Here is a 224183-nt window from a genome sequence, read left to right as displayed (position 1 = left end):
CTGCGTGGAGCGCTCCATGGCGGCCACCGCATCCTGCGTGTCGGTCTGAATGGCCTTCACCAGCGCCGAGATCTGGCGCGTGGCATCGGCCGAGCGTTCGGCCAGCCGCTGCACTTCTTCCGCCACCACCGAGAAGCCTCGACCGGCTTCACCCGCCGAGGCGGCCTGGATGGCGGCGTTGAGGGCCAGCACGTTCGTCTGTTCGGTAATGTCGGAAATCAGTTCGGTGATTTCACCGATCTCCTGCGACGACTCACCGAGGCGCTTGATGCGCTTGGAGGTTTCCTGGATCTGATCGCGGATGGCGTTCATACCGCCGATGGCGTCCTGCACGGCCTGCAGACCCGATTCGGCCGCTTGCAGCGACGCACGCGCCACCGTGGCGGATTCCTGTGCCTGACCGGACACCTGGTTGATGCGCTGCGCCATGTCCAGCACCGACTGGCCGGTCTCGCGAATCTCGCGCAGCTGCTCGGTGGAGGCGGCCAGCAGTTCGGTGGAGGTGCTTTCCACCGCCGACGTGGTCTGCGCCACGCGCGTGGCCGTGGCCTGCACGTTGCCCACCAGTGATCGCAGTTCTTCCACCGTGTAGTTCACCGAGTCGGCGATGGCGCCGGTGATGTCTTCGGTCACCGTGGCTTCCTGCGTCAGGTCGCCTTCGGCCACCGTCTGCAGTTCGTTCATCAGCCGCAGAATGGCCGCCTGGTTGGCGTCGTTGACGCGCTTGGCGTCCTGCTCCTGCGACTCGGCGGCCAGGCGCATCGATTCGGCACTCATCTGGCGCTTGCGGCTGTCCTGCAGCTGCACCACGGCGAAGCCGATGGCGCACAACACCGCGAAAGCGGCCGACAGCGCCAGCGCAATCAATTCACCGCCACCCAGGCCAGAGCGCAGGGACAGGTCGCCCTGCAACTTTTGAAGACCCAGGCGCAGCGGTTCGCTGTCGGAAATGATGCTGGCTTGTGCTTCGCGCGCAGACACCATGCCCTGCAGATTGCCGAGAATGGCGCCGGCTTCCACGCGGGTTTCTTCGTAAAGCTTGAGCAGGGCTTCGAGGCGTTCTCGAATCTGCGGATCGGCGGCGGCGCGCAGGCGCAGTTCGTCGCTGCCTTTGAGCAGGCCGTTGGTGATTTCCCTGAAGGTGTTCAAGTCCTTGCCCAGCAGAAACACGGCCTCGGGACTCACGCCGCCTTCCATGGTCAGGAACTCGTTGGCGGACTTGCCGATGCGCTGCGTCAGCATCACGAGCTGGCCGGACGCAGAGATCTCTGCGGCGGGTGCGTTCTGCTGCAGCTTGAGCGAGGACACGGTTTCGGCGATCTCCAGCAGGTCGGAGGACTGGCGGTTGATCGTGCGCAACGCAGTGCCCACCTGCGTCAGGATGTTCTGCTGTGCCAGCACGGCCGACGCATTCCGTTCGGCCTGCTCGACCTTGGGCAGCAATTCATCCAGTTCGCTGGTGTACTCGGGGCTCAACGCGTCGAGGCCCAGCTCTGTATCGCCCTGCTTGAGGCCACGCACCGTGCGCGCCATCACATCCGAGCTGTCGCGCACCTCGGGGAACGCCGACGCGCTGCCGATCATGGCCTGGGACACGCTCTTGGCCAGACGCTGCGACTGCATCAGGGCCTGGCCACTGGCAGCCACCTGCTTACCGACCTTGTCGGTCTGGCTCAGCGCAAACAGCGTCACCGAGCCCAGCACCACGAGTGCAAAGGTAAACAGAACGGCCAGCGATCGCTGGTGTTGTTCGGCGGTGCGCTGACCCAGCAGCGGCAGCGAGATCAGGCCTGCCTGATTTGCAGCGTCGTCCTCGTCATCCACCATCGGCGTGCCGCCGAACGCGTCACCCGAAGGGTCCGGCGCCAGACGCGCCGCAGCCAGTTCGGCCACTTCCTGATCGGTGCGCTGATAAAGATCGGGTTCGTCACCGGCTTTCTTCTTGAAGAGTCCCTGGAATCGATCAAGCATGGCCATGTAAAAACCTTCCAACAGATAACGAAAACGAAAAATACCCAGGCGCGCCGGGGGCCGGCCCTCAGGCCGCGATCGCCAGAAACTCGGGTTCGGTCACCAGCACCTGCAGATCGATCTCCTGCCAGGACTGTCCCTGGAGATCCACCAGCGAGCGCGTGAAAAAGCCGGGCGCATTCGCGGGAGCGTCGCCAACAGCACTGAACATGGAGGGGTTGCGCAGGCCGAGCAGGCGATCGATCCAGATCACCGCGTTGACGCCGAGCGCGGCGTGCAGGCTCACCAGGCGGGACTCGGAGGTGACGCGTTCGGCCTGGCCCGGGCCCGCAGCTGGCGCGTCGGTCGCCGTGGCCACGAGGCGTGCGAGGTCGACCACCCCATGCAGGCCGCCGCGAAGGCTGGCCACACCGGCATACCAGGGCTTGGTGTAGGGCACCCGCTGGACCGGAGACCAGGGAAAGATCTCACCGGACTGCACGAGCGGGAGCAGATAGCGCTTCCCTTCGGCTTCGACCGCCAGCCAGGTGGCTGTGACGGCTTCGGTCTTGGCGACCGTCAAACGCTGGGCCAATCGTTCCTGGAGTTCCTTGAGGGACTGACGTTTGGCCATGCTGTTCGTGAATCAGGTCTGTGCGGCAATCAGCCGAGCGCCCGGATCTTGGACAGCAATTCTTCCGCATTGACCGGCTTGGTGACGTAGTCGCGTGCGCCTTGGCGCATGCCCCAGACACGGTCGGTCTCCAGATTTTTGCTAGTGCACATGACGATGGGAATGCTCGAAAACTGGGGGTCCCGCGTGATGGCACGCGTGAGCTGAAATCCATTCTGACCGGGCATCACGACGTCCATCAGGATCAAGTCGGGCTTTTCCTCGCCTAGCCGACGGAAGGCCTCGTCCGCATTCTCAGCGGTGCGCACGGTGTAGCCGTTTTTACCCAGCAGGTCCGACAGCACCATGAGTTCGGTCTTGGAGTCATCGACCACGAGAATCTTGTGGATGGGCATCAAAGTGCTCCGGTGAGGTTGGTACCGAACTGCTGCACGGCTTGCAGCAACTGGTCTTTGGTGAAGGGTTTGGTGAGGTATTCCTGCGAACCGACCATGCGCCCGCGCGCCTTGTCGAAAACACCGTCCTTGGACGAGAGCATCACGACAGGGATGTTGGCGAAGCGCAGGTTGCGTTTGATGATGGCGCAGGTCTGGTAGCCATCGAGTCGGGGCATGAGGATGTCGCAGAACACCAGGTCAGGCTGGTAGTCGTTGATCTTGGCCAGGGCATCGAAGCCATCGTCGGCCAGCAGGACTTCATGCCCACCCTGCTTGAGGAAAATCTCGGCGCTGCGGCGAATGGTGTTGCTGTCGTCAACGACCAGGACTTTCAGGGCAGGTGTAGTGCTCACGGTTCACTGGCTCCAGAGGTTGGGACAGGTGGGATACGAGCGGGCCGCATGCGTCGACCGGGCTCGTCACAAGACCATCAAGCGCGCCGATCCATGCTCAGATCTGCACCATTTCGAAATCTTCCTTGCGGGCACCGCATTCAGGACAGGTCCAGTTCATCGGCACCTCGGACCAGGGGGTGCCGGGTGCCACGCCGTGGTCCGGCGCACCGGCTTCCTCGTCGTAAATCCACCCACAAATCAGGCACATCCAAGTCTTCGTTTCGGTCATGGTTATAGGGGGCATTGTTCTAGAATGCAAGCATTGTATCGAGCCATGTGTACCGCTCCACAAGCCGTTTCGGCCGGCTGTCGATCACGCCTGGAACCCAATGTGACGCATTGCCCGGATGAGCGCCACGCACCCTGATCTTTCCCAAATTCCATGCCCGATACACCCAACACTCCGGCCTCTTCCACGGTCGAGGCACCCGGAGAATCCTCCCTTCCCTGCGTGATGGTCTTCAACGCCAGCGACCCCAGCGGTGCGGGCGGACTCAGTGCCGACATCACCGCCATGTCCAGCGCATCGGCCCACGTGTTGCCCGTGGTCACAGGCGCCTACGTGCGCGACACCAGCGACATCCACGACCACATTGCCTTCGATGAAGAGGCCGTGGCCGACCAGGCACGCTGCGCGCTGGAAGACATGCCTGTGCAGGCCTTCAAGGTCGGTTTTGTCGGCAGTCCCGAAAACCTGAGCGCGATTGCCGAGATCACCACCGACTACGCCGAGGTGCCGGTGATCACCTACATGCCCGACCTCTCATGGTGGGACGAGGTGGCCATCGAGACCTACCTGGATGCCTGCGCCGAGTTGCTGCTGCCGCAGACCACGGTGTTGGTGGGCAACCACAGCACGCTGTGCCGCTGGCTGCTGCCCGAATGGGAAGGTGACCGCGCGCCGAGCCCACGCGAAGTGGCGAGAGCCGCCGCCGTGCACGGTGTGCCCTACACGCTGGTGACCGGGTTCAACGCGGCCGATCAATACCTGGAGAGCCACCTGGCCACGCCCGAGACCGTGCTGGCCACGGCACGCTACGAGCGCTTCGAAGCCACATTCACCGGTGCTGGCGACACGCTTTCGGCTGCCCTGTGTGCCCTCATCGCGGGCGGTACCGACCTGCAGGCTGCGTGCGCGGAGGCCCTGACCTACCTCGACCAGTGCCTGGACGCGGGCTTCCAGCCCGGCATGGGCCACGCGGTGCCCGACCGCATGTTCTGGGCGCACGACGACGACGGCACTGAAGACGAACCGGCAACGGAAAGCACGCTCGACGCCGACGACTTCCCGCTCGACACCACCCGGCATTGATCCACGCATGACCACCAACGACCGCAACCAGCAACTCTTCGACCGCGCCAAGGCCCTGATCCCCGGCGGCGTCAACTCACCCGTGCGGGCGTTCCGCGCGGTGGGCGGAACGCCGCGTTTCGTGCAGCGCGCGCAGGGCGCCTACTTCTGGGACGCCAATGGCCAGCGCTACATCGACTACATCGGATCGTGGGGACCCATGATCCTGGGCCACGGGCACCCTGCCGTGGTGGAGGCGGTTCAGAAAGCGGCGCTCGAGGGTTTCTCTTTCGGTGCACCGACCGAGCGTGAGGTGGAGCTGGCCGAGGCCATCATCGAGCTGGTGCCCAGCATCGACATGGTGCGGCTGGTGAGCTCGGGCACCGAGGCCGGCATGAGCACGATCCGTCTGGCGCGCGGAGCGACCGGTCGCAAGAAGATCATCAAGTTCGAGGGCTGCTACCACGGTCATGCCGATGCGCTGCTGGTGAAGGCCGGATCGGGTCTGGCCACCTTCGGCAACCCCACCAGCGCCGGCGTGCCCCCCGAGGTCGTGCAGCACACACTGGTTCTTGAATACAACAACGTGGCGCAGGTCGAAGCCGCATTCGCCGAGCATGGCACCGACGTGGCCTGTCTGATCATCGAGCCCATCGCGGGCAACATGAACTTCGTGCGCGCCTCGGTGCCGTTCATGAAGCGTTGCCGCGAGCTGTGCACACAACACGGCGCGCTGCTGGCTTTCGATGAAGTGATGACCGGTTTCCGCGTCGCCCTCGGAGGGGCGCAGAGCGTCTACGCGAAGCTCATACCCGGCTTCGAGCCCGACATGACGGTGATGGGCAAGGTGATCGGCGGCGGCATGCCGCTCGCGGCCTTCGGTGCGAAGCGCGCAGTGATGGAACAGCTTGCACCGCTGGGCGGTGTCTACCAGGCGGGCACGCTGTCGGGCAACCCGGTGGCCACGGCCTGCGGGCTGGCCACGCTGAAAGAGATCCGCAAGCCCGGTTTCTTCGAAGCGCTGTCGGCCACCACGCGATCCCTGGTCGATGGCCTCAAGGAGGCTGCGGCAGCCCAGGGCGTGGCACTGAGTGGCGACAGCGAGGGTGGCATGTTCGGGTTCTTCCTGTTCGACGAACTGCCGCAGAACTACGCCAAGGTGATGACCACGGACGGCGCGCGCTTCAATACCCTCTTCCACGGCCTGCTGAACCGCGGCGTGTACATCGCCCCCGCGCTGTACGAAGCCGGCTTCGTGAGCGCCGCTCATACCGAGCAGGACATCGCCGACACGGTGAGCGCGGCGCGCGACATCTTCAAGAAGCTGTAACGCGCCGGCGCAGTGGCGCCTTCAGTGTCTGAAGTGGCGAACGCCGCTGTAGACCATCACCACGCCGCGTTCGTCCGCCGCGTCGATCACTTCCTGATCGCGCATGCTGCCTCCGGGCTGGATGACGCAGGTGGCGCCCGCGTCCACCACCACATCGAGCCCGTCGCGGAACGGGAAGAACGCATCGCTCGCCACCGCCGTGCCCTGCAGCGACAGCTTGGCGTGGCCCGCCTTGATGCTGGCGATGCGCGCCGAGTCCAGGCGGCTCATCTGGCCGGCGCCCACACCCATGGTCATGCCGTCCTTGCAGAACACGATGGCGTTGGACTTCACGTACTTGGCCACCTTCCACGCGAACAGCAGGTCCTCGATCTGCTGTTCGCTGGGCTGCAGCTTGGTCACGACCTTGAGGTCGCTGCGCTGAAGCTCGTGGTTGTCGGCCGACTGGATCAGGAGACCCGAGCCGATGCGCTTGACGTCGTGCGCGTTGCGGCCCTGCAGCCAGTCGGTGGCGCCGCCCGGGGGCAGGTCGATCTGCAGCACGCGCACATTGGCCTTGGCCTTGAACACCTCCAGCGCCTCGGGCGTGTAGCCCGGTGCCATGAGCACCTCGACGAACTGCTTGCTGATCGCCTGCGCGCCCGCACCATCGAGCAAGCGGTTGAGCGCAATGATGCCGCCGAAGGCACTGGTGGGATCGGTCTGGAAAGCCTTGGCGTAGGCCTCGGCCGCGTCCTTGCCCACGGCCACGCCGCAGGGGTTGGCGTGCTTGACGATCACGCAGGCAGGGGCTGCGAAGCTCTTCACGCACTCCCACGCGGCGTCGGCATCGGCGATGTTGTTGTAGCTGAGTTCCTTGCCCTGCAGCTGCTTCGCGCTCACCAGCGAACCGGGCGCGGGATACAGGTCGCGGTAGAAGGCGGCGCTCTGGTGCGGGTTCTCGCCGTAGCGCAGGTCCTGCAGCTTGACGAAGCGGCCATTGGACTGGCCTGGGAACTGGCTGCGCCGGGGCACAGCGGCGGTTTCGTCGAAATCGATGCTGGAGAGATAGTCGCTGATGGCGGCGTCGTAGTTGCTGATGCGGTTGAACGCCGCCACCGACAGCGCAAAGCGCGTCTTCAGGCTGAGCTGGCCGCTGGCCTTGAGTTCATCGATCACGGCCGGGTATTGCGCGGCATCGGTGAGCACGGCCACGTCTTTCCAGTTCTTGGCCGCACTGCGCACCATGGCCGGGCCGCCGATGTCGATGTTCTCGATCGCGTCGTCCAGCGTGCAGCTGGCCTTGGCGACGGTCGCCTCGAAGGGGTAGAGGTTGACGATCAACAGGTCGATCGTGTCGATGCCTTGGGTCTTGAGTGCGGCCATGTGCTCGGGCAGGTCGCGGCGCGCCAGCAGGCCGCCATGCACCTTGGGATGCAGGGTCTTCACGCGGCCATCGAGCATCTCGGGGAAACTGGTCACCTCGGCCACTTCGGTCACGGGCAGGCCTTTTTCAGCGAGCAGCTTGGCGGTGCCACCGGTGGAGATGAGCGACACGCCCAGCCCGTGCAGGGCCTGGGCGAGTTCGACGATGCCGGTCTTGTCGGAGACGGAAATGAGTGCGCGCATGAATCGATGGGAAGGGGAGTTTGAAATCGGATCGCTCAGTCGAGGAGCTTGTGTTCGAGCAACTTCTTGCGCAGCGTGTTGCGGTTCAGGCCCAGCCACTGCGCAGCGCGCGACTGGTTGTTCTGCGCCTGCTCCATCACCACCTCGAGCAGGGGTTTTTCCACTGCCTTGACCAGCATCTCGTGCAGGTTGTCGGGGTCGGTGCCGTTGAGATCGCGGAAGAAGTCTTCCATGCTGGCACGCACACAGTCGTGCAGTTTGCTCTGTTTCATGCGGCCAGTTTCCAGTTGTCTCTCGGGATGGTTATTGTGTCGGCGGACCACTCGTCCAGGCTGTGGCTCACGCAGCGCAACTGTGCCTCGACCGTGGTCGTGGCGTTGACGCGCGAGCGAAACAGGGCAGCCGCGCCCGGGGGCAAGGGCAGCGACTGCGCGTACCAGCCGAGGTGCTTGCGCGCGCTGCGCACGCCGGTGTACTCGCCGTACAGGTCGTAGTGATCGTGCAGGTGATCGAGCAACCAGCTCCGCACGTCTGCCAGCGAGGGAGGCGGCAGGTGCTGACCCGTGGCGAGGAAGTGGGCGATCTCGCGAAAGATCCAGGGCCGGCCCTGCGCGGCGCGGCCGATCATGATGGCGTCGGCGCCCGTGCGCTGCAGCACCTCGAGCGCGCGCTCGGGCGAGTCGACGTCGCCATTGGCCACCACCGGAATCCGCACACGGCTCTTGATGTGGGCCACGGTGTCGTGCTCGGCTTGGCCCTTGTAGCCTTGCTCGCGCGTGCGGCCATGCACGGTGAGCATCTGCACACCCGCGGCTTCGGCGGCGAGCGCCAGCGTGGGGGCGTTGCGAACGCTCGCGCACCAGCCGGTGCGCATCTTGAGCGTGACCGGCACGCCGTGCGGCGCGCTGGCCGCGACCACCGCCTCCACGATCTCCATGGCCAGCACCTCGTCCTGCATCAGCGCCGACCCGGCCCATTTGTTGCAAACCTTCTTGGCGGGGCAGCCCATGTTGATGTCGATGATCTGCGCGCCGCGGTCGATGTTGTAGCGCGCGGCGTCGGCCATCATCTGCGCGTCGGTGCCGGCGATCTGCACCGAGATCGGCGCAGCCTCGCCTTCGTGGTTGGCGCGGCGCGAGGTCTTGAGGCTGTCCTGCAGATCCGGACGTGAGGTCACCATCTCGCTGACCGCATAGCCCGCACCCAGGCGCTTGCACAGTTTGCGGAATGGCCGGTCCGTCACGCCCGCCATCGGTGCGACAAACAGGGCATTGGGCAGGGTGAAGGCCCCGATTTGCATGGCGGTGGGAGAATCAGCGTCGAGCGGTTGAACGGCCGCGAGCCCTGCCCAGGCAGGGTGCGAGAGGAAGGCGATTGTATCTGCCTGTTTTTTCAGCAGACGATATCGCACCGAACTTTTTTCCATCCACCTGCCCGACCCGATCGCGCCGGTCTTTTGCCGCGCCACTGCCGTCTCTCATGCCCGCCTGGATGAATCACCTGATGGAACTGCTGTCGCTGCCCGAGTTCGGGCTCAGCACGGTGTTCGTGGTGGCCTTCGTCTCGGCCACGCTGCTGCCCCTGGGCTCCGAGCCGGCTGTGTTCGGCCTGATCAAGCTCAACCCCGACATGTTCTGGCCGGCCATCGTGGTCGCCACCATCGGCAACACGCTGGGCGGGGCCGTGAGCTGGCTGATGGGTTTCTACACGCACAAGGCGGTGGACCGGGCGCGCGGCAGCTCGACCGAGTTGCGCGCGCTGCACTGGCTGGAGCGCTTCGGCCCCAAGGCCTGCCTCATGAGCTGGTTGCCCGTGGTAGGCGATCCGCTGTGCGCCGTGGCTGGCTGGATGAAGTTTCCCTTCTGGCCCTGCCTGCTCTACATGGCCATCGGCAAGTTCGCCCGCTACCTCACCATGACGGCGGCGCTGTTGTGGTTCTTCCCCGGAAGCTTTCACCCATGAGCGTTGCCACCCCCGCCCTGCCCCGCGCCCTGTGGGCGCTGATGGTGGGCAACTTCGTGATCGGCACCGGCGTCATGCTGGTGCCCGGCACGCTCAGCGACATCAGCACCTCGCTCGGCGTGTCGATTCCCCAGGCGGGCCAGCTCATCACGGCGGCGGCGATCCTCATGGGCCTGGGTGCGCCGGCCTTCGCCAGCCTGGTGGCGGGCTGGGACCGGCGGCGCCTGCTGGCCCTGTCGCTGATCTGGTACGGCCTGCTGACCGCCGCCTGCGCGCTGGCACCGAACTACGCCACCCTGCTGCCGCTGCGCGTGCTGGCCGTCATCGCACCGGCCATCTTCACGCCACAGGCCGCGGCCAGCGTGGGCCTGCTGGTGTCGCCCGAGCAGCGGGGTCGCGCCATCACGTTCGTGTTTCTCGGGTGGTCGGTGGCGTCCGTCATGGGCATGCCGCTGGCGGCCTGGATCGGCGGTGAGTTCGGTTGGCGCTGGGCATTCGGTCTGGTGGCCTTGATGTCCTTTGCCAGCGGCTGGTGGGTCTGGCGCGAAATGCCCAACGGCATCAGGCCGGCCGCTCTGTCGCGCCAGGCCTGGCAGGCAACGCTGGGTTCGGCACCGCTGATGGTGGTGGTGGGTGTGACGCTGCTGGGCGGCTTTGGCCAGTTCGTGCTGTTCTCTTACCTGGCGCCCTACTTCTCTCAGACGCTGGGCCTCGGTGGCGGCGGTTTGTCGCTGCTGTTCCTGTGGTTCGGCGCGTTCGGCCTGCTGGGGAACATGCTCCTGTCCCGCTGGATCGACCGCCTCGGCGCATCCCTGTCGGTGCTGATCGCGCTGGGTGCCATGGCGCTGAGCCTGCTGCTGTGGCCGCTGGGTCAGAGCGGGCTGTGGCAGCAGGCCCTGGTGATCGTGCCCTGGGCATTGGGCTGTTTCTCGATGAACTCCGCGCAACAGGCTCGGCTGGTCCACATGTCGCCAGCGCTTGCCCCCGCCACGGTGGCGCTCAACAGCTCGGGCATCTACGCCGGGCAGGCGCTGGGCGCTGCCCTGGGCGGCGTGATGATCGCGCAAGGCCACATGCTGCGGCTCAACGAGGTCGGCCTGTGGTTGCTCCTGCTGTCCATGGCCCTGAGTGTGTGGGCCGAGCGCCTTCAGAAACGTTCTTGCGCCGCCAGGTAGCGCCACTGGCCGGAAGGCAGGCCGTCCAGGCCGATGCGGCCCAGGCGCAGGCGACGCACGCCCGCCAGCTTCAGGCCAGCGCGCTCGGCCAGGAATGCCACCTGGCCCGGCAGCGTGCCCTTGATGGCCAGGCGAAGTCGCCGCTCGCTTTGCCAGCTGGCACGCGCCACCGGCAGGCTGGTGCCCTCGAAAAACAGCAGCTTGCCCAACGACTGCAACACCGCCTCGCGTCGCGCGGCGTCGTCGAGCTCGGGGTCGTTTTGCACCTCCACCAGCCACTCGTGTTCGAGCGGCGATGAGCCGTCGGTGATCTTGCGCTGCACGCTCGGGTTCTGCGTGAACACCATCAACCCGCCGGCCGCGGGTTCCAGCGGCGAGACCGGGATCAGTCGGTGACCATGGGCCTTGAGCGGGCGCACGCCGGAGCGGTCGCCCTTGAAGCGTGTGGCCGGGGCGAGCCAGCGGGCCGCGAGTTCATCCGACAGAAACGCATCTTCAGGGAGTGCCTGTCCGGCTGGCTTGTGCCAGATCAACGTGACCGGTACCAGAGGTTCCAGGCGCGCCTTGGCGTCGAGTGCCACAACCTGGGCGTCCTGCACGCGCGCCATGGGCTCTTCCACCACCGTGCCATCCACCCGCACCCAGCCGCCCGCAATATAGAGCTCGGCGTCGCGGCGCGAGCACGGCACTTGCGCCGCCAGGCGTTTGGCCAGGCGCTGGGGCTCGGCCATCAGCTGCTGAACAGGAAGTTCATCACGTCGCCATCCTTGACGACGTAGTCCTTGCCTTCGGCGCGCATCTTGCCCGCGTCCTTGGCGCCCTGCTCGCCTTTCAGGGCGATGTAGTCGTCGAAGGCAATCGTCTGGGCGCGGATGTAGCCCTTCTCGAAATCGGTGTGGATCACGCCGGCGGCCTGGGGGCCGGTGTCGCCGACGTGGATGGTCCAGGCGCGCACTTCCTTCACGCCGGCGGTGAAGTAGGTCTGCAGACCGAGCAACTGGTATGCCGCACGGATCAACCGGTTCAGACCAGGTTCATCCTGCCCCAGTTCCTTGAGGAATTCGAGCCGGTCGGCATCGTCCATCTCGGCGAGTTCGGCCTCGATCTTGGCGCAGATGGCCACCACCGGTGCGTTCTGCTTCTTCGCAAATTCGCGCAGGCGGTCCAGGAAGGGGTTGTTCTCGAAGCCGTCTTCGGACACGTTGGCCACGAACATGGCTGGCTTGGCCGTGATCAGGAAGAACTGCTTGAGCTGGGCACGCTCTTCCTTGCTGAAGTCGATGGTGCGCACCGGCTGCGTGTCGTTGAGCGCGACCTGGCATTTCTCCAGGATGGCGAGCTGCTTGATCGACTCCTTGTCGCCCGAGCGCGCGGTCTTGCTCACACGGTGGATGGCCTTCTCCACCGCCGCCAGATCGGCGAGGCAAAGCTCGGTCTGGATGACTTCGATGTCGGCGATCGGATCGACCTTGTTGGCCACATGGATCACGTTGGGGTCTTCGAAGCAGCGCACCACGTTGACGATGGCGTCGGTTTCGCGGATGTGGGCCAGGAACTTGTTGCCCAGGCCTTCACCGGTGCTCGCGCCCGCCACCAGGCCGGCGATGTCCACGAATTCCACGATGGCCGGCACGACGCGTTCGGGTTTGACGATGTCGGCGAGTTGCTGCAGGCGCGGGTCGGGCACCTCCACCACGCCGGTGTTGGGCTCGATGGTGCAGAAGGGGTAGTTCTCGGCCGCGATGCCGGCCTTGGTCAAGGCGTTGAAGAGGGTGGACTTGCCGACGTTGGGCAGGCCCACGATGCCGCATTGGAGGCTCATGGAGGGGCTTTCGGGTTCAGCGGGGAAACCCGCGATTTTACGGGCGAGCGGCTTTTCTCAGTCAAAGCGCCATTCGGCGGTGACGGCCTGACCGACCCGCAGAAATTGCCCATCTCCCTCGATCACGATGGCGTTCATGCCAAAGGTCACCGCGCCTTTCAGTCGCGCGTCCTGGCGGTAGCCCTGCAGGGCGTCACTCACGGCGGGGCTGGAGCTTGCGGTATCGGGGTCGACGTTGGGGATGGGGCAGCGTGCACAAGGCTTGACGGTTTCGATCACCGCCGCGCCATCGTCGCCGGTCGCGATGCGCATGGGGCCGACACGGTCTTCGTCGTGCGCGTCCAAGCCACGCAACACGATGTTGGGGCGGAAACGGCGCATGTCCACCGGCGTTTCGCCGGCCGCCACCAGGCGCTCGTTGAGGCCAGCCAGCGAGGCCGTGCTGGTCACCAGCAACGCAAAACCGTCAGCAAACTGGGTTCCGGCCTCGCGGCCACCCAGCCAGCGCGCGTTGCTGGCGCGGCGCACCTCGGGGTCGAAGCGCGCCAGGCGCAATTCCTTCAGCTCCTCCGGCGCGTCGGCGCCGAGGAAATCGCTGAACCACTGGGCCGCGAGGTCGCCCATGTCGCAGGCCATCACCTCGTCGTCCCACACACGCACCTTCAACGGCCCCTCGGCGGCGTTCAACTCCAGGTGCAGTGCCAGCATGCCCGGGGCGCGCAGCACGAGCTGGCCCATCTTGAAAGTGGGCTGGATCAGCGCCATGCGCGGCAGTTCGCGTTGGCTCACGAACTCTCCCTGGGCGTCCACCACCATCCAGGCGCGATCGAAAAGCAGGCCGGTGTCGGTCAGTTCGGCCTCGTCCACCTTCACGCCGGCACACGATTTCACCGGGTAGATCCAGAGCTGGTCGATGGTGGCCCGCACGTCGGCGGTGGATGGGGTTAAGGCTTGGGTCATGGTGGACGGGGTGCTGAAGGCGACAGACGGGCGCAGGACATGCGCTGGCGAGAAGGCCCGGATTGTGCCCTGCTCCTAGAATCGCTGCATGAACCCGAATGCCCCCCGCCCCGGCTCGACCCGGCGTTTCGACGTCGCCATCCGCGGGGCCGGCGTGGTGGGCCAGACCTTGGCGCTGCTGCTGGCGCGCGACCGTTTGCGCGTGGCGCTGGTCGGCCACACCCGCGCCGAATCGCACCAGCCCGATGTGCGCGCCTATGCCCTCAACGCCGCTTCGCGCGACCTGCTGCGCTCGGTGCGCGCCTGGCCCGAAGCCGGCCCACAGGACGATCGCACGCCGCCCATCACCCCCGTGACCGCCATGCAGGTGTGGGGCGACGACGGCGGCGAACTGGCCTTCTCCGCCGACGACCAAGGGGCCGAGGCCCTCACCTGGATCGTGGACGTGCCGGCACTCGAGCAGCGGCTGAACGACGCGGTGGGTTTCCAGGGTGGCATTGAACACATGGCCGAAGCACCGGTCGCGGCCCTCACCGTGGTCTGCGAGGGCAAGCGCAGCCAGACGCGCGATGAACTCGGGCTTGACTTCGACGTGCGCCCCTATCCCCACAAAGCGCTGGCCGCCCGCCTGCATTGCGAACAGCCACACGGCGGCATCGCGCGTCAGTGGTTTGCCCACGGCGAGGTGATGGCCCTGCTGCCGCTGGGCGGCGAAACCGGGAACTCCGTGGCGCTGGTGTGGTCAGTTCCTGCACAGCAGGCCGATACCTGGCTGCAAGCCGACCCCGACACTTTCACCCAGGCCGTACAGGCGCGCAGCGCACAGGCCCTGGGCCACATGCACATGGAAAGCCCCGCTCAGGCCTGGCCCCTCGAACTCTCCCGCGCCCAGCGCTGGATCGCCCGCACCGCGAAAGGTGGTGTGGCGCTGGCCGGCGATGCAGCACATGCCATGCACCCCCTTGCAGGCCAGGGACTCAACGTGGGTCTGGCCGACGTGGCCGAACTCGCGCGCGTGCTGCAGCAGCGAGAGTACTGGCGCGAACTGGGCGACCTCAGGTTGCTGCGCCGCTACGAACGTGCGCGCGCCGCCGAGGTGGGCGCGATGGGCTGGGTCACCGATGGCCTGTTCGGCCTGTTCTCACACGACGACACGCGCGTGCAGGCCTTGCGCAACTGGGGGCTCTCCGGCTTCGACCGCAGCGGCCCGCTCAAGCGCTGGATCGCGCGCCAGGCCATGGGTCCATCCAGTGCCTGAGCGCCTGCGCTGCTTTTCACACTCTCCCCGACCAAGCCCACACGGCCCCTCGATGAAACTCCTCAAACACCTTTTGATCGCAGCGCTCGCCGCCCTGTCCCTGGGCGCCCTGGCGCAGGAGGCAGCGATTCGCAAGAACCTTCCCGAACGCGTACCCAACCTGCCCGCCATCCAGGAAGTCACCAAGACCCCGTTTCCCGGCGTCTGGGAGGTGCGCCTGGCCGGCAACCGCCTGATCTATTCCGACGACAACGGCAACTACATCTTCCAGGGTGCACTCATCGACACGCGAAAGCGCGTCAACCTCACCGAGGCGCGCATCGAGCAGCTCACGGCCATCGCCTTCAAAGACCTGCCGCTGAAGGACTCTTTCAAGCTGGTCAAGGGCAAGGGCACGCGCCAGCTGGCGGTGTTCGAAGACCCGAACTGCAGTTACTGCAAGCGCCTGCACCGCGAACTCGCGAAGATGGACGACCTCACCATCCACGTGTTTCTGATCCCGGTGCTGGGTGACGACTCGGTCGACAAGACCGAACGCATCTGGTGCGCGAAAGACAGGGCGAAGACGTACCTGGGCTGGATGTTGAACAACCAGCCTCCCGAGTCAGCCACTTGCGACACCGCCGCGATCGAGCGCAACAGCAAACTCGCCAGCGAGCACGGGATCAACGGCACGCCCACCCTGTTCTTCACCAACGACAAGCGCGTGCCCGGCTTCATCCCGAGCGATCGCCTCGAAGCCATGCTCAAGGAAGCCAAGTGACGACATCGCGAGGTCGCTCCCCGTCCCCTCGCGCCGCCGTGCGCTACACCGTCTCCGTCCTCAGCGCCCACGCACACCTCTTCGCCATCACGCTGCGCGTGCAGAGCGCGGCGAAGAACCAGCGCGTGAGCCTGCCGGTGTGGATTCCAGGCAGCTACCTGGTGCGCGAGTTCTCGCAACACCTGCAGAACCTGGGTGCCTGGCAGGATGGCCAGCCGGCGGAGCTGAAGCAGCTCGACAAGCACCGCTGGCAGGTCCGCTGCGAAGCCGGCAAGCCCCTGGAACTGCGCTACGAGGTCTACGCCTTCGACGCCTCGGTGCGCACCGCCTTCCTGGACGCCACACGCGGCTTCTTCAACGCCACCAGCCTGTGCCTGCAGGTGCTGGGCCAGGAAGACCAGCCGCACGCGCTGGAGATCGAGCCCGGCCCGGCCACCGAAGGCTGGCAGGTCGCCACTGGCCTGTCGCCCCACCGCGTGGACGCCGACGGTTTTGGTCACTACCGCGCGCGGGACTACGACGAGCTCGCCGACTGCCCGGTGGAGATGGGCCGCTTCTGGAGCGGTCGGTTCACCGCCGCTGGCGTGGAGCACCGCTTCGTGGTCAGCGGCGCGGGTGCCTGGATGGACGGCGCGCGCCTGCTGGAAGACACGCGGCGCGTGTGCGAAGCGCAGATCGCCCTTTGGCATGGACAAGGCGGCGAAAAACCACCCTTTGATCGCTACGTGTTCATGCTGTACGCCAGCGGCGACGGCTACGGCGGCCTGGAGCACCGCAACTCCACCGCCCTGATCTGCCAGCGCAGCGACCTGCCGCGCCAGCGCGCACCGGGTGAGAAGCCTGCACCGCTGAAGGCCACCGACGGCTACACCACGCTGTTGGGTCTCATCAGCCACGAGTACTTCCACACCTGGAATGTCAAGCGCCTGCGCCCGGCCGAATTCGCGCGCTACGACTACAACGCCGAGAACCACACCGAACTGCTCTGGTTCTTCGAAGGCTTCACCAGCTACTACGACGACCTGATGCTGCGCCGCGCCGGCCTGATCGACGAAGCCTGCTACCTGCAGCTCGTGGCCAAGACGCTCAACCAGGTGCGCCAGACGCCGGGCCGGCTGGTGCAGACCGTGGCGCAGGCCAGCTTCGACGCCTGGGTGAAGTACTACCGCGTGGGCGAGAACACGCCCAACGCCACGGTGAGCTACTACACCAAGGGCGCGCTGGTGGCCCTGTGCCTGGACCTGACCTTGCGCGCCGAAGGCCACAGCTCGCTCGACGCCGTGATGCGCGAACTGTGGCAACGCTGCAAGGGTGGACCGATGCGCGAGGCCGACCTGCTGCGCGCGCTCAAGCGCCTGGGAAAACGCGGCTTCGAGGGCGAGATCGCCGCCTGGGTGCACAGCACGGCCGAGCTGCCCTTGCCCTCGCTGCTGCAGGAGGCCGGTGCCAAGGTGACGCACGAGAAGGCGCCCCTGGCCCAGCAACTGGGGCTGCGCGTGGCCGAAGTGAATGGCAGTGTGCTGCTCAAGAACGTGCTGCGAGGCGGGGCGGCCGAGGCAGCCGGCATGGCACCGGGTGACGAATGGCTCGGTATCGAGCTGCCCGCGCCCAGACGCGGCGGCGCGGCCGAAGCCTGGCGCATCCACAAGCTCGACGAAGTGGCCGAGCTGCGGGGTTTGCAACCCAGTCTCACGGCCCTTGTCTCGCGGGACCGGCGCCTGTTGCGTTGCACGCTGCATTGGCCCACGGAATCACAGACGGTGCGCCTGGCGGTGGGCGATGCGGTACGCCTGGCGCTCTGGCTTCAGGAATGAAGCGGATCAGTAACGGGGAAGTCTTGCGACCAGTTCCTGATCGAACCGCTGCAGCGTCGCAGCGCCCTTGAGATTGGACAGACCGTCGCGGATGCGCGGCAACACGGTCAACAGATCAACCGGCGTCTTGCAGGATTCGACGCGCATCGCCAGGGGTTCTCCCATGGGGCCCAGTTGGTCGTTGATGAAGCGGACCATCATTCGGCGTGCTTCGCTGAAGGGCAGCGGCGGCAGCGCGCTGGGTTCGGCCTCAGGCGCCTGAACGGGCGCCATGGCCGCCACAGCAGGTTCGGCGGCGATCACCGCGGACTGGACCGATTCCACCCATCCGGCGGCCAGCAGTTGCTCCAGCAAGGGCGCAGCGCTGCCTTCACCACCCGAGAGCTTGTCCAGTTCGACCACAGGCCGCTTGCCATCCACCATGATGAGCAGCGAGCGCAGCCGGGGTCCCAGGCTGGGCGGTCGACTGGTCAGGGCTTCACGGCCCTGGTCGGTCTTGACGAACAGTGTGTTTTTGTCCATGCGCATCCCAAACTTTGCGGAAATGTAAGCGCAGCCGGGGGACGTGCCAAGCGGGTTGGCCCTCAACGGTCGGTTTCTGCGTCTCCTGTGGCGATCAAGCCGAGGAACAGGGGACTTTTCGCACAACCTCGCGCAAGGTGCGTGGCGCCTAGCGTTGTCGCAGATCCACAACCCTTTTGGCCTTGCCCTGGCTGCGTTCCACGCCCCCTTCGGCCTTGAGCTCGATCGCCACGCTGCTGCCCACATAGACCTTGATCTCGTGCTGCAGCAGTTGCGCCGCCGAACGTGCCTCGGTGCTGTCGGGCGCGAGCCCTGGGCGCGTCTCCACCACCACGGTCAGGTTGTCCATGGGACCCTCGCGCGTGAGCACGCACTGGTAATGCGCACTGAGCTCGGACCGCTTGAGGATGAGTTCCTCGATCTGCGTGGGGAACACGTTGACACCGCGCACGATCATCATGTCGTCACTGCGGCCGGTGATCTTCTCCATGCGACGCATGGTGCGCGCGGTACCTGGCAGCAGACGTGTGAGGTCGCGGGTGCGGTAGCGGATGATGGGCAGCGCTTCCTTGGTCAGGCTGGTGAACACCAGTTCGCCCATCTCGCCATCGGGCACCGGCTCGCCGGTCTCGGGGTGGATGATCTCGGGGTAGAAGTGGTCCTCCCAGATGGTGGGACCGTCCTTGGTCTCCACGCACTCGTTGGCCACGCCGGGACCCATCACTTCGGACAAGCCGTAGATGTCCACCGCGTCAATGCCCATGCGCGCTTCGATCGCCATGCGCATGTCGTTGGTCCACGGCTCGGCACCGAAGATGCCCAGACGCAGGCTGCTCTCACGCGGGTCCATGCCGATGCGCTCGAATTCGTCGGCAATGGCCAGCATGTAGCTGGGCGTGACCATGATGATGTCGGGCCGGAAATCCTGGATCAGCTGCACCTGGCGTTCGGTCTGACCGCCGCCGAAGGGCACCACCGTGAGGCCGAGCTTCTCGGCGCCGTAGTGCGCGCCCAGTCCACCCGTGAACAGGCCATAGCCATAGCTCACGTGCACCAGGTCGCCCGGACGGGCGCCGCTGGCGCGGATGCTGCGCGCCATCACGCCGGCCCAGGTGTCGATGTCTTTCAGCGTGTAGCCCACCACGGTGGGTTTGCCGGTGGTGCCGCTGCTGGCGTGGATGCGCGCGCAGCGTTCGCGCGGCACCGCAAACATGCCGAAGGGGTAGCTGTCGCGCAGGTCCTTCTTGGTGGTGAACGGAAACTTCGCCAGGTCGGCCAGGCTGCGGCAGTCATCGGGGTGCACGCCGGCCTCGTCGAACTTGGCTCGGTACACGGGCGAGTTCTGGTATGCATGGCGCAGCGTGCCCTGCAGGCGCTTGAGCTGCAGCGCGCGCAGCTCGTCCAAGCTGGCTTTCTCGATCGGTTCGAGGGGAAATGTGTTCATGCTTCCTCCGGAAAGACGGTGCCCTGGATGACCGCGCTCTTGCCGCGGAACATCGCCACCACCTCGCCGCGCTGGTTGGTGACCTTCATGTCGTAGATGCCATGGCGCCCGCTCAGCGTCTGCTCGACGCCTTCGCAGGTCAGCACATCACCGGCGTGCGTGGGCCGCAGGAATTCGATGCTGCAACCGGCTGCCACAGCGTTCTTGTTGTGGCTGTTGCAGGCAAAGGCGAAGGTGGAGTCCGCCAGCGTGAAGATGAAGCCTCCGTGGCAGATCTGGTGGCCATTGAGGTGCAGCGGTTTCACCGCCATGCGCAACACGGCCCGGCCCGGCTCGCAGGCCAGCAGTTCCATGCCCATGGTGTCCTTGCTCGCGGTGTCGACCGCGAACATCGTCTCGCCCACCCTCCTGGCTTTGTCTTGGGGACTCATCATTCCCCCTTGAACTTCGCCGGCCGCTTTTCACGAAAGGCCATCACGCCCTCGATGTAATCGTGCGTGCGGCCCAGCGCCGATTGCATGTCGCGTTCCGCGTCCAGTTGCTGGTTCAGCGTGCGGGTGCCGGCATCCCGAAGCAAGGCGCGCGTGGCCACCAGCGCCTTGGTGGGCATGACCGCGAGCCGCTCGGCCAGCGCCATCGCAGCACCCACGCAGTCGTCCGACACGTCCCACACCAGGCCCCACTCCTTCGCCTGGGCGGCCGGCAGCTTGTCGCCCGTCATGGCCAGCGCCATGGCGCGCGCCAGGCCCAGGCGCTCGACCAGGAACCAGCTGCCGCCCGCGTCGGGAATCAGGCCGATCTTGCTGAACGCCTGGATGAAGCTCGCGCCGGTGGCGGCGATGGCGATGTCGCAGGTCATGGCCAGCGAGGCACCCGCGCCCGCCGCCACACCATTGACGGCCGCGATGGTGGGCATGCGCAGCGCTTGCAGCCGTCGCGCCGTGGGGTTGAACGCCTGGTCGATCACCGGCCCGGGGTCGGCTCGCTTCACCAGATCCGGCCCGGGCTCGAAGTCGAATTCGGCCAGGTCGGCGCCGGCGCAGAAGCCGCGCCCGGCGCCGGTGACGACCAGCGCACGCACCGCCGGGTTGGCCTCGGCGCGGTCCAGCGCGGCCCAGAGGTCGCGGTGCATCTGGCGGGTGAAGCTGTTGAGTGCCTCGGGTCGGTTGAGCGTGAGCAGGGCAACGGCCCCGCGCTCTTCATACACCACGGTGGTGGTGGCGGTGGTGGCGGTCATGGTCTTGTCGTCTCCTCGAATGGGGGGTCTGGCCGCAATTTACCATTAACCAACCACTCGGTCGGCTAATGTTTTCCCGGGGGCCGGGCGCGTCTCTATCTATATAGTCACGGGCTTTCAACCCGACGCCGTTGCCCCAGGAGACACCATGACCACCACCTCACCCGAACTCATCACCGTGCGCACCGAAGGGCGTGTGGGCATCGTCACGTTGAACCGGCCCAAGCAGCTCAACGCACTCAACAACCAGTTGATGGACGAACTGGGCGCCGCGCTCAAGGCCTTCGACGCCGACGAGGACATCGGCTGCATGATCATCACCGGCAGCGAAAAGGCCTTTGCGGCGGGCGCGGACATCGGCGCCATGGCCAGCTACACCTTTGCCGACGTCTACAACGGCGACTACATCACCCGCAACTGGGAAACCATCCGCTCGATCCGCAAGCCGGTGATCGCTGCCGTCAGCGGCTTTGCCCTGGGCGGCGGTTGCGAACTGGCCATGATGTGCGACTTCATCATCGCCGCCGACAACGCGAAGTTCGGCCAGCCCGAGATCAAGCTGGGCATCATCCCCGGCGCGGGCGGCACGCAGCGCCTGCCGCGCGCGGTGGGCAAGTCCAAGGCCATGGACATGGTGCTCACCAGCCGCATGATGGACGCCAACGAAGCCGAGCGCGCCGGACTGGTGAGCCGCGTGGTGCCGCTCGACAAGCTGATGGACGAGGCTCTGGGCGCCGCCCTGATCATCTGCGGCTTCTCGCTGCCCAGCGTGATGGCGGCCAAGGAATCGGTCAACCGCGCATTCGAAAGCAGCCTGTCCGACGGCGTGATGTTCGAGCGCCGACTGTTCCACGCGATGTTCGCCACCGAGGACCAGAAAGAAGGCATGGACGCCTTTGTGAACAAGCGCCCCGCGACCTTCCAGCACCGCTGAGAGGCCCGGAAAAGCTGGCTATAATGCGCGCTTCGCTGGCGATATAGCTCAGTTGGTTAGAGCGCAGCATTCATAATGCTGATGTCGGTGGTTCAAGTCCACCTATCGCCACCAGCACACACCAGAAGCGGGTTCCGGCAACGGACCCGCTTCTTTCATTTGGGGCATGCAGCATGGCCTTGAAATCGACCATTTTCAAAGCGAGCCTGCAGATCGCCGACATCGACCACGGCTACTACGCCGACCACGCGCTCACCCTAGCCCGCCACCCCAGCGAAACCGATGAACGCATGATGGTCCGCCTGGTGGCACTCGCGATCCACGCGCACGAGCTGCAGGACACCTGCCGGGGCGACGGCACGCTGGCCTTTGGTGCCGGTCTGTCCGACCCGGACGACCCCGACGTTTCCCTGACCGACTTCACGGGCCGCAAGCGCCTGTGGATCGAGGTCGGTCAGCCGGAAGACAAGCCGCTGGCCAAGGCATGCAGCAAGGCCGATGCGGTGGTGGTCTACGCTTTCGGCAGCGCCGCCGATGTGTGGTGGCGCGGCATCGAGAGCAAGCTCTCGCGCCTGGACCGCCTGCAGGCCTGGCGCCTGCCCACCGAGGTGGCGCCCGCCCTGGCGCAACTCGCCGAACGCAGCATGCAGTTGCAGGCCACGGTGCAGGAAGGCGCGCTCACGCTCTCGAGCGAGCGCGGCAGTGTGCACATCGAGCCGGTTCGCTGGAAATAAGCCTTCTCGCCCGGCCGTGCGCTGCCCTGTCTGCGAAGGCCCGCACGGCCAGCACTTCCAGACCATCGATGGGCGCACCTACGCCCGCTGCGGGCGATGCGAAGCCACCTTCCTGCTGCCGCAGCACTGGCCGACGCCCGAAGCCGAGCGGGCCGAATACGAACTGCACCGCAACACCGATGACGACACGGGCTACCGGGCCTTTCTCTCGCGACTGGCCGTACCGCTTTTGCAGCAGGTTGCGCCCGGCAGCAGGGGCCTGGATTTCGGCTGTGGCCCCGGGCCGGTGCTGGCCAAAATGCTGCGTGAGGCCGGACACAGCGTGAGCCTGTACGACCCGTTCTTCCACGCGGACCCGGCGGTGTTGAATGACCGCTACGACTTCATCACCTGCACCGAGGTGATCGAACACTTCCACCATCCCGCGGCCGAGTTCCGGCGTCTGGATGCGATGCTGCACCCTGGCGGCTGGCTGGCACTGATGACGCGCTTCCAGACCGACGACGCGCGCTTCGCGCAGTGGCACTATCGGCGCGACCCGACCCACGTGGTGTTCTACCGCGAACGCACGCTGCAATGGCTCGCGCAGCACCACGGCTGGCGTTGTGAAGTACCCTGTGCCGACGTGGCCCTGATGCGCAAGCCGACTTTGACCGGAGACACCCCATGACCCAGCAAGCCCCATCGCTCGACACCTCCCTTGCCGCCGCCGTGGCGCAAAGCGCCGCCGACTATGCGCGGCGCAACCCCGCCAGCCAGGCCCAGTACGAACGCGCCCTGCAGGTCATGCCCGGTGGCAACACGCGCAGCGTGCTGTTCTACGAACCGTTTCCGCTGGCGATCCGCCGCGGCGAGGATTGCCGCCTGTGGGATGCGGACGGCCACGAGTACACCGACTTCCTGGCCGAGTTCACCGCCGGCCTCTACGGGCATTCGAACCCGGTGATCCGTGTCGCGGTGCAGGCCGCGCTGGAAAACGGCATCAACCTCACTGGCCACAACCTGCTGGAGAGCGAACTCGCGCGCCTGGTCTGCGACCGCTTTCCCTCCATTGCGCGGTTGCGCTTCACCAACTCCGGCACCGAAGCCAACCTGATGGCCATCGCGGTGGCCAAGGCCTTCACCCGGCGCGGCAAGGTCCTGGTGTTCCAGGGTGCGTACCACGGCGGCGTGCTCACGTTCGCCAAAGGCCATTCGCCGGTCAACGTGCCGCACGACTTCCTGATCGGCCGCTACAACGACATTGCAGACGCTCAGGCGCTGATCCAGGCGAATGCGGGTGAACTCGCGGCGGTCCTGGTCGAGCCCATGCAGGGCGCGGGCGGCTGCATTCCTGCCACACCCGAATTCCTGGCGGCGTTGCGTGAAGCTACGCAGGACACGGGCGCGCTGCTGATCTTCGACGAGGTCATGACCTCGCGGCTCGGCCCGCAGGGCCGGCAGGGCCAGCTCGGCATCACGCCCGACCTGACCACGCTCGGCAAATACATCGGCGGCGGCATGTCCTTTGGTGCTTTCGGTGGCCGTGCGGACGTGATGGCGCTGTTCGACCCGCGCCACCCGGACGCCCTCGCACACGCCGGCACCTTCAACAACAACGTGCTCACCATGTCGGCCGGCATCGCGGGCCTGAGCCAGCTTTACACCGCCGAGGCCGCACTGGCCCTCAACGCGCTGGGCGACGGCATGCGGGAGCGGCTGAACGCGGTCTGCCGCGAGCAAGGCGTGGCGCTGCAGTTCACCGGCCTGGGCTCGCTGATGAACCTGCAGGCGACCGCCCGCCCGATCGACCACATCGGCGACACGACGGACACCGATCCGCGCATCAAGGACCTGTTCTTCTTCCACATGCTTGAGGCGGGCCTCTACGTGGCACGGCGTGGCTTTACCGTGCTCTCGCTGCCCATCACCCCTTCGCACGTCGACAAGTACGTCAGCGCTTTCGAGTCCTTCGTGCAACGCCATCGCACCCTGCTCGCACCGGCCTGACCATCCGGTCGTCGCCGGGCCGCCGCCCGGCGCCCGGCGTGCACGTGACGTTGCAGGCACATGAGACAATCGCCACCCCTCCCCACAGCCTCTGGACACATACCATGAACCGCTGCGACACCCCCACCCCGTCCCGACAGTGCAGGCGCGCCTCGGCCCTCGCGGCCGCCTTCTGCCTGGGCCTGTTCACCGCCGCCACGGCACACGCGCAAGCCGTGCAACGCGAATTCCCTGCAAAGGCCTTGCGCGGCTCGATGGTGGTGGTGCAGCCGCCCCTGGTGGCCATGGACGACAAGCCCACGCGCTTTGCGCCCGGTGCGCGCATCCTGGACACCAGCAACCGGCTGGTGCAGCCTTCCTCGCTGGTCAACCAGGAACTCACGGTGAACTACACGGTCGACCTGCGTGGCCAGGTTCACCAGGTGTGGTTGTTGTCGGAGGCCGAGGCGAAGGTCAAGCGCGCCGGCAGCGGCGTACAACGCAACTACGTCTTCGAGTCGCAGCAGACGCTCCCCGCCGGCACGGCGGCACCCGTCAAGACCAACTGAGCGACCCCACGCGGTCCTCGTCGCCGGCCACGCACGGCAGGCCGCAGCCATTTCCGAACGGATTTCCCATGAGCAAAAAAGTCTTCATCAAAACCTTCGGCTGCCAGATGAACGAGTACGACTCGGACAAGATGGCCGACGTGCTGGGCGCGGCGCAGGGCTATGAGCCCACGCAGGACGTGGAGGAAGCCGACCTCATCCTCTTCAACACCTGTTCGGTGCGCGAGAAGGCCCAGGAGAAGGTGTTTTCCGATCTCGGCCGCGTCAGGCACCTGAAGGAGAAAGGCGTTCTGATCGGCGTGGGCGGTTGCGTGGCCAGCCAGGAAGGCGCCGAGATCATCAAGCGCGCGCCCTACGTGGACGTGGTGTTCGGTCCGCAGACGCTGCACCGCCTGCCTGAGTTGCTGAACCAGCGCGCGCGCCAGGCCTTGCCGCAGGTGGACATCAGCTTTCCCGAGATCGAGAAGTTCGACCACCTGCCGCCTGCCAAGGTCGAAGGCGGTTCGGCTTTCGTTTCCATCATGGAAGGCTGCTCCAAGTACTGCAGCTACTGCGTGGTGCCCTACACGCGCGGCGAGGAAGTGAGTCGCCCGTTCGACGATGTGCTCGTGGAAGTGGCAGGCCTGGCCGACCAGGGCGTGAAGGAAGTGACGCTGCTGGGCCAGAACGTGAACGCCTACCGCGGTGCCATGGGCGACACCAGCGACATCGCCGACTTTGCGCTGCTGCTCGAATACGTGGCCGAGATCCCCGGCATCGAGCGCATCCGCTACACCACCAGCCACCCCAACGAGTTCACACCGCGCCTGATCGACGCCTACGCCAGGATCCCGAAGCTCGTGAACCACCTGCACCTGCCGGTGCAGCACGGCAGCGACCGCATCCTCATGGCCATGAAGCGCGGCTACACCGCCATGGAGTTCAAGAGCACCGTGCGCAAGCTGCGCGCGATCCGGCCCGAGCTGTCCATGAGCAGCGACTTCATCGTCGGTTTTCCCGGTGAGACCGACGAGGACTTCGACAGGATGATGAAGCTCATCCTAGACGTCGGCTTCGACGCCAGCTTCAGCTTCATCTTCAGCCCGCGCCCCGGCACCCCGGCGGCCAACCTGCCCGACGACACGCCGCACCAGGTGAAGCTGCGCCGGCTGCAGCACCTGCAGGCCGTGATCGAGGACAACGTGAAGCGCATCAGCGCCAGCCGCGAGGGCACGGTGCAGCGCATCCTGGTGGAAGGGCGTTCGCGCAAGAGCGAGGCCGAACTCATGGGCCGCACCGAGTGCAACCGCATCGTCAACTTCGACGGCGGCGCACAGGCCGCGCGCCTGATCGGCCAGATGATCGACGTGCGCATCACCGAAACGCGACCCCACTCTCTTCGAGGTGAAGTCCTCGTGCGCGAAACCACGTGAAGCCGATGCGCTTTTCCTTCCAGCAGTTGCTGCTGGTGGCTTTTCTGCTCATCGGTGTGCTGCTGGGCGCGGCGGCGTTGCGTGCGCTGTTCTCGCTGGAGACGCTCATGGCGCAGAGCCGTGAGAGCGCGGCACAGGCCATCGCGCTGTCCACCGCAGCGCAGTCGCTCTCCGAGCGCAGCCTGACCATGGAGCGCGCGGCGCGCCAGTCGCTGGTGCTGCGCGACAACCAGTTGCGCCAGCGATTCGAGGAAGCGGCGGGCAACGCGCGCGACATCCTGCGCCGGCTGGAAGACAACGAACTGCCACCGGAATATGCCTACAACTGGCGCGAGCGGCTGGACGTGATCGTCGGGCTGCTCGATGGCCCTGCGGAGACGGCGCTGGACCGCGAGCGCGAGGTGGCGCGCGTGTTCCGTGAGATCGACGGCCACAGCGCGTCGATCGCACAGAAGGTGCAGTCCATCATCGGCATGCGCAACGACGCGCTGCAGGCCCGCTTCGAAACCAGCCGCCAGGAACTCACGCAACAGGTGGTGGGCTCGATCGGTGTGGCGGCGGTGATGGCACTGGCCTTCGGCATCTGGCTGGCGCGGCCGTTCCAGCGGCTGGAGAAGGCCATCCAGGGCCTGGGCGAGAACCGGCTGGACGTGCCGATCGACATTCCCGGCCCGTCCGACGTGCGCCGCGTCAGCCAGCAGCTGGACTGGCTGCGCCTTCGCCTGACCGAGCTCGACGCCGACAAGGCGCGGTTCCTGCGCCATGTGTCCCACGAACTCAAGACGCCGCTGGCTTCGATGCACGAGGGCGTTGCCGTGCTGGGCGATGGCGTGGCCGGCGCGCTCAACCCCAACCAGGCCGAGGTGGTGACCATCCTGCGGCACAACACGCAGTTGCTGCAGCACCAGATCGAAGCGCTGCTGCGCTTCAATGCCGCCGCCTTCGAAGCGCGCCAGCTCAAGCGCGAACGCACCGACCTGCTGGCGCTGGTCGAGGACCAGATCGACACCCAGCGCCTGCAATGGCAGGCCCAGGGCCTGCGCGTGCACGCCGAGGGAACGCCGGTCGTGCTGCCGATCGACCGCGAGAAGATCGCCTCGGCCGTGGGCAACCTGCTCTCCAACGCGATCCGCTTTTCACCCCAGGGCGGCGAGATCCGGCTCACGCTGGTGGAGCTGCCTGGCCGCGCCTGCCTGGACATCCTCGACCAGGGCCCCGGCGTGGCCGAGCCGGATCGCGACCGCATTTTCGAGCCGTTCTACCGCGGCGAACGTCAACCCCAGGGCGCTGCGCGCGGCACGGGCATCGGCCTGTCCATCGTGCACGAGTACATTGTGGCCCACGGGGGTCGCATCGAACTGCTGCCCCGGCGCCAGGGCGCCCACTTCCGAATTGAACTCCCATGCTGAGCGTTTTCCATTTGAATCCACCTCGCGCTTCGCGCATCGGTCTGTTCACTGTGCTGGCCTGCACGCTGGCCGCCTGTGGTACCGCACCCGCTGCGCCACCCGTGGAAACCAATCCAGTGGCCCCATCGATCTCGGCGCCTTCTCCAACGCCACCGCCGCCACTGACCGTGACGCCGGTGCAACCCCCACCGGTGCAGCCGCCGGTGGCGCTCGACTCGGAAACACGACCGGTCCCCGACGTCATCACCGCGCTGCTCACCTACGCTGAACGCCTGCGTGTGCTCAATCCCACCGACCTGGCCGCCGAGATCGTGGTGCTGGGCGATCCGGGCAATGTGCCGCTGCGCCAGATGCAACTGGCCCTGGCCCTCATGCACACGCACCAACCCGTTGACACCGCGCGCGCGCTCGGCCTCGTGCAGCGCGTGGTGGGCCACCCAGGGCCGGAGAGTCTTCAGCTCAAGCCCCTGGCCCGCCTGATGGCCGAACGCCTGTCGGAAATGCGCCGGCTGGAGGAAACCACGGAACGCCAGACACAGCAACTGCGTGAGAGCCAGCGTCGCATCGAACAGCTCAACGAACGCCTTGAAGCCATGCGTGCGATCGAGCGCAGCCTGAACTCGCGCCCGAGCGCCGCCCCGGTGCCACCGGCATCTGCGCCAGCCCCGGCCCGGCCTGCCACGCCCTGAGCGGATACAGCCCGATGAACGCCGCCGTCGCCACCGCCAACCCACCGGGCACGCCCCGCGCGCGTCTGCTGGTGGTGGACGACGACGCCGACATGCTGCGCCTGCTGGCGATGCGCCTGGGCTCGGCCGGGTACCACGTCACCTCGGTGGGCTCGGCAGAGGCCGCGCTGGCACAGCTCGACATTGAACGCCCCCAGCTCGTGCTCTCCGATGTGCGCCTGCCAGGACGCGATGGACTGGCGCTCTTCGACGACATCCGCTCGCGCCACCCTTCGCTGCCGGTGATCCTGCTCACCGCGCACGGCACCATTCCCGATGCGGTGGAGGCCACGGCGCGCGGCGTTTTCACCTACCTCACCAAGCCGTACGACGCCAAGGAACTGCTGGAGAAGATCGCCCAGGCGCTGGCTCTGGGCGCGCCAGCCCACCAGAACACCCACATCGACGAAGCCTGGCGCAGCGAGATCGTGAGCCGCTCCAACCGCATGGCCGATGTGCTGGCCGAAGCGCGACTGGTGGCGCAGAGCGACGCCAGCGTGCTGCTGCGCGGCGACTCCGGCACGGGCAAGGAAATGCTGGCGCGCGCCATCCACAAGGCCAGCGCGCGGGCGAACAAGCCTTTCGTGGCGGTGAACTGCGGCGCCATCCCCGAGGCGCTGCTCGAATCCGAACTCTTCGGCCACATGAAGGGCGCCTTCACCGACGCGGTGGCCAACCACAAGGGCCTGTTCCAGACGGCAGATGGCGGCACCCTGCTGCTCGACGAGATCGGTGACATGCCACCCGCGCTGCAGGTCAAGCTGTTGCGCGTGCTGCAGGAACGCGCCGTGCGCCCCCTGGGTTCGAGCCAGTCGTTGCCGGTGGACGTGCGCATCATCTCGGCCACCCATCGCGACCTGGAAGATGCGATGGCCACGGCGCAGTTCCGTGAGGACCTGTACTACCGGCTCAACGTGGTGACGCTGACGCTGCCGACGCTGGCCGAGCGGCGCGAAGACATTGCCCTGCTGGCCAACCACTTCCTGGCAAAACTTGCCGCCAAGTACGGCAAGCGCAGCTCCGGTTTTGCGCCCGAGGCGCTCAAGGCCCTGACCATGGCCGCCTGGCCGGGCAATGTGCGCCAGCTCTACAACGTGGTGGAGCAGGTGTGCGCGCTGTCCACCACGCCGCTGGTCTCGCTGGCGCTGGTGCAGCGCGCGCTGCGCACGCCGTCGGTGGAGGTGCTCAGCTTTGCCGATGCCAAGCAGCGCTTCGAACGCGAGTACCTGGTCGACCTGCTGAAGATGACCGACGGCAACGTGGCCGACGCGGCGCGGCTGGCGCAACGCAACCGCACGGAGTTCTACCGTTTGCTGCAGAAGCACGCCCTCACGCCCGGCCTGTTCAAAAGCGATGGTTCCGGGGTTCCTCCAGGCCTGGGCAATGACCCTGTCGCCGATGAGTGACAAGCACAAGTCGTTGTTCTTGAAAGAATTTTTCTGAGTACCGGGGGTTGCTGTCGCTGAACGGCGACAAAAACGCGTACTTTCAGCCCCCGGGAATACCCTGATCCTTGAAGAAATCGGGCCGCTCTCTGCAAGTGCTTGATTCAAAAGCACTTTTCCGCGCTGGCACAGCCTTTGCCCTATACAGGGCATGACCCTGTCTTTTTCCCCTTCCATCACGCGCCGGCGGTTCCACCGCTGGACCGTGCTGGCTGCCCTGCAAGCCTTGCTTCTCGGGGCGTCGGCACAGGCGCAGACCTTTGACTTCGACAGCGTGAGCCGGCTGGCGCAAACCCGCGCCGCCGAACCCTACCGCGCAAACAGCGACAAGTTGCCCCCCGAGCTCGCCAACATCACCTACGACCAGTTGCGCGACATCCGGTTCAAGCCGGCCCAGTCCGTCTGGCGCGCCGAGCAGTTGCCTTTCGAAGCCCAGTTCTTCCACCTCGGCCTGTACCAGACCGAGCCGGTGCGCATCCACGAAATCACGCCGCAGGGCACGGTGCGCCACCTGCCCTACCGGGGTGCTGACTTCGACTACGGGAAGAACACCTTCGATCCCGCACCCTGGGGCGATCTCGGCCATGCGGGTTTTCGCCTGCACTACCCGCTCAACGGCACCGCGTACAAGGACGAGCTGATCGTCTTCCAGGGCGCGAGCTACTTCCGCGCGCTCGGCGCGGGCCAGCAGTACGGTCTGTCTGCGCGCGGCCTGGCCATCGACACCGTGGGCGGCAGCGGCGAGGAATTTCCCCGCTTCTCCGAGTTCTGGATCCAGCGGCCTGCTGCTGGTGCCACTGAAGTGACGGTGCTGGCGCTGCTGGAATCGCCGCGCGCCACCGGCGCGTACCGATTCGTGGTGCGCCCGGGTCAGCAGACCACCACCACCGTGCATGCCCGCATCTACCTGCGCGCGGGCGCCGGGCCGGTGAACACGCTCGGCATTGCACCGCTCACCAGCATGTTTCTTTCGGGCGAGAACCAGCCCCCGGTGGGCGACTTCCGCCCCGAGGTGCACGATTCCGACGGCCTGATGATGGTCAGCGGCGAAGGCGAGTGGATGTGGCGCCCGCTGCAGCGCCCGAACGCCATCGCCGTCAGCTCGTTTGCCATGCAGAACCCGCGCGGCTTCGGGCTGATGCAGCGCGACCGCAGCTTCGCCAGCTACGAAGACGTGGAAGCCCGTTACGAGCGCCGGCCGAGCGCATGGATCAAGCCCCTGGGCGACTGGGGTGCTGGCCGCGTGGAACTGGTGCAGTTGCCCACGCCCGACGAGACGCACGACAACATCGTGGCCTACTGGGTGCCCAGCGCCCTGCCTGCCCCCGGGCAGCCGCTCGAAGTGGCCTATGAAATGGCCTGGCAGGGCGACAACCAGCAACGCCCGCCCTCGAGCTGGGTCACGCAGACGCGGCGCGGCTATGGCTTCACGCGCCTCACGCCTGCCGAGCAGCTCAAGCAACCGCAGTTCGTGCTGGATTTCACTGGCCCCGCGCTGGAAGCCCTGCCCGCCGGTGCACCGGTGCGCGCCGTGGTCACCGCCAACGCCAACGGGCGCGTGATCGAAGCCCTCGCCTATCCCAATCCCGCCACGCGCACCTGGCGCGTGAGCTTGCGCGTCGAGCGCATCGATGCGACGCAGCCGGTCGAGCTGCGCGCCTACCTCCAACACATCAACGACACCGTGAGCGAAACATGGACACATCTGCTGCTACCCGAGTGAGCGTTAACCCTCACCTGCGCGAAGAGCGCCATCCGAATTCGGTGACCGCGCCGCCGATCAACCGCGGCTCGATGCCGCCTCGCCCCTGGCGTGGTTTCTGGAACAGCCTCGGCACGGCAGTGGTAAGCGCCGCCAACCGGGCATTGCCCCCGTACCAACAGGGCGAGGCAAGCGGTGAAGTGGCCGAGCCGCCCATGGCCTGGCAGCGCGCGGCCAACCGCCGCCGCGCCGTGTTTGCGCTGCTCACGGTGCTGAGCACCGCGTTCGCCACCAGCCTGTTTGCCGATGCCCAGCCCGTGCACCCCAACCCCTGGCTGCAGTACGGCCAGCTCGCGCTGTTCGCCCTGCTCTCGGCCTGGGTGGTCACCGGTTTTGTCACCGCGCTCATGGGCTTCTGGGTCTCGCTGCGTGGCGATGCCCACACGCTCTCGGCCGCCGCGGTGCGCGACCATGCCATGAACCCGGACGCGCGCACGGCGATCATCATGCCGATCTGCAACGAGGACGTGCCGACCGTGTTCGCCGGCCTGCGCGCCACCTGCGAATCGCTCGCCGCCACCGGCCACGCCCGCCAGTTCGACGTGTTCGTGCTTTCCGACAGCTACGACCCGGCCATCGCCGCGGCCGAGAAGTCGGCCTGGGAAGACCTGCGCGCCGCACTCGCCGCGCAGCCCGACCTGCCCCCGATCGAGGTGTACTACCGCCTGCGCACGCGCCGCACGCACCGCAAGGCCGGCAACGTGGCCGACTTCTGCCGTCGCTGGGGCAAGGACTACCGCTACATGGTGGTGCTCGATGCCGACAGCGTCATGAGCGGCAGCTGCATCGTCTCCATGGTCAAGCTGATGGAAGCCAACCCGCAAGCGGGCATCGTGCAGACCGCCACGCAGGCGATTGGCCACGCCACGCTGCACGCACGCGCACAGCAGTTCGGCTCGCGCGTCACGGGTCGCCTGTTCACGCTGGGCATGCAGTTCTGGCAGCTCGGCGAGTCGCACTACTGGGGCCACAACGCCATCATCCGCGTCGAGCCCTTCATGAAGCACTGCGCGCTGGCGCCCATCAAGGGCACGGGCGGCATGTCGGGCGGCATCATGTCGCACGACTTCGTCGAGGCCGCGCTGATGCGCCGCGCCGGCTACCACGTGTGGCTGGTCTCGGACCTGACCGGCAGCTACGAGCAGCAACCGCCGGATCTGCTGAGCGAACTGCAGCGCGACCGCCGCTGGTGCCAGGGCAACCTGCAGAACTCGCGCCTGATGGCCGAACCCGGCATCCACCGCGTGCACCGCACGATGTTCGCCATCGGCGCCATGTCCTACCTGTCGGCACCGCTGTGGCTGGCCTTCCTGAGCTTCGGCACCGCGCTGTGGGTGTCAGACGCGGGCATGGCCACCTTCTGGCAGGCACTGCCGGACGAGCTGCGCGCCCTGTGGGCCTGGACGCTGTCGATGCTGTTCCTGCCGCGCGTGCTGGGTCTGGTGGCCGTGTTCCTCCGCCGCGAGCAGAAGTCCTTCGGTGGCACGGCAGCGCTGCTGGGCAGCTCGGTGGTGGAAACCGTTCTGGCGCTGCTGCAGGCCCCCATCCGCATGCTGGCGCACTCGCTGTTCGTGCTGATCGCCATCACCGGCATCAAGCTGGACTGGAAGTCGCCTCCGCGGGAAGCCAATGGCGTGAGCTGGCGCGACGCGCTGACCAGCCTGGCACCGATGACGCTGGTGATCGGCCTGATGGGCCTGGGCGTGGCGGCCATCAACCCGATGGCCCTGATCTGGCTCGCCCCGGTCGCGCTGCCGCTGCTGCTGGCCGTGCCACTGACCGTGGCCACCAGCCATGTGGACCTGGGTGCATGGATGCGCTCGCGGGGTGTGCTGCTGATTCCTGAGGAGTCGTGGTCGCCTGCGGTCTTGCGTCGCGCCTGGCGCCATGCCAGCCGCTTGGCGATGACTTGACCCCCGTGACACGAAGGGCCGGCAAAGCCGGCCCTTCGTGTTTCTGGGTCGGCGTTACCTGGCGCGATGCCGGTTCCACCACATCCCGCCCAGCTGGTTGACCACCAGCCCCATGAGCACCAACCCCGTGCCCAACCACTGCTGCAGCAAAGGCAACTCACCGAAGAACACCCAGGCCGCCCACAGCCCCACCACCGGCACCAGCAGCGAGAACGGCGTGACCCGCCCGGCCGGGTGGCGCTTGAGCAGGCGAGTCCAAAGGCTGTAGGCCAGCAGCGTGGCGAACCAGGCGAGGAACAGCACGACCAGCAACGAACGCAGGCTCAGGCCCACCACCTGTTGCCACACGAGCTGCGGTCCATCCATCCAGAAAGCCAGCAGCAGAAACGGCACGATGGGGAACACGCTGCTCCAGACGATGAAAGGCAATGGGTCGTAGTCGGCCACGCGGTTGGCCAGGCGCGCCACCAGGTTGGACACCGCCCACATGAAGGCCGCCGACAACGTAAGCACGAAGCCCGCCAGCGTCATCTGCCCCGGCCCGTCGCCGTGCGCCGTGGCGATCAGCAACAAGCCCGCGAGCGCCACACCGAGCCCCAGCCACTGCGCCCCCCGTGCCCGCTCGCCCAGCACCGGCACCGCCAGCAGCAGCGTGAAGAACGCCTGCGTCTGCATCACCACCGAGGCCATGCCGGCGGTCATGCCCAGCTTCAGGCCCAGGAACAGGAAACCGAACTGCCCCAGCCCCTGCGCCAGGCCATAGGCCACCATGTAGCGCCACGGCAGGTTCGGAAACTTCACGAACAGCAGAAAAGGCAAGGCCGCCAGCGCAAAGCGCAGTGCGCCCAGCAGCATCGGGCCGACATCCTGCAGGCCCACTTTCATCACCACGAAGTTCAAGCCCCAGATCACCACCACGCCGAGCGCGCAGAGCAGATCACCCCGGGACAGCGGCAACACCGTCACGCGTGTGCTCTCACCGGGCGGCCTTGCGCCTCGCGCGCGGCCACGAAAGCCTCGAAAGCCTCCGTGCTGGTCTTGCGCGGCACGTAGCCGAAGCGCTCTTTCAGCGCCGTGTTGAGCAACACCGGGCGGTAGCGCAGGAAATCGAGCTGTTCCGGGCCGTAGCGCGTGAAGCCCAGCGCGGAACCCACCCGCAGCGCGGTGCGCAGCAGGCCGGCAGGCAGCACGCGCGGCCGCTTGTTCAGCCGGTGCGCGATCTCGAACAGAGTGAGCGCGCCATCGCCCGCGAGGTTGTAGCAGCCGGGCACACCCTCGCCGCTCAAGGCGTGCACGATGGCGCCGGTCACGTCTTCGTCCCAGATGAACACGAAGGGGCTGTCGCTGCCGGCAATGGCGAGGATGCGCGGCTTCTCGAACAGCGCGGTGATCTGGTTGTCGACGCGCTCGCCCAGGATGGTGCCGATGCGCAGCACGGTCTGGCGCAGGCCGGGATGCGCCGCGCGCGTCTCGGCCAGCATCTCTTCCACGAGCCGCTTGTGGTGCGCGTAGGCAAACACCTCGTTGCCGCGCAAGGGGTGATCTTCGATCAGCCAGGCCGGGTTGTCGGCGTGGTAGCCGTAGGCGGCACCGCTGCTGGAGACCACGAGGTGCGCCACGCTATGCCCCAGGCAAGCAGCGATCACGTTGCGCGTGCCACCCACGTCCACCGAGTGTTCGAATGCTCTGTTCGAATCCTTGCCCGGGGTGACGATGGAAGCCAGGTGCACCACGGTGTCGATGGCCTGGCGTGCCACCGTATCGGCCAGGGCTGCGTCGCGCACGTCCTGCGCCACGTACAGCACGCCGGGCAAGCGGCGCTCGGCAGGCACTTCGCGCACATCCACCGCCACCACCTGTTCAACGCCCGAGCGCTGCGCGAGCGTGGCGACCAGACCGCGCCCAAGAAAGCCGTCGGCGCCTGTGACCAGCACGCGCCGGGCGGCAGGTACCTTGGTCATGGCCGCGAAGCGGTTGGTACACCACCCTTCAGCGGCCGCTTCGCCCACCAATCCGCCAGAACCAGGCCGGCGATGATGTCCCAGAAGCCCCACACGCCGGCCACCACGGCCATGCCGCCCAGCCCTCCGAAGAAGCTGAAGATGATGACCAGGCCCAGCCCCGCGTTGCGGATGCCGACCTCGATCGACAACGCACGGCGGTCGTAGTCCGGCAGGCCGGCGGCACGCGCAATGGCATAGCCGGTGCCGAAGGCCAGCGTGTCGTGGATCACCACCGCCAGCAGCACCAGGCCCACGTAATCGAGGAAGTAGCGCCAGTTGCCGGCGATCGCTCCAATGATGAAGGCAATGAGCGCGAGAAAGCTGATGATGCGCACCGGCTTCTTGAAGCGCGCGGTCCAGTTCGGGAAGCGGTGCGCACACGCGATACCGAGCACGAAGGGAATGCCGATGATCAACAGGATGTGGCCGAACATCTCCAGCGGGTCGAGTGCGATGGTCTTGAGCAGCGGCGCGGCGGTGGGGTGGATGCCGCCCCAGAAGGCGAAGTTCAGCGGCATGGCGACGATGGCGATCGCGTTGGACACCGCCGTCATCGAGACGCTGAGCGCCACGTTGCCGTTGGCGCGGTGCGTGAGGATGTTGCTCACATTGCCGGGCGGGCAGCAGGCCACGAGGATCATGCCCAGTGCAATGCTGGAGCCGGGTTGCAACACCAGCGTGAGCACATAGGTGATGGCGGGCAACGCAATGAACTGCGCGACGATGCCCACCGTGAACGCCAGCGGCATGCGCATGACGCGGCGGAAATCTTCGAGGCGCGTGTCCAGCGCAATGCCGAACATGAGGAAGGCCAGCACCGCGTTGAGCACGGCCAGCGAGGCCGGGTTGAAGTTCAGTCGAATTTCGTCCACGGGCAGCATCGTTTGTCTCCTGTTGTGGTTGTTCTGATCAGGCCAGCGCCTCGGACGCCTTGCGCACCGCGGCGCGGTAGACGTCCTTGTTCACGTAGTAGGCCATGCGCTCGAGCTGCAAATACTTGTAGCCGCCGGAGAGATCCGGCGGTGGACCGGCCTTGGCAGCCTTGAGCGCGGCGGCACTGGTTTGTTTCTTGTCGAGCCCCTTGAAGTAGCGCGCCACCAGTTCAGCCTGTTCGTAGCGGCCCTGCCATCCCAGGCCACTGGCCTCGACCATGCCGAGCACGGCCAGGCGATCGAAGCGCGGCGCGAAGATGTTGAGGTAGAGAGCAGGCGCCATGCCTTTCCAGTTGAGTAGCGCGTGATCAAGGAAGGGGTAGTGCAGCTTGTAGCCGGTGGCCGCGAGGACGAGGTCGTAGTCGCCCCGGCTGCCGTCCTTGAAGTGAACGGTGTGGCCGTCCAGCCGCGCGATGTCGGCGCGCACGCCCACGTCGCCATGGCCGATGTGGTACAGGATGAGCGAGTTCACCACCGGGTGCGACTCATACATCTTGTAGGCCGGCTTGGGAAAACCGAAGCGCACCGGATCGCCCGTGAACCACTTGAGCACCGTGCTGTCGATCTTCTGCTTGAGCCAGGGCGGCAGCCTGATCTTGCCGCCCACCGAGTCGGCCGGTTTGCCGAACACGTACTTGGGCACGAAGTAGTAGCCACGGCGCACCGAGATGTCCACGCTGCGCGCCTGGTGCACCGCGTCCACCGCGATGTCGCAACCCGAGTTGCCCGCGCCGACGATGAGCACGCGCTTGAAGCGGAACAGGTCGGCGTGCTTGTAGGCCGAGGTGTGCAGCAACTCGCCGGCGAAGCGGCCCTCGAAGCTCGGCATGTTGGGCTCAGCCAACGTGCCGTTGGCGATCACCACGCCCTTGTAATCGGCCACCGCGTGCTCGCCATTGGCATCTTCGGTCGTGATGCGCCACAGCGTGTCGCTCGCATCGCTCACCGGCTCCACCTTCAGCACACGCGTACCGAAGCGGTAGTGCTCGCGCAGCTTGAAGTGATCGGCGAAGGCTTTGAAGTAGTCGAGCAGTTCGCGGTGGCTCGGGTAGTCGGCCACGTGTTCGCCCATGGGGAACTCGCTGAACTCCGTCATGCGCTTGCTGGAGATCAGGTGCGCCGACTGGTACACCGTGGAGCGCGGGTTGTGGATGTTCCACAGGCCACCCACGTCGGTGTGGGCCTCGAAGCCCTGGAAGGGAATGCCGTGCTTCTGCAGGCAGCGCGCGCCGGCCAGGCCAGAGGGGCCGGCGCCGATCAACGCGATCTGTTCGGTGGTGTTCGTCATGGTTTCCTGATGCCGGGAATCTCGGTAGCGCCCGCTTCGCCCACGCGCGGCTTGCGCGGCTGGCCCAGCAGGATGCGGTCGTGCAGTGGTGCAGGCAACAGCCCCAGCAGGCGCGAGAGCCAGCCAATGCGCCGTGGCAGCACGATGTGTTCGGTGCCCGCCGCCACAGCCGCCAGCAAACGGCGCGCGGCTTCGTCGGGTTCGAGCAGGCCAGGCATGGCGAAGCGGTTGCCGGCGGTGAGTGCGGTGCGCAGGTAGCCGGGGCTGATGGTGTGCACCGAGAGCGCAGTGGGCCGCAGCTCGGCGCGCAGGCTTTGCAGGTAGGCGATGAGGCCGGCCTTGCTGGCGCAATACGCGCCGTTGCCCGGCATGCCGCGCCAGCCCGCCACGCTGGCCACGCCCACGAGCGCGCCGCGCTGGCCGCTGGCGCGCATGGGCTCCAGGAACGGCTGGAAGGTGGTGGCCGCGCCCAGCAGGTTGATCTCCAGCATGCGGCGCATCACCGCCAGGTCGCTGGCCTGCGCAGTGTCGAAACCACCGGCCACGCCCGCGTTGGCAATCACCAGGTCGGGCGCGCCGAAGCGGCCGATCCAGTCGGTGGCCACGGCCTGCATGGCGGTGGCATCGGACACATCGGGCTGGTAGATCGCACAGCGGTCGGGCGCCAGCGCGGCCAGCGCATCGAGCGCCGGCCTCTGCAACCCCACCAGCGCCACGCGCGCGCCACCGGCGATGAGCTCGCGCGCCAGCGCCTGGCCCAGGCCACCACAGGCGCCAGTCACCACCGCGTTCTGAAAACTCGCCACGCTCAAACCCGTTGCCTCCTCAAGTTGCTGCCCGCAATGTAGTGGGGACTAGAATTCGTCTCGAAATAATTTACTGATTCGTCTCATTTTTCGAGATATGAGCACCGAACCCGATCTCAGCCCCGGCCTGCGGCTCATGGAACTGCTGGAGCTTCTCACGCGCCACGCCCAACCGCTGGCCCTGCCTGAAGTGATTGCCTTGACCGGCTGGCCAAAGCCCACGGTGCACCGCATGCTGGCACAACTGGAGCAAGGCGGCTGGCTGGTGCGCGAACCCGATGGCCGCCGCTACGCCATGGCTTCGCGCCTGCTGCGGCTGGCCGAAGGCGCATTGGGCAACAGCACGCAGCAGGGTGTGCGCCACGCCGTGTTGCGTCAACTGGTGAATGAGGTCGGTGAAAGTTGCAACCTCACCGCGATGTCGGGCGCCGAGGTGGTGTACCTGGACCGCGTGGAGTCGGCGTTTCCCCTGCGCCTGGAATTGCGCCCGGGCACGCGCGTGCCAGCGCACTGTTCGGCCAGCGGCAAACTCTTCCTGGCCTGGATGGCCGCTCGCCAGCGTCGCGCGCTGCTCGATGGACTGGCACTGACCCGTTACACCGCGCACACGCTGACCGAGCGCAAGGCACTGGAGGCCGAGCTCGAGACGATTCGCCGCGACGGCCACGCGGTCGACGCGGAAGAATTCGTGGAAGGACTGGTGTGCGTGGCCGTGCCAGTGTTCGCACCAGGCCAGCGCACGGTGCGCTGTGCGCTGGCCTTGCAGGCGCCAGCCGCTCGCATGACGCTGGTACAGGCGCGCTTGCAACTGCCTCGCCTGCAGGCTGCCGCGCAGGCGCTGGCGCGCACGCTCGGCTGAGCAGATTCAATACAGCGTGTCGCGCTGGCGCGCGGGCAGCGCGCGGTCGTAGGCCGCACCGTCGATGCCCGCGTTGGTGACAGCCGTGAGAATCTCGCCCGCCGTGGGCACCCGGGCCGGTTCGCCGGCTTCCCACAGCTTCGCGCGTTTCATGGCGCGCGCGCACTGGAAGAACACCGTCTCCACCGTGATCACCAGCACGCACCGGGGCGGCTTGCCCTCCATCGCCAGGCGTTGCAACAGGTCCGGCGCCACCGAGATGCGTGCGCGCCCGTTCACGCGCAGCGTTTCGCCCACGCCGGGCACCAGAAAGAGCAAGGCCACGCGCGGGTCGGCCAGGATGTTCTTCAGGCTGTCCACCCGGTTGTTGCCGGCGCGTTCGGGCAGGAGCAGCGTGTGCTCGTCCTGCACCGTCACCAGCCCGGCCGGGTCGCCGCGTGGCGAGGCGTCCAGCCCATCAGGGCCTGAGGTGGCGAGCACCGCGAAAGGCGAGGCCTCGATCCAACGCTGGTAGACCGGGTGCAGATAAGGCACCTCCTTGCGCAACGAGGCCTCGCTCAAGGGGCCGAACAGCGCCAGAAGCGAAGCGAGGTCGTCGATGGTGTGGGGGTCGGGCGTGGTCGCCATGGTGGTGTGGCTTTCAGCCCATGCCGGGCAGCTTGGGCATGCCTTTCATGCCGCCCATGCGTTTCATCATCTTCATCATGCCGCCACCCTTCATCTTCTTCATCATGTCCTGCATCTGCTCGAACTCCTTGAGCAGGCGGTTGACTTCCTGCACCTGCACGCCCGCACCGGCGGCAATGCGGCGCTTGCGCGTGGCCTTGATGATCTCGGGCTTCTTGCGCTCCTTCAGCGTCATGCTGCAGATGATGCCCTCCTTGCGCTTGATGTCCTTCTCGGCGCGGCCCATGTCGACCTGGCTGGCCTTGGCCGCCATGGCGCTGGGCAGCTTGTCCATGAAGCTGGAGAGGCCCCCCATCTGCTTCATCTGGCGGATCTGGTCGAGGAAGTCGTTGAGGTCGAAGCCCTCCCCGCTTTTCACCTTGGCTGCCAGCTTCTGAGCGGCGGCAACGTCCACACCGGCTGTGACCTGTTCCACCAGCGCCAGGATGTCGCCCATGCCCAGGACGCGCTGCGCATGGCGCTCGGCATCGAACACCTCCAGGCCATCGAGCTTCTCGGACACACCCGCAAACTTGATCGGCGCGCCGGTGATCTGCCGGACCGAGAGCGCCGCACCACCGCGCGAGTCGCCATCGAGCTTGGTGAGGACGATGCCGGTCAGCGGCAGCGCGTCCTTGAAAGCCTTGGCGGTGTTGATCGCATCCTGGCCCTGCATCGCGTCCACCACGAACAGCGTCTCCACCGGCTTGAGCACCGCGTGCAGTTCCTGGATCTCTCGCATCAGGGCTTCGTCGATCGCCAGCCGGCCGGCGGTGTCGACCAGCAGCACATCGAAATAGTGCTTGCGCGCGTAGTCGATGGCCGCGCGCGCGATGTCCACCGGCTTCTGGTCGGGCGTGCTGGGGAACCACTCGGCGCCGGCCTGCGCCGTCACGGTCTTGAGCTGTTCGATGGCGGCGGGGCGGTAGACGTCGCCCGAGACGGTGAGCACCTTCTTCTTGCGCTTCTCGATCAGATGCTTGGCCAGCTTGGCCGTGGTGGTGGTCTTGCCCGCGCCCTGCAGACCGGCCATGAGGATCACCGCCGGCGGTTGCGCCGCGAGGTTGATGTCGGCCACGCCGTCGCCCATGGTGGCGGCGAGCTCGCGGTTGACGATGCCCACCAGCGCCTGCCCAGGCGTGAGCGAGCCCACCACCTCCTGGCCCAGCGCCTTCTCCTTCACGCGGGCAATGAAGTCGCGCACCACTGGCAGGGCCACATCGGCCTCCAGCAAAGCCATGCGAACCTCGCGCAGCATGTCGGTGACATTGGCCTCGGTGATGCGGGCCTGGCCGCGCATTTCCTTGACGATGCGTGATAGACGGTCTGATAGGGCTGATGCCATGCTGCGCTCGGGTTGGGGAGAGACGTCGCCGCCGCGCCCGCTCGGTGCGGGCCGGCCGGCGGCCGGATTGGCCGGCGGGTCGGCGCGGCCAGGGCGCACAAGGCCCGTTAAACTGTGCGGATGATTTTAGAGCCTGATCAAAGTACCCCTGGATGAGCCTCTTGTCCGCGCTTGCGTCCAGCCTGCCGGTCACCGTGCTGTCCGGTTTCGCGGCGTTGGCCTATGCCGGGTTGGCAGTGGCACAGGCCCGCATGTCCGCCGCCCAGAGCCGGGTCTTGCTAAGCCTGGCCTGGCTGCTGCACCTGGTGGTGCTGGTGCTCGGCCTGTTCGAGCAACCCGCGCGCTTCGGCTTCGCGCCCGCCCTCTCGATCACCGCCTGGCTGGTGCTCACCGTCTACCTGGTCGAAAGCCGCCTGTTCCCGCAGATGCGCGCGCGCTGGGTGCTGGCCGTTCTGGGCACCCTGGTCGTCTTGCTCGCCCTGGTGTTTCCCGGCTCACCGTACCCGACGCTGCGCTCGAACTGGCTGCCCCTGCACTGGGCCCTGGGCATCGCTTCGTATGGCCTGATCGCCGCGGCGGTGGTGCACGCGTGGCTGATGCAGCGTGCCGAACGCGCCATGCGCCTGGGCACCGCCACAGAATCCTCCATGCCCCTGCTCACGCTGGAGCGCCTGACCTTCCGCCTCGTGGCAGCTGGCTTCGCGCTGCTCAGCGCCACGCTGCTGGCAGGCTGGTACTTCTCCGAAAGCATGAACCACCGCTGGGTCTGGGACCACAAGTCCACCTTCTCGGTGCTCTCCTGGCTCACCATGGGTGTGCTGCTGTGGGGTCGCTGGCAGCTCGGCTGGCGCGGTCGCGTGGCCGTGCGCACCCTGTACGTGGCAGCGGGTTTCCTGCTGCTGGGCTACGTTGGCTCGCGGTTCGTGCTTGAAGTGCTGCTGCAACGCAGCTAAGGCCCGTCGACATGAAATACCTGCTCGTTCTGGCCGTTGTGCTGATCGCCTTCTATATATGGCGCAACAACCGCCTCACCGATCGGAGCGATGCCGCCCCCCCCAAGGCATCTCCCCGGAAACCGAACACGCCGGCCATCATGGTGGCCTGCCTCGAATGCGGCACCCATCTGCCGGACACCGAGGCGGTGCGCGGTCGCGATGGCGTGTACTGCAGCCTCGAGCACCAGCGCCAACACGAAGCCAACGCGCACTGACATGGCCAGGGAAAGCTCGCAGTTCGCCCCTTCGTGGTATTCCGCCTTCGAGGGGAGTACCACGCAGAGCCGGGAACAGCGCATGCGCGCCTTCGTGCGGCTGTGGCGGGCGTTCATGCGGGCGCGCGTTTTCATCGCCAGCGTGCTGCTGGCGCTGCAGGTCTTCGTCGTGGTCACCAAGACCGGCGGCCCGGACTGGCTGGTGCTGTTGTGCGCGCTGCACCTGTGCGCCACCCTGGTGGCGCTGTTTTTCTGGAAACCGGTCGAGCAAGGCCGCCCCATGCACGTGCAATGGCTGTTGACCATTGGCGTCGATGTGGTGGTCTTCGCGCTGCTGCAGTTCTTCCAGATCGGCGGCATCAACTACACCCCGTTGTTCGCCCTCCCGGTACTGCTGGCCTCCATCCTGGGGCCGCTCATGCTGGCACTGGCCACGGCCGCAAGCGTCACGCTCTATTTGCTGGGCGAGGCCTGGCTGAGCGCGCCCTTGCTGAGCGATGTGTCCACCGCGCGCTTCCTGCAGACCGGCCTGACCGGGACGGGGTTCTTTCTGGTGGCGGTGCTGGCCAACCAGCTCGCGCTGCGTCTGGCACGCGAAGAGGCGCTGGCCGCCAGCAGCCAGGCGGCTGCACGCGCACAGGCCCAGGTCAACGAACTGGTGATCGAAAGTCTGAGCGTGGGCGTGCTGGTGGTGGATCCGCACGGCGTGGTGCGCAACGCCAACCCGGCGGCACAGGCCATGCTGCTGGGCGAGGTCTCGGCCCAACCCGCCAAGCTGTTGCTATCGGCCCGATCGAGCTGGCACCACCTGGCCGCGCTGGTGCACGAAACCTTCGCCTCGGGTCAGTCGCTGGAGGCCGAAACCACCATCGACAACGAGGAACGGCCGAGCCAGCGCCTGCACGCGCGCACCAAGCTCACGGCGCAAGGTGGTCGGCGCTCAGGTCTTTGCGTGCTGTTCCTGGAAGACCTGCGCGAGGTCGAGGCCCGCGTGCGCACCGAGAAGCTCGCCTCCATGGGGCGCATGTCGGCTGCCGTGGCGCATGAAATCCGCAATCCGCTCTCGGCCATCTCGCAGGCCAACGCCTTGCTGGACGAGGAAGTACGCGAGCCGGGGCAGAAGCGCCTGACCAGCATGATCGAGCAGAACGCGCAACGCCTCTCGCGCATCGTCGATGACATCCTCAATGTGGCGCGGGCCCAGCCCAGTCAGGGCGTGGGCGCCGCGACCTCGCTGCCGCTGGATCAGATGGTGCGCCAGATCACCCACGAATGGGCGCGGCAGAACCAGGCCCAGCGCACCCTGGGCGTGCACGCCCACGCACCCGCCGCGCACGTGGGCTTCGACCCCGAGCACCTGCGTCGCCTGCTTGTGAACCTGCTGGACAACGCCATCCGCCATGCCAGCGGCAAGCCTTCGTCGATCCGCGTGATCACCCAGCCCAGTGGCAGCGACCACATCCGCATGTCGATCTGGAGCGATGGCCAGCCACTGGAAGCCAGCGTGATGCGCCATCTGTTCGAGCCCTTCTTTTCGTCCGAAAGCCGATCCAGCGGGCTGGGGCTCTACATCTGCCGCGAGCTGTGCGAACGCTACGGCGCGCAAATCGCCTACCAGCGCACCCGGCTGGACCAGCGCGAAGGCAACGAATTCTACATCCTCATGCCGGCTTCGTCGGCAGTCCCGGGCAGCCATCAGCCGGTGCAGCAGAGTCTGTCCTACCCGGTGGTCGATTCCCTGGCCTCGCGTTCCGAGGTCCAGGGCAGCACGCTCTCGGGTGACCCTCCCCTGGCGACCCGATGACCGCCGCTACCCCCGCCTCGGTGCTGGTCGTCGACGACGAACCCGACCTGCGCACGCTCTACGAACTCACTCTGCTGCGCGAAGGCCATGCGGTGGTGGCCGCGCCCGACCTGACGCAGGCGCGCGAGTGGCTGGCGCAGCGGCGTTTCGACGTGCTCATCACCGACATGCGCCTGCCCGATGGCCTGGGCCTGGAACTGCTGCGCGAAATGGGCGAGCAACAGCGCGGCGAGAAATGCATCGTCATCACCGCGTACGGGTCTGCCGAGAACGCGGTCGAAGCCCTCAAGTCTGGCGCCTTCGACTACCTCACCAAGCCGGTCGACCTCAAGCAGTTGCGGGGTGCGGTCACGGCGGCCGTGCAAAGCCGGCGACCCCTGGCGGGCTCGAACGGATCGACCACGGCGACAACGGCCGCCAGCGGCGAAGCCAGCCGCAAGCTGGTGTCTGCGCCCAGCGGCGTGCAGTCGCTCAACCGCATCGTGGGCCACTCGCCCAGCATCGTGCAGATCAAGGGGCGCATCGAGAAGGTGGCTACCAGCATGGCACCTGTGCTCATCCTGGGTGAGTCGGGCACCGGCAAGGAGCTGGTCGCCCGCGCGGTGCACGATTGCAGTCACCGCAGCACCGGACCTTTCGTGGCCGTCAACTGCGGCGCCATTCCGGAAAACCTCATCGAAGCCGAATTCTTCGGCGCGCGCAAGGGCGCCTACACCGGCGCCACGCAGGACCGCGAGGGTTACTTCCAGGCCGCGCGTGGAGGCACGCTGTTTCTCGACGAGATCGGCGACCTGCCGCTGGCCATGCAGGCCAAGCTGCTGCGCGTGATCCAGGAACGGCGCGTGCGATCGCTCGGCGGCGTGCAGGAAGAGTCGGTGGACGTGCGGCTGGTCAGCGCCACCCACCGCGATCTCACTGCCCTGGTGCAGATGGGCCAGTTCCGACAGGATCTGTTTTACCGCCTCAACGTGATCGAGCTGCGCACACCCGCGCTGCGCGAGCGCCGGGAAGACCTGGCCAGCCTGGTGGGTGCATTGCTCACCCGCCTGTGCGCCGAGTCCGCGCAGAGTGTGCCCGCGCTGTCACCGCGCGCGCTGGCCTGGCTGCAGGCCAGGGAACTGCCCGGCAACGTGCGCGAACTGGAAAACCTGCTGCAACGCGCGCTCGCGCTCAGCAGCGGCGAGACCCTGGAGCCCGAGGATTTCGGCGATGCCGACGACCCTTCCGAGGTGCCGACGCAGCCCGACCAGTTGCCCGAGCACGGTGCACCGGGGGCACAGGCATCCCGTCCACCCGAGCACATTCCCGCCGATCTTCAGGCCTACCTGGACGAGCAGGAACGCCAGGTGCTGCTCAAGGCCTTGCGCGAATGCGACTTCAACCGCACCGCTGCCGCCGCTCGCCTCGGCCTGAACCTGCGGCAGATCCGCTACCGCATCCAGCGGCTGGGCATCGCCATGCCAACCGCCGACGACGATGCCACCTGAGGAGGTACCAACCTCCTGGCGTGGTGGATGGCTGCTGAGCGCTCGCCACTGCGCATCGCCCAACCATGGTGCGCGACCCGTCGGCGCGCACATCGATCTCATCGTCGTCCACTCGATCAGCCTGCCACCTGGCGAGTACGGTGGTCCCGAGGTGGAACAGCTGTTCACCAACACGCTGGACTGGAAGGCACATCCTTACTTCGAGCAGATTCGGGGCATGGAGGTGTCGGCCCATTTCGTCATCCGGCGCGATGGCGAGCTGGTGCAGTTCGTCGACGTGGAAGCTCGTGCATGGCATGCCGGGGCGTCGCACTGGCAGGGGCGCGACAACCGCAACGACGATTCGATTGGCATCGAACTCGAAGGCCTCGAAGGCGATACCTTCGAGCCGGCCCAATACCAGACGCTGGCCAGGCTGTGCACCGAACTGGCGCTTCGCTACCCGGTGAAATACATCGCGGGGCACGAACACATCGCACCGCAGCGCAAGCAGGATCCTGGACCCGGTTTTGACTGGATGCGACTGCGCCGCGAACTCGGTTGGGTGGCCGGGTGTTTTCCCGAGTCTGTTGCTGGCGACAAACGGACATGGCCTTCACGCTGAGCTGCCCAGTCGACAACCGCGGGCCAGACAGCCACGCAACGGCGCGGCATACCGCCACAAATCGCCCCGGACAGCGCGCCGACATTGCCTTTGCCATGGCACAGCGAGTCCACGCCAGCGCTACCACGCGAACACAAGGCCCTGGTCAAGATCATCCCCAAAACTTGCAGACGTCATACCCTTAGTTGGTTTTTTTCAAACACTACCTGTAGTGGCTTGAATGGGGGCCGTACACCAGATATAGTGTGCAGTGTGAGTTTTGGAACATCCCCCGTCCCGCATCGGCACCACCTGAACGCTGGCCTTCAGGTGGCCTTCGTCGAGCCTCAGCGCGCCCTGCACTGACGACGGCACCGCAACCACGCATCCATCCCCTGACGCCGCGCATCCGGTGCAGTCACCACACAACAAATGAAAGAGGAACCATGCTGACCGCTTCTCCCATCCACACTCCCGCGCAGGCCCAGATGCAGCCCACCGCCGGTACGCCTGGCACGGCTTCGCCGGCAGCGAGCAGCTCGGTCTTCGCCCACTACCAGATCATCCGCCGCAATGGCGCCGTGGTGCCGTTCGAACCCAGCAAGATCGCCGTCGCCATGATGAAGGCCTTCCTGGCCGTGCACGGCACGCAGGGAGCGGCCTCGGCCAGCGTGCGGGAAACGGTGGATGAACTCACCCAGAATGTGGCCCGTGCGCTGATGCGCTCGCGCCCAGGCGGCGGTACCTTCCATATAGAAGACGTGCAGGACCAGGTCGAACTCGGCCTCATGCGCAGCGGTCACCATGAAGTGGCCCGCGCTTACGTGCTCTACCGCGAGCGCCGCACCCAGGAACGCGCCCACCAGGCCGAAGCCGCCCAGCCGGCCGAGCCCACGCTGCACGTGATCGATGGCGGCGAGCGCGTGCCACTGAACCTGCAGCGCCTCCAGGGCCTGATCGAAGACGCCTGCAAGGGCCTGGGCAAGGACGTCAAGGCCGACCCGATCGTCGCCGAGACCAAGCGCAATCTGTACGACGGTGTGCCGATCGAGGAGGTCTACAAGGCGTCCATCCTGGCCGCGCGCACGCTGATCGAAAAAGATCCCGACTACACCTACGCCACCGCTCGCCTGCTGCTGCACACCATCGTCAAGGAAGTGATGGGCGAGGAAGTGCCTTCCACCGAGATGGGTGCACGCTACGCCGAGTACTTCCCGGCGTTCATCAAGAAGGGCGTGGCCAACGACCTGCTGGACGAGAAGCTTCTGCAGTTCGACCTGGACCGCCTGGGTGCGGCACTCAAGCCCGAGCGCGACCTGCAGTTCGACTACCTCGGTCTGCAGACGCTGTACGACCGCTATTTCCTGCACGTGCGCAAGACGCGCATCGAGCTCCCCCAGTCGTTCTTCATGCGCGTGGCCATGGGCCTGTCGCTGGGCGAGATCGACCGCGAAGCCCGCGCCATCGAGTTCTACGAGGTGCTGTCCTCGTTCGACTTCATGTCGTCCACGCCCACCCTGTTCAACGCCGGCACCCTGCGCTCGCAGCTCTCCAGCTGCTACCTCACCACCGTGCCCGACGACCTCGACGGCATCTACGAGTCGATCAAGGAAAACGCACTGCTCTCCAAGTTTGCCGGCGGCCTGGGCAACGACTGGACGCGCGTGCGCGCCCTCGGCTCCCACATCAAGGGCACCAATGGCGAATCGCAAGGCGTCGTGCCTTTCCTGAAAGTGGTGAACGACACGGCCGTTGCCGTGAACCAGGGCGGCAAGCGCAAGGGCGCCGTCTGCACCTACCTGGAAACCTGGCACCTGGACATCGAGGAGTTCCTGGAGCTGCGCAAGAACACTGGCGACGACCGCCGCCGCACCCACGACATGAACACGGCGAACTGGATTCCCGACCTGTTCATGAAGCGCGTGATGGAAAAAGGCGAGTGGAGCCTGTTCTCGCCCAACAGCGTGCCCGACCTGCACGACCTGTTCGGCGCCGACTTCGAGAAGGCCTACCTGGCCTACGAAGAAAAGGCCGCACGTGGCGAGATCAAGCCCTACCGCAAGGTGCCTGCCAGCGACCTGTGGCGCAAGATGCTCTCGATGCTGTTCGAGACCGGCCACCCCTGGATCACCTTCAAGGACGCCTGCAACGTGCGCAGCCCGCAGCAGCACGCCGGTGTGGTGCACAGCTCCAACCTGTGCACCGAGATCACGCTCAACACCAGCGACACCGAAACCGCCGTCTGCAACCTGGGTTCGATCAACCTGCTGCAGCACGTCAAGGGTGGCCAGATCGATCATGAGAAGCTGCAGAAGACCATCAAGACGGCGATGCGCATGCTCGACAACGTGATCGACATCAACTACTACGCGGTGAAGAAAGCGCGCGACTCCAACATGCGCCACCGCCCCGTGGGTCTGGGCGTGATGGGCTTCCAGGATGCGCTGTACGAACTGCGCATTCCCTACGCCTCGAACGAAGCGGTGGAGTTCGCCGACCGCTCCATGGAAGCCGTCTGCTACTACGCCTACTGGGCGTCCACCGAACTCGCCCGTGAGCGCGGCCGCTACGCCAGCTACCGCGGCTCGCTGTGGGACAAGGGCATCCTGCCCTCCGACACGCTGGACCTGCTGGCCCGTGAACGCGGCGGGTATGTGGACGTGGACCGCTCCAGCACGCTGGACTGGGATGCGCTGCGCAAGAAGATCGCTGCCGACGGCATGCGCAATTCCAATTGCGTCGCCATCGCGCCCACCGCCACCATCTCCAACATCATCGGCGTGGACGCGTCCATCGAGCCTTGCTTCGGCAACCTCTCGGTGAAGTCCAACCTGTCGGGCGAGTTCACGGTCATCAACAGCTACCTGGTGAAGGATCTCAAGCGCCTGGGCCTGTGGGACGACGTGATGGTCATGGACCTCAAGCACTTCGACGGCTCGCTGCGTCCCATCGACCGCGTGCCACAGGAAGTGAAGGCGCTGTACGCCACGGCATTCGAGGTCGAACCGCTGTGGCTGGTAGAAGCCGCAGCACGCCGCCAGAAGTGGATCGACCAGGCGCAGAGCCTCAACATCTACATGGCCGGCGCATCGGGCAAGAAGCTCGACGACACCTACAAGCTCGCGTGGCTGCGCGGTCTCAAGACCACCTACTACCTGCGCACCACCTCTGCCACTCAGATCGAAAAATCGACCGGTCGTACCGGTCAGCTCAACGCGGTGTCGCTCAGTCCTGTTGCCGCACCAGCGGCTGCGCCGAGTGCGCCGACGATCGATGCCGCGCCTGCAACCGACATCAAGTTCTGCGCGATCGACGATCCAGGATGCGAGGCTTGCCAGTGATGCGTGTGTGCGTTGACGCACATGGATGCGATGCCATGCGACTCGCATTCGATGCAACACCGCAACACAAATTGCGCTCAACGCACATGATCACTTTGCATTTCAAGCAGACACTTTGATAATCCGAGCATTGGACAAATCTATGTTGACCTGGGACGACCACATCACGCCCTCATCGAAGCCAGCGACCAGCCCACTGCCTCACAGCATGTCGGGCCTGCAAGACTCACTGTCCAGTGAGCGCGCTCCCATCTTCTCCGCTTCGGCCCCCATCGCTTCTGCACCCAAGGCCGCCACGGCCGCGCCCGCGCGCCGCATCAACGTGGCCGACAAGCGCATCATCAACGGCCAGACCGACGTCAACCAACTGGTGCCCTTCAAATACAAGTGGGCCTGGGAAAAATACCTCGCCACCTGCGCCAACCACTGGATGCCGCAGGAAGTGAACATGAGCCGCGACATCGCGCTCTGGAAAGATCCCAACGGCCTGACCGAAGACGAGCGTCGCATCGTCAAGCGCAACCTCGGCTTCTTCGTGACGGCCGATTCGCTGGCCGCCAACAACATCGTGCTGGGCACCTACCGCCACATCACGGCACCTGAATGCCGCCAGTTCCTGTTGCGCCAGGCCTTCGAGGAAGCGATCCACACGCACGCCTACCAGTACATCGTGGAGTCGCTCGGCCTGGACGAGTCCGAGATCTTCAACGCGTACAACGAAGTCCAGTCGATCCGCGACAAGGACCAGTTCCTGATCCCCTTCATCGAGGCGATCATGGACCCGAACTTCCACACCGGCACGCCCGAGACCGACCAGCGCCTTCTGAAGAGCCTGATCGTGTTCGCCTGCCTGATGGAGGGACTGTTCTTCTACGTCGGCTTCACGCAGATCCTGGCGCTGGGTCGCCAGAACAAGATGACCGGAGCCGCCGAGCAGTACCAGTACATCCTGCGCGACGAGTCCATGCACTGCAACTTCGGCATCGATCTGATCAATGCGATCAAGATGGAGAACCCGATGCTGTGGACCAGCGAGTTCAAGGCCGAGATCAAGGAACTGTTCCTCAAGGCCGTCGAACTCGAGTACCGCTACGCCGAAGACACCATGCCGCGCGGCGTGCTCGGCCTCAACGCCTCGATGTTCAAGGGCTATCTGCGCTACATCGCCAACCGGCGCGCCACGCAGATCGGCCTGGAGCCGATGTTCCCGAATGAAGAAAACCCGTTCCCCTGGATGAGCGAGATGATCGACCTCAAGAAGGAACGCAATTTCTTTGAAACCCGCGTGATCGAATACCAGTCCGGCGGGGCTCTTTCCTGGGATTGATGCCACACGACAGCCGGGGCTGCATTGCCCGTAAAACCTGACATTGAAATGTGTACCGTTCATTCAAGACCCTGTACCCGACGCGATGGCGCCGGTGGCGGGGTCTTGTCACAGGATTCAACACCTTGGGGCCAGCCGCGGATGCATCCACGCGGCTCCAGGGCGCTGAATCACTTCACCGGCAACAAGACCGGATGAAGTGCTCTTTGCAACTTGATCAAGGAGAAAACAATGGCAACTGCAAAAAAAGCCCCGGCCAAGAAGGCCGCACCGGCTAAGAAGGCTCCGGCCAAGAAACCCGCTGCGAAGAAAGCAGCTCCGGCCAAAAAGGCTCCGGCCAAGAAAGCCGCTGTGAAGAAGGCCCCGGCGAAGAAGGCCGCACCGGCCAAGAAGAAGGCAGCTCCTGCGAAGAAGGCTCCGGCCAAGAAGGTCGCAGCGAAGAAGGCTCCGGCGAAGAAGGCCGCAGCCAAGAAAGCGCCTGCCAAGAAGGTCGCCGCGAAAAAGGCGCCTGCGAAGAAGGCTGCTGCCAAGAAAGCGCCGGCGAAGAAAGCCGCTGCGAAAAAGGCCCCTGCCAAGAAGGCTCCTGCGAAAAAGGCCGCTGCGAAGAAGGCCCCTGCGAAAAAGGCAGCCCCAGCAAAAAAAGCTGAGCCGGCCAAGAAGCCGGCAGCCCCTGCTGCAGCACCTGCGGCGCAGACGAAACTCAACCCTCAGGCTGCCTGGCCGTTCCCCACGTCCAGCAAGCCTTGAGTCTCTCGTTGAGATGACCCTGCAGCCCGGCGCGAAAGCGCCGGGCTTTTTCGTTTCTGGAAGGCCTAGATCGTGTAGTTCTGGCCACCCCGGCTGGCGATCTTGGTCGCGCCCATGCGGTTGCCGAGCTCGGCACAACGCTGCAGGGGCCAGCCCTGCTCCAGGCCATGCAGCAGCGCCGCGCGGAACGCGTCGCCACAACCGGTAGGGTCCACCACCTCCGAAGCGACCACACCAGGCACGTGCACCTTGCTCGCGCCGTCCCACACATCGCAGCCCTGTGCACCCAGCGTGACGATGAGCCCTTTCACCTGCGCAGCGATGGCATCGAGCGTGAGGCCGGTGCGATCGCACAGCATCTGCGCCTCGTAGTCGTTGAGCGTAACCCAGGTGGCCAGCTCGATGAACTGGCGCAGCTCCTCCCCGTTGAACATGGGCAGTCCCTGCCCCGGATCAAACACGAAGGGAACGCCGGCCGCATGCAACTGGCGCGCATGGGTCAGCATGGCGTCGCGGCCATCCGGAGAGATGATCGCCACCGCGAGGTCGGAGCGCTGCGGCACCGGGTTGTCGTGCGCCATCGACATCGCACCCGGATGGAACGCGGTGATCTGGTTGTTGTCGCGGTCGGTCATGATCATGGCCTGCGCGGTGTAGCTCTCAGTGGTGGTCGAGACGTGTCGCGTGTCCACACCCAGCGCCTGCAATCGCTCCAGGTATTCCTGCCCATCGTTGCCCAGCATGGCCAGCGGCACAGCCTGCGAACCCAACTGGCGCAAGCCGTAGGCAATGTTGCCGGCGCAGCCCCCATACTCGCGACGCAGGCCGGGGACGAGGAAGGACACATTGAGGATGTGCAACTGGCTGGGCAGGATCTGCTCGGCAAAGCGTCCTTCGAACGTCATGATGGTGTCAAAGGCCAATGAACCGCAAACAAGAATGGGCATGGGAAGATTTCCGTGATCAGGGATAAAAAACCAGGGCTCGATAGCCTGCCATGGGCGTGGCATCCCCCAGTGACAGCGCAAGCCGGAGGCTCACGCTGACCGAGCCCTGGGCGGGCAACAGGGAAGGCGCATCGGGCCACTCCTCGGGAAGGAAGACGCGGCGCGCAATGACTTGATCACGCGTGTCGGTCAGGCTGAGTTCGAGTGCGGGCAGGGCCAGCGGCATCGAGGTGGTGTTCTTGAGCACCAGATCGAACGAATAGAAGTCGCCCAGCCGGCGGACCAGCGCGGTGCTGTCGATGACAATGGCGTCGATGCGACGCACCGGCGCGAGTTGGCAACCCAGTGCATGGCAGGCGCGTTGCAGCAAGGGCTGGAGATCGGGCCGCGCCGCCGCCAGCCGGTCGCGTTCGTGCAGGGCCAGTTGCCCCAGCAGCAAGGCACCGAGCAGCAAGGCCAGCACGGCCAGCACGGCGCGCATGCCCCGTGACGACCAGAACGCGCGGCGGCGCGCCTGGCGGACAAAACCGGGCACGGCTTGCGGATCTTCGAGTTCGCTCTCCTTCAGATCCGGCGCGCCAGAGTTCGTGCTGGGAACACCGCGCGCGGCTTCGGCAGCGGCACTGACCTCTGCTGCAATCCCGCCTGAGGAGTCCTCGAATTCCGGATCACCAGCCCGCCCCACGCCGGCAGCGAACCGCTGCAGATCGGTGTGGAAATCCGACGGTTCGGAATCCTCGTACCCGGAAGCAGGCGACTCCACCACGGGGGCCGCAGGCGGCGGGGGCAACGCTTCGGGCACGTCATGAACCCTGCGCGAACCTTCGAGTTCGCCCCACTCGCCCGACATCTCCGAATCCTCCATGATGGCGGTTTCGGGCTCGCTATCGGGGTCGTACTCGGGTTCAGGCTCGGACGCGATCCGCGTCTGATCATCGGGTTCGGTGGAGGTCCCCGGCGCCGTCCAGGGTTGCAGGTAGAGCGTGGCGTCGAAGACATCGGCGCAATGACCACAGCGCACCCAGCCCTCGGAAATCTTCAGCTGGTCGGCAACGACCCTGAACATCGTTCCGCACGCGGGGCAACGGGTGGTGAAACTCATGCGCCGATTATTGCAGGCGGGCGCCGCCCGACACCTCAGGCCTTGCGTGCGGTCATGAGGATCCAGCCGTCCTCTTCGTCGCTCACGTCCAGTGCGACCCACGGCGCGTAGGCGCTGCGAAGTTCATCCAGCTGGCGCGTGAGAATGCCAGCGAGCACCAGGTGTCCGCCCTGTCGAACATGGGCACAAAGCAGCGGTGCCAACACCCGCAACGGTGTGGCCAGGATGTTGGCCAGCACCAGGTCGTGTTCGCCCGTGGCCGCGTTCGGCAAGCCGGCGTCGAGCCGCACCTGGTTGGCCTCGGCGTTGAGACGGGTCGACTCGACCGCCGAAGGGTCGATGTCCACCGCAATGATCTGACGCGCACCGAACTTCGCTGCGCCGATGGCGAGAATGCCCGAACCGCAGCCGTAGTCGAGCACGCGTTGATCCGTGGGCGGATGTTTCGCGATCCAGCGCAGGCACATGCGCGTGGTGGGATGGGTACCGGTACCGAAGGCCAAGCCGGGGTCGAGCCGGATCACCTTCTGCGCGGCCGCAGGCGGCTCGTGCCAGGTGGGCACGATCCAGAACTCGGGCGTGATCGCCACCGGTTCGAACTGCGATTGCGTCAGCCGCACCCAGTCCTGCTCGAGCACAGCGCGCACGCCTTGCACCACGCAGCCTTCAAAGAAATCCTGCAGCTTGAGCAAGGCAGCCGCTTCCTTGGCCGCAGCTTCGGTAGGAAAGAGGGCCACCACACGCGAGCGCTGCCAGCCACCCTTGGGCGGCGGCATGCCGGGTTCGCCGAACAAGGCCGATTCCGCGTCCGTCATGGCATCGGCGTCTTCCACCGAGACGCTCAGCGCATCCAGCGCGACGAAGGCATCGCCCACGTCGTCCACGGCCGCCTCGGGCACGAGGAGCACCAGTTCGAAAAGCGTCCCTGCCGGTGGCAGGGTCAGCATGGAGGCTTCAGCGCTCACGTTGGGACAGCCACTCTTCCAGGTAGTGAATGTTGGTGCCACCGGCGACGAAGCTGGCGTCCACCATCAGTTCGCGGTGCAGCGGGATGTTGGTCTTGATGCCCTCGATCGCGGTTTCGGCCAGTGCCGTGCGCATGCGCGCCAGCGCCTGTTCGCGCGTGTCGCCATGCACGATGATCTTGCCGATCATGGAGTCGTAGTTGGGCGGCACGAAGTAGTTGGCGTAGGCGTGCGAGTCCACGCGCACGCCAGGACCGCCCGGCGGATGCCAGGTTGTGATGCGGCCGGGCGAAGGCGTGAACTTGTAGGCGTCCTCGGCGTTGATGCGGCACTCGATCGCATGCCCGCGCAACTGGATCTGCCGCTGCGTGAACGGCAGCTTCTCGCCAGCGGCCACGGCGATCTGTGTGCGCACGATGTCGATGCCCGTGATCCATTCGGTCACCGGGTGCTCCACCTGCACGCGCGTGTTCATCTCGATGAAGTAGAACTCGCCGTTCTCGAACAGGAACTCGAAGGTGCCAGCACCCCGATAGCCGATCTTCTTGCACGCCGCCGCGCAGCGCTCACCGATCTTCTCGATCAGGCGGCGCGGAATGCCGGGTGCGGGCGCTTCCTCAATGACCTTCTGATGGCGGCGCTGCATGGAGCAATCGCGCTCGCCGAGGTACACCGCGTTGCGGTGCTGGTCGGCCAGGATCTGGATCTCGATGTGGCGCGGGTTCTGGAGAAATTTCTCCATGTAGACCTCGGGATTGCCGAAGGCTGCGCCCGCTTCCGCCTTGGTGGTCTGCACCGCGTGCAGCAGCGCCGCCTCGGTGTGCACCACGCGCATGCCGCGCCCACCGCCGCCGCCCGCGGCCTTGATGATCACGGGATAGCCCACCGCCTTGGCGGTGCGCTTGATCACCACCGGGTCATCGGGCAGCGCGCCCTCGGAACCCGGCACGCAGGGCACCCCGGCGCGGATCATGGCCTGCTTGGCCGAGACCTTGTCGCCCATGGTGCGGATCGAGTCCGGCGTGGGGCCGATGAAAGTGAAGCCACTCTTCTCGACGCGCTCGGCGAAGTCGGCGTTCTCCGAGAGGAAGCCGTAGCCGGGGTGAATGGCCTCGGCGTCGGTCACTTCGGCGGCAGAGATGATGGCCGGCATGCTCAGATAGCTCTGGGCACTTGCCGCCGGACCGATGCAGACCGCTTCGTCGGCCAGGCGCACGTACTTGGCGTCACGGTCCGCCTCGGAATACACCATCACCGCCTTGATGCCCATTTCCCGGCAGGCGCGCTGGACACGCAGCGCGATCTCTCCCCGGTTGGCGATCAGGATTTTCTTGAACATGGGATCGGGGCTTCTTTATTCGATCACGTAGAGGGGTTGACCGTATTCCACCGCCTGGCCGTTTTCCACCAGGATCTGGGTGACGGTGCCGGACTTGTCGGCTTCGATCTCGTTGAGGATCTTCATGGCCTCGACGATGCAGATGGTTTCGCCTTCCTTGATGGTGTCGCCCACTTCGACGAAGGGCTTGGCACCCGGGCTCGATGCCCGGTAGAAGGTGCCCACCATGGGCGACTTCACGGTGTGTCCCGCAGGCGCAGCTGGCGCCGACGCGGTCACCGGTGCAGGTGCCGTCTCCACCACCGGCACCACCTGGGGAGCCACGGGCGCGGGTGCCATGCTGTAGGTGATGGGGGCAGCCGTGGCAACAGGCGCACTCTTGACGATGCGAACCTTGCCTTCGGCTTCGGTGATCTCGAGTTCCGACACGTTCGACTCGGAGACGAGGTCGATCAGCGTCTTCAGTTTTCTTAAATCCATGATTTCTCCAACGAATTTCGGTCAAATTGATCTAAAAGCATTCAACTTCCTCGAAGTAAAAGCCCATCAATCCGCCGGGGTGCCGCAGTGTACACGAGAGCAAGGCATTTGCTGCCTCGGTCCGAGGTGGTCTCGAAATCTGATCGAGCCACCTCCGCCATGCCGCTTTTTTGCAAGAAGTCGGAATTTACCCCGATTTGCACGCCAGTTGCTGCGGGTTGACCAAAGGTCGCTCGGTTACCCCAGTTCAGCCCACTGGTTCAAGTCGGCGTCGGAGACCTTGCCGAGTTTGCGGTGCAACACCTCACCCGAAGCGCCGAAGACCACGGTGAAGGGCAAGGCCCCTGCGGGATTGCCCAGCGTGCGGCTGAGCTCGGTTCCATCGAAGCCAGCCATGCCCACCGGAAAATTCAGCGGCAGCTTCTTCAGGAACCCACGCACCGCGCTGGGCTGGTCCACCGCCAGGCCCAGCACCTGCCAGCCGCGCGCTGCCTGCGCCTGGTGAAAGGCGTTGAGCATCGGCAGCTCTTCCACACAGGGCGGGCACCACGTGGCCCAGAAGTTCACCAGCAACGGCCGACCACGGAAATCAGCCACGCGCACTTTCTCGCCATGCGGGCCTTCGAACTCGCCCTGCCAGAAGGCCGCTTCCGACGCGTCCAGCACGGGCTGAAGCCGCAGTCGGCGTTCGGACCACCAGGCACCCGTGCCGGCCGCGGCCAGGGCCACGCCCGCCATCCAGAGCGTGCGACGCTGCAGCTTCATGCGGCCGCCTCATCGCGCGCTTCCCCTTGATCGACCATGAGACGGCGCAGCGCCATCGCATCGCCACGCGGCTTGCGGCCCTGCGCATCGGATTTCAAGGCGCCTCGCATGTCGTCGTGTTCATGCACCATCAGGTGCACCAGCACCCATTGGCCCAAGGCTTCGCTGCGGTCGCGCAGGCTCAAGGCCTGCACTGGTTCGCCACGCCACCCAGGCACTTCGCCAGGGTGGTATTCCACCCGGTGATCCAGCAACGCCCATTCGGGCGCCTTGGAATCGTCGCAGAAGAGCTGGATGTACACATCGCTGTGGCGTGTGGCGGTGCCATGCCACACGGCACCTCCCAGGTGCGGTCGGAAGGCCTGCAGCCGATCCATCCACACCAGGGCCACTTCGCGCAGCGCGCGCAGTTCTCCGGGCTGGGTGTCGGCGCAGAACACCGCGATGTCCTCGCGCACCGCGGCGTCCAGGGTCGCGTTGTCCGGCAGCGCGGTGCGCGCAGGCAGGCCCAGCTGTTTGACCGCGCGGCGCTTGGCGGCAGCGTACTCCAGGCCTTCGTCGACCACGAAGCGAGCGGCCACGGCGGCGATCTCGGCGGTGATGTCATCTCGGCGCAGATCCATGGGAAGCGATTGTGCCCGCTTGAACCGTCGAGTGCCCAGCAAGCCGGGATACCCGCAGGGACCACGCGCCAGCCCCCTAGAATCGCCAGATGCACATTCACATTCTGGGCATTTGCGGCACCTTCATGGGCGGCCTGGCAGCCCTGGCCCGCGAAGCAGGACACCGCGTCACCGGCTGCGACGCCGGCGTGTATCCCCCCATGAGCGACCAGTTGCGAGCACTGGGCATCGATCTCATCGAAGGCTTCGGGGCCGATCAACTCGCTCTCAAGCCCGACCTGTTCGTGGTGGGCAACGTCGTCAGCCGAGCCCGGCAGGCCGACGGCACGCCCAAGTTCCCCTTGATGGAAGCCATCATGGACAGCGGCGCGGCCTACACCAGCGGGCCGCAGTGGCTGGCAGAGCATGTGCTGCAAGGGCGCCATGTGCTGGCGGTGGCCGGCACGCATGGCAAGACCACCACCACCGCCATGCTGACGTGGATCCTGGAATCTGCCGGCCTGCAGCCTGGTTTCCTGATCGGCGGCGTGCCCATGAATTTCGGCGTGTCAGCGCGACTCGGCGCAGGCAATACCTTCACGATTGAAGCCGATGAGTACGACACTGCTTTCTTCGACAAGCGCAGCAAGTTCGTGCACTACCGGCCGCGCACCGCGATCCTGAACAACCTCGAATTCGATCACGCCGACATCTTTGACGATCTGCCCGCGATCGAGCGCCAGTTCCACCATCTTGTTCGCACCGTGCCGTCCACCGGCCGCGTGGTGGTGAATGGCTTCGAAGACAGTCTGGAGCGTGTGCTGCACAAGGGCCTGTGGAGCGAGCTGCGCAGCTTCGGCGCGGCGGTGAGCGACTTCACCGCGCATGGCGAGCCGCACGCCTTCGATGTGCTGCACAGGGGTCAATCGGTGGGTCGGGTGGAGTGGGCACTCACGGGCACTCACAACCAGCTCAACGCGCTGGCGGCCATCGCGGCGGCCGAGCATGTGGGCGTGTCACCAGCCGATGCGGCGCGCTCGTTGGCCTCATTCGAAAACGTGCGCCGCCGCATGGAAGTGCGCGGCACCGTGGCGCGGCCCGGCGGCGAGATCACCGTCTACGACGATTTCGCCCACCATCCCACCGCCATCCGCACCACGCTCGACGGCCTGCACCGCCGGTTGGGCACCTCGCCGGGTCGCATCCTCGCCGTGTTCGAACCGCGCAGCAACACCATGAAGCTGGGCACCATGAAATCGCAACTGCCCTGGAGCCTGGAGGCGGCCGATCTGGCGTTCTGCCATTCCGGCGGGCTGGACTGGGACGCCACCGAGGCCCTGGCGCCCATGGGCTCGCGCGCGCTGGTGGCCCACAACATCGACGAACTGGTGGACCTGGTGAGCGCTGCGGCGCGCGCCGGCGACCACATTGTGTGCATGAGCAATGGCGGCTTCGGCGGCGTGCACCAGCGCCTGCTCGACGCCCTAAAAGCTCAGTAGCTCAGCGCCTGCCCAGGCACGTCCACGGACACCACGGGTTTGGCCAGCGCCGCACTGGCCGCGCGCGCAAAGGCCATGGCCCATGGCCTTTGGGCCGCATCCCGAAAGCGCGCCTCGCCCGCGGCCTGCGCCACACACAGGATCTTGTCGGCCGTGAGCACCTTGCCGGTGGGCCGGATCGGGTCGCAGCCCAGTTCGGTGAACTGCTCATCGAGCCAGTGACGCGCGAGGTCGTGTGGCATGGGCTGCACTTCTTCGAGGTCGAAGTGGTAGGTGGACGGCTCACCCCAGCTCACGATGACTTGGCTGCGCATGGCGTTTCTCCTGTTGTGTGCATTGTGAACCGCCCATCTTCGCCATCACACCCGTGAAACCCCGATGGCTCAGCCCTTCGCGCGCCGGGCAGCCAGCACCGCATTCGACAGGACTTCCAGCGCCTGGAGCGAGTCGGCCCAGCCCAGGCAGGCGTCGGTGATGCTCTGGCCGTACTTGAGTTCAGCCACCTTGTCCTTGCCCGGCGTGAATTTCTGTGCGCCGGCCTCGATGTGGCTTTCGATCATCACGCCGAACACGCTGCGCGAACCCCCGGTGATCTGGTCCGCGATGTCGCGCGTCACATCGAGCTGCTTCTCATGCTGCTTGCTGCTGTTGGCGTGGCTGCAATCCACCATCAGGCGCGGAGGCAGCTTCGCCGCTTCCAGCTCTTTCACCGACGTTGCCACACTGGCCGCATCGTAGTTGGGCACCTTGCCGCCGCGCAGGATGACATGGCAGTCCTTGTTGCCGTTGGTCTGCACGATGGCGACCTGTCCGTTCTTGTGCACCGAGAGAAAGTGGTGGCCGCGTGAGGCGGCCTGGATGGCGTCAGTGGCGATCTTGATGTTGCCGTCGGTGCCGTTCTTGAAGCCGATCGGCGCCGACAGGCCCGAGGCCAGCTCGCGGTGCACCTGACTCTCGGTGGTGCGTGCGCCGATGGCGCCCCATGCGATCAGGTCGCCGATGTACTGCGGCGAGATCACATCCAGGAACTCGCTGCCCGCCGGTACGCCCAGGCGGTTGATGTCGATGAGCAACTGGCGGGCGATGCGCAGGCCTTCGTCGATGCGGAAGCTCTCGTCCAGGTAGGGATCGTTGATGAGACCCTTCCAGCCCACTGTGGTGCGCGGCTTCTCGAAATACACGCGCATCACGATCTCCAGCGAATCCGCGTATTTTTCTCGCACGGTCTTGAGGCGGCGCGCGTAATCCAGCGCGGCCGCCGGGTCGTGAATGGAGCACGGACCGATCACCACCAGCAGGCGATCGTCCTGGTCATGAAGGATGCGGTGGATGCGCCGACGGGTCTGGCTGATCAGGGTCTCCACCGGCGTGCCGCCAATGGGGAAGAAGCGGATGAGGTGTTCGGGCGGGGGCAGCACGGTGATGTCCTTGATGCGTTCGTCGTCGGTCTGGCTGGTCTTGTCGACAGGACGGGCATGCCAGGCGTCGCTGCTGGCGGGTGCATTTTTCGCGGTCATCACGGGGCTCCTCGGGGATGGATTGGATGGGAACAGAGACGAAAAAAAACCGCCGGGCTTTGGGCTCCGGCGGTTGTTTCGAGATTCGGTGATGCGCTTACAGCCTCGCCTCTCGTCCGCCGGGGACAGAGAACCAGAAGTAAAAGGCAAAAAAGGCGAAGCGCGAAGACATGGGAACGGAATGTAGCACAGGCTATTGAAAGCGCCGGTCAGGCGGTACCACCCACTGTCAAGCCATCAATGCGCAAGGTGGGCTGACCCACACCCACCGGCACGCTCTGGCCTTCCTTGCCGCAGGTGCCCACGCCGCTGTCGAGCTTCATGTCGTTGCCGATCATGGAGACACGGGTGAGCGCATCAGGCCCGTTGCCCACCAGCGTGGCGCCCTTGACCGGATACTGGATCTGGCCGTTTTCCACCCAGTACGCCTGGCTGGCGGAGAAGACGAACTTGCCAGAGGTGATGTCGACCTGGCCGCCGCCAAAGTTGGTGGCGTACAAGCCCTTCTTGATGCTGGCCACGATTTCCTCAGGTGCCTTGTCGCCGCCGAGCATGTAGGTGTTGGTCATGCGCGGCATGGGCACATGGGCGTAGCTCTCGCGCCGTCCGTTGCCGGTGGGTTTCGCGCCCATCAGGCGTGCATTCATGGCGTCCTGGATATAGCCGCGCAGGATGCCGTCCTCGATGAGGACGTTGCGCTGCGAGACATGGCCTTCGTCGTCGACGTTGAGCGATCCACGCCGGTCGGCAATCGTGCCATCGTCAAGCACGGTGACGCCCTTGGACGCCACGCGCTGGCCGATGCGGCCGGCGAAGGCGCTGGAGCCCTTGCGGTTGAAGTCGCCTTCCAGGCCATGGCCCACGGCTTCGTGCAGCAAAATGCCGGGCCAGCCCGAGCCCAGCACCACCACCATTTCACCGGCAGGCGCGGGGCGCGCATCCAGGTTGGTCAGCGCGTAGGACACGGCTTCGTCCACATAAGACTGCACCATGGCGTCATCGAAATAAGCCAGGCCGTAGCGGCCACCGCCGCCGGAAGAGCCCGATTCGCGCCGACCCGACTGTTCGGCGATCACGGTGACGGAAAGACGAATCAACGGGCGCACATCGGCCGCCAGCGTGCCGTCGGCACGCGCCACCAGCACCACGTCGTATTCACTGGCCAGCCCGGCCATGACCTGCTTCACGCGCGGGTCCTTGGCCTTGGCCAGGCGCTCCACCTTCTCCAGCAGGGCCACCTTGGCGGTGCTGTCCAGCGTGGCGATGGGATCGATGCCTGGGTAGAGCGAGCGGGACTTCGCCACCTTGCTCGATGGCACGCGCGCCTTGCGGCCCTGCCCCTGGGCTGAAATGGAGCGCACGGTGTGGGCGGCATCCAGCAGCGAATCCCAAGACAGGTCGTCGGAGTAGGCAAACGCCGTTTTCTCGCCGCTGACCGCACGCACGCCCACACCCTGATCAATGCTGAAGCTGCCGGTCTTGACGATGCCCTCTTCCAGGCTCCAGCCTTCGCTGCGCGTGGTCTGGAAATACAGGTCGGCGTCGTCCACGCCGTGCGACATGATTTCGCCCAGCGCGCGCTGCAGATGCGAAGGACTCAGGCCGAAGGGTTCGAGCAGGAGACTTTGGGCGGTGGCCAGGCGGGCCAGGGTGGGTTCGCGAGCAATCATCGGGCCATTGTAAGAACCCTGGCCACGCGCGCGGCCATCAGGGTCTTGGCGACCCCTGGCGCAGCAACTCGAACAACGCCCCATCGTCCAGCGCGGCCATGCCGGCTTCATGGGCCTGTTCAAACACGCGGGCTGCGCGTGCGCCCAGCGGGCCCTCGAATCCTGCCGCGGCCGCGGCGGCCACCGCCAGCCGCGTGTCTTTTTCCAGCAGGGTCACGTGAGCGCGCGGCTCGAAATCACCCGTCACGGCGCGGCGCATGCGGTCGCTGCCAATCCAGCTCTGACCGCTGGAGCGCTCGATCACGTCCAGCGTGGTGGACAGATCCAGCCCCATGCGCTCGGCCATGGCCAAGGCCTCGGCGGCGCCCACCAGATTGATGCCGGCGAGCAGGTTGTTGACCAGCTTGGTGCGGGCGCCATCGCCCACGCGCTCGCTGATGCGCATCACCTGATCCGACAGGGCCGACAACAGATTGGCGTGGCGGGCCAGCACGCCGGCTGGAGCGGCCACCATCAGGCTCATGCGTCCGTCGCGGGCGCGCACCGGCCCACCCGAGAGCGGCGCATCGATGCAGTCCACGCCCTGGCTGGCGAGCTGGGCTGCGATGGCTTCCACGTCTTCAGGCGCGATGGTGGGGCACAGGAGCACGGTCTGGCCGGGCTGCAGGGCTTGCGCCGCACCGCCCGGTCCCCAGAGAACATGGCGAACCTGCACGGCGTCGACCACCACGATGATCAGGGCACTTTCAGCCGCGAGCGAACGGGCGACCTGCTCGGGTGAACCCACCAGGGCGGCGCCCGCGGCGACGGCTTGCCGCTGGCGTGCCGGGTCGATGTCGCACACGGTCACGGCCCAGCCTGCCTCGCACAGGCGTTCCGCCATGGCGCCACCCATGTTCCCCACGCCAATCACGCCCACCAGTGTGCGGCTCATGACTGCATGAACCTTCGGGACTTGGCGATCGACATCAGGATGCCCAGCCCCACCCCCATGGTCACCATGGCCGTGCCGCCGTAGCTCACGAAGGGCAAGGGCACGCCCACCACGGGCAGGATGCCGCTGACCATGCCCATGTTCACGAAGGCGTAAACGAAAATGTTGAGCGTGATGGCACCGGCCAGCAGGCGCGAGAACAGCGTGGGCGCTTCCACCGCAATGATCAGGCCGCGCGCGATGAGGAACAGGAAACCGGCCATCAACGCCAGCACGCCCATCAGACCAAACTCTTCGGAGAAGGCGGCATAGATGAAATCGGTGGTGCGTTCGGGAATGAATTCCAGGTGCGTCTGCGTGCCCTGCATGAAGCCCTTGCCCCAGATACCACCGGAGCCAATGGCGATCATGCCCTGGATGATGTGAAAGCCTTTGCCCAACGGGTCCTTGGAGGGATCGAGCAGCGTGCACACGCGCTGGCGCTGGTATTCGTGCAGCACCTTCCAGTCCACATCAGGCATGCAGAGTTGTGGCTCGAACGCGATCAGCAGCACGATGCCGATGCTCCCCAGCACCACGGGCGGCAAGATGAGCTTCCAGCTCAGGCCGGCGAAGAAGATGACGAACAGACCCGAGGACAGAACCAGCAGCGACGTACCCAGGTCGGGCTGCTTGAGGATCAGCGCCAGCGGAAACATCAGCAGGATGCCCGCGACCACGAAATCCAGCGGCTTGAGCTGGCCTTCCCGGCGATGGAACCACCAGGCCAGCATCAGCGGCATGGCAATCTTGAGCAGCTCACTGGGCTGGATGACGACGCCCACGTCGAGCCAGCGCTGGGCGCCCTTGCGCGCAATGCCGAACAGCTCCACACCCAGCAGGAGCATGACCCCGACCACGTAGATGGGCACGGCCAGCGTCATGAGCCGGTGCGGTGGGATCTGCGAGACGATGAACAGCACCCCCGCGGCCAGCAGCATGTTTCGCCCGTGAGTGGCGAAGCGCGTGCCATGGTCGAAACCCACGGAATACATGGTGAGCAGGCCCGCGCCGGCCATGATCAGGATCGCCAGCAACAGAGGCAGGTCGAAGCCCTGGAAGATCGGGGCAATGCGCTGAAGGGGGGTGGGTTTGTCAAAGACGACGGCCATGGACGCCGATTATCCTTCGCTCCATGGATCCCGCTGCCCCCACCACCCACCTGCTGTACCTGCACGGCTTCCGTTCGTCTCCCAGATCGATGAAGGCGCAGAAGATGGCACAGCGCGTGCGCGCCGATCACCCGGGCGTTCGGTGGTGGTGCCCGCAGTTGCCGCCCTCGCCCGCAGAAGCCATGGCTCAGGTGATGCAGGGCATCGCCGACTGGCCACGCGATGGCATGGCGGTGGTGGGCTCTTCGCTGGGCGGCTTCTACGCCCGCTGGGTGGCGCTCCAGACCGGCTGCCGGTCGGTGCTGCTCAACCCGGCAGCGTTCCCGGCCCGCGACCTGTCGAAGTACATCGGCGAGCAGACCGCCTGGCACGATCCCGAAGAGCGATTTTTCTTCCAGCCGGGCTACGTGGACGAACTGCAGGCGCAGCAGGCAGACATTGAGCGGCTGGCACCTGGCCAGCCTGCCACGCCCGATCAACAGTTTGCGGTCGTGGCCCAAGGCGACGAGGTGCTGGACTGGCGTGAGATGCAGGCCTTCTGCGCCGGCGGCGCCATCCGCTTGCTGCCTGGCAGCGACCACGCCATCAGCGACTTCGACGACCACATCGACGCTGTCCTTCAGTTTCTCTTCTCTCGCGGCTGATCGCAGCGGACTGGCCATCACCCCGCATGGGACAATCGCGCCCATGCACATTCTGTTTGATGAAGCCGGCAAATTGATGACCGGCCGCCTGCTGTCCGAAGCCGAAAACTCCCTGCAAGTCGAACTCGATTCGGGCAAGCGCGTCAAGGTCAAGGCCGCCAACGCCCTGCTTCGATTCGACAAGCCCACGCCGGCCCAGCTGATGCCCGCCGCCACCGCCCTGGCCGAATCCATGGAACTGGAGTTGGCCTACGAGTTCGCGCCGGAAGAGGAATTCGGGTTCGCCGATCTGGCGCACGAGTACTTCAGCGCCAGCGCGGGCACGTCCGAGCAGGTGGCTGCCCTGATCTGCCTGCAGGGCGCTCCTCACTATTTCCGGCGCGCCGGCAAAGGCCGCTACAAGAAGGCGCCGCCCGAAGTCCTTGCCCAGGCGCTGGCCGCGATCGAGAAAAAGAAGCAGGTGCAGGCGCAAATCGATACCTGGGCGGCCGAACTCGCCGCCGGCCAGTGCCCGCAACCCGTGCGCGAGCAGCTCTACCGAATCCTCTTCCGGCCCGACAAGAACGCGCCTGAGTACAAGGCCGTGGTGGAGGCGGCGCGCCTCAGCCACACCGCACCGCTGACCCTGCTGCAGAACGCTGGCGCCATCACCAGCGCCTACCAGTTCCACTGGCAGCGTTTTCTGTTTGACCAGTTTCCCAAGGGCACGGGTTTCCCGCCGCTGCAGGCACCCGCTGTGGCCGAGGAATTGCCGTTGGCGCCTGTGCAGGCGTTTTCGATCGACGACTCGCAGACCACGGAGATCGACGACGCGCTCTCGCTGCAGGGCCTGGGCAGCGGAACTGTCACGCTGGGCATCCACATCGCTGCGCCGGGCCTGGCCATTCAACCCGATGGCGCGCTGGACCAGGTGGCGCGCACCCGCCTGTCCACCGTGTACATGCCCGGCCACAAGATCACCATGCTGCCCGACGAGGTGGTGCAGGCCTACACGCTCATGGCCGGGCGCGATTGCCCATCGGTCTCGCTGTACGTGAGCTTCGAAGAGGCCACGCTGGAGCCACGAGAGAGCCGCACCGTGCTGGAACGCGTGCCGATCGCACTCAACCTGCGGCACGACCAGCTCGACACGGTCATCACCGAGGCCTGGCTGGCCGGCGAAGCCCCGGCCAACAACGCCACGCCCGAGATCGCCGCCCTGCAACCTTCCCTGGCCTTCCTCCACCGCCTGGCGTGCCACCTGAAGGCGCAGCGCGAGGTGGTGCGTGGCAAACCCGAGAACTTCAACCGTCCCGACTACACCTTCCGGCTGGAAGGCGTACAAGGCAACGAACCGACCGGCGACGAGCGCGTGGTGATCGGCACCCGCCAGCGGGGCGCCCCGCTGGACCTGATGGTGGCCGAGGCCATGATCCTGGCCAACAGCACCTGGGGCAACTGGCTGGCCGAATGCGGCGTGCCCGGCATCTACCGCAGCCAGGCCAGCATGGCGCCGGGCGTGAAGGTGCGCATGGGCACCAAGGCGCAGCCGCACGCCGGCATCGGCGTGAAAAGCTACGCCTGGAGCACTTCGCCCCTGCGCCGCTACGTCGACCTGGTCAACCAGTGGCAGATCATTGCCTGCGCCCGCCACGGCCGCACGGCGGCGCTGGCCGCACCGTTCAAGCCCAAGGACGCCAACCTGTTCTCGGTGATCAGCGCCTTCGACGCCGCCTACACCGCCTACAACGGTTTCCAGAATGGAATGGAGCGCTACTGGACACTGCAGCACCTGCGCCAGCAAGGCACCACCGAGCTCACCGCCACGCTGATCAGGGACAACCTGGTGCGTGCCGACACGTTGCCACTGGTGTTGCCGGTCATGGGCTCGGACGGCCTGCCTCGCGGCGCGCACGTGCGCGTGCGCCTGGGCGAGATCGACGACATCACCCTCGACGTGCACGGCACGGTCATCGAGCGGCTGGACCTGCCGGTGGACGACATGGCCGAGGAAAGCGACTCAAGCGAGGAAGGCGACGCAGAGGAACTGGCCGCGCCGCTGGCGCTCGCCATCGACGTGAACGAGGCAGAGGACACCGCCCAGCCCCCTCAAACGCCCGACCCGGCGACCCACTGACGGCGACCCGGTTCCAGCACGGATAATGCGCCCGTGAAGTCTCCTGCCAAGTTCCTGAAACAACTGAGCACGCTGCAACTGGCGCTGGCCGTCTCGGTAGCGGTGCACGCAGCTTTGCTCACAGTGCGCTTCGTGAACCCCGAGGGCTTCAACCGGGTGTTCCAGGACACGCCACTCGAGGTGATTCTGGTCAATGCGCGCAGCGACGAGAAGCCCGAGAAGGCTACGGCCATCGCGCAGGCCTCGCTCGCGGGTGGCGGTGACGCCGAACGCGGCAGGGCCACGTCTCCCCTGCCGCCAGCCACGGTGGCGCGCATCGGCGACACCCCCGAGGAAGACGAACGCATGATCGAGGCGCTGCGCGAGCAGCAGAACCAGTTGCTCGCGCAGGTGCGCCGCGAACTGGCCAACATGCCGCCGCCCGACCTCGAATCCGTCACGCCCAGCCGCGAGTCCGTGGAACGAGAGCAGAAGCGCAAGGCCCTGGTGAAAATCCTGGCCGAGATCGAGAAGCGCATCAACGAAGAGAACGCCCGCCCGAAGAAGCGCTACATCAGCCCGGCCACGCGCGAGGAAATCTACGCCATCTACTACGACGAACTGCGCCGCAAGATCGAGGACCGCGGTACGTCCAACTTCCCGGAAGCCGGTGGGCGCAAGCTGTATGGTGAGCTCACCATGATCATCACGGTCAACCACAGCGGGGCTGTGCTCGACACGGAAGTGGTACAGACCTCGGGCACCCCGCTGCTGGACCGCCGCGCCCAGGCCATCGTGCGCAGCCTGGCATTTGGCCGCTTCAACGACGCCATGCGCCGCCAGGCCGATCAGATCGTGGTCGTTTCGCGTTTCAGGTTCACGCGCGACGAGACCCTGCAGACCCAGATGACGAGCCAATGAGATCCTTCGGACGCTGGTTGCTCTGGATCCTGCTCGCAGGCGTGGCCCTGCAAGTGTTCTTCGTGGCCCGCATCGCGCTGATGGCGGTGGTGGACCCGGCCAGCACCGCGTTCATGCGCTCCGAGGCCTGGCGCACGGCGGGCAGCAGCCGGGAGAGCGACAAGCTGTGGAAGTGGTCCCACCAATGGGTGGACGATGCGCAGATCAGCCCGCACCTCAAGCGCGCGGTGATCGCCTCGGAGGACGCAGGCTTCACCGACCATCGCGGCGTGGACTGGGCGGCCATCGAAGGCGCCTGGCAGAAAAACGAACGACGCCAGCAACTGGCCGAAAAACGCGCTGCCCGCCAGCCGGAGAAACCTGCCAGTGAGCCGAAGATCGTCGGCGGCTCCACCATCACGCAGCAACTCGCGAAAAACCTGTTGCTCTCCGGCGAGCGGCAGTTGCTGCGCAAGGGGCAGGAACTGGTGCTCACGCTGCTGCTGGAAGCGCTGCTGGACAAGCAGCGCATCCTGGAGATCTACCTCAACAGCGTGGAATGGGGCGAAGGCGTGTTCGGTGCCGAAGCGGCCGCGCAGCGCTACTTCAACAAGCCGGCCAGCCGCCTCAGCCCGCACGAGGCTGCAAGGCTGGCCGTGATGCTTCCCTCACCCAAGTTCTTCGAAACGCGCCAGGGATCGGCCTACCTGGCTCGGCGCACGGGCACCATCGTCGCGCGCATGGGCGCCGTATCTCTGCCATGAAAATCCCCGCCGCCGCCATGAGCGTGTTCCTGCTGGGCCTGGTGCGCCTGCTCACGGGTGCGCAGGCGCGGTGGTATGGCTGCCCACCCAAGGCCGAGCAGCGCATCTATTTCGCCAACCACCAGAGCCACGCCGACCTCGTGCTCATCTGGGCAGCACTTCCGCAGGAATTGCGCAGCATCACCCGCCCCATCGCCGCCAAGGACTACTGGACCGCATCCAACTTCAAGCGCTGGATCACCACGGAGGTGTTCAACGCAGTCTATGTGGAACGCGAGCGCAAGGGCGACGAGGACCCGCTGGCGCCGCTGATCCAGGCGCTGGAAAGCGGCGACTCGCTGATCCTGTTCCCGGAAGGCACGCGCGGCCACGAGGAAGACCCGCAGCCGTTCAAGTCGGGCCTGTACAACCTGGCGCAGCGCTTTCCCGGCGTGGTGCTCGTGCCGGCCTGGATCCACAACGTGCAGCGCGTCATGCCCAAGGGCGAAGTGGTGCCGGTGCCGGTGCTGTGCTCGGTCACGTTCGGTGAACCCGTGGCGCTCGGTGCGGACGAACCCCGCGCCGATTTTCTGAAACGCGCGCGCGACGCCGTGGTGGCGCTGCGCGAGGTCTGATCACATGGGCTCCTTCCTTCGCAGCCTCACCCCCGACCAGCAGGTCAGCCTGGTGTTCGTGGTGTTGTTCGGCCTGTTGCTGATTGCCAGCGGTGTGAGCGTGCTGCTTTCGCTGCGCGAGCGCCGCTCGGCCGACGACGATGCCACAGGCTTGCGCGCGCTGTTCATGCAGGACAACCAGGCGCTGCTGCGAAGCTCTTGGATGATGGTCCTGGTGTTCTGGGTCGGCTGGGCCATGGGCGAAGGATTCGCCATCGTGCTTTTCGGCCTGGTGTCGTTCTTCGTGCTGCGCGAGTTCATCAGCCTCTCGCCCACGCGCCGGGGCGACCACCGCAGCCTGGTGCTGGCCTTCTTCGTCGTGCTGCCGCTGCAGTACGCGCTGGTCTGGACCGAGCGCTTCAACCTCTTTACCGTGTTCATCCCGGTCTATGTGTTCCTGTTGATCCCGGTGGTGAGCGCCCTGGGCAACGACCCGCAGCGTTTCCTGGAGCGAAATGCCAAGCTGCAGTGGGGCATCATGGTCTGCGTCTACGGCATGAGCCACGTGCCCGCGCTGCTGCTGCTGAACTTCCCGGGCTTTGCCGGCAAGACCGCTTTCCTGGTGTTCTTCCTGGTCCTGGTGGTGCAGACCTGCATGCTCGTGCAGCACCTGGCAGCGCGCGGCCTGCGCAAGCCCGTCGCGCCCGCCATCAGCAGCAGCTTTCACTGGCGCAGCTGGGCACTGGGCCTGGCTGCGGGTGGCCTGCTGGGCGCGGCCCTGTCTGGATTCACGCCGTTCAAGCCACTCCCCGCGCTGGCCATGGCGCTGGTGGCTTGCGTGGCTGGGAGCCTGGGCCATCTGGTCATGAAAGCCATCAAGCGCGACCGTGGCGTGACGCACTGGGGCCTGGGGGGGCGCTCGGTGACGGGCGCCAGTGGGTTGCTGGACCGCGTGGATGCCCTGTGTTTTGCCGCGCCGGTGTTCTTCCACTCGGTGCGCTGGACGTTCAACCTATGAGGATCCTCGGCATCGACCCGGGCCTGCAGTGCACCGGTTTCGGCGTGATCGATACCGAGGGCGGCCATCTGCACTACGTGGCCAGCGGCACCATCCAGACGAGCCCGAAGGACGGGGCCCTGCTGCCGGCGCGCCTGAAGGTGCTGTTCGATGGCATCTCCGAAGTGGTGAAACGCTACGAGCCCGATGTCTCGGCCTGCGAAATCGTGTTCGTGAACGTCAATCCGCAGGCCACGCTGCTGCTCGGTCAGGCGCGCGGCGCCTGTCTGACCGCCCTGGTGGCCAATGGCATGCCGGTGGCCGAGTACACCGCCCTGCAGCTCAAGAAGGCCGTGGTGGGCTACGGCAAGGCAGCCAAGCCCCAGGTGCAGGAAATGGTGAAGCGCCTGCTGCAGTTGCCCGGCCTGCCCGGCAAGGATGCCGCCGATGCACTGGGCCTGGCCATCACACACGCGCAGGTCAGCCGCACGGCCATGGCCATCAACAAGGTATCCACCTTGCAGGCGCGCACGCATGGCGCCTACAAGGGCGGGCGGAGCTACTGACGTCTCTGGTATGACCGTTTCGTCTCCCTTGGGTATATTGCCGGCACCACAGGAGACAAGACCTTGAACCCGCAATCCGGAAAAGTCTGGTACTTCGGCTGGAACATCGTGGCTGCGGCCACCGTGCTGACCATGCTCACCGTGGGCATGCGCATGGGCATCGGCCCGTTTTTCCTGCCCATGGCGGAAGACCTCGGGTTCAGCCGCAGCCTGCTCTCGGGCATCATCGCCGCCGGCATGCTGTGCTACGGCATCGGCATGCCACTGGCGGGCTATCTGGTGGCGATCCGCGGCACGCGCTTCGTGCTGCTGACCGGCACGGCCATCATCGTCGCCTCCACCATCTGGACCGTGCTCGCACGCGACCCGGTGAGCTTCTTCCTGGCATTTGGCGTGTGCTCGTCGATCGGCCTGGCCTTCACCAGCCCGGTGGCACTCACGCCGGTGCTCAGCCACTGGTTCGTGCGGCGTCGGGGCACGGCCCTGTTCTTCCTCTCGACGGGTTCGATGGCGGGCATCGCCATCCTCACTCCGGTGTTCTCGTGGGCGATCGCTGCCTTTGGCTGGCAGAACACCCTGCTCGGCTTTGCGGCGGTCTTCGCATTGCTGGCCCTGCCGACGGTGTGGCTGGTGATGCGCGAGGACGCCCCCATCCACGCCGACCAGCGGCCACAGGACCTTGCCACTGCATCCGCCAACGCCGGCACGGCACCGATGCCCTTCACCCGGGTGCGCGACGCGCTGCGCACATCCACCTTCTGGCAGATCGGCTTCGGCCTGTTCGCCTGCGGTTTCAGCATGAACCTGATGGGCACGCACGGCATGCCCATGTTGATGGACCACGGCTTCAACGCCGCCACGAGCTCGCTGGGCATCGGCACGATCGGACTGGTGGCCATCTTCAGCACGCTGGTGCTGGGCCGCCTTTCCGATGTGATGCCACGCCGCACGCTGCTGGCCGTCATCTACCTGGTGCGCGGCCTGGGCTTCGTCGCCATGACAGCGGTGACCTTGCACTGGGAGCTCTACACCACGGCGGCGATCGGCGGCCTGGCCTGGGCGGGCAGCATCGCGCTGTCGTCCGCCATCCTGGCCGATGCGTACGGTGTGCGGCTGGTCGGCGTGCTCTACGGCTGGACCTACCTGGGCCACCAGGTGGGCGCCACCATCAGTTCCCTCATGGGTGGTTGGGCGTTCGACACCTTCGGCACGCACTGGGTGTCGTTCGGATCGGCGAGTGCGCTGCTGGTGGCCGCCGCGGTGGTGTCGATGAGCCTTCCCGTGCGCCACACCTCACGCGTGGCGCAGGCAAGCGAATCGGCCTAGATCACACGCTCGAGGATCAACACCGCGAAGAAACCGAGCGCCGCCAGCACGGTCCACTTCAGGATCACGATGCCCCAGGTGCGGAAACGCATCTGGCCGGTGCCGATGTAGAACGCAAAACAGACTCCCGCCGCAATGAGCAGCAGCAGGACGGTCCAGCGGAACAGCAGCATGCGGGTCTACCAGGCCGGCGCGAGCTGGGCGAAACCGCTCGGCGCTTCACGATCGCGCTCGAAGCTAACGACCTCGTAGGCATCGGGTCGCTCCAGCAAGGCGCGCAGCAACTGGTTGTTCATGGCGTGGCCGCTGCGGAAGGCGCTGTACGCAGCCAGCAAGGGTTTGCCGATGATGTAGAGGTCACCCATGGCGTCCAGAATCTTGTGCTTGACGAACTCGTCCCTGTAGCGAAGGCCATCGGCGTTGAGCACCTTCACATCGTCCATCACGATGGCATTGTCCAGCCCTCCGCCCATGGCCAGGCCGTTGGAACGCATCATCTCGACGTCTCGTGTGAAGCCGAAGGTGCGGGCCCGGGCAATTTCGCGAGCGTACTGGCCGCTGCCGAAGTCGAATTCCACCCGCTGGCCGGTGGAAGTGACGGCAGGATGATCGAACTCGATCTCGAACGCGAGCTTGTAGCCGTGGAAGGGGTCGAGCCGCGCCCACTTGAGCGCACGACCCTCACCTTCGCGCACTTCCACCGGTTGGGTCACGCGAATGAAGCGCTTGGGTGCGTTCTGCATCACGATGCCGGCGCTCTGAAGCAGGTAGACGAAGGACGCCGACGAGCCGTCGAGGATGGGGACCTCTTCGGCGGTGATGTCGACATAGAGGTTGTCCAACCCCAGGCCAGCGCACGCGCTCATGAGGTGTTCGATGGTGTGGACTTTCACGCCTCCGTTGGAGATGGTGGAGGCCAGGCGCGTGTCGGACACCGCCTCTGCATTCACCGGAATTTCCACAGGCGCCGACAGGTCCACCCGCCGGAACACGATGCCGGTGTCGGGCGCGGCGGGGCGCAGGGTGAGCTCCACGCGCTGACCGCTGTGCAGGCCGACGCCCACCGCCTTGGTCAGGGATTTGAGGGTGCGTTGCGCGAGCATCGGGTGATTTTAAGTTTTTCGGTGACTGGGCGCTTTTGGGAAAGGTGATGGCCGTCATAGGGAAAGACATGGGTTTCTTTCTCCGAGCGCGACAGTGTCACAGGCTGACTGCCGCACGGCGCTGTGCGCAGCGAAATAAAGGGGGAGGCGGCCTCCCGCCGCCGGAGGACATTCGCGGAGCAGAGCGCCGTGCGGCAGTCAGCTCGCGAGGTCCAGGCGCGAAAAGCGGCCCCCCGATCAATCCGCCTGTTTGCGCAGAAAGGCCGGAATCTCGAAATCGTCCATGCCACCCGACGCCAGTGCATCCACCTTCGCTGCCGCCTGCGTGCGGTTGGTGCGCCAGACGCTGGGTACGGCCATGGAGTTGTAGTCCGGCTGGGCAGCACCCACGCCCGGGCCAGCCACTGCGGCGTTCACGGTGGGCACATTGAACGGCACGTTGTCGGTGCCGGTGCGCAGCACCTGCAGCGGCGGCGCGGTGCGGCGCGCGCCCTGGCGCGACAGGCCCGTGGCCACCACGGTCACGCGCATCTCGTCGCCCAGGTTGTCGTCGTAGGCCGCGCCGTAGATCACATGCGCTTCGGGCGATGCATAGGCGCGGATGGTGTTCATCGCCAGCTTCGATTCCGAAAGTTTGAGCGAACCCTTCGCCGCCGTCACCAGCACCAGCACACCCTTGGCGCCAGACAGGTCGATGCCCTCGAGCAACGGGCAGGCCACGGCCTGCTCGGCGGCGATGCGTGCGCGGTCCGGACCCGAGGCCACGGCCGTGCCCATCATCGCCTTGCCGGGCTCGCCCATCACGGTGCGCACATCCTCGAAGTCCACGTTCACGTTGCCGTACTCATTGATGATCTCGGCAATGCCGCCCACGGCGTTCTTCAGCACGTCGTTCGCGTGCGCGAAGGCCTCGTCCTGCGTCACATCGTCGCCCAGCACTTCGAGCAGCTTCTCGTTCAGCACCACGATCAGCGAATCCACATTCGCCTCCAGCTCGGACAACCCGTTGTCCGCATTGGTCATGCGGCGGCCGCCTTCCCAGTCGAACGGCTTGGTGACCACGCCCACCGTGAGGATGCCCATTTCCTTGGCCACGCGGGCGATCACGGGTGCCGCGCCGGTGCCGGTACCGCCACCCATGCCGGCGGTGATGAACAGCATGTGCGCGCCTGCAATGGCTTCACGGATGTCGTCCACCGCCACCTCGGCCGCTTCGCGGCCCTTCTCGGGCTTGCTGCCTGCGCCCAGGCCGCTGGTGCCGAGCTGGATGGTCTTGTGTGCCGCGCTGCGCGAGAGCGACTGCGCATCGGTGTTGGCGCAGATGAACTCCACGCCCTGCACACTGCGCGAGATCATGTGCTCGACCGCGTTGCCGCCGCCGCCACCCACGCCGATGACCTTGATCTGCGTACCCAGGTTGAATTCCTCGACTTCAATCATTTCGATGCTCATTTGGTGCTCCTTGTGTGGCCCTTGTCAGGGCGCCGGTGATTCAGAAAAACGCTTCAGATTCAGAAAAGAGAAATCGGGCTTCAGCCAGGCGGTCCCGTGCACTCCGTGCATCGGGATCGTGGTCGGGTGCGTGGGGTCGGATAAGGAATCGAAGTGATCGTGTTCATCAGAACGTCCCCACAAACCAGTTTTTGACCCGCTCGAAGGCGCCCTGCACAGAGCCTGCCTTCTGCGACACCTTGTGCCCGCGCACGCGTGCCAGGCGCGCCTCCTCGAGCAAACCCATCACCGTGGCCGCACGCGTCTGGGCCACCATGTCCGACAGCGCACTGTGGTAGTTCGGAATGCCGCGGCGCACGGGCTTGAGGAAGATGTCCTCGCCCAGCTCGACCATGCCCGGCATGACCGCGCTGCCACCGGTGAGCACGATGCCCGAGGACAGCATTTCCTCGTGCCCGGAATCACGCAGCACCTGCTGCACCAGCGAAAAGATTTCTTCCACGCGCGGCTCGATCACGCCGGCCAGCGCCTGGCGGCTGAGCATGCGCGGGCCACGATCGCCCAGGCCGGGCACTTCGACCTGCGTATCGGGGTCGGCCAGCAACTGCTTGGCGCAACCGCTTTCCACCTTGATGTCTTCGGCGTCCTTGGTGGGCGTGCGCAGCGCCATGGCGATGTCGCTGGTGATGAGATCGCCCGCAATTGGAATCACCGCCGTGTGGCGGATCGCGCCGCCCGAGAAGATCGCCACGTCGGTCGTGCCAGCGCCAATGTCGACCAACGCCACGCCGAGCTCCTTCTCGTCGTCGGTCAGAATGGCCTGGCTCGAGGCCAGCGGGTTGAGCATCAGCTGGTCCACTTCCAGGCCGCAGCGCCGAACGCACTTGATGATGTTTTCCGCCGCGCTCTGCGCGCCCGTGACGATGTGCACCTTGGCCTCGAGCCGGATGCCGCTCATGCCGATCGGTTCCTTCACCTCCTGGCCGTCGATCACGAATTCCTGCGGCTCCACCAGCAGCAAGCGCTGGTCGGTCGAGATGTTGATCGCCTTGGCGGTCTCGATCACGCGCGCCACATCGGTCGCGCTGACCTCCCGGTCCTTGATGGCCACCATGCCGCTGGAGTTGATGCCGCGAATGTGGCTGCCGGTGATGCCGGTGTAGACCCGCGCAATGCGACAGTCGGCCATCAGCTCGGCCTCTTTCAGCGCCTGCTGGATGCTCTGCACGGTCGCGTCGATGTTGACCACCACGCCGCGCTTCAAGCCATGACTGGCCGACACGCCGAGACCCGCGAGCTTGAGATCGCCGTTGGGCTGGACCTCAGCGACCACCACCATGATCTTGGCGGTGCCAATGTCGAGTCCGACCACCAAATCCTTGTATTCCTTGGCCATGATTGCTTCTTGATTACCTCGGGGTTTGCGTTTTCCCGGCAGGGATGTCGGTGACGGTGGTCACGCCGCGCATGCGCAGGGCGTAACCGTTGGGATAGCGGAGATCGGCGGACTGCACCGCACCGGCGTAGCGCTCGGTGAGCTGGCCCAGGGTGGCGGTGAAACGGCGCGTGCGTTCCATCAGGTCGTCGGGTGTGCCGCGGCCCAGTTCGATCACGGCGCCGTTGTCCAGGCGCGCCTGCCAGCTGCCACGTTCGCTGAGTTCCAGACGTTCCAAAACGAACTGCAATCGGGCGAACTCGGTGCCCAGCGCCTGGTAGAGCGCCCACACCTGACCCGACTGCTCTGCCGGACCCGCCAGTTCGGGCAGGCCGTCGCCATCGTCAGGGCTGGCATCGAACACCTCACCCTGCTGATTGACGAGCTGACCCGAGCCCGACTGGCCCCACCAGGCCACGGCCTGGTGCTCTTCCAGGGTGACGCGCAACCGGTTCGGGAACTCGCGCTGCACCACGGCCTTGCGAACCCAGGGCACGCCCTCGAACACTTCGCGCACCTGGCCCAGGTCCACCGTGAGGAAGCTGCCGGTCAGCCGCGTCTTCATCTGCTTGGCCAACTGGGCACGAAAGCTCACGGCGTTCTGGTGCGCCACGTCGCCCTGCACGGTGATGGCGCGCACGGACCACACGGGGTGCTGCACCAGCCAGGTGGCCAGCAGGGCGGTGCAAAGCACCACGAACACCACCACGAGCACGTGCGTCACCAGCGTCATGAGTCTGACGTCCAGTGGCAGCGGGGTCGGGCGGGTGGTGGCCATGGTTGGGAGGGATCAGGCCGGGTTGTCCAGCGCAGCGCCGGCGATCAGTTGCACGCACAGGTCTTCGTACGACAGACCTGCGGCCTTCGCCGACATCGGCACCAGCGAGTGGCCGGTCATGCCGGGCGAGGTGTTGATCTCGAGCAGGAAGGGCTTGCGGTCGCTCGCGCGGATCATCACGTCGGCACGGCCCCAGCCACGGCAGCCCAGGGCGCGGTAGCTGGCCAGCACGATTCGCTGGATCTCGCGTTCCTCCGCTTCCGGCAAACCACTGGGGCAGTGGTACTTGACCTCATCGGTGAAGTACTTGTTCTGGTAGTCGTACGCGCCATCGGGGGCCACGATCCGCACCACGGGCAAGGCACGGGCCTGCTCTCCGGTGCCGAGCACCGGGCAGGTCACTTCTTCGCCGTCGATGAACTCTTCACACAGCACGTCGGGGTCGTAACGCACCGAGAGGGCCACGGCCTCCTGCATGTCGGAATAGCCGCGCACCTTGGTCACGCCGATGGACGAACCTTCGCGCGGCGGCTTGACGATGAGGGGCAAACCCAGGACGTCGGGCACGCCCCGCGTGTCTTCGCGCGTCTGGTGCTCGGGCGACAGCACCACGTAGCGCGGCGTGGGCAGGCCTTCGGCGATCCACATGCGTTTGGTCATCACCTTGTCCATCGCGATGGCCGATGCCAGCACGCCGGGGCCGGTGTAGGGAATGCCCAGCAGTTCCAGTGCACCCTGCACCGTGCCGTCTTCACCATGACGGCCGTGCAGCGTGATGAAGCAGCGCTGGAAGCCTTCGCGCTTGAGATCGCCCAGATCGCGCTCGGCCGGGTCGAAGGCGTGGGCGTCCACACCCTTGGACTTCAGCGCGGCCAGCACGCCCGTGCCAGACATCATCGACACTTCGCGCTCGGCCGAGCTGCCGCCCATGAGCACCGCCACCTTGCCCAGCGCCTGCGTGTTCACCACCGTGTTCTCCATTCCGTTCATGCCTGGGCTCCCTGTGCCAGTTCGATCACCTGCGCCGCCACGTTGCCCACCGTGCCCGCGCCCATGCAAAGCACCACGTCGCCATCGCGCGCGTTGTCCAGCACGGCCTGCGCCATGGCGGCGATGTCGTCCACGAACACCGGTTCGAGCTTGCCCGCCACGCGCAGCGCGCGCGCCAGCGAGCGCCCGTCGGCTGCCACGATAGGCGCCTCGCCAGCGGCGTAGACCTCGGCCAGCAGCACGGCGTCGGCCTGGCCGATGACCTTGACGAAATCCTCGAAGCAATCGCGCGTGCGGGTATAGCGGTGCGGCTGGAACGCCAGCACCAGCCGCCGGCCCGGATAGGCACCACGCGCCGCCGCCAGCGTGGCCGCCATCTCCACCGGGTGGTGGCCGTAGTCGTCCACCACGGTGCAATGTCCACCACTGGGCAGCGCGGCCTCGCCATAGCGCTGGAAGCGCCGGCCCACGCCCTTGAACTCGGCCAGCGCCTGCTGCACCGCGGCGTCTTCCACGCCGAGTTCCACCGCGATGCCGATGGCCGCCAGCGCATTGAGCACGTTGTGATCACCCGGCAAGTTGAGCACGATGTCGAGATCGGGCAGTTCCACGCCGTTGCGGCGTTGCACGGTGAAGTGCATCTGCGTGTCCACCGCGCGCACGTTGATGGCGCGCACCTGGGCGTCTTCCGAGAAACCGTAACTGGTGATGGGCCGGGCGATGCGAGGCAGGATCTCGCGGATGGCGGGGTCGTCCACGCACACCACCGCCGCACCGTAGAACGGCATCTTGTGCAGAAAGTCCACGAAGGCGGTCTTCAGGTTGCCGAAATCGTGACCGTAGGTATCCATGTGGTCGGCATCGATGTTGGTGACGACCGAGAGCACCGGCAGCAGGTTGAGGAAGGAGGCGTCGGATTCGTCGGCCTCGACCACGATGTACTCGCCCGAGCCGAGTTGCGCGTTGGCGTTGGCGCTGTTCAGGCGCCCGCCGATCACGAAGGTCGGGTCCAGATGGCCGGCGGCGAGCACGCTGGTGACCAGGCTGGTGGTGGTGGTCTTGCCGTGCGTGCCGGCAATCGCCACGCCCTTCTTCATGCGCATGAGCTCGGCCAGCATCACCGCGCGCGGCACCACGGGAATCAGTTTGGCGTGCGCGGCCACCACCTCGGGGTTGTCTTCCTTGACCGCGGTGGACGTGACGATGGCGTCGGCGCCCTCAATGTGCGCGGCGTCGTGGCCCACGAACACCTCGGCCCCGAGCGCCACCAGCCGGCGCGTGACAGTGCTTTCACCCAGGTCGCTGCCCGAGATGCGGTAGCCCTGGTTCAGCAACACCTCGGCGATGCCGCTCATGCCGGCGCCGCCGATGCCGACGAAGTGGATGTGTCGAATGGCGTGCTTCATGCTGTCTGAACTTTCGCGAGTTGCTCGCAGGCGAGCACCACGGCCGCCACGGCTTCTGTCTTTTCCATCTGCTTGGCTTTCTGCGCCATCGCCATCAATTGCGCTCGCTGCACGGTCTGCAGCGTCTGCGCGAGCGACTGCGGCGTGAACTGCGGCTGAGGCACCAGCCAGGCGGCGCCCGCATCCACGAGGAAACGCGCGTTGGTGGTCTGGTGGTCGTCCACCGCCGCCGGGAAGGGAACGAACAGCGCCGCGGCACCCACGGCAGCGATTTCGGTCACGGTGCTGGCGCCAGCGCGGCAGACGACAAGGTCGGCATCGGCAAAGGCCTGCGCCGTGTCTTCAATGAAGGGCGTGAGTTCTGCCTGCACACCGGCTGCGGCGTAGCTGGCGCGCAGCGCGTCGATCTGTTTTTCGCCGCTCTGGTGCGTGACCTGCGGGCGCTCGGCTTCGGGCAGCAGGGCCAGCGCCTGCGGCACGGTGTCGTTGAGCGCGCGGGCGCCGAGACTGCCACCCACCACGAGAAGGCGAAGCGGGCCGCTTCGTCCCGCAAAGCGTTTGGCGGGCTCCGGCTGGTTCAGGAACGCGGTGCGCAACGGGTTGCCCACCCACTCGGCCTTCTTGAACACGTTGGGAAAGGCGGTGAACACCCGGTCGGCCACACCGGCCAGCACCTTGTTGGCCATGCCGGCCACCGAGTTCTGCTCGTGCAACACCAGCGGCTTGCCGGCGAGCACACCCATCATGCCGCCAGGGAAGCTGATGTAGCCCCCCAGGCCCAGCACCACGTCGGGCCGCACCTTGCGCACCACCTGCAGCGATTGCCAGAAGGCGCGCAGCAGGCGCAGCGGCAGCAAGGCGATCGTGAGCAAGCCCTTGCCTCGCACGCCGCCGAAGTCGATCGTTTCCAGGGTGAAGCCGCGCGGGGGTACCAGCCGGCTTTCCATGCTGCCGGGTGCGCCCAGCCAGTGGACGCGCCAGCCGCGCTCGCGCAGGGCTTCGGCCACGGCGAGACCCGGGAAGATGTGACCGCCAGTGCCACCAGCCATCACCAGAGCGCAGGGTGGCTGTTTCACGCGCGCCCTCCTCGCATCATCTGCCGGTTCTCATAGTCCACGCGCAGCACGATGGCGATGGCCACCAGATTGAGCAGGATGGCGGAGCCGCCGTAGCTCATGAGCGGCAACGTGAGGCCCTTGGTGGGCAATGCGCCCAGGTTCACGCCGATGTTGATGAACGCCTGGAAACCCATCCACAGACCCACACCCTGCGCCACCAGACCGGCAAAGACCTGGTCCAGCGCAATGGCCTGGCGGCCGATGTGCATGATGCGGCGCGTGAGCCAGAGGAACAGGCCGATGAGCACCACCACGCCGATCAGGCCGAACTCCTCGCCGATCACCGCGAGAAGAAAGTCGGTGTGCGCCTCGGGCAGCCAGTGAAGTTTTTCCACGCTGCCGCCCAGTCCCACGCCGAAGATTTCGCCCCGGCCGAACGCGATGAGCGAGTGCGAGAGCTGGTAACCCTTGCCCAGCGCGTGCTCCACGCTCCAGGGGTCGAGGTAGGCGAAGATCCGGTCGCGCCGCCACTCGCTGGCCATGATCATCAACGCGAAGGCGCCGACCACCACCGCCGCGATGAGGAAGAACATGCGCGCGTTCACGCCGCCCAGGAACAGGATGCCCATGGCGATGACCACGATCACCATGAAGGCGCCCATGTCGGGCTCGGCCAGCAGCAGCATGCCTACCACGCCCACCGCCACCGCCATCGGAGCCACAGCGTGGAAGAAGCGTTCTTTCACTTCCATCTTGCGCACCATGTAACTGGCGGCGTAGAGCAGCACGGCCAGCTTGCCGAGCTCGGAGGGCTGGAAGTTCATGATGCCCAGCGAGATCCAGCGCCGTGCGCCGTTGACGCCTTTGCCGATGCCAGGGATCAGCACCAGCACGAGCAACAGCAGCGCGGCGGCGAACAGCCAGGGCGCCATCTTTTCCCAGGAGCGCAGCGGGAACTGGAACGCCACCATGGCCGCGATCAACCCGATGACCATGGAGATGCCGTGGCGCAGCACGAAGTGTGTGTGCGCGTAGTTGGCAAAGCGCGGGTTGTCGGGCAGGGCGATCGAGGCCGAATACACCATCACCAGGCCCCACGCCAGCAACGCCACCACCACCCACAGCAGGGGTTGATCGAAGCCGAGTTCGCGCACGGCCACGTTGCGCGTGCCGGCGTAGGTGCGGTTGGACAGCCGCACCGGCAAGTCATCGCGCGAGGAACCGCCCGCCAGCGCACCTGCGAGGTCGCGCCCGCCCAGGCCCGGCAGACTCTCGCGCAGGCGTTGCAGCCAGGACTTGGCGGGTGCGGGTTTCTTCTTCATTGGCCGCTCTCCACACTCAAGCCATGTTCCAGTGCGAGCGCGTGCACCGCGTCCACGAACACGCGCGCACGGTGCACGTAGTTGTCGAACATGTCCAGGCTGGCGCAGGCGGGCGACATCAGCACCGCATCCCCCGAACGGGCCTGCTGCGCGGCCAGGCTGACCGCCTCCGGCAATGTGGCGGCATCGAGCTGTTGCGCTCCGGCTTCGTCCAGCGCCGTGCCCACCGCAGCGCGCAACAGCGCGGCGTCGCGGCCGATATAGACCACCGCCCGCGCATGCCGCGCCAGCGGTTCGGCCAGCGGTGCGAAGTCCTGTCCCTTGCCGTCGCCTCCGAGAATGACCACCAGGCGCCGCTCGGCACCGAGGCCACGCACGGCGGCCAGGGTGGCACCCACGTTGGTGCCTTTGCTGTCATCGAAGTACTCCACCTCGTCGACGATGGCCACCGGCTCCACGCGGTGCGGCTCGCCCCGGTACTCGCGCAAGCCGTGCAGCATGGGACCGAGTGCGGCGCCGGTGGAGGTGGCCAGTGCGAGTGCGGCCAGGGCGTTGGCGGCGTTGTGGCGGCCACGGATGCGCAACGCGTCCACGGGCATGAGGCGCTGGTAATACAACTCCTCATCCTCTTCCGTGGCACGGCCGCGCTTGCGCGTCTCGTCCAGCGCCAGGGCGCGCACCAGCCAGGCCATGCCGTTCACCGTTTCGATGCCCCAGTCGCCCGCGCGCGTGGGCACGTCGAACCCGAAGCTGGCCCAAGGTCGGGCGCTTTGCTGGCGGTTGCGGTTGCCCACCTTCACCGTCACCAGGCCGGGCTGCAGCGCCATCACCAACGGGTCGTCGCGGTTGAGCAGCATGAGCGCCTGCGAGCCGAATGCCGCCGCCTTGGCCCGCGTGTAGGCCGTCATGCCACCGTGCCAATCGAGGTGGTCTTCCGTCAGGTTGAGCACCGTGGCAGCCGTGGGCACAGGATCCCAGGCGCCACCGGCGGTGCCGTCGAGCTGGAAGCTGGAGAGTTCGAGCACCCACACAGACGGCAGGTGGGCCGGCTGTGGTGGTTCGATGGGCGGGGGCACGATCTGTGTCGGGCCGTCTTCCTCGCCTTCGGCAGCAGGCGGCAATACCTCTTCGCTCGCTTCTTCGTCTGGCGTGTCATCGAGCGTCGCGACGGCCACCGGTGTCTCGTGCGGCACTTCTGCAGCCTGCGCTTCGGCTGCTGCACGCTCATCGTCGGCCTGCTGGGCAACCGTTTCATGGTCCAGCGCAGCGGACAGCACGTCCAGCAAGGACGGGCCGATGTTGCCAGCCAACGCCACGTTCACCCCCGCGCGCTGCAGCAACAGACCGGTGAGCGAGGTCACGGTGGTCTTGCCGTTCGTGCCGGTGATGGCCAGCACCTTCGGTCGGTACGGCAGGCGCTCGCGCTGTGCGAGTTCGCCCAGCGCGCGGGCGAACAGGTCGAGTTCCCCCACCACGGCCACGCCACGCGCCTGAGCCCAGTCGAACACCGCCTGCAGCGAAGCCGGTGCCAGGCCCGGACTGCGTGCGATCAGCTGCCATTCGCCGCGCGCCAGTAGCACATCGTCGAACGGACCGGCCACGAAATCGGCCTGCGGGCACTCGGCCTGCAAGGCTGCGAGCTGTGGTGGCGCCTCGCGCGTGTCGGCCACGGTCACGCGCGCACCCTGGCGCGTGCACCAGCGTGCCATGGCCAGGCCGGATGCACCGAGCCCGAGGACGAGGACGGCCTGGTCTTTCATCGGAGTTTCAGCGTGGACAGCCCCACGAGGCACAGCAGCATGGTGATGATCCAGAAGCGCACGACGACCTGCGTCTCTTTCCAGCCCTTCTTCTCGAAATGGTGGTGCAGCGGTGCCATCTGGAAAAGTCGGCGGCCCGTGCCGTACCGGCGCTTGGTGTACTTGAACCAGGTCACCTGCAGCATCACCGAGAGCGCTTCCACCACGAAGATGCCGCCCATGATGGCCAGCACGATTTCCTGGCGCACGATGACGGCGATGGTGCCCAGCGCGCCACCGAGAGCGAGCGCACCCACGTCGCCCATGAAGACCTGCGCGGGGTGCGTGTTGAACCAGAGGAAGGCCAGGCCGGCGCCGGCCATGGCGGCGCAGAAGATCAGCAGTTCACCGGCGCCCGGAATGTGCGGCAGCAGCAGGTAGCGCGAGAACACCGCGTTGCCGGTGACATAGGCAAACACACCCAGTGCCGAACCCACCATGACCACCGGCATGATGGCCAGCCCATCCAGACCATCGGTGAGGTTGACCGCGTTGCTCGAACCCACGATGACCAGGTAGGTCATGACCACAAAGCCGAACACACCCAGCGGGTAGCTGATTTCCTTGAAGAACGGCACGAGCAGGCCGGCCTGTGGCGGCAGATCCACCGTGAAACCCGAGCGCACCCAGGCAACGAAGAGTTCCAGCACGCGCAGATTGCTGGATTCGGAGACGGCGAACACCAGGTAGAACGCTGCCACCAGGCCGATCACCGATTGCCAGAAATACTTCTCGCGCGAACGCATGCCCTCGGGGTCCTTGTGCACCACCTTGCGCCAGTCATCTGCCCAGCCGATGGCGCCGAAGCCCAGCGTGACCAGCAGCACGATCCACACGAAACGGTTGGACAGGTCGAACCAGAGCAAGGTGGAAAGCGCGATCGCAAACAGGATCAGCACGCCGCCCATGGTGGGCGTGCCGCCCTTGCTCAGGTGCGTCTGCATCGCGTACTCGCGGATCGGCTGGCCGATCTTGAGCGCAGCCAGGCGACGGATGAAGAAGGGGCCTGCCACCAGGCCCACCAGCAGGGCCGTCAGCGCGGCCATGACGGCGCGAAAGGTCAGGTACTGGAACACCCGCAGCGAACCGAATTCGGGTGAAAGGCCTTGCAGCCAGAGGGCCAGGCTAGGCAGCATGGGCGTTGTCCTTGTTGTTGTCCATGTGTGGTGCGTGCTCCAGCGCCTGCAAGGCCTGCACCACGCGTTCCATGCGCATGAACCGCGAACCCTTGACGAGCACACTGCGGAAGACGGGCCGGTCGTCGGTGACGGCCGCGCAAACGGCACCAGCCATGGCCGGTACCTCGACCCAGTGGATGGGCTCCGGCGCTCCGGCTGCGCGAAGCGCGGCACAGGCCCGGGCCATCCAGTCCCCGGTGACGTGCACCGCCTCGATACCGCGCGCCTGGGCGTGGCGCAGCACCTCTTCATGAAAGGCCAGGCCCTGTTCACCGACCTCGCCCATGTCGCCCAGCGCCAGCAAGCGTGGGGACGGCAATTCGGCCAGCACGTCGATGGCCGCGCGCACCGAGTCGGGGTTGGCGTTGTAGGTGTCGTCGATCAGCGTGACACAACGCTCGCCCAGACGCATCGAGAGCGCGCGCGAGCGTCCACCCACCGGCTCGAACGCATCCAGCCCACGCGCGATCGCTTCCAGCGGCACGCCCGCTGCCAGGGCGCATGTGGCAGCGGCAAGCGCATTTCGCACGTTGTGCCGACCTGCGATGCGCAGGTGCACGTCGGCCTCTCCGGCGTGGCATTTGAAGCGGAGTGCCCATGCACCACCCTGCCACGCGGTGCTGACGGCGGTGACGTCGGCACCTGCGTCGGTATCGCTGAAGGTGAGCACGCGCCGGGCTGCGGCCAGCTTGCGCCACAACGGGGTGTAGGTGTCATCGGATGGGAAAACAGCTACGCCGTCTTCCCCCAGTGCGTGGATGACCTGCCCGTTTTCCAGCGCAACCGCCTCCACGGTGGCCATGAACTCCTGATGCTCGCGCTGCGCGTTGTTCACCAGCGCCACCGTGGGCCGCGCCAGCGCCGCGAGCTCGGCGATCTCCCCCGGGTGGTTCATGCCCAGTTCGACCACAGAGAGGCGATGGCCTGCGTTCAGGCGCAACAGCGTGAGCGGCACACCGATGTCGTTGTTGAAATTGCCCAGCGTGGCATGCGCCGCCTCACCAGCGGCCGCGCGCAGGATGGACGCGATCATCTGCGTCACGGTGGTCTTGCCATTGCTGCCGGTCACGGCGATCAGCGGCAGGCTGAACTGCGCGCGCCACAGGCTCGCCAGCTCGCCCAGCGCGCGCCGCGCATCGGGCACCACCACACCGGCCAGGCCAGCCTCGACCAGGCCATGGTCGGCAATGGCGGCCAGCGCGCCCTGAGCCTGCGCCTGGGGCAGGAATTCGTGCGCGTCGAAGCGCTCGCCCTTGAGCGCGACGAACAGGTCACCCGGTTGCAGACTGCGCGTGTCGGTGTGCACGCGGGTGAACGGCAGGTCCACGTTGCCCACTGCATGGGCGCCGTTGAGCTGTGCAAGCAACTGGCCGATGGTCTTCATGCGGTGGCTCCCTGGCGCGCGCGCCGCTGCAGCGCGTCGCGCGCCTCGTGCAGGTCGGAGAAAGGTCGCTTGATGCCCATCACATCCTGGTAGTCCTCGTGGCCCTTGCCGGCGATCAGCACCACATCGCGCGCGTCGGCCCGCGACACCGCCAGATCGATGGCACGTGCGCGATCGGGCTCGATCTGTGCCGCCGCCGGGCTGGACAGCCCGGCCACCATCTGATGCAGGATCACCTGCGGGTCTTCGCTGCGCGGGTTGTCGCTGGTGAGCACCGGCTGGCGAGCTTCGCGCTCGGCGGCAGCGGCCATCAAGGGGCGTTTGCCGGCGTCGCGGTCGCCCCCACAACCCACCACCACCCAGAGCACGCCACCGCGTTGCCGAGCCAGCGGCTGCAGGGCCTGCAGGGCTTTCTGCAAGGCATCGGGGGTGTGCGCATAGTCCACCAGCACCAGTGGCTGCCCCGGCGCGGCGGCAGCAACCTGCTCCATGCGGCCGGGCACCGGCGTGAGGGTGGTGCAGGCGCGCACGGCCTCAAGCAGGGGAACGCCCAACGCGCGGGCCGTGGCCAGCACGCACAGCAGATTCGACACGTTGTAGCGTCCCACCAGCGGCAAGGCGAGTTCGTGGGTCTCCAGCACCTGCCCCTGGGCATGGCGCTCGCCGACACGCAAGGCCATGCCGTGGTCGGTGAAGCGCAGGTCCCTGGCGAACAGGCGCGCGCGCGCCAGGCGTTCGGACCCCGCATCTTCGGACTCAATGGCGACGGTCCAGAGATCGAGGCCACGGCTGGCCAGCGAGGCCGCCAGCGCCACGCCGCGCGGATCGTCCAGATTCACCACCGCACTGACCAACGCAGGCCAGTCGAACAAGGCCGCCTTGGCGGACCAGTAGGCCTCCATGCTGCCGTGGTAATCAAGGTGGTCCTGCGTGAAGTTGGTGAACACCGCCACGCGCAGGCGCGTGGCATTCAGGCGCCCTTCCACCAGACCGATCGACGAGGCCTCGATCGCACAGGCCTTCAGACCCTCATCGGCAAAGCGGCGCAACTGCGTCTGCAACATCACCGGATCGGGCGTGGTGAGCCCCGTGGGGATCAGCGCAACGCTTTCGCCTGCAGCCGCAGGCGGGCGGCCCATGCCGAGCGTGCCCACCACCGCGCAGGGCCTCTGGCACGCCGAGAGCAACTGGGCGGTCCACCAGGCGGTGGACGTCTTGCCGTTGGTCCCGGTGATGGCCACCATGTCTAGCGCCGCACTGGGCATGCCGTGAAAGGCACTGGCGATGGCCCCAGCCGAGGTCTTGAGCCCTGGCACGGCTGCGATGCGCTCATCGGTAAAGCCATGGGCTTCCACACCGTCGAGTTCGACGAGTGCCGCGCTGGCGCCGGCGCGCAAGGCATCGGCCACAAAGCGGCGGCCATCGGTGGCCGCCCCCGGCCAGGCCACGAATCCATCGCCCTCACGCAGACGGCGGCTGTCGCAGTGCAGTTCGCCAGTCACGCGCTCGCGCAGCCATTCGGCCACGGCATGGGGATGGAGGATGGTGCGCATGATCAGAACGACTCTTCCACCACTTCGGTGACGATTTGCGGCTTGACGTTCATGTCGGGCTGCACGCCCAGGATGCGCAGCGTCTGCTGCACGGTTTCGCTGAACACTGGCGCCGCGACCACCCCGCCGTAGAAGGCGCCGTTGCTGGGCTCGTCGACCATCACCGCCACCACGATGCGGGGCGACTCCACCGGTGCCAGCCCCACGAACCAGCTGCGGTACTTCTTGTCGGCGTATCCCTTGCCTTCCTGCTTGCGCGCAGTGCCGCTCTTGCCACCGACCGAATAGCCCATGGTCTGCGCGCGCGATCCGGTACCGCCCGGGCCGGCGGCCAGGCCCAGCATCTGCCGCACGGCGACCGAGTTCTTCTCGCTGAACACACGAACGCCCGCCACGTGGTCGGCCGACTTCTGCAACGTCACGGGAATCAGCTCACCGTCGCGTGCAAAGACGGTGTAGGCCTGCGCCAGCTGGAACAGCGAGGTCGACAGCCCGTAGCCATAGCTCATGGTGGCCTGTTCGATCGGGCGCCAGCTCTTGTAGGGCCGCAGGCGCCCAGCCACCGCACCGGGAAACGGCACCTGCGGCTTCTGCCCGAAACCCGCCTGCGCGTAGGTTTCCCACATCTCGCGCGGGCTCATCTGCATCGCCATCTTGACGGTGCCCACGTTGCTCGACTTCTGGATCACCTGCGAAACCGTGAGCACATCATTGGGATGCGAATCGCTGATGGTGGAACCACCGATCATGATGCGGCCCGGTGCCGTGTTGATGGGGGTGTTGGGTGTGACCAGCCCCTTGTCCAGCGCCAGTCCGACGATGAACGGTTTCATGGTCGAACCCGGCTCGAAACTGTCGGTGAGCACGCGGTTGCGCAACTGCTCCCCCGTGAGGTTCTGGCGGCGGTTGGGGTTGTAGCTCGGGTAATTGGCCAGCGCCAGCACCTCACCGGTGAGCGTGTCGATCACCACCACGCTGCCCGCACGGGCCTTGTGCAGCTGCACCGCGTCCTTGAGCTTCTGGTAGGCGAAATACTGCACCTTGCTGTCGATCGAGAGCTGCAGGTCGGGTCCGTCCACCGGCGGCACCACGTCGCGCACGTCTTCCACCACGCGGCCCAGGCGGTCCTTGATCACGCGACGCGAGCCATTCTTGCCCGCCAGTTTCGAGTTGAAGGCCAGCTCCACGCCCTCCTGCCCGATGTCCTCCACGTTGGTGAAACCGACCACGTGCGCCGCCGCTTCGCCCTCGGGGTATTCACGCTTGTACTCGCGGCGCTGGTAGATGCCTTTGATGCCGAGTGCTGCAATCTCCCTGGCCACCGGCTCGTCCACCTGGCGCTTGATCCACACGAAAGTCTTGTCTTCGTTGGCCAGGCGTTTGCGCAGATCGGCCAGCGGCATCTCCAGCAGCTTCGCCAGCTGGCGCAGCTTCGGATCGCCGCGGTCCACGTCTTCAGGAATCGCCCAGATGCTTTGAGCCACCACGCTGGACGCGAGGATCAGGCCATTGCGATCGAGCACACGGCCGCGGTTGGCAGGCAGCTCCAGCGTGCGGGCAAAGCGCACTTCGCCCTGACGCTGGAAGAAGTCGTTGCCGAACACCTGCACGTAGGCGGCCCGTCCGGCAAGACCTGCGAAGGCCATCGCCAGCGCCGCCACGATGAACTTGCTGCGCCAGACGGGCGTGCGGCTGGCCAGCAAGGGGCTCGCGGAGTAGTTGATGCTGCGGCTCATGGCCGGCGCTCCGATGTGGCGGGCGCAGCAGCAGGTTGCGGCTCGAACACGGTGACGTACTGCGTGATGCCCGGCGTGACCGGACGCATCTGCAACTGGCGCGATGCGAGCAACTGCACGCGCGCAGGTGTGGCCTGGGCGCGCTTTTGCACCTGCAGTTGCTCATGCTCGGCGTCCAGCTTGCGCGACTGCGCCTGCGAACGGTCCAGAGCGGCATAAAGCCGGCGCGACTCGTATTGCGTGTGCACGAGGTAGAACGCGCTCGCGATCACCGCCACCAGCAAAACAAGATTCAGCCGGATCATGAGGTCAGCCCCCTTCCAGGAACACCGCAGATCCGGCTCCGCCGGTCTGCTGGTGTTGCCCCCTTGAGGGGGAATGCGGCTACACGCAGTGAGCAAGCGACGGGGGTGGTCATGCTTCGGCTCCCGTTCGCTCGGCCACACGCATCACCGCGCTGCGTGAACGGGCATTGCCCTGGACCTCCTCATCGGAAGGCATCACGCGCTGGAGGCCGCGCAGCGCCATCGGCGCGGGTTCGGCAAAGGGCACGCGGCGATCCACCACGGCACGCGAATGGCGCGCCATGAACTGCTTGACCATGCGGTCTTCGAGCGAATGGAAGCTGATGACCACCAGTTTTCCTCCCGGACGCAACACCTTCAGACTGGCCTCTAGCGCTTGTTGCAACTCTTCAAGCTCGGCGTTGATGAAAATCCGAAGAGCCTGAAATGTGCGCGTTGCAGGGTCCTTGCCCGGCTCGCGGGTTTTGACCGCGCCAGCCACGACTTCGGCCAGCTCGCGGGTGGTTCGAAAAGGGCCCCGTTCCTGTCGGCGACGATCAATCGCCTTTGCAATCGATTGAGCAAACCGTTCTTCGCCATACTCACGAATGACCTCCGCCAGGGTGGAAATCTCGGCCGTCTCCAGCCACTGCGCCACGCTCTGGCCGCGCGTGGTGTCCATGCGCATGTCCAGAGGTCCATCGTGGCGAAAGGAAAAGCCTCGCTGGGGATCGTCGATCTGCGGTGAACTCACACCCAGATCCATCAGCACGCCGTCGGCGCTCGCCACACCCAGCTCTGCCAGATGCGCAAAACCTTCGTGCCGAATGGAAAAACGGCCATCGCTGGCCGCCAGTTCCTGCGCCACCGACACCGCCTGTGGGTCCTTGTCGAAGGCGGTCAGCCGCCCTTTCGAAGACAAGCGCTCCAGCACCAGGCGCGAGTGGCCACCTCGCCCGAAGGTGGCGTCCACGTAATGCCCGTCCGGGTTGATCGACAGCGCCTGCACAGCTTCGTTCAACAGGACGGTGTGGTGAATCCATGCGCCTTGCACCATCGCCCTTAGAAGGAGAAGTCCTTGAAGACATCGGGCATGTCGGCCTTCATGGCTTCGGCTTCTTGCGCCGCGTAGGCCTGGGCATCCCACAGCTCAAGGTAGGCGCCCATGCCCAGCAACACCGCATCCTTGGTGATGCCGGCAGCCGCGCGCAGTTCGGGCGAGACCAGCACGCGCCCGGTGCCGTCCATCTCGACGTCCATCGCATTGCCCAGGAAAATGCGCTTCCACCACTGGGCCGACATCGGCAGCGATGCGATCCGATCCCGGAATTCTTCCCACGCACTGCGCGGAAAGATCATCAGACAGCCATGGGGATGCTTGGTGATGGTGAGCTGATTCGAACCCGCGCCCAGGGCGTCACGGTGCCGCGTCGGCACGGAGAGCCGACCCTTGACATCGAGACTGAGAGAAGACGCACCCTGGAACACCGCAGTCAATCCTTGAAAAACACTTTTCACCACTTAATTGCACTTTTCTCCACTTTATCAGGAAAAGGTGGAGGCGCAAGCGCGCGGCTACAGATTTTTTCAATGAAATCAACCACTTAGGAGGCAAAGGTGCACCTCCATCGAATCAAAAACGCATTAAAAGCAAGCACTTACAACAAGCACTGCATGTGATGCTTGAAAACCCTGAAAGAGACAGGGCTGTACAGGTAATCAGTTGATGACGCGCGGGGTGCGCGCCAGACATCAGAGGATGTAACGAGACAGGTCTTCGTTCTGACTGAGTTCGCCCAGTCGCCCATCCACATAAGCGGCATCGATGGCGATGGTCTGGCCGCCCAGATGAGCGGCATCGAAGCTGACCTCGTCGAGCAGATGTTCCATGACGGTGGCCAGGCGGCGCGCCCCAATGTTTTCGGTGCGTTCGTTCACATCGCATGCGATCTGCGCGAGGCGACGGATGCCCTCCGGGCTGAACTCGATCGTCACACCCTCGGTGGCGAGCAGCGCCTGGTACTGACGCACCAGCGAGGCGTGCGTCTGCGTGAGGATGGCTTCGAAGTCGTCGACCGACAGCGACTGCAATTCCACGCGGATCGGGAAACGGCCCTGCAACTCGGGGATCAGGTCGCTCGGCTTGGCGAGGTGGAAGGCGCCGCTGGCGATGAAGAGAATGTGATCGGTCTTGATGACACCGTACTTGGTCGTGACCGACGTGCCCTCCACCAGCGGCAGCAGATCGCGCTGCACGCCCTGGCGCGAGACCTCGGCCGTGCCACCGCCTTCGTTGCGCGAAGTGACCTTGTCGATCTCGTCGATGAACACAATGCCGTTCTGTTCGGCGTTGTGCAGCGCGCGCGTGCGGATCTCGTCTTCGTTGACGAGCTTGCCCGCTTCTTCTTCGATGAGCAGCTTCATCGCCCCTGCGATGGGCAGCTTGCGCGTCTGGCGCTTGCCCGCGCCCATCTGGCTGAACATGCCGCGCAGTTGTTCGGCCATTTCCTCCATGCCCGCCGGCCCCATGATTTCCATGGGGGGTCGCTGCTCGATCAGGTCGATCTCGATCTCCCGATCGTCCAGCTCGCCTTCGCGCAGCTTCTTGCGGAAGTTCTGGCGCGCCGTGCTCTCGGTGGTGGCGACCACGCTGGCCGGTTCGGCTGCCATGCTGCGCGGCGGCGGAATCAGGATGTCGAGGATGCGGTCTTCCGCGGCATCTTCTGCACGCGTTCGCTGCTTGCGCATTTCCACTTCACGCGTCTGCTTGATGGCGATCTCGGCCAGGTCGCGGATGATGCTGTCGACGTCCTTGCCCACGTAGCCCACCTCGGTGAACTTGGTGGCCTCCACCTTGATGAAGGGCGCGTCGGCCAGACGCGCCAGGCGGCGAGCGATCTCGGTCTTGCCCACGCCGGTGGGGCCGATCATGAGGATGTTCTTGGGCGTGATCTCGGGGCGCAGCTTGTCGTCGACCTGCTGGCGCCGCCAGCGGTTGCGCAGCGCAATGGCCACGGCACGCTTGGCACCCTTCTGGCCGATGATGAAACGGTCAAGTTCGGAAACGATTTCCTGTGGCGTCATGGAAGACATGTGTCGGGCTCAGTCCAGCGTTTCGATGGTGTGGTTCATGTTGGTGTAGATGCAGAGTTCACCCGCGATCGCGAGCGACTTGCGCACCACTTCTTCGGCGCTGAGTTCGGTGTGGTCGACCAGCGCCTTGGCCGCGGCCTGCGCATAGGCGCCGCCCGATCCGATGGCGACGATGCCGTGCTCGGGCTCGAGCACGTCGCCGTTGCCGGTGATGATGAGCGAGGCGCTGTGGTCGGCCACGGCCAGCATCGCTTCCAGACGGCGCAACACGCGGTCGGTTCGCCAGTCGCGGGTGAGCTCGATCGCGGCTCGGACCAGGTGGCCCTGGTGCTTCTCCAGCTTGGCTTCGAAGCGTTCGAACAGGGTGAAGGCGTCGGCGGTGGCGCCTGCGAAGCCGGCCAGCACCTTGTCGTGGTAAAGCTTGCGCACCTTGCGCGCCGTGCCCTTGACCACGATGTTGCCAAGGGTCACCTGGCCATCACCGCCGATGGCCACCTGCACACCTTGCGGAGTCTGCCGGCGAACGCAGACGATGGTGGTGCCGTGAAAGGATTCCATGAAGTTCGAGTTGGGGTCGTGAAAAAGAAATGCAACGGCCCGCCGGGCGGATCGTTGCAACAGATGGTACCGGGGCCGGCGACGGGCCGACGGTCGTGCCGCTCAGTCGACGCGAACGACCACCTTGGCGTACTCGGTGATGCCGATCACGTGGAAGAAGGCCGACACCAGGCGGTGCGCGTCCACGAACTGCACCAGACGGCCTTCGGCGTGGTGGCTGGAGACCCAGTTGAGCAGGGTCCCTGCCGCAGAGAAGTCCACCCGGATCAGGTGGCGGCAGGAAATGATCAGCACGTCGGCGCCCTTGAGCTTGCGCTCCAGCGCATCGAGCGTGGTCTGCGGATCGCCGCGGATCTCGCCGGAGAGCTCGACCAGCCCGAGCTGGCTGGTCTCGGTGCCCTGGCTGTCGAGCAACGATTCACCACCACCGGGGTAGCCGGAGGCCACCTGTTCCAGCACCGATTCGCCCAGCACCGACTGACCGGCCTCACCGGGCTTGCTGTTGGAGACGGACGTGTAATGGCAGCGAGGCTTTTCCCAACCCGGGGGCGACACCTCATAGGTCACGCAGAAATCGAGCGCGGTCAGCTCGAACTCATCGGGACGGTTCATGATGCGCAGCACCGCCATTCGCAGTTCCCACCAGAGCTGCTCCACGTCGCGCCGGCTGGAAGGCGTCTGGCTCTTGAGCAGATCGCGGAACGAGCCTGCTCCCTGGAAACGAAGTTCCACGTCCTGGTCGCCCCAGAGCGTGAAAATGCCCAGCAGCGCTCGTGCGGCCTTGAGGTCCATGCTCTCCAGGGGTGTCCAGTCCAGCACCCAGGGCTGCGGCGCGCGCAGCAGCACGTTCTGCAGGGTGCCCACCGCGTGCGCATCGAGCTCGGGCTCGCTGACCCAGACCGCGCGGTTGTGGCCGGTGGATGGTGTGTAGACCTTGCCCGTCATCTTCGAGACGGCATCCGGCATGTCGTACCACTGAGGTGCCGAGCGGTTGAAGCGGTTGACGAAGTCCACCGCGCGGCTCTCGAACGGCGCAAGCTGTCCGGTGGCGCGATACAGGTCGAACAGCGCCAGCCAGTCTTCCTGCTGATCGGCCTTGGTGCCACCTTCGTTCAGCACTTCGAGCAAGCCTTGCTCGGCGCCCGCATCGTCGCCATTGGCGAAGCGGATGGCGGCTTCCTCGACTTCGGGATCCTGCGCAATCTCCTGCACATCCAGGGCGTAGAAATGCGAGGCGGAAAACTGTGAAGCCGGGCTGCCCGATTGCCGCTGCGATGTGGGGGCCATGAGGCCGGTGCGCGCCGGGGGCGCGGCTGCGGGTGGCGGTGGCGCATCGGCCACCTGCCGCTCACGCGAGGGCGACCAGGTCTTGCGCAGGGGCGCAGGCGCACTGGCGGGCTGGGTGTCGAGCATCGCCCGATCCAGCTTCTGATTGGCGGAATTCGGGCCCGCCGAAGCCGGGTTGGGCAGAGGACCGGGTTCGGTCTCGTCGTATTGGGCCTTGCGTTGCTTGACCGCAGGGTCAGGCGCGGCCGGCACGGAGGCCGCATCGTCCTTTTTGGACGCGGGGCCACCAGGGCCGTGCGGCGTGGTGTTCAGACCGGAACCCGTGCTCACGAGCGAATCCGGCCCTTTGGTCTTCCACCACTGCATCGACATCTGGGCTTCGATCTCGTCGATCTTCTTGAGCGTTTCGGCTCTGTCGTCCGGTTTGGACGGCAGGCTGCTCTGGAAAAACGACGGGCGCATGCCCTGCCCTTCGCCCGGCGTGCCTTCGCGGCTGCGGATCTTGCGCAGCATGTCGAACTCGCGCTTGCGCACGAAGTCGTTGCGCCGTTTGCGCTCGATCATTTCCTTGAGCGCGGCCTTGCTGTATTCGCTCTCGCGGTCGGCCGATCGCGTGTCCAGGTCCGACCAGCTCGTCGTCGGGTGGCGAACGAACTTCACCACCTTGGACAGGAAGCCGCCGTTGGAGTCGTCCTTGGACATGTGTGCTCGTTACCGCAATGAGGAACGCGTTCCGGACCGGGCTCAGTCGCCGAACATCTTCTGCTTGAGTTCGCGGCGCTGCTGCGCCTCAAGCGAGAGGCTCGCGGTAGGACGGGCCATGAGCCGGCCCACACCGATGGGCTCGCCCGTTTCCTCGCAGTAGCCGTAGTCGCCGGAATCGATGCGGGCAATGGCCTGTTCGATCTTCTTGAGCAACTTGCGTTCGCGGTCACGGGTGCGCAGCTCGAGCGCGTGCTCTTCCTCGATGGTGGCTCGGTCGGCCGGATCGGGCACGACCACGGTGTCTTCGCGCAGGTGCTCGGTCGTTTCACCGGCATTGGCCAGCATGTCGGCCTTGAGCTGGGAAAGCTTGCGACGGAAGAAAGCGAGCTGCAGGTCGCTCATGTACTCACTGTCGGGCATGGCCTGCACATCCTGGTCGGTCAATTGCTCGACCGACAGGGTCTTCCAGTTGTTGGCTCGCTTGGGATCTTTCTGAATGGATGAGGGCACGGGTGGGGTCATGACGGCGCGTTCGTTCATTTGGGAAAAGGTCGCTTTGGCAGCGTCCGGGGCGTGGGTGGGGATCACCGCAGCCTGGGTCATCTGCTCCATCATGACTTTCTTGGCAGCCCGCTTGCCCAGTGGGCGCGGCGTGGGCTCCACCACCACGGGTGCGGGGGCGGCGGCGCGTTTGGTGCTGGAAGACTTGGGAGCAGGCGCCGCGACGGGCGCGGCCTTGGTAACCGGAGGAATCACTTTGGGAGCAGCCGCCTTGGCAACGGGCTGGATCTTGGTTCTGGCGGCCGGGGCCGCCGGTTGAGGCTTCTTCGAGGGAACCGGGGCCTTGGCGGCAGGCGCCTTGGACACCGGGCGAGCGGTGGATTTTTTGGCCACGGGTTTGGCCGCAGGTTTTGCCGCCGGCCTGGCGACCGCCTTTTTCACCACGGGTTTGGACACCGGCTTGGAAGCCGCCTTCCTGGCAACAGGTTTTGCAACGGGCTTGGCCGCTGCCTTGACCGCCACCTTCTTCGCTGGCGGCTTGGCCACGGATTTCACAGCAGCCTTGGCTTTGGTCGGAGGCTTTGCGGTTGCGGTCTTTTTCGCCACCGGCGCGCGTGCCTTGGCTCCCGATGAGGCGGGTTTGCCTGATTTCGCTGTCCTGGTTGCCGGGGCTTTCACAACGGGTCTCCTGTGTGTTCCTGACGATGCGGGATCTAGGGGCGGGGCGCTGCTGCGGGTGAGGTCCCGAGATACGACTGGACGGGCCGGCAGGACCGACAGATTCGTCGTTATACCCCCATTGCCCAGCGCCTTCGAACGCGGGTGGAGGTCGATCGTGGCAGAACGCCGGCCAACCGACTTGGGCCGCGATTGTATCGACACTGGTTCAGGCGGCCCGGATTCCCGTCCGGCGGGGAAGCCCAGACGTTGGAGAAGCGAGACAAACAACACGTTCGGACCGGGTTCTGGTGGAGGCGCGAGGAACCCCGGGACAGGTGCCCTCAGACCAGACTCTGGTCAAGGCCCTGGATGAGGATGTCCTTGGGCAGATCGATGCCGATGAACACCATCTTGCTCACCCGGGGCTCACCCTCGGTCCAGACCGGTCCCAGGTCGCTGCCCATGAGCTGGTGCACGCCCTGGAAGATCACCTTGCGGTCGGTACCCTCCATGTGCAGCACGCCCTTGTAGCGCAGCATGCGCGGGCCATAGACCTGGACGATGGCACCCAGAAAGTCTTCCAGCCTGGCTGGGTTGAAGGGCCGCGTTGCGCGGTAGACGAAGCTCTTCACATCGTCGTCGTGGTGATGATGGTGGCCGTGCCCGTGATCGCCATGGTCGTGCTGGTGCGACGGATGGTCGCAATGCTCGCCATGTTCGTGGTCATGCTCGTGGTCGTCGACCTTGAGGAAGTCGGGATCGATGTCGAGCTTGGCGTTGAGGTTGAAGCCGCGCAGGTCGAACACTTCCTTGAGCGAGACCTCGCCGAAATGCACCGGGCGCATGGGCGCGCGCGGGTTCATGTGCTTAAGGCGGTGGGTCAGCGCGTCAAGCTCCTCGGCGTCCACCAGATCGGACTTGCTGATGAAGATCTGGTCGGCGAAACCCACCTGACGGCGCGCTTCCTGGCGCTCGTTGAGCTGTTCGGCAGCGTGCTTGGCGTCCACCAGCGTGAGGATGGAGTCCAGCAGGTACTGTTCGGCCACCTCGTCGTCCATGAAGAAGGTCTGCGCCACCGGCCCGGGGTCGGCCAGGCCTGTGGTCTCGATCACCACGCGCTCGAAATCGAGCTCGCCCTTGCGCTTCTTCTGCGCCAGGTCCTGCAGCGTGGCGCGCAGGTCGTCGCGGATGGTGCAGCAGATGCAGCCATTGCTCATCTGGATGATGTTTTCCTGCGTGTCCGCCACCAGGATCTCGTTGTCGATGTTCTCCTCACCGAACTCGTTTTCCACCACGGCAATTTTCTGCCCATGTGCTTCGGAGAGCACGCGCTTGAGCAGCGTGGTTTTGCCCGAACCCAGGAAGCCGGTCAGGATGGTGGCGGGAATGAGTGACATGGCGGTCGGTAAGAGAGCAAAACGAAAGGAAGCGGGGGAGTGTATGCGACCCCGGTCGGACGGGCTGGTTCCGCTCAGGGACGCAAATAGACGTAGCCTTCGCGGGCCTGCAGGCGGGCCACCTCGGCCACACCGGAGGGCACCACCTTGGCTTCCATGGCCACCTTGGAGGCGTCGATGTTGCGCGAGACCAGCGTGTTGTTGCACACGAGGAAGCCGACACCCTTGGCCGAGAGGTCGCCAATGGCACCGGCGAACGATTGTCCGGAGGTGTTGTTGGCGCCGTCGAGCAGGAAATCAATGCCGGCCCCATGCGTGACCACCACGATTTTCGCGGTGGGGTCGGCGGCCAGGTGGTTGCGGATGTTGTTGATGGCGCGCGAGGCTTGCGGAATCCCGTCGCTCAAGTGATAGACCACCTTGACGGCGGGTGGCGTCTGGGCCTGGGCCTGCAGCGAGGTGGCCATCACCGCAGCGAGCAGCAGGCATTTGAAAGCGACGAGAAACTTGAACACAGCGTGTCTCCGGAGGATGCGACAGGCAAGCATCCTACAAGCAATGCCCTGACCCGTTCCTCAGCGGGGGGACCGGGAGCGGCCCGGCGCGGGCGGTGGGCCGGGATCGTCAGAGGCGGCCGGACGAGCGCCTCGCGCGTGTGCACGGGGGTGGGCGGCGTCGTAGGCCTTGGCCAGGTGCTGGAAATCGAGTCGGGTGTAGACCTGCGTGGTGCTGATGCTGGCGTGACCGAGGAGCTCCTGCACGGCACGCAGGTCGCCGCTGGACTGCAGCACATGGCTGGCGAACGAGTGTCGCAGCATGTGCGGGTGCACCGGCGTGGCCAGCCCGGCCCGCAGCGAACGGCGCTTGAGCCGCAGACGGATGTGCTGAGGTGTGAGGCGCTGGCCGCGCGCGCCGATGAACAGTGCCGGGCTGTCGCCCGCCCAGCCCGCGCGCAACTCCAGCCAGCGCGCCAGAGCGTCGAGTGCCTGGCGGCCCACCGGCACGCTGCGCCGCTTGGCGCCCTTGCCCAGCACATGGGCCTCGCCATCCCGCGCATCGATCCAGCCGCGTGCGTTGCCGCTGGCCGCCACGTCCAGCCCCACCAGCTCGCCGATGCGCATGCCACAACCGTAGAGCAGTTCGGTGATGCAGGCATCTCGCGCTTCCAGCGCGGGGTGGTCGGTCGCTTCGTGGTGCGAGGCCAATTGCACGGCTTCATCGACACCCAGCGCCTTGGGAAGGGGTTTGCCGGCCTTGGGAGCGCGCACGTCCTGCACCGGGTTGTGATGAATGGTGCCCTGACGGCCCAGCCACACGTAGAAGCCGCGCCAGCCCGAGAGAATGAGCGCGATGCCGCGTGCGCTGCGGCCACCACTGTGCATCTTGGCCACCCAGCGGCGAATGTGCGGGCTCTGCACTTCCGTGAGCGCCACGCCAGCCTCGCGCGCCTGGGCCGCCAGCTTTTCCAGATCCAGGGTGTAGAGCTCGACCGTGCGATCGGCCAGGCGCTTTTCCACGCGCACGTGGTTCAGGTAGGCCGCCACCAGCGCGGCATCTTCGGCGCTGGTGGGGGTGTTCATGGACGCAAGCGGGAGAGTGCGGCGCTGGAGAGCTCGCCGATCCGTTCCAGGAAATCGGTGCCCATGTCGGCAGCGAAGCGCTGGTGGTCGGCCGAGGCCAGCACGAGCAACCCGAAGGCCTGCGGCGCGAGACCCGCGCGCAAGGGAATCAGGGCCAGCGATGCGGCAGCGGCCGGGTCGGCCAGCCACTGTGCGGCCTCCAGGCCCGGGTTGGCACCGCAATAGGGATGCATGAGCGAGGAGGCAAAGGCCTTCGCATCGTCGCTGGCGCCCTGCGCGAAGGCCTCGTCGGCGTATTCAGGCGCCACGTCCCAGACCTTGATGGCCACCTGAGGAACCAGGAAGTGTTCGCCGATGGCGCGGGCGGCCACGGTCGGCAGCTCGTTCGCCTCGCGCGTCAGCAGCAGTTCGCGCGTCCAGCGTTGCAGCTTGTCGGCGATGGTGGTGTTCTCGTGGCCGTTGCGGATCATCTCGGCCGCCTTGAGCTCCAGGCCCCGGATCTTCTCGCGCAGCATCTCGGCCTGGCGTTCCTGCAGGCTCACGGCGCGCTGGCCGTGCGGGCTGGTGAGCTGCACGGCAGCCAGCAGGCTGGCGTGGCGCTCGAAGAAGTCGGGCGTGTTCGCCAGGTAGTTGGCGATGTCGTCTTCGGTGATGGGAGGAATCTGGTTGGGGTTCATGGTGGTGCACTGTACGGCAGGAGCCTCAGGCCAGATCGGGCACTTCGATCTCGCCGTCGAAAACGGTGGTGGCCGGGCCGGTCATGAACACCGGCTGGTCGTGGCCCGGGGTGTTCTTCCATTCGATGGTGAGCACGCCGCCACGGGTGTGCACATCGACCTTTGCATCGAGCAGACCCAGACGGATGCCAGCCACCACCGCAGCGCAGGCGCCGGTGCCACAGGCCAGGGTTTCGCCCGCGCCGCGCTCGTACACGCGCAGGCGCACCTCGCGGCGGTTCACCACCTGCAGGAAGCCGGCATTCACGCGCTGGGGAAACCGTTCGTGCGATTCGATCCACGGCCCCCAGGCCTGCACCGAGGCGGTCTGCACGTCTTCCACCACCAGCACCGCGTGCGGGTTGCCCATGGAAAGCACCGCCACCGGCACATCCCCGGCATAGGGCAATGCGAGCGGCCAGCGCTCGAAATCGCCCATGGGCTCAGCCTTCAGGTCGCTGGCGTCGAAGGGCACGCGCTCGAGCGCGAACACCGGCGGCCCCATGTCCACCGTGACACCGCCGTCGGCATGCATGCGCAGTTCCAGCTCGCCGTTGACCACTTTCACGCGCAAGGGGTTGCGCTGGCTCAGGCCCTTGTCATGCACGAAGCGCACGAAGCAGCGCGCGCCGTTGCCGCAATGCTCCACCTCGCCGCCATCGGCGTTGTGGATGGCGTATTCGAAGTCCAGTCCCGGGCCGGGTGAAGGCCGCACGCTCAGGATCTGGTCGGCGCCCACACCGAAGTGCCGGTCGGCCAGGAAGCGGTACTGGGCCGTGTTCAGGCCCAGACGTCCCTGCGTCTCGTCGAGCACGACGAAGTCGTTCCCCGCGCCCTGCATCTTGGTGAATCGAATGTGCATGGACGGGATTATCCGCTCGGTCGCGCGGGCACGCACCGCACTGGCGCGAAGCCACAAGCTGGTGCGCAACGCGCGCACCGTCGTGGCCGGCGCCGGACCGATCCGGCTGCATTGCGCACAAATCGGGTGCTTTTTTGTACGCAATCCTGAAGAAAATGCGTACAAACCGCCTGGCACGGCTTATGCAAACGGGAATCGCATGAACGATTCCACGCCCCAGGCCGCCGGCATTGAACTCATCGCGCTGACCAAGCAATACGCCGCGGGCAGCGTGGCGGTGGATGCCATCAACCTGCGCATCGCCAGCGGCAGCTATTGCTGCCTGCTTGGCCCTTCGGGCTGCGGCAAGAGCACGACGCTGCGCATGATCGCCGGCCACGAGACCACCACCAGCGGCGACATCCTGCTGGAGAACCGCAACATCACCCACCTGCCAGCCGCCGGGCGTGGCACGGCCATGATGTTCCAGAGCTTCGCGCTCTTCCCGCACCTCTCGGCGCTGGACAACGTGGCCTTCAGCCTGAAGATGAAGGGCGTGGACAAGACCGCACGCCACCAGCAGGCGCAGGACCTGCTGGAACGCGTGGCCATGGGGCACCTCGCACAACGCAAGCCAGGCGAACTCTCCGGCGGACAGCAACAGCGCGTGGCGCTGGCGCGCGCGCTGATCACGCAGCCGCGCGTGCTGCTGCTTGACGAGCCGCTCTCCGCGCTCGATCCTTTCCTTCGCGTGCAGATGCGCGCCGAACTGCGACGCTGGCAGAAAGAACTCGGGCTGACCTTCATCCACGTCACGCACTCGCAGGAAGAAGCGATGGCGCTGGCCGACACCATGGTGGTGATGGACCACGGCCGCATCGAGCAGGTGGGCTCGCCCCACGAGGTCTACAACCGGCCCACCAGCGAGTTCGTGGCGCGCTTCATGGGTGGCCACAACGTGCTGCAGACCACGCAGGGCAAGGTCGCCGTGCGCAACGACCACATCCGCGTGGCACCGCTGGACAACGGCGAGAACGGGTGGCCGGCTACCGTGAACGACGTCGAGTACCAGGGCAGCTATGTGCTGCTGGGCCTGCACCTGGCCGAAGGCGGTGCAGGTGAAAACGTCTCGGTGATGCTGCCCGAGGCCACGTTCGCCCAACGTCCCTACGCGCCCGGCGACCGGGTCAGCCTGAGCTGGGCGGCCTGGCAGGCGCACAGCTTTGCACCGACCCTCCACGCCTGACACACAGGCCTTCCCTTTTTCCTTTTCCCTCCCCACCACCCGCACCGCAGGAGATTTGCCATGTCCAAGACCGATCACGAGCCCACCACCCCTGCCCTGACGGGCCTGAGCCGCCGCAGCCTGCTGCAAGGCACCGCCGGCATGGCCGGCATCCTGGCCACGGGCCTGGCGCCCGCCGTTCATGCGCAGGAGAAGATCGTGCTGCGCTACCTGGGGACGGCCGTGAACCAGGACAAGGCCATCGCCGAGAAGTTCAAGGCCGACACCGGCATCGAAATCCAGTACGTGGCCGTGACCACCGACGACGTAACCAAGCGCGCCGTGACCGCGCCCAACAGCTTCGACCTGATCGACACCGAGTACTTCTCGCTCAAGAAGATCGTGCCCACCGGCAACCTCAAGGGCATCGACACGAAGAAGATCAAGAACGCCGACAAGATCACGCCGCTGTTCACCACCGGCACGGTCGCCGGCAAGGCGGTGGGCGACCAGGGCACCGCACCCAAGAAGGTGATCTACCTCGAAGGCGAGAAGAGCAAGAAGTTCGCGGCCGCACCGACCCAGTTCATGTCGCTGATTCCCACGGTCTACAACGCGGACACGCTGGGCATCCGGCCCGACCTGATCAAGCGCCCCATCGAAAGCTGGGCCGAGCTGCTCAACCCCGAGTTCAAGGGCAAGGCCGCGATCCTGAACATTCCCTCGATCGGCATCATGGACGCCGCCATGGTGGTGGAGGCCAAGGGCATCCACAAGTACAAGGACAAGGGCAACATGAGCAAGGCCGAGATCGACCTGACGATCAAGACCCTGATCGAGGCCAAGAAGGCCGGCCAGTTCCGCGCGCTCTGGAAGGACTTCAACGAGTCGGTGAACCTGATGGCCTCGGGCGAGGTGGTGATCCAGTCGATGTGGAGCCCGGCCGTGACGGCGGTGCGCACCAAGGGCATCGCCTGCAACTTCCAGCCCCTCAAGGAGGGATACCGCGCCTGGGCTGCCGGTTTCGGCCTGCCGACCACCCTCAGCGGCCGCAAGCTCGACGGCGCCTATGAATTCATCAACTGGTTCCTCGACGGCTGGGCCGGTGCCTACCTGAACCGCCAGGGCTACTACAGCGCCGTGCTCGACACCGCCAAGGCCAAGATGGAAGCCTACGAATGGGCCTACTGGATGGAAGGCAAGCCCGCCTCGCAGGACATCAAGAGCCCCAACGGCGACGTGCTGGCCAAGGCCGGCGCGGTGCGCGACGGCGGCAGCTACGAAGCGCGCATGGGCGGCATCGCCTGCTGGAACGCGGTGATGGACGAGAACGAGTACATGGTGCGCAAGTGGAACGAGTTCGTCGCGGCCTGAACTTGATCTGAAAGCACCATGAGCACCATGACCACCCCCGCCGGACCGCCGTCCATCAGCCCCACGCGCACCGTGAAGGCCTGGTGGCAGGCCGCGCCTTTCACGCTGGTGTTCGTGGTGTTCTTCCTGATTCCGCTGGCGCTCACCGTGATGGTGAGCTTCTGGAACTTCAACGAGTACGAGCTCATTCCCGGCTTCACGCTGCGCAACTACGCCGCCATCTTCGAAGGCTGCTCCACGCTCACCGACCACGGTGACTTCTGCGTCTCGCTCTCCACCTACCTCTCCACGCTCAAGTTCTGCCTGCTGGTGTGGGGCATCACGCTGGTGGTGGGGTTCGCGGTGGCCTATTTCCTGGCCTTCCACGTGCGCTCGCCCGGCATGCAGACGCTGCTGTTCGTGCTCTGTACCGTGCCCTTCTGGACGTCCAACGTCATCCGCATGATTTCCTGGGTGCCGCTGCTGGGGCGCAACGGCCTGGTCAACCAGGGGCTGATGGGTGCCGGCCTGATTGACCAGCCGGTCGAGTGGCTGCTGTTCTCCGACTTCTCGGTGGTGCTGGCCTTCGTGCACCTCTACACCATGTTCATGATCGTGCCGATCTTCAACAGCATGATGCGCATCGACCGCAGCCTGCTCGAAGCCGCCAGCGACAGCGGCGCCAGCAGCTGGCAGACGCTGTGGAACGTGATCGTTCCCCTGAGCAAGACCGGCATCATCATCGGCTCCATCTTCGTCATCACCATCGTCATGGGCGACTTCGTCACCATCGGCGTGATGGGCGGTCAGCAGATCGCCTCGGTGGGCAAGATCATCCAGGTCCAGACCTCGTACCTGCAGTTCCCGCTGGCCGCGGCCAACGCGGTGATCCTGCTGGCCATCGTGCTCATGATCATCTGGGGCCTGACGCGCCTGGTCGACATCCGGAAGGAACTGTGACCATGAACCGAATCGCCGAACCCCGTGCCCCCGGTTTCTGGCCACTTGCGATCGTCTTCGCGCTGTTCGTGCTGTTCATGTACGGGCCGATGTTCGTGATCTTCGTGCTCAGCTTCCAGGGCCCTGAAGGCGGCCTGACGTTTCCGCTGCGCGGGGTCTCGCTGCACTGGTTCCACAAGCTGGCCGAAGGTCTGGGCACGGTGGACATCGGCGCGGCCTTCCTGCGTTCGCTGCTGCTCGGCGGGGTGGTGATGCTCTTCACCGTGGGTCTTTCAGTGCTGGCCGGGCTGGCGTTCCGCAAGCCGCTGCGAGGCGCCAACACACTGTTCTACGTCACCGTGGCCAGCCTGATCATGCCGTCCATCATCGTCTCGCTGGGCATCGGCCTGCAGTTCCGCCTGCTCGATGGCGGGATCAAGTGGCTGCTGGAAGCCGTGGGAGCCACGGGCACGCTGGAGAACTACGGCACGGCGCTGGGCCTCATGACGTCCGCCCTCGGCGCCCACCTCACCTGGACGCTGCCCTTCGGCCTGCTCATCATGTTCGCGGTGTTCAACCGCTTCAACCCGGCTTACGAAGAGGCCGCACGCGATCTCGGCGCAACACCGTGGCAGGGTTTTCGCCATGTGGTGCTGCCATTGATCGGCCCCTCAGTGGTGGGCATCGGCATGTTCGGCTTCACGCTGAGCTGGGACGAGATCGCGCGCACCTCGCAGGCCATCGGCGACGTGAATACCCTGCCACTCGAACTGCAGGGCCTCACCTCGACCGTGACCACGCCGGCCATCTACGCGCTCGGCACCGTGACCACCGTGGTCTCGCTGCTGGTGATGGGCGTGGCGGTGTCGCTGGCCCTGTGGCTGGGCAAGCGACAGAAGAAGGGGCGGGTTGCATGACCGGTGTGCCCACGGCGAGCGACAGCACCATCTACGACCGCGTCGTTTCCGCCATCCTTGACCACCGCCTCCCCCCAGGCACCAAGCTGGTGGAAGACCGGCTGGCCAGCGCGTTCGGCGTCTCGCGCACGCTCATCCGTCCGGTGCTGGTGCGTCTGGCCAATGAGCAGATCGTCACCCTCACGCCGAACCGGGGGGCCACCATCGCGCAACCCAGCGAGCAGGAGGCGCGTGAGGTCTTCGAGGTGCGCCGCATGATCGAATCGCAACTGGTCGAACGCTTCGTGGACCGCGCCGAGCGCGACGACATCCACTTGCTCACGCAGTGCATCCGCGACGAGGAAGCGGCCCGTGAAGCCGGCGAAATGCGCCGCGCGATCCGCCTCTCGGGCGATTTCCACCTGCACATCGCCGACCGCGCCGGGCAGCAGACGATGGGCCGCATCCTGCGCGAGATGGTCTCGCGCACCTCGCTCATCCTCATGACCTACAGCAGCAGCCACGCCCAGGCGCGGCGCGACGCCACCGCTTGTGGCTGCGTGGAACACCGCGCGCTGCTGGCCGCCATCCGCCTGCGCGATGCGCGCGAGGCGGCGAGGCTGATGCGGGAACACCTGCACCGGCTTGAATCGGAACTGGACTTCTCGCCACCGGGTGGCAAAGTGCCCGACCTCGAGGCCCTGTTCGCTCCTGTGATCTGAGATGCGGCAACTGCTGGTCATCAACCCCAACACCTCGGCCAGCGTGAGCGCGCTGCTGCAGACACATGTGCAGCAGGCGGTGGGGCTGCACGTGAACGTGCGCACCGTCACCGCCCGCTTCGGTTCACCCTACATCGCCGACGAAGCCAGCTACGCCGTAGCCACTCACGCCACGCTCGACGCCTGGGCCCACGATCTCGCGGACGAAGCCCGCGCGCCCGACGCCGTCCTGATCGGCTGCTTTGGCGACCCCGGGCTCATGGCCCTGCGCGAGAGCAGCCCGGTGCCCGTGACCGGCCTGGCCGAAGCGGCGTTCATCGAAGCAGCGCGCCACGGGCGCTATGCGATCGTCACCGGCGGCGTGCGATGGGGCCCCATGTTGCAGCGCCTGGCGCAGGCGCTCGGGCAGGCCCAGCAACTTGCCGGCATCCATACCGTCGCGCCCACCGGCGCGCAGCTCGCCGCCGACCCCGTGGCCGCGCGCGCCTTGCTGGCCCAGGCCTGTCGGGACGCTTCGCGCCAGCTGGGCGTGGACGCGGTGATCCTGGGCGGCGCCGGGCTCGCCGGCATGGCGGCGACCGTGCAGTCCGAGGTAACGATTCCCTTGATCGACAGCGTGCTGGCCGGTGCAAACTGGGCCCTGCGCAACGCACCGCTGCCCCCCGCGCGTGAACGAGCCGGCTTCGATGTCGCCTGGCAGGGACTTTCATCTGCGATGGTGGCGCTCGGAACGCAATAAGGTCACTTGCCGCAAAATGCGGAGATGGTCCGCCCCACCCAACTCCTGCACCCTTCCCGCCCGAGCGTTGCCGTTCGCCCCGCCGCCACCGTGCTGCTGCTGCGCGACAGCACCGACCCCGCACGTCCCGGCATCGAGGTGCTGATGACGCGCCGGTCCATGACCGCGAGCTTCGCGCCCGGCGCCTACGTGTTCCCCGGCGGCGGCGTGGATGCGGCCGATGCGCGGGCCCACGCCATTGCCACGCGCCGCGCCACGCAGAGCGACCTGCACCTCACGCAGGCGATCGCCGCCATCCGCGAGAGCTTCGAGGAACTGGGCGTGCTGCTCGCGCACCGGGCGGACGGATCGCCGGTGGACGACAGCGACATCGCCACGCTCGACCGCAAGGCACCCTTTGCCGCCCAGTGCCAGGCCAGGGGCCTCACGCTGGACGGCGCAGGCGTGTTCGTGCTGGCGCACTGGATCACCGACCGCGACCTGCCGCGCCGTTTCGACGTACCCTTCCTCGTGGCGCGCATGCCGCAAGGCCAGGTGCCGGTGGCCGACGACGCCGAGCAGTTCGAGCCCTGCTGGGTGCGCCCTGCCGATGCGCTGGAGCGCCACAAGGCCGGCGCTTTCTTCATCATCTTTCCCACCATCCGCACGCTGGAGCGGCTACAGGCCTATCCCGATGTGCAGACCGTTCTGGACGCCTGTGCATCCAACGACCAACCCTTGTGGACCAGCTGCCCGCGCGCCGGCCTCACGCACGGCGCCGAGTCGCGCCACATGGAACACGAGGCGCCATTCGGGGAACTGGCCATGGTGTGCCCGGACGGCCAGATCGTGCACAGCCTGGACTGGCAGCATGAGCAACCGGTGCAACTGCTGAAGAACGTGCAGCGCCTCACCGCACCCAACCCCGGCTACATGACCGGCCCCGGTACCAACAGCTACATCGTGGGCGACCCGGCCAGCGGCCACGTGGTGATCGACCCCGGCCCGGACGAGCCCGAACACATACAACGGCTGTGGCGCGCGGCCGGCGGGCGCATCAACGCCATCGTCTGCACCCATTCGCACCCCGACCATTCCCCCGGCGCCCCGCGCCTGCAGGCCCTGTGCACCGACGCGGGCCTGGCCAAACCACCCATCCTGGGCCTGCCCAGCGAGCCCACCGCGCGCGAAAACAGCCGCTTCTCGCCTGAGCGCTCACTCGCCGACGGCGAGCAGATCGTGCTGGTCGGCCAGTCGGGCGATGGCATGGTGTCGCACACGCTGGAAGTGCTGCACACCCCGGGCCACGCGGCCAACCACCTGTGCCTGGCGCTGGTGGAAGACGGCCTGCTGTTCACCGGCGACCACGTCCTCAACGGCAGCACCACGGTGATCGACCCGCCCGACGGCAACATGGGCGCTTACCTCGATTCGCTCGACAAGCTCGACGCCGCCTGCGAGCGCCACGCCATCGAGTTCATCCTGCCCGCGCACGGCCACGTGCTGGGCGACCTGCGGCGCAGCGAAGACAACCCATCAGCGCCGGTGAATGGCGGTGCTCGCGCGGCGATTGCGCAACTCAAGGCGCACCGGTTGAAGCGCGAGGCCAAGGTGGCCCAGGCGCTGCAGGCATTGCCCGAAGGCTCGCCCGACGACTGGGTGAAGATCGCCTACGACGACGTGCCCGAGCGCCTGTGGCCCGTGGCCAAGCGCTCTCTGATGGCGCATGTGGAGCGCATCCAGAGCCTGGGTGGCTTCAATCTCTGAAGCCAGAGCGACCGCCCAGCGCGGAGGCAACGGGCCAGCCGCCGGGCCGCCCCAAGGCAGGCCCAGCCCCCTCGGGGGGCAGCGACCCGCGCAGCGGCGGAGCGTGGGGGTTAAAAGTGTGAAGCGCACCGATAAGCCGGATTCTGTGCATCCAGGTTGCCCTGGATGTGACCGCCATTCATCTGGGCCGGGGATCGCTCCCCGGCTCGGTGCCACCTACCCGCCAGCTCTCCTCGCGGAACCACGAGGATCGTCAACACGGCGAACCATGTCGCCTCAGGCTGGCCTATTTGGTGTTGCTGCGCGTAGAGATTGCCCGTTTCACCCGCACTGAAGCGGCTCGTCTCTGTTGCTCTGATCCTCACCTTAGGGCCCTTCGGGCGAACCCTCGAGGCTTGTCGGTGGAGAGGTGTTACCTCCTACGCTGTCCTGTGCAGTCCGGACATTCCTCCAGCACACCCTTTCGGGATGTCGTGCCAGCGGCGGTCTGGTGCGCTTCACCGCGCGATTATCCCCTGCATCACACGAGGCGTTCGATCTTGCGGTGGCGCCACACCAGCCGGTAGTAGGCGGTCTGCAGCACCAGCATGGCCACGTAGGCCACCGGGAACGCGATCCATACACCCGGCAGGCCCATTTGGGCGTCCAGCACATACGCAGCGGGCAACTGGATGGCGAGGATGCAGAAAACCGAAATGGCCATGGGCACGAGCACCACGCCACTGGCCCGCATGAGGCCGCCCACCACCGCCTGGAAACCGAACACCAGGATGCTCCACAGCATGATGTGCAGCAAGTGCTCGGCCTGCATGCGCACCTGCGGTTCGGTCAGGAACAGGCCCAGCAGACTGTGCGAGAGCGCATAACCCAGCAGCACCAGGCTGCCGGTGAGCGCCGCGTTGAGCCACAGACCCGTGCGCAGGATCGCGCCCAGCCGGTCGACCCGGCCCGCCCCGATCGACTGCGCCGCCAGGATGGAGGCCGTGATGGCGATGGACAACGCCGGGAACTGCACGTAGTTCACGATCTGCGTGACCGCGCCATACGCTGCCGTGGCTTGCGAACCATGGCCGTTCACCAGCGCCAGGATCACGAGCTCCGACATGGAGATCACCACCATCTGCAAACCGGTGGGCAGGCCGATGCGCATCACCTTGGCGAGGATATCGCGGTCCAGCTTCAAAGCCGCCAGCAACTCGCGGTCGAACGCCAGCACGTGGCGCAGCCGACGCAGCCGCCAAACCAGAAAGCCCAGCGCCGCCGCGTACGACACCAGCCCCGCGTAGGCCGCGCTCTGGATACCCAGGCGCGGCAGGCCGAGCCAGCCCTGGATAAGCGCGGGCGTGAGCAGCAGGCCCAACGCCGTCGACAGCAGCAACGCCAGCAGGGGCGAGACGGTGTCGCTCACGCCGCGCAGCAGCTGCGTGAACAGGATGAACACCAGCAGCAGCGGCATGATGAGCAGCATCACGCGCGCATAAGCCACGGCGTCGTCGATCACGTCCACCGGTGTGCCGAGCGCCTGCATGGCCTGCCGCGCGAACACCCCGCCCAGCACGGCAGCCCCCACGCCGATCAGGGCGCCCAGCACCAGTGCCGTGCCTGCAATGGCCTTCACCTTGCCGGGTTCGCGCGCGCCCCAGGCCTGGCCGATCAGCACCGACGCGCCCGCGCCGATGCCGATGACGAGCGAAATGAAGAAGAAGACGATGGGGAACATGCCCGAGACCGCCGCCAGCGCGTGCGTGCCCAGCATCTGGCCGATGAAGATGCCGTTGAGAGTGCCCGACAACCCTTGCAGGATGTTGGACAGCACCATGGGCACGAGAAAGACGAGATAGACGCGCCAGAGCGAGCGCTGGTCAGGTTGCTGCATAGGGTTCCAGTGGAAATATTCGGAATGTCAGGCAGTGGGCGCGAACGCATCGCACGCGAGCCAGGCCAGGTGCGCCTGCACGTCGGGTGGCCAGTCGGCAATGCGGTGGGCGAAGGCTTCGGCGTCCTGAGCAAAGAGCGCGCGGGACGCTTCTTCGAAGCCTGCGAAGCCGCCCGCAATGGCACTCATGAAACGGTACGCCCGCTCCTTGGCCATTCGCTGATCGTCGCGATCAGCGTGCACGCGTCGAGCATCCTCGACCAGCCGCCGCAAGGCGGCTGACGCGCCACCGGGTTGCTGCGCCAGCCAATCCCAGTGGCGGGGCATCAGCGTCACCTCGCGCGCCACCACGCCCATGCGCGGTCGCCCCACTTGCGGCGCAGCCGCCGGCATCGGCGCCTTCACCTCTCTGGTGGGCACCTCGGGATAGCCGCGGGGCCAGGGATGATCGACCTGTGCACCAGTGGCGTCGTCGAACACGAGCAAACCACCGGCGGAGAGGTCGAGTGCGGACAGGGCACTTGAAACTGCTTCATAAGTGCCAAAAGCCACTCGGCGCGCGCCCAGAAAAGCCGTGCAGGAGGGGGAATCAGTGGTCGCCATGCGACGAATTATACCCGGGTTTATTATTTTTACCCGGGTTATTTAAACAAAAAAAGAAACGTCCTCGTGGCATTCACAATACGCGGGCTCCGTCATCTGCTTGATCAACACAAGCCCCACGACACATGATCCGACTCTCCGAACTCAAGCTGCCCCTGGCCGCGGTGCCCGCCGAGCACCGACGCGCCGCCGACGCGCCCGCCGAGACCGACCTCGACCGCGAACCACCTCCCCACCCTGGAAAAGCGCTGACCCGTCTGGCGGCCGATGCACTCGGCATTGATCCGACCGCCATCGCGCAACTGCACGTTTTCAAACGCAGCTTCGATGCACGCAAGGCCGACCTGCTGGCGGTTTACATCGTGGACGTGACGCTGGCCGACCCGGCGCGCGAGGCCGTGCTGCTCACACAGCACGCCGGCAAACCCCATGTGCAACCCACGCCCGACATGGCCTGGCATGCACCCGGCCAGGCACCGGCAGGATGGCCAGCCATCGAGGCAGAGCGACCCGTGGTGGTGGGCCTGGGCCCTTGCGGCCTGTTCGCCGCGCTCGCGCTGGCACAGATGGGCCTGAAACCCATCGTGCTCGAACGCGGCAAACCGGTGCGCGAGCGCACCAAAGACACCTGGGGCCTGTGGCGACGGCACGTGCTCAATCCCGAGAGCAACGTGCAGTACGGCGAAGGTGGCGCCGGCCTGTTTTCCGACGGCAAGCTCTACAGCCAGATCAAGGACCCACGCTTCCTGGGCCGCAAGGTGATGCATGAGTTCGTGGAAGCCGGCGCGCCCCCCGAGATCCTCTACACCGCGCACCCACACATCGGCACCTTCAAGCTGGTGCGCGTGGTCGAGGCCATGCGCGAGAAGATCGTGGCGCTCGGAGGCGAGATCCGTTTCCAGCACCAGGTGCAGGGTTTCGAGCTCGCCCGCGAAGGCGACGCCCAACGCATGGCCGCGCTGAACGTGAAGCGCCTGGACACCGGCGAATCGTTCGTTCTACCGGCGCGGCGCGTGGTGCTGGCGCTGGGTCACAGCTCGCGCGACACCTTCGCGCATTTGTGGGACGCGGGTGTGTTCATGGAAGCCAAGCCGTTCTCCATCGGCTTTCGCATCGAACACCCGCAGGGCGTGATCGACCGCGCGCGCTGGGGGCGCCACGCAGGCCACCCGCTACTGGGCGCAGCCGACTACAAGCTCGTGCACCACGCAAAAAACGGGCGCGCCGTCTACAGCTTCTGCATGTGCCCGGGCGGCATGGTGGTGGCCGCCACGTCCGAACCCGGGCGCGTGGTCACCAATGGCATGAGCCAATATTCGCGCAACGAGCGCAACGCCAACGCCGGCCTGGTGGTGGGCATCGAGCCCACCGATTTCCCGTTGACGTTCCCGCAGCACCTCCCCGACTGGACCGCCGCCTTCGGGGAAACCGACGGCACGCGGTACGCCACCGAGGCTGAAGCGCTGTCCGGACAGGGGAAGGCGCATCCCCTGGCAGGCATCGTGCTGCAGCGCTCCCTGGAGGCGGGCGCCTACCAACTGGGCGGCGGCAACTACGACGCGCCAGGCCAGCTGGTGGGCGACTTCCTGAAACAGCAGGCGTCGAACGCGCTTGGGGACGTGGAACCGTCGTACCAGCCGGGCGTGAAACTCGTCGACCTCGCTCCCGCCCTGCCCGCCTACGCCATCGAGGCCATGCGCGAGGCCTTGCCGGTGTTCGGCCGCAAGATCAAGGGCTACGACATGGCCGACGCCGTGCTCACCGGCGTGGAGACCCGCACGTCTTCGCCCCTGCGCATCACCCGCGGCCCCGACCACCAGAGCCTGAACACACGCGGGCTGTACCCCGCTGGCGAAGGCGCGGGCTACGCAGGCGGCATCCTCTCGGCCGGGGTGGATGGCCTGAAGGTCGCGGAGGCGCTGGCCCACGATCTGCTGGGCATTTCTCACGAACCTGCAACGAATCTTTACAAAGAGCGCATGCCGGCTTGACACAGCGGGCGCAGAGTCCAGACTACCCCCATCAGGAGTTCCCCATGAAAACCCCCGTTCTGATTCCCGTGATGACCGGCCTGCTAGCACTGGCCGGCAGCGGCGTCGCGCAGGCTCAGGAAGAACAAGGCCGCGTCATCAGCAGCACCCCGGTCATCCAGCAGGTGGCGGTGCCGCGCGAGGTGTGCAGCGACGAGAGCGTGACCTATCAAGGCCAGAAGTCCGGCGCCGGCGCGGTCATCGGCGGCATCGCCGGTGGCGCCATGGGCAATGCCATCGGCAACGGCAGCGGCCGCGCCGCCGCCACCGTGATCGGGCTGATCGGCGGTGCCATCGTCGGCAACCGCGTCGAAGGCCCCGGCCAGCCCCAAACCGAAACCTACCGCCAGTGCAGCACGCAGACCTACTACGAGAACCGCCCTGTGGCCTACGACGTGGTCTACGAGTACGCCGGCCGCCAGTACCGCGTGCAGATGCCGCAGGACCCGGGCCGCTTCGTACGCCTGAACGTCTCGCCGGTCGACGCCATGCCGCCTCCGCCGCCCGTCGTGACCTACCCGGCTTACCGGCCTCAGGTGCAGTACGTGGAGCCCACCACCCGCATCACCATCGGCACGCAGTACTACCCCTACGGCGGGCAGGCTGTGGTGCCGATCCATGGCTACCGCTGGGGCCCGGGCTATTACGACCCACGCCGTGACGACGGCCGGCGCGGCAACGATCGGTATGGCCATCGCGACAACAACCGTTGGGACAACAACCGCGGCAACAACGACAACCGTTGGGACCGCAACCGCTGACCTGCGAACGGCCAAAGAAAAAGCGACCCGAGGGTCGCTTTTTCTTTGGCCGGGCTCTCGCTCAATTCTTCTGGAGCGCAGCGATGCGTTCTTCAATCGGCGGGTGGGTGCTGAACAGCTTGCCCAGACCCCCCGTGATGCCCAGCGCCTGCATGGTCTTGGGCAGTTCGCCGGGCGTGAGGCCACCCAGGCGGGCCAGCGCGTTGATCATGGGCTGCTTGCGGCCCATGAGGTTGGCGGCGCCCGCATCGGCGCGGAACTCGCGCTGGCGGCTGAACCAGGCCACGATGATGGCGGCGAGGAAACCGAGCACGATGTCCATCACGATCGTGGTGATCATGTAGCCGATCCCAGGGCCGGAGTTGCTGTCGCTGCCGCGGCGCAGGAAGCTGTCGACCGCGTAGCCGATAACGCGGCTGAGAAAGACCACGAAGGTGTTCATCACGCCCTGGATCAGCGTCATGGTGACCATGTCGCCATTGGCCACGTGCGCCACCTCGTGGCCGATCACGGCCTCGACTTCCTCTTTCGTCATGTTCTGCAGCAGGCCGGTGGACACCGCCACCAGCGCCGAATTCTTGAACGCACCGGTGGCGAACGCATTGGGCGCACCTTCGAAGATGGCGACCTCGGGCATGCCGATGCCGGCCTTGTCGGCGAAACGGCGCACGGTCTCCACGATCCAGGCTTCGTCGGCGGTCTGCGGCTGGTTGATCACGCGCGCGCCGGTGCTGAACTTGGCCATGGGCTTGCTCATCAGCAGCGAGATGATGGCGCCGCCAAAGCCGATGACGAGCGAGAACCCGGCCAGTGCCGTCATGTTCAGCCCGTTGGCCGTGAGGAACCGGTCCACGCCCAGGATGCGGGTGGTGATCAACAGCACCGCCATGACGGCGAAGTTGGTCAGGACGAACAGCAGGATGCGCTTCATGTTTTCTCCGTTGTTGCAGCGGCGTCGGGGTCGCCGGCTGCGCATGTGACCCTTGCGGGTCTTCCAGGTTCCCGATGCTTCGGGGGTGTCGGCACCCGGTGCCGCCCCCTTCGGGACGGCGCATGATACCGAGAATCCAGTATGAGGCCGCGGCCCCGGAAATCAAGCGCGCGGCGCCCGGAACACGGCCGGATCGTCGTAGAAACCCGCTACCTCGTTCGCCGGCCACCAGCCGGGTACGCCCAGCACCGGCAGGGGCGTGAAGGGCTTGCTGGCCAGGGTCGGTCCGTCCAGTCGGGCCGCCAGCCAGGTGTCCCACGCGGCAAGGTCATCGGCGAGCGCGGGCGGCACCGTATCGCGGAACACATGGGCGGTGATCGACTTGTACGGCGCTACCAGCTTCTCCAGCAGCGCGTGGCCAAAGAGCACCAGCCGCGCCTCAGTCCACAACGCGCGGTGTGTGACAAAGAGGGCCTGCCAGTCTCGCGCCAGCAGCGCGTCCCAGATCGGCTCGGGCGCCTGCAGCAACGCAGCGTTCTCGTCGAACAGCGTGAGCGCGTCGCGCACCGGGCCGCGCACGGAGCCAATGCCCGCGGCTGCGATCTCCGACGCCTGCAGCTGGTTCAGGCGCTGCTTGGTCAGCGGAAAGCGTCGCCAGCACAGGCCATTGAAGAAATCGTGCAGGTTCTCGCGCGTGGGCACCTGCGCGGTGTCGAAGATGAACTGCTCGTAGGCCATGCCGGGCGGCAGGGCGTCCTGCGGCACGAAGCGCACCGGGCAACCCGGCTGGGCACCCAGCGCCTGCGGCAGCGGTTGCCCCTGCTCGATGGCCGAGGACACCGCCTTGCCGTGGTCCGCCAGCGGCGCGAACCACGCCGCGTTCCAGTCGGGCCAGGGCTTCAGGCCACCAGCCTCCACGGCAGCGCCTCGCCACCGCGAAGCGGCTTCAGGTCTGCCTGGCCAAAGCGGAAGCTCTCGGGCGTGGTCCAGCTCTCGCGCTTCAGGGTGATGGTGCCGGCATTGCGCGGCAGGCCATAGAAGGCCGGGCCGTGGAAGCTGGCGAATCCTTCGAGTTGGTGCAGCGCGTTCACCGAGTCGAAGGCCTCGGCGTACATCTCGATGGCAGCGTGCGCGGTGTAGCAACCCGCGCAGCCCATGGCGTGCTCCTTCAGGTGCGCTGGGTGTGGCGCGCTGTCGGTACCGAGGAAGAACCGGTCGCTGCCGCTGATGGCGGCGGCCAGCAGGGCCTGGCGATGCGTCTCGCGCTTGAGCACCGGCAGGCAGTAGTAGTGCGGGCGGATGCCGCCGGTGAAGATGGCATTGCGGTTGAACAGCAGGTGGTGCGCGGTGAGCGTCGCCGCCGTGTGTGTGCCCGCCTCGGCCACGTACTGGGCCGCCTCTTTCGTGGTGATGTGCTCCATCACGATCTTCAGTTCAGGAAAGTCGCGCCGCAGCGGAATGAGCTGCTCGTCGATGAACACCGCCTCGCGATCGAACAGGTCGATGTCGGACGAGGTGACTTCACCATGCACCAGCAGCAGGATGCCAGCTCGCTGCATGGCCTCGAGCGTCTTGTAGGTCTTGCGGATGTCCGTCACGCCGGCGTCGCTGTTGGTGGTGGCGCCCGCCGGGTAGAGCTTGAGGGCCACCACGCCAGCGTCCTTCGCGCGCGCAATCTCGTCGGGCGGCAGGTTGTCGGTGAGGTAGAGCGTCATCAGCGGCTCGAAGCTCACGCCTTGCGGCACGGCAGCGCGGATGCGGTCCCGGTAGGCGATGGCCTGCGCCGCGGTGGTCACCGGCGGCTTGAGGTTGGGCATGATGATCGCGCGGCCGAACTGCGCGGCGGTGTGCGGCACCACGGTGTGGAGCGCTTCGCCGTCGCGAACGTGCAGGTGCCAGTCGTCTGGCCGGGTGAGCGTAAGGGTGTCGGTGGGGGTTCGGGGTGCGGCGTTCATGCCGCGATTGTCTCAAACCGCCGGACTGCCCAGGCTCTCCCCGAGCCGGTTCCAGAACACCTGCACCGCCCGCTTGCCCTTCTGCGCGTCCAGCGGCCGGGCGCGGTAGATACGGATGTCGAGTGACGTCTCCAGCCCGTCGCCGGCCGACACCAGCCTTCTGGCAGCCACTTCGTTGCGCACCGCGCTGGCCGGCAGGAAGGCGATGCCGTGGCCTTCGAGTGCCATGGCTTTCAGACCTTCGGCCATGTCGGTTTCGTACAGGCGGTCCAGGTGCATGGGTGTGGTGCTCTGCTTGAGCATCTGGTCGACCGCGCGGCCGAGGTAGGCACCCGGGGCGTAGGCCAGGTAAGGCTGGGGATGGCTGGCACTGCCAGGCAGCGCGTACAGGGGGGCGCCCTTGGGGGTGGGCTTCACGTACGGCGCGAGCAGTTCCTGGCCCAGAGGCAGCATTTCGTAGCGTGTGGCGTCGAGCTGGATCGGTTGCGAGGCGTGGTGGTAGGCGATCAGCAGGTCGCAACTGCCCTCCACGAGTCGCATCACGGCGTCGTGCACGTTCATGGCGATGAGCCGGCTCTTGATCGGTCCGCAGGTCTCGCGCAGGCCGGAGAGCCACGAAGGAAAGAAGGTGAACGCCAGCGTGTGCGGCACGGCGAATTCGATCACGTCCTGCGCGGCGGCGGTGTGGGCACGCAGCATGGCGCGCGTGCTCTGCAGCGACTGCAACATTTCCAGCGCCTGGTCGTACAGCGTCTGGCCGGCGGGGGTGAGGCGCGTGGGATAGGAAGACCGGTCCACCAGGTCGGTGCCAGCCCAGGCTTCCAGGGACTGGATGCGTCGGGAGAAGGCGGGCTGGGTGACGTGGCGCAGTTGCGCCGAGCGGCTGAAGCTTCTCGTTTCCGCAAGACTGACGAAGTCTTCAAGCCATTTGGTTTCCATGACGCGCGATTATGGGGTGGTGTGGATGGTCGAACGGGTGGGAGTTACACCAGCCCGGGCTCAATCCACCCCACTCTGCTGCAAAGCCCACATGCCCGCGTACACGCCGTCCCTGGCGACCAGATCCGCATGCGCCCCGCGCTCCACGATCTCGCCGTTGACCAGCACCAGGATCTCGTGCGCGTCCACCACCGTGGACAACCGATGCGCGATCACCAGCGTGGTCTTGTTGCGCGCGGCGCTCTTCAGTTCGGCCTGGATGGCACGTTCATTGGCCGAGTCCAGCGCCGAGGTGGCCTCGTCGAAGATGACGATGGGCGGGTTCTTGAGCAGCGTGCGCGCGATGGCCACGCGCTGCTTTTCGCCGCCCGAGAGCTTCAGCCCCCGTTCGCCCACCATGGTCCTGTAACCCAGCGGCAGGCGCTCGATGAAGCTGTGGATGTGCGCGGCCTGCGCGGCCTGCACCGCCGCGTCGTGCCCCGCATCGGGGCGGCCGTAGAGGATGTTGTATTCGATGGTGTCGTTGAACAGCACCGTGTCCTGCGGCACGATGCCGATGGCCTGGCGCAGGCTGGACTGCGTCACGGCCTTGATGTCCTGGCCGTCAATCGTGATTCGGCCGAAGTCAGCGCCGGGCCGCCCCAAGCTGACTTCAGCCCCCTCGGGGGGCAGCGGACCACGCGCAGCGGGGGAGCGTGGGGGCTCACCGTTCGTCACGTCGTAGAAGCGGTAGAGCAACCTGGCCAGCGTGCTTTTGCCCGAGCCGGACGGGCCAACCACCGCCACCGTCTTGCCAGGTGGAATCTCGAAGCTGATGCCGTGCAGGATCTCGCGCGCCGGCTCGTAGGAGAAGTGCACGTTCTCGAAGCGCACCGCCGGCGGGCCGGCCAAGGCGAGCGGCTGGGCGCCAGGTTCGTCGGCCACTTCGCGTTCCTTCTCCAGCAGCACGAACATCTTGTCCAGGTCGGTCAGGCTCTGCTTGATCTCGCGGTAGAGCACGCCCAGGAAGCCGAGCGGAATGTAGAGCTGGATCATGAAGGCGTTGACCATCACCAGGTCGCCCAGTGTGAGCTCGCCGCTGACCACGCCCTGCGTGGCGCGCCACAGCATGAGCACCAGCGCCACCGCAATCACCAGTTGCTGCCCAGCGTTCAGCATGGACAGCGTGGTCTGGCTCTTGATGCGGGCACGGCGCAGCTTCTCCAGCGCTTCGTCGTAGCGGCGCGCCTCGAAGTTCTCGTTGTTGAAGTACTTCACCGTCTCGTAGTTCAGCAGCGAGTCGATGGCGCGGCTCTGGCTGGTGGACTCGAGCTCGTTCATCTGCCGACGAAACTTCGTGCGCCACTCGGTCACCACCACGGTGAACGTGACGTAGAGCACCAGTGCGACCAGCGTGATCCACACGTAGCCCATGTCGAACTGCGTGCCCAGCAGCGCCAGCACCATGGCCACTTCGATCAGCGTGGGGATGATGCTGTAGAGCGAGTAGGAAATGAGCGACTGCACGCCGCGCGTGCCACGCTCGATGTCGCGCGTCATGCCGCCGGTCTGGCGCTCCAGGTGAAAACGCAGGCTCAGCGCATGCAGGTGGCCGAACACCTGCAGCGCGATGCTTCGCGTGGCGCCTTCGGTGGCCTTGGCGAAAACGAGTTCGCGCAACTCGGTGAACACGCTGGTGGACAGCCGCAGCAAACCGTACGCGAGCAACAGCCCCAGCGGCACCACCAGCATCGCCTCCACGCTGCCGGGCTTGATGGTCATGGCGTCGACCAGTTGCTTGAGCAGCAGCGGCACGCTCACATTGGCCATCTTGGCCGCCACCATGAAGGCCAGCGCCAGCACCACGCGAACCTTGTACTGCCACAGGTAGGGCAACAGGCGTTTGAGGGTGGCCCAGTCGGATCGCGGAACGGCCTTGTTGCCGGGTGCGCCGGGGCTGGCCGGCAAGGCGATGGTGGATCGGGCGGAGGAATCGGGGCGCATGCAGGAGAATGGAGATCGTCGTCCAGAGATTGTGCCCATGTCCCTCGAATCAAGCCCCAACCCCGACACCACCCTGCCGCAAGACCGGGAACTGGTGCTCAAGGTCATCCCCATGCCCGCCGACTGCAACGCCAACGGCGACATTTTTGGCGGCTGGGTGATGGCGCAGGTCGACCTGGCCGGTGCCGTGCTGCCGGCGCGCTACGTGCGCGGGCGCATGGCCACCGTGGCGGTGAACCAGTTCATCTTCAAGCAGCCGGTGCGGGTGGGCGACATCCTGAGCTTCTTCTCGCACATCACTCGCGTGGGACGAACGTCCATCACCGTGCAGGTAGAGGTGTACGCCGAGCGTTTCCTGACCCAAGGCCAGTATGTGAAAGTGACCGAAGCCAGCCTGACCTACGTGGCCATCGACATGGAAGGCCGGCCTCGGCCCATTCCCCGCGATGGCCTGAACCTGCCCGGGCTGGCGGGCTGATCAACGGCCTTCGGGCCAACGCGAGCGCCAGGTGGCGTAGATGCGGGCGGCCAGCGCCTGGCTACCGGCCTGATGCCTGGCGGTGGCGGCGTTCATCGAAGCCGGGTCCTGCACGCTGTCGGGGAAGCGTCGCACGTTCACCGGATAGGCTTCGCCCGGCTGGCCCAGCCAGACGGCGATCTTCTGCGGCGTGATCTCGATGTGGAATTGCATGCCCAGGTGGGGGCCGATGGCAAAGGCCTGGTGCGCGCAGGCGGACGACGAAGCCAGCAGCTCGGCGCCCGGCGGCAGGTTCACGAAGCCGTCCTGGTGCCACTGGTACACGGTGTGCGTGGTCGATTCGCCGAACCACGCGCGCGCCGCCACGCTGCCCGTGTGCGCCATCGGCCACCAGCCCACTTCCGGCACCGGCAACTTGTCCACGCGCCCACCCAGCGCCTTCGCCATGAGCTGCCCGCCCAGGCAGTGCCCGAGCACGGGAATGCCGAGCGAATCGGCTTCACGAATCAAGGCTTCAGCCTGCCGAAGCGTGAGGCGGTCATCGTTGGCGCTCCAGGCGCCGCCGAGCACCGCGAGGCCCCGGTAGCCGCGTACGCTGGGCGGGTAGGCTTCACCGGCTTCGGCGCAGAGAACATGCCACGCGATGCCGTGCGCATCCAGCCACTCGCCCAGGTAGCCAGGGCCGTCCTCGTTGAGGTGTTGAAGGATGAGGACGTCGGCGCGGTCGGGTTGCATGGCCCCATCCTAATGCGGTCACTTGCATCCCAATCCACCGCGGGGGACTCAGAACTTCCCGTGCCGCCCCTGGCCCGAAGCGAAGCGCCGCGCGCCTTCCAGCGCGTCGGGGATGCGCTCCCGGCCACGCACCCATTCCTGGTGCAACGCCTCACCCAGCGGCAGGTCCCATTGCCGCAGCGCGCTTTCACGGTCGGCGCGCATGGTGGCCTGGGGAAACGCGGCGAGCTGGCGCGCCAGCGCAATGGCGGCTTCTCGTGCCTCGCCCTTGGGCACGACGCGGTTGGCCAGGCCCATCTGCAAGGCCTCGGTCGCCTCCACCTTGCGGCCCGTGAGGATGAGGTCCATCGCATGCCCCATGCCGATCAGGCGCGGCAGGCGCACGGTGCCGCCGTCGATCAGCGGCACGCCGAAACGGCGGCAGTAGACGCCGAAGTACGCGTCTTCCTCCACCACGCGCATGTCGCACCACAGCGCCAGCTCCATGCCGCCGGCCACGGCCGCGCCACTCACGGCGGCGATCACCGGTTTCGAGAGCTGCAGGCGCGACGGCCCCATGGGGCCAAGCGGGCGGTGGTCATCAGGTTCGAAATCCAGGTCCAGCCCGCCGGTGTCGCCCGATTCGGACAGGCGCGCGCCGTATTGCAGATCCCAGCCGGCACAGAAATGGCCGTGTGCGCCATGGAACACCGCCACCTTCGCGTCGGCGTCGTCGTCGAAGGCGAGGAAGGTGTCGAACAGGGCACGCGCGGTCGGGCTGTCGACCGCGTTGCGAACCTCGGGCCGGTCGAGCGTGACCACCCAGACATCGCCCAGCCTCTCCGTTTTCACGGCGTTCATGGCCACACCCCCACGCGGGCCTGGTTCATGGCTTCGCCCAGTTCGTCCTGCGTCACATTGATCTCCATGCGCAACAAGGCCCCCGCCATGGCTTTCCCCAGGTTGTCCAGCCGCAGATTGCGCGCGCCACCACCTTGCAGGGCGCCGCGCAGCACGAACTTCAGCGCCAGGATGTTCGGCAGCGGCCAGGCGTCCACCTCGCCGCTCAGCCAGGGCGCGAAATGCGCCTGCACGCGTTCGGCGGTGACTTCGCGCTCCAGCAGGCGATAGCCGGCCTCGTTCCAGGCAAACAGGCCGAAGTCCACCCAGTCGGCCTTGTCGCCACTGCGGGCGTGCGCGATGCGCACCAGCGGAATGCGCACCGTGTTCATGCGGCCTCTCCAAAGAACTGGACCTGGACGCTGGCCTCCACCGCCGCGCGCGGAATCAGCGTCGGCCAGATGCCCAGCAGCTCGCTGGTGTTGTGCAGGCCGGTGAAGCCGCAGGTGTAGGCCGGGCCGCTCAGCCCGATCCAGGGGAACAGCCGGCCAAAGCCGTCGGCGGCGCCCTTGTCCTGCGTGCGCAGCACCATGCGCGTCCATATCTCGTTGCTCTGGTTCAACGCGTCCGCTGCGGGCAACGGTGCCAGCGCGCCGTGTGCCGAGTTCAGCCCCGGGTACTCCACGTACAGCTCGTCGTATGGAATGCGCTTCTCCTTCAGCAGGGTGCGGATGGTGGCCTGCGCGGCCTGCGCCTTGTCCCAGGCATCGGGCCAGGAAAAGCCCCAGGTGACCTCGGCCTTGTAGCCATCGCGGAAACCCGCCACCACCTTGAGCGTGTCGGTCGGGGCGCCGCCTTTCGCGCCGGTCAGCCGCACGCGGTCCCCGCCCTCGTCCTTCAACTCGATGCGGCCCATGTCCAGCACCACGTCGGGCGAAAAATAGGCGTGCGGGTTGTGCACCTCGTAGAGCAGTTGCTGGCGCACGGTGTCGAAGTTCACGCGCCCGCCGGTGCCCGGCGCCTTGGTGATGAGCGCGCTGCCGTCTTCCCACACTTCCGCAATGGGGTAGCCAATGTGCGCCAGGTCCGGAATGGCCTGCCACTCGCTCTGGCTGCCGAAATTGCCGCCACTGCCCTGACCGGAGCATTCCAGCAGGTGGCCCACGGTGAGGCCCTGCGCGAGGCGGTCCAGGTCTTCGCTCTGCGTGGCGCCATCGAGTTTCCAGCCCAGGCCGTGCACCAGAGGCCCCAGGAACAGCGCGGCATCGGCCACGCGGCCGGTGATGACGATCTCCGCACCCTCATCCAGCGCACGCACGATGGGTCGCGCGCCCAGGTACGCGTTGCCGAACACCAGGCGGTTGCGCACCTGCGCCAGCGGCTCGCCGGTGAAGAGGTGACCGAAGTCGCCGGCCGGCGTGGCCTCGTCCAGCAAGCGTGGCAACACATCGTCGCCGCTCACCACAGCGATGCGCGCCTTCCAGCCCTTTTGGGCAAAGGCCGCGAGCACCGCCTGCGCCGCACCCTGCGGGTTCAACCCCCCGGCGTTGCAGACGAAGCGCACACCGCGCTCGCGCATCAGCGGCCAAAGCTTCATCAGCATGGGCACCACGTCGCGCGCGTAGCCCAGCGTCGCGTCGCGCTGGCGGTCTTTCTGCAGGATGGCGAGTGTGAGTTCGGCCAGATGGTCGCTCGCGATGAACTGCACGCCGCCGCGTTCGATGCTCGCGGCCACAGGCTCCCAGTTGTCGCCGTAGAACCCGAGACCGGCGCCGATGCGAATGGACTTCATGGGTGTGATCTTGCTGGCACCTGAGCGACTCTTGATGGGGGACAACCCCTAGCGGCAGTCCCGGGCAAGACAGCTATAAATTGCGCACGCCGACTCGACATGCTGCAACAAAGTTTGCAGCAGAACCTGGCCACGGTGCGAAGAACGACAAGGAGACACGTGTGCAATTGCTGCAGCTGCTGATCAGCGGCGTGGCCCAGGGATGTATCTACGGACTCATCGCACTGGGCTTTGTGCTGATCTACAAGGCCACCGAGACGGTGAGCTTCGCCCAGGGCGACCTCATGATGGTCGGCGCCTTCTTCGGCCTGGCGGCCATGACCATGCTGGGCTTCCCGTTCTGGCTCTCGGTGCCCGCCGCCATCATCGGCATGGGCCTGTTCGGCGTGATCGTCGAACGGGTGGTGATCCGCCCCATCCTGGGGCAGCCGGCCTTTTCCATCGTCATGCTCACCATCGGCGTGGGCTACGTGCTGCGCGGGCTCATCACCATGATCCCCGACATCGGCACCGAAACCCACACCCTGCCCGTGCCCTACGCGAATGAAGTGCTGCGCATGGGCCCGCTGGTCGTTTCGGCGGAGCAGGTGGTGGTGATCGGCTCCACCGCGCTGCTGTGCGCCGGGCTCTTCGCCATGTTCCGCTACAGCAAGCTGGGCATTGCCATGCAGGCGTCTTCGCAGAACCAGCTGGCGGCCTACTACATGGGCATTCCGGTCAAGCGCCTCAACGGCCTGGTGTGGGGTCTGGCCGCCGGTGTCGCGGCCATCGCCGGCCTGCTGCTCGCGCCCATCACCTTCGTGCACGCCAACATGGGCTTCATCGGCCTGAAGGCCTTCCCCGCCGCGGTGGTGGGTGGCTTCGGCAGCCTGCCCGGCGCCATCGTGGGCGGTCTCATCATCGGCATCGTCGAAGCGCTCTCGGGCTTCTACCTGCCCGAAGGCTTCAAGGACGTGGCCCCTTACGTCGTGGTCCTGCTCATGCTCGTGCTCAAGCCCAACGGCTTGTTCGGCGAAAAGCTGCGCAAGAAAGTCTGAGGCCACACCGTCATGCGTTTCATCTTCAAGACCGACTACAACCAGGACATCAAGCTCGCCAAGCATGGCGGCCACACGTTCTGGTACAGCCTGCTCGGGCTGTTCCTGGTGACCGCGCCCTGGGTGATCCAGGAATACTGGCTCGCGCAGCTCACCTTCGTGCTGATCTATTCCATCGTGGGCCTGGGGCTCATGCTGCTCTCGGGCTTCACCGGCCTGTTCTCGCTGGGCCATGCCGCCTTCCTCGGCGTGGGTGCGTACACCCAGGCCATCATGGTCAACGCGGGCATTCCCTTTCCCATCGCCATGGCCTGCGCCGGCCTGCTCTCGGCGGCCGTGGGCATGGTGGTGGGCCTGCCGGCGCTGCGGGTGAAAGGCATCTACCTCGGCATGGCCACCCTGGCTTTCGGCTTCATCGTGGAAGAAGTCATCGCGCGCTGGGAAAGCCTCACGGGTGGCAACAAGGGCCTGATGGTGAACTACCCCAGCATCTTCGGCTGGGAGCTCGATTCCACCAACGAGTTCTACTTCCTGTGCCTGGTGGTCACGGTGCTGGCCACGCTGGGCGTGGTCAACCTCATGCGCTCGTCCACCGGCCGCGCCTTCGTGGCCATTCGGGATTCGGAAATTTCTGCGCAGAGCATGGGCATCCACCTGGCGCGCTACAAGACCCTGAGCTTCGCGCTCTCGGCGGCGCTGGCCGGCGTGGGCGGTGCGCTATACGCCCACAAGATCCAGTTCCTCTCGCCCGAGCAGTTCAGCATCATCCAGTCGATCGACCTGCTGCTCATGGTGGTGATCGGCGGGCTGGGCTCGATCCACGGCGCCTTCCTCGGTGCCATCTTCCTCATCGTCATGCCGCAGCTGATCTCGCTGGGCAAGGACTTTCTTCCCGCCGCCATCGGCCAGGCCGCCGGCCTGCAGGGTGCGGTGTATGGCGCGGTGCTGATCGCCTTCGTGCTGTTCGAGCCCATGGGCCTTTACGGCCGCTGGCTCAAGGTGCGCGCCTACTTCCAGTTGTTCCCCTTCTACCGCAAGGGCATGTTCAAGCGGCAGAAAACCTTCCAGAAATCCGACAGACTGAAATGAACGACGACATCCTTCTTTCAGCCAAGAGCCTCAGCGTGCGATTTGGCGGCGTGCTGGCGGTGAACAACGTGAGCTTCGACGTGAAGCGGGGTGAGGTATTCACGCTGATCGGGCCGAACGGTGCGGGCAAGACCACGGTGTTCAACCTCATCAGCCGCATCTACACACCCACCACCGGCACCATCGACTACGCCGGCCCCGACGGCACACTGCGCCTGACCGACCAGGCGCCGCACCAGATCGCCAGGCTGGGCATCGCGCGCACCTTCCAGAACATCGAGCTGTTCGAACACGCCACGGTGTTGCAGAACCTGCTGATCGGACGCCACACCCACCGCCGCACCGGTCTGTGGAGCGAGATCTTCTTCACCGGCAGGACGCGTGCCGCCGAGGTGGAAGCGCGCGAGAAGGTGGAGCACGTCATTGAACTGCTGGACCTGCAGCACCACCGCGAATCGATGGTGGCGGGCCTGCCTTATGGCGTGCGCAAGGTGGTGGAACTGGCGCGCGCGCTGTGCACCGAACCCCGCCTGCTGCTGCTGGACGAACCTTCTTCCGGCCTGAACGTGGAAGAGACCGAAGACATGGCGTTCTGGATCAGCGACATCCAGAAGGAACTGGGCATCACGGTGCTGATGGTGGAGCACGACATGAGCCTGGTCTCCAAGGTGAGCGACCGCGTGCTCGCCATGAGCATGGGCACCGAGCTGGCCACCGGCACGCCCGCGCAGGTGCAGAGTGACGCCGGTGTGATCGAGGCCTACCTGGGCTCGGTGGACGACGTGTCCAGCCTTCGCCGCGAAAACCACAAGGTGTCCGCATGAGCGTAGCAACCTCTGACGCACCCGTGCTCAAGCTGCTCAACGTGGAGAGTGCGTACGGGCCCATCAAGGCCATCCGCGGCGTGAGCCTGCAGGTGCGCCGCAGCGAAATCGCCACCGTGCTGGGCTCCAACGGCGCGGGCAAGACCACCATCCTCAAGACCATCAGCGGCATCATTGACCCGCGCAAGGGAAGCATCGAGTTCAAGGGGGCGAACATCACCGCCCAGGACCCTGCTTTCATCGTGCAGCAGGGCCTCTCCCATGTGCCGGAAGGGCGAGAGGTGTTTCCGCTGCTCAGCGTGCGCGACAACCTGCTGATGGGCGCCTACACCCGCAAGGACCGCGATGGCGTGGCGCGCGACATGGAAGCGGTGTTCAACTACTTCCCCATCCTGCGCGAGCGCGCCACGCAGGACGCCGGCCTGCTCTCGGGCGGGCAGCAGCAGATGCTCTCCATCAGCCGCGCGCTGATGGCCAACCCCGACCTGATCCTGCTCGACGAGCCCAGCCTGGGGCTGAGCCCGAAGCTCACCAAGGAGATCTTCGAGATCGTGGTGCGCATCAACCGCGAGCGCGGCACCACCATCTTGCTGGTGGAGCAGAACGCCAACATGGCGCTCAACGCTTCCGACTACGGTTACGTGCTGGAGAACGGCCGCATCGTGATGGAAGACACCTGCGCCCACCTGCGCGAGAAGGACGACATCAAGGAGTTCTACCTGGGCATGAAGGAAGCGGGCGAGCGCGGCGAGCGGCGCTGGAAAAAGAAAAAGAACTGGAGATGACGACATGAGTTATCTATGGGACCTCTCTCACATCAAGCCGCAGACCGAAGTGGTGCTGCAGGGCGACACCATTCCCGCCATCTTCTGGAACGGCGTGAAGGAGCGCGGGCCCGACATCTGGATGCGACAGAAGGACTACGGCATCTGGCGCAGCTGGACCTGGGACCAGACCGGTGAGGCCGTGCGCGAGATCGCCCATGGCCTGATGGCACTGGGTTTCGAAGCGCGCGAGACCGCCTCCATCCTCTCCAACACGAATATCGAGTGGGTGCTGTGCGATCTTGCGGTGCTGAGTGCCGGTGGCGTGGCCAACGGCATCTACCCCACCGACGCCGCCGAACAGGTGCAATACCTGTGCGCGGATTCGAGTACGACGGTGCTGTTCGTGGAAGACGATGAGCAACTGGACAAGGCGCTGGAAGTGCGCGCGCAGCTGCCACGCCTGAAGAAGATCATCGTCTGCGACATGGAAGGCCTGCGCGAGTTGAACGATCCGCAGGTGATGAGCCTGGACGCCCTGCGCGCACTCGGTCGCACGCACCTGCAGCAACACCCGGGCGCGGTGGAAGCGCGCGTGGCGGCGGTGAAACCGGAGGACCTGGCCATCCTGGTCTACACCTCGGGCACCACAGGCAGGCCCAAGGGCGCCATGCACAGCCACCACGGGCTGGTCTACACCGTGCGCGGCTACAACACGCTGATCTCGCGCGACCAGAACGACGAGTGCATGTGCTTCCTGCCGCTGTGCCACATCGCCGAGCGCATGGGCGGCGAGTATTTCTCGCTCTATACCGGCGCCCGGCTCAACTTCGTGGAGAACCCCGAGACCGTGCCGGAGAACGTGCGCGAGATCGCGCCCACGGTGTTCACCGCCGTGCCGCGCGTGTGGGAGAAGTTCTATTCGGGCGTGATGATCACGCTCAAGGAAGCCAGCAAGGCCCAGCAGGCCGCTTACGCCTGGGCCATCGGCGTGGGCCAGCAGGTGGCCGATCTCGTGATGGCCGGCCAGCCGGTGCCCTCCAGCCTGCGCGTGCGCTTCACCGTGGCGCGGCTGCTGGTGCTGGACAACGTGCGCAAGCTCATCGGCATCCACCGTGCGCGTTTCCTCGTCACCGGCGCGGCCCCGATTTCGCCCGACCTGGTGCGCTGGTACCTGGCGCTGGGCGTGCCCATGCTCGAGGTGTGGGGCATGACGGAGACCTGTGGCGCGTCCACCGGCATACCCGCCGAGCGCATCAAGCCCGGCAGCATCGGCCCCGCCGCCAGCTACAACGAAGTGAAGCTGGATCCGGCCACCGGCGAGATCCTGGTGCGCGGCCCCAACGTGTTCATGGGCTACCTGAACCTGCCCGAGAAAACCGCCGAGACCATCGACGCCGATGGCTGGCTGCACACGGGCGATGTGGGTGTGGTGGATGAGGAAGGGTTTTTCCGCATCACCGACCGCATGAAAGACATCATCATCACCGCAGGGGGCAAGAACATCACGCCCAGCGAGCTGGAGAACGAACTGAAGTTCTCGCCCTACGTGACCGACGCCGTGGTGATTGGCGACAAGCGGCCTTACCTCACCGTGATCATCATGATCGACCAGGAAAACGTGGAGAAGTATGCGCAGGACAACGATGTGCCCTTCTCCAACTACGCCAGCCTCACCCGCTCACCCGAGGTGCAGAACCTCATCCAGGCCGAGATCGATCGCGTGAACAAGAAGTTTGCCCGCGTCGAACAGATCAAGAAATTCTTCCTGCTCGACACCCAGCTCAGCGCCGAAGACGAAGAGCTCACGCCCACCATGAAGCTCAAGCGCAAGCTGGTGCAGACGAAATACGAACCTCAGATCGAGGCCATGTACCGCTGAAGCGGCCTCACCATCCCTACCCAGGAGACAAGCCCTTGACGACCTCTCGACACACCCTGATCGCCCACGCACTTGCCGTTGCACTGGGCCTCTCTGCCAGCGCCGCCTTTGCCCAGACCCAGGGCGTGAGCAAGGACGAAATCGTCATCGGTTCGATCCAGGATCTTTCCGGCCCGCTGGCCGGCTTCGGCAAGGCCGTGCGCCAGGGCATGGTGCTGCGCGTCGACGAGATCAACGAGCAGGGCGGCATCAACGGCCGCAAGATCCGTCTGCTCGTGGAAGACAGCAAATACGACCCGCGCAACGCCGTGCTGTCGGCGCAGAAGCTCGTGAACCAGGACAAGATCTTCGCCATGGTGGCCCACATCGGCACGGCGCAGAACATGGCCGCCATGCCGGTGCAGTTCCAGAAGAACGTCGTGAACTTTCTGCCCGTGACCGCGGCGCGCGAGATGTACGAGCCCTTCCACAAGCTCAAGTTCGCCAACATCGCGCCCTACTACGAGCAGATGCGCATCTTCCTGCCGCGCATGGTGCAGGAGAAGAAGCCCAAGGCGGTGTGCGCGATCTACCAGGACGACGAGTTCGGGCTCGAGGTGCTGCGTGGTGCGGAAGAAGGCTTGAAGGCCGTGAACATGACCATGGTCGAGAAGACCTCGTTCAAGCGCGGCGCCACCGACTTCTCGTCGCAGGTGGCGCGCATGAAGTCCTCCAACTGCGACTTCATCGTGCTCGGCACCATCATTCGCGAGACCATCGGCACCATCGCCACCGCGCGCAAGCTGGATTTCAACCCCACCTTCTTCGGCTCCCAGGCGGCCTACACCGACCTCATCCACAAGCTGGGCGGCCCGGCCATGAACGGCCTGTACGCCACCATGACGACCCAGCACCCCTACCTGGACGAGGCCTCGCAGCCCATCCGTTTCTGGGCCAACAAGTACAAGACCAAGTTCAATGAGGACCCCAGCGTGTTCTCGGTCTACGGCTACAACGCTGTCGACATCTTCGCCCGTGCCGCTGGCCGCGCCGGCGCCAACCTCACCACCGACAGCTTCGTCAAGACCGTGGACAGCATGACCGTGCCGGTCGACATCTTCGGTTCGCCCGAGCTGCGCTTCAGCCCGGAGCGCCGCTTTGGCAGCATGGCCATGCGCATGTCGCAGATCCAGGACAGCCGCTGGAAGGTCACCTCGGACTACGTGAACAAATAAGCAAGGCAACTTCCAAGTAAAGCTGCTTCCACCCCCCGATCGAACCACCTTTTTTCAGGAGACATCGATGAAATCCACACTGAGTCTGATGGGCGCGGCCATCGCGCTGACTGCGGGCACCGCCATGGCGCAAACGCAGGGGGTGAGCAAGAACGAAATCGTGCTTGGCTCCATCCAGGACCTTTCCGGTCCCATTGCGGGCTTTGGCAAGCAGGTGCGCCTGGGCATGATGCTGCGCGTGGACGAGGTCAATGAGCAGGGCGGCATCAACGGCCGCAAGATCCGGCTGCTGGTGGAAGACTCCAAGTACGACCCGCGCAACGCCGTGCTGGCGGCGCAGAAGCTCGTCAACCAGGACAAGATCTTCATGATGGTGGGCCACATCGGCACCGCGCAGAACATGGCCGCGATGCCGGTGCAGTTCCAGAAGAACGTCATCAACTTCTTCCCCGTGACGGCCGCGCGCGAAATGTACGACCCCTTCCACAAGCTCAAGTACAGCTTCGCCGCCACCTACTACGACCAGATGAAGATCATGGTGCCCAAGCTGGCGAAGGAAAAGAACGCCAGGAAGGTCTGCGCCATGTACCAGGACGACGAGTTCGGCCTGGAGGTGAAGCGCGGCGCCGAAGACGGCCTGAAAGCCGCCGGCATGAGCCTCGCGGTGGAAACCACCTACAAGCGCGGCGCCACCGACTTCGCCAGCCAGATGCAGAAGCTGGCCTCGGAGCAATGCGACATGGTCGTGCTCGGCACCATCATCCGCGAGACCATCGGCGGCATCGCCACCGCCAAGCGCCTGGGCTTCAACCCCACCTTCATCGGCTCCAGCGCGGCCTACACCGACCTCATCCACAAGCTCGGTGGCCCCGCCATGAACGGCCTCTACGCCGCCATGTCGGTGCAGAACCCCTACACGGACGAAGCCTCGCAACCCATCCGCTTCTGGGCCAACAAGTACAAGACCAAATTCAACGAAGATCCCACCGTTTTCTCGGTCTACGGCTACTCGGCGGTGGACGCCTTCCTGCGAGCCGCCAGCAAGGCCGGCAACAACCTGACCACCGAGAGCTTCATCAAGGCGATGGACACCATGACCATTCCGCCCGACATCTTCGGCAGTGCCGAGATGACCTTCAGCCCCACCAAGCGCCTGGGCAGCAACGCCTCGCGCATGTCGCAGATCGTGGATGGCCGCTGGAAGGTGATCTCCGAGTACACCAAGATCGAGACCGCTTCCAAGTGAGTCCCGTGAAACATTGAAGGTATGACGCCGCCTGCCTCGGCAGGCCCTGCGTGCAGCCGCCAGCGCCTTGTGTGCTGGCGGTTTTTTTATGCGCGGCTACAGCTCCCGAGGGAAATCACTCCGCCGTCAGCCCCGCCGCCTTGTAGACCTTCGACCATTTCTCCACTTCGGACTTGTGGAACGCCGAGAACTCCGCTGGCGTGTCGCCCACCGGCACGAGCGCGAGTTCGGCCATCTTGGCGCGCACCGCCGGCATCTGGAGCACGGCACGGATCTCGCGGTTGAGTTTTTCAACGATCTCCTTCGGCGTCGACGCAGGGGCGAACAAGCCCACCCAGGGGCCCATGTCGTAGCCGGGCACGCCGACCTCGGCGATGGTCGGCACATCGGGCAGCATGGGCGCACGCTCGCGCGTGGTGACCGCCAGGGGCTTGAGCTTGCCCGCCCGGATCAGGGTGATGGCCGCCGGCAAAGCCGGAAACGCCAGTTGCACCTGACCGCCCGCCACGTCCACCAGGGCGGGGCCATCGCCCTTGTAGGGCACGTTGCCCAGCTTCGTGTTCGCCATCAGATTGAACAGCTCACCCGCCAGGTGCGGTGAGGTTCCCAGTCCTGCCGTGGCATACAGGACTTTGGGCCCGTCTACCTTGCCGGCGGCAATCACATCTTTCACCGAGCCGTAGTTCGCCGCGTTCGTGCTGGCCACTAGGATGTTCGAAGAGTAGGCCAGTTGCGTGATGTGCGCGAAGTCCTTCACCGGGTCGTAGGGCAGGTTCTTGAACTGGGCCACGGCAATGGCCATGTTGCTGATCGCACCCAGGAAGATGGTGTAACCATCGCCGGGCGCCTTGCTGACATAGGTCGCACCCAGGGTACCACCGGCGCCCACGCGGTTCTCCACCACCACCGAGCGACCCAGCCGCTCGCCCAGTGGCTCGCTGATCAGTCTCGCCACGATGTCGTTCATGCCGCCGGGTGCAAGCCCCACGATGAGGTGCACCGGTTTGCTGGGATACACGTCGGACGCCATGACCACCGGCATGGCGGCAGCCAGAGTGGCTGCCGCCATCGACAGAGCCGCAACGCGGCGTGTGAGCTTTGCTTTCATGTCCTTGTCTCCTTGTTTGTCAACCGGGGAAGACCGTTCAGGCCCGCTTTTTCTCTCGCTGCAGGTGCGGGCCCTCGCTTTCGCTGCCCGGCACCGCACCGCGATCCAGATGCACACCCTGCTTGCGCAGGTCCGCACGAAGTTCTTCTGCCGGCACGCTGCGCAATTCGTATTTGCCGCGCAACGACATGGCCGCCGCCGTGCCTGCGGCCTGCCCGACCATCATTCCGGTCACCATGGTTCGGGTCGAAGCCATGGCTTCGTGGGTGGTGGAGATGCAGCGCCCTGCCAGCAACAGGCCCTCGACCTTCTGAGGCAACAGACAGCGGTAGGGAATGTCGTAGCTCCCGTCATCACCCTGAATCGGTGTGAACAGGGTCTTGCCGCTGTCGGGATCGTGGATGTCGATGGGATACCCCACCTTGCAGATCCCGTCGTCGAACTTGCGGCCCTGCACGCAGTCCTGCGCGGCCAGCTGGTAGTCGCCCAGCATGCGGCGCGTCTCGCGCACGCCAATGAAAGGCGCTGTGGCCTGGATGTGGCTGTTCTCGAAGCCCGGCACGTACTTGCGCAAGACCTCGGTGAGCTTGTAGACCTGCCGCTTGCCTTCGACTTCTCCCGTGGTCAGATCGTCTGCGCTCGTGCCATCCAGACCTTGCAGGCGCGAAGCATTGATGTTGCATTCGCGCGCGTGCACCGTGTTGCCCCAGAACTCGTCGGTGCCCAGGAAGAGCTTCTCCCGCCTCACCTCGTCGGCGTATTTCTCCAGCGTGGCAGACCACCACACGGGATACAGCTCATCGCTATCGGGCAGAGCCGCCCACGCAGCGCCCTTGCCGATGGCCTTGTACATCTTCGGCACGTCGACGTTGCCCATCTTGAACACCATCGACATGCGTTGCATCTTCTTGTCGCCTTCACGACCTTTCTCGTAGGGCACGCCGGCCCAGGTGGCAATGTCGCCGTCGCCGGTGCAGTCGATCACCACGCCTGCGCGCACGAACAGCCTCCCACTCTTGGTGAGCATGACCACGCCCTGAATCCGGTCGCCCTCCATCACCACTTCCAGCGGCGTGGTGTGGTACAGGATCTGCCCCCCGGCCTCGAGGATCATTTCCTGCGTCACGTATTTCATCGCCTCCACGTCGATCGGCGTCGTGGTCTGCATGTGTGCGTTGTCGATCCACACCGGGCCGGTGGAGCCACCGATCGCTTTCATGCGCTGGATCATTTCCCACGGCAGCCCCGCCACCACGCGCTGGCCCTTGCTGCTGTGGAAGGTGTGGAGGCAAAGACCCACGTTGGCCACGCCGCCGAGAAAGCCGTAGCGCTCCACAAGAAGCACCTTGGCACCGGCACGGGCGGCGGCCACCGCCGCGCCCACGCCCGATGTGCCACCGCCGACGACCAGCACATCGGTGTGCCGGGTGAGATCGTATTGAATCATTGAATGTCCTTTCAGCTCATGGATTGAATGGGGCGGGCTCTCGGCCCGCCATGGTTGGAGAGAGCTCCACCGCCTGGCGCAATGCTTCCACCAGACTGCGCTCATCGGCAATGCCTTTGCCCGCAATGTCGAACGCGGTGCCGTGGTCCACCGAGGTGCGGACGAATGGAAGGCCCACGGTGACGTTGACACCGGCCTCCAGTCCGAGCACCTTCACCGGGCCATGGCCCTGGTCGTGGTACATGGCCACCACCAGATCGAAGTCGCCCCGGGTGGCACGGAAGAACAGGGTGTCTGCCGGCAAGGGCCCCTGCACGTTCCATCCGCGCGCGCGACAGGCGTCCACCGCGGGCTGGATCTTCTGTGCCTCCTCGCCCCTTCCGAACAGGCCGTTTTCGCCGGCGTGGGGGTTGATGCCGCACACGCAGATGCGGGGCGATGCAATGCCCGCGCGCTGCAGCAAAAGGTGGCCGCGTGCGATGGTGCGTTCCACCAGGCTGGGCTGGATGCGTTCAACGGCGTCGAGCAAGCCGATGTGGGTGGTGACGTGGATCACGCGCAGGCTTGGCGCCATGAGCAGCATGGACACTTCGGGTGTTCCGGAAAGTTCGGCCAGCAGCTCGGTGTGGCCCGGGTAGCGGTGGCCGGCGGCGTGCAAGGCCTCCTTGTTGAGCGGCGCCGTGCAGATGGCCGAAAGCCGCCCCTCCATAGCAAGTTCCACCGCCTTGGCCACGTAAGCGTAGGCAGCGGCCCCGCCCCTGGCGCTGAGCTGACCAAAAGGCAGGTCGTGGGTGGGCTGCCCCACGCTGATGCAACGGATGGCGCCAGCCGGATGCTGCGCGTCTTCAGGATCGTCCACGGAATGGATCTGCACGGCACTTCGCGTGCGCTCTGCCGCCTGGCGCAGCCTTTGCGGGTCGCCCAGGACCACGGCCGGGAAACGGCCCTGTACGTCGGCGCGCGCCAGGCTTTTGACGACAACCTCCGGGCCGACGCCGCAAGGGTCGCCCATCGTGATGCCAATGAGGGGCACGGTCATGTGTTTCTTTCAGGCAATGGATTGCACTTGAGGAAGTGGCTTGAAGTGCCGCAGCACGCGCACCAGCGACTGACGATCGCCGAACCCGCCCGCCTTGGTGACGATCGAGGTCGACTCCGCGCTGCGGCGGCTCAGGCAGATGCCGGATTCGAGTTCGCCCATGACCTGCAGGCGTTCAACGCCGAGAAGATCCAGCACCGCGCGGGCGGTGTCGCCGCCCGTGAGCAGCAAGGTGGATGCACCATGCAGAAGCGGCTCGGCGGCGCCGGCCATGCGTTGCACCAGTGCCCGCGAAGACGCTGCCGGCACGGTGCCGCAGGCCGCGAGCACCACGCTCTGGCCCTGCGCGCCGTGCGTCCGGGCCTGCGCCATGGCCTGCGCCACCTGGTTCGGTTCGCCCAGCCAGGTCTGCGCTGCCAGCCGCACCAGATGCACATCGGGCTGCTGCGCCAGGGCGTCGACCTGTTGCAGGGTCACGGGAGAAAAACTGCCAGCCACCGCCACGAAGGAGCCACCCGGCCGGGCGAACTGGCATTGATCTGACCGGTCTGGCGCTTGCCCGAGCAGCGACGCCAGGGCCCACGCAAGCCCGGCCGAGCCCACCGCAAGCAGAGGCACATCCGCGCAAAGTGTCGCCAGGGCCTCCGCGATCTCCTGCAGGTCGGCGTCGTCTCGAGCGTCGATGGCGATGGCACGGGCACCACCGCCAATGGCCTCAGCCAGGTCTTCAGCCAGTCCGACAGCACCGCGCGCACTGCCCGGCCGCAACAGCACCGGCTTGGCATCGACCTCGCTCAGCAACCTCAACAGATCGAGTGGGCGACCGCCTGTGTGCAAGAGGGATTGGTCATTCACGTGGAGGACACCCTGCCGAAGCGTGCGGCCTTGAGCGGGCAGCGCCGGACACACGACTGCCGCCCGGACCAGCCCGGGCACGTCGAGCGCGGCGCGCAGCTCTGCGGCCACATTGCCACGCAAGGTGGAGTCGATTTTCTTGAACAGCAGGTTGCCGGGCGCCCGCCCTGCCCCCGCGCGGGCCAGCGCCACGGCGGCCACGGCCGCCGCTTCCCCGGCCGTCTGCGCGCGGCTGTCGGTGTCCACCGCCCAGCTCCCCGACGACGGGAACGCCCCCTTGAGCACCAGCGTGCCACCGCCGATGGCGGCAGGCGCCAGCGCAGCGGCGCACTCGGCAGCGCCAGAGAGATCATCTGCAACGACCTGAAGGCCGGGAAGAAGCATGGAACGCATTCCTTTAAGTGCATGCACTTTTTGTAGTTTAGCATGCATTAAATTAGAAAGTGCGTTTGATTCGCTTGGCGATAATGCAGCGCCAACACACAGAAAGCAGTGGGGAACCCCGGTGAACGAAGAGCACGGCGACACCCGGTCGGAAGAATCCGTTTCACAAACGGTTTACCGCGAGTTGTTCAATCGCATCCTGACGGGCGAACTGCCGCCCGGCTCCACCGTGAGCGAAAAGCAGCTGGCCGAACTGCTGGGTGTGTCGCGCACACCGGTGCACAACGCCGTGCTGCAGCTTGTGAAGGATGGACTGGTCACGCAGGAGGCCAACCACCGCCCGGTCATCGGGCGCGTGTCCGAGTCCGATGTGGACGAGATCTTCGACATGCGCCGCCTGCTGGAAGGTGAAGCCGCCAGGCGTGCGGCCTCACGCATGGACCGCGCCACCTTGTCCAGGCTGCGTGCTGCGGCAGACCTTCTGGCCAGGCAGGGCCAGCGCCAGGGAGCCCTGGCGCGATGGGCCGATTTTGATGACCTCTTCCACGAAGCCATTGCGGCCGCTTGTGGAAGCCAACGCCTGGCGGCGGACATTCGCCGCTACCGCATGGTGCACCACGCCTTGAACCGCCTTCGCATGACGGAAGACCTGATTCCGCAGGCGCTGCAGGAACACGTTGCCATCCTCTCGGCCCTGGAAGCCCGCGACGCCGACAAGGCCGCCGCCGCGATGGACGACCACCTGAGCGAATGGAAAACCTTCTATCTGCAGCAGTTCGCACAGCGCCAGGCTTCAGCGACCAGAGCGCGCGTGCACTCCGCAAGGCGCGCGGTCGCTCGGCGCTAGCCAGCACTTAACATGGCTGCATGTTCATCAGCAGCCTCGCGCCCGCCACCGCCGCCCTGCTGGCCGACGCCCTCCTCGCCCTGCACGTGGGCATCGTCGTCTTCGTGGTCGGCCTGCTGCCCCTGGTCCTGCTCGGCGGCGCGCTGGACTGGCGCTGGGTGCGCCACTTCGGCCTGCGCCTGACCCACCTGGGCCTGATGGTCTTCATCGCCGGCCAGGCCTGGCTGGGGCAGTTGTGCCCGCTCACGGTGTGGGAGCAGGACTTGCGGCGAATCGCCGGGCAACGGAGCTATGGAGAAAGCTTCATCGAGCACTGGCTGTCGCGCTTGCTGTATTGGGAAGCGCCTTGGTGGGTTTTCGTCGCGGCGTACACCGCGTTCGCGTTGCTGGTGGCGCTGGCGTGGTGGTGGGTCAGGCCCCGGCGCTGAACAACCAGCGCTCCTTATGGCGCAGGTGTGGGCGCCTGCCACCCACCACCGAGCGCGGCCACCAGCGCCATGCTGGCGGCGAGCCGCTCGGCCCTCACGTCGAGCGCGGCGCGGCGCGCGGCCAGTGCCAGGTTCTGCGCCGTGGCCACTTCCAGGAAACTGATCTCGCCCGCCTCGTAGCGAAAGCCCACCACGCGCTCGTTTTCGTTGGCGAGTTCCACCAGGCGCTGCTGCTGCCGTTCCTGCTCGGCCAGCGTGGACACCTGCACCAGCGCGTCCTCGGTTTCGCGCACCGCCGCCAGCACACCGCCGCGCCAGGCCGCCGCCTGCTCGTCGTACGCCGCCGTGAACGCCACCTCGTTGGCGCGGCGCGCACCGCCATCGAACAAGGTGGCCGCCAACTGCGGACCGAGCGACCACACGCGCGCCGGCGCATCGAGCAGCCGCGCCAGGCTGCTGGCCTGCAGCGTGCGGCTGGCGGACAGCGTGAGGTCCGGCAACCAGGCACTTTGCGCCACGCCCAGCCGGGCGTGTGCGGCGGCCAGCTGGCGTTCGGCTGCGGCCAGGTCGGGCCGGCGGCGCAGCAGCTCGCCGGGCAGCGCCGCCGGCACCGGTGGCACGGCGGGCAGCGCGCCTTCGCGCGGGTGGATGGGGTACTCGGTCGGCGTGGAGCCCGCCAGCAAGGCCAGCGCATTGGCTTCGAGCGCGCGCTGCCGGTCGATCGCAAACACCTGCGTGCGCAGCGATTGCAGCTGGGTCTCGGCCTGGATCACATCCGCGCGCGCCACCAACCCCGCTTCGTATTGCAGTTGCGTCACCTGCAGCGAGCGCGCGTAGGCCACGTCGGCCTGGATCTGCAGTGCCCGCAGCGCATCGAGCGCGCGCAGCCGCACATAGCCCTGTGCCGCGGCCAGTTGCAGGGCCAGCCGCGCGGCGTCCACCAGCGCGCCCTGCGCCTCGGCGCCAGCCGCAGCCGCTTCGCGCGTGCGCGCAGCGCGGCCCCACAGGTCCGGCGCCCACGACACGTCGAGGCCGGCCGCGTAGATCTGGCGCGTGCCCGCACCACCCCCCACCGCACCCGCACTGCCACCGCTGCGGGTGATCGACGCGCCCGCGCCCACCTGGGGGAATGACAACGCGCGGGCGGCGTCCACCTGCGCCAGGGCCTGCCGCCAGCGCGCTTCGGCTCCCGCGATGTCGGCGTTGGCTTCACCCACGCGTTCCAGCAGCCGGTCGAGGTCGGCGTCGGCGTACACGCGCCACCATCGCGCATCGATCGTGGCGCTCGGCGCCGTGGGATCTGCCGGCGTGGTGGCGTAGAGGAACGTCGGGGGCAGCGCCATGTCGGGCGAGCGGCGTGCATCGGTACCGGCGCAGGCCGCGAGCAGCAGCACCACGGCAGCGGGTGCGAGACGGTGAAAGGAAAACGGCAGATTCGACATGGGTTCAGGTGACCGTGGCGACCGGCGCTTCTTCGCGCCACACCAGGCGGCGCAGGCGCTCCAGCGCAAGATAGACCACGGGCGTGGTGTAGAGCGTGAGCAGCTGGCTGACGGCCAGGCCGCCGATGATGGCGATGCCGAGCGGGCGCCGCAGTTCGGAGCCTTCCCCGAGGCCCAGCACCAGCGGCACCGCGCCCAGCAGCGCGGCCAGGTTGGTCATGAGGATGGGGCGCAGGCGGCGCAGCGCGGCTTCGTGAATCGCGGCCTGCGGCGCCAGCCCACGCGTGCGTTGCGCGGTGAGCGCGAAGTCGATCATCAGGATGGCGTTCTTCATCACCACCCCGATCAGCAGGAACAGTCCCAGCAGCGCGATCAGGCTGAACTCGGTGTCCGATATCCGCAAGGCGAGCAGCGCCCCCACGCCGGCCGAAGGCAGTGTCGACAAAATGGTCAGCGGGTGCAGCAGGCTCTCGTACAGCATGCCGAGCACGAGGTAGACCGTGACCAGCACGGCCAGGATCAGCCAGGGCTGGCGCTTGAGCGTGGCCTGCAGGCTGTTGGGGTCGCTGCTGCGCTCGCCGGTGGAGATGCTGGTGGGCAGCAGCAGGCTCTGGACGGCGCGATCGATCGCCTGCTGCCCCTGCTGCTGACTCACGCCGGGCGCGAGCGCGTAGCTGATGCTGGCCGATGCGAACTGCGCGTCGTGCTGCACGCGATCGCGCGTGAGGCCATAGCTCCAGGACGCAATGGCCGAGAGCGGCACGCGCTGGCCGGCGTCGTTGAGCAGGTCCACCTGCGCGAGCGCGGAAGGCTCGCTGTTGCCGTTCGGGTCGGCCTCCATCACCACGCGGTACTGGTTCAGCGGGTCGTACAGCGTGGCCACCTGCCGCTGCGAGAACGCGTTGTTCAGCGCCGTCGTCACCACGTCCATGCGCAGGCCGAGGCGGCGCGCGGCCTCGCGGTCCACGTCCAGCACCACCTGCTGCGCGTCTTCGCCCGCGCCGAAGTCCACGTCCTTCAGCTCGGGCAGTGCGCGCAGCGCCTCGCCCACCCGCCGGGTGTTGCCCCGCAGGTCCTGCAGCGAATCGGAGCGCATCACGAACACGTATTCGCCATCGCCACCGCCGCTGGCCAGGCGGATGTCCTGGTCGACCGACATGTAGAGCACACCACCCGGCATGGGCGGCGCGGTGGCGCGCAGGCGGGCCACCACCGCCTGCGCCGACTCACCGCGTTCGGCCAATGGCTTCAGGCGGATGCGGAACCACGAGTTGCTGATGCCATGGCGCCCGCCGCTGGAGCCGGCCACGTCGGCCACCGCCGGATCGGCCACGAGGATGCGCCGGTAGGCCTCGGCCTTGGACTGCATGCCCTGGAACGAGAAGCCATCGTCGCCGCGCACGAAGCCGCCGAGCTGGCCGTTGTCCTGCTGCGGCAGCATGCCCTTGGGGATGGCCACGTAAAGCCAAACATTCAGCGCCACCGTGCCCGCCAGCAGCAGCAAGGTGAACACGCGGTGGCGCAGCGCAAAGCCCAGGCTGCGCGCGTAGCCCGACTGCACATCGGCCAGCAGGCTGGCGATGAAGCGCGCCACCGGGCCGGGCTCCCGCGTGCGGTGGCCGGCGGGCAGGCCGTGGGCGCACAGCGCGGGCGTGAGCGTGACCGACACCGCCAGCGAAATCAGCATGGCCGCCACCAGCGTGATCGAGAACTCGCGGAACAACCGCTCGACCACACCACCCATGAACAGGATGGAGAGGAACACCACGATGAGCGCGAGGTTCATGGCCAGCAGCGTGAAGCCGACCTCGCCTGCGCCCTTCATTGCCGCGCGCCAGACCGTGCGCCGCCCCACCTCGCGCTGGCCCGCCGCGGCCTGCGCGACGCGCGCCTGCTCGATGTGGCGCTGGATGTTCTCCAGTACCACGATGGCGTCGTCCACCACGAGGCCAGCGGCCACGATCAGCGCCATGAGCGACAGGTTGTTGAGCGAGAAGCCCTGCCACCACATCACCGCGAACGAACCGATCAGCGCCACCGGCAGCGCCAGCGCCGGAATGAGCGCGGTGCGCAGGCTGGCCAGGAAGCCCCACACCACCAGCATCACCAGCACGCCCGAGAGCACCAGCGTGAAGCGCGCTTCGCGCAGCGTGGCGCGCACGCTGGACGAGCGGTCGATCACTGTCTTCAGCTCGGTGTCGGCCGGGAGCAGCGCGCGCAGCTGTGGCAACTCGGCCTGGATGGCATCGATGGTCTCCACGATGTTGGCGCCCGCGCGCCGGCTGATCATCAGCAGCACGGCAGGCTCGTTGTTGTGGTAGCCGCTGGTGAAGCGGTTCTCCACCGAATCCGTGACCTCGGCCACGTCGGCCAGGCGCACCAGCACGCCGTCCTGGTGGCGCACCACGAGCGATTCGAAATCGGCCGCCGTGCGCAGCGGCGCGGGCAAGGCGATCTGCCAACGCTGCCCGCCCTGCTCCACCTGCCCCAGCGGGCGCCAGGCATTGGCGTCGGCGATGGCGCGGCGCACGTCGTCGAGCGACATGTTGCGGTGCGCCAGCGCGTCGGGCCGCGCCTGAACCCGCACCGCCGGCAGCGAGGCCCCTTCCACCGAGACCTCGCCCACGCCCACGATCTGCGCCAGCTTCTGCGCCAGCACGGTGGAGGCGTTGTCGTACAGCGCCGAAGGCGGCAGGCGCGGCGAAGACAAGGCCAGCGCCATGATGGGCGCCTGCGACGGGTTGATCTTGAAGTAGGTGGGGTTGCCCGTCATGCCCGAAGGCAGCTGCCCGCGCGAGGCATTGATGGCGGCCTGCACCTCGCGCGCGGCTTCGTCGATGTCGCGCGTCAGGTCGAAATTCAGCGTGACGTTGGTGCTGCCCTGGTTGCTGCTGGAGCGGATGCTGGTCACGCCCGCGATGCTGCCCAGCGCGCGTTCGAGCGGCGCGGCCACGGTGGCGGCCATGCTTTCGGGGCTGGCGCCGGGCAGGCTGGCGCGCACCTGGATCACCGGGAAATCCACACGCGGCAGCGGCGCCACCGGCAGCAGGCGCAAGGCCAGCAGGCCGGCCAGCACGATGCTGATGGCCAGCATGCAGCTGGCCACGGGCCGGCGGATGAAGAAGCGGGCCAGCGCGTTCATGGGTTGGACGCGGCACCTGCGCGCCGGCGCGTCAGGCGATCGAACGCCAGGTACACCACCGGCGTGGTGAACAGCGTGAGCACCTGGCTCACGATCAGCCCGCCCACCATGACGATGCCCAGCGGCTGGCGCAATTCAGCGCCCGAGCCGCTGGCCAGCATGAGCGGCACGGCGCCGAACAGCGCGGCCAGCGTGGTCATGAGGATGGGGCGGAAGCGCAGCAGCGCGGCGCGGTGGATCGCCTCGCGCGGCGACAGGCCCAGGCGGCGCTGCGCGTCGAGCGCGAAGTCCACCATCATGATGCCGTTCTTCTTCACCAACCCGATCAGCAGCACGATGCCGATCACCGCGATCAGGTCCAGCGGCCTGCCTGCCAGCAGCAGCGCGGCCAGCGCGCCCACCGTGGCCGAGGGCAGCGTGGAGAGGATGGTGAGCGGGTGCACCGCGCTCTCGTACAGCATGCCCAGCACCAGGTACATCACCACCACCGCAGCCAGGATCAGCCACAGCGTGTTGGCCAGCGAGGTGCGGAAACCTTCGGCCGCGCCCTGGAACGCCAGCTCCACCGACACCGGCAACGCCACCTGCGCCTGCACGGCCTGGATGGCCGCGACCGCCTCGCCCAGCGAATAACCGGGTGCGAGGTTGAACGACAGCGTGACCGCCGGGAACTGGCCCTGGTGATCAATGGCCAGCGGCGCGCGCCGCTCCACCGCGCGCGCCACGGCCGACAGCGGCACCGGCACGGCGGCCGCACCACCGGTGGCCGGCTTCACGAACACACCCTCCAGCGCCTGCAGGCCACCGAGCTTCGCGTCGTCCGTCTCCAGCACCACGCGGTACTGGCTGGCGTGCGTGAACAGCGTGCTCACCTGCCGTTGGCCGAACGCGCTCTGCAGCGCCGAAGCGATGTCGCTCATGCGCAGGCCCAGCCGCGCGGCGGCGTCGCGGTCGATTTCCAGGAAAGCCTGCAGGCCTTCGCGCTGCAGGTTGCTCGCCACGTCGGCCAGCTCGGGCCGTTCGGTCAGGGCCTGCAGCATGCGGCCGGTCCAGTCCGACAGCAGGGTGCGGTCGGGCGAGCTGAGCGTGAACTGGTATTGCGTGCGGCTGATGCGGTCTTCCATGCCCAGTTCCTGCACCGGCTGGAACCAGGCCTCGATGCCGCTCACTTCGCGAGCACGCGTGCGCAGCCGTTCGATGAGTTCACTGGCCGACACCGAACGATCGGCATGCGGCGCCAGCGTGAGCAGCATGCGCCCGCTGTTGAGCGTGGCGTTGCTGCCGTCCACGCCGATGAAGGACGACACGCTGTGCACCGGCGACTCTTCGAGCAGCACCTGGGCCAGCGCCTGCTGCCGCTCGGCCATGGCGCCGAACGACACGCTCTGCGGCGCCTCGGTCACGACCTGGATGGCGCCCGCGTCCTGCACGGGGAAGAAGCCCTTGGGCACCCAGAGGTACAGCAGCGCCGTGAGCACCAGCGTGGCGGCCAGGGCCAGCAGCGCCAGCGGCTGGCGCGCCAGCACCCAGTCGAGCCCACGGCCATAGCGCTCGATGGTGCCGCTCAGCCAGTCTTTCTGCGCGCCGTGGCTGGCCGGCCGGGGCAGCATGCGCGCGGCCATCATGGGCGTGAGCGTGAGCGAGACCACGAGCGAAATGCCGATGGCCACCGCCAGCGTGACCGCGAATTCGTGGAACAGCCGGCCCACCACGTCGGCCATGAACAGCAGCGGGATCAGCACCGCCACCAGCGAGACCGTGAGCGAGACCAGGGTGAAGCCGATCTCGCTCGCGCCCTTGAGCGCGGCCTCCATCGGCCCGGCGCCGGCCTCGCGGTGGCGCGCGATGTTTTCCAGCATGACGATGGCGTCGTCCACCACGAAGCCGGTGGCGATGGTGAGCGCCATCAGGCTCAGGTTGTTGAGCGAATAGCCCAGCAGGTACATGGCCGCGAAGGTGCCCACCAGCGAGAGCGGCACCGCCACGCTGGGAATGAGCGTGGCCGGCAGCGTGCGCAGGAAAACGAAGGTGACCAGCACCACCAGCGCAATGGCAAACAGCAGTTCCTTCTGCACGTCGCGCACGGAAGCGCGGATGCTCTCGGTGCGGTCCGACACCACCTGCACCTTCACCGTGGCCGGCAGCGTGGCCGTTAGCTGCGGCAGCAGCGCGCGCACCTGGTCGGCCACGGCGATCACGTTGGCACCGGGCTGGCGCTGGATGTTGAGCAGCACCGCAGGCGCGAGACCGCAGCCACTGGCCTGCCCCTCGGCACAGGCCATGCCGGCCCAGGCCGCCAGGAAGCGGTCTTCCGCGCCCTCTTCCACCTGGGCCACGTCGGCCAGGCGCAGGGGCGCGCCGTTGCGCCAAGCCACGATGAGGCGGCGGTACTCGGCGGCCGATCGCAGCTGGTCGTTGGCGTCCAGCATGGTGCTGCGCAGCGCGCCATCGAAACTGCCCTTGGGCTGGTTGTTGTTGGCCGCCGCAATGGCCGTGCGCAGCTCTTCCAGCGTGAGCCCGTTGGCCGCCAGCGCGCGGCTGTTGGCCTGCACGCGAATGGCCGGGCGCTGCCCACCCGCCAGGCTGACCAGGCCCACGCCCTGCAGGCGCGAGAGCTGGCCGGCCATGCGCGTGTCCACCAGGTCCACCACGCGCGGCAGCGGCAGCGTTTCGGAGCCAATGGCCAGCGTGAGGATGGGCACGTCCGCCGGGTTCACCTTGCGGTAGATCGGCGGCGCGGGCAGGTCGGACGGCAGCATGCTGTTGGCGCTCTGCAGCGCGGCCTGCACGTCCTGCTCGGCCACGCCCAGGTTCACCTCCAGCGCGAACTTCATGGTGATGACCGAAGCGCCGCCTGCGCTGGTGGACGACATCTGCACCAGCCCCGGAATCTGCCCCAACCGGCGTTCCAGCGGCGCGGTGACGGTGCGCGCGGTCACGTCCGGGCTGGCGCCGGGCTGGAAGGTGAACACCTGGATGACCGGGTAATCCACCTGCGGCAGCGCCGACACAGGCAACTGCCGCCAAGCCAGCAGCCCAGCGATCAGCATCGCCAGCATCAGCAGCGAGGTGGCCACCGGCCGCAGGATGAAAGGGCGCGAGAGCGAGAGCGGCGCGGCGGCGGACATGGCGCCCTTCGTCAACGCGCCGGGGCGGAGGCTGGCGCAGCAACAGCAGGTGCAGCGGCTTCCGGCGCCAACGGCGAGGCGGCCGGCAACTGCGCCGGCTCCGGCTGCTGCACGATGTTCGCCGCGCGGCCATCCTCCAGCCGGTCCAGCCCTTCGAGCACCACCGGTTCACCGCTGGCAATCCCTTGCAGCACCACGGTGCGTCCGCCGCTCGCCGGGCCCAGCGTGAGCGTGCGCACCCGGGCCTTGCCATCGGCGATCACATACACATAGCTGCCGCGCGAGCCGTGCTGCACCGCGTCGGTGGGAATGGTCACCACCCCGGGCAGCGTGCGCAGCGCCAGCCGCACGTTCACGAACTGGTTGGGAAAGAGCGCGTCGTCCGCGTTCTCGAAGCGTGCCTTGAGCCGCAGCGTGGCCGTGGCCGCGTCGATCTGGTTGTCCAGCGTGTCCAGCCGGCCCACGGCCAGGCGCGTGCGGTTGTCGCGGTCCCAGGCCTCGGCCCTTGGCGGGTTGTTGCCCGTATCGTGCGCGGCGCGCACATCGGCCACCTGCGGCTCGGGCACGCTGAACGCCACCGAAACCGGCTGCGTCTGCGTCAGCGTGAACAGGCCATTGGCATCGTTCGCCGCAATCAGGTTGCCCGCATCCACCCGGCGCAAGCCCACCCGCCCGGCGATGGGCGCGGTGATGCGCGTGTAAGAGAGTTGCAGCTTCGCGTTGTCCACCTGCGCCTCGTCGCTCTTGAGCGTGCCCCGCAGCTGCTGCACCAGCGCGGCCTGCCTGTCCAGCACCTGGCGGGCCACCGCGTCGCGCTTGAACAGCATGTCGTAGCGCGCCAGCTCGCTCTCTGCATTGCGAAGCTGGGCCAGGTTCTGCTGCTGCTGGCCCTGGGCCTGCGCCAACGCCACGCGCAAAGGCTCAGGATCGATCTCGGCCAGCAACTGGCCCTTGGTCACCTTCTGCCCTTCGCGCACCAGCACCCGCGCCAGCTGCCCAGCCACCCGGCTGCGCACCGTGACCGTGTTGTAAGGCGTCACCGTGCCCACGGCCCGAGCCTGCACGGTGAAGTCTTCGGTGCGCGCGGTTTCCACCCGCACGGGGATGGGAATGCTCCAGGGGCCGGGGGTGTTGGGCGGCGGTGGCGGTGGCCGAAGCAGGAACCACCAGGCGGCGAAGCCGGCGCCCAGCAGCAGGGCGACCCAGAGCGCGCGGCGCGGCCAGGGGGACTTGCGTGCGGCGGAGGGTTGGGCCGGATCGTGGGGGTCGGACTGCATGGGCGAACGGAGAGGAGGTGCGGACAGGAAAGGATGAGGCGCCATCCCGTCTTCTGGCAACGCCTGCCATGGCCATGATAAACAGTCGCCCCCGGTTCAGCCGCCTTGCCGGCCTGGCTCGGTGTCCTGTTGGCGGTCTCTCGCTGCGATATGACTGAACTGCCGAAAACGTGCTTCCACGCCCGGGCTGCGGAACAAGGTATCCAGTTGCTGGCCCCAGGGTGTCGCGACCACCTCCTTGAGCATCACCAGGCCCACGGAATGCTTGACCACCGGGTCCACCAACGGCCGGACCGACAGACCCCAGATCCCCGGCAACGAAGAGATGCTGCTCCTCGGGACAATGGCAGAACAGAGACCACTCTCCACGTGGGTCAACAGTGAGAGGATCGAATCACCCTCCAGCCGGACCGTCGGTTTGAGACCGAGGTCTTCGAACACCTTGTCCACCAGACGCCGGTTCAGCATTTCCGGCGACAGCAATGCCAGGGGCAGCGTGGCCGCATGGGCCCAGCTGACCGGGCGCGAGGGCGTTCCGGCATTCCGGGCGGGCGAGACGAGGCAGTATGTCTCCTCGTAAAGGGCGTACTGCACCATATCGCGAAGCATTTCAGGCACCAGGTAAACGATTCCCGCGTCCAGCTTGCGCTCGCGGATGCCACGCGCCACGAAATGCATGTCGCCCACCTCGACCACCAGCGAAGCCGCAGGGCTCTGCTCGATGACCAGCGCCGACAGCAGCGGCGCCACAAAGGTGGTGATCGGAATGATCCCGATGACGAACCGCCGCCGTGCATCCGGGCGGCAGCGATCAACCATCTCTCGCAGGTCGCCCATGGCGCGCAGCACGCGCCGCCCCTGCTGCGTCACGGCCTCACCCGCCGGTGTGAACCCCTCGAAATTGCGCCCTCGCACCACCAGCCGGATGTCCAGTTCGCGCTCCAGCGCGGCAATGCATTGAGACAGCGAGGGCTGAGACATGCCCAGCTTCTTGGCCGCAGCGCCGAAGTGGTGGGTTTCCTCCAGCATCAGCAGACATTCGATGCCTCGAATCATCGGGGGGCGCCCGTGCGGATGTGAGCCGTGGTCATGACCGTCACCTGCAATTTGTGTACCAAAGCACGGCGCGGAGGCACGCGGGCTTGATAGGCCAGATGCATCAACACGGCGCTTCGGCGAGCGCGCCTCGCACCATCGATGTGCACGCCGCCCTGGATCGATAAGTCCGGACCTATCACTCATAAGCCCGTTTTTCGCGGCTCGCACCGGCTTTCCCGGCCCGGGGATTCAACGCCTTTCATAGGTGAACAGGGCGCGAAACGCTGGCCTGCCTGTGCCCTGCCTCCGCCGCGGCGGCTTGCAACTTGCGATGGATGGGCCTGAAACGATTCGGTGTGGCACGCACGCAGATGGTGCCTACCCAGAGCCCGACACGCTGGACAACGCAAACGGACAGATGAACAGATGAACATGCGCACGACGCCTTCCCTCACTCACAGAGCTCGTGCAGCCTTGCTCGCCATCGCCTTCCTGCTCGCCTTGCTGCTCGTGTGGCAAGCACTGGTCGGCGGCTCTGGCGATGCGGGAGCCAGCATGGATGCGGAATACGCAGCCATGATGGGCGCGGCAGCCAAGGGAGGCTCTGCCTTGCCCACGCCAGGTGATGTGGGCCGCGCCATCGCCGGGCACCTGGCGAGCCCCTTGCAATACCCTGGCACACAGCAACCGGGTCTCCTGCTGCACGTGGGGTACAGCCTGGTGCGCGTGCTGATCGGCTTCAGCCTGGCCGTGGCCGTGGCCGTTCCTCTGGGCTTCCTCATCGGCATGTCACCCACCATGCACGGCGCGCTGGATCCTTTCATCCAGGTGCTCAAGCCCGTCTCGCCCCTGGCCTGGCTGCCACTGGCGCTCTACACCATCAAGGACGCCCAGACCTCCGCGATCTTCGTCATCTTCATCTGTTCAATCTGGCCCACGCTGGTGAACACCGCCTTCGGTGTGATGCGGGTGCGCACGGAATGGATCAACGTCGCACGCACGCTGCAGACCAGCCGCCTGCGCCTGGTGCGGCGCGTGCTGCTGCCCGCAGCGCTGCCCACGGTCCTGGCCGGCATGCGCATCTCCATCGGCATTGGCTGGCTGGTGATCGTGGCCGCCGAAATGCTGGTGGGCGGCACCGGGATCGGCTACTTCATCTGGAACGAATGGAACAACCTGCAGATCGCCAACATCATCGTGGCGATCCTCGCCATCGGTCTCGTGGGCGTGGCGCTTGACGGGATGCTGGCCGCGCTGGGCCGCCGATTCTCCTACGCAGAATGATGACCCATCCCACCTCCTCCCCACTGCAGCCGCTGCTGCGGATCGAAGGCATCGCCAAGGCCTACGATGCGCGGCAACCGGTATTCGACAACCTCTGGTTCGATGTCTTCCCAGGCGAATTCATCTGCCTGATCGGACACTCGGGTTGTGGCAAGACCACCATCCTCAACATCCTGGCGGGCCTGGACCAGCCGACATCAGGCGATGTGCTGCTCGATGGCAAGCAGCTCGACGGCCCTCATCTCGATCGAGCAGTGGTGTTCCAGAGCCACGCACTGCTGCCGTGGATGACGGTGCTCGAGAACATCGTGTTCGCGGTGCAGAGCCGGTGGCCGCAATGGCCGCAGGAACAGACCCTGGCACACGCCCGGCGCTACCTGGAGCTGGTGCATCTGACCAGCGCCGAGCGCAAACGGCCTGCCGAACTCTCTGGCGGCATGCGCCAGCGGGTGGGCATCGCGCGAGCGCTCTCCATCGAGCCCAAGATCCTGCTGCTCGACGAACCCTTCAGCGCGCTGGATGCGCTGACACGCGGCAAGCTGCAGGACGAACTCGTGAGCATCTGCCGAGAGCGGCGGCAGACCACTTTCATGATCACGCACGACATCGACGAGGCCATCCTGCTGGCCGACCGCATCGTCCTGATGACCAGCGGGCCCGGCGCCCGCATCTGCGAGATCGTCGAGAACACCCTTCCCGTGATTCGCGCCCGCTCGGATGTGCACCGGCATGCCCACTACACGCCCATGCGAAATCACCTGCTCGAATTTCTGGTCAATCGCTCGGAACAAGCGGCCGAACCCCAGCCGTTGCACCAGGACCTCCGGCGACCACCGGTCGTACGGCCCCAGCTGAACTCGCTCCCGAGCAGCGTCTGAACCCCATCGCCATTCCTCCATCTTGCAAAGGAAACCCCATGAACCCAGACCACACCCCTCTCTCCGATGAAGGGCGCACCCGCTACCAGGCGCTTTGTCCATGCGGAGCTCATTCCTCGATGGAAGCCCACCGGGCCGAACTGGGCGACGCCATGCCCGCCCAAAGCTACGTGGGCGAGGAGAACTTCATCGACCGCAGCGTGGAAAGCGCGGTGGTGAAGGCGCTGTTTCCCGACGACCAGCTTCGCCGGGGCTTTCTCAAGGCGGTGGGTGCGCGCACCGCCCTGGCCGCCATCGCCAGCGTGTTTCCGCTGGGCATGGCACAGGCCATTGCGAAGGAGACCGGCCCGCTGGAGAAGAAGGAACTCACGCTCGGCTTCGTGCCCATCACCTGCACCATTCCCATGTTGCTGGCCGATGCCATGGGTGAATATCAGAAGGAAGGCCTGAGCGTGAAGCTGATGCGCACGCCGGGCTGGTCACTGGCGCGCGACAACCTCGTCAACGGCCAATACGACGCTTCGCACATGGTGCTGGCCCTGCCCATGACGATGTCCCTCGGCGTCGGTGCCGCGCCGGTGAAGACCTACACCTCACTGGTGCAGAACATCAACGGCGACGCGCTGACGCTGCACGTCAAACACAAGGACCGGCGCGATCCGAAGACCTGGAAGGGCTTTCGCTTCGGCATCCCGCACGACCATTCCATCCACGCCATGCTGCTGCGCTACTACCTGGCCGAGCATGGCCTGGACCCGGACAAGGACGTCGAGCTGCGCGTGTTCCCGCCGCCGGACTCCGTGGCCAACATGGCCGCCGGCAACCTCGATGGCATGTTCTTCGCCGAACCCTGGAACCAGCGCGCCGTGTTCGAAGGCGTGGGCTTCCTGCAAGCCCTCTCGCGCGACATCTTCCCCGACCATCCGTGTTGCGTGCTGTCGGTCACCGACAAGTTCATCACCGAAGCCCCGAACTCGTATGGCGCGATGTTCCGCGCCGTGGCGCGTGCGGCGGCCTATGCCGACAAGTATGAGAACCGCCAGAACGTGGCCGACCTGATGGCGCCGCGCGAGTACCTGAACCAGCCGCTGCCCGTGCTGCAACAGGTGCTGCTGGGCCGCTACGCCGACGGGCTGGGCAAGGTGGTCGAGCGGCGGGACCGCATCGGCTTCCAGTCGCTGCCACAGGAGTCCACCGCCATATGGGTGCTCACGCAACTCAAGCGCTGGGGCATCGTCCCGGCCCAACTGGACCTGACCGCCGTCGCGCGCGAGGTGTTCCGTTCCACCGACGCGCGCCAGCGCATGGAGGCCATGGGCCTGGCGGTACCACCCCGCTCGACACGCCACACCGTGATGGGCAAGGTGTTCGACGCCACCAGGCCGGACGAGTACGTCAAGAGCTTCGACATCCGCCGCAGCTGAAAGGAGCCAGACATGAGGGGCTACCACGACATCGGCGGCAACCATGCCGGCCCGATCGAGAAGATCGAACTTCCCTGGCAACACTGGGAAAAGCAGGTGGAGGCGATCCGCAACCTGCTGGGCGACGCCACGCGCCGCGTGCTTTCGCTGGACGAACTGCGCCTGGGTTTCGAGAGCTTCGGCGAAGACAAGTACCAGCGCTACTCGTTCTACCGTCGGCGCCTCGAAGCCATGATCGACACCCTGCAGAAAAAAGGGCTGATCACACGCGACGAGGTGATGCAGGAGCTCGAGCGGACCCGCGCCCACTGGGGTGAAACCGATCCCTGCCGCTGAACGATGGTCGATTCCACGCTCATACCCGTGCGGTTTCAGGTCGGCGATGCCGTCGAGGTGCTGGACCTTGGCAAGGCCGGCCATGTGCGCACACCGTTCTATGTGCGCCACCGGCAAGGCGAGGTGCTGCAGTTCTGCGGCTACTTCCTGAACCCGGAAGCGCTTTCGGTCGGCGATGTCTCGGGGCCCCTGGTGCCGCTGTACCGCGTGCGCTTTCGCATGAAGGACCTGTGGCCCGACGAGGTCCGCTCCGACAGCGACGTGCTGTGCATCGAGATCTACGACCACTGGCTTCAGCCAGCCACCCCATCGAACACGAGGACAGACCATGAACACCCACAGCCCTGACTCGCCACACGACCACGACCACGACCACAGCCATGATCACCACGATCACGATCACCACGACCACCACGTTCCGCCCCTCGTGGTCGAGGACGAGGCCGGCAACCTCGAAGGCCAGCATATGGTGGACGCCCTGCAGGCCCTGCTGATCCGAAAGGGCATCCTGTCGGCTGGCGAAGTCACGCTGGAGATCCAGAACATCGAAGCCCCCGGCACCCACCTGGGCGCGAAGATCGTGGCCCGCGCTTGGGTCGATCCTGCGTTCAAGGCGCGCCTGCTGGAAAACGGCAAGAACGGCGCGTCCGAACTCGGCATCAAGATCGGTGAGGCGCAACTGGTCGCGGTGGAGAACACCGCCGAGGTGCACAACCTGATCGTGTGCACCCTGTGCTCCTGCTACCCGCGCTCGATCCTCGGCCAGCCCCCTTCGTGGTACATCAGCAAGGCCTACCGCGCACGCGCCGTGCGCGAACCGGCCGCCGTGCTGCGCGAGTTCGGCCTCACGCTGCCGCCAGGCACCGCCATCCACGTGCACGACAGCAACGCCGACATGCGCTTTCTGGTGCTGCCGCTGCGCCCACCGGGCACCGAGCACCTCGATGAAGACGGCCTGCGCGCCATCGTCACCCGCGACAGCATGATCGGCGTGGCACAAGCCACCGCCGGAGCCACGGCATGAGCGCGCGCCCACCGCCGCTGGGCCAGTTGCCGCCCGATGCCCTGGAGGCAATGCGCCACCGGGTGGACGCCTTCCACGACATGCTGCTCGGCTGGCTGGACATGCCGGGCATCACGCTGGCCTGCGGCCGCTGGAGCGGCGGGGCGATCTCGGAACTGGTCCCTGGCGATGGCGCCTGCCTGCTGCCCCAGCGGTACGACGGCATGTTCATCGGCGTGCGAGAGCTGCGGCTGACTGGCGTGCCCCACCACCTGCACATCGACCTCGGGCGTGTGGAGCGTTTCCGCTTCACGCTCGCACCCAGCGTCTGCCTGGGCTTCAAGCCCTCTTTCGAGGTGCGCCTGCTCACCAGCGAGGGTGAGTGGCTGCTTTCGCTGATGCTGACCACGCCCTACGACGGCGACTCGCTCAACCTCGGTGCAGCGAGCCGATTCCTGAAGCGGGCCTGCGCACAACTGCGCCGCCACCCTGGCCTGACCGACATCGTGGTGGAGGAGCCGGTGCGCGGCACCCCCATGGGCATGGCCCTGCTGCCACTGCTGCGCGAGCACGCCGGTGTTGAAGCCCAGGACTGGGACGAGGTGCTGCGCGCACTCCACCCCCGCGCCGCGCCGCCCGTGGCGCGGGGCGACGATCCCATCGTCCTGCCGCTGCTGCGTGCGGCCCTGGCACTTCCCGATGCCACGCTGGTGATTCACCGAGACCAGGTGCTGGTGGAGTTCCAGACCGAAAGGCTGGACGGCGTGCACCGCTTCGAAGAACACGGCCACGTGTCCTGGCAGATCGGTGCCCAGCACGAACACCACTGCCACCTTCGGCTGGCGTCCGTGAAAGACGTGCAGTTCTCGGCCCAGGCATCGCCCTGCCAGGGCGGCGGACTGAACTACACCCTGTGGTTCCAGACGGCCGAATCCAGCGGCAACCCGTTCCGGCCCCGGGGCTACTTTTCCGTGACGCTGAACCGCCCGTATGCACACGGACAACCCCGCCTCGAAGTCATCCAGCCGATGCTGGACCTGTATCGCCGCTTCGAAGGCGCCCCCTGGGTCTCTGCCGACGAGGCTTTCCTGCGCGTGCTGGCCGAAGGCCCACCCGCGCGCCCCACACGAACCCCCCACCTTCTGGAGCAAACACCATGAGCGGACTCAGCGGCTTGAACAAATCCCCCAACGGCGTGGTCGTCGGGCTCGTGCAACTGCAACTGCCGGTGGTGGAAACCACCGAACAACTCGCGCGCCAGACCCAGCGCATCGTGGACATGGTGGGCAAGGCCCGGCGCAACAACGCCGGCATGGACCTGGTGGTGTTCCCCGAATACGCGCTGCACGGCTTGTCGATGAACACCAGCGCAGAGCTGATGTGCTCGATGGACGGACCCGAAGTGGCCGCCTTCAAGGCGGCCTGCGTGGAGCACAGGCTGTGGGGCTGCTTCTCGTTGATGGAATACAACCCCAACGGCAACCCCTACAACACCGGCATCGTCATCAACGACCAGGGCGAAGTGGCCCTGTACTACCGCAAGCTTCACCCCTGGGTACCGGTCGAAGCCTGGGAACCGGGCAACGTCGGCATCCCCGTGATCGACGGCCCCAAGGGCATCAAGCTCGCGCTCATCATCTGCCACGACGGCATGTTCCCCGAAATGGCCCGTGAGTGCGCCTACAAGGGCGCCGAACTGATGCTTCGAACCGCCGGCTACACCCCACCGATCCGCCACGCCTGGAAGATCACCAACCAGGCCAACGCCTTCCAGAACCTGATGGTCACGGCCAGCGTCTGCCTGTGCGGCAGCGACGGCAGCTTCGACTCCATGGGCGAAGCCATGTTCTGCAACTTCGACGGCACCGTGATGGTCGAGGGCGGCGGACGGGCCGACGAAGTCATCACCTGCGAGGTGCGGCCCGACCTGGTGCGCGAGGCACGCCAGCACTGGGGCGTGGAAAACAACCCCTATCAACTGTGGCACCGAGGCTATGTGGCGGTCAAAGGCGGCGCCATGGACTGCCCCTACACCTTCATGCACGACATGGTGAACGGCAACTTCACCCTGCCCTGGGAAGCCCAAGTGGTCCACACCGACGGCACCTCCTGCGGCTTTCCACCACCGACGCGGGTGCACGCACTAGACAACATGCCGGTCGGGACCACGAAGACTTGAATCTAGCGGATGCTCCAGGGACCGGGGTGCTAGGCGGTGGCGGTGGGCGCAGCAGGAACCACCAGGCGGTAAAGCCTGCCCCAGGAGCAGGCACAACCAGGAGACGCGGCGCCTGCTTCCCGAGCTGTCCCAACGCCAGGCGGCATCATTCGTCCCGAAGAAAACCTTATTCCTTGACACATCTCGCTCCACGATAATTCGCGCATGAGTTGCAGAATCATTGCCGTGGGGAAGCGCCGAGATGGCGGAACTCGCTATTGGTGCTTGGAGCACCACGCCAACGCTACAGCCAAATACGGAGTGGCCGCGGACAAATGCGTGGCGGCTGACGATCCGCCGATCAAGGCTGAAGAGACACTGCACCTGGATTTCGCGGACTACCCTGGCGGAATTGCCCTATGGGGTTCTGTCCCCGCGGTCTACGACACAACTACCCAGCCCACCGACCGCGGCATTCACGTTCACGCTAGGTCAACCAAGGGAGGCTTAAAGGATATTGATTGGACTTACCGACGGCTGCGGATCCCACATCGCGCGGACTTGCTCTCCGACGGCTGGGTCGACGTCGATGAGATTGACGCCATTAATTACATGGTTTCGCACGTCTTCGGATTCGAGACCATTCCCGTCAATTGCATCTACTGCGGTTTCCCGCATCTGGACCGCGACTGGTTCGCAGTGCATCTACATCGCAAGCACCAGTGCCATGGCTGTGGTCGCCAGTTCTCCGACACGGCTGCTGGCGTCGGCAATCCCATCGCCGAACTGCGCCACGTGCTCGGCGCGAAGCCCACAAGGAAGCGCAAGGCTCCGGATTCGATTTCGATTAAGCAACGCGACTTTCCGGGCGGCATACAAATATGGGGGTCGAACCCGGCAATCCTTTGGACGTCGAACGAACCCGAGATGACGGGCATCCATCTGCATGCTTTCAAGACAAGCGAACAGGCAATGCCCGATGTCGATGAGACTTACGCGAAGGTGACAATCGATGGGATCAAATTGGACCCGGAGCAGGTTAGAACCTACATGGCCCAATCGGCTATGCCGCATCTCGAAGGCCGCGTGATTGATCTCTTTTGCTCGCACTGCGGTAAGCCACACTTCGAGCATGGCGAGCACGCATTTACCCCGCACATCGACCACGAGTGTCACTCGTGTGGGGAGACATTCCAGGCCTCGGGCCAGATGAAAAAGACAATCGGCAACCCGTTTGTAGGCGTGCGTAAGAAGCTGGCCTTGAACGCCACCGGAGCGGTGCGCGAGGACAAATTGGGGCTGCGCCCTGAGACGATCTAGCTAGGGCTTGAAGTCGGCAAGCGACAGGTTGGGCAGAAAGCCACCAAGGCGCTTCATCTGCTGATAGGCATCGAATGCCTCTTCATGGGTGACCAGTCCTGCGACTACCGCATCGCGAAGAAGGCCAACGGACCCTGTCACGCGAGCGGCTCCGATCTCGCGCTCGATCACCTTGCGAGCGGCCCCGTCGTCGCAGGCGACCGAGCAACCCTGCGTCTTCGCGGCCAGGATACATTCAGTCTCGCCCGGACCCAATCCCCAAACAGCAAGTGCGTTCGCATATTCCTCGGCATCGATCACAGTGTCATCCACCCAATCGATCTCCCTACGCTTCACGGCAGCCTTGATCGACTTGGCGACGGTGCGCGACTCGCGCATGACCTCAGGGCTTATTTGAAAAGTCCTGTCCGGAAGGGAGAGGACTTCGGCGAGGACGTGGCCGTTGTCTAGGTTGATCAATGTGGATGCGTCGAGGATGACGATCACGCGGGGATTTCCGAGTTCGCGACCACGATGGCCGAAACCGGAACGTTCAGCAGTTCCGCAGCTCTGCCCAGCGAAAGCTTGCCGGCTCTCACTTTCGCCGCGGCGGAATGCATGAGAGCCGGGGTGGTTTCGATCACAAGGTCTTGTCGCACCGGCACACCGACGTCGGCGGCGAACTTCTCGGGGTTCTTGAAATCGTCCTGCAAGCGTTGGTAAAAGGCGCGCGCGCCACTGGCGGGCAACAAGCCAAAGGTTTCGAAGCGCCTAGCGGCAACCTCGAAACTGACGTGAAACAGATGAGCGATCCAGGCGATTTCCGCGGCCCCTAAGGGCTGTTGAGAGATACCGAGGTGTTCGCGCACGACTTTCAAGGCCCTAAGCACACCGTGCCGGGGTAGCAGAATCGCGGAGGCGAACGCATCGGCAAACTTCTCTTCAGTGCGCCGGGGACTGCGCGACCAGTCGGCCTCCTTATCCAAGTGGGCGTAGCCTTGTCCGCGCTGGTCGTGGTGAGCAACTAGGTGCCCAAGCTCATGGGCAACCGTGAAGAGCATCCGCGGCTTGAAAGTGCGCGGACCAATGATCACAATCGCGTGGCCCTCAACGATCGCCGAGACTCCTTCGACAGTAGGGTCGCGCGAAAACATAAGCAACACGCCCATGGCGGCGAGCACTTGCGCCAAATCCGGGAAGGGCTCGAGGTCGTCGATGCCTCCGAACTTCTGACGAAACAGGTCTGCAAATGCGGATGCGTTGACGGGAACTGGCTCCATTCCAGTGAAGAGGTCCAACCACGCCAAATCCGAGGGTAGCCCATGCGCGATGGAAAGCGCGTCGCGAACTTGCGCTGATAGCACATCGACATGAGATGCGACCTCGACAGCTTCGCGCTGCTCTAAAGTCTGCCGAAACAGCATCTTGATCGGCTCAGCCTCCTCTTGCTCCCGCTCTATCAGGCTTGAAACCGGGACCTGCAATGCCTTGGCGATACCACGCATCTCTCCAAGCGTTGCCTTTGCGCCATCCGCGATCTGCTGAAACCTCTTGGGAGTCATGCCAGCCCTTTCGGATGCCTTCTCCACTGTCAGGTTCTTACTCGCCATGTGAGCGGCGATGTTGGTCACCTGCGAGCCTCTCGCTTGATGTCATCAAGAGCGCGCAGCAATTGGTCAACCTGCGCGTTGGACAGCTTGCGACCGCGCCCGACCACCTGCTGCATGCGATAGCCAGGCACGTCGAAGATATTCGACAGAATGCCGACAGACCGGTCGCGGCCAATCTCGACCTCCCTGGGAGTCTCAAGCATCACCGGGTTTTTGCCCAAGATGTAGTTCTTGATGCGGCTCTCAAATTTTTCGCGATCCCGCTTGTCGTGGTCGTCAAGCGGGTGCTGAGTCCCGTCCGGCAGGGCGATGATGTTCCCGGCACGCTGTTTCCCATCGAAGTGCAGCGCGTTCTCAGGACGATGTCGTAGAGCCTCAAGCTGGTCCTCTAGCTTCTTATCGATTTGCATACCTCCGATAACGTATTGGGGAATGGTTCGCCCGCGGCTTCCACTGATCACGAAGATGTGGTCCCCAGGCTTCACCATGCGCCTCAGGTCTGGCCTGCACGTGCCCATCGAGGGCCTCGAAGAGCTGAGCATTGGATCCACGAGGGAGAGCCCGGCTCCGGGGTCGGATCCAGGCGACACGAAGATGTAGCTAGACATGGCTCTCCTTTGCTCAAATAGAACTGTATTTTTAATCAGTATAGATTTTTGTCAAGAAGCTATTGAGGGCTGGCGGCTACAGATTCAAAAAGGGGGCTTTCGCTCTTCTGCAATCAAGGAGTGCCTGTAGGATGCCCGTTTGTGCAGTTTTAGGGAGCCTGGAAGGATGTTGACTGACTTGATGAACCCGTCTACTTGGTTCGCGGTTGGCGACCAGTACCAGCCTCACCGGTCATCTCGATCGCCTTCACCACTCACCAGTCTCCTCAAGCACAAAGTCCCGCTGCGCGGTCGTGCCTCGAACCAAATCCTCCACCTGCCCCCCCATCTCCCCATTCAGCGCCCGCATCAACGACCCCAGCCTCTCACCGCTCACCAAGCCACCCCAGCCCTCCTGGCCGAATCTCTAATCAACGAGGTGGCCTGAGCATGTCTTTCGTAGGCGAAGCCACCGACGCGTTCGGCCTACTGGGCAAAGCGTGCAACCTGCTTCGCGATCGACTGGACCCAGCCCGCGCTCAGGCCAAGCGCCTCATCGAGGCCTTCGAGGCCTACGGCATTGCCCGCCAGCAAATCCCCCGCCTTCTGCCGCCCGAGCTGAAGCTACCCAACGCCGCGTTTTCAACACCAGACAAGCTGAAAGACAAGGTCACGCCGGAACTGCTGAACTGGGCCGCAGATCATCTGGCCATCAGTCGCTCTTGGCTCGACCTCGTCGAGCAAGCGCCCCACTTGCTGGAGGACCACTACAAGGCGCCGGTGGGCTATCGAGATTGGCTGGCTAACCGACTTAATTTAGCGCCGAACGTCACCCGCTTCCTCCTGGTCTGGAAACCATGGGGCCAAGAGATTCCCAGCGGCCACGGACCTCTTTGTTTGATCTACGAGGAGACATCAAATGGCCTGGACGGGTCAGAGTTCACCCGCTACTGGCTGCTGTCTGACCACTGGAGTCTTCACCACGCTCCTTGCCTCGAAAACCTGCTCGCCGCGATCGCGCTGGCCCGCTCACTGGGCATCTGGGTGTTGGGAAGCGATGTGCCAATAGCACAGCTCCAGCAGTTGGAGGCGGGCAAGAAGCTCATTCCTGAAGTCGCGAACTGCCGTCGTGGCGGTTGGCATCCAGAAGACCTAATCAATCCCCTTCCAGACCGAGACACGGAATGGCGCAAAGCCCTTTGGGGTGGAGCCCAGAGGTATCTCGCCCGTCACGGCATCGACGGCACTAACGTCAACCTTGATCGGTCTGCAACGAAGAACACCGAGTCCGTGAAGTAGCTGGCCCCAAGACAAAGCGCCCACCACACGAGAAAAAGAGGAAAGAGATGCCCATTCAGCACGCCATATGGCAAGTCGGCTTGCAGCCACAACCGCTCTCCACCGGCAAATTGCCCAGCGAACAGTTGTTAGAAGAAATGATCGTGCGCGACCCACGCATCTTGTCCAACGAATGGATGTTGATCGGTCGACAGGAGATCACAACCTTTGGTGGCCGCATCGACCTACTGGCCATCGCGCCTGACGGATCGTTAGTCTTGATTGAGCTGAAACGCGACCGCACACCACGAGAAATCGTGGCCCAAGCGTTGGACTACGCGTCTTGGTTGCAAGACCTAACAGCCGACAAGCTGGTGCAGATTTACGGTCGTTTTTCCAGCGGTGGCAGTCTGGAAGAAGCGTTTTTGAATCGCTTTGGCGCACCCTTGGACGAAGACTCTCTTAACCAAACTCATCAGATCATCATCGCTGCCGCAGAGCTTGACCCGTCCACCGAACGGATCGTTGGCTACCTCAATGAGCGCGACATCCCGATCAACGTCATCTTCTTTCAGGTGTTCCATCATGGCGAACACCAACTGTTGAGCCGCACTTGGCTGATTGACCCTGGTGAGACGCAAGCCAACGCTGCGGTTGGAAAGAGCAACGTTGGGGAGAAGGAGCCCTGGAACGGTGAGTACTACGTGTCGTTCGGCAACACCTTTAGCCGCAGCTGGGATGACGCACGCAAATACGGCTACATCAGCGCAGGTGGCGGCACCTGGTACAGCCAGACGCTCAAGATGCTGTCGCCCGGCGACAGGGTTTGGGTCAACATTCCCAAGAAGGGGTATGTGGGTGTCGGCATCGTTGAACAAGCCGTTCAACCCGCCAGCGAGTTCACCGTGATGACGGATCACGGTGAACAGTCCGTCATGGATGTGGTCGAGCACGGTGCTAAGTACAAGGCGTTGGCGGACACACCAGAGTTGAGCGAGTACTTTGTCAAGGTGAGGTGGATCGACACCCTGGAGGCGAGCAAGGCCTTCAATGAAGTCGGCCTCTTTGGAAATCAGAACACGGTGTGCCAGCCAACAACCCCCAAGTGGCGACACACGGTGGAGAGGTTGAAGCAAGTTTTCTCGACGCCGAGCGCTTTAAGGTAACCGTCCTCACATCAACTGACGTTATGGCACTTCGCAATCAGCGCCTACAAGTTCCTGAAGAGCAGCGGTCCCGTGGACCAAACCCTCCACCTGCCTCCCCATCTCCCCATTCAGCGCCCGCATCAACGACCCCAGCCCCTCACGCGTAGCCGCTCGCTCCAATGAGTCCCGGTCATGCGTAACGATCTTCTCCAGCGCCGTGTACGCCTGCACCATCACGGCCAGTAGTGCAGCTTGATCAGCCGCCTGCGTGGCGAGGACAACGAGTCTGGGATCGATGGGGTTGGAGTCAGCGCGAGAAAATGCGCCACGAAGATTGAACTTGGCCATGTCAGCCTCCCTGTGAGTGCGGTGATTGCATCTACCGCCGCACTCACGTCGAAGCGAGGGCGGCAGCTCGTCCAGGTTGGCGTACCGGTCCTCCGCTTGCACGAGCCGGCGAGCCTTACGGCTCCCTGAACGAGCCGCCAAAACCTGGAGGCACGAACAGGCAAGCCGCAGAGCTACTGCGGTGCAGAAGGCTGCGGCTTGCGTCGCAGCGGAGGAAACGGGACGCCAATCCCGATCACGCCTTTTTTTGACGTGACCGGCGCAGTATAGCGACGGGTATCCGGTTTTCCCCCATGAAAGCGGCTTGCGAAAAGCCACGATAACCCGTACCCGTGACGGTATCCTTGAGCCCACCTCAACGGCCAGGGAGTGGTGCGTCATGACTTTTGAAGACTGGATGCGCCATCGCGGCCTGAGCGCGTCGAGCATTGGCAAGTACGCCAGCGCGATTGAGGGGCCGTTATCAGCCTGGGCGACAGAAGCCAAACTGACCGCTGGCCCGCTGACTGCGCTGCGGAGTGAGTCGGCTTTCAAGAAAATCGCGCTTGAAATTCAACGGCTGCCGATCTTTCAGCAGAGGAACGAGACCGGCCACCACATGTACAGCAGCGCCTTGGCGCAGTTTGCGAAGTACTTGACGGACGGCCACAGCGGCGATGTGGAAGAGGACATCGATCAAATCCTGACCGACCCAGGTTTGGACGCGACGGAACGCATGAACTTGGTGAAGGCGCGCATCGGCCAAGGGGTGTTCCGGCAAAAGGTGCTGTCGCACTGGAAGGCTTGCGCGGTCACGGGGTTCAAGGACACGAATCTTTTGGTTGCGTCCCACATCAAGCCCTGGCGCTCGTGCAACAGCTTGGAGCGGCTCGACCAGTTCAATGGCTTGTTGCTCACGCCGAACCTGGACAAGGCGTTCGACTCCGGGTTGATCACGTTCTTGCCTGCCGGCCCGATCATGCTGTCCCCGCAGCTCACGGAGTCCGAGAAGCTGGGCATTTCCGCCGACATGCGCGTGACGCTGAATGCCAAACACCAGCCGTTCATGGACTTTCATCGAGACGTGGTGTTTCGCGCCCATTGAGCGACTTTTTGAGAAAGCCCACCCCATGACCCAAAAGCAACTCCCCTCCAAGACGCTGAAGATTTCCTACTGCTTCGTGCTGCTCGCGGCGGTGCTGCCGATGGGCCTGGCCAAGACCGCCTGGGTGAGCATGGCCTTGGGCGGCTCGGGCTTCGCGGTGGTGCCGTTGCTGGGGCCGCTGGTTTTTCTGTGTGTGGCGCTGTACCGCATCTACCTGGTGGTGCGCGTTCCAGATGTGCTCGCTTCGCCGCAGGCCACGGGGCTGGTGGCGGCGATGCGGAGCGTGGGCACGTTCTGCATCTACCTGGGCGTGGTGGCGTCTGCGGCCGCCCTGGTGGCGGGGCCGTTGATGCGTTCGATGATGACGAGCCGCACCGAGAGTGGTGCGGAGTTCATGGTGGTGGGGGTGTATCTGTCGCTGGTGGGCGGTATCGGCTTGCTGGGCCTGTTCCTGTTCGAGTGCAGCCGGCTGCTCGCTTTCGAGCGGCTGGTGGCGGCGCGGCGCAAGGCCTGAGCGCGGGCGCCATCAGGCGCGCGGGTGGTCTTCGGGCCGGTCTGGATTGCAGATCGTTCCATCCACTGCGCGTTTCATGCACGCTGTGCACGCAGGTGGTGCTCGCCTGGACACTGAGGCCCTTTTCAAGGAGCCTCCATGCCCGTCGACGTCGACCGTTCCGCACACCATCCACGTCCTGCAACGTTGACGCCGGATGCTTTGCAACGCCGCCACGATGCGATCCTGTTCGCGATCAATCATCTTCCAGCAGGTGGCGAAGATCGGCTCAACGTCTTCCGGACCGTGATCTCCTCTGAACTGCGCGACGCCATCGGCCAATCAAACCCGGAGATGGCAGCGGCGGTGACGCAGGCGACGCAGGAACTGGGGCTGGAGCCCGCCGAGCTGGCGAAATGGATGCACCAGATGTTGACCCCAAAGACGCTGGAATGGACGGCTGACTTTGGTGATGCGAGATCGATCGGTTCACTTGCGCTCTCCATCGCCATCAGCACATTGCCGCAGCCCCAGCGCGCAGCGCTGTTGGGAAAGCTGCTGAACCCCGGTGGCCCGGCATGCGCCGCCGTGGCGAAATCTCTGGATGCGGAAGCCATTTCGGCCACGGCCTATGCCATGGCCAATTGCCTGCCCGAGCGCCCCAGGAAATGGCTGGAAACGGTGCAGAACGTGGTGCTCGCCGATGACTGCGTGGACGCGGTGGCCACGTCGGGCGATCATGCTTTTCTGGGCTCCACTGCACTGGCCGCAGCCATGCTGCCCGACAAGGATCGGCGCACACAGGTGCTGGGGCGTTTGCTGACGGAGGACAACCAGTCAATACTGCGGCGCGAAGCATTCAGTCATCCCACATCACTGGCATTCGCCGTGTTTGCCGCTCAGCACCTGCCGGCGGGCGAATGCGTCAGCGCGCTGCAGGGTTTGATATCGCGCGATGCCATCTCTGCGGTGCTGCACAAAGGAGACGGCAGTTTGATCGCGACCCTGGCGCGCGGCGCGTGGCATCTGCCATCCGATCAACGTGGACCGGCATTGCTCAAACTGGTCACTCCCGACACCTGTCAACTGGTCCTCGATCTGAACGATGAGCGCACCATCGAGGTGATGTGCGACGCCGCACAGGGGTTGCCCCACGGCTCGCAGCGCCAGGCGGTTCAGGAGAAGCTGGGACTGGATGAGGAGATCCCGGTCATGAGCCTGGAAAAGCTGAAATCGATCGAGCAATGGGCCGATGTGGGGGTTGAGGAGGTGCGTTCCAGTGGTCCGCTGGCGGATCCGCAGCAAGCGTTGTCGCAGGCGATCGAATCTCAAGACGTGAAAGCCATCGTTGATGAGCTGGGCAGCGTTGTGCGGGCCACCTCCACATCAGACGAACAAAAAAGGGCGATGTTGAGAGTGCTGCTCGATCCGGAATGGGGTGCCTGCAAAGCGGTGGCAGATTCTCTGGACCCAGCTGCCATCGCCACCGCTGCCTGCACCATGTCCAGGTACCTGCAGTCGGACCTGGCACAGGCGGAAAGCGAGCTGTCGAAAGCGTTCCAGAGCCTGTTTTCCGAGGAGTGTTTGAAGGCAGTGACCTCGGGAAGAGGCCTTGGGATAGGGCCCATGGCTACGAGCGCAACGAGTTTGCCGGTCGAGTCCCAGCGCACGGAGGCACTGAGAAAGTTGCTGGCCGATGAGCAGTGCCTGGTGCTTCAGAAACAGGCACTTACCCACCCCGACCTGCTGGCCGTGGCCGTGAGCGCTGCCTTTCAGTTGCCAAGACATGAGGGTGACAAGGTGCTGGAACGCCTGGTGACGCCAGGTACCTGCCGCGCAGTCGCCGGGATGAACCATGAAGCTTTTCTGGAAATCATGCGCGAGGGCGCAGGCCGACTGGCCCATCTCCCCCAGAACGATGAGAGACAGGTTGCGTTGCGCCCGGTTCAGCCTTGGGAAAAGCTGGGTGGACAAGCCCCGGACCGCAGGTCTGTCTCGGCGCGCTCTCCGTCACTGGGTGGCCCTTGACCGCGGCTGACCCATCAAGACACAAGGAGCCGCCATGCCCCACGATCCCTTCGTATCCCTTGCCCCTGATGCGTTGGCGTTGCCCAACCCCGGCGCCGTGGAAGCCACGCATGGACCACATCCCATGCGCCTGAGCCTGGCCGGTCTGGAGATCCGTCGCCGGAAGATCCATTCCATGGTCACCCGTCAGCAAGTAGGCGGAAAGAACAGGCCCAGCCTCTTCCGAAAATTGCTCCCAACCGGACTGCGCCGCCTCATCGGTGCCTTGCATCCCGAGATGGCCAGCGAGGTGGCGCGGGCGGCGCTGGAGCTGGGGCCCAAGGAGCAGGCGGAATGGATGAGCGATGTGTTGACGCCCTACACCCTGGATCGGTTGGCCTACGCCGGCTCGGCGCAGACGATCGGCAAGCTGGCGCTCACCATATCGATCAGCAAATTGGAGCCGAACGATCGCGCCAAACACTTGGGAATGCTTCTGAATCCGGATGCTGAAGTCTGCCAAGCCGTGGCAGATTCTCTTGATCCGCGCGCGATTTCAGACACCGCCTATGCCATGGCCAGTTGCCTGCCGGTTGGTTCTGAGGAGTGGGTGAAACCTTTCCAGAACCTGCTGCTTTCAGATGCCTGCGTGAAAGCAGTTGCCACATCCAATGACAAAAACTTTCTGGTGTGTACCGTTCTGGCGGCGGAGCAATTGCCCGACAAGGCTCGGCGTACGAAGGTGCTGCAAGACCTGCTCACGGAAAACAACCGCTCGATGCTGAAAGCTCACGCATCCACGCATCCTCACTTGCTCGCCTTCGCCGTGCATGCCGCCCAGCAACTGCCGGTCAAAGATTGCCAGCACATGCTGCAGGATCTGATGTCACCGCAAGCCATTTCGGCTGCGCTGCGCGACCAGGACGCCGTGTCCATCGTTTCCCTGGTTCGCGGCGCATGGCAGCTGCAGAGTCAATCGTTCCTCAGCCAACTGGTGACCCCCGACACTTGTCACCTGGTGCGCGAGCTGAACGATGCGGGCGCGACCGAGTTGATGCGCGATGCCGCGCGCCAACTGCCAGAAGGCCCGCTGCGGCAGGAGGCACTGCAGGCGCTGGAGACCGCGCCACCCTGGCAGCGCTTTCTGGATGCGCGCTCCGACCCACCGACACCTTTGAGAGAGCGAACGCCCTCACCGGGCGGGCTCTGAGGGAAAAGCGCTGCCGCTCCGGATTGCAGATCGTTCCATCCATGGAGCAATTCATGCGCCTTGCGCACGCGGGCAGTGCTCGCTTGGAAACTGAGGCCTTTTTCAAGGAGCCTCCATGCCCGTCGACCGTTCCGCACGCCCTCCACGCCCTCCACGTCCACCGCGTCCACCGCGCCCAGAAACACTCACGGAGGAGCAGCGGCATCACCGCCATGATGCGATCGAGTTGATGCTCACCAATCCTCAAATGGGTGGTGGGGATCGGCTCGATGTCTTCCGCGCCTTTCTACCGCCTGATCTCCGGAATGCGATCGGACGATCTCATCCGGAAATGGTGCCGGCCGTGGCGCAAGCAGCGCTGGAGTTCCCGACCGAAGAACAGCAAGGCTGGATGCGCCAAGTGTTGACGAACCACGCCCTGGACTGGACGGCTCAGTACGGCTCTGCAGCATCGATCGGGAAACTTGCGCAGTCCATATCCATCAGCGGACTGCCGATGGAGGAGCGCGCAGACCGGTTGGAAACGCTTCTGAATCTTCGCGGTCCAGCGTGCGCAGCGGTAGCCGAATCACTGAATGCCAGCGCGATTGCAACCACAGCCTACGCCATGGCCAATTGCTGGCCTGAACATCTCGAGGAGAAGTGGCTGGAGACGTTGCAGAACGTGGTGCTTTCCGATGCGTGCGTGGCGGAGGTCGCCAGGTCGGGTAGCCATAGTCATTTGAGCTCCACCGCCTGGGCCGCGACCCTGTTTCCCGACAAAGATCGGCGCACTGACGCGCTGCGCGCTTTGCTGACGGAAAAGAACTGTTCGATCCTGCAGAACCATGCATCCCTCCATCCCAATTCGTTGGCTGTGGCAGTGTTTTCCGCTCAGCACCTGCCGCCCGCCGAATGCGGCCCCGTGCTGGAGAAACTGATGTCATCCAACGCCGTCTCCGCAGTACTGCGCGAACGAGACGGCTATTCCATCGCATCCCTGGCGCTCGGCGCATGGCATCTACTTCCCGGCCAGCGTGCAGAGGCGCTGAGTCGACTGATGACCACCAAAACCTGTGAATGGGTGCGTGACCTGAAAAGTAAGAACGCCATGGGGATGATGCGGGAAGCCGTGGAACAGTTGCCTGAAGACTCAAAGCTGCGACATGAGATGCTGGAAATACTGCTATCGGATCAGGGCCTGGGATCGAAACAAAATCTGAGCCCGGAAAAGGAGGCAGACATCCGGCAATGGGCTGATGGGTGGATCAAAGAGAACGCGAAGGTGGACAAGCTCGTTGATGCCCTTTACCAAATCCTCCAAAACACTTCCGCAACGGCCGAAAAAAAGAGCACCGATTTGAAAGATCAGCTCAGTCGGGAGGGGGGTGACTGCACCATCGCGGCAAGTTCTCTGAATCCAGCTGCGATTGTCACCACTGCCTACACCATGGCCAATCACCTGCAGTCGGACCTGGCGGAGGCGGAAGGCAAATGGTCGAAAGCGTTTCAGAGTCTGTATTCCGACGAATGTCTGGAAGCGGTGATGGCGAACGAAGCCCTTGGGGTGGAGCTCATGATTGCAAGCGCAATGAGTTTGCCGGACGAGTCCCTGCGCACGACGGTTCTGAAAAAACTGCTGACCGACGAGCAGTGCGCGTGGTTTCAGCAAGAGGCCACTGCCATCCCCGACCAGCTGGCCACAACCGTGAACGCAGCCCTTTGCTTGCCGGAGCAGGACTGTCAAAGGGTGCTGGCGCGTCTGGTGACGGAAGAGACCTGCCGCGCAGTCGCCAAGACGGGCAATGAAACTTTCTTGGGATTCATGCGAGAGGGTGCAAAGCAATTGCCCGATGGCCCACACCGCCAGGCGGTGCTGAAGGCACTGGAGCCCGTGCCGCAATGGCAACGTGCTCTAGATGCCCGCCCGGGCTATCCGAAGCGTTCCAGGGATCGCGTGCCCTCACCGGGTGGGCACTGAACCGCTCAAGACACGATGTAAGCGCCCGCCCCGGTTGACAACAACTTCCCGTCCGCCCCCAGAAACTCCATGCGCGTGCTGGCCACGCGCGAGCCCAAGCGCATGATTTCGGCGCGCAGTTCGAAGTGATCGCCAACGCCGGGGCGCAGGTAGTCCACGCGCATGTCGATGGTGCCAAGTTTGGCGAAGCGGTGCAGGCGTTGCTGCGGGGTTTCGTCCATGTGGCGGGCACCGATGGCGGCGGTGCAGGCCAGGCCGGCCATGGCGTCGAGCGCGGCGCTGATCACGCCGCCATGAAGGCGGTTGTGCACATAGCTGCCCACCAGATCAGGCTTCATGTCGATGCGACCTGTGACCAGCGTCGGGGTGATGCTGGTGATCTTCAGGCCCATCACCTTGTTGAAGGCGATCTTCTCTTCAAAGAGGTGTTTCAGGGCCTCGATGAATTCGGGTTCGAATTCAACGGGCTTGGCGGGTGCGTGGGTGGACTTGCTCATAGGCCTGATTGTCGTGCGGCGAGTTCTTTCATGATTTCCTCGGCGCCGCCACCGATCATCATCACCTTCACTTCGCGGTACACGCGTTCGCTGACGGTGCCGCGCATGAAGCCCATGCCGCCGAGGATCTGCACCGCCGCGTCGGCGCAGAACTGCATGGCCTGGGTGGCGTGGTTTTTCAGCAAACAGACTTGCGCGACCCAATCATTTCCGTCGTCCCCCGCGTCCACCCGATCACCCAGCGCGTCGAGCCAGGCCTGGGTCGAGTGGATGCGCATCTGCATGTCCATGAGCTTGTGGCGGATGACCTGGCGTTCGATGAGGGGCGCACCAAAGGTGCTGCGCTGGCGCGCCCAGGCCAGGGCTTCGTCGTAACAGGCTTCGGCAAAGCCGAGTGCCATGGCCGACATGGCCAGGCGTTCGCCGTTGAAGTTGGTCATGACCATTCGGAAACCCGCGCCCTCTTCGCCCAGGCGGTAGCGCACCGGCACGCGCACGCCGTCAAAGCGCAGGTGCGCGGTGTCGGAGCAGTGCCAGCCCATCTTCTCCAGCCGGCTGCGCGAGACGCCGGGCGCGTTGCACGGCACCACGATCATGCTGATGCCGCTGGCGCCCTTGCTGGATGGACGGTCGCCGCCGGGCCGCCCCAAGGCGACCGAGCCCCCCTGGGGGGCAGCGACCCGCGCAGCGGCGGAGCGTGGGGGCTCTGTTCTCACGGCTAGGGTGATCCAGTCGCAGCGCATGCCGGAGGTGATGAAGACCTTCTCTCCATCGATGACGTAGTCGGCGCCATCGAGCCGCGCGGTGGTGCGCAGGGCGGCCACATCGGAGCCGCCGCCGGGCTCGGTGATGCCCAGGGCGGCGATCTGCTCGCCGCGCAGCACGGGCGGGATGATCTCGGCCTGCAACTCGGGCGAGCCGTGTTTCAGGATGGGCGGCAGGCCGATGTTGTGGGTGAAGAGGCTGGCCATCACACCGCCGCTGCCGCCGAAGCGCGCCAGCGTTTGCGACAGGGCGTTGCGCGCGCGCCAGGGCGCGGGTGTGCCGCCCAGAGACTCGGGGTAACCCAGGCCGAGCAGGCCGAGTTCGGCGGCCTGCAGGTGCAGCGCGCGCGGGAACTCGCCGGCTTCGTCCCACGCGGTCACGTTGGGCGCAATGGCCTGCGTGGCGAAGCGCTTCACCGTGTCGACGAGGGCGGCGCGGTCTTCGGCGGTGTTCATGTGGAGAACTTCATGGGGCGAAGGTCACCAGAAGCTGGCCCGGCGCCACCTGCTGCCCGACCAGCACCGACAGGTTTTCCACGGTGAGGTCGCGCGGGGCGGCCAGGGTGTGTTCCAGCTTCATGGACTCGATCACCAGCAGCGGCGCGCCTTTGAACAGATAGGACCCGGGCGCGGCATGCACGGCGATGAGCTTGCCGTTGAACGGGGCGCGCAGTTCGCGCGCGGCGCTGCCGCCACCGGCGCGCTCGCGGGGGGCCAGGCTGAGGTCGGTGAGCGCCATGGTGTGCGAGCCCGCCTGCACCTGCCAGCGGCCCGCGCCGAGCGACGCGGTGGCCACAGGCCAGGTGGTGCCGTCGATGACCACACGGCCCGGGCTCATGCGGGCTTGCACCGTGCGCTCGCCCAGCGTCACGCGCAAGGCACCCTGCGCCAGCTCCTGCACCGCCATGTCCAGGATCTGGTCTTCATGCTGCCAGCGAAGCGGGCGCGGGAAGGGGCACGGCAGCGCCGTGGTGGCGGCGGGCGCACCAAAGGCGGCGGCGAGCACGCCGGCCAGCACCGCGTCGAGCGGGTGCATGAGCGAAGCGCGGATCGCATCGCCCTGCTCGGCCAGGAAAGGAATGAGCGCCGCGCCTTCATGAAACGCGGGGTGGCGCAGGCAGGCCGCCAGGAAGGCGCGGTTGGTGGGCAGGCCGAGCAGCAGGGTGTGGTCCAGCGCGTGGGCGAGGCGCTCGATGGCTTCGGCGCGTGTGGGTGCGTGGGCGATCAGCTTGCCGAGCATGGCGTCGTAGTGCGGCGTGACTTCGCTGCCGGTTTCCAGCGCGTGATCGAAACGCAGGCCGGGCGTCATGGGCGGTTCGGCGAAGCGGTGCACGCGGCCGGTGTGCGGTGTGTGGTGCTCGTCTTCAGCGCACAGGCGCACTTCGATGGCGTGGCCGTTCCGTTGCACCTGGTCTTGTGTGAGCGGCAAGGGTTCGCCGCGCGCGATGCGAAGCTGCCATTCGACCAGATCCAGACCCGTCAAGGCTTCGGTGACGGGATGCTCCACCTGCAGCCGTGTGTTCATCTCCATCAAATAGAAGTGGTCTCCCTCCAGCAGGAACTCCACCGTCCCCGCGCCCACATAGCCCGCCGCCTGCGCCAGCGCCACGGCGCAGCGGCCCAGTTCTTCGCGCAAGGCAGGCGACACCGCCGGGCTGGGCGACTCTTCCACGATCTTCTGGTGGCGGCGCTGCACCGAACAATCGCGCTCCCCAAGATGAATGCAGTTGCCGTGCGCGTCGGCAAACACCTGCACCTCCACATGCCTGGGGTGGAGCAAGGCGCGCTCGATCAGCAGATCGCCATTGGCAAAACCGGCCAGCGCCTCGGAGCGCGCACCCTGGAGCGCGGGCAGCAGTTGTGCGGCTTCGGTGACGAGCCGCATGCCGCGCCCGCCACCGCCGGCCACGGCCTTCACCATCAGCGGGAAGCCGACTCGCCCGGCCTCGGCCACAAAGGTCTCTTCACGCTGATCGCTGCCGAAGTAGCCCGGCAGGCAGGGCACACCGTGCGCCTCGGCCAGCGCCTTGGCGGCAGACTTGCTGCCGAGCGCGTGGATGGCCGAAGGCGGCGGACCGACCCAGGTGAGGCCGGCGTCGATCACGGCCTGGGCGAAGTCGGCGTTCTCGCTCAGGAAGCCGTAGCCGGGGTGCACGGCGTCGGCGCCGGTGGCGAGGGCGGCGTCGAGCAGGCGGTCCACGCGCAGGTAGGAATCGGACGACGCCGCGCCCCCGAGCGCGAAGGCGCTGCTGGCTTCGCGAACGTGCAGCGCGCTGGCGTCGGGCTCGGAGAACACGGCCACGGTGTCAATGCCCATGGCGTGTGCGGTGCGGATGACGCGGCGGGCGATCTCGCCGCGATTCGCGATCAGCAGGCGCTTCACTTCTTGTCGCTCCCGGCCCAGGGTGCGGGCTGCTTCTTTGAAAACGCAGCCAGACCGGAGGCGGCTTCGGGACCTCTCAAGGCAGCGGCAAACGCAATGGCCGCCTCCTCGCGCAGGTCGGCCACTTCATCGCGCAGCAACTGCAGCAGCCGCTTGGAACAGGCCATGGCGCCAGGCGCGGCTTTCAGCATTTCCTTCAGGCGGTCGCGCAGCGCGGCATCGAGCGCGTTGTCTTCCACGAGCTCGTCCACCAGGTTGATCGCTTTGGCTTCCTCCGCCCGGTAGCTGCGGCCTTGCAGCAGGCACTGGCGCGCGGTGGCGTCGCCCAGGCGTTGCCAGACGAAAGGGGCGATCTGCGCGGGCGGCAGGCCGAGCGTGACTTCCGGCGTCGCAAAGAGCGAGCGGCGGGTGGCAATGACGTGGTCGGCGCAGCACACCAGGCCGAAACCGCCGCCCATGGCCGGACCGTCCACCGCGCACACCAGCATCTGCGGCAGCGCGCAGATGGCGTGCAGCACGTCGCCGAAGCGGCGGTTCATGGGGATGAGCGGGTCGGACTCGCCCGGTTGCAGCGGCTGGCCGATGGCGTTGGCAAAACTCCCGAGGCTGCCGCCGGCACTGAAGGCACCCGGCGCACCGGTGAGCACCACGATGCGCAGCGTGGTGTCTTTCTGCGCGCGCAGGCAGGCTTCATACAGGCCGACCACCATCGCGTCGCTCAGCGCGTTGCGCGTGGCGGGGTCGTTGAGCGTCCAGCGCTCGATGTCGCCCGTGCGCTCGACGAGGAAGGCGTTTCCACTCATTTCACGGGCCTCTTCGCGATGCCCATGATCTTGGACAGGATGCCCAGCATCACTTCGTCGGCCCCGCCGCCGATGGATGCGAGGCGCCCATCGCGGTACATGCGCGAGACCTTGTTCTCCAGCGTGAAGCCCATGCCGCCCCAGAACTGCAGGCAGGTATCGGGCACGGTGCGGTTCAGGCGGCCGGCCTTGAGCTTGGCCATGGTGGCCCACTCGGTCACGTCTTGCCCGGCGATGTAGTGTTCGCACGCCTGGTAGGTGAGCGCGCGCAGGGCTTCCACCTCGGTCTTGAGTTCGGCCAGCTTGAACTGCACCCACTGCTGGTCGGACAGCGAGGCGCCGAACAGCTTGCGTTCCTGCGCCCACTCCACCGTCCATTCGATGCAGTTGGTCAGGCTCTGCAGCGTGCTGGCGGCGCACCACAGGCGCTCTTCCTGGAACTGCTGCATCTGGTAGATGAAGCCCGCGCCTTCCTGGCCGATGCGGTAGCGCTGGGGCACGCGCACCTCGTCGAAGTAGATCAGTCCGGTGTCGCTGCTGTGCATGCCGATCTTGCGGATCTTCTTGCCGACCTCGAAGCCCTTCACGCTCTTGCCGTTCTCGCGCACCGGCACCATCACCAGGCTCTTGTTCTTGTGTTGCGGGCCTTCGCTGGTGTTCACCAGCAGGCAGATCCAGTCGGCCTGCAGGCTGTTGGTGATCCACATCTTCTGCCCGCTGATGACGTAGTCGTCGCCGTCCTTGCGGGCGTAGGTCTTGATGGCCGCCACGTCGCTGCCCGCTCCGGGTTCGCTCACGCCGATGGCGCCCACGGTTTCGCCCTGGATCGCAGGCGCCAGGAACTGCGCCTTGAGTTCCTCGGTGCCGAAGCGGGCCAGCGCGGGCGTGGCCATGTCGGTCTGCACGCCGATGGCCATGGGCACGCCGCCGCAGTGGATGTGCCCCAGCGTCTCGGCCATGGCCATGCCGTAGGAATAGTCGAGCCCCGCGCCACCATGGGCCTCGGGCTTGGTCAGGCCCAGCAGGCCGAGCTTGCCGAGTTCCTTGAACACTTCGTGGGCCGGAAAGATCTCGGCCGCCTCCCATTCGTCCACATGCGGGTTGATCTGCTCGTCGATGAAACGCTTGAGCGTCTTCTGGATCTCGCGGTGTTCGTGGGTGAATTGCATGGTGTGTCTCCGGGGTTTTCTTTTGTCTGACGGCTTACATTCGCGCCACGCCGAACTGCATGGGCCGCAAGGTTTTCTCGGTGGCCTCGGCGCAGGTGTCGAGGCAGAAACTCAGCACGGCGCGCGTGTCGCGCGGGTCGATCACGCCGTCATCCAGCACGAGGCCGCTGGTGTGGAACACGTCGGCCTGGCTTTCGAACACGTTCACGATCTGGTCGAACTGCGCCTGCATCTGCGCCGGGTCGGGCGTGATGCCTTTGCGCGCCATGCCGGCCTCGGCCACGATCTGCATGGTGCGCGCGGCCTGCTCGCCGCCCATCACCGCCGTCTTCGCCTGCGGCCAGCTGAACAGGAAACGCGGCTCGTAGCCGCGCCCGCACATGCCGTAGTTGCCGGCGCCGAACGAGGCGCCGCACTGGATGGTGATCTGCGGCACGGTGGCGCTGGTCACGGCCTGGATCATCTTGCTGCCGTGCTTGATCATGCCGCCCTGCTCGCTGTCCTTGCCCACCATGTAGCCGGTGGTGTTCTGCAGGTAGATGATGGGGTGCCCCAGCTGGCACATCCACTGGATGAAGTGCGTGGCCTTGTTGGACCCGGCCACGTCGATCGGGCCGTTGTTGCTGATGATCCCCACCGCATGGCCGCCGATGCGCGCCTGCGCGCACAGGGTGGCGGCGCCGTAGAGCGGCTTGAATTCGAGCAGTTCGGAACCATCGACGATGCGGGCCATGACCTCACGCATGTCCACCGGTTCGCGGTGGTGCGGCGGCATCAACCCCAGCAACTCATCGGCATCGAAAACAGGCCCTCTCTTCGAATTGGGGTCAGATTCCAATTTCCGTTCCCCTTGCCTGTCCATCTGCTGCAACAGCCGACGGGCAATGCCCAAAGCCTGCCGGTCGTCCTCCGCCAGATATTCCCCGAGGCCCGACACCGAGGTGTGCATCTCCGCCCCGCCCAGTTCTTCCTCGGTCGCCACCTCGCCAGTTGCTGCCATGAGCAACGGCGGCCCGGCCAGGAAGGCGCGTGAACGCCCGCGCACCATGATCACCACGTCGCTCAGCCCCGGCATGTAGGCGCCACCCGCCGTGCCCGAGCCGTGCTGCACGGTGATGACCGGGATGCCGGCGGCCGAGAGGCGCGCGAGGTTGCGGAACAGCGAGCCGCCGTGCACGAAGCCTTCCACCTTGTACTTGGTGAGGTTGGCACCGGCGCTTTCCACCAGGTGCACGAAGGGCAGCTTGTTCTGCAGCGCGATGTCCTGCACGCGCAGGATCTTTTCCAGCCCGCGCGGCTGGATGGCCCCGGCCTCGATGCCCGAGTCGCTCGCCACCACCATGCAGCGCACACCGGCGATGAAGCCCATGCCGGCCACGATGCCACCACCGGGCACGGACTTCTGCTGGTCTTTGGTGTCTTGCAGGAAGCCGGCCAGCGAACACAGTGGCACGTAAGGCGTGCCGGGGTCCAGCAGCAGGGCCACGCGCTCGCGCGGCAGCAACTGGCCGCGCTTGTCGAACACCGGTTTCGATTTCGCCGAAGCTTGCGCGGCGCGGTCTTCGAGCGCGCGCAGTTGGGCGATGCGGTCCAACATGGCCTCGCGCCGCTGCAGGGCCTGCGGACTTTGCGGGTTGAAGGAAGACTCAAACATGCTGCTGTTTCATGGCTGGAAAACCTTCGGCGTCACGTAGCGGTGGAAACCATCGAAAGGTTTCACGGCGTCGCGCGTCTGCACTTCCACCGGCGCGGCCACCTGGCCCCAGCCCATGCGCACCTGCGGGCGCGCACCGTCCACGCGCAGCACGGTGCCGCTGACGAAGCTGGCCGCGGGCCCGAGCAGGTAGACGATGGCGGCCGAGGTCTCGGCCTCGTTGCCGAAGCGGCCGGCCGGCACGGTTTCGCGCATCTCGCGCAGCATGGGGCCGGCCTCGGCTGGATAGTGGTCCATGCCGCTGGAGGCGATGTAGCCCGGCGCCACGGCGTTCACGCGCACGCCGCTCTTGGCCCATTCCATCGCTGCCGTTTCGGTGAAGCTCACCATGCCGGCGCGCGCCGCGCCGCTGTGGCCCATGCCGGGCATGGAGCCCCAGAAGTCGGCCACGATGTTGACGATCGCGCCGCCGTGCTCCTGCATGCTCTGCACATAACACTCGCGCGCCACGAGGAACCCACCCGTGAGGTTGGTGTCCACCACCGCCTGCCAGCCCTTGGCGCTGATGTTCTCCAGCGGCGTCATGTACTGGCCGCCGGCGTTGTTCACCAGCGCGTCGATGCGGCCGTGCGCACCGACGATGGCGGTGACCACGGTGCGCACCGCGTCTTCCTGGCGGATGTCGCAGGCGTGGAAACTGGCGCGCCCGCCATCGGCCACGATCTCGCCGGCCACGTCCTGCAGCTTGGCGAGGTTGCGGCCGATCAGCACCACATGGGCGCCCAGGCTGGCGAGTTCGTGCGCGGTGCAGCGGCCAATGCCCGAGCCACCGCCGGTGACCACGACCACACGGCCGGTGAAGAGGCCCGGTGCGTAGACCGAGCGGTATCTGTTCTCGTGGCTCATCGTGGTTCCTTGAGAAAGAGTTGCAGGGCCGAGGCGGTGAGTTCGTCGAGCGAGGCGCGCCCGCGCGCCTTGGCGCTGCGGCCCGACGGCGGCACATACCACTGCGCCGACCAGTTGAGCGCACCGAAGATCATGAGGCGCGCGAGCGCCGGATCGGCCGCGAGCCGGCCCTGGTCGTGCAGCGCCTGGAGCACCGGAGACCACGCGGCTTCGTACTCGTCCTTCAGGCGGTTCACCTCGCCGCGCTGCGCCGCGTCGATCGAGCGCCATTCGTAGAGCATGACGGGAATGAAGTCGCTGTCGGGCCCGAGCAGCACGTCGAAATGGTTGCGCACCAGAGCGCGAAACCGTTCGCTCGCGGCGGCGTCTTCGGCCAGCAGCGACAGTGCAGCAACCTGCCGCCGCAAGGCGCCCTGCATGCCTTCGAGCATCACCGCGGCCAGCAGCGCTTCCTTGCTTTCGAAGTGGTAGAAAGGCGAGCCCGACTGCATGCCCACGGCGGCGGCGATGTCGCGCGTGGTGGTGGCGGCAAAGCCCTGCTGGCGAAACAGGCGCGCGGCCCCTTCGATCAGCTCGCGCCGCCGGTTGCCGTCGTCGCGCTCATCGGCCGTCTTGCGCGGCCGCCCACGCGCGCGGCGCGGCGCCTCAGTGTCGGGTGTCTCCAGGTTCATGGAATGCACCTTAGCAGTGGCGCATATTTATGGCAAGCGTTTGCTTTGTAAAAATCCACCGGCCCTGTCGCCGCGCAGACAGCCCGCTATTGAAATGGGTAGGGACCCGGAAAATCCCCCACCGGGCAGGTGTGTGAAACCAGCCGGCTTCCTTCCCACCAGTGCAACTGGTAACCCGGCGGCTCCATCACGAACGCGCCATGGGCACCGAGGCGCAGGTTCAGCGCCACCTGGTGCGCGGTGCTCGGGCACACGCTCGCCACGGTGCCACCCACGCGGCACTGGATGCTGCGGTGCAGGTGGCCGCAGAGGATGCGTTCCACATGCGGGTGGCGCGAGATCACCGCCTCGAAGGCCTCGGCACCTTCCAGGCCCATGTCGTCCATGTGGTCGATGCCGGTGGCAAACGGCGGGTGGTGCATGGCCACCAGGGTGGGACGGGGGTCTTCGCTCAGGCGTTCGTCGAGCCAGCGAAGACGCCGGGTGCACAGCTGGCCCCGGCCTTCGCCGGGCACCACGGTGTCGAGCACGAGCAGGCGCAGTTTGCCCAGGTCCACCGCGTACTGCAGGAATTCGCCGGCCTGGTCCAGGTAGGCGAACCCCGGGCCGTGGAAGGCTTCGCGCAGGCTTTGGCGCTCGTCGTGGTTGCCGGCGACCAAGAAGCACGGCACGGCGATGGGTGAAAGGATCTCCCTCAGCAGCGCGTATTCCTCCGCGTGGCCGCCATCGACCAGATCGCCAGTGGCCAGCACGGCATCGGGTGCAGGGCTCTGGTGCAACAGGCTGGTCACGGCGGCCCGCAGCATGGTGGCCGTATCGACCTTGCCATAAGCCAGGCGACCCGGTGGCTTGATGTGCAGGTCTGAGATCTGGGCCAGGAGCATGCAGCCTCCGCGAGCAAGGGCGCAGGCCGCTTGCCTGCTGGGTCATTCTGCCCTCGGGGCAGCGGCACGCCTATCCCCAGGACGTCGAGGCGGAGCGGCCCGTTGGCGCCATGGGTGTGCGCACGAGATCGGCCTGGGCCAGGATGCGGTCCAGGATGTGGGGCACCTCGAACAGCGCCCGGTTGTTCACCCGCCTCACCCGGTTGCGAAAGCCTTCCAGATCGCCCAGCAGTTCCGCCGCCGCGCGCTCGATGGTTCGAAAACTCCGGTGCACGACGCCCAGGCGCTGCTCGCGCACCCACTGCGCGTTGTACCGTTCCTGCGGCATGGTCCAGGCGTTGTCGGTCACGATGACCGGCAGGCCCATCTGCACCGCTTCACTCAGGCTGCCAGGGCCGGGCTTGCCAATGAAGAAATCGGCGCACTGCATCAGGCGCGGCACGTCGGCACAGAAGTCGACGACGTGGCGCGGTGCACCAGCGGGCTGCGCACGAAGGCACGATGCCAGCGACGCGTTGTGCCCGCAGATGAAGATGAGTTGCGTGGTGGGCAGGCGTTCTGCGATGCCGAGCATGGCGCGTGAACCGTGGCCACCAAACATCACGAGCCCGGTGGGGCGGGCCGGATCCAGGCCGAGCTGGCTCAGCATCTGTGCCCTGTCGCTTCTGTTCCTGGGCAGGTAGAACTCGGGCCGCACCAGCATGCCGGTGGTGGCGTGCACGCGGCAGGCGTCGTGGCCCATGGCGCGGGCTTGCGCCACGGCGCGGGGCGTGCCACAGATGAAGTGCTGCGGTTGGCCGCGCTCGATCCAGAAATGGGGCGGGAAGTCGGCCATGTCGGTGAGCAGCGTGGCGTAAGGCACGCCGGGCAATGCGCTGGCCAGGCTGGCGAACATTGCACGGTTGAAGTTGGGCACCAGCGAAACCACGAGATCGGGCTCGGTGCGCAGCCAGTGCTGCTGGAGCTGGCGAACCAGCCTGGGGTGAGAGAGGCGGATGAGGCTCTGCAACACCTTGAGCTCCTGCGCCATGCCGATGGTCCAGCCGCGCGCCAGGCGGCGGTTGTACCAGTCCTCGGGTGCATGGCCGGTGATGGCGCGAAATCGCTGGCGCGGATCAAGCACCTCGAACAGGTTCACCAGCCGCACCTGCCAGGGCCACTCCTGTGCGGCAAGCACCGCTTGCAGCGCGAGCGCCGAGGCCCGGTGGCCGCCGCCAGCATTGAAATAGATCAGGTCGACGGTCTTCATGCGCCGATTGGAGCGGCGCTTTGTGTCAGGACCGTGGCGAAGCCTTCCCTCAGGCGAACTGCGTGCGCCCCGTGCCGGCCGCACCATCGATGCGGAACACCGACACCGCCTGCGCCAGCAGGCGGGCCTGCTCCTGCAGGCTGGTGGCCGCCGCCGAGGTCTGCTCCACCAGCGCGGCGTTCTGCTGGGTCATGTGGTCGAGCTGGGACACCGCCACGTTGATCTGCGCCACACCGTCGGCCTGCTCGGCGCTCGACGCCATGATCTCGCTCACGATGCCGCTCACGCGCTGCGCATTGGCCACCACTTCGGTGATGGTGCCGCCGGCTTCCTGCACGAGGCGCGTACCGCCCTGCACCTGGGCGTTCGAGTCCTCGATCAGTTGCTTGATCTCCTTGGCGGCCTGGGCGCTGCGTTGCGCCAGGTTGCGCACCTCGCCCGCCACCACCGCGAAGCCGCGGCCCTGTTCGCCAGCGCGCGCGGCTTCCACCGCCGCGTTGAGCGCCAGGATGTTGGTCTGGAAGGCGATGCCGTCGATCACGCCGATGATCTCGCCAATGCGGCTGCTGCCGCGCTGGATGTCCGCCATGGTCTGCACCACCTGGCCGACCACGTCGCCCCCATGGCGTGCCACCTCGGCCGATTCGCCGGCCAGCTGGTTGGCCTGGCGCGCTGAACTGCTGGATTGCTGCACGGTGGAGGTCATTTCCTCCATGCTGGCCGCCGTTTCTTCCAGGTTGCTGGCGGCCTGCTCGGTGCGCGCGGACAGGTCCTGCGCGCCCTGGGCCACTTCGCCGCTGGCAATGGCGATCTGATCGGAAGCCGTGCGCACACTGCCGAGCACGTCGCGCAGGCGGGCGGCCATGCCATCGAGCGAACGCAGCACGCGCTGGGGTTCACTGTTGCCTTCGGTCTGCAGGCGCAGCGACATATCGCCCTGCGCCATCTGCTCCACCGCATGCAGGGCGGCCTGGCTGCTGCCGACCAGGCCGCGCGTGATCACCACGCCCAGCCACACCAGCAACAACAAGGCACCGGCGCCCAGCGCCGCCACCCAGCCCATGGCGCTGCGCGTGCCGGCCAGCAGGCTTTCGTGGTCTTGCTGTGCCGCAGCGGCTTCGTGGGTGAGGAGTTGGTCGACCGCCTGGTCCAGCCGCGCCAGCAGTGGGCGGCAGAGCTCCATGATCATGGCGGCGGCCTTCTGCTGTTCACCGCCGGCCGCCACGCCGGTGATGGTGAGCGCCACCGGGCCGTATTCCGCTTCGGCAGCCACCACCGCATCGACGAGGGCGCGTTCCTTCGCGTCGGCGTTGGCGGTGAGTGCCTTGAGTTCCTTCACGGCGGCCTGGGTGGCGTCGTGTGCCTTTTTGATGTTTGACAGCTCGGCCTCGCGGTCGGCGGGCTTGCTGGCGATGGTGAGGTTGCGCGCCGCCACGGCACGCGCACTGACCGCCTTGATCAGTTCGTTGCCCACACGCTGGCGCGGTGTGTTGACGTCATTGCCGGCCTTGGCGATGGATGCGCTGTTCATGAGGCCCATGGCACCGACAGCGGCGACCGATGCCAGGAACAGCGCGGCCACAGCCAGCAGGACCGACAGCTGGGTGCGGATGGGAGAGCGTGACAGATGAAACATGAGACCTCCAGGAATGATGAGGCTTTTGTCGCCTTTCACTCGTTATCGACATCCACGTGCCCGACTTGAGCGACCGGCAGTCGAACGGTCAGCGGCTGGCATTCATCTTGCATGTGATCTTGTATCCAAGATGGAATGCTTAAACATGGTGCAAGAAACAACCCTACCGACCCCTGCGGCACCGCTGGCGCCGCAGGCGTGGATCCACTACCCGGCGCAAGCCATCGCCGGGGCGTCCACCGGCGCACTGGCTGGCCTGCGCTTCGCGGTGAAGGACAACATCGACGTGGGCGGCTGGCCCACCACGGCGGCCTGCCCGACCTTTGCGTACACGCCCGAGCACCACGCCAGCGTGGTGCGCCGCCTGCTCGAAGCTGGTGCATCGGTGGCGGGCAAGACCAACCTCGATCAGTTTGCGTGTGGCCTGAGCGGCACGCGCTCGCCCTACGGCGCGGTGCCCAACGCGATCAACCCTTTGTATGTGTCGGGTGGTTCCAGTTCCGGCTCGGCCTACGTGGTGGCCACGGGCCAGGTGGACTTCGCGCTAGGCACCGACACCGCCGGCTCCGGCCGCGTGCCCGCAGGGCTGAACAACATCGTGGGCCTCAAGCCTTCGCGCGGGCTCATCAGCGCGCGCGGCGTGGTGCCGGCGGCGCAGGCGGTGGACTGCGTGTCCATCTTTGCGCCCACGGTGGCGGGCGCGGCGCGCGTGCTGGCTGCCGCCATGGGCCACGACCCGAGCGACCCGTATTCACGCCAACTGGAGATGGCGACGGCCCCGCTGGGCGCGCGTTTCCGTTTCGGCGTGCCCGCCGAGCTGGAGTTCTTCGGCGACGAGGCCGCGCGGCTCGCCTTCGACGGCGCACTGGCCCAACTGCAAGCCATGGGTGGCGAAGCGGTGCCGCTGGACTTCGCGCCGCTGTCGGCCTGCGCGGAGATGCTGTATGGCAGCGCGCTGGTGGCGCAGCGCCTTGAAGCGATCCGCGATTTCTTCGACGCGCACGAGGCCGAGGTGATCGAGCCCGTGCGCAGCATCATTGCCTCGGGCCGCAGCTACAGCGCGAGCGACCTGGTGGCCGCGCAGACGCGGCTGGCCGCATTGGGCCAGCAGGCGCAGGCGCTGTGGCAGGGCGTCGACCTGCTGGTGGTGCCCACGGCACCCACGCACCACACCATCGCGCACATGCAGGCCGACCCGGTGGTGCTGAACCGCCAGCTCGGCGCCTACACCAACTTCGTCAACCTGCTGGACTACGCGGCGCTCTCGGTGCCGGCCAGCATCCGCCCCGACGGCCTGCCCTTCGGCATCACGCTCATTGGCCGCTGCGGTTCGGACTGGCAGCTCGCCGAACTCGGGCAACGCTTTCACCACGCCACCGGTCTCACGCAGGGCGCCACCGGCCTGCCCCTGCCCACGCCCCAGCCGATACCGGGCCTGAAGAGCGCCCCCACGGTGCGTGTGGCGGTGGTCGGTGCCCACCTCTCTGGCATGCCGCTCAACGGCCAGCTCACCGAACGCGGCGCCACGCTGGCCGAGCGCACGCACACCGCCGCGCAGTACCGCCTGTATGCCCTGCCCGGCACCACGCCGCCCAAGCCCGGCCTGCTGCGCGTGTCGCCCGGCCTGGGCAAGCGCATCGAGGTCGAGGTGTGGGACATGCCGCTGGCGCACTACGGCAGCTTCGTCGCGCTGGTGCCGCAACCCCTGTCCATCGGCACGCTCACGCTGGCCGATGGAAACCAGGTGCAGGGCTTCCTGTGCGAGCCGCTCGCGCTCGAAGGCGCCACCGACATCACCCACCTGGGTGGCTGGCGCGCGTACATCGCCTCGCTGTCCGCCACGCCTGTGACCACTCCCTGATCCCTTCTTCGTCCATCTCTTCCGTCAACCTGCAGGAGCCACTCATGAAACGCTTTCAAGCCCCCTTGCCTTCCCCCGTCGACGCGCGCCGCCGCCGCGTGCTGCAGATCGGCACTGCCGGTGCCGTGCTGGGTGTGCTGGGCACGCCCAGCGTGCTGCGCGCCCAGAGCGGACCGAAGATCCGCATCGGCTACTGGCCGATCGCAGCCGGCCTGCCGTTCTACTCGGCCATCGAGCTGGGCTACTTCAAGGAAGCGGGTCTGGACGTGGAGCCGCTGAAGTTCGCCGGCGCACAGCAGGTGATGGAGGCGGTGCTCTCGGGCCGCGCCGACGGCACCGCCAACGGCACAGGTTCGGCCAACATCGCCATCGGCGAGATCGCCCAGCCCGGCACCTTCAAGATCTTCTGCTCCAACCCGAGCAACGTGAAGCACGTGCTGGACGAGGTGATCGTGCCGGTGGCCAGCCCCGCCAAGGTGATGGCCGACCTCAAGGGCAAGCGCGTCGCCTCAGGCCCCGGCATCCAGAACGTGACGCTGGCCAAGACCGTGCTGGAGCGCGGCGGCGCGGTGGGCGCAACGGTGGTCGAGCTGCCGATCGGGCAGCATGTGGCTGCGCTCGCCGCCGGTCAGATCGATGGCGCCTACACGCTCGAACCCACCGGCACCATCGGCCGCATGAACGGCACCACCAAGGTGCTGGAAGCCGGCGTGATCGCGCGCTACGTGCTGGGTGATCCCATGGCGCCCTGGTTCGGCGGTTCTGCATCGCTGTCGTCGGACTTCATCAAGAAGAACCCGGACGCGGCGAAGAAGTTCGTGGCCGCCTACGGCAAAGGCGTGACGTATGTGCGCACCAAGGCCACCGAAGCACGCCAGTACCTCAAGGGCTACACCGCCATCGAAGGTGCGCTCACCGGCGAGGTGCCGCTGGCGGCGTACACCATGTACAACGAGTTCACGCCGGCCGACGTGGCGCACTTCCAGAAATTCTTCGACCTGTTCAGCGAGAAGGGCATCTTCTCTTCGCGCCTGATGGTCGACAGCATGCTCTACAAGGGTTGATGCCATGAGCGGCACGCCTCCCCTGGCCGCCGACGCGGCCCCCACCAAACCCTGGAGCCCGCCCACCTCGGCCGGGGCGCCCACTCAACCGAAGAAGACCGACTGGGGCAAGGCTCTGCCCGTGGTGGGCCCGGTCGCGCTCTTCATCCTGTGGGACATGGTCGTGCGGCTGGGCTTCATCAAGCCCATTCTGCTGCCTGCGCCGCTGGATGCACTCGGTACGCTGATCACCGGCCTGGCCGGTGGCCCGCTGCTCGGCGACTTTCTCATCACGGTGTGGCGCACGGTGCAGGCTTTCCTGATCGCCGCCCTGCTCGGCATGCCGCTGGGCATCGTGCTCGGCAGCACCGAGAAGGCCTACCGCAGCGTGGAGTTCCTGATCGACTTCTTCCGCTCGACGCCGTCGTCGGCGCTGATCCCGCTGTTCCTCATGATCTTCGGCGTGTCCGACATCAACAAGGTGGCCATCGCTGCCTTCGGCGCGCTGCTGATCGTGGTCTTCAACAGCGCCTACGGCGTGATCAATGCGCGCAAGCAGCGCGTGATGGCGGCCAAGGTGATGGGCGCGACGCGCTGGCAGGTGTTCAAGGACGTGCTGGTGTGGGAAAGCCTGCAGCCCAGCTTCGTCGGCCTGCGCTCGGCGGTGTCCATGGCGCTGGTCATCGTGATCGTGGCCGAGATGTTCATCGGCGCCGACAGCGGCCTGGGCAATCGGATCATCAACTCGCAGCAGGTGATGAACGTGAAGGACATGTACGCGTCCATCCTGGCCGCTGGCGCGCTGGGCTATGCGCTCAACGTGCTGTTCCTCGTGGTCGAAAGAAAGATCGTGCACTGGAGTGGAAGATGAACACAGTCGTCAATTCACCGGTGTATGACGCCGACGTGCCCGCGCCCGAATTCAAGCCGGGGCCGGCAGGCACGCACATCACCATCCGCGGCCTCACGAAGTACTTCGCGGGCTGGCCGCTGTACGAGAACTTCGACCTCGACATACCGAAGCACAAGATCGTCTCGGTGTTCGGGCCCAACGGCTGCGGCAAGAGCACGCTGATCAACATGATCGCGGGTCTCATCCCGATCGACAGCGGTGAAATCCTGTTCGATGGCAAGAGCCTGAAGGACACCAAGATCGGCTACGTGTTCCAGAACTACCGCGAAGCGATGTTCCCGTGGATGCGCACCATCGACAACATCGCCTACCCGCTCAAGCTCGAAGGCAGGAGCAAGGCCGAGGTGGATCGGCGCATGGCCGAGCTGGTGGCCTCGTTCGACGTGAAGTTCGACCTGAACCGCTACCCCTATGAACTCTCGGGCGGACAGCAGCAGACCGCATCCATCATGCGCGCGCTCGCGCCCAACCCCGAGGTGCTGTTCCTGGACGAACCGTTCTCCGCGCTGGACTTCGAGATGACGCTGTTCATCCGCGAGAAGCTGCAGGAGGTCTTCATGCAGACCGGCACCACCATGATGCTGGTCTCGCACGACCTGGAAGAAGCGGTGTACCTGGCCGATCAGGTGCTGCTGCTCACCAAGCGGCCCACCAAGGTGGCCGAGATCCTGTCCTACGACGACCCGCGCCCGCGCACCACGGCCACGCTGTCCGAGGCGAGCTTCATCGCAGCGAAGAAGCGCAGCCTGGAGATCTTCCAGCGCGAGGTGCGGCGGTGAACGAGGTACAGACGCTGATCTACGTGCAGGCCGCCGCCGTGGCGATGGACCTGAAGCTGGACACGGCCCAGGCCGCCCGCGTGGCTTCGCACATGCACCGCACCACGGGCATGGCCGCGCTGCTCGACGCCTTCCCGCTCCACGACGAGGACGAGCTGGCCGAGCTCTATTGCCCTGCGCCCTTCGTCGACGAGACCCGCTGACATGACCTTGCCTCCGAATCTCAGCCAGATCGCGCAGGCGGTGGCCAGCGGCCAGCGCAGCGCGGTCGACGTGGTGGACGCGTGCATCGCGCGCATCGAGGCCACCGACGGGCGCATCAACGCCTTCACCGGAACGCGTTTCGAGGCGGCGCGCGCCCAGGCCGCGCGGGTGGACGCACAGCGCGCACGCGGCGAGCCACTGGGCCCACTGGCCGGCGTGCCTTTCGCGGTGAAGAACCTGTTCGACATCGAAGGCGAAGTGACACTGGCGGGATCGAAGGTAAACCGCACCAACCCACCCGCCACCGCCGACGCAGTGCTGGTGCAGCGCCTGCAGGCCGCGGGTGCGGTGCTGGTGGGCTCGCTCAACATGGACGAGTACGCCTACGGCTTCACCACCGAGAACACCCACTACGGCCCGTGCCACAACCCGCACGGGCTCGGTCACGTGGCGGGCGGTTCGTCCGGTGGCTCAGGCGCGGCGGTGGCCGCTGGCCAGGTGCCGCTCACGCTGGGTTCGGACACCAACGGTTCAATCCGCGTGCCCTCCTCGTTCTGCGGCATCTGGGGTTTGAAGCCCACCTTCGGCCGGCTCTCGCGGCGCGGCAGCTACCCGTTCGTGGGCAGCATCGACCACCTCGGCCCCTTCGCCGACGACCTCGAAGGTCTGGCGCTCGCCTACGACGCACTGCAAGGTCCCGACCCGCTGGACCCGGGCTGCTTCGCCACCAGCGTGCAGCCGGTCGCGCGCCTGCTGCCCCAGGGCGTGCAAGGCCTGCGCGTGGGCGTGCTGGGCGGCTACTTCGCGGCGCACGCCAACGCCCCTGCGCACGAGGCGGTGGCCCAGGCCGCGACCTCGCTCGGTGCGACCACGACAGTGGAATGGCCCGACGCAGCGCAGGCCCGCGCTGCGGCCTTCATCACCAGCGCCAGCGAAGGCGGTGCCCTGCACCTGCAGCGCCTGCGCATGCAAGCGGCCGATTTCGAACCGCTGTCGGTGGACCGCTTCATCTCCGGCGCACTGCAACCGGCCGCCTGGTACGTGCGTGCGCAACGCTTCCGCCGCGTCTACCGCGACAAGGTGAATGCCCTGTTCCGCGAATGGGATGTGCTGATCGCGCCGGCCACGCCGGTGGCCGCACCCGCCATCGGCACCGAGTGGATCGACATCAACGGCCAGCGCTTTCCCTGCCGCCCTTCCATCGGCCTGCTCACGCAACCGATCTCGTTCGCCGGCTGCCCGGTGGTGGCCGCACCGATGTGGCCTTCGGGCACCGAGGGCCTGCCGATCGGCGTGCAGCTCATCGCCGCGCCCTGGCGCGAAGACCTGGCGCTGCGCGCGGGCTGGGCGCTCGCGCAGGCGGGTGTGGCACACGCAAAGGAACCTGCGCTGTGATTGAAGTGAACATCCCGGACGTGCTGACCGAGGTCACGGCCGCATTCGAGCGGTACGAAATGGCGCTGGTCAACAACGACGTGGTCGTGCTCGACGAACTGTTCTGGAACAGTCCGCACACGCTGCGCTACGGCGCCACGGAAAACCTCTACGGCTTCGACGAGATCTGCGCCTTCCGCGCCGCCCGCCCGTCGACCGGCCTGGCGCGCACGCTGGGCCGCACCGTCATCACCACCTACGGCCGCGACTTCGCCACCGCCAACACCGAGTTCCACCGCACCGGCAGCGACCGCATCGGCCGCCAGAGCCAGACCTGGATGCGCACGCCCGAGGGCTGGCGTGTCGTCTCGGCACACGTGAGTTTTCTGTCCTGATCTTTCCCTCCCACCACCGTCCACCCCACCCTCTCCAGGAGCTTTCATCATGAGTTTCCAACTGCCCAACCGCCGCGACTCCCTCAAGACCCTGGCCGCACTTGGTGCCGCCGCCAGCAGCCCGTTCGCCTTCGCGCAGGCCAAGCCCATCACCGTGGGCGTGATCTACGTCGGCCCGCGCGACGACTACGGCTACAACCAGGCCCACGCCGAGGCCGCCGCCCAGCTCAAGAAGATGGCCGGCGTGAAGGTGGTGGAGGAAGAGAACGTGCCCGAGACCGCGGCCGTGCAGCGCACCATGACCGGCATGATCGCGCAGGACGGCGCTTCGCTGGTGTTCCCGACCTCGTTCGGCTACTTCGATCCCCACATGCTGGCCGTGGCGGGCAAGTTCCCCGACGCGCGCTTCGCCCACTGCGGCGGCATGTGGACCGAGGGCAAGCACCCGAAGAACACCGCGAGCTTCTTCGGCTACATCGACGAATGCCAGTACCTCAACGGCGTGATCGCCGGGCACATGAGCAAGAGCGGCAAGATCGGCTTCATCGCTGCCAAGCCGATCCCGCAGGTGCTGCGCAACATCAACGCCTTCACCATGGGTGCTCGCTCGGTCAAGCCCGGCATCACGACCAACGTGATCTTCACCGGCGACTGGTCGATGCCCGTGAAGGAGGCCGAGGCCACCAACAGCATGGCCGACCAGGGTGTGGACGTGTTCACCATGCACGTGGACGGCCCCAAGGTGATCGTGGAGACCGCCGCCAAGCGCGGCAAGATGGTCTGCGGCTACCACGCCAGCCAGGCCAAGCTGGCCCCGCAGGCCTACCTGACCGGCGCCGAATGGAACTGGCTCACCGCCTACACCACCTTCCTGGAAGCCGCACGCAGCGGCAAGCCGCACCCCAACTTCGTGCGCGGCGGCCTGAAGGAAGGCTTCGTCAAACCCTCGGCCTACGGCCCGGCGGTGACCGACGCGGCGAAGAAGCAGGCCGACGGCATCAAGGCCCAGATGATGGCTGGCAGCTTCGACATCTTCAAGGGCCCGCTCAAGGACAACAAGGGCGCCACCGTGATCCCGGCCGGCAAGGTCTTCAAGCAGACCGACCTGGAGCTGGAAAAGATGAATTACCTGGTCGAGGGCGTGAACGGCAGCGTCTGACCTGAAGACCAGGCACGCGATTCGCTAGGGCTTTTGGCATGCGCAACATCCTCCTCCCCACCGGTGCCATCCTGGCGGCCCTGCTGCTGTTCGGGCTCTTCGTCTCGTTCGCGGGCGTCAACCCGGTGGAGGTGTGGGTGCTGCTGTTCAAGGGCGCGTTCGGCGACTGGTATTCGTGGCAGAACACGCTGCAGCGCGCCGCTCCGCTGATGCTCACCGCACTGTGCGTGGCAATCCCGGCGCGGGCCGGGCTCACGGTGATCGGCGGCGAAGGTGCGCTGGTGCTCGGTGGCCTGGCCTGCGCGGCGCTGGCGCACGCGGTGCCGCTGCCCACCAACCTGCTCGGCACCGTGCTGGTGTGTATCGCGGGCGCCGTGGCGGGTGGCCTTTGGATCGCGCTCGCCGGCTGGCTGCGGCAGTACCGCGGCATCAACGAGACCATCAGCAGCCTGCTGCTGGCCTATGTGGCCATCGGCCTGTTCAAGCACATCGTGGAAGGCCCGCTGCGCGACCCGGCCAGCCTGAACAAGCCGTCCACCCCCGCGCTGGACGAAGGCCTGCTGATCGGTGGCATGGCCGGTTCCGACGTGCACTGGGGCCTGGTGATCGGTGTGGTGGTGTGCTTGGTGGCCGGCCTGTGGCTGCGCCTCACGCCTTCGGGCTTTGCGGTGAGCGTGGTCGGCGGCAACCCGCGCGCGGCGCAACTCGTGGGACTGCCGGCCACGCGCCTCATTCTGGTGGCCTGCGCGCTCGGTGGTGCAGCGGCGGGCCTGGCAGGTGCCATCGAAGTGGCCGCCGTGCACACCAGCGCCAACGCGTCGCTGATCGCGGGCTACGGCTATGCCGGCATCCTGGTCTCCTTCATCGCGCGGCACCACCCGGTGGCGGTGATCCCGGTGGCCATCCTGTTCGGTGGCTTCGGCGCCGCTGGCAGTCTGCTGCAGCGCCGCCTGGGCTTGCCCGACGCTTCGGTGCTGCTGTTGCAGGGCATCGCCTTCGTGCTCATCCTGGCCAGCGAGGCGCTGCGCGACCGCGACTGGAAGGCCTTCTTCGCGCGCTTTGGCCACTTCGGGCCATCCGAACCGGTGCCCATCGTGATGCCCTCGGCGCCCGCTCAAGGAGGTGACGTCAAATGAGCTCGGACCAGTTGCTGATCTTCCTCGCCGGCATCGTCGGCGGCGCGCTGCGCGTGGGCGTTCCCTTCCTGTTCGTAAGCCTGGGCGAGTGCCTGACCGAGAAGTCGGGCCGCATCAACCTCGGGCTCGAAGGCGTGCTGGTGCTCTCGGCCATGACGGCCTTCGGCGCTTCGTACCTGAGCGGCTCGCCCTGGATCGGCGTGCTGGCCGGCGCGCTCTCGGGCGCGTTGCTGGCCGCCCTTCACGGCGTGCTGTGTTCGCTGCCGCGCGTGAACGACATCGCCACCGGCATCGCGCTCATGCTGCTGGGGATGGGGCTGGCGTTCTACCTCGGCAAGCCGCTGATCCAGCCGCAGGCCGCGCAACTGCCGGCCATCCCGCTGGGCAACTGGAGCGATTCGGCCGCCGTGCGCTCGGCCCTGCAGGTGAACGCGCTGCTGCCGATCGGGCTGGCGCTGGCGGGCGCGCTGTGGTGGGCCTTTGCCAACACGCGCGCCGGTTTGCTGGTGCGCATGGCGGGCGACTCGGCCAACGCCACGCGCGCGCTGGGCTACTCGGTCTCGGGCATCCGCATCGCGGCCACCGCCGCGGGCGGCTTCATCGCCGGCCTGGGTGGCGCCTCGCTCACGCTGTTCTATCCGGGAAGCTGGAACGAAGGCATCTCCAGCGGCCAGGGCCTGATCGCCGTGGCGCTGGTGATCTTCGCGCGCTGGAGCCCGCTGCGCTGCGTGGGCGCGGCGTTGTTGTTCGGCGGTGCGGGCGCCATCGGACCGGCGCTGCAGTCGATCGGCATCGGCTGGGGCTACCACCTCTTCAACATCGTGCCCTACGTGCTCACGCTGCTGATCCTGGTGATCACCTGCCGGCCGGGCGTGATCGTGCCCGGCAGCCCCACCGAGCTTTCTTCCAACAAATGAAGAACACCCCCCTGCGCCGCTGCGCGTCTTCCCCCCTCCGTGGCGCGCCTTCGGCGCTTCGAGGGGGGACGGCATCTCGGACCGGCGGAGCCGGATCCTCGGTGCCTCTGGAAAGGTTGTTTGCATTCGGCGCGGGTCGTGCGCCGACATGGTGAAGGATTGACATGGAACGTTTCATCGACGCCAACCCCTACGCCTGGCCGTACAACGGCGACCTGCGTCCAGACAACACCGCTCTCATCGTGATCGACATGCAGACCGACTTCTGCGGCGTCGGCGGCTACGTGGACAAGATGGGCTACGACATCTCGCTCACGCGCGCGCCCATCGCGCCGCTGAAGGTGCTGATGGCCGCGATGCGCGAGGCCGGCTACCACCTCATCCACACGCGCGAAGGCCACCGCCCCGATCTCTCGGACCTGCCGGCCAACAAGCGCTGGCGCTCGCGCCAGATCGGCACCGAGGGTGTGGGCATCGGTGACGACGGACCTTGCGGGCGCATCCTGGTGCGCGGCGAGCCGGGCTGGGACATCATTCCCGAGCTCGCCCCGCTGCCAGGCGAAGCCATCATCGACAAGCCGGGCAAGGGCTCGTTCTACGCCACCGACCTGGAACTGCTGCTGCGCACGCGCGGCATACAGAACCTGATCCTCACCGGCATCACCACCGACGTGTGCGTGCACACCACCATGCGCGACGCCAACGACCGGGGTTTCGAATGCCTGCTGCTGTCGGACTGCACCGCCGCCACCGACAAGGGCAACCACGAGGCGGCGCTGAAGATGATCACCATGCAGGGCGGTGTGTTCGGTGCGCATGCCACGTCGATCGCGCTCATGGAAGGGATCTTGTGAAACACCCCCGCCGCGCTTCGCGCGACCCCCTCAAGGGGGCAGCACCAGCGGCCCGGCAAAGCCGGTTCCGCGGTGCTTCCCGATGGAGACCGCGACATGAATGAAACCAATCCGATCGGCGGCCTGCCGGCCGCCACCGGTGCGCTGGGGCTGGACACCTACGAGATGAGCATGCGTTTCGGCAGCTTCACCGCGCTCGACCAGGTGAGCATGAAGGTGTGGCCCGGCACGGTGCACGCACTGCTGGGCGAGAACGGTGCGGGCAAGAGCACGCTGGTGAAGTGCGTGGCGGGCTTTCAGCGGCCCACCGCCGGCAGCATCCTGATCGACGGGCGCGAGCAGAGCATTCCCAACCCGGTGGTGGCGCGCAGCCTGGGCATCGGCATGGTCTACCAGCACTTCACGCTGGCCCCGGGCATGACCGTGGCCGAGAACCTGCTGCTGGCCGGCGGCAAGGCGCCGGCCGTGATCGACTGGAAGCAGAAGCGCGCCGAGCTCGCGCAGTTCCTGGAAACCACGCCCTTCAAACTGGACCTGGACGCGCGACCGCAGGAACTGGCCGCTGGTGAAAAACAGAAGCTGGAACTGCTCAAGCAGCTCTACCTGAAGCCGCGCCTGCTGATCCTGGACGAACCCACTTCGGTGCTCACACCGCAGGAGGCCGACGAGGTGCTGGGCCACGTGCGCCAGTTCGCGCGCAGCGGAATGTGCACCGTGCTCATCATCACCCACAAGTTCCGCGAGGTGATGACCTACGCCGACGACGTGACCGTGCTGCGCCGGGGCAAGACGGTGCACCACTGCGCCGTGCGCGACACCAGCCCGGCGCTGCTGGCCAACGCCATGGTGGGCGAATCGAGCGCAGCGGCACCAGAACGTGCAGCCGCGCCGGTGCTGAACGCCTCTTCGAGCGCGACGGCGTCCACCACCGCTTCACTGGAGGTGAAGGGCCTGGACGTGATGGGCGATCGGGGCACGCTGGCGGTGCGCGAGCTGAGCCTGGCGGTGGCGCCGGGCGAGATCCTGGGCATCGCCGGTGTCTCCGGCAACGGCCAGCGTGAACTGGTGGAAGCGCTGGTGGGCCAGCGGCCGCGCGCCGCCGGTGCCGTGAAGGTGCAAGGCGAGCCCTACGCGGCCCGGCGCGAAGAGAACCACCGGCTGAAGGTGCGCAGCCTGCCCGAGGAACCGCTGCGCAACGCCTGCGTGGGCGATCTTTCGGTGGCGCAGAACATGGCGCTGCGCGATTTCGACCAGGCGCCGCTGTGCGTGGGCGGGCGCCTGCGCTTCGGCCACTGGCGCAGCCGCGCGCGCGAATGGATCACCGGTTACGGCATCAAGACCCAGGGCGAGGGTGCGCCGATCCGCAGCCTCTCGGGCGGCAACGTGCAGCGCGCGGTGCTGGCGCGCGAGCTGCACGGCGACATCAACGTGCTGATCGCGGCCAACCCGGTGTTCGGTCTGGACTTCGCGGCGGTGAAGGAAATCCACACCCGTCTGCGCGGCGTGCGCGACCAGGGCGGCGCGGTGCTGCTGATCAGCGAAGACCTGGACGAGCTGCTGGAACTGGCCGACCGCATCGTGGTGATGAGCGAGGGCCGCGTCGTCTTCGAAACCCCGGCGGCCAGCGCCGAACGCCACGTGCTCGGCGCCCACATGGGTGGCGGGCACCACTGAACCATGATGAACATCGACGCCCTGCCCTTCCCCTACGAATTCGACGTGGCGCACACCGCGCTGGTCATCATCGACATGCAGCGCGACTTCATCGAGCCGGGTGGCTTCGGTGAAACGCTGGGCAACAACGTGGCGTTGCTCGAGGCCATCGTGCCGGCCTGCCAGGCTGCGCTGGGTGCGTGGCGCCGCGCTGGCGGCATGGTGGTGCACACGCGCGAGGCGCACCGGCCCGACCTGTCGGATTGCCCGCCGGCCAAGCGCCTGCGCGGCAACCCGAGCCTGCGCATCGGCGATGCGGGCCCGATGGGCCGCATCCTCGTGGCGGGCGAGCCGGGCAATCAGATCATTCCGGCGCTCGCCCCGATGGCCGGCGAAACCGTGGTCGACAAGCCGGGCAAGGGCATGTTCTACGGCACCACGCTGCACGAGCAGTTCCAGAAGGCCGGCATCACCCACCTGCTCTTCATGGGCGTGACCACCGAGGTCTGCGTGCAGACCAGCATGCGCGAGGCCAACGACCGGGGCTACGACTGCCTGCTGCTGGAGGACTGCACCGAGAGCTACTTCCCCCATTTCAAGGCGGCCGCCGTCGAGATGCTGCGCGCCCAGGGCGCCATCGTCGGCTGGACGGCCACCAGTGTGCAGTTGCTCGCGGCGCTGCCGGCCCGATGAGATAGAGTTTCCCCGTGCAGAAAACCACCCGCCGACCCGCTCAGGCGACCGCCCCGCTGGCGACCGTCCATCCTTCACGCGCCAACGAGGTGTACGAACAGCTCAAGCGCGACATCGCCGACTTCCGCCTGGTGCCCGGTGACCGCTTCACCGAGCACGAACTGTGCGCGCGACTGGAGGTGTCGCGCACGCCGGTGCGCCAGGCACTGTTCCGCCTGCAGCAGGAAGGCCTGGTGGAGGTGATGTTCCGCAGCGGCTGGCGCGTGCTGCCGTTCGACTTCGACAAGTTCGACCAGCTCTACGACCTGCGCATGGTGCTGGAAACCACCGCCGTGCAGCGCCTGTGCCAGCAGGAGGTGGCCACCTCCGAGCCGCTGCTGCTGGAATTGAAGGAGCGCTGGCTGGTGCCGGCGAGCGAGCGCAGCAGCGACGCCACGCAGGTGGCCGCGTGGGACGAGTCCTTTCATGAAACCCTGGTGAGCGCAGCCGGCAACGCCGAACTGGCGCGCGTGCACCACGAGGTGACCGAGCGCATCCGCATCATCCGCCGGCTCGACTTCCTGAAACAGATGCGCATTGACGCCACCTACGACGAACACGCCAAGATCCTGCGCGCCATCATCGCGCGCAAGGCCGACCGCGCCGACCTGCTGCTGCGCTCGCATATCCAGGCCAGCCAGGTCGAGGTGCGCAAGATCACGCTGCACCAGGTCTACATGGCGCAGCAGGTGGCGCCAGCGGCCTAGTTCCGCTCGGGCGTTTCCGAGGTCACCGCGAACGCGCTCGCGCGCACGTTCTCGAAAGGCCGGATCTCGTACTGCAGGCCACAGGCGAGACAGGGGTTGTCGGCCGAGATGCGCGCCGCTTCCTCCAGGCTGTCCGCACGAACGAACCAGAAACCACCGACCACCTCCTTGGCCTCTGCGAACGGGCCATCGACGATGCGGTCGCGCGAGACCAGCTTGCCCTCGCGCGCCAGGCGCTGTCCCGAGCGCATCACGCCCCTGGCCACCATCTCGCCGTGCCAGACGTAGAAGCGGTCGATCGCGTCCTGGATCTCCTGGGGCGATTTGTCGGCATCCCACTGCCCGCGCGAGATGACCAGGTACTCGCCTGGCGCGTTGTCGTCGCTCATTCCATGGGCTCCTTCACGGTGATCGAATCAAAACCGAGGTGGTGCATCAGCTCGCGCAGGATCAGCACGTAGGCAGCGAAAGCGGCCTGAGGGGGCAGGCCGCTGGAAGCCACCGGGCGGCCCTGCGAGACCGCGACCAGGCCATTGAACACGCGCTCGACCTGCTCGATGGACAGCGGTGGTGCCGGGTCTTCGCCGGGTCGGGCCACCACCACCAGATGGCGCGCTTCTGCGTCATGGGTGACCAGGGTCGTGCCCACAGGCAGCGATTTCGCGATCGGCATGACCAGGTCCTCGACGAAGGCGATGGCGTTCTCGAGCTCCAGGGGAGAAGGGGGTTCGTTGCGCCAGGGGCCCGATCCGAGTTCCTGCGTGCCGAGGTACAGCACGGTGTCGATGCCGGGGTCGGTGGTGGCTGTCAGGCGGGTGGCCTGCTCGCCGATCTGAAGGGTGGTGATGCGGTCCATGACGCACTGTATCGGCTCCGGCGCAAATGAGGGGTTTCGATCTGCTTCAGGGGCCGGAACTTGCGCCGCTGTGCGCGTGTCAGAATTTCCGCATGCCTCCAGTCCTTCCCGCCTCCCTCGTTGCCCGTGGTCTTCTGCTCCTGTTGCTGGCCGCCGGTGTGTATTTTTTCCGGGGCTTCGTGGTGCCGGTGCTCGCGGCGCTGATCATCGGATTTGCCAGCTGGCCGCTGTACGAGCGCCTGGTGGAGCGCTGCCGGGGCAGCACCACGCTGGCGGCCAGCCTGGCGCTGCTGGTGGTCCTGGCCGTGCTGGTCGCGCCCATCATGGTGGCCCTGCACTACGCCCTGCAGGAGGCCACGCAATTCGTGAACTGGCTGCTGGCGGCCAATCGCAACGGGGCGGCGGTGCCGCCATGGATCGCGGCACTGCCTTTCGTGGGCGAACAACTCGCCACCTACTGGCGCGAGCACCTGGGCGCGCCCGGCGCCCTGGGTGAATGGATCCAGCTGCTCAGTGGCCAGCACATCGGCAACATCTACCGCGTGGCGCTGGCCGCCACCGGCAACCTCTTCGGCCTGGCGCTCACCATCCTGTTCATGCTCATCACGCTGTTCTTCATCTACAAGGACGGCACCCGCATCGCCCGGCAACTCGACGTGGTGGGTGAGCGTGTGCTGCACCAGCGCTGGCAGCGTTTCTCGCGCGTGGTGCCGGCCACGGTGAGCGCCACCGTGATCGGCATGGGCCTGATCGCCGTGGGCGAAGGCGTGGTGCTCGGCGTGGCGTACTGGATCGCGGGCGTGCCCTCGCCGGTGCTGCTGGGCGTGGCCACGGGTTTCATGGCGCTCATTCCGGGCGGTGCGCCGCTGTCGTTCACCCTGGTCTCTCTTTACCTGGTGGGCTCGGGCCACCCGGGTGCCGGCCTGGCCCTGTTCGTGTGGGGCTCGGTCGAACTCTTCATTGTCGACAAGACACTGCGCCCGCGCCTGGTGGGTGGACCGGTCAAGCTGCCCTTCCTGCCCACCTTCTTCGGCCTGGTGGGCGGCGTCACCACCATGGGCTTCGTCGGCCTGTTCGTGGGGCCGGTGCTGATGGCGTTGCTGGTCGCGATCTGGCGCGAGTGGCTGCACAGCATCGAGGCCACCAACGCGGTGGATTCCGCGCGCCCCGGTTCTTAGGCGCGCTGCACGTGCTCGGCCACGGCCCGCGCCTGCGGTCCGATCGAGCGCAGCAAGCCGCCTGGCTGGCGCACATCGAAGCCCACGAAGTACACGCCAGCCAGCGCGCCTTCACCCACCGTGGCCGGCGGCATGCCGCGTGTGTCCAGCGGCAAGGGGGTGCGGGGAAACAGTTCGCGCAGCGCGGCGTCGTAGCCGGTGGCGAGCAGCACCACGTCGAAAGGGTGCTCTTCACCGCCCACGAAACGCACGCCACCGGGTGTGAGCATCTGGATGCCGGGATAGATCTGGATGTCGCCGGCCTTGATGCGCCGCACCGTGCCGACATCGATGACGGGCGTGCGACCTTCCTCGCGCAACTGGCGCAGCGGCGATTGCGATGCGGTGTGCAGGCCGTAGCGGCTGAGGTCACCCACGGTGAGGTTGCGCAGCAGGATGGCCAGTGCATCGCCCCACACAGGAGGCAGCTTGCTCAGTGCGATGCTGGAAAGCTGGGTGGGCCGGCCCAGCACGTCGCGCAGCACGATGTTGACCGGTGAGCGCACCGACAGCGCGGTGCGAACGCCGTGCTCCACGAGATCGAGCGCGATCTCGGCACCGGTGTTGCCCATGCCCACCACCAGCGCGCGCTGGCCGGCAAAGGGCGCGGCATTGCGGTAGCTGCGGCTGTGCAGGATGCGCCCGCCGAAATCCGCCCGCCCGGGCAGTTCGGGCGCGCACGGCCGCCGGTTGGCACCGGTGGCCACCACCACATGGCGTGCGGCAAAGCGCTGTCCCGCCGCCGTGGTAGCCACCCAGCGCGCCACGGTGCCGGCAGGCGCAGGTTCGATGGCCTCGACTTCGTGCCCCAGCTCGGGACGCAGGCCATGGTGCTCGGCATAGGCCATCAGGTACTCCACCACGCCCTGGCGCGGCACGTAGCGCGGCGCACTCTCGGGAAACGGCAGGCCCGGCAGCGCGGAATGCGTCTTGACCGTGTGCAGGTGCAGGCGCTCGTAGTGGTGACGCCAGGAAGCGGCGACCTCCAGCGCGCGGTCGATCAGTTTCACTTCCAGCTCGAGCGGCGCGAGACAGGCGGCTGTGGCCAGACCCGCAGGGCCTGCGCCAATGACCAGCACGTCGCAGGATGAGCTTGTTGTTGTGGAATCCATAGGGCCTGACTCGCGCCCAGTGTGGCTCGCCGGCCAGCGAAAGGCCATGCGGGTTTAACCGGGGCATGCCGCCCCTCAGGCCAGCGCCGCCGCGCGCTCCAGCAAAAAGGCCTTCTCGCGCTCGTTGCCCGCCAGGTCGGCGGCGCGCTGGAATTCGGCGCGCGCTTCTTCGCGACGGCCGAGTTTTTCCAGCAGGTCGCCGCGCACGCTGGGCAGCCACTGGTAGCGCTGCAGGGCTTTTTCTTTCATGAGCGCGTCCACCAGCACCAGGCCTGCTGCCGGGCCGGCGTGCATGGCCACGGCCACAGCGCGGTTGAGCTCCACCACGGGCGATGGCGCAACGCGGGCAAGTTCGCCATACAGCGCGGCGATGCGGGACCAGTCGGTGTCTGCGGCGCGCTGGGCGCGCGCGTGGCAGGCGGCGATGGCGGCCTGCAGGTGGTAGGGACCGGGCGCGGTGGTGAGCAGGTCGGCACGGTCCAGCGCTGCCAGGCCACGCCGGACCAGCAGCGCGTCCCATCGGGAACGATCCTGGTCGGCCAGCAACACGGGCCGGCCTTCGGCGTCGGTGCGCGCGGCGGTGCGCGAGGCCTGAATCTCCATGAGGGCCAGCAACCCATGCGCCTCGGGCTGCTGGGGCGCAATCTGCGCCAGCATGCGCCCCAGTCGCAGGGCTTCGTCGCACAGCGCGGGGCGCATCCAGTCGCCGCCGCTGGTGGCGGTGTAGCCCTCGTTGAACACCAGGTACACCACCTCCAGCACGGAGGCGAGCCGCTCGCCCAGGGCATCGCCACGCGGCACTTCGAAGGGCACGCCGGCTTCACTGAGCGTGCGCTTGGCGCGCACGATGCGCTGAGCGATGGTGGCCTCGGGCACCAGGAAGGCGCGCGCGATCTCGTGCGTGGTGAGCCCCCCGAGCAGCTTGAGCGTGAGCGCCACGCGCGCGTCGGTGGAGAGCACGGGATGGCAGGCGGTGAAGACCAGGCGCAACAGGTCGTCGCCAATGTCGTCCTGCCGGGCTTCGTCCAGCGCATCCACGAAATCGGGCACGTGCGTGGTGCCCAGCGCCTCCATGTCGGCGGCAATGTCCTCGTGCCGCGCATCGGCCATCTGCCGGTGGCGGATGTGGTCGAGCGCGCGGCGCTTGGCGGTGGTCATGAGCCAGGCGCCGGGGTTGTCGGGGATGCCGTCGGCCGGCCAGTGCTCGAGCGCCGCCACCAGCGCGTCCTGCGCCAGTTCCTCGGCCACGCCGATGTCGCGCACCATGCGCGCCACGGCCGCCGTGACGCGCGCGGATTCGAGGCGCCAGACGGTGGCAATGGCCTGGTGGACACCGGAGTGCATGCGCAGGAATCTACATCTGTGCCGGCGCGGCGGCCATGTCCATCCAGCACACTTCCCATTGATGACCGTCCAGGTCGGCGAAGCCGTGCTGGTACATGAAGCCGTGGTCCTGCGGCGCATTGGGCGTGGTACCGCCGGCCGCCACGGCCTTGGCAACGATCTGGTCCACTTCGTCGCGGCTGTCGCAAGAGAGCGCAATCAGCACCTCGGTGGCCTTCTTCGCATCCGAGATCGGCAATTTGGTGAAGCCTTTGAAGAACGGCTCGACCAGCAGCATGGCGTAGATGTTGGGTGCGATCTCCAGGCAGGCGCCCTGCTCGTTGGTGAACTGCGGGTTGAAGCTGAGCCCCAGGGCCTTGAAGAAGGCCTGGGATTTGCCCATGTCCTTGATGGGCAGGTTGACGAAGATTTCGCGAAACATGGTGGTTCTCCTTGGGGTTCAGTTCTTGCCTTCGCACAGGACCTTCAGGGCCTGCAGCGCTGGCGGCCAGGTGTTGGACATCATCTCTTCGTAGCCCGTGAAGGTGTCGATGACCACGTTCACGCGGGTGCCACCGGCCTCGTCGGTGAAGGTGTAGTTCTCGTAGCAAGGCGCCCACGCACGCACCGCTTCGCTGGTGGTGTCTTCCTTGCCGTTCTCGATGAAACCGAGGTGCCGGATGGACACGAACTCGGCCGGGCGGTGCTCGGCGATCTCGGACACCATGCCGTTGCCGGCCGGGTCCAGGAAGCGGATGCGTGCGCCCTGGTCCCACGAACCCTCGAAGCGCGAGCCTTCGCAGAAGGCGCTGGTCCATTGTTCGTAGGTGGGTGCTTCCAGCATGGTGGTCCACACATGCCGGCGCGGGGCCTGGATGAGGATGTCGAAATGCTGCTTCATGGCGGTCTCCTGGGGCTGGGGCTCATCGGGTGCGGGCATCGAGCTTCTTGAAGTCTTCCAGCGGCTGGCTGGGTGGGAAGTCTTCCATCTCGTAGAGCTGGCGCAGTTCGATCACGGCTTCCTTGCCGCGACCGGCCGGATTGGGGAAACGGCGGCTCCATTCCAGGGCCTCATCTCGCGTGCGCACCTGGATCAGGGTGTAGCCGGCAATCAGCTCCTTGGCCTCGGCAAACGGGCCGTCGACGATGCGCTTCCTGCCGTCGGCGCTGTAGTGCACGCGCCAACCTTTCTGGCTGGGGTGCAGGCCCGAGCCGTCCAGCAACACGCCGGCCTGGGCCAGTTCCTCGTGGTAGCGGACCATCTCCGCCATCAGCGCCTCGTCGGGTGCAGGGCTGGTCTCGGCCTCGAACTCGTCGCAGGACTTGACGATGATCATGAATCGCATGGGTGTTCTCCTGTTGAGGGCCACGGGGTGGCTTCAACCCTACGACGAAGCAGGCGACCGGAATTCGACGCCGCGCGACTAAATAGAAACCCTGGCTTTCGGTATCACTCGTAACAAGGTGCGAGCGCGCGCACCTCGACAGTGGCCCACTCGGCGGCCGGGCATTCGTGGGCGATGGCCACGGCCTCGGCCATGCTGGCGCAGTTCAGCAGGAAAAAGCCGCCGATCATTTCCTTCGCCTCGGCGAACGGACCGTCGAGCACCTGGGCCTTGGCGCCGCCGGCCTTGCTGATGCGCACCGCACTGGCATCCGAGGCGAGCGACTCCGCCGCCAGCAGCTTGCCGCGCTCGCGCAGGGCGTCGCCGAAACGCACCATGCGGTCGTACACCTCGTGCCCCTCGGCTTCGGTGCGCGTGACGCGCTGACCGGCGGGTTCAATGATCAAAAGCATGTGGGACATGAACAACCAACCTTTCGATGTACACGGGGCGAGGTCGACATGCTAACGCTTGACCACGCCCCGCAAACCCCCACAATGCCAACCCATGCCCCAGCTCAACTTCGACAACTTCCGCATCCAGGCCCTCACCGAAGGCTTCGACGAGGTGCTGGAACGCGAGTGGGAGCCGCTCACGCTGCTGGACATGCACTCCCACCCGTTTTCGGTGAAGGCACTGGTCACGCGCGGCGAAATGTGGCTCACCGTGGGCGACCTCACGCGCCAGCTGCGCCCGGGCGACACCTTCGAAGTGGACCGCGATGTGCCGCACGCCGAACGCTACGGCCGGGAAGGTGCGGCTTACTGGGTGGCTCGGCGCAACGAGTGAGGCTCACCGCCCGGTCATGACGGCTTCAAGCCCAGGGTGGTCTCCAGGAACGCCCTGCTTCGCTGCCATGCCAACTGTGCACTGACAGGCTCATGCGCTGCACGCGCTTCACATGCGAAGCCGTGGCCCGCGTCGTACAGGTGCAGCGGCAGATCGGGGTAGGCCGCCGCAATCCGTCGAACACCCTCCAGAGGGATGTTGGCATCCGACCGTCCAAAATGCATCATCACCGGCACCTTGGGGGCCAGGTCAAGGTGGTCTGCGATATGGGTTCCGTAGAAGGCAATCGCACCACGGATGTCAGGATTGAGTGCAGCGGACTTCCACGCCAGCGTTCCACCCCAGCAGAAGCCGATGACGACAACCTGATCGTGTCCCCAAGAGCGTGCGAGATGGACAGCCGCAGCAACATCCAGGAGCGCCGCGGCGTCATCGATCTTCTGCCGGACCTCGCGGGCGGCGGCCACGTCCTTGGGCTCATAGCCGAATTCCAGGCCAGGCTGCACTCGGTCGAACAGCGCAGGTGCAACAGCGAAATAGCCTTGACGTCCTAGCTGGTCACACAGGTCACGAACGTACTGGTTGACGCCGAATATCTCCTGCAGCACAACGATGGCGGGAGCTTGCGGCCGATCCGGCGTCGCATAGCACTGAAGCTTGTGGCCATCTGCTGCGGTCACTGTGGCCCATGCAGCCTGCTTTGCGCCCACGAGGGCCTTGAGATCGTTCATGCCTGTTTGCTTCCGTGACTCGTTCATGGCGACACCGTTGCGCCAACGTGAAGTGATGATCGACGCAAAGGCAGGCCGCATCAAATGAAAACATTGCCTTCACATTTAACCCTTGGTTAAATGTGAACCTACAGTCGTCTTGAGGAGCGTGAGTGAATCTTCGCCAAATGGAAGTATTTCGTGCCGTCATGTTGTCCGGCGGAGTCAGTCGCGCGGCACAACTGCTGCATGTCTCACCTCCAGCGATCAGCAAGGTTCTGGCACAAGCGGAGAAAGCAAGCGGGCTCCTGCTGTTCGAACGGATCAAAGGCCGGCTCGTTCCAACGCCGGAGGCCCAGCAGCTGTATGCCGAAGTCGACAGGCTCTGGCTAGGCGTGGAGATGGTGCGCGACGTGAGCAAGGAGTTGTCGCGGCCGACTCAGGCAAGTCTGCGGCTGGTGTGCACGGCGAGTTTGGCGCCATGGCTGATGTCTCGCACCGTCGCGCGCCTCTACAAGCAGATTCCGAGATTGAACTGCCGCTTTCGTGTGATGAGCCCAGACATGCTCACCCAGCAACTCCTGCACCGCGAATCCCACCTGGGCATTGCGCTCGCACCTCATGAACATCCCAATCTGGACACGGTCAAGAGCTATCACTGCGGGCTCGCCTGTGTGATGCCGAGCAGCCATCCTCTCGCAAAGAAGGCGCGAATCAAGCCGGAGGACCTGGCGGGCGAACGCGTGATCTCTTCGCCCGAATCCAACCTTTTCGGACAGACGCTCAGGCGAGCCCTCAAGCCAGTGGCCGGCAAGATTCATGACGACATGGACTGCACCAGTTCCACCACCGCCTGCTGGTTCGCTCAGGCCGGCGTAGGCCTGGCGATCGTGGACGAAGTCTCGATCGCCGGTGGCGTGCTGGCTGGCCTGGAGGTCCGGCCGTTCGTGTCCAAGGAACGGCTCGAAGTAAGGGTGATCAGGAATCGCTACCGCCCCATGTCGGTGACGGAGAAGGCGTTCCTGGAGTTGTTCGATGACGTCTGGCGATCAACTTTCTAGCTTCAGGCTCAGCGCCACTCGTCGATCGACAACGTCGTGACGTGGATGAAATCGGTGGCGAACCAGTAGGCGTTTTTCTCACCACCGACCACCAGCGTGCTGATCTTCTTCGAGTCGGCAAAGCGAGGCACCTGCGAGCCCGGTTCCTGCGCCAGGTAAGAAGCGAACGGTTCCTGTCCCTTGCGTGCCAGTGGCTCAACGTAGTTCACCACGAGCTGGTAGTCCCAGTACGTCTCGTAAGGCAAGGTCGAGTTCTGGTGGTACCAGTCGGCGATCTGCTCCTTCGTCTTGAAGCCCTCGCGGTCGTACAAGGCGCGAGCGGCGAGCGGCTCCAGCAGCAGCGTCAACCCGGTGCCGGGCACTGGCGTGAAGCCGCCGACCATGTTGAGCAACTGCTGCTGCCACGTCTTCTGCCGTATCTCCAGCATGTGGCTGTAGGTGCGACCGCGGAACAGGCTGATGGTGCTCTCTTCTTTACGGAAGCCCTGCTGCACATGGAACGGCTCCCACGGGCTGCGCTCCTGATTCTCGGCAAAGCAGATGGTGTTGTAGTTCAGCGGATTGCCTTGCGTGCCCAGGTAGGTGATGCCGGGAATGGCGCCACCACCGAGGTTTCTCGACAGCAGGCTCCACGCGCGACCAATGGCGGCATTGGCATGGTTGAAAGGCCCCAGCGCGCCCACGCCGGAGTTCATCCGGATCTCGTGGCGGATCGGTCCATTGACAGCCACCATCGCGGCAAAGTTGCTGGTCGAACTGTGCAGGGCCGATACCTGGCTGGCCGCCAGCGCCAGGATCACAGGGAAGTGCTCCGGCTTTGCACCCGCCATGACCGCGTTCGTCGCGACCTGTTCGACGGTGTAGCTCCAGTCTTCCTGTGTCGCGGTGGGGCGCATGCGGCCCACCACCTCTGAGGGCGAATGCTTCGTGCCTTTGAGCATGGCCTCCACCCGCTCGGGTGTCGGCAGCACCACCGGCAGGCCGTCCGACCACCAGGCCTCCAGGAACATGCGGTGCAACTCGTCCTCGGTGTCCGCGCCCAACAGGGGTTGAACGGGGCGATCGAGCTGGCCGCGCTCGGCTTCCGCAGACGACAACGTGGCGGTGAGCGCCTGCACGATGCCGTCCATCACAGGCAGGTCCGAGCCGGGGCTGGCGCCTTCAACATACCCCTGGAGCTCGGTCGCCGACTTGCCGCTGACGGGGTGAGGAACGAAAGTAAAGCGCAGCTTGGGCATTCCCCCTTTCCGGGCGACGGCGCGCACCAGATCCGTGAAGGCACCGGTCACCAGCGGAGCCGTGGGAATGCCACGCTCTTCGAGGTTCATGCAGTGCACGGCCACTGCGGGTGCGCAGGTGCTGCAATGACCAATGGCCATGACCACCAGACCCCGGTTAGCCTCGATCTCGGCCCACAGTTCCGGATCATCTTCGGTGTAGCCCCCGCGCTTCTGCCGCACGAGCGTCCGTACGCCCGGAAAGCGCTCCGCCATCACCTTCTGGATTTCTTCCAGGAACGCCTTGCCATTCATGAAGCGCACGTCGACCAGGTACACGGTGCGGCCGTCCAGTCCCTCTGGCGCGCGCGGCGCCATCGGCCGCAGCGTGATGGCGGGTGGTGTACCACGCGGGTTGAGCACCTGGAAGCGTTTCCCGAGTGGATCGAAGTCGCCGCGTGCGATGCGCCGCTCCATCACCTCGCCAGGGTAAGCCTCCAACTCACAGGCGCCCTCGAGCGAAGGAAATTCTTCAATGGGTTGGGGAAGGGTGCTCATGAAAACTCCAGGTAGATGGCGGAATTCTGAGGTGCACCGCACAGCCGCGTAAATTGAAAAAAGCGGTGGTGCGGTTAACGCCGGGTTAATGCAGATATCGGACTTAACCTCGGGTTGAAGGCCACGCAATTCTTTTCACTTGCAGCGTGGCTCCGGCCGATGGACCATCCTTGCGCCGAACGAAATTTCAAGAAAAGGAGACAGCAAATGATCAATGTGCAACGCCGGAAGTTGAACGCATTCATCGCCGCCTCGGCAGTGGCAGCACCCTGGGCATTGACAGCCCGTGCGCAGGAACGGCCGGTATTCCTTTACCTCACGGTGCCACCGGGCACGTCCATCGATGCCAGCGCGCGCGTCGTGGCCGAGAAGCTGCGCGCACGCCTGAACCGCAACGTGGTGGTGGAATCGCGCGCGGGCGGCGGTGGCGTCGTGGCCGTGCAGGCCCTCAAGCAGGTGCCACCGGATGGCAGTGCGCTGCTGTATGCACCGACCACGGTGGTGTCGCTGCATTCCCAGTTTTCCGAGAAGCCGATGTTCGACGCCGAACGCGACCTCTCGCCGGTCTGCGAAGTGGCTGGTTCGCCGCATACCATCACCGTGAACCAGGCCCTGGGCGTGCAGACCTACGACGAATTCCTTGCCCTGCTGCGCAAGGACCCGAAACTGCGCAACGTCGGCACACCCAGCCTGACCGGCCTTGCCACACTGATGGTCTACCAGCTCGGTAAATCGGCCAATCTCGACCTGCAGCACGTCCCATTCCGCGGCGGCCAGCCTCTGCTGGCAGACCTGCTGGGCAACCAGATTCCCGCGGCCTCGTCCGTGCTGGCCGACTATCTGCAGGAGCACCGGTCAGGCCGCCTCCGGGTGCTGGGCATTGCCGCCGACGCGCGCTCCCCGCTGGCTCCTTCCGTGCCGACGTTCAAGGAATTGGGCCACCCGGTGCGCGAAGCCAAGAGTGTGTTCGGCCTCTTCGCACGCAAGGGCACGCCCGATGCGCTGGTGGAAGACTATGCGAAGCACGTCAATGAGATCCTGGCCATGCCCGACGTGGTGCAGCGCATGGCAAACATCGGTCTCAGCCCGCACGGTGGGACGCCCGAGCAGTACGCGCGCATTGTGCGTGCCGAATCGCAAGACTGGGCGCCCGTCATCAAGGAATCGGGCATCCGTTTCACATCATGACGCATGCACGGATGGATGAACTGAGGAGCAATGCATGCGACTGACAGATGAAGAGAAAGCCATGCTTGACGGGCGCGATGGCCCGGGTGTGCAGAAGGCCATGGACCTGCTGATGCGCTACGGGCATGCGCTCGACGCGGAACGGCTGGTGGAGACCAACAACGTTTGCTCGATCCTGACGGCCAGCATGCCGTTTCAGCGGAAGTACGCCTTGCGCACACAAAGCATGGACGCGGTGTTCTCCGAGTTCACGCTCGACAGCAGCGAAGCCGTGCCCATTCCGAAGTTCAAGGCCTTCACGTCGCATCTGCAGCTCGGCATGGATCCGGCGCAAGGCGAGCGGATGGCGTTGCCGGAGGAGGCCATCGCCTTTTACCGGCGCAGCGAGGCGCACGTATCCGGCCTCGGCGCCCAGATGATGAACACCTGCACGCCGTACCAGTTGGGCAACGTACCGACCCGCGGCGAGCACTGCGCCTGGATGGAGTCGAGCGCGGTGGTGTATTGCAACTCCGTGCTCGGCGCGCGGACCAACACCGAGGGCCGTGAAAGCTCCGGCGCCGCCGCCATCACGGGCCGGATTCCCTACTGGGGCTTCCACATTCCCGAGAACCGCCGCGGCACGCATCTCTTCGAGCTCGACGCCGAGCCGGAGTCGGTTGAGGATTGGGGCTTGCTCGGCTACTTCATCGGCGAGCTTGTGCAGGAGCGGGTACCGGTCCTGCACAGCCCTCGGGGCCTGCGACGAAGCCCGAACCTGGCGCGCCTCAAGCACTTCGGTGCCGCCGCGTCATCTTCTGGCGGCGTGGAGATGTACCACATCGTCGGTGTGACGCCGGAAGCGACGACTCTGGAAGAGGCCTTCGGCGGCAACCGGCCTGTCGAGGTCATTCGATACGGCGCTGCCGAGCGCCGCGCCACGTATGAGCGCATCAACGCCACTGGCGAAGAACGCCAGGTGCAGTACGTGATGCTGGGCTGCCCGCACTACACGCTCGAACAGATCTGGGAAGCCGCGTCGCTGCTGGAAGGACGTCGCGTCCACGACGACTGCACGCTGTGGATCTTCACGCCGCGCGCGATCAAATCGCTCGCGGACCAGAGCGGTGCGACGAAAAAGATCGAGGATGCCGGTGGCGTCCTGATGAGCGACACCTGCTCTGCCGTCGCCAAGGTCGTGCCCAAGGGAACGCGTTCGGTCGCGCTCGACTCCGTGAAGCAGGCGCACTACCTGCCAGCGCAAATGGGCGTCAAGGCCTGGTTCGGCTCCACCGAGCAATGCATCGATGCGGCCTGCACGGGCCGCTGGAACGGGAGCCTCCAATGAGCGAACACGTGCAGGACACGTTGATCGGCCGCGCGGTGGTGGGTGGCGTCGCGGAAGGCGAAGCACTCGTGACCAGGGATCGCATATCAGGCTGGGGCGGCGTGGACCCGCAAACGGGCACCATCATCGAGACGCGCCACGAGTTGGTCGGTCAGAGCTTCGCCGGCAAGGTGCTGGTGTTCCCCGGGGCCAAGGGCTCGTCCGGCTGGTCCGGCATCTTCCACGCGGCCCGCCTGATGGGCACCGCGCCAGCCGCGATGCTGTTCAACGAAATGACCACCAAGATGGCATTGGGAGCCGTGGTCACCCATGCCCCGGCCATCACGGACTTCGACCACGATCCCTTGACCTGCATCCGCACAGGCGACTGGGTGAGGGTCGATGCCGACCGCGGCGTCGTCCAGGTACTGCGACGCGCCAACATGCAAACGAGCACGACATGACAATGAACGACAACAACCGCGTCACAGCGATCGGCCTCACGGCCAAGGCCTCCAGTCACGGCATGCAATACCGGCAGGTGGGCGCCTCCGGCTTGCGCGCTTCGGCGATCGGCCTGGGCTGCTTCCCGTTCGGTGGCTACCTGGACGAGAACCGCGCGCGCGACATCGTGCATGCCGGGCTCGACGCCGGCATCAACTACTTCGACACCGCCAACAGCTATGGCATCGGGAAGTCCGAGGAGGTCCTTGGCGCCTGCCTGCAAGGCCGTCGTGGCAAGGCTCTCATCGCCACCAAGTTCGCCAATCGAACGGCCGATGGTCCCAACGACTTCGGTGCGTCACGGCATGCCATCGTCAATGCCTGCGAAGCCAGCCTGCGTCGGCTGAAGACCGACCACATCGACCTCTACCAGTTGCACTGGCCAGACCATCGGACTCCGATCGAGGAAACACTGCGCGCGCTGGACGACCTGGTGCGCGCGGGCAAGGTGCGGTACATCGGTGCGTCCAACCTCTTTGAATGGGAGTTGTGCGAGGCGCACTACGTCGCCAAAGAGCACGGTCTCTCCAGGTTCATCTCCGCGCAGGACTTCTACAACCTGCTGTACCGCGATGCAGAAAAGCGCATGGAGCCATTCTGTGTGAAGTACGGCATCGGCATGGTGTCGTATTTCCCGCTGGCCGGCGGCATGCTGACGGACGCCCGTCGTCGGGATGCACCGCCGCCGGAAGGTTCGCGCGCGGCGGCCAATCCCAACGTCAACGCATGGCAAACGCCGCGCAACTGGGACATGCAGGAAATGCTGGCAGATCTGGCCCGCGAACGCGGCTGGACCCTGGCCCAGATGTCACTGGCCTGGCTGCTGTCGCGCCCTGCCACTTTCACGGTGATCGCCGGCGCAGACAACCCGCGTCAATTGCTGGACAACATCCGCGCCTTGGACATCCGGTTCACGGAAGAGGACCTGGACGCCATCGACCGCATCACGCTGGCCCACGAGGATCGCTCGGTGGCGCCTGTGTACCGGACGCTGCGGCCCGAGAAAGTGCATGAATACGAAACGCGGAAACTCGCCCGCACGCGCCGCGGTGAGCCTTGAACTTTCAGACAGGAGACATCTTGAGCACGAATTTCCACACGGCAACAAAACCGGGAATCAGCCGCCGCACGTTTGCTTTCGCGGGCGCCGCCCTGTTGGGCGCCCCCGCCTTCGCACAAGAGGAAAAATCGCCGATCCGCCTGTTGTGCGGCCTGGCGGCCGGGACGGGCAACGACTTCGCGGCACGGATGCTGGCCGAAACCATGCGCGAAGCCCTCGGCCGCACGGTCGTCGTGGAAAACAAGCCAGGTGTTGGCCAACGCCTGGCGCTGTCAGAGGCGCGCCGCGCTGCACCAGACGGGCGAACGCTTGTCCTGGCGACGACCGGCCCCTTCACGATCTACCCACACATCTATCAAAAGCTGGACTACGACCCTTTCAAGGACTTCACGGTGCTGGGTGGGCTTGCCTCGTTCGACGTGGCCATCGCGGTCGGACCGCAGGTGCCCGCTACCAGCGTCCAGCAACTCATCGAGATGGCCAAGGGCAACCAACAATTTGCCGCCTACGGTTCTCCCGGCAATGGCAGCCTGTCGCATTTCGTTGGAATCGCATTTGGCCTCGCCTCGGGCCTTGATCTGATGCACGTCCCGTACAAGGACTTGACCCAGGGAGCCCTCGACCTGGCGGCCGGACGGTTGCCCTTCATGATCACCGGCGTGAGCAACCTGCTCGAGTTTCACAAAGCCGGCAGGGTGCGCATCCTGGCGGTCTCAGGCGAAAAACGATCACCCCTGTTGCCCGAGGTGCCCACGCTGAAGCAGGCGGGCATCAACGTCAGCAGCGACACAGGCGTCGGCGTGTTCGGACCGCCCGGCATGGCACCGGAGCTCGTTCAACGATTGAGCACGGTCATCGTGAAGGCGGCCCAGGCGCCCGACGCCGGCGACAAGCTTGCCCGCTTCGCGTTTGTGCCGCAGCCGGCAACGGCTGCACAGTTCACCGCCAGGATGCAAGGCGAGTACGCCTTGTTCGACCAGTTGGCGAAAGCCACCGGCTACGTTCGCGAGTGATGCAGCGCCACCGCCCTCAGCCCACCGACTCCAGCAACACATAAAGCCCCATCACCGGCCTGCGTTGGTCCTCTCGCAGCGGCGCCTGCCAGGTCTTGCGCACGCGAAAGCCGTGGGCCTGGGCGAGGCGTTCCACATAGGCGGGTGAGTGCGCGTAGCGCAGGCTGGGCAGGAGTTGCAGGTCGGCGGTGCCGGTGGCCAGTTCCACCGAGAAAGCGAAGCAGCCGCCCGGTCGCATGCGCTGGCGGATGGCGGCGAAAACCTCTTCGAGGGCGCCCACGTAGATGAACACGTCGGCGGCAATCACGAGGTCGGCGGGTTCGGCCTGCTCGCGCAGGAAGCCCAGCAGATCGCCATGCACCACCCGGCGGTAGGCGCCGCTGGCGCGGGCCTGCTTCACCATGGCCTCGGCCAGGTCCACGCCATCCACCGCGTCGGCCTGCTCGCGGATGAGCTGGCCGCACAGGCCGGTGCCGCAACCCAGGTCCAGCACCAGTGGGTAACGCTGGCCCGATTCGCGCAGTGGCGCCAGCAGGGTCTGGTGCGCCTGATAGCGCAACTGCTCCACCAGGTGCGTCTGGAAATCGTCGGCGTATTCGTTGAACAAGGTCTCCACGTAGACGCGTGGCGGCTGCGGCGGTGTGGCATCGCCTCCGCGCACCGAGGCCAGGTAGAAGCGGTGCAGCGATTCGTCGGCCCCGTGGGTGAGCGCCTGCTCGAAACACTGGGCGGCCTCGGCATGGCGGCCCGCATCGCGCAGCAGGCTGCCCCGCTGGCTCCAGGCGTCGGCCAGGGTGGCGTCGAGTGCCAGCGCCTCATCGAGCGATTCGAGCGCGTCAGCCGGCCGCTCGAGATGCAACTGGCACAGCGCGAGCGAAAGCCACAGCTGCGCGGTGGCCGCGCCCAGGCGCATGCCTTGCTGCAGCGCCTCTGCCGCCGCTTGCCACTGACCCAGTGCCTCGTGCGAAAGGCCCAGCGCCACCCAGGCATCGCGGTGCTCGGGGTCGGCCGCCGTGGCCTGCCTCAGGTGCTGGATGGATTCGGCCCAGAGACCCAGGCGGCATTCGGTGACACCGAGATTGGCCAGCACCGAGGGCCGACCCGGCACCAGGGCCAGGGCGGCCTGGTAGCTGGCGCGGGCGTCCTGCAGGCGCCCGGCACCGAAGTGTTCGTTGCCCTCGAAGAAGCGGGATCTGGCTTGTGCTGTGGTGTCGTCGCTCATGGCGCGACACCTTACACCAAGGGCTGCGTCAGGCGCGGAACATCGCGTTGAACGCGGCCAGACCCGGAACGTGCGACGCGTAGGTGAACTGGCCAGGGCCTGCCATCTCGCGCGCGGCCTCCAGCATGGCATGGTAGGCCGCGCGGGCCAGCGACGAGCCGACGCTGATGCGCCGCACGCCCAGGCGCTGCAGCGTGTCGCGGTCCAGCGCGCCAGCGGCCAGGCCCATGAGCACATTGACCGGTTTCGGCGCCACCGCACGCACCACGCGCTCGACCTCCTCCGCCGTCTTCAGGCCGGGTGCGTACAGCACGTCCGCGCCCACTTCGGCGTACGCCTGAAGGCGCCGCACGGTATCGTCCAGGTCGTGCCGGCCCCACAGCAGGTTTTCGGCGCGGGCCGTCAACGTGAACGGGAAAGGCAGCGAACGCGCTGCCTGAACCGCTGCACGCACGCGCGTCACGGAGGCGTCGAAGCCGTAGATGGGATCTTCGGGGCGACCGGTAGCGTCCTCGATGGAGCCACCCACCACGCCGAGCGCTGCCACGGCGCGAATGGTGTCGGCACAGTCTGAAGGTTCATCGCCAAAGCCATTTTCCAGATCGGCCGACAGCGGCAGGTCGATGGCGTCGACGAGGTCGCGAAGATGGCTGAAGGTGCGCTCACGGCCCAGGTCGCCATCGGGCAGCCCCAGCGAGTACGCCTGGCCAGCGCTGCTGCTGGCCAGCGCCGGGAAGCCCATGCCGGCCAGCAACACCGCCGATCCCCGATCCCAGGGGTTGGGAATGACGAAACAACCCGCTCGGTGCAACTCGACCAGGCGCTCGGCGCGTTCAGTGGTGGCGTTCATGGCGCTCCTGGTTTCAAGGGTGCCCGCTCGCCCAGCACGGCGCCACGCGACAGCGGTTGCACCAGTTTCCCATAGAGGTGCAGCCAGCCGAAGCGTCCCCTGGGCGCGGGAGGCTGGAAGTCCTTGAGGCGCTCGGCAATCTCTTCGGCCGGCACCATCAGCTCGATGCGTCGGGCATTCAGGTCGATCTCGATCGGGTCGCCATCGCGCACCGCCGCCAGTGGCCCACCTTCGGCCGCCTCGGGCATCACCTGGCCGATCGTGATGCCGCTGTTCAGGCCAGAGAGTTCGCCATCGGTGACCACCGCCACGTCGGCGCCGCGGCCCGCACCAACCAGCGCGGCCATGAAGCTGGCGGCGAACACGGTGCCCGGGCCACCCAGGGGACCGAGCATGCGCAACACGATCACCTGCCCTGGTTGCACGGCGCCGGTGCGCAGGCCCTCAATGGCGATCGACTCGTCCTCGAACACCTTGGCCGGGCCAACGAAGCGCCGGATGCCATCGGGCACGGCGGCGAGCTTGACCAGCGCGCCATCTGGCGCCAGCGAGCCGCGGATCACCATCAGGCCGGGCTCGTGGGCAAAGGGATCCTGCAACGTGCGGATCACCCGGTCGTCGATCTCCAGTGGTTCGGCCAGCACCTCACCCACGGTGCGTCCGCAGACGCTCATTGCGCTGCCGTCCACCAGATCGCCGAGCCGCTGCATGACGGCGCGAACGCCACCGGCGGCATCGAGGTCCTCGATGCGGTCGGGTCCGTTGGGGCGCACCTGGGTGAGCATGGGCACGAGATCGGCGCAGGCTTCGAACTCGGCGATCACGTCCACATCGCATTCCGCCTCGATCGCCACCGCGATCAGGTGGCGCATGACGTTGACCGAGCAGCCCATCGCCACCGCCGTGCGCACCGCGTTGCGCAGGGCGGCCGGCGTAAGGATCTGGCGCGGCCGCAGGTTCTCTCTCACCAGGTCGACGATGCGCGCACCCGCCTGCGCCGCCAGGGCATGCAGGCGCGGACCATCTGCGCGGATGGGCGCATTGCCCGGCAGTGCCATGCCCAGCGCCTCGGCCAGGCAATGCATGGAATTCGCCGTGGCCAGGCCGGCGCAGACACCGGGGCCGTGGATGGCGGAGCGGCACATGGACTCCAGGCCATCCAGCGAGAGCTGGCCGGCCTTGACCGTGCCCACTGCCTTGTAGACCTCCTCGATGTCGACGTGGTGTTCGCCACACTGGCGGCCCAGCTGGTAGCCGCAAGCCAGCACGAGCGCTGGAATGTCCAGCCGGCCCGCCGCCATGAGATGGGCCGGCGTGGTCTTGTCGCAACTGGAGAGCAGCAGCATGCCGTCGAGCTCGGCGCCCTCGGTCTGCACCTCGATGTCGTTCACGATGAGGTCGCGCGTGGGCATGAGGTAGCGGCCCTGGCGTCCCGCGCTGGTGATGAAGTCCGACGGCGCTGCAGTGTGGATCTCGAACGGCAGGCCGCCGGCGGCGCGGATCGCGTCCTGCGCCATCTTCGAGATGCGGTCGAGATGGGAGAAACAGACCGAAAGGCCGCTGGAGGTGTTGACCACGGCGATCTTCGGCTTGTCGAAGTCGGCTTCGTCGATGCCCATGGCGGTCCATTGCGCCACGCGCACGGCCCAGCGTGTGGAACCGCGCTCAAAATTGCTTCGGTAGCTCATTCGTTTCCTGTGTTGAAAGGGTCAGTCGTCCAGGCGTGCGCCCAGGCGGTTGAGATGGGCGCGCACCTCGCGCCCTTCGATCTGGCGTGGCTGGCGGCGGTCTTGCACGGCCAGGGTGGCGGCCACGCCCAGCGCCTGGCCGTAGGAGAAGCACTGCGCCGTGACGCGGGCCGAGGCCACGGCCTCGTGCTCGGCCGAGAGGCAACGCCCACCGAAGAGCAAGCCTTCGCCCTGCTCGGGCACGAAGCAGCCAAACGGCACTTCGTAGAAATCCTCCAGCAGCCATTCCACCCTTGGCTTCGCACCCGCGTGCAGTTCGATCGGCCAGGGCGAGCGCGCCACACCGTCGGCGAACTTGGTACCGGCCACCACGTCCGCGTTGCGCAGCACCGCGGTGCCTGCACCCTGTCGCGTCTGGCGCACGCCCACCTGCACACCGGTGTCGTTCACCCAGGCGTTCTCGCAGCCAGCGATCTCCTGGCGGAAGAACCGTTCGTAGGCGCGCACCTGGGCACGCCCCTGGGGTTCGGCCTCGCTCAGGTCGGCGGCGATCGCGGCATTGAGCTCGCGCCCGTCCGCACCGCGCACGCGCGTGCAGTTGCACAGCAGCTCGCCCGGGCGCGTGGTGGTGAAGAGCCAGATCTTGGCGCGTGGCAGGTCCGCGCCGCCCGCCTGTGCGGCCAGGATCTGCTCGCTCACCGCCGCCGGCATGATGGTGTCGGCGCCATAGGTGGCCCGAAAGCGCGCCGTGTCCACGCCCTGCATGCGAAAGATCATGGTCGGGTTCTGCACCACGCCGTCGGCGCCGCACCAGGTGCGCAGGCCGGCCATGGTCAGCAGGTCGGCATCGCCGCTGGCGTCGATGGTGATGGGTGCGCGAACGTCCAGCAGGCCGGACTTGGTCCACACCGTGGCGCCGCCGATCAGGTCACCGTCGCGGTGAACACCGGTCGCCAGCGCGTGGTAGAGCACGCGCACCCCGGCATCGGCCAGCAAGGCGTCCGCGCTCTCGCGCCACGCCAGTGGCTCGTGCACGCGGGTGAAGGTCTTGCCGTACAGCATGGGTTCGGTGAGTCCGCCGCGCGACTCCATCTGCGCCATGAAGTCGTCCACGAAGCCATGCACCAGCTGGCGTGGCTTCACCGGGTTTTCTGTGGCTTCGTAGAGGCCACAGATCGTGCCCGACAGGCCCGCCACGGCACCGCCACCGCAGAAGCCGTAGCGCTCCACCAGCAGCACCGACAGGCCCGCACGCGCCGCGGTGCAGGCAGCGGCCACGCCAGTGGCGCCACCGCCGATGATCAGCACGTCGGTCTGCACGCGCTGCACAGGTCTCTGGTCCATGCTCATTCCTCCTTCAGCGCAACTGCATGGCCCACTGCGGCAGCCAGGTCACGAGTTGCGGCCAGTACAGAGTCGAAGCGAGCACCAGAAGCTGCAGACCAATGAACGGCACCATGCCGGCGTACATGTGGCGCATCGTGATCTCCGGCGGTGCCACGGCGCGCAGGTAGAAGATCGCAGGAGCCATCGGCGGGGTCAGGTAGCTGGTCTGGATCATGATCAGGAACAGGATGCAGAACCAGATCGGGTCGAAACCCGCAGCGGTCACGAGCGGCGTGAAGATCGGCAGGAAGATCAGCACGATCGAGATCCAGTCCAGGAAGAAGCCGGCGATGAACAGGATGAGCAGCAGCAGGAAGACCAGTCCCCACGGTCCGAGGCTGAGCTGGTCGATCATGGTGCTCGCCAGGTTGATGCCGCCCCCGCCGATGAACACGCCCGTGAACAGGGTGCCACCCAGCAACACCGCCATGATCATGGCGGTGACACGCACGGTCTTGAGCAGCGAGTCATAGAGGCCCGCCCAGGTGAAGCGGCGGTAGAGCACCGTGAGCAGCACGGCACACACACATCCGATGGCCGCGGCCTCGGTGGGGGAAGCCAGGCCACCCAGGATCGATCCCAGCACGGCCACGATCATGGCCAGTGGCGGCAGCAGGTTGCGCGTGGTGATGCTCAGCTTCTCCATGAAGCTCGGGTCGCCCGGCTCGGGCGGGATGCGCGGACCCCGTTCGGGCTTGATGATGCACAGCACAAGGATGTAGACGAGATAGAAGCCAGCCATCAGCAGGCCCGGCAGCACCATGCCGTACATCAGGTCGCCCACCGACACATCGGCCAGCGGGCCCATGACCACCACCACCACCGACGGCGGAATGATCGTGCCCAGTGAGCCGCCGGCGCAGATCACGCCGCTGATGAGGCGCTTGTCGTAGCCGTAACGCAGCATGATCGGGATGGTCAGCAGGCCCACCACCGATTCGGTGGCACCGATCACACCGCTGGAGGCCGCAAACACGATGCACATCAACACCGTGGCAATGGCCAGACCACCCGGCAGGCGGCGCGTCCAGATGTGGATGGCCTCGAACAGGCGGTCGGCAATGCCCGACTTCTCCAGCGCCGCACCCATGAAGACGAACAGCGGGATGGCGGCGAAGACGAAATTCGAGGCGAGATCGTCGATCTTCTCGACGAACTGGTGCACCACAGCTGGGCCGAAGGTAATCATGCCGAACAACGTGGCGGTGAGCAGCATGGCGAGTGCCACCTGCACACCCAGGAACATCAGCCCGAAGATGACGGGCAGCATGAAGAAGGGAAGGTATTCGATCATGTCGGTTGCGTTTTCACGCCGGGTCGGACGAAGGACTTGAGCAGTTCGCAGAACACCTGCAGGGCCAGGGTGGCAATGGCCAGCACGAAGACCGCGCGGAACGGCCACACCGGCAGGTTCAGCGCCGATTGCCCTGAGGTCTCGCCGCGCGCATAGCCCTCCGCCATGTAGTTCCAGAGCGTGATGGCCAGCCAGATGAGGATGGGCAGCACGAGTGCGTAGACCACCCTGTCGATGACAAGGCGGACGCGGGGCGGCAGCAGGGTGCTCATCACGTCGATGCGGATGTGCTCACCCTGGCGCAAGGTGTAGGCCAGTGCGAGCATGAAGTGCGCACCGGTGAGCGTGTAGCCGATTTCGTAGGCCCATATGGTGGGCGCGGCCAGCGCGTAACGCGAGACCACCTCCCAGGTGGTTGCCAGCACCAGAGGCACCAGCAGAAAGGCCGCGAGCACGCCAACGCCCACGACCCAGCGCTCGGCCAAGTCAATCAAACGATTCACGGGAATCCCCTTAACAAGAAGGCGGCGACCGTACGGTCGCCACCGGACAGGCGCACACCGCAAAGGTGTGCGCCTTGACATCGGCATCAGGTGCGCTTGACCTTCACCTTGCGCCAGTCATCGGCATCGCGCCAGGCGGTGTCGAAATCCTGCTGGCTCTTGTGCACCTTGGCGAAGTACTTCGACTTGCTTTCCCTGGCCGTCTTGTCGGCCCAGTCGACGCCGATCTTGCGGGTGGCGAACTGCACCTCTTCATCCAGTTCGATCATCGTCACGCCGTTCTTCTTGTAGAAGTCGAAGGCCTTGGCGTCTTCCACGCCGATCTTCGCCCAGCTCTCGAACGTGACCAGCTTGGCAACCACTTCGACCAGCTTGCGGTCGGCCTCAGGCATCTTGTCCCACACACCCTTGTTCACGACCAGTTCAAAGGGCGCGCAGGGCTGGTGCACACCGGGATAACTGAGGTAGCGCGCCACCTTGTAGAAGCCGGAAGACACGTTCTCCCACAGCGTGCCCCACTCGACCGCGTCGATCGCGCCGCGCTCCAGCATGGGGAACACGTCGCCACCGGCCGTGGTCACCGGTGCGGCGCCCAGGTCCTTCGACATTTCGAGCCAGGCACCCGCCGTGCGCAGCTTCAGGCCCTTGAGATCGGCCAGGGTCTTCACCGGTTTGCGCGAATGCACGAACACCTCGGCCGTGCGCATGAAGAGCGGGAAGGAGATCACGCCATCGCTGTCTTCGCGGAACTCGCGCTGCAGCTGCACACCACCGCCTTCGTAGAGCCAGTGCAGCATGCGTTCGGCGTCGAAGCTGCCTGCATAGCCGCCGAACAGCGCGGTGGTCTGGTCCTTGCCCCAGTCGTAGCCGATCCAGGTGTGGCCGCATTCGGCCAGGCCGTTCTTCACGGTCTCGGGCACCTTGAGGGCATTGCCCAGACCACCACCTGGAAACGTCTGGATCTTGAAACGCCCGCCCGAAAGCTGGCCCATGCGCTCGGCGAACGCCTTGGCGCCGATGTCCATCAGGGGGCCGCCGGCCCAGCCCGTGGCCATCTTCCAGTTGTAGGTGGGACCGGATTGCGCCTGTGCGCTGGCGGCCGCGAGCAGGCCGGCGCCGGCCAGGCCGGTGCCGATGAGTTGACGACGTTTCATGGTTTTGTCTCCTTCGGGGTGGATGGGGAATTCAGACCAGGGCCTGGTTCTCTTCGGGGGTGAGCTGCGGACCGTCGAGCGTGACGCGCTTCTCCTGCGTTTCGCTGTTCCGGAAGCGGTCGATGATCGGCTTCAACTCGGGCTTGATGTAGCGCTCGTCGTAGCCGTTGAACAACGTGCCGATCAGGCCGCGGTTCAGGTCGCTGGTCCCCATGATCCAGTCGAAGATGGGGAAGGACAGGTTCATGTTCTTGTGCATCATGATTCCCTGGTTGTGGTGCGCCGTGTGGTGGCGCCGGATGGTGTTGATGAACGGCATGTTGCGCACGAACCAGTTCTCGTGGACATGGCAGCACAGGTGGAAAACTTCATAGACCAGGTAGTGCGCCACCATCGTCATGTAGAGGATGTAGCCGGCGTTCGGGTTGAATATCTGCGCAGCGGTCCAGCCGAGGATGCCGCCTGCAACGCCCAGCACGATCAGCACGCGCCAGGGGAAGAACACGATGCGGAACTCACGCACGGTGTCGATGGTGATGTCGTTGTCGGTGAAGTACTGATGATGCTCACGCGTGTGGCGCTCGTAGATCGCCCGCAGCGCGAACACATCGATGCGCCGGTGCATCACGTACTTGTGCATGAACCACTCGATGAAGTTGCCCGCCAGAAAGACCGGCAGAACGATCAGCCATTCCCAGCGCGGGTTGTCCAGCTGGCCGGCGCAATACCAGAGCGCTCCGATGCCCACCAGAAACATCACACCGGTGTGGAGAAAGCCGTTGTAGAGCGGACTGATACCGCCCTTGTACTGCTCGCGAAAGCGGCGCTGCTTTTCAGTCATCATGCTCGATCACTCCTGTTGTTCAACTAACATATCAGTTGAATGATAGAAGTCGATTTGTAGCATGTCAATGCCTGAGGAAGGCACTCATGGAAGACCCTAGGTCGGCCGGGCATGCACCCAGGGCTGCGTGACCCACACCCGCGAGGGGCAGCCATCGCGCCTGCGGCACGTTCGCGGCCAGCCAGAGGCCGTGTTCCAGAGGACACTGATCGTCGTGCTCGCCATGCACCACCAGCGTGGGCCGGCGAATCGCGCGCGCCGCTTCGCGCAGGTCTGCACCGCGCACCGACGCCCAGGTCGCGGCCACCGCATCGGCATCGGCCACCGCCTTGAGGCCGAGTCGCTGCGCACGCTCTCGCGCTTCTGCGGCCAGTGATGCCGGTGTTTCACCCTGGAACCACACCGCACCCGGCGTGGCACATGCGGTACCGGAGATCAACACCAGCCGGTCGATGTCCGCATCGCCATGGCGCGCCAGCAGGTTCAGGATCACGCTGACGCCCATGCTCCAGCCAGCCAGGGACACCGGACTTTCGTGCTTCTGCCGCAGCTTCTGCAGCAGCGCCTGGATGAGGTCGGCATAGTGGTCAAGGTGGTAGTAGCGTTCGCGCGGCAGGGCAGAGGTTTTGTTCCAGCGCGGTGAGAGGCCGCGACCCGGCAGGTTGGGCAACACGCACCGCCAGGCTGAAAGCGAAGGCAGCAAGGGCGACCACGCATCGGCAGTTCCCTGGATGCCATGCACCAGCAGCAAAGGCGTGCCGATGCCGGCCTCGCGCCACTCAAGGGTTTGTGCCAATCGGCATGCGTCAGGATTTAGCATACAAGTAATATATCAATGGTTTTTCAATAGTTTCTCAGTCATCGCTTCCCCGCGCATCCGTTATGACCCTGATAGCCGACAACCCCATCACCCTCTGCACGCCTTCGCGCGTGTTGTGCGCCGACGGCGCCCGCCACCGCATCGCACCCCTCTGCAAAAGCCTGGGCTGGCGCCAGGCCCTGGTGGTCTCTGACCGCTGGTTCACGCAGAACAGCCCTGCGCTCGCCGAGCTGCTGCAGACCTTGGAGCAGCAGGGCATCGCGGCCCATGTGTTCGATGGCGGCGAGCCGGACCCGTCCACCACGCTGGTCGACCGCGCCACCGCCTGGGTGCGCGAACAGGGCGTCGCGCCCGATCACGTGATCGCCTGGGGCGGCGGCAGCAACATCGACCTGGCCAAGGCGCTTTGCGTGACGGTGTCGAGCGGTCGTCCGGTGGCCGAACTGGTGGGGCACGCGAACTGGCCGGCGCCGCCCCTGCCCCTCGTGGCGGTTCCCACCACGGCCGGAACCGGCTCGGAGATCACGCCCGGCGCCATCCTGATCCAGCCGGGCAGTGCGACGAAAGTGGCGCTGATGGCCAATGCGCTGCGCCCGGCCGTGGCCGTGATCGACCCCGAGCTCACCTGGAGCTGCCCGCCGCGCGTCACCGCCGACGCCGGGCTGGACGCCCTCACCCATGCCATCGAGTCGTGGCTGACGCTGGACGCTTCGGCGTTCGACAATGCGGGCGATCCCGACCCTGGCTACAGCGGACGCAACGAGGTGACCGTGATGTTTGCTCGCGAAGCCACGCGGCTCGCCTTCAGCCACCTCGCCACCGCCTTCGATCACCCGAAGGACCGCACCGCACGCAACGCCATGGCGCGTGCCAGCCTGTACGCCGCGATGTCCTACGCCACGGCCGGCCTGAACGCCGTGCACGGACTGGCCTACGCGTTGGCCGGACTCACCCACGCCAGCCATGGCAGCACCAATGCCGTGATGCTCCCCTACGTGATGGACGCACTGGTGGAATACCGGAGCGATGAACTGGCCGACATCGCCCGCCTGGCCGGCGCGCCGGAAGCGGATGTGCGAACGATGGCACGCCAGGCGCCCGTGCTCACCCGCGAACTCGTTCGGCGGCTGGGACTGGCCGGCGATCTGGTAACGTTCGGCGTGACCGAGGATCAACTGCCGGGATTGATCGCCGATGGGCTGTCGGTGACGCGCCTGGCCAAGGCCTGGCCGGGGGATCCGGCCGACGAGGCGTATGCCCGCATCGTCCGCAACGCCTTCTTCGGGCAGCTTTCGGGAGAAACCAGTCGATGAGCAAAGCGCCGGTGGCAAAAAAGAAAACCGTGCGCGCCTTGAAGCGCGCGCCCGAGCCCGTGGCCGCGCCGGCCAGGGCGCGCGGCACCGGGACGGCCCGCCCGCGCAGCCTGACCGCCCAGGCCTACGAACGCATCGAGGAAATGATCGTCAAGCTCGAGCTGCAGCCAGGCACCGCATTGAGCGAAGCCGAGCTGTCGGCACGGCTGGGCATTGGCCGCACACCGGTGAGGGAGGCCTTACAACGCCTGGCGCGGGAGCATCTGGTGCAGATCCTGCCGCAGCGTGGCGTGCTGGTGTCCGAGCTCGACATCAAGCGCCAGTTGCGCCTGCTTGAAGTGCGGCGCGAGGTCGAACGCCTGGTGGCGCGTTGCTCGGCACGCCGCGCAACCGACGCCGAGCGCAAGCAGTTTGCTGAACTGGCAGCCGAATTCAACGCAGCGGCAAAAACCAACGACCAGACGCGGTTCATGAAGGCCGACAAGGCCTTCAACGACCTCTCGCTTCGCGTGGCGCGCAACGAATTCGCCGCGGGTGCCATGGGACTGATGCACGGCCTGTCCCGCCGCTTCTGGTTCATGCACCACCGCCAGGCCGACGACACCGAGTTCATGGCCTCACTGCATGGCCGCCTTTCCAAAGCCATTGCCGACGGCGATGAAGCGGCCGCGGCAAAGGCGCTGGACGCGCTGATCGATCACAACGAAAACTTCACCCGCTCCACGGTCAACACCGACTACTGAGCGAGTCAGGCCAACACCGCCCTGAGTTGTTCGGCCACGGCCGCTGAGAAGGCGGGATCGTTGATGTGGTGCGGCAGCCGGATCAACCGGTGCGTGTCGCTGGCGATGAACAAACGCGCCAGTGTGTCGAACAGCGCTGCATCCGCCGCCGGATCGTGAAACGGTTGGCCAGGTGCGTCGATCATCGACAGCCCCCCCAGTGGCAACAGCAGGCGCACCGGGCCGCTGGCGCGGTTGAGCTGCTCCGCGATGCGTCGCGCGGCCGCTTCCAGTTCCTGCGCGTTGCTGCGCATCAGCGTCACGTTGGCGTTGTGAACGTGAAAGGTGCGGTCCTGGTGCCGTGCGGGAACGGTGTCGCGCGCGCCCCAGTTGATCATGTCGAGCGCACCGACCGATCCCACCCACGGCAGGCCGTGGCGGGCGGCGGCGTCCAGCCGGTTCGGGCCGGCGTCGCACACGCCACCGAGCAGGTGCTGGCCCACTTCGGTGGTGGTGATGTCGACCACGGCGCGCAGCATGCCGGCGGCAGCCAGCGCTTCCAGCGTGCGGCCACCGGCGCCGTTGGCGTGGAACACCTGCGTGTCGAACCCGTCGCTCAGCAAGCCGCGCACCGCCTGCACGCAGGGCGTGGTGACACCGAACATGGTGAGGCCGATGGAAGGCTTGTCCTGCGCGTGGTCCACCGGCGCGCGGTGCTGCAGCATGCCCGCCAGCGCGTGCGCCGCATTGGCCAGGATGGTGCGAGAGAGCCGGTTGAGCCCGGCGATGTCGGTCACCGGGTACATCAGCGTCATGTCCACCACGCCCACATAGGCGGACACATCGCCCGCCGCCATGGTGGAGACCAGCAGCTTGGGCACGCCGATGGGCAGCAGGCGCATGGCCGGCGCGATCATGGAACTGCCGCCCGAGCCGCCCACGCCCAGCATGCCCTGGATCTCGCCTGCGGCCAACCGCTCGCGCACGAGCGCGGCCAGCGCGTCGCCCATGGCGATCACGGCCTCGCCACGGTCGGTGGGTTCGAACACGGCAGACCCACCGCGCGGGTGGTGGCTGGCCACCGCGCGGGCCTCGATATCGGCCACCCCGGGTGCGCTGCGCGTGCCGATGTCCACCGTGACCACGCGCACGCCGGCTGCACGCAGCAGACCGGCCAGGTAGTCCAGTTCGGCGGCCTTGGTGTCGAAGGTGCCGACCACCCAGGCGGCCGGCTGAATCGCGCTCATTTGCGCCGGTCGTAATGCGCGTTCACGCATTCGAAGAAAGTGCGAAAGGTGCCCTTCACGCGCTCCACCGCCTCGGCTTCCTGGTCGGCCGGCACGTCCCATTCGGCCCACCATTCACCAAAGCAGCGGTCGCCTTCGGTGATGGGCAGCAGGTGCATCTCGGCCACGTAGTTGGTCCACGGCGCGTCGATGTGCAGGATCTTGTAGCGGCAGCGGTGGGTGTCGTCGGAGAGCGCCAGCAACTGCTCGCGCAGGTAGCCACCGTCCTCGCGCACGGTGAAGTGGCGCACGCAGCCGATCTGGTCGGACGGCTTGCCGTCTTCGATGTAGGACTTCTCGAAATAGGGGTGGTAGTTGCCGAGCGCGCCGAAGTCGCGCAGGTAGGACCATGCCTGATCGATCGTCGCATTCATCACCGCGCTCACGTATACCCTGGCCATGTGTGTCTCCTCTCGTTCGGGTTTCAGAAGCTCAAATTCTTGTAGCGTTCCACATGCGCCTTGATGGCGATCTCGGTGGGCAGTCGTTCCATGCTGCTGGCGCCGTAGAAGCCGTTGCAATGCTGGCTGTGCTTGAACACGTAGTCCACGTCTTCGGGCGACGAGATGGGACCACCATGCGCGATCACGATCACGTCCTTGCGCACCTTGCGCGCGGCCTCGCCCCATTCGTCGATGAGCTTCACGGAGTCGGCGAGCGACTTGGCCGACGTGGCACCGATGGTGCCGCCGGTGGTCACGCCCAGGTGCGGCACCACGAAATCGGCGCCGGCCTCGGTCATGGCCACGGCTTCTTCGACGGAGAACACATAGGGGGTCGTCAGCATGTCGAGTGCGTGGGCTTCGCCGATCATCTCGACTTCGGTGGCGTAGTTGATGCCGGTCTCCTCAAGGCTCTGGCGGAAAGTGCCGTCGATGATGCCCACGGTGGGAAAGTTCTGCACGCCGGAAAACCCCAGTTCCTTGAGCTTTTTCAGGAACACCGGCATGACGATGAAAGGATCGGTGCCGTTCACGCCGGCAATCACCGGCGTCTTCTTCGCCACCGGCAGCACCTCGCCGGCCATCTCCAGCACGATGTCGTTGGCATTGCCATACGCCAGCAGGCCAGCGGAAGACGCCCGCCCGGCCAT

At 66.2% G+C, this 224183-nt stretch carries 212 protein-coding genes, 1 tRNA gene and 1 other RNA gene (2 of these 214 only partly in view); 96 read left to right on the top strand and 118 right to left on the bottom strand.

The genetic code is table 11. From position 1 onward, the window contains the following. From ACTIF6_RS01580 to ACTIF6_RS01560, 5 genes are all read right to left on the bottom strand, one after another. Positions 1–1977, bottom strand: partial view of a methyl-accepting chemotaxis protein gene (locus ACTIF6_RS01580; RefSeq protein ID WP_439586246.1) — the 5' portion only. It extends 279 nt beyond the left edge of the window; 1977 of the gene's 2256 nt are visible here — the first part of the coding sequence; its start codon is at positions 1975–1977; the stop codon falls past the left edge of the window. 61 nt (positions 1978–2038) lie between these two features. Continuing rightward, entirely contained in the window at positions 2039–2584 is a 546-nt protein-coding gene (locus tag ACTIF6_RS01575; protein WP_439586245.1) for a chemotaxis protein CheW, read from the bottom strand. 29 nt (positions 2585–2613) lie between these two features. After that, a complete protein-coding gene (locus ACTIF6_RS01570) occupies positions 2614–2979 on the bottom strand; it encodes a response regulator (RefSeq protein WP_439586244.1) in 366 nt (121 codons plus the stop codon). Further along, a complete protein-coding gene (locus ACTIF6_RS01565) occupies positions 2979–3374 on the bottom strand; it encodes a response regulator (RefSeq protein ID WP_439586243.1) in 396 nt (131 codons plus the stop codon). The genes ACTIF6_RS01570 and ACTIF6_RS01565 overlap by 1 nt, the downstream gene beginning before the upstream one ends. Positions 3375–3471: 97 nt before the next feature. Next, complete coding sequence (locus ACTIF6_RS01560; RefSeq protein WP_439586242.1) at positions 3472–3645, bottom strand: rubredoxin; 174 nt, start codon at positions 3643–3645, stop codon at positions 3472–3474. 153 nt (positions 3646–3798) lie between these two features. Between ACTIF6_RS01560 and thiD the strand changes: the two genes are divergently transcribed. Together thiD and hemL are read left to right on the top strand one after the other, a co-directional pair. Beyond that, on the top strand, positions 3799–4728 hold the full coding sequence (thiD, locus tag ACTIF6_RS01555; RefSeq protein WP_439586241.1) for a bifunctional hydroxymethylpyrimidine kinase/phosphomethylpyrimidine kinase: 930 nt from the start codon (positions 3799–3801) through the stop codon (positions 4726–4728). A 7-nt stretch (positions 4729–4735) separates the two neighbouring features. Further along, complete coding sequence (gene hemL / locus ACTIF6_RS01550) at positions 4736–6037, top strand: glutamate-1-semialdehyde 2,1-aminomutase (RefSeq protein WP_439586240.1); 1302 nt, start codon at positions 4736–4738, stop codon at positions 6035–6037. A gap of 21 nt (positions 6038–6058) precedes the next feature. Here hemL and purH read toward each other — a convergent pair whose 3' ends face one another. The 3 genes from purH to dusB are packed head-to-tail and all read right to left on the bottom strand — an operon-like array spanning position 6059 to position 8945. Further along, entirely contained in the window at positions 6059–7645 is a 1587-nt protein-coding gene (gene purH / locus ACTIF6_RS01545) for a bifunctional phosphoribosylaminoimidazolecarboxamide formyltransferase/IMP cyclohydrolase (protein WP_439586239.1), read from the bottom strand. 35 nt (positions 7646–7680) lie between these two features. Further along, positions 7681–7917 (bottom strand): helix-turn-helix domain-containing protein, encoded by a 237-nt coding sequence (locus tag ACTIF6_RS01540; RefSeq protein WP_439586238.1) that lies wholly within the window; start codon positions 7915–7917, stop codon positions 7681–7683. After that, positions 7914–8945: a tRNA dihydrouridine synthase DusB gene (gene dusB / locus ACTIF6_RS01535; protein ID WP_439586237.1), complete on the bottom strand. Its 1032-nt coding sequence runs from the start codon at positions 8943–8945 to the stop codon at positions 7914–7916. The genes ACTIF6_RS01540 and dusB overlap by 4 nt, the downstream gene beginning before the upstream one ends. Positions 8946–9124: 179 nt before the next feature. Between dusB and ACTIF6_RS01530 the strand changes: the two genes are divergently transcribed. Both ACTIF6_RS01530 and ACTIF6_RS01525 read left to right on the top strand, forming a co-directional pair. Beyond that, complete coding sequence (locus tag ACTIF6_RS01530; protein ID WP_439586236.1) at positions 9125–9607, top strand: YqaA family protein; 483 nt, start codon at positions 9125–9127, stop codon at positions 9605–9607. Next, the gene (locus ACTIF6_RS01525) at positions 9604–10782 is read left to right on the top strand and encodes an MFS transporter (RefSeq protein WP_439586235.1); all 1179 of its coding nucleotides are present in this window, start codon (positions 9604–9606) and stop codon (positions 10780–10782) included. The genes ACTIF6_RS01530 and ACTIF6_RS01525 overlap by 4 nt, the downstream gene beginning before the upstream one ends. Here ACTIF6_RS01525 and ACTIF6_RS01520 read toward each other — a convergent pair. From ACTIF6_RS01520 to ACTIF6_RS01510, 3 genes are read right to left on the bottom strand one after another with little or no spacing between them, the layout of a single operon-like run. Continuing rightward, positions 10755–11513, bottom strand: coding sequence for an RNA pseudouridine synthase (locus tag ACTIF6_RS01520; protein ID WP_439586234.1), 759 nt, complete (start codon positions 11511–11513; stop codon positions 10755–10757). The genes ACTIF6_RS01525 and ACTIF6_RS01520 overlap by 28 nt on opposite strands. After that, complete coding sequence (ychF, locus tag ACTIF6_RS01515) at positions 11513–12604, bottom strand: redox-regulated ATPase YchF (RefSeq protein WP_439586233.1); 1092 nt, start codon at positions 12602–12604, stop codon at positions 11513–11515. Before ychF ends, ACTIF6_RS01520 begins: the two co-directional genes overlap by 1 nt. 57 nt (positions 12605–12661) lie before the next feature. Further along, a complete protein-coding gene (locus tag ACTIF6_RS01510) occupies positions 12662–13564 on the bottom strand; it encodes an MOSC domain-containing protein (RefSeq protein ID WP_439586232.1) in 903 nt (300 codons plus the stop codon). An 88-nt stretch (positions 13565–13652) separates the two neighbouring features. On the opposite strand from ACTIF6_RS01510, the gene ACTIF6_RS01505 reads away from it, so the two are divergent. From ACTIF6_RS01505 to ACTIF6_RS01495, 3 genes are read left to right on the top strand one after another with little or no spacing between them, the layout of a single operon-like run. Further along, positions 13653–14822, top strand: coding sequence for an FAD-dependent monooxygenase (locus ACTIF6_RS01505; RefSeq protein WP_439586231.1), 1170 nt, complete (start codon positions 13653–13655; stop codon positions 14820–14822). Between the two features lie 52 nt (positions 14823–14874). Then, entirely contained in the window at positions 14875–15585 is a 711-nt protein-coding gene (locus tag ACTIF6_RS01500) for a DsbC family protein (RefSeq protein WP_439586230.1), read from the top strand. Continuing rightward, positions 15582–17399, top strand: a complete 1818-nt coding sequence (locus ACTIF6_RS01495; RefSeq protein ID WP_439586229.1) for a M61 family metallopeptidase — start codon at positions 15582–15584, stop codon at positions 17397–17399. The genes ACTIF6_RS01500 and ACTIF6_RS01495 overlap by 4 nt, the downstream gene beginning before the upstream one ends. Positions 17400–17405: 6 nt before the next feature. Here ACTIF6_RS01495 and ACTIF6_RS01490 read toward each other — a convergent pair whose 3' ends face one another. The 4 genes from ACTIF6_RS01490 to ACTIF6_RS01475 all read right to left on the bottom strand — a co-directional run bounded on the left by ACTIF6_RS01490 (position 17406) and on the right by ACTIF6_RS01475 (position 20602). Then, the gene (locus ACTIF6_RS01490) at positions 17406–17921 is read right to left on the bottom strand and encodes a hypothetical protein (protein ID WP_439586228.1); all 516 of its coding nucleotides are present in this window, start codon (positions 17919–17921) and stop codon (positions 17406–17408) included. A 148-nt stretch (positions 17922–18069) separates the two neighbouring features. Continuing rightward, a complete protein-coding gene (gene paaK, locus ACTIF6_RS01485; RefSeq protein ID WP_439586227.1) occupies positions 18070–19365 on the bottom strand; it encodes a phenylacetate--CoA ligase PaaK in 1296 nt (431 codons plus the stop codon). Beyond that, the gene (paaI, locus tag ACTIF6_RS01480; RefSeq protein WP_439586226.1) at positions 19362–19796 is read right to left on the bottom strand and encodes a hydroxyphenylacetyl-CoA thioesterase PaaI; all 435 of its coding nucleotides are present in this window, start codon (positions 19794–19796) and stop codon (positions 19362–19364) included. The genes paaK and paaI overlap by 4 nt, the downstream gene beginning before the upstream one ends. Then, positions 19796–20602, bottom strand: coding sequence for an enoyl-CoA hydratase-related protein (locus ACTIF6_RS01475; protein WP_439586225.1), 807 nt, complete (start codon positions 20600–20602; stop codon positions 19796–19798). The genes paaI and ACTIF6_RS01475 overlap by 1 nt, the downstream gene beginning before the upstream one ends. A gap of 148 nt (positions 20603–20750) precedes the next feature. On the opposite strand from ACTIF6_RS01475, the gene ACTIF6_RS01470 reads away from it, so the two are divergent. The 12 genes from ACTIF6_RS01470 (at position 20751) to mdoH (ending at position 33476) form a co-directional block, all read left to right on the top strand. Further along, a complete protein-coding gene (locus ACTIF6_RS01470) occupies positions 20751–21536 on the top strand; it encodes an enoyl-CoA hydratase (RefSeq protein WP_439586224.1) in 786 nt (261 codons plus the stop codon). A gap of 37 nt (positions 21537–21573) precedes the next feature. Further along, a tRNA-Met gene (locus tag ACTIF6_RS01465) sits at positions 21574–21650 on the top strand. 59 nt (positions 21651–21709) lie between these two features. After that, positions 21710–22270: a YaeQ family protein gene (locus tag ACTIF6_RS01460; protein ID WP_439586223.1), complete on the top strand. Its 561-nt coding sequence runs from the start codon at positions 21710–21712 to the stop codon at positions 22268–22270. Between the two features lie 16 nt (positions 22271–22286). Continuing rightward, positions 22287–22940, top strand: a complete 654-nt coding sequence (locus ACTIF6_RS01455) for a class I SAM-dependent methyltransferase (RefSeq protein WP_439586222.1) — start codon at positions 22287–22289, stop codon at positions 22938–22940. Then, entirely contained in the window at positions 22937–24259 is a 1323-nt protein-coding gene (locus ACTIF6_RS01450) for an aspartate aminotransferase family protein (protein WP_439586221.1), read from the top strand. The genes ACTIF6_RS01455 and ACTIF6_RS01450 overlap by 4 nt, the downstream gene beginning before the upstream one ends. Positions 24260–24363: 104 nt before the next feature. After that, positions 24364–24807, top strand: coding sequence for a hypothetical protein (locus tag ACTIF6_RS01445; protein ID WP_439586220.1), 444 nt, complete (start codon positions 24364–24366; stop codon positions 24805–24807). Between the two features lie 68 nt (positions 24808–24875). Continuing rightward, positions 24876–26219 carry a tRNA (N6-isopentenyl adenosine(37)-C2)-methylthiotransferase MiaB gene (miaB, locus tag ACTIF6_RS01440; protein WP_439586219.1) on the top strand — a complete coding sequence of 448 codons (1344 nt, stop codon included), beginning with the start codon at positions 24876–24878 and terminating at the stop codon, positions 26217–26219. A 5-nt stretch (positions 26220–26224) separates the two neighbouring features. Next, a complete protein-coding gene (locus ACTIF6_RS01435) occupies positions 26225–27628 on the top strand; it encodes a sensor histidine kinase (RefSeq protein ID WP_439586218.1) in 1404 nt (467 codons plus the stop codon). Further along, positions 27622–28317, top strand: coding sequence for a hypothetical protein (locus ACTIF6_RS01430; protein WP_439586217.1), 696 nt, complete (start codon positions 27622–27624; stop codon positions 28315–28317). The genes ACTIF6_RS01435 and ACTIF6_RS01430 overlap by 7 nt, the downstream gene beginning before the upstream one ends. 14 nt (positions 28318–28331) lie before the next feature. After that, positions 28332–29762, top strand: coding sequence for a sigma 54-interacting transcriptional regulator (locus tag ACTIF6_RS01425; protein ID WP_439586216.1), 1431 nt, complete (start codon positions 28332–28334; stop codon positions 29760–29762). A gap of 190 nt (positions 29763–29952) precedes the next feature. Continuing rightward, a complete protein-coding gene (locus ACTIF6_RS01420; protein ID WP_439586215.1) occupies positions 29953–31524 on the top strand; it encodes a glucan biosynthesis protein G in 1572 nt (523 codons plus the stop codon). Beyond that, positions 31497–33476 (top strand): glucans biosynthesis glucosyltransferase MdoH, encoded by a 1980-nt coding sequence (mdoH, locus tag ACTIF6_RS01415; protein ID WP_439586214.1) that lies wholly within the window; start codon positions 31497–31499, stop codon positions 33474–33476. Before ACTIF6_RS01420 ends, mdoH begins: the two co-directional genes overlap by 28 nt. A gap of 54 nt (positions 33477–33530) precedes the next feature. On the opposite strand, the gene ACTIF6_RS01410 is transcribed toward mdoH, so the two are convergent. From ACTIF6_RS01410 to ACTIF6_RS01390, 5 genes are read right to left on the bottom strand one after another with little or no spacing between them, the layout of a single operon-like run. Beyond that, a complete protein-coding gene (locus ACTIF6_RS01410) occupies positions 33531–34442 on the bottom strand; it encodes an EamA family transporter (RefSeq protein ID WP_439586213.1) in 912 nt (303 codons plus the stop codon). After that, positions 34439–35437, bottom strand: a complete 999-nt coding sequence (locus tag ACTIF6_RS01405) for an SDR family oxidoreductase (protein WP_439586212.1) — start codon at positions 35435–35437, stop codon at positions 34439–34441. The genes ACTIF6_RS01410 and ACTIF6_RS01405 overlap by 4 nt, the downstream gene beginning before the upstream one ends. Then, positions 35434–36360: a bile acid:sodium symporter family protein gene (locus ACTIF6_RS01400; protein ID WP_439586211.1), complete on the bottom strand. Its 927-nt coding sequence runs from the start codon at positions 36358–36360 to the stop codon at positions 35434–35436. The genes ACTIF6_RS01405 and ACTIF6_RS01400 overlap by 4 nt, the downstream gene beginning before the upstream one ends. Before the next feature lie 28 nt (positions 36361–36388). Continuing rightward, entirely contained in the window at positions 36389–37699 is a 1311-nt protein-coding gene (locus tag ACTIF6_RS01395) for a flavin-containing monooxygenase (protein WP_439586210.1), read from the bottom strand. Continuing rightward, on the bottom strand, positions 37696–38505 hold the full coding sequence (locus ACTIF6_RS01390; protein ID WP_439586209.1) for an SDR family oxidoreductase: 810 nt from the start codon (positions 38503–38505) through the stop codon (positions 37696–37698). The genes ACTIF6_RS01395 and ACTIF6_RS01390 overlap by 4 nt, the downstream gene beginning before the upstream one ends. Before the next feature lie 97 nt (positions 38506–38602). Between ACTIF6_RS01390 and ACTIF6_RS01385 the strand changes: the two genes are divergently transcribed. Next, on the top strand, positions 38603–39364 hold the full coding sequence (locus ACTIF6_RS01385; RefSeq protein ID WP_439586208.1) for an IclR family transcriptional regulator: 762 nt from the start codon (positions 38603–38605) through the stop codon (positions 39362–39364). A gap of 6 nt (positions 39365–39370) precedes the next feature. On the opposite strand, the gene ACTIF6_RS01380 is transcribed toward ACTIF6_RS01385, so the two are convergent. After that, positions 39371–39991, bottom strand: coding sequence for a pyridoxamine 5'-phosphate oxidase family protein (locus ACTIF6_RS01380; protein WP_439586207.1), 621 nt, complete (start codon positions 39989–39991; stop codon positions 39371–39373). A 13-nt stretch (positions 39992–40004) separates the two neighbouring features. After that, positions 40005–41375, bottom strand: coding sequence for a signal recognition particle protein (gene ffh / locus ACTIF6_RS01375; protein WP_439586206.1), 1371 nt, complete (start codon positions 41373–41375; stop codon positions 40005–40007). A gap of 152 nt (positions 41376–41527) precedes the next feature. On the opposite strand from ffh, the gene ACTIF6_RS01370 reads away from it, so the two are divergent. From ACTIF6_RS01370 to ACTIF6_RS01335, 8 genes are all read left to right on the top strand, one after another. Next, positions 41528–42328, top strand: coding sequence for a cytochrome C assembly family protein (locus ACTIF6_RS01370; RefSeq protein WP_439586205.1), 801 nt, complete (start codon positions 41528–41530; stop codon positions 42326–42328). An 11-nt stretch (positions 42329–42339) separates the two neighbouring features. After that, positions 42340–42585, top strand: a complete 246-nt coding sequence (locus tag ACTIF6_RS01365) for a PP0621 family protein (protein ID WP_439586204.1) — start codon at positions 42340–42342, stop codon at positions 42583–42585. 1 nt (position 42586) lies between these two features. Further along, positions 42587–44389 (top strand): sensor histidine kinase, encoded by a 1803-nt coding sequence (locus tag ACTIF6_RS01360; protein ID WP_439586203.1) that lies wholly within the window; start codon positions 42587–42589, stop codon positions 44387–44389. After that, complete coding sequence (locus tag ACTIF6_RS01355; RefSeq protein WP_439586202.1) at positions 44386–45876, top strand: sigma-54-dependent transcriptional regulator; 1491 nt, start codon at positions 44386–44388, stop codon at positions 45874–45876. Before ACTIF6_RS01360 ends, ACTIF6_RS01355 begins: the two co-directional genes overlap by 4 nt. Then, complete coding sequence (gene ampD, locus ACTIF6_RS01350; protein ID WP_439586201.1) at positions 45866–46480, top strand: 1,6-anhydro-N-acetylmuramyl-L-alanine amidase AmpD; 615 nt, start codon at positions 45866–45868, stop codon at positions 46478–46480. The genes ACTIF6_RS01355 and ampD overlap by 11 nt, the downstream gene beginning before the upstream one ends. A gap of 467 nt (positions 46481–46947) precedes the next feature. Then, positions 46948–49800 (top strand): ribonucleoside-diphosphate reductase subunit alpha, encoded by a 2853-nt coding sequence (locus ACTIF6_RS01345; RefSeq protein WP_439586522.1) that lies wholly within the window; start codon positions 46948–46950, stop codon positions 49798–49800. A 142-nt stretch (positions 49801–49942) separates the two neighbouring features. Beyond that, on the top strand, positions 49943–51127 hold the full coding sequence (locus ACTIF6_RS01340; protein WP_439586200.1) for a ribonucleotide-diphosphate reductase subunit beta: 1185 nt from the start codon (positions 49943–49945) through the stop codon (positions 51125–51127). 231 nt (positions 51128–51358) lie between these two features. Further along, the gene (locus tag ACTIF6_RS01335) at positions 51359–51874 is read left to right on the top strand and encodes a histone H1-like DNA-binding protein (protein ID WP_439586521.1); all 516 of its coding nucleotides are present in this window, start codon (positions 51359–51361) and stop codon (positions 51872–51874) included. A 65-nt stretch (positions 51875–51939) separates the two neighbouring features. Here the strand turns inward: ACTIF6_RS01335 and ACTIF6_RS01330 are convergent, their stop codons facing one another. The 7 genes from ACTIF6_RS01330 to ACTIF6_RS01300 form a co-directional block, all read right to left on the bottom strand. Beyond that, positions 51940–52821 carry a carbohydrate kinase family protein gene (locus ACTIF6_RS01330; RefSeq protein ID WP_439586199.1) on the bottom strand — a complete coding sequence of 294 codons (882 nt, stop codon included), beginning with the start codon at positions 52819–52821 and terminating at the stop codon, positions 51940–51942. Positions 52822–52837: 16 nt separating this feature from the next. Continuing rightward, a complete protein-coding gene (locus tag ACTIF6_RS01325; protein ID WP_439586198.1) occupies positions 52838–53923 on the bottom strand; it encodes a DUF3426 domain-containing protein in 1086 nt (361 codons plus the stop codon). Between the two features lie 35 nt (positions 53924–53958). After that, entirely contained in the window at positions 53959–54870 is a 912-nt protein-coding gene (prmA, locus tag ACTIF6_RS01320; protein WP_439586197.1) for a 50S ribosomal protein L11 methyltransferase, read from the bottom strand. Between the two features lie 7 nt (positions 54871–54877). Then, a complete protein-coding gene (gene accC / locus ACTIF6_RS01315; protein WP_439586196.1) occupies positions 54878–56227 on the bottom strand; it encodes an acetyl-CoA carboxylase biotin carboxylase subunit in 1350 nt (449 codons plus the stop codon). A 15-nt stretch (positions 56228–56242) separates the two neighbouring features. Further along, entirely contained in the window at positions 56243–56707 is a 465-nt protein-coding gene (gene accB / locus ACTIF6_RS01310) for an acetyl-CoA carboxylase biotin carboxyl carrier protein (protein ID WP_439586195.1), read from the bottom strand. Between the two features lie 237 nt (positions 56708–56944). Continuing rightward, a complete protein-coding gene (locus ACTIF6_RS01305; RefSeq protein ID WP_439586194.1) occupies positions 56945–57472 on the bottom strand; it encodes a TlpA disulfide reductase family protein in 528 nt (175 codons plus the stop codon). Then, on the bottom strand, positions 57469–58095 hold the full coding sequence (locus tag ACTIF6_RS01300; protein ID WP_439586193.1) for a hypothetical protein: 627 nt from the start codon (positions 58093–58095) through the stop codon (positions 57469–57471). The genes ACTIF6_RS01305 and ACTIF6_RS01300 overlap by 4 nt, the downstream gene beginning before the upstream one ends. 89 nt (positions 58096–58184) lie before the next feature. Between ACTIF6_RS01300 and mpl the strand changes: the two genes are divergently transcribed. Continuing rightward, on the top strand, positions 58185–59573 hold the full coding sequence (gene mpl, locus ACTIF6_RS01295; RefSeq protein ID WP_439586192.1) for a UDP-N-acetylmuramate:L-alanyl-gamma-D-glutamyl-meso-diaminopimelate ligase: 1389 nt from the start codon (positions 58185–58187) through the stop codon (positions 59571–59573). Here mpl and ACTIF6_RS01290 read toward each other — a convergent pair. The 5 genes from ACTIF6_RS01290 to rodA all read right to left on the bottom strand — a co-directional run bounded on the left by ACTIF6_RS01290 (position 59567) and on the right by rodA (position 64845). Continuing rightward, positions 59567–59887, bottom strand: coding sequence for a hypothetical protein (locus ACTIF6_RS01290; RefSeq protein ID WP_439586191.1), 321 nt, complete (start codon positions 59885–59887; stop codon positions 59567–59569). The two genes, mpl and ACTIF6_RS01290, sit on opposite strands and share 7 nt — an antisense overlap. A 69-nt stretch (positions 59888–59956) precedes the next feature. Beyond that, positions 59957–61090: a 3-deoxy-7-phosphoheptulonate synthase gene (locus ACTIF6_RS01285; protein WP_439586190.1), complete on the bottom strand. Its 1134-nt coding sequence runs from the start codon at positions 61088–61090 to the stop codon at positions 59957–59959. Between the two features lie 209 nt (positions 61091–61299). After that, on the bottom strand, positions 61300–62760 hold the full coding sequence (gene tldD / locus ACTIF6_RS01280; RefSeq protein ID WP_439586189.1) for a metalloprotease TldD: 1461 nt from the start codon (positions 62758–62760) through the stop codon (positions 61300–61302). 37 nt (positions 62761–62797) lie between these two features. Next, positions 62798–63694: an NAD(P)-dependent oxidoreductase gene (locus ACTIF6_RS01275; RefSeq protein ID WP_439586188.1), complete on the bottom strand. Its 897-nt coding sequence runs from the start codon at positions 63692–63694 to the stop codon at positions 62798–62800. Continuing rightward, positions 63691–64845: a rod shape-determining protein RodA gene (gene rodA, locus ACTIF6_RS01270; RefSeq protein ID WP_439586187.1), complete on the bottom strand. Its 1155-nt coding sequence runs from the start codon at positions 64843–64845 to the stop codon at positions 63691–63693. Before rodA ends, ACTIF6_RS01275 begins: the two co-directional genes overlap by 4 nt. Positions 64846–64868: 23 nt before the next feature. On the opposite strand from rodA, the gene ACTIF6_RS01265 reads away from it, so the two are divergent. The 8 genes from ACTIF6_RS01265 (at position 64869) to ACTIF6_RS01230 (ending at position 72730) form a co-directional block, all read left to right on the top strand. Then, the gene (locus ACTIF6_RS01265) at positions 64869–65489 is read left to right on the top strand and encodes a YqiA/YcfP family alpha/beta fold hydrolase (protein ID WP_439586186.1); all 621 of its coding nucleotides are present in this window, start codon (positions 64869–64871) and stop codon (positions 65487–65489) included. Positions 65490–65532: 43 nt separating this feature from the next. After that, on the top strand, positions 65533–67605 hold the full coding sequence (locus ACTIF6_RS01260; protein ID WP_439586185.1) for a ribonuclease catalytic domain-containing protein: 2073 nt from the start codon (positions 65533–65535) through the stop codon (positions 67603–67605). 33 nt (positions 67606–67638) lie between these two features. After that, positions 67639–68505, top strand: a complete 867-nt coding sequence (locus tag ACTIF6_RS01255) for an energy transducer TonB (RefSeq protein ID WP_439586184.1) — start codon at positions 67639–67641, stop codon at positions 68503–68505. Continuing rightward, positions 68502–69248: a monofunctional biosynthetic peptidoglycan transglycosylase gene (gene mtgA / locus ACTIF6_RS01250; protein ID WP_439586183.1), complete on the top strand. Its 747-nt coding sequence runs from the start codon at positions 68502–68504 to the stop codon at positions 69246–69248. Before ACTIF6_RS01255 ends, mtgA begins: the two co-directional genes overlap by 4 nt. Then, positions 69245–69862 (top strand): lysophospholipid acyltransferase family protein, encoded by a 618-nt coding sequence (locus ACTIF6_RS01245; protein ID WP_439586182.1) that lies wholly within the window; start codon positions 69245–69247, stop codon positions 69860–69862. The genes mtgA and ACTIF6_RS01245 overlap by 4 nt, the downstream gene beginning before the upstream one ends. Positions 69863–69866: 4 nt before the next feature. Beyond that, positions 69867–70859 carry a phosphatidate cytidylyltransferase gene (locus tag ACTIF6_RS01240; RefSeq protein WP_439586181.1) on the top strand — a complete coding sequence of 331 codons (993 nt, stop codon included), beginning with the start codon at positions 69867–69869 and terminating at the stop codon, positions 70857–70859. After that, positions 70856–71404 carry a crossover junction endodeoxyribonuclease RuvC gene (gene ruvC, locus ACTIF6_RS01235; protein WP_439586180.1) on the top strand — a complete coding sequence of 183 codons (549 nt, stop codon included), beginning with the start codon at positions 70856–70858 and terminating at the stop codon, positions 71402–71404. Before ACTIF6_RS01240 ends, ruvC begins: the two co-directional genes overlap by 4 nt. Before the next feature lie 63 nt (positions 71405–71467). Further along, positions 71468–72730, top strand: coding sequence for an MFS transporter (locus tag ACTIF6_RS01230; RefSeq protein ID WP_439586179.1), 1263 nt, complete (start codon positions 71468–71470; stop codon positions 72728–72730). Here the strand turns inward: ACTIF6_RS01230 and ACTIF6_RS01225 are convergent. The 26 genes from ACTIF6_RS01225 to dapF form a co-directional block, all read right to left on the bottom strand. Beyond that, positions 72727–72903, bottom strand: coding sequence for a hypothetical protein (locus tag ACTIF6_RS01225; RefSeq protein ID WP_439586178.1), 177 nt, complete (start codon positions 72901–72903; stop codon positions 72727–72729). The genes ACTIF6_RS01230 and ACTIF6_RS01225 overlap by 4 nt on opposite strands. Before the next feature lie 6 nt (positions 72904–72909). After that, entirely contained in the window at positions 72910–73833 is a 924-nt protein-coding gene (lpxC, locus tag ACTIF6_RS01220; protein ID WP_439586177.1) for a UDP-3-O-acyl-N-acetylglucosamine deacetylase, read from the bottom strand. A 237-nt stretch (positions 73834–74070) separates the two neighbouring features. After that, entirely contained in the window at positions 74071–75285 is a 1215-nt protein-coding gene (gene ftsZ / locus ACTIF6_RS01215) for a cell division protein FtsZ (RefSeq protein ID WP_439586176.1), read from the bottom strand. A 166-nt stretch (positions 75286–75451) separates the two neighbouring features. Then, the gene (gene ftsA, locus ACTIF6_RS01210; RefSeq protein ID WP_439519665.1) at positions 75452–76681 is read right to left on the bottom strand and encodes a cell division protein FtsA; all 1230 of its coding nucleotides are present in this window, start codon (positions 76679–76681) and stop codon (positions 75452–75454) included. 13 nt (positions 76682–76694) lie between these two features. Next, complete coding sequence (locus ACTIF6_RS01205) at positions 76695–77498, bottom strand: cell division protein FtsQ/DivIB (protein ID WP_439586175.1); 804 nt, start codon at positions 77496–77498, stop codon at positions 76695–76697. 12 nt (positions 77499–77510) lie between these two features. Next, positions 77511–78488, bottom strand: coding sequence for a D-alanine--D-alanine ligase (locus ACTIF6_RS01200; protein ID WP_439586174.1), 978 nt, complete (start codon positions 78486–78488; stop codon positions 77511–77513). Continuing rightward, positions 78485–79894, bottom strand: a complete 1410-nt coding sequence (murC, locus tag ACTIF6_RS01195) for a UDP-N-acetylmuramate--L-alanine ligase (RefSeq protein WP_439586173.1) — start codon at positions 79892–79894, stop codon at positions 78485–78487. The genes ACTIF6_RS01200 and murC overlap by 4 nt, the downstream gene beginning before the upstream one ends. Then, positions 79891–80943 (bottom strand): undecaprenyldiphospho-muramoylpentapeptide beta-N-acetylglucosaminyltransferase, encoded by a 1053-nt coding sequence (murG, locus tag ACTIF6_RS01190; protein ID WP_439586520.1) that lies wholly within the window; start codon positions 80941–80943, stop codon positions 79891–79893. Before murG ends, murC begins: the two co-directional genes overlap by 4 nt. Before the next feature lie 23 nt (positions 80944–80966). Beyond that, positions 80967–82274, bottom strand: a complete 1308-nt coding sequence (gene ftsW, locus ACTIF6_RS01185; RefSeq protein WP_439586172.1) for a putative lipid II flippase FtsW — start codon at positions 82272–82274, stop codon at positions 80967–80969. Beyond that, positions 82271–84034: a UDP-N-acetylmuramoyl-L-alanine--D-glutamate ligase gene (gene murD / locus ACTIF6_RS01180; protein WP_439586171.1), complete on the bottom strand. Its 1764-nt coding sequence runs from the start codon at positions 84032–84034 to the stop codon at positions 82271–82273. The genes ftsW and murD overlap by 4 nt, the downstream gene beginning before the upstream one ends. After that, positions 84031–85209 carry a phospho-N-acetylmuramoyl-pentapeptide-transferase gene (gene mraY, locus ACTIF6_RS01175; protein WP_439586170.1) on the bottom strand — a complete coding sequence of 393 codons (1179 nt, stop codon included), beginning with the start codon at positions 85207–85209 and terminating at the stop codon, positions 84031–84033. Before mraY ends, murD begins: the two co-directional genes overlap by 4 nt. Next, positions 85199–86635, bottom strand: a complete 1437-nt coding sequence (locus tag ACTIF6_RS01170) for a UDP-N-acetylmuramoyl-tripeptide--D-alanyl-D-alanine ligase (protein WP_439586169.1) — start codon at positions 86633–86635, stop codon at positions 85199–85201. The genes mraY and ACTIF6_RS01170 overlap by 11 nt, the downstream gene beginning before the upstream one ends. Then, complete coding sequence (locus tag ACTIF6_RS01165) at positions 86632–88188, bottom strand: UDP-N-acetylmuramoyl-L-alanyl-D-glutamate--2,6-diaminopimelate ligase (RefSeq protein ID WP_439586168.1); 1557 nt, start codon at positions 88186–88188, stop codon at positions 86632–86634. Before ACTIF6_RS01165 ends, ACTIF6_RS01170 begins: the two co-directional genes overlap by 4 nt. 2 nt (positions 88189–88190) lie before the next feature. Next, positions 88191–89924, bottom strand: a complete 1734-nt coding sequence (locus ACTIF6_RS01160; protein ID WP_439586167.1) for a peptidoglycan D,D-transpeptidase FtsI family protein — start codon at positions 89922–89924, stop codon at positions 88191–88193. Next, the gene (gene ftsL / locus ACTIF6_RS01155) at positions 89921–90229 is read right to left on the bottom strand and encodes a cell division protein FtsL (RefSeq protein ID WP_439586166.1); all 309 of its coding nucleotides are present in this window, start codon (positions 90227–90229) and stop codon (positions 89921–89923) included. Before ftsL ends, ACTIF6_RS01160 begins: the two co-directional genes overlap by 4 nt. A gap of 109 nt (positions 90230–90338) precedes the next feature. Further along, positions 90339–91265, bottom strand: a complete 927-nt coding sequence (gene rsmH, locus ACTIF6_RS01150) for a 16S rRNA (cytosine(1402)-N(4))-methyltransferase RsmH (protein WP_439586165.1) — start codon at positions 91263–91265, stop codon at positions 90339–90341. Positions 91266–91270: 5 nt separating this feature from the next. After that, a complete protein-coding gene (mraZ, locus tag ACTIF6_RS01145) occupies positions 91271–91696 on the bottom strand; it encodes a division/cell wall cluster transcriptional repressor MraZ (protein WP_439586519.1) in 426 nt (141 codons plus the stop codon). A gap of 264 nt (positions 91697–91960) precedes the next feature. Next, on the bottom strand, positions 91961–93301 hold the full coding sequence (gene hslU, locus ACTIF6_RS01140) for an ATP-dependent protease ATPase subunit HslU (RefSeq protein WP_439586164.1): 1341 nt from the start codon (positions 93299–93301) through the stop codon (positions 91961–91963). A 9-nt stretch (positions 93302–93310) separates the two neighbouring features. Beyond that, positions 93311–93859 (bottom strand): ATP-dependent protease subunit HslV, encoded by a 549-nt coding sequence (gene hslV / locus ACTIF6_RS01135; RefSeq protein WP_439586163.1) that lies wholly within the window; start codon positions 93857–93859, stop codon positions 93311–93313. Positions 93860–93961: 102 nt separating this feature from the next. Next, the gene (locus ACTIF6_RS01130; RefSeq protein ID WP_439586162.1) at positions 93962–95848 is read right to left on the bottom strand and encodes an STAS domain-containing protein; all 1887 of its coding nucleotides are present in this window, start codon (positions 95846–95848) and stop codon (positions 93962–93964) included. A gap of 42 nt (positions 95849–95890) precedes the next feature. After that, a complete protein-coding gene (gene dksA / locus ACTIF6_RS01125; RefSeq protein WP_439586161.1) occupies positions 95891–96898 on the bottom strand; it encodes an RNA polymerase-binding protein DksA in 1008 nt (335 codons plus the stop codon). A 455-nt stretch (positions 96899–97353) separates the two neighbouring features. Further along, positions 97354–98409 (bottom strand): CobW family GTP-binding protein, encoded by a 1056-nt coding sequence (locus tag ACTIF6_RS01120; protein ID WP_439586160.1) that lies wholly within the window; start codon positions 98407–98409, stop codon positions 97354–97356. Between the two features lie 74 nt (positions 98410–98483). Then, positions 98484–98876, bottom strand: a complete 393-nt coding sequence (locus ACTIF6_RS01115) for a DsrE family protein (protein WP_439586518.1) — start codon at positions 98874–98876, stop codon at positions 98484–98486. A 108-nt stretch (positions 98877–98984) separates the two neighbouring features. Beyond that, positions 98985–99989, bottom strand: a complete 1005-nt coding sequence (locus tag ACTIF6_RS01110) for a tyrosine recombinase XerC (RefSeq protein WP_439586159.1) — start codon at positions 99987–99989, stop codon at positions 98985–98987. Further along, positions 99986–100666: a DUF484 family protein gene (locus tag ACTIF6_RS01105; protein ID WP_439586158.1), complete on the bottom strand. Its 681-nt coding sequence runs from the start codon at positions 100664–100666 to the stop codon at positions 99986–99988. The genes ACTIF6_RS01110 and ACTIF6_RS01105 overlap by 4 nt, the downstream gene beginning before the upstream one ends. A gap of 25 nt (positions 100667–100691) precedes the next feature. After that, positions 100692–101567: a diaminopimelate epimerase gene (gene dapF, locus ACTIF6_RS01100; protein ID WP_439586157.1), complete on the bottom strand. Its 876-nt coding sequence runs from the start codon at positions 101565–101567 to the stop codon at positions 100692–100694. A 199-nt stretch (positions 101568–101766) separates the two neighbouring features. On the opposite strand from dapF, the gene ACTIF6_RS01095 reads away from it, so the two are divergent. From ACTIF6_RS01095 to ACTIF6_RS01065, 7 genes are read left to right on the top strand one after another with little or no spacing between them, the layout of a single operon-like run. Next, complete coding sequence (locus ACTIF6_RS01095) at positions 101767–102792, top strand: ABC transporter ATP-binding protein (RefSeq protein WP_439586156.1); 1026 nt, start codon at positions 101767–101769, stop codon at positions 102790–102792. A 60-nt stretch (positions 102793–102852) separates the two neighbouring features. Next, positions 102853–104145 (top strand): ABC transporter substrate-binding protein, encoded by a 1293-nt coding sequence (locus ACTIF6_RS01090; RefSeq protein WP_439586155.1) that lies wholly within the window; start codon positions 102853–102855, stop codon positions 104143–104145. An 18-nt stretch (positions 104146–104163) separates the two neighbouring features. Next, positions 104164–105084 carry an ABC transporter permease gene (locus tag ACTIF6_RS01085; protein WP_439586154.1) on the top strand — a complete coding sequence of 307 codons (921 nt, stop codon included), beginning with the start codon at positions 104164–104166 and terminating at the stop codon, positions 105082–105084. A gap of 2 nt (positions 105085–105086) precedes the next feature. Further along, positions 105087–105980: an ABC transporter permease gene (locus ACTIF6_RS01080; RefSeq protein ID WP_439586153.1), complete on the top strand. Its 894-nt coding sequence runs from the start codon at positions 105087–105089 to the stop codon at positions 105978–105980. Then, positions 105977–106681, top strand: coding sequence for a GntR family transcriptional regulator (locus ACTIF6_RS01075; protein ID WP_439586152.1), 705 nt, complete (start codon positions 105977–105979; stop codon positions 106679–106681). Before ACTIF6_RS01080 ends, ACTIF6_RS01075 begins: the two co-directional genes overlap by 4 nt. Before the next feature lies 1 nt (position 106682). Continuing rightward, complete coding sequence (locus ACTIF6_RS01070) at positions 106683–107420, top strand: aspartate/glutamate racemase family protein (protein WP_439586151.1); 738 nt, start codon at positions 106683–106685, stop codon at positions 107418–107420. Positions 107421–107444: 24 nt separating this feature from the next. Beyond that, complete coding sequence (locus tag ACTIF6_RS01065; protein WP_439586150.1) at positions 107445–109166, top strand: MBL fold metallo-hydrolase; 1722 nt, start codon at positions 107445–107447, stop codon at positions 109164–109166. 116 nt (positions 109167–109282) lie between these two features. On the opposite strand, the gene rnpB is transcribed toward ACTIF6_RS01065, so the two are convergent. The 3 genes from rnpB to ACTIF6_RS01050 all read right to left on the bottom strand — a co-directional run bounded on the left by rnpB (position 109283) and on the right by ACTIF6_RS01050 (position 111645). After that, an RNA gene (rnpB, locus tag ACTIF6_RS01060) (RNase P RNA component class A) lies at positions 109283–109665 on the bottom strand. A gap of 21 nt (positions 109666–109686) precedes the next feature. Then, a complete protein-coding gene (locus ACTIF6_RS01055) occupies positions 109687–111042 on the bottom strand; it encodes an MATE family efflux transporter (RefSeq protein ID WP_439586149.1) in 1356 nt (451 codons plus the stop codon). Positions 111043–111069: 27 nt separating this feature from the next. Then, on the bottom strand, positions 111070–111645 hold the full coding sequence (locus tag ACTIF6_RS01050) for a DUF2239 family protein (protein WP_439586148.1): 576 nt from the start codon (positions 111643–111645) through the stop codon (positions 111070–111072). A 125-nt stretch (positions 111646–111770) separates the two neighbouring features. Between ACTIF6_RS01050 and ACTIF6_RS01045 the strand changes: the two genes are divergently transcribed. Both ACTIF6_RS01045 and ACTIF6_RS01040 read left to right on the top strand, forming a co-directional pair. Further along, positions 111771–113636 carry an NAD(P)/FAD-dependent oxidoreductase gene (locus ACTIF6_RS01045; RefSeq protein WP_439586147.1) on the top strand — a complete coding sequence of 622 codons (1866 nt, stop codon included), beginning with the start codon at positions 111771–111773 and terminating at the stop codon, positions 113634–113636. Positions 113637–113680: 44 nt separating this feature from the next. Next, positions 113681–114436, top strand: coding sequence for a glycine zipper 2TM domain-containing protein (locus ACTIF6_RS01040; protein ID WP_439586146.1), 756 nt, complete (start codon positions 113681–113683; stop codon positions 114434–114436). 61 nt (positions 114437–114497) lie between these two features. Here the strand turns inward: ACTIF6_RS01040 and htpX are convergent, their stop codons facing one another. From htpX to ACTIF6_RS01015, 5 genes are all read right to left on the bottom strand, one after another. Next, positions 114498–115367, bottom strand: coding sequence for a protease HtpX (gene htpX / locus ACTIF6_RS01035; RefSeq protein ID WP_439586145.1), 870 nt, complete (start codon positions 115365–115367; stop codon positions 114498–114500). A gap of 162 nt (positions 115368–115529) precedes the next feature. Beyond that, positions 115530–116285 carry a DUF3025 domain-containing protein gene (locus tag ACTIF6_RS01030; protein ID WP_439586144.1) on the bottom strand — a complete coding sequence of 252 codons (756 nt, stop codon included), beginning with the start codon at positions 116283–116285 and terminating at the stop codon, positions 115530–115532. Then, on the bottom strand, positions 116267–117322 hold the full coding sequence (pyrC, locus tag ACTIF6_RS01025; RefSeq protein ID WP_439586143.1) for a dihydroorotase: 1056 nt from the start codon (positions 117320–117322) through the stop codon (positions 116267–116269). Before pyrC ends, ACTIF6_RS01030 begins: the two co-directional genes overlap by 19 nt. A gap of 12 nt (positions 117323–117334) precedes the next feature. Then, positions 117335–118261, bottom strand: coding sequence for a LysR substrate-binding domain-containing protein (locus ACTIF6_RS01020; protein ID WP_439586142.1), 927 nt, complete (start codon positions 118259–118261; stop codon positions 117335–117337). 60 nt (positions 118262–118321) lie between these two features. Then, complete coding sequence (locus ACTIF6_RS01015) at positions 118322–120244, bottom strand: ABCB family ABC transporter ATP-binding protein/permease (RefSeq protein ID WP_439586141.1); 1923 nt, start codon at positions 120242–120244, stop codon at positions 118322–118324. 37 nt (positions 120245–120281) lie between these two features. Between ACTIF6_RS01015 and ACTIF6_RS01010 the strand changes: the two genes are divergently transcribed. Beyond that, positions 120282–120722 (top strand): acyl-CoA thioesterase, encoded by a 441-nt coding sequence (locus ACTIF6_RS01010; protein WP_439586140.1) that lies wholly within the window; start codon positions 120282–120284, stop codon positions 120720–120722. On the opposite strand, the gene ACTIF6_RS01005 is transcribed toward ACTIF6_RS01010, so the two are convergent. From ACTIF6_RS01005 to ACTIF6_RS00990, 4 genes are read right to left on the bottom strand one after another with little or no spacing between them, the layout of a single operon-like run. Next, entirely contained in the window at positions 120723–121457 is a 735-nt protein-coding gene (locus ACTIF6_RS01005; RefSeq protein WP_439586139.1) for a type 1 glutamine amidotransferase, read from the bottom strand. 48 nt (positions 121458–121505) lie between these two features. After that, positions 121506–122297 (bottom strand): crotonase/enoyl-CoA hydratase family protein, encoded by a 792-nt coding sequence (locus ACTIF6_RS01000; RefSeq protein ID WP_439586138.1) that lies wholly within the window; start codon positions 122295–122297, stop codon positions 121506–121508. After that, complete coding sequence (locus ACTIF6_RS00995) at positions 122294–122668, bottom strand: AtuA-related protein (protein WP_439586137.1); 375 nt, start codon at positions 122666–122668, stop codon at positions 122294–122296. Before ACTIF6_RS00995 ends, ACTIF6_RS01000 begins: the two co-directional genes overlap by 4 nt. Then, positions 122665–124068 (bottom strand): acyclic terpene utilization AtuA family protein, encoded by a 1404-nt coding sequence (locus ACTIF6_RS00990; protein WP_439586136.1) that lies wholly within the window; start codon positions 124066–124068, stop codon positions 122665–122667. The genes ACTIF6_RS00995 and ACTIF6_RS00990 overlap by 4 nt, the downstream gene beginning before the upstream one ends. A gap of 161 nt (positions 124069–124229) precedes the next feature. On the opposite strand from ACTIF6_RS00990, the gene ACTIF6_RS00985 reads away from it, so the two are divergent. The 7 genes from ACTIF6_RS00985 to ACTIF6_RS00955 all read left to right on the top strand — a co-directional run bounded on the left by ACTIF6_RS00985 (position 124230) and on the right by ACTIF6_RS00955 (position 132124). Next, positions 124230–125105, top strand: a complete 876-nt coding sequence (locus ACTIF6_RS00985) for a branched-chain amino acid ABC transporter permease (protein ID WP_439586135.1) — start codon at positions 124230–124232, stop codon at positions 125103–125105. A 12-nt stretch (positions 125106–125117) separates the two neighbouring features. After that, a complete protein-coding gene (locus tag ACTIF6_RS00980; protein WP_439586134.1) occupies positions 125118–126194 on the top strand; it encodes a branched-chain amino acid ABC transporter permease in 1077 nt (358 codons plus the stop codon). After that, positions 126191–127018: an ABC transporter ATP-binding protein gene (locus tag ACTIF6_RS00975; RefSeq protein WP_439586133.1), complete on the top strand. Its 828-nt coding sequence runs from the start codon at positions 126191–126193 to the stop codon at positions 127016–127018. Before ACTIF6_RS00980 ends, ACTIF6_RS00975 begins: the two co-directional genes overlap by 4 nt. Then, positions 127015–127803, top strand: a complete 789-nt coding sequence (locus ACTIF6_RS00970; protein WP_439586132.1) for an ABC transporter ATP-binding protein — start codon at positions 127015–127017, stop codon at positions 127801–127803. The genes ACTIF6_RS00975 and ACTIF6_RS00970 overlap by 4 nt, the downstream gene beginning before the upstream one ends. A 4-nt stretch (positions 127804–127807) precedes the next feature. Next, complete coding sequence (locus ACTIF6_RS00965; protein ID WP_439586131.1) at positions 127808–129664, top strand: AMP-dependent synthetase/ligase; 1857 nt, start codon at positions 127808–127810, stop codon at positions 129662–129664. A 35-nt stretch (positions 129665–129699) separates the two neighbouring features. After that, complete coding sequence (locus ACTIF6_RS00960; protein ID WP_439586130.1) at positions 129700–130878, top strand: ABC transporter substrate-binding protein; 1179 nt, start codon at positions 129700–129702, stop codon at positions 130876–130878. Between the two features lie 67 nt (positions 130879–130945). Further along, entirely contained in the window at positions 130946–132124 is a 1179-nt protein-coding gene (locus tag ACTIF6_RS00955) for an ABC transporter substrate-binding protein (protein ID WP_439586129.1), read from the top strand. A gap of 115 nt (positions 132125–132239) precedes the next feature. On the opposite strand, the gene ACTIF6_RS00950 is transcribed toward ACTIF6_RS00955, so the two are convergent. The 4 genes from ACTIF6_RS00950 to ACTIF6_RS00935 are packed head-to-tail and all read right to left on the bottom strand — an operon-like array spanning position 132240 to position 136957. Then, positions 132240–133232, bottom strand: coding sequence for a tripartite tricarboxylate transporter substrate binding protein (locus tag ACTIF6_RS00950; protein ID WP_439586128.1), 993 nt, complete (start codon positions 133230–133232; stop codon positions 132240–132242). Positions 133233–133269: 37 nt separating this feature from the next. Continuing rightward, a complete protein-coding gene (locus ACTIF6_RS00945; protein ID WP_439586127.1) occupies positions 133270–134679 on the bottom strand; it encodes an FAD-dependent oxidoreductase in 1410 nt (469 codons plus the stop codon). A 16-nt stretch (positions 134680–134695) separates the two neighbouring features. Next, on the bottom strand, positions 134696–135718 hold the full coding sequence (gene pdxA / locus ACTIF6_RS00940; protein ID WP_439586126.1) for a 4-hydroxythreonine-4-phosphate dehydrogenase PdxA: 1023 nt from the start codon (positions 135716–135718) through the stop codon (positions 134696–134698). Positions 135719–135727: 9 nt separating this feature from the next. Next, positions 135728–136957, bottom strand: a complete 1230-nt coding sequence (locus ACTIF6_RS00935) for a four-carbon acid sugar kinase family protein (protein ID WP_439586125.1) — start codon at positions 136955–136957, stop codon at positions 135728–135730. 121 nt (positions 136958–137078) lie between these two features. Between ACTIF6_RS00935 and ACTIF6_RS00930 the strand changes: the two genes are divergently transcribed. Beyond that, positions 137079–137804, top strand: a complete 726-nt coding sequence (locus ACTIF6_RS00930) for a GntR family transcriptional regulator (protein ID WP_439586124.1) — start codon at positions 137079–137081, stop codon at positions 137802–137804. 20 nt (positions 137805–137824) lie between these two features. Further along, positions 137825–138232, top strand: a complete 408-nt coding sequence (locus ACTIF6_RS00925; protein WP_439586123.1) for a DUF2784 domain-containing protein — start codon at positions 137825–137827, stop codon at positions 138230–138232. Positions 138233–138246: 14 nt separating this feature from the next. On the opposite strand, the gene ACTIF6_RS00920 is transcribed toward ACTIF6_RS00925, so the two are convergent. The 5 genes from ACTIF6_RS00920 to ACTIF6_RS00900 form a co-directional block, all read right to left on the bottom strand. Then, positions 138247–139674: an efflux transporter outer membrane subunit gene (locus ACTIF6_RS00920; protein ID WP_439586122.1), complete on the bottom strand. Its 1428-nt coding sequence runs from the start codon at positions 139672–139674 to the stop codon at positions 138247–138249. A gap of 4 nt (positions 139675–139678) precedes the next feature. Further along, on the bottom strand, positions 139679–142816 hold the full coding sequence (locus ACTIF6_RS00915) for an efflux RND transporter permease subunit (RefSeq protein WP_439586121.1): 3138 nt from the start codon (positions 142814–142816) through the stop codon (positions 139679–139681). After that, positions 142813–145944, bottom strand: coding sequence for an efflux RND transporter permease subunit (locus ACTIF6_RS00910; protein ID WP_439586120.1), 3132 nt, complete (start codon positions 145942–145944; stop codon positions 142813–142815). Before ACTIF6_RS00910 ends, ACTIF6_RS00915 begins: the two co-directional genes overlap by 4 nt. An 11-nt stretch (positions 145945–145955) precedes the next feature. After that, on the bottom strand, positions 145956–147221 hold the full coding sequence (locus ACTIF6_RS00905; protein ID WP_439586119.1) for an efflux RND transporter periplasmic adaptor subunit: 1266 nt from the start codon (positions 147219–147221) through the stop codon (positions 145956–145958). Between the two features lie 96 nt (positions 147222–147317). Beyond that, on the bottom strand, positions 147318–148277 hold the full coding sequence (locus tag ACTIF6_RS00900) for a LysR family transcriptional regulator (RefSeq protein WP_439586118.1): 960 nt from the start codon (positions 148275–148277) through the stop codon (positions 147318–147320). Positions 148278–148691: 414 nt separating this feature from the next. On the opposite strand from ACTIF6_RS00900, the gene ntrB reads away from it, so the two are divergent. The 9 genes from ntrB (at position 148692) to ACTIF6_RS00855 (ending at position 156662) form a co-directional block, all read left to right on the top strand. Beyond that, entirely contained in the window at positions 148692–149543 is an 852-nt protein-coding gene (gene ntrB, locus ACTIF6_RS00895) for a nitrate ABC transporter permease (RefSeq protein ID WP_439586117.1), read from the top strand. Beyond that, positions 149540–150421, top strand: a complete 882-nt coding sequence (locus ACTIF6_RS00890; protein ID WP_439586116.1) for an ABC transporter ATP-binding protein — start codon at positions 149540–149542, stop codon at positions 150419–150421. Before ntrB ends, ACTIF6_RS00890 begins: the two co-directional genes overlap by 4 nt. A 38-nt stretch (positions 150422–150459) precedes the next feature. After that, positions 150460–151845 carry an ABC transporter substrate-binding protein gene (locus ACTIF6_RS00885; RefSeq protein WP_439586115.1) on the top strand — a complete coding sequence of 462 codons (1386 nt, stop codon included), beginning with the start codon at positions 150460–150462 and terminating at the stop codon, positions 151843–151845. Between the two features lie 12 nt (positions 151846–151857). After that, positions 151858–152181: a hypothetical protein gene (locus ACTIF6_RS00880; RefSeq protein WP_439586114.1), complete on the top strand. Its 324-nt coding sequence runs from the start codon at positions 151858–151860 to the stop codon at positions 152179–152181. 3 nt (positions 152182–152184) lie between these two features. Then, a complete protein-coding gene (locus ACTIF6_RS00875; RefSeq protein WP_439586113.1) occupies positions 152185–152529 on the top strand; it encodes an SH3-like domain-containing protein in 345 nt (114 codons plus the stop codon). After that, on the top strand, positions 152510–153205 hold the full coding sequence (locus ACTIF6_RS00870; RefSeq protein ID WP_439586112.1) for a nitrile hydratase subunit alpha: 696 nt from the start codon (positions 152510–152512) through the stop codon (positions 153203–153205). The genes ACTIF6_RS00875 and ACTIF6_RS00870 overlap by 20 nt, the downstream gene beginning before the upstream one ends. Continuing rightward, positions 153202–154344: a hypothetical protein gene (locus ACTIF6_RS00865; protein WP_439586111.1), complete on the top strand. Its 1143-nt coding sequence runs from the start codon at positions 153202–153204 to the stop codon at positions 154342–154344. The genes ACTIF6_RS00870 and ACTIF6_RS00865 overlap by 4 nt, the downstream gene beginning before the upstream one ends. Further along, positions 154341–155363, top strand: a complete 1023-nt coding sequence (locus tag ACTIF6_RS00860; protein ID WP_439586110.1) for a formamidase — start codon at positions 154341–154343, stop codon at positions 155361–155363. Before ACTIF6_RS00865 ends, ACTIF6_RS00860 begins: the two co-directional genes overlap by 4 nt. A 318-nt stretch (positions 155364–155681) precedes the next feature. After that, complete coding sequence (locus tag ACTIF6_RS00855; RefSeq protein WP_439586109.1) at positions 155682–156662, top strand: hypothetical protein; 981 nt, start codon at positions 155682–155684, stop codon at positions 156660–156662. Here ACTIF6_RS00855 and ACTIF6_RS00850 read toward each other — a convergent pair whose 3' ends face one another. From ACTIF6_RS00850 to ACTIF6_RS00840, 3 genes are read right to left on the bottom strand one after another with little or no spacing between them, the layout of a single operon-like run. Next, positions 156663–157148 (bottom strand): hypothetical protein, encoded by a 486-nt coding sequence (locus ACTIF6_RS00850; protein WP_439586108.1) that lies wholly within the window; start codon positions 157146–157148, stop codon positions 156663–156665. After that, positions 157145–158272 (bottom strand): helix-turn-helix domain-containing protein, encoded by a 1128-nt coding sequence (locus tag ACTIF6_RS00845; protein WP_439586107.1) that lies wholly within the window; start codon positions 158270–158272, stop codon positions 157145–157147. The genes ACTIF6_RS00850 and ACTIF6_RS00845 overlap by 4 nt, the downstream gene beginning before the upstream one ends. After that, a complete protein-coding gene (locus ACTIF6_RS00840) occupies positions 158269–158661 on the bottom strand; it encodes a hypothetical protein (protein ID WP_439586106.1) in 393 nt (130 codons plus the stop codon). The genes ACTIF6_RS00845 and ACTIF6_RS00840 overlap by 4 nt, the downstream gene beginning before the upstream one ends. A 627-nt stretch (positions 158662–159288) precedes the next feature. On the opposite strand from ACTIF6_RS00840, the gene ACTIF6_RS00835 reads away from it, so the two are divergent. Further along, positions 159289–160137, top strand: a complete 849-nt coding sequence (locus ACTIF6_RS00835) for a hypothetical protein (RefSeq protein ID WP_439586105.1) — start codon at positions 159289–159291, stop codon at positions 160135–160137. Between the two features lie 47 nt (positions 160138–160184). Next, complete coding sequence (locus ACTIF6_RS00830) at positions 160185–161282, top strand: endonuclease NucS domain-containing protein (RefSeq protein ID WP_439586104.1); 1098 nt, start codon at positions 160185–160187, stop codon at positions 161280–161282. Positions 161283–161303: 21 nt separating this feature from the next. Here the strand turns inward: ACTIF6_RS00830 and ACTIF6_RS00825 are convergent, their stop codons facing one another. Next, positions 161304–161612 carry a hypothetical protein gene (locus ACTIF6_RS00825; RefSeq protein WP_439586103.1) on the bottom strand — a complete coding sequence of 103 codons (309 nt, stop codon included), beginning with the start codon at positions 161610–161612 and terminating at the stop codon, positions 161304–161306. Between the two features lie 379 nt (positions 161613–161991). Here ACTIF6_RS00825 and ACTIF6_RS00820 point away from each other — a divergent pair, with 379 nt between their 5' ends. The 5 genes from ACTIF6_RS00820 to ACTIF6_RS00800 all read left to right on the top strand — a co-directional run bounded on the left by ACTIF6_RS00820 (position 161992) and on the right by ACTIF6_RS00800 (position 168366). After that, the gene (locus ACTIF6_RS00820) at positions 161992–162696 is read left to right on the top strand and encodes an HNH endonuclease (protein ID WP_439586102.1); all 705 of its coding nucleotides are present in this window, start codon (positions 161992–161994) and stop codon (positions 162694–162696) included. A 25-nt stretch (positions 162697–162721) separates the two neighbouring features. Next, on the top strand, positions 162722–163210 hold the full coding sequence (locus tag ACTIF6_RS00815) for a hypothetical protein (RefSeq protein ID WP_439586101.1): 489 nt from the start codon (positions 162722–162724) through the stop codon (positions 163208–163210). Positions 163211–163348: 138 nt separating this feature from the next. After that, positions 163349–165217: a hypothetical protein gene (locus tag ACTIF6_RS00810; protein ID WP_439586100.1), complete on the top strand. Its 1869-nt coding sequence runs from the start codon at positions 163349–163351 to the stop codon at positions 165215–165217. 34 nt (positions 165218–165251) lie between these two features. Then, positions 165252–166406, top strand: coding sequence for a hypothetical protein (locus tag ACTIF6_RS00805; protein WP_439586099.1), 1155 nt, complete (start codon positions 165252–165254; stop codon positions 166404–166406). 115 nt (positions 166407–166521) lie between these two features. Continuing rightward, the gene (locus tag ACTIF6_RS00800) at positions 166522–168366 is read left to right on the top strand and encodes a hypothetical protein (protein WP_439586098.1); all 1845 of its coding nucleotides are present in this window, start codon (positions 166522–166524) and stop codon (positions 168364–168366) included. 5 nt (positions 168367–168371) lie between these two features. Here the strand turns inward: ACTIF6_RS00800 and ACTIF6_RS00795 are convergent, their stop codons facing one another. The 11 genes from ACTIF6_RS00795 to ACTIF6_RS00745 all read right to left on the bottom strand — a co-directional run bounded on the left by ACTIF6_RS00795 (position 168372) and on the right by ACTIF6_RS00745 (position 180982). Next, positions 168372–168863, bottom strand: coding sequence for a thioesterase family protein (locus ACTIF6_RS00795; protein ID WP_439586097.1), 492 nt, complete (start codon positions 168861–168863; stop codon positions 168372–168374). Further along, positions 168860–170083 carry an acyl-CoA dehydrogenase family protein gene (locus tag ACTIF6_RS00790; RefSeq protein ID WP_439586096.1) on the bottom strand — a complete coding sequence of 408 codons (1224 nt, stop codon included), beginning with the start codon at positions 170081–170083 and terminating at the stop codon, positions 168860–168862. The genes ACTIF6_RS00795 and ACTIF6_RS00790 overlap by 4 nt, the downstream gene beginning before the upstream one ends. 10 nt (positions 170084–170093) lie before the next feature. After that, positions 170094–172010 (bottom strand): biotin carboxylase N-terminal domain-containing protein, encoded by a 1917-nt coding sequence (locus tag ACTIF6_RS00785; RefSeq protein ID WP_439586095.1) that lies wholly within the window; start codon positions 172008–172010, stop codon positions 170094–170096. Continuing rightward, a complete protein-coding gene (locus ACTIF6_RS00780) occupies positions 172007–172813 on the bottom strand; it encodes an enoyl-CoA hydratase/isomerase family protein (RefSeq protein ID WP_439586094.1) in 807 nt (268 codons plus the stop codon). The genes ACTIF6_RS00785 and ACTIF6_RS00780 overlap by 4 nt, the downstream gene beginning before the upstream one ends. Further along, the gene (locus tag ACTIF6_RS00775; protein WP_439586093.1) at positions 172810–173982 is read right to left on the bottom strand and encodes an acyl-CoA dehydrogenase family protein; all 1173 of its coding nucleotides are present in this window, start codon (positions 173980–173982) and stop codon (positions 172810–172812) included. The genes ACTIF6_RS00780 and ACTIF6_RS00775 overlap by 4 nt, the downstream gene beginning before the upstream one ends. 34 nt (positions 173983–174016) lie before the next feature. Further along, positions 174017–175636 carry an acyl-CoA carboxylase subunit beta gene (locus ACTIF6_RS00770; RefSeq protein ID WP_439586092.1) on the bottom strand — a complete coding sequence of 540 codons (1620 nt, stop codon included), beginning with the start codon at positions 175634–175636 and terminating at the stop codon, positions 174017–174019. 9 nt (positions 175637–175645) lie between these two features. Next, positions 175646–176542 (bottom strand): SDR family oxidoreductase, encoded by an 897-nt coding sequence (locus tag ACTIF6_RS00765; protein WP_439586091.1) that lies wholly within the window; start codon positions 176540–176542, stop codon positions 175646–175648. Continuing rightward, positions 176539–177213, bottom strand: coding sequence for a TetR/AcrR family transcriptional regulator (locus ACTIF6_RS00760; RefSeq protein ID WP_439586090.1), 675 nt, complete (start codon positions 177211–177213; stop codon positions 176539–176541). Before ACTIF6_RS00760 ends, ACTIF6_RS00765 begins: the two co-directional genes overlap by 4 nt. 86 nt (positions 177214–177299) lie before the next feature. Continuing rightward, a complete protein-coding gene (locus ACTIF6_RS00755; RefSeq protein WP_439586089.1) occupies positions 177300–178097 on the bottom strand; it encodes a phosphodiesterase in 798 nt (265 codons plus the stop codon). A 70-nt stretch (positions 178098–178167) separates the two neighbouring features. After that, entirely contained in the window at positions 178168–179346 is a 1179-nt protein-coding gene (locus tag ACTIF6_RS00750) for a glycosyltransferase (RefSeq protein WP_439586088.1), read from the bottom strand. A 49-nt stretch (positions 179347–179395) separates the two neighbouring features. Further along, complete coding sequence (locus ACTIF6_RS00745) at positions 179396–180982, bottom strand: methyl-accepting chemotaxis protein (RefSeq protein WP_439586087.1); 1587 nt, start codon at positions 180980–180982, stop codon at positions 179396–179398. Positions 180983–181127: 145 nt separating this feature from the next. On the opposite strand from ACTIF6_RS00745, the gene atzF reads away from it, so the two are divergent. The 14 genes from atzF to ACTIF6_RS00675 all read left to right on the top strand — a co-directional run bounded on the left by atzF (position 181128) and on the right by ACTIF6_RS00675 (position 194709). Then, a complete protein-coding gene (atzF, locus tag ACTIF6_RS00740) occupies positions 181128–182843 on the top strand; it encodes an allophanate hydrolase (RefSeq protein ID WP_439586086.1) in 1716 nt (571 codons plus the stop codon). Positions 182844–182887: 44 nt separating this feature from the next. Beyond that, complete coding sequence (locus ACTIF6_RS00735; protein WP_439586085.1) at positions 182888–183907, top strand: ABC transporter substrate-binding protein; 1020 nt, start codon at positions 182888–182890, stop codon at positions 183905–183907. Positions 183908–183911: 4 nt separating this feature from the next. Then, positions 183912–184757, top strand: a complete 846-nt coding sequence (locus ACTIF6_RS00730) for an ABC transporter permease (protein ID WP_439586084.1) — start codon at positions 183912–183914, stop codon at positions 184755–184757. Continuing rightward, positions 184754–185578, top strand: coding sequence for an ABC transporter ATP-binding protein (locus tag ACTIF6_RS00725; protein ID WP_439586083.1), 825 nt, complete (start codon positions 184754–184756; stop codon positions 185576–185578). Before ACTIF6_RS00730 ends, ACTIF6_RS00725 begins: the two co-directional genes overlap by 4 nt. Next, a complete protein-coding gene (locus ACTIF6_RS00720) occupies positions 185575–185781 on the top strand; it encodes a DUF4089 domain-containing protein (protein WP_439586082.1) in 207 nt (68 codons plus the stop codon). Before ACTIF6_RS00725 ends, ACTIF6_RS00720 begins: the two co-directional genes overlap by 4 nt. 1 nt (position 185782) lies before the next feature. Beyond that, the gene (locus ACTIF6_RS00715; protein ID WP_439586081.1) at positions 185783–187177 is read left to right on the top strand and encodes an AtzE family amidohydrolase; all 1395 of its coding nucleotides are present in this window, start codon (positions 185783–185785) and stop codon (positions 187175–187177) included. Continuing rightward, positions 187177–187551 carry an oxalurate catabolism protein HpxZ gene (hpxZ, locus tag ACTIF6_RS00710; protein ID WP_439586517.1) on the top strand — a complete coding sequence of 125 codons (375 nt, stop codon included), beginning with the start codon at positions 187177–187179 and terminating at the stop codon, positions 187549–187551. Before ACTIF6_RS00715 ends, hpxZ begins: the two co-directional genes overlap by 1 nt. Before the next feature lie 49 nt (positions 187552–187600). Next, positions 187601–188710, top strand: coding sequence for a BMP family ABC transporter substrate-binding protein (locus ACTIF6_RS00705; RefSeq protein WP_439586080.1), 1110 nt, complete (start codon positions 187601–187603; stop codon positions 188708–188710). A 38-nt stretch (positions 188711–188748) separates the two neighbouring features. Continuing rightward, on the top strand, positions 188749–189846 hold the full coding sequence (locus ACTIF6_RS00700) for an ABC transporter permease (protein ID WP_439586079.1): 1098 nt from the start codon (positions 188749–188751) through the stop codon (positions 189844–189846). Continuing rightward, positions 189843–190763 carry an ABC transporter permease gene (locus ACTIF6_RS00695; RefSeq protein WP_439586078.1) on the top strand — a complete coding sequence of 307 codons (921 nt, stop codon included), beginning with the start codon at positions 189843–189845 and terminating at the stop codon, positions 190761–190763. The genes ACTIF6_RS00700 and ACTIF6_RS00695 overlap by 4 nt, the downstream gene beginning before the upstream one ends. 164 nt (positions 190764–190927) lie before the next feature. Further along, positions 190928–191617, top strand: coding sequence for a biuret amidohydrolase (gene biuH / locus ACTIF6_RS00690; protein ID WP_439586077.1), 690 nt, complete (start codon positions 190928–190930; stop codon positions 191615–191617). A 96-nt stretch (positions 191618–191713) separates the two neighbouring features. After that, entirely contained in the window at positions 191714–193291 is a 1578-nt protein-coding gene (locus tag ACTIF6_RS00685; RefSeq protein ID WP_439586076.1) for an ABC transporter ATP-binding protein, read from the top strand. 6 nt (positions 193292–193297) lie between these two features. Then, positions 193298–193963, top strand: coding sequence for a cysteine hydrolase family protein (locus ACTIF6_RS00680; RefSeq protein ID WP_439586516.1), 666 nt, complete (start codon positions 193298–193300; stop codon positions 193961–193963). A 14-nt stretch (positions 193964–193977) separates the two neighbouring features. Then, entirely contained in the window at positions 193978–194709 is a 732-nt protein-coding gene (locus ACTIF6_RS00675; RefSeq protein WP_439586075.1) for a GntR family transcriptional regulator, read from the top strand. Here the strand turns inward: ACTIF6_RS00675 and ACTIF6_RS00670 are convergent. Together ACTIF6_RS00670 and ACTIF6_RS00665 are read right to left on the bottom strand one after the other, a co-directional pair. After that, entirely contained in the window at positions 194706–195098 is a 393-nt protein-coding gene (locus ACTIF6_RS00670; RefSeq protein ID WP_439586074.1) for a YciI family protein, read from the bottom strand. The genes ACTIF6_RS00675 and ACTIF6_RS00670 overlap by 4 nt on opposite strands. Then, entirely contained in the window at positions 195095–195565 is a 471-nt protein-coding gene (locus ACTIF6_RS00665) for a hypothetical protein (protein ID WP_439586073.1), read from the bottom strand. The genes ACTIF6_RS00670 and ACTIF6_RS00665 overlap by 4 nt, the downstream gene beginning before the upstream one ends. 92 nt (positions 195566–195657) lie before the next feature. Between ACTIF6_RS00665 and ACTIF6_RS00660 the strand changes: the two genes are divergently transcribed. Beyond that, positions 195658–196743, top strand: a complete 1086-nt coding sequence (locus ACTIF6_RS00660; protein ID WP_439586072.1) for an AI-2E family transporter — start codon at positions 195658–195660, stop codon at positions 196741–196743. On the opposite strand, the gene ACTIF6_RS00655 is transcribed toward ACTIF6_RS00660, so the two are convergent. The 6 genes from ACTIF6_RS00655 to ACTIF6_RS00630 all read right to left on the bottom strand — a co-directional run bounded on the left by ACTIF6_RS00655 (position 196740) and on the right by ACTIF6_RS00630 (position 201024). Beyond that, positions 196740–197894, bottom strand: a complete 1155-nt coding sequence (locus ACTIF6_RS00655) for a flavin-containing monooxygenase (RefSeq protein WP_439586071.1) — start codon at positions 197892–197894, stop codon at positions 196740–196742. The genes ACTIF6_RS00660 and ACTIF6_RS00655 overlap by 4 nt on opposite strands. A 75-nt stretch (positions 197895–197969) precedes the next feature. Then, positions 197970–199238: an RNA polymerase sigma factor gene (locus tag ACTIF6_RS00650; protein ID WP_439586070.1), complete on the bottom strand. Its 1269-nt coding sequence runs from the start codon at positions 199236–199238 to the stop codon at positions 197970–197972. A 10-nt stretch (positions 199239–199248) separates the two neighbouring features. Further along, the gene (locus ACTIF6_RS00645; protein WP_439586069.1) at positions 199249–199659 is read right to left on the bottom strand and encodes a VOC family protein; all 411 of its coding nucleotides are present in this window, start codon (positions 199657–199659) and stop codon (positions 199249–199251) included. Positions 199660–199677: 18 nt separating this feature from the next. Next, positions 199678–200118 carry an SRPBCC domain-containing protein gene (locus ACTIF6_RS00640; protein WP_439586068.1) on the bottom strand — a complete coding sequence of 147 codons (441 nt, stop codon included), beginning with the start codon at positions 200116–200118 and terminating at the stop codon, positions 199678–199680. A 22-nt stretch (positions 200119–200140) separates the two neighbouring features. Further along, positions 200141–200563, bottom strand: a complete 423-nt coding sequence (locus ACTIF6_RS00635; RefSeq protein ID WP_439586067.1) for a YciI family protein — start codon at positions 200561–200563, stop codon at positions 200141–200143. A 104-nt stretch (positions 200564–200667) separates the two neighbouring features. Continuing rightward, the gene (locus ACTIF6_RS00630; protein ID WP_439586066.1) at positions 200668–201024 is read right to left on the bottom strand and encodes a YciI family protein; all 357 of its coding nucleotides are present in this window, start codon (positions 201022–201024) and stop codon (positions 200668–200670) included. An 85-nt stretch (positions 201025–201109) separates the two neighbouring features. On the opposite strand from ACTIF6_RS00630, the gene ACTIF6_RS00625 reads away from it, so the two are divergent. Continuing rightward, positions 201110–201391: a cupin domain-containing protein gene (locus tag ACTIF6_RS00625; protein ID WP_439586065.1), complete on the top strand. Its 282-nt coding sequence runs from the start codon at positions 201110–201112 to the stop codon at positions 201389–201391. Positions 201392–201405: 14 nt separating this feature from the next. Here ACTIF6_RS00625 and ACTIF6_RS00620 read toward each other — a convergent pair whose 3' ends face one another. After that, positions 201406–202122, bottom strand: coding sequence for a dienelactone hydrolase family protein (locus ACTIF6_RS00620; RefSeq protein ID WP_439586064.1), 717 nt, complete (start codon positions 202120–202122; stop codon positions 201406–201408). A 152-nt stretch (positions 202123–202274) separates the two neighbouring features. Here ACTIF6_RS00620 and ACTIF6_RS00615 point away from each other — a divergent pair, with 152 nt between their 5' ends. Continuing rightward, entirely contained in the window at positions 202275–203162 is an 888-nt protein-coding gene (locus tag ACTIF6_RS00615) for a LysR family transcriptional regulator (protein WP_439586063.1), read from the top strand. Between the two features lie 8 nt (positions 203163–203170). On the opposite strand, the gene ACTIF6_RS00610 is transcribed toward ACTIF6_RS00615, so the two are convergent. After that, positions 203171–204937 carry a UGSC family (seleno)protein gene (locus ACTIF6_RS00610; protein ID WP_439586062.1) on the bottom strand — a complete coding sequence of 589 codons (1767 nt, stop codon included), beginning with the start codon at positions 204935–204937 and terminating at the stop codon, positions 203171–203173. Positions 204938–205144: 207 nt separating this feature from the next. Here ACTIF6_RS00610 and ACTIF6_RS00605 point away from each other — a divergent pair, with 207 nt between their 5' ends. The 5 genes from ACTIF6_RS00605 to ACTIF6_RS00585 are packed head-to-tail and all read left to right on the top strand — an operon-like array spanning position 205145 to position 210008. Continuing rightward, a complete protein-coding gene (locus tag ACTIF6_RS00605) occupies positions 205145–206125 on the top strand; it encodes a tripartite tricarboxylate transporter substrate-binding protein (protein WP_439586061.1) in 981 nt (326 codons plus the stop codon). A 34-nt stretch (positions 206126–206159) separates the two neighbouring features. Beyond that, positions 206160–207452 carry an aconitase X gene (locus ACTIF6_RS00600; RefSeq protein ID WP_439586060.1) on the top strand — a complete coding sequence of 431 codons (1293 nt, stop codon included), beginning with the start codon at positions 206160–206162 and terminating at the stop codon, positions 207450–207452. Continuing rightward, on the top strand, positions 207449–207895 hold the full coding sequence (locus ACTIF6_RS00595) for an aconitase X swivel domain-containing protein (RefSeq protein ID WP_439586059.1): 447 nt from the start codon (positions 207449–207451) through the stop codon (positions 207893–207895). The genes ACTIF6_RS00600 and ACTIF6_RS00595 overlap by 4 nt, the downstream gene beginning before the upstream one ends. Beyond that, on the top strand, positions 207892–208995 hold the full coding sequence (locus ACTIF6_RS00590; protein WP_439586058.1) for an aldo/keto reductase: 1104 nt from the start codon (positions 207892–207894) through the stop codon (positions 208993–208995). Before ACTIF6_RS00595 ends, ACTIF6_RS00590 begins: the two co-directional genes overlap by 4 nt. A 20-nt stretch (positions 208996–209015) precedes the next feature. After that, positions 209016–210008, top strand: a complete 993-nt coding sequence (locus ACTIF6_RS00585; RefSeq protein ID WP_439586057.1) for a Bug family tripartite tricarboxylate transporter substrate binding protein — start codon at positions 209016–209018, stop codon at positions 210006–210008. Positions 210009–210024: 16 nt separating this feature from the next. Here ACTIF6_RS00585 and ACTIF6_RS00580 read toward each other — a convergent pair whose 3' ends face one another. The 9 genes from ACTIF6_RS00580 to ACTIF6_RS00540 all read right to left on the bottom strand — a co-directional run bounded on the left by ACTIF6_RS00580 (position 210025) and on the right by ACTIF6_RS00540 (position 219745). After that, complete coding sequence (locus tag ACTIF6_RS00580) at positions 210025–211230, bottom strand: tetratricopeptide repeat protein (protein ID WP_439586056.1); 1206 nt, start codon at positions 211228–211230, stop codon at positions 210025–210027. Positions 211231–211258: 28 nt separating this feature from the next. Further along, complete coding sequence (locus tag ACTIF6_RS00575) at positions 211259–212080, bottom strand: isocitrate lyase/PEP mutase family protein (RefSeq protein ID WP_439586055.1); 822 nt, start codon at positions 212078–212080, stop codon at positions 211259–211261. Then, the gene (locus ACTIF6_RS00570; protein ID WP_439586054.1) at positions 212077–213768 is read right to left on the bottom strand and encodes a dihydroxy-acid dehydratase; all 1692 of its coding nucleotides are present in this window, start codon (positions 213766–213768) and stop codon (positions 212077–212079) included. Before ACTIF6_RS00570 ends, ACTIF6_RS00575 begins: the two co-directional genes overlap by 4 nt. Before the next feature lie 21 nt (positions 213769–213789). Continuing rightward, complete coding sequence (locus ACTIF6_RS00565) at positions 213790–215112, bottom strand: FAD-dependent oxidoreductase (RefSeq protein ID WP_439586053.1); 1323 nt, start codon at positions 215110–215112, stop codon at positions 213790–213792. 13 nt (positions 215113–215125) lie between these two features. After that, on the bottom strand, positions 215126–216448 hold the full coding sequence (locus ACTIF6_RS00560) for a TRAP transporter large permease (protein WP_439586052.1): 1323 nt from the start codon (positions 216446–216448) through the stop codon (positions 215126–215128). Further along, positions 216445–216951, bottom strand: a complete 507-nt coding sequence (locus tag ACTIF6_RS00555; RefSeq protein WP_439586051.1) for a TRAP transporter small permease subunit — start codon at positions 216949–216951, stop codon at positions 216445–216447. Before ACTIF6_RS00555 ends, ACTIF6_RS00560 begins: the two co-directional genes overlap by 4 nt. Before the next feature lie 86 nt (positions 216952–217037). Next, entirely contained in the window at positions 217038–218105 is a 1068-nt protein-coding gene (dctP, locus tag ACTIF6_RS00550; RefSeq protein WP_439586050.1) for a TRAP transporter substrate-binding protein DctP, read from the bottom strand. A 31-nt stretch (positions 218106–218136) separates the two neighbouring features. After that, complete coding sequence (locus ACTIF6_RS00545; RefSeq protein ID WP_439586049.1) at positions 218137–218949, bottom strand: sterol desaturase family protein; 813 nt, start codon at positions 218947–218949, stop codon at positions 218137–218139. Positions 218950–219013: 64 nt separating this feature from the next. After that, the gene (locus ACTIF6_RS00540) at positions 219014–219745 is read right to left on the bottom strand and encodes an alpha/beta fold hydrolase (protein WP_439586048.1); all 732 of its coding nucleotides are present in this window, start codon (positions 219743–219745) and stop codon (positions 219014–219016) included. A gap of 86 nt (positions 219746–219831) precedes the next feature. On the opposite strand from ACTIF6_RS00540, the gene ACTIF6_RS00535 reads away from it, so the two are divergent. Further along, positions 219832–221082, top strand: a complete 1251-nt coding sequence (locus ACTIF6_RS00535; RefSeq protein ID WP_439586047.1) for an iron-containing alcohol dehydrogenase — start codon at positions 219832–219834, stop codon at positions 221080–221082. Further along, positions 221079–221825: a GntR family transcriptional regulator gene (locus tag ACTIF6_RS00530; RefSeq protein ID WP_439586046.1), complete on the top strand. Its 747-nt coding sequence runs from the start codon at positions 221079–221081 to the stop codon at positions 221823–221825. The genes ACTIF6_RS00535 and ACTIF6_RS00530 overlap by 4 nt, the downstream gene beginning before the upstream one ends. A gap of 5 nt (positions 221826–221830) precedes the next feature. Here the strand turns inward: ACTIF6_RS00530 and ACTIF6_RS00525 are convergent, their stop codons facing one another. The 3 genes in view from ACTIF6_RS00525 to ACTIF6_RS00515 are tightly spaced (at most 23 nt apart) and all read right to left on the bottom strand, a layout consistent with a single transcriptional unit that may run on beyond the window. After that, on the bottom strand, positions 221831–223051 hold the full coding sequence (locus ACTIF6_RS00525) for a Tm-1-like ATP-binding domain-containing protein (RefSeq protein ID WP_439586045.1): 1221 nt from the start codon (positions 223049–223051) through the stop codon (positions 221831–221833). Continuing rightward, positions 223048–223491 (bottom strand): SRPBCC family protein, encoded by a 444-nt coding sequence (locus tag ACTIF6_RS00520; RefSeq protein WP_439586044.1) that lies wholly within the window; start codon positions 223489–223491, stop codon positions 223048–223050. Before ACTIF6_RS00520 ends, ACTIF6_RS00525 begins: the two co-directional genes overlap by 4 nt. A gap of 23 nt (positions 223492–223514) precedes the next feature. After that, positions 223515–224183: the 3' portion of a phosphoenolpyruvate hydrolase family protein gene (locus ACTIF6_RS00515; RefSeq protein ID WP_439586043.1), read on the bottom strand. It continues 162 nt past the right edge of the window; the window shows 669 of its 831 coding nt (coding positions 163–831); its start codon lies beyond the right edge, outside the window; its stop codon occupies positions 223515–223517.

Origin of the sequence: Hydrogenophaga sp., assembly GCF_051860785.1 — a bacterium.
In the GTDB taxonomy this organism is placed as follows: Bacteria; Pseudomonadota; Gammaproteobacteria; order Burkholderiales; family Burkholderiaceae_C; genus Hydrogenophaga.
Note: the sequence above shows the minus strand (reverse complement) of the source record. Positions and strands in the feature narration are given on the sequence as shown.

Excerpts from the sequence above, each read along its gene's own strand:
- ACTIF6_RS00605 (WP_439586061.1), top strand. The coding sequence starts at position 205,145 with ATGATCAATGTGCAACGCCGGAAGTTGAACGCATTCATCGCCGCCTCG.
- paaI (WP_439586226.1), bottom strand. The coding sequence starts at position 19,796 with ATGAGTCCCCAAGACAAAGCCAGGAGGGTGGGCGAGACGATGTTCGCG.
- ACTIF6_RS01165 (WP_439586168.1), bottom strand. The coding sequence starts at position 88,188 with ATGCGCACCATCCTCCATCCCCATGCCGTGGCCGAATGGCTGCGCGAG.
- ACTIF6_RS00795 (WP_439586097.1), bottom strand. The coding sequence starts at position 168,863 with ATGAGCAAGTCCACCCACGCACCCGCCAAGCCCGTTGAATTCGAACCC.
- ACTIF6_RS00800 (WP_439586098.1), top strand. The coding sequence starts at position 166,522 with ATGCCCGTCGACCGTTCCGCACGCCCTCCACGCCCTCCACGTCCACCG.
- ACTIF6_RS01105 (WP_439586158.1), bottom strand. The coding sequence starts at position 100,666 with ATGAACCCCAACCAGATTCCTCCCATCACCGAAGACGACATCGCCAAC.
- ACTIF6_RS00565 (WP_439586053.1), bottom strand. The coding sequence starts at position 215,112 with ATGGACCAGAGACCTGTGCAGCGCGTGCAGACCGACGTGCTGATCATC.
- pyrC (WP_439586143.1), bottom strand. The coding sequence starts at position 117,322 with ATGAACGCCGCACCCCGAACCCCCACCGACACCCTTACGCTCACCCGG.
- ftsA (WP_439519665.1), bottom strand. The coding sequence starts at position 76,681 with ATGGCCAAGGAATACAAGGATTTGGTGGTCGGACTCGACATTGGCACC.
- ACTIF6_RS01045 (WP_439586147.1), top strand. The coding sequence starts at position 111,771 with ATGATCCGACTCTCCGAACTCAAGCTGCCCCTGGCCGCGGTGCCCGCC.
- ACTIF6_RS01400 (WP_439586211.1), bottom strand. The coding sequence starts at position 36,360 with ATGCTGCCCGTGGACGAAATTCGACTGAACTTCAACCCGGCCTCGCTG.
- ACTIF6_RS01575 (WP_439586245.1), bottom strand. The coding sequence starts at position 2,584 with ATGGCCAAACGTCAGTCCCTCAAGGAACTCCAGGAACGATTGGCCCAG.
- ACTIF6_RS00860 (WP_439586110.1), top strand. The coding sequence starts at position 154,341 with ATGAGCGGACTCAGCGGCTTGAACAAATCCCCCAACGGCGTGGTCGTC.
- ACTIF6_RS00835 (WP_439586105.1), top strand. The coding sequence starts at position 159,289 with ATGTCTTTCGTAGGCGAAGCCACCGACGCGTTCGGCCTACTGGGCAAA.
- ACTIF6_RS00560 (WP_439586052.1), bottom strand. The coding sequence starts at position 216,448 with ATGATCGAATACCTTCCCTTCTTCATGCTGCCCGTCATCTTCGGGCTG.
- ACTIF6_RS01290 (WP_439586191.1), bottom strand. The coding sequence starts at position 59,887 with ATGCGCAGCCAAGTCATCGTGAGCTGGGGTGAGCCGTCCACCTACCAC.
- ACTIF6_RS01395 (WP_439586210.1), bottom strand. The coding sequence starts at position 37,699 with ATGACGAACACCACCGAACAGATCGCGTTGATCGGCGCCGGCCCCTCT.
- ACTIF6_RS01360 (WP_439586203.1), top strand. The coding sequence starts at position 42,587 with ATGGCCAGGGAAAGCTCGCAGTTCGCCCCTTCGTGGTATTCCGCCTTC.
- ACTIF6_RS00870 (WP_439586112.1), top strand. The coding sequence starts at position 152,510 with ATGAACACCCACAGCCCTGACTCGCCACACGACCACGACCACGACCAC.
- ACTIF6_RS01170 (WP_439586169.1), bottom strand. The coding sequence starts at position 86,635 with ATGAAGACCATCGGCCAGTTGCTTGCACAGCTCAACGGCGCCCATGCA.
- ACTIF6_RS01365 (WP_439586204.1), top strand. The coding sequence starts at position 42,340 with ATGAAATACCTGCTCGTTCTGGCCGTTGTGCTGATCGCCTTCTATATA.
- ACTIF6_RS01560 (WP_439586242.1), bottom strand. The coding sequence starts at position 3,645 with ATGACCGAAACGAAGACTTGGATGTGCCTGATTTGTGGGTGGATTTAC.
- ACTIF6_RS01405 (WP_439586212.1), bottom strand. The coding sequence starts at position 35,437 with ATGACCAAGGTACCTGCCGCCCGGCGCGTGCTGGTCACAGGCGCCGAC.
- ACTIF6_RS00670 (WP_439586074.1), bottom strand. The coding sequence starts at position 195,098 with ATGAGCGACGACAACGCGCCAGGCGAGTACCTGGTCATCTCGCGCGGG.
- ACTIF6_RS00695 (WP_439586078.1), top strand. The coding sequence starts at position 189,843 with ATGAGCTCGGACCAGTTGCTGATCTTCCTCGCCGGCATCGTCGGCGGC.
- ACTIF6_RS00655 (WP_439586071.1), bottom strand. The coding sequence starts at position 197,894 with ATGGATTCCACAACAACAAGCTCATCCTGCGACGTGCTGGTCATTGGC.
- miaB (WP_439586219.1), top strand. The coding sequence starts at position 24,876 with ATGAGCAAAAAAGTCTTCATCAAAACCTTCGGCTGCCAGATGAACGAG.
- ACTIF6_RS00935 (WP_439586125.1), bottom strand. The coding sequence starts at position 136,957 with ATGCTTCTTCCCGGCCTTCAGGTCGTTGCAGATGATCTCTCTGGCGCT.
- ACTIF6_RS00790 (WP_439586096.1), bottom strand. The coding sequence starts at position 170,083 with ATGAACACCGCCGAAGACCGCGCCGCCCTCGTCGACACGGTGAAGCGC.
- ACTIF6_RS00660 (WP_439586072.1), top strand. The coding sequence starts at position 195,658 with ATGCCTCCAGTCCTTCCCGCCTCCCTCGTTGCCCGTGGTCTTCTGCTC.
- ACTIF6_RS01260 (WP_439586185.1), top strand. The coding sequence starts at position 65,533 with ATGCACATTCTGTTTGATGAAGCCGGCAAATTGATGACCGGCCGCCTG.
- ACTIF6_RS01225 (WP_439586178.1), bottom strand. The coding sequence starts at position 72,903 with ATGCTGCTGTTCCGCTGGACCGTCCTGCTGCTGCTCATTGCGGCGGGA.
- ACTIF6_RS01275 (WP_439586188.1), bottom strand. The coding sequence starts at position 63,694 with ATGAGCCGCACACTGGTGGGCGTGATTGGCGTGGGGAACATGGGTGGC.
- murD (WP_439586171.1), bottom strand. The coding sequence starts at position 84,034 with ATGAAAGACCAGGCCGTCCTCGTCCTCGGGCTCGGTGCATCCGGCCTG.
- ACTIF6_RS01510 (WP_439586232.1), bottom strand. The coding sequence starts at position 13,564 with ATGACCCAAGCCTTAACCCCATCCACCGCCGACGTGCGGGCCACCATC.
- ACTIF6_RS00520 (WP_439586044.1), bottom strand. The coding sequence starts at position 223,491 with ATGGCCAGGGTATACGTGAGCGCGGTGATGAATGCGACGATCGATCAG.
- ACTIF6_RS00775 (WP_439586093.1), bottom strand. The coding sequence starts at position 173,982 with ATGCAATTCACCCACGAACACCGCGAGATCCAGAAGACGCTCAAGCGT.
- ACTIF6_RS00595 (WP_439586059.1), top strand. The coding sequence starts at position 207,449 with ATGAGCGAACACGTGCAGGACACGTTGATCGGCCGCGCGGTGGTGGGT.
- ACTIF6_RS01570 (WP_439586244.1), bottom strand. The coding sequence starts at position 2,979 with ATGCCCATCCACAAGATTCTCGTGGTCGATGACTCCAAGACCGAACTC.
- ACTIF6_RS00685 (WP_439586076.1), top strand. The coding sequence starts at position 191,714 with ATGAATGAAACCAATCCGATCGGCGGCCTGCCGGCCGCCACCGGTGCG.
- ACTIF6_RS00975 (WP_439586133.1), top strand. The coding sequence starts at position 126,191 with ATGAACGACGACATCCTTCTTTCAGCCAAGAGCCTCAGCGTGCGATTT.
- ACTIF6_RS01000 (WP_439586138.1), bottom strand. The coding sequence starts at position 122,297 with ATGAACGCCGTGAAAACGGAGAGGCTGGGCGATGTCTGGGTGGTCACG.
- ACTIF6_RS00885 (WP_439586115.1), top strand. The coding sequence starts at position 150,460 with ATGAACCCAGACCACACCCCTCTCTCCGATGAAGGGCGCACCCGCTAC.
- ACTIF6_RS01300 (WP_439586193.1), bottom strand. The coding sequence starts at position 58,095 with ATGGATCTGCGCCGAGATGACATCACCGCCGAGATCGCCGCCGTGGCC.
- murG (WP_439586520.1), bottom strand. The coding sequence starts at position 80,943 with ATGGCTGGTGGCACTGGCGGTCACATCTTCCCGGGTCTCGCCGTGGCC.
- ACTIF6_RS00730 (WP_439586084.1), top strand. The coding sequence starts at position 183,912 with ATGAGCGGCACGCCTCCCCTGGCCGCCGACGCGGCCCCCACCAAACCC.
- ACTIF6_RS00810 (WP_439586100.1), top strand. The coding sequence starts at position 163,349 with ATGCCCGTCGACGTCGACCGTTCCGCACACCATCCACGTCCTGCAACG.
- ACTIF6_RS00840 (WP_439586106.1), bottom strand. The coding sequence starts at position 158,661 with ATGCAAATCGATAAGAAGCTAGAGGACCAGCTTGAGGCTCTACGACAT.
- mpl (WP_439586192.1), top strand. The coding sequence starts at position 58,185 with ATGCACATTCACATTCTGGGCATTTGCGGCACCTTCATGGGCGGCCTG.
- ACTIF6_RS00635 (WP_439586067.1), bottom strand. The coding sequence starts at position 200,563 with ATGCGATTCATGATCATCGTCAAGTCCTGCGACGAGTTCGAGGCCGAG.
- ACTIF6_RS00900 (WP_439586118.1), bottom strand. The coding sequence starts at position 148,277 with ATGATTCGAGGCATCGAATGTCTGCTGATGCTGGAGGAAACCCACCAC.
- ACTIF6_RS00890 (WP_439586116.1), top strand. The coding sequence starts at position 149,540 with ATGATGACCCATCCCACCTCCTCCCCACTGCAGCCGCTGCTGCGGATC.
- ACTIF6_RS00765 (WP_439586091.1), bottom strand. The coding sequence starts at position 176,542 with ATGAGCCACGAGAACAGATACCGCTCGGTCTACGCACCGGGCCTCTTC.
- ACTIF6_RS01160 (WP_439586167.1), bottom strand. The coding sequence starts at position 89,924 with ATGAGCCGCAGCATCAACTACTCCGCGAGCCCCTTGCTGGCCAGCCGC.
- ACTIF6_RS01305 (WP_439586194.1), bottom strand. The coding sequence starts at position 57,472 with ATGAAGCTGCAGCGTCGCACGCTCTGGATGGCGGGCGTGGCCCTGGCC.
- ACTIF6_RS01420 (WP_439586215.1), top strand. The coding sequence starts at position 29,953 with ATGACCCTGTCTTTTTCCCCTTCCATCACGCGCCGGCGGTTCCACCGC.
- ACTIF6_RS01355 (WP_439586202.1), top strand. The coding sequence starts at position 44,386 with ATGACCGCCGCTACCCCCGCCTCGGTGCTGGTCGTCGACGACGAACCC.
- ACTIF6_RS01010 (WP_439586140.1), top strand. The coding sequence starts at position 120,282 with ATGTCCCTCGAATCAAGCCCCAACCCCGACACCACCCTGCCGCAAGAC.
- ACTIF6_RS01005 (WP_439586139.1), bottom strand. The coding sequence starts at position 121,457 with ATGCAACCCGACCGCGCCGACGTCCTCATCCTTCAACACCTCAACGAG.
- ACTIF6_RS00600 (WP_439586060.1), top strand. The coding sequence starts at position 206,160 with ATGCGACTGACAGATGAAGAGAAAGCCATGCTTGACGGGCGCGATGGC.
- ACTIF6_RS01450 (WP_439586221.1), top strand. The coding sequence starts at position 22,937 with ATGACCCAGCAAGCCCCATCGCTCGACACCTCCCTTGCCGCCGCCGTG.
- ACTIF6_RS01205 (WP_439586175.1), bottom strand. The coding sequence starts at position 77,498 with ATGGCCACCACCCGCCCGACCCCGCTGCCACTGGACGTCAGACTCATG.
- accC (WP_439586196.1), bottom strand. The coding sequence starts at position 56,227 with ATGTTCAAGAAAATCCTGATCGCCAACCGGGGAGAGATCGCGCTGCGT.
- ACTIF6_RS00995 (WP_439586137.1), bottom strand. The coding sequence starts at position 122,668 with ATGAACACGGTGCGCATTCCGCTGGTGCGCATCGCGCACGCCCGCAGT.
- ACTIF6_RS01095 (WP_439586156.1), top strand. The coding sequence starts at position 101,767 with ATGAACGATTCCACGCCCCAGGCCGCCGGCATTGAACTCATCGCGCTG.
- paaK (WP_439586227.1), bottom strand. The coding sequence starts at position 19,365 with ATGAACACATTTCCCCTCGAACCGATCGAGAAAGCCAGCTTGGACGAG.
- murC (WP_439586173.1), bottom strand. The coding sequence starts at position 79,894 with ATGAAGCACGCCATTCGACACATCCACTTCGTCGGCATCGGCGGCGCC.
- ACTIF6_RS00955 (WP_439586129.1), top strand. The coding sequence starts at position 130,946 with ATGAAATCCACACTGAGTCTGATGGGCGCGGCCATCGCGCTGACTGCG.
- ACTIF6_RS00745 (WP_439586087.1), bottom strand. The coding sequence starts at position 180,982 with ATGTTTCATCTGTCACGCTCTCCCATCCGCACCCAGCTGTCGGTCCTG.
- ACTIF6_RS01460 (WP_439586223.1), top strand. The coding sequence starts at position 21,710 with ATGGCCTTGAAATCGACCATTTTCAAAGCGAGCCTGCAGATCGCCGAC.
- ACTIF6_RS00580 (WP_439586056.1), bottom strand. The coding sequence starts at position 211,230 with ATGAGCGACGACACCACAGCACAAGCCAGATCCCGCTTCTTCGAGGGC.
- ACTIF6_RS00925 (WP_439586123.1), top strand. The coding sequence starts at position 137,825 with ATGTTCATCAGCAGCCTCGCGCCCGCCACCGCCGCCCTGCTGGCCGAC.
- ACTIF6_RS00820 (WP_439586102.1), top strand. The coding sequence starts at position 161,992 with ATGACTTTTGAAGACTGGATGCGCCATCGCGGCCTGAGCGCGTCGAGC.
- ruvC (WP_439586180.1), top strand. The coding sequence starts at position 70,856 with ATGAGGATCCTCGGCATCGACCCGGGCCTGCAGTGCACCGGTTTCGGC.
- ACTIF6_RS00915 (WP_439586121.1), bottom strand. The coding sequence starts at position 142,816 with ATGAACGCGCTGGCCCGCTTCTTCATCCGCCGGCCCGTGGCCAGCTGC.
- ACTIF6_RS00950 (WP_439586128.1), bottom strand. The coding sequence starts at position 133,232 with ATGAAAGCAAAGCTCACACGCCGCGTTGCGGCTCTGTCGATGGCGGCA.
- ACTIF6_RS01265 (WP_439586186.1), top strand. The coding sequence starts at position 64,869 with ATGGATCCCGCTGCCCCCACCACCCACCTGCTGTACCTGCACGGCTTC.
- lpxC (WP_439586177.1), bottom strand. The coding sequence starts at position 73,833 with ATGCTCGCGCAACGCACCCTCAAATCCCTGACCAAGGCGGTGGGCGTC.
- ACTIF6_RS01015 (WP_439586141.1), bottom strand. The coding sequence starts at position 120,244 with ATGCGCCCCGATTCCTCCGCCCGATCCACCATCGCCTTGCCGGCCAGC.
- ACTIF6_RS01385 (WP_439586208.1), top strand. The coding sequence starts at position 38,603 with ATGAGCACCGAACCCGATCTCAGCCCCGGCCTGCGGCTCATGGAACTG.
- ACTIF6_RS01080 (WP_439586153.1), top strand. The coding sequence starts at position 105,087 with ATGAACCGAATCGCCGAACCCCGTGCCCCCGGTTTCTGGCCACTTGCG.
- ACTIF6_RS01540 (WP_439586238.1), bottom strand. The coding sequence starts at position 7,917 with ATGAAACAGAGCAAACTGCACGACTGTGTGCGTGCCAGCATGGAAGAC.
- ACTIF6_RS01520 (WP_439586234.1), bottom strand. The coding sequence starts at position 11,513 with ATGGCCGAGCCCCAGCGCCTGGCCAAACGCCTGGCGGCGCAAGTGCCG.
- ACTIF6_RS00990 (WP_439586136.1), bottom strand. The coding sequence starts at position 124,068 with ATGAAGTCCATTCGCATCGGCGCCGGTCTCGGGTTCTACGGCGACAAC.
- ACTIF6_RS01090 (WP_439586155.1), top strand. The coding sequence starts at position 102,853 with ATGTCCAAGACCGATCACGAGCCCACCACCCCTGCCCTGACGGGCCTG.
- ACTIF6_RS00980 (WP_439586134.1), top strand. The coding sequence starts at position 125,118 with ATGCGTTTCATCTTCAAGACCGACTACAACCAGGACATCAAGCTCGCC.
- ACTIF6_RS00830 (WP_439586104.1), top strand. The coding sequence starts at position 160,185 with ATGCCCATTCAGCACGCCATATGGCAAGTCGGCTTGCAGCCACAACCG.
- ACTIF6_RS01530 (WP_439586236.1), top strand. The coding sequence starts at position 9,125 with ATGCCCGCCTGGATGAATCACCTGATGGAACTGCTGTCGCTGCCCGAG.
- ACTIF6_RS01120 (WP_439586160.1), bottom strand. The coding sequence starts at position 98,409 with ATGTCACTCATTCCCGCCACCATCCTGACCGGCTTCCTGGGTTCGGGC.
- ACTIF6_RS01525 (WP_439586235.1), top strand. The coding sequence starts at position 9,604 with ATGAGCGTTGCCACCCCCGCCCTGCCCCGCGCCCTGTGGGCGCTGATG.
- ACTIF6_RS00700 (WP_439586079.1), top strand. The coding sequence starts at position 188,749 with ATGCGCAACATCCTCCTCCCCACCGGTGCCATCCTGGCGGCCCTGCTG.
- ACTIF6_RS01200 (WP_439586174.1), bottom strand. The coding sequence starts at position 78,488 with ATGAACGGAATGGAGAACACGGTGGTGAACACGCAGGCGCTGGGCAAG.
- ACTIF6_RS00610 (WP_439586062.1), bottom strand. The coding sequence starts at position 204,937 with ATGAGCACCCTTCCCCAACCCATTGAAGAATTTCCTTCGCTCGAGGGC.
- ACTIF6_RS00590 (WP_439586058.1), top strand. The coding sequence starts at position 207,892 with ATGACAATGAACGACAACAACCGCGTCACAGCGATCGGCCTCACGGCC.
- ACTIF6_RS00965 (WP_439586131.1), top strand. The coding sequence starts at position 127,808 with ATGAGTTATCTATGGGACCTCTCTCACATCAAGCCGCAGACCGAAGTG.
- ACTIF6_RS00865 (WP_439586111.1), top strand. The coding sequence starts at position 153,202 with ATGAGCGCGCGCCCACCGCCGCTGGGCCAGTTGCCGCCCGATGCCCTG.
- rsmH (WP_439586165.1), bottom strand. The coding sequence starts at position 91,265 with ATGGTGCAAGGCGCATGGATTCACCACACCGTCCTGTTGAACGAAGCT.
- ampD (WP_439586201.1), top strand. The coding sequence starts at position 45,866 with ATGCCACCTGAGGAGGTACCAACCTCCTGGCGTGGTGGATGGCTGCTG.
- mraY (WP_439586170.1), bottom strand. The coding sequence starts at position 85,209 with ATGCTGCCTAGCCTGGCCCTCTGGCTGCAAGGCCTTTCACCCGAATTC.
- ACTIF6_RS01475 (WP_439586225.1), bottom strand. The coding sequence starts at position 20,602 with ATGACCGCCACCACCGCCACCACCACCGTGGTGTATGAAGAGCGCGGG.
- ftsL (WP_439586166.1), bottom strand. The coding sequence starts at position 90,229 with ATGATCCGGCTGAATCTTGTTTTGCTGGTGGCGGTGATCGCGAGCGCG.
- ychF (WP_439586233.1), bottom strand. The coding sequence starts at position 12,604 with ATGAGCCTCCAATGCGGCATCGTGGGCCTGCCCAACGTCGGCAAGTCC.
- ACTIF6_RS01370 (WP_439586205.1), top strand. The coding sequence starts at position 41,528 with ATGAGCCTCTTGTCCGCGCTTGCGTCCAGCCTGCCGGTCACCGTGCTG.
- ACTIF6_RS01335 (WP_439586521.1), top strand. The coding sequence starts at position 51,359 with ATGGCAACTGCAAAAAAAGCCCCGGCCAAGAAGGCCGCACCGGCTAAG.
- hemL (WP_439586240.1), top strand. The coding sequence starts at position 4,736 with ATGACCACCAACGACCGCAACCAGCAACTCTTCGACCGCGCCAAGGCC.
- ACTIF6_RS00525 (WP_439586045.1), bottom strand. The coding sequence starts at position 223,051 with ATGAGCGCGATTCAGCCGGCCGCCTGGGTGGTCGGCACCTTCGACACC.
- ffh (WP_439586206.1), bottom strand. The coding sequence starts at position 41,375 with ATGGCATCAGCCCTATCAGACCGTCTATCACGCATCGTCAAGGAAATG.
- ACTIF6_RS01380 (WP_439586207.1), bottom strand. The coding sequence starts at position 39,991 with ATGGCGACCACGCCCGACCCCCACACCATCGACGACCTCGCTTCGCTT.
- ftsZ (WP_439586176.1), bottom strand. The coding sequence starts at position 75,285 with ATGAGCATCGAAATGATTGAAGTCGAGGAATTCAACCTGGGTACGCAG.
- ACTIF6_RS01340 (WP_439586200.1), top strand. The coding sequence starts at position 49,943 with ATGTTGACCTGGGACGACCACATCACGCCCTCATCGAAGCCAGCGACC.
- ACTIF6_RS01050 (WP_439586148.1), bottom strand. The coding sequence starts at position 111,645 with ATGGCGACCACTGATTCCCCCTCCTGCACGGCTTTTCTGGGCGCGCGC.
- mtgA (WP_439586183.1), top strand. The coding sequence starts at position 68,502 with ATGAGATCCTTCGGACGCTGGTTGCTCTGGATCCTGCTCGCAGGCGTG.
- ACTIF6_RS01470 (WP_439586224.1), top strand. The coding sequence starts at position 20,751 with ATGACCACCACCTCACCCGAACTCATCACCGTGCGCACCGAAGGGCGT.
- ACTIF6_RS01285 (WP_439586190.1), bottom strand. The coding sequence starts at position 61,090 with ATGACCGCGAAAAATGCACCCGCCAGCAGCGACGCCTGGCATGCCCGT.
- ACTIF6_RS00535 (WP_439586047.1), top strand. The coding sequence starts at position 219,832 with ATGACCCTGATAGCCGACAACCCCATCACCCTCTGCACGCCTTCGCGC.
- ACTIF6_RS00735 (WP_439586085.1), top strand. The coding sequence starts at position 182,888 with ATGAAACGCTTTCAAGCCCCCTTGCCTTCCCCCGTCGACGCGCGCCGC.
- ACTIF6_RS00640 (WP_439586068.1), bottom strand. The coding sequence starts at position 200,118 with ATGAAGCAGCATTTCGACATCCTCATCCAGGCCCCGCGCCGGCATGTG.
- ACTIF6_RS01070 (WP_439586151.1), top strand. The coding sequence starts at position 106,683 with ATGCGGCAACTGCTGGTCATCAACCCCAACACCTCGGCCAGCGTGAGC.
- ACTIF6_RS01040 (WP_439586146.1), top strand. The coding sequence starts at position 113,681 with ATGAAAACCCCCGTTCTGATTCCCGTGATGACCGGCCTGCTAGCACTG.
- rodA (WP_439586187.1), bottom strand. The coding sequence starts at position 64,845 with ATGGCCGTCGTCTTTGACAAACCCACCCCCCTTCAGCGCATTGCCCCG.
- ACTIF6_RS01430 (WP_439586217.1), top strand. The coding sequence starts at position 27,622 with ATGCTGAGCGTTTTCCATTTGAATCCACCTCGCGCTTCGCGCATCGGT.
- ACTIF6_RS01330 (WP_439586199.1), bottom strand. The coding sequence starts at position 52,821 with ATGCCCATTCTTGTTTGCGGTTCATTGGCCTTTGACACCATCATGACG.
- ACTIF6_RS00625 (WP_439586065.1), top strand. The coding sequence starts at position 201,110 with ATGCCCCAGCTCAACTTCGACAACTTCCGCATCCAGGCCCTCACCGAA.
- prmA (WP_439586197.1), bottom strand. The coding sequence starts at position 54,870 with ATGCTGACCCTGCCACCGGCAGGGACGCTTTTCGAACTGGTGCTCCTC.
- htpX (WP_439586145.1), bottom strand. The coding sequence starts at position 115,367 with ATGAAGCGCATCCTGCTGTTCGTCCTGACCAACTTCGCCGTCATGGCG.
- ACTIF6_RS00755 (WP_439586089.1), bottom strand. The coding sequence starts at position 178,097 with ATGCTCCTGGCCCAGATCTCAGACCTGCACATCAAGCCACCGGGTCGC.
- ACTIF6_RS01245 (WP_439586182.1), top strand. The coding sequence starts at position 69,245 with ATGAAAATCCCCGCCGCCGCCATGAGCGTGTTCCTGCTGGGCCTGGTG.
- ACTIF6_RS00825 (WP_439586103.1), bottom strand. The coding sequence starts at position 161,612 with ATGGCCAAGTTCAATCTTCGTGGCGCATTTTCTCGCGCTGACTCCAAC.
- ACTIF6_RS00760 (WP_439586090.1), bottom strand. The coding sequence starts at position 177,213 with ATGAACCTGGAGACACCCGACACTGAGGCGCCGCGCCGCGCGCGTGGG.
- biuH (WP_439586077.1), top strand. The coding sequence starts at position 190,928 with ATGGAACGTTTCATCGACGCCAACCCCTACGCCTGGCCGTACAACGGC.
- ACTIF6_RS00620 (WP_439586064.1), bottom strand. The coding sequence starts at position 202,122 with ATGAACGATCTCAAGGCCCTCGTGGGCGCAAAGCAGGCTGCATGGGCC.
- ftsW (WP_439586172.1), bottom strand. The coding sequence starts at position 82,274 with ATGAAGAAGAAACCCGCACCCGCCAAGTCCTGGCTGCAACGCCTGCGC.
- ACTIF6_RS00725 (WP_439586083.1), top strand. The coding sequence starts at position 184,754 with ATGAACACAGTCGTCAATTCACCGGTGTATGACGCCGACGTGCCCGCG.
- ACTIF6_RS01130 (WP_439586162.1), bottom strand. The coding sequence starts at position 95,848 with ATGTCCAAGGACGACTCCAACGGCGGCTTCCTGTCCAAGGTGGTGAAG.
- ACTIF6_RS00970 (WP_439586132.1), top strand. The coding sequence starts at position 127,015 with ATGAGCGTAGCAACCTCTGACGCACCCGTGCTCAAGCTGCTCAACGTG.
- ACTIF6_RS00880 (WP_439586114.1), top strand. The coding sequence starts at position 151,858 with ATGAGGGGCTACCACGACATCGGCGGCAACCATGCCGGCCCGATCGAG.
- mdoH (WP_439586214.1), top strand. The coding sequence starts at position 31,497 with ATGGACACATCTGCTGCTACCCGAGTGAGCGTTAACCCTCACCTGCGC.
- atzF (WP_439586086.1), top strand. The coding sequence starts at position 181,128 with ATGGTGCAAGAAACAACCCTACCGACCCCTGCGGCACCGCTGGCGCCG.
- pdxA (WP_439586126.1), bottom strand. The coding sequence starts at position 135,718 with ATGACCGTGCCCCTCATTGGCATCACGATGGGCGACCCTTGCGGCGTC.
- ACTIF6_RS00920 (WP_439586122.1), bottom strand. The coding sequence starts at position 139,674 with ATGTCGAATCTGCCGTTTTCCTTTCACCGTCTCGCACCCGCTGCCGTG.
- hslU (WP_439586164.1), bottom strand. The coding sequence starts at position 93,301 with ATGTCTTCCATGACGCCACAGGAAATCGTTTCCGAACTTGACCGTTTC.
- ACTIF6_RS00705 (WP_439586080.1), top strand. The coding sequence starts at position 187,601 with ATGAGTTTCCAACTGCCCAACCGCCGCGACTCCCTCAAGACCCTGGCC.
- thiD (WP_439586241.1), top strand. The coding sequence starts at position 3,799 with ATGCCCGATACACCCAACACTCCGGCCTCTTCCACGGTCGAGGCACCC.
- ACTIF6_RS01490 (WP_439586228.1), bottom strand. The coding sequence starts at position 17,921 with ATGGACAAAAACACACTGTTCGTCAAGACCGACCAGGGCCGTGAAGCC.
- ACTIF6_RS00805 (WP_439586099.1), top strand. The coding sequence starts at position 165,252 with ATGCCCCACGATCCCTTCGTATCCCTTGCCCCTGATGCGTTGGCGTTG.
- ACTIF6_RS00665 (WP_439586073.1), bottom strand. The coding sequence starts at position 195,565 with ATGGACCGCATCACCACCCTTCAGATCGGCGAGCAGGCCACCCGCCTG.
- ACTIF6_RS01425 (WP_439586216.1), top strand. The coding sequence starts at position 28,332 with ATGAACGCCGCCGTCGCCACCGCCAACCCACCGGGCACGCCCCGCGCG.
- ACTIF6_RS01445 (WP_439586220.1), top strand. The coding sequence starts at position 24,364 with ATGAACCGCTGCGACACCCCCACCCCGTCCCGACAGTGCAGGCGCGCC.
- dapF (WP_439586157.1), bottom strand. The coding sequence starts at position 101,567 with ATGCACATTCGATTCACCAAGATGCAGGGCGCGGGGAACGACTTCGTC.
- ACTIF6_RS01345 (WP_439586522.1), top strand. The coding sequence starts at position 46,948 with ATGCAGCCCACCGCCGGTACGCCTGGCACGGCTTCGCCGGCAGCGAGC.
- ACTIF6_RS01500 (WP_439586230.1), top strand. The coding sequence starts at position 14,875 with ATGAAACTCCTCAAACACCTTTTGATCGCAGCGCTCGCCGCCCTGTCC.
- ACTIF6_RS00530 (WP_439586046.1), top strand. The coding sequence starts at position 221,079 with ATGAGCAAAGCGCCGGTGGCAAAAAAGAAAACCGTGCGCGCCTTGAAG.
- ACTIF6_RS00905 (WP_439586119.1), bottom strand. The coding sequence starts at position 147,221 with ATGCAGTCCGACCCCCACGATCCGGCCCAACCCTCCGCCGCACGCAAG.
- ACTIF6_RS00630 (WP_439586066.1), bottom strand. The coding sequence starts at position 201,024 with ATGTCCCACATGCTTTTGATCATTGAACCCGCCGGTCAGCGCGTCACG.
- ACTIF6_RS01075 (WP_439586152.1), top strand. The coding sequence starts at position 105,977 with ATGACCGGTGTGCCCACGGCGAGCGACAGCACCATCTACGACCGCGTC.
- ACTIF6_RS01240 (WP_439586181.1), top strand. The coding sequence starts at position 69,867 with ATGGGCTCCTTCCTTCGCAGCCTCACCCCCGACCAGCAGGTCAGCCTG.
- ACTIF6_RS00815 (WP_439586101.1), top strand. The coding sequence starts at position 162,722 with ATGACCCAAAAGCAACTCCCCTCCAAGACGCTGAAGATTTCCTACTGC.
- ACTIF6_RS00780 (WP_439586094.1), bottom strand. The coding sequence starts at position 172,813 with ATGAGTGGAAACGCCTTCCTCGTCGAGCGCACGGGCGACATCGAGCGC.
- tldD (WP_439586189.1), bottom strand. The coding sequence starts at position 62,760 with ATGATTGCTCGCGAACCCACCCTGGCCCGCCTGGCCACCGCCCAAAGT.
- ACTIF6_RS00750 (WP_439586088.1), bottom strand. The coding sequence starts at position 179,346 with ATGAAGACCGTCGACCTGATCTATTTCAATGCTGGCGGCGGCCACCGG.
- ACTIF6_RS00680 (WP_439586516.1), top strand. The coding sequence starts at position 193,298 with ATGAACATCGACGCCCTGCCCTTCCCCTACGAATTCGACGTGGCGCAC.
- ACTIF6_RS00570 (WP_439586054.1), bottom strand. The coding sequence starts at position 213,768 with ATGAGCTACCGAAGCAATTTTGAGCGCGGTTCCACACGCTGGGCCGTG.
- ACTIF6_RS00910 (WP_439586120.1), bottom strand. The coding sequence starts at position 145,944 with ATGTCCGCCGCCGCGCCGCTCTCGCTCTCGCGCCCTTTCATCCTGCGG.
- ACTIF6_RS00575 (WP_439586055.1), bottom strand. The coding sequence starts at position 212,080 with ATGAACGCCACCACTGAACGCGCCGAGCGCCTGGTCGAGTTGCACCGA.
- ACTIF6_RS01110 (WP_439586159.1), bottom strand. The coding sequence starts at position 99,989 with ATGAACACCCCCACCAGCGCCGAAGATGCCGCGCTGGTGGCGGCCTAC.
- hslV (WP_439586163.1), bottom strand. The coding sequence starts at position 93,859 with ATGGAATCCTTTCACGGCACCACCATCGTCTGCGTTCGCCGGCAGACT.
- accB (WP_439586195.1), bottom strand. The coding sequence starts at position 56,707 with ATGGATTTAAGAAAACTGAAGACGCTGATCGACCTCGTCTCCGAGTCG.
- ACTIF6_RS00945 (WP_439586127.1), bottom strand. The coding sequence starts at position 134,679 with ATGATTCAATACGATCTCACCCGGCACACCGATGTGCTGGTCGTCGGC.
- ACTIF6_RS01115 (WP_439586518.1), bottom strand. The coding sequence starts at position 98,876 with ATGGCCACCTCGCTGCAGGCCCAGGCCCAGACGCCACCCGCCGTCAAG.
- ACTIF6_RS00715 (WP_439586081.1), top strand. The coding sequence starts at position 185,783 with ATGACCTTGCCTCCGAATCTCAGCCAGATCGCGCAGGCGGTGGCCAGC.
- purH (WP_439586239.1), bottom strand. The coding sequence starts at position 7,645 with ATGCGCGCACTCATTTCCGTCTCCGACAAGACCGGCATCGTCGAACTC.
- ACTIF6_RS00875 (WP_439586113.1), top strand. The coding sequence starts at position 152,185 with ATGGTCGATTCCACGCTCATACCCGTGCGGTTTCAGGTCGGCGATGCC.
- dusB (WP_439586237.1), bottom strand. The coding sequence starts at position 8,945 with ATGCAAATCGGGGCCTTCACCCTGCCCAATGCCCTGTTTGTCGCACCG.
- ACTIF6_RS00770 (WP_439586092.1), bottom strand. The coding sequence starts at position 175,636 with ATGTTTGAGTCTTCCTTCAACCCGCAAAGTCCGCAGGCCCTGCAGCGG.
- ACTIF6_RS01055 (WP_439586149.1), bottom strand. The coding sequence starts at position 111,042 with ATGCAGCAACCTGACCAGCGCTCGCTCTGGCGCGTCTATCTCGTCTTT.
- ACTIF6_RS01325 (WP_439586198.1), bottom strand. The coding sequence starts at position 53,923 with ATGAGTTTCACCACCCGTTGCCCCGCGTGCGGAACGATGTTCAGGGTC.
- ACTIF6_RS01435 (WP_439586218.1), top strand. The coding sequence starts at position 26,225 with ATGCGCTTTTCCTTCCAGCAGTTGCTGCTGGTGGCTTTTCTGCTCATC.
- ACTIF6_RS00645 (WP_439586069.1), bottom strand. The coding sequence starts at position 199,659 with ATGTTTCGCGAAATCTTCGTCAACCTGCCCATCAAGGACATGGGCAAA.
- ACTIF6_RS01020 (WP_439586142.1), bottom strand. The coding sequence starts at position 118,261 with ATGGAAACCAAATGGCTTGAAGACTTCGTCAGTCTTGCGGAAACGAGA.
- ACTIF6_RS01065 (WP_439586150.1), top strand. The coding sequence starts at position 107,445 with ATGGTCCGCCCCACCCAACTCCTGCACCCTTCCCGCCCGAGCGTTGCC.
- ACTIF6_RS00650 (WP_439586070.1), bottom strand. The coding sequence starts at position 199,238 with ATGCACTCCGGTGTCCACCAGGCCATTGCCACCGTCTGGCGCCTCGAA.
- ACTIF6_RS00545 (WP_439586049.1), bottom strand. The coding sequence starts at position 218,949 with ATGATGACTGAAAAGCAGCGCCGCTTTCGCGAGCAGTACAAGGGCGGT.
- ntrB (WP_439586117.1), top strand. The coding sequence starts at position 148,692 with ATGCGCACGACGCCTTCCCTCACTCACAGAGCTCGTGCAGCCTTGCTC.
- dctP (WP_439586050.1), bottom strand. The coding sequence starts at position 218,105 with ATGAAACGTCGTCAACTCATCGGCACCGGCCTGGCCGGCGCCGGCCTG.
- ACTIF6_RS01505 (WP_439586231.1), top strand. The coding sequence starts at position 13,653 with ATGAACCCGAATGCCCCCCGCCCCGGCTCGACCCGGCGTTTCGACGTC.
- ACTIF6_RS01085 (WP_439586154.1), top strand. The coding sequence starts at position 104,164 with ATGAGCACCATGACCACCCCCGCCGGACCGCCGTCCATCAGCCCCACG.